Origin of the sequence: Limosilactobacillus oris, from assembly GCF_025311495.1 — a bacterium.
GTDB classification, from domain to species: Bacteria; Bacillota; Bacilli; order Lactobacillales; family Lactobacillaceae; genus Limosilactobacillus; species Limosilactobacillus oris_A.
Window position 1 is genome coordinate 1,089,549 of the sequence record NZ_CP104398.1, and the last position, 229,995, is coordinate 1,319,543.

Consider the following 229,995-nt stretch of genomic DNA (forward strand, 5'->3'; position numbering starts at 1 on the left):
ATTTGGGGCGTTTGTCTTTCGACGCGCAGCTAGCCTCTGGGAACCTCCGTCGACGCAAAGCTAGCCTATTTGGGGTTGGTCAAACGCTGATTTGTCAGCGTTTGAACTGCCAGCCAGCTACTGCGCTGAGGCATTACTAACTTTAAAATATTAAAGAGGCTGAGTTAATTCCCAGCCTCTCATTTACTTAATACGCTAAATCACTAATCCTTCTTTGACTGAATACCGCCGTCATTTTCCATCTCATCCAAGAATTCCTGGTTCTTTTCCAACTTCGGGTTGATGTTGAAGAAGTGGTGATGAATACCGAGCATTCCGGCCAGCAACAAGAGGTTGAAAACGACCGCAATGCCGAGCAGGACCAGGTTGCAGAACAGGGCGTAGTGGGCACCGATTCCGCTACTGATGGACTGCCGTAAGCCCAGGATGGAGTAAGTCATTGGCAGGTACCAGTGGATGACGTTGTAGAACTTCATCGTTACTTCCATCGGGAAAGTCCCACCGGAACCACCAAGCTGCAGCATCAAGAGGACCATGGCGACGAACCGACCAGGGTTATCGAAGGTCATCGATAGGAACATCACGATCGCCATCGAGGCTAAACCGAAGCAGATGCTCGTGGCGAAGAGGGACGGGATATGGTCGGTCGTCAAACCACAGGCCAGCATGATGGCATCTTCAATTACCGCCATCAGGGTAACCGCCACGGCACCGACGAGGACCTTGCTTGCCCACCAGGCAACCGCCGAGTGGCCCTTTTCTGCCACCCGCCGAATTGGGTAGATGAAGTTGAAGACCAGGATCCCAACGTAGAGGGCCACGGACAGAACATATGGTGCCAGAGCGTGCCCATAGTTTGGCACGTAACTGTAATTCTTGTGTTTGACAGTCGTTGGCTCAGCAAACATCTTCGCCGTCTTACCAGTTGGCTTGATGTTGTTAATGGCCTTGGCCCCCTTGCCTAACTGACTTGCCAGTTGACCGGCGCCTTGGTTAAGCTGGGTAATCCCGCTGACTAAGGCCGGTGAATTATCAGCCAGTTGCTGGGTCCCGGCAGCTAACTGGTTGATCCCGCTAATCAGACTTGGCACTTGTGCATTTAGCTGGGCCAATGCGCTGGCGAGCTGGCCGGCGCCGGAAATCAGAGCCGGACTGTTGGCAACGAGCTGGTTGGCGCCCGCACCGGCCTGGGCAACCCCCGCCGTGTACTGGCCAATCCCGGCGTTCAGAGTATTAGCACCCGCCGCGGCGGTATCGACGCCGTTCGTGTACTGGTTGACCCCCGCGTTTAACTGATTAGCACCATTAGCTAACTGTTGAGTTGCACTCGTCAGTTGACCAGAAGCACTATTTAAAGCATTGCCAGTGTTGGTTTGCAAGGCCTGCAAACTATTTTGCAGCTTTTGGGCCGCTTGGGCAACGTTGACAGTGGCTTGACCACTTTGACTTTGGGCCTGCCTAACCGTGCTTTGCAGGTGTGAAATCTGATCTTGAACCGCACTAATTCGACTAACTAACTCACTATTATTTGACTGGTTAGTAGTAGTGGTACTGCTTTGTCCACTCGGTGCAGCAGCGGCAGCACTAACCACGGCATCGATTTTGGCTTGGTCACTCGGATTTTGCGCCTTGACACCGCTCAGTGCCGTAGCAGCAGCCTTCAACTGCGAGTTGTCAGTACCAGCATTAGCGCTACGCGTCGTGGCTGTCGCTGGTGTTGCAGCAGCCTGTTTGACCCCATCCAGGGCAGTATTAATTGCACTTAGGGCCCTGAAAAGCTGGTCAAGTTGCTGACTGCTTTGGGAGAGTGGCCGCAGGGCATTGGCCAATTCGTTCGCGTTGGCACTAATTTCCTGCGAACTAGCGGTCATCTGCCCCTGCAATTGTGGAATCAATCCCATAACGCGGTTGTTTAACTCTGTATTCCCCGCGGCCAATTGCCCAGCACCAGAGCGCAGGGCGGCTGAATTACCACTCAGCGTGTTCAGGCCACTAGCTAATTGGCCAGCACCGCCGCTAAGCTGGCCAGAATTAGCCTGGAGCAGGCCCAAACCACTGGCCAACTGGCCGACACCACCAGTGTACTGCTGAATTCCGGCCGCCAGTTGGGAGCTTCCCGCTGCCAGCTGTTGGGCACCACTAGCCAACGGGGTTACGGCCACCTTCATCTGTTGGACACCGTTATTGACCTGGTAGACACCGGCAACATATTGGTTGACGCCGTCGCTCAGGGTCACAATCCCGTCGCTCAATTGGTGGGCACCATCCGCAGCCTTAGTCATCCCCTTGCCAACAACGCCTAATTCCTTAAACATCGCCTTGGCGTAGGCCTGGGTCACCTGAGAACGAATGCTGGTGTTTAACCGGCTCGTCCCGATTTCCGTCATCACCTGACCGATGTAGTTCAAAGAACCGTTCGTTTCATAGTGCAGCTTCATCTGCTTCGGGTTCTTATCCATCACGGTCGTCGCGTTTTCAGAGAAGTTTTCGGGAATCGTGATTACGGCATAGTATTGCCGGTGGTGAAGACCGTAGTCGGCCTTCTTCTTGGACACAATCTCCCACTTCATCTGGTGGTTCTTCCGCAGCTGGTCAACCGTTTGCTGACCAACCGCCATCTTCTTTCCCTGGTACTCCACCGGTACATCCCGGTTGACGACCGCAATCGGCAGGTCCTGGGTACTCCCGTACGGATCCCAAACTGATTTCAGGAAGAAGATACTGTACAGAAACGGTAACAGGCAAATTACAGAAATAGATAATAGCAAAATATGGTTATGAAAAAGATTCTGTACTTCTGCCTTGATCATCTTGATCATTTTCTTTCCTCACCTCATCTAATTAACTTACTTTGCTGAAAGGGAAAGCACAGACTGCTTAGCAAAGTTAATGAACTCTTCCGTTGGCACATCGTAATTATTCTTTTGCCACCAATAGAAGGCCCCGATAATCGACCCGCTAAAAACGTAGGCCATCATTTCGGGATTGCTGGCCTGCTGTAAGGCCTTGATCACAGTGTCCTTCGTCCCGTGGTCCCGACGGTCAAGCAGCACCTGGCTAAACACCTGCAGCATTTCCGTATACAGCGAGCTGTGGGAATTGCTGGATGCCAGGTGGCGAATCATATCCTTGTGTCCATCAATGTAGAGGACAAATTGCTTAACGACGTCCTCCTCTGATTCACCGGAGTCGGCAATTTGACTGATTTGTGCATCCATCGTCTGCTCCAGCAAATCGTACTTATCATTAAAGTAACGGTAAAAGCTGCTCCGGTGCAGTAGCGCCTCGTTGCAGATCTGGTCAACCGTCAAGTGGTCAAAGGAATTCGTCTCCAAGAGCGTTAACAAAGCATTCTGGAAATCCCGAACGGTCCGTGTCACGCGCATACGTTCACCTCCCCCTGTAGCATTTCAATAAAGAACAGTGTATACCGTACGTTAGCAAGACAACAGAATTAATCGGGTATACAAGTACCATCATAATACAAATCAACGAAAATGTTCCAGAAAAGTCACCACCGGTTGACATACCAAGAATTTTCTGTCAAAATACGGCACCCCTCCGGCAATATGCTACAATTTAACTGAGAGTGGGACGACGCGCAGCAAGATAACTTAACTTGTCAGCCAGCTGCTGCACTGTTGCATTTCCATTTTAAAAATTAGTGAAGAATTTCCAACTTCTTCCAGGAGGCGCTTATCGTGAAGGTTGAAAATGTAAAGTTCGGCAGCTATGAGGACCGTGACGTGATTAAGTACACACTGACTAATGACAACGGCGTTAGTATCAGCGTACTCAACTTCGCCGGAGTTTGGCAGGCCTACATGGTTCCCAATGACGAGGGCGGACAGGTCAACCTGCTGCTCGGTGCCGACAACATCGAAGCCTATGTCAACCCTAATAACGCACCGCTGTATGTCGGTCGGATTGTTGGCCGTTTCGGCGGGCGAATTGCCAAGGGCCAGTTTGCCATTGACGGTAACAGCTACCAGATTCCCGCTAACGAGGGCGATAATAGTCTGCACGGTGGCGCGAATGGCCTTAGCCAGCAGTTCTACGACGTCACGACTAGTCAAGATCAAGAAAAACTGCAGGTAATTTTGACGACCACCATTGGCACGGCAGTCGACCAGTTACCCGGTAACGAGACCATTAAAATCACCTACACCCTGGACAATGATAACGGGGTCACGATTGACTTTGATGGTCAAACCGACGCTAAGACCCTCTTTAACCCTACAACCCATGCCTACTGGAACCTTTCCGGCGAAGCAAAGACCATTCAAGGGCACGTGTTGACGTTAAATTCGACCTACCACCTGGAGCTAGATGATGAGAAAATTCCCACCGGCCGGAAACTTTCCAACAAGAACACCCCGTTTGACTTCTCCCACCCGACCGTCATGGGGACGGCCTTACAAGAAATGCAAGAACAACACGTGCCAGAAGGCGGATTCGATGATATCTTCGTCGTCCTCCCTAGCAACCGGCTGGCCCACGAGCCAGTGGCAACCTTGATGGACGCCGCTTCGGGCCGGAAAATTAAAATGTATTCCGACCGCAACGGCCTCGTCGTGTACACTGCCAATGGGCAGCACGCGGATGGCTTCAACCGTCCCGCTGGACAATGGTTTGCCATGGCGATGGAGGGGCAGACCCTTCCTGACACACCGCACCACCCACAGTTCGGTGACATCTCCCTGCGGCCGGGTTACCCGCAACACTACCAAATTCACTATGACTACTTCGCTTAATACGGAATTGGAGGTTATCTTATGCAGAAAAAACTAACTAAGTCCAAGGACAAAGTCTTTCTCGGGGTCTGTGGCGGTATTGCCGACTACCTCGGTGTTGACCCGACAATGATCCGGCTGATTGCGGTCGTCCTGATTGCCTGCACCGGTTTCTTCCCGTTGACCATCATTTACCTAGTGGCAGCGGTCATCATGCCAGATTACCAGGAAGCAAGCAGCCATAATGATCCAGTTGACGGCGAATTTAAGGAAAAGTAGCCTCAGTAATGCTAGTGCTGCCGTTTCGACATTAACCTAATTAGGCAATCTTGAGCTAATATTTTAAGCGTGATGAAAAGGGAGCGGAACAGTTGTCAGATTTGACTTCTGTTTCGCTCCCTAATTTCTATGGCGCTTCAGTTATCTAGTTTCCTAATTTTTCCGCTTCAACCCGGCCAAACCAAAGGAAGTTAATAGCGCTAACGTACCTAAAGCAATTAGCGAACGGTCATTCTGGGCTCCGGTTTGCGGCAATTGAGCAGTTGCTGATGAATTCTTATTCTGGCTTAGCTTGCCGTTAGTCTGGCTGGTCGACTTCGTTGAAGTGGCAGTCGAGCCTTGATTGCCATTTGTCCCTTTAGGAACAGCAACCTGGTTCTTAGTGTAGGTAACCGTCTTTTCAATATCAGTACTATTACCGTCAGCCGGCAGAGATTCTATTTGAGCTTGGTCAGGCGTGTACTCAGCAATCACCGGGCTAGTGACTGCTGGGAAGGTCGCAGTGGACCAAGGACCCCAGGTAATTTCTCCCGTGACCTCATCTTTTGAACCAGTCCGTGTGAGCGTGACGGTTTCAACGTGATCAGCCTGTGCCTTGCTCCCATCGCTGTAAACATAATGAATCGTCTCTGTCCGCACTTGTTGGTCGCTCACTTCTGACCGCCTGTGCTTTAAGTGCACGATGACATCCTGGTTATCAGCGGCCTTAAAAGTGTACGAATCCTGCTTCCCGCTGACATACTCGTAGTGATCTGGAATCGTGTATGTCAGACTTACCTTGTGATTAGTCAGCCCATTCACTGGGACTAATTCACCTACTTGCTTCCCATCTTCATCATCATCCACGTATTTAATATTAATCTTTTGCGGATCTGGTTCGTAGTAAACATTGACCACAATTGAAGTATCCAGGTTTGGATCCGGGCGATAACCAGGAACGTAGTTTGAAACAATCCGTATTATTTCATGCCCATGAGGAGTAGAATCCTGTTCCACTTCAAGCAAAACATGATAACCAGGAACTGTTGGCACTACAGTTGGCAGCATATCAGTTGGCTCATAGCCAACCGTTTGAAAAGGAGTTAGCGAAGTGACTTGACCATCAACGGTAATCGTCGTGCTCCCATCAGCTTCAACATGAATTTGGCTGTCAGTTAACCCAGAATTGACCGCTTTGATGTTAGCGATGATTGTGGCAATTTGGCTGTCATTCAATGGCATTATGTTAGCCCCAACCAAAATTGGGTCTACTTTAGCAATATTCACGTTGATGGTTTGGGTAGGAGCGGACGGAGCAGCTCGCCCCCTACTTGTAACATTATTAGTCACGGGAGCTGTCTGATTATCATTGCTAATGTTATTTGTAGTAGGTCCATTTGACGGTGCAGAGTTATCCTGAACGGTGGTTGGGTTACTATTGGCCGCCTTATTTTCTGTAGGAGCAACTTGACTAGCTTCGCCACTAGCTACCGTGCTGCTATCAGTATCAGCATAGGCGTTGCCTTCCCCAACTAAAAATAGTGTTCCTAATAAGACTGATGCGACCCCGATGCTTAACTTCCGAAGGACAAATTTCTATTTTCTTTGTCCACGTTGGCAAGCATTCATTAGGTAGTTTTTCTTTGAAATCATGATTAATTCAACTCCTCCTCAATTTATTTTTATTTTCAATTGTAACATTTATATTTATCTAATGATAGTCATTGCAGATTTTATCTCAGCCTTTCACGCCCTCAAATAAAAATCACCATCCATAAAGCAATAATCTCCCTACTTTACGGATGGTGAATTCCAGATTCAAATGTAAGTGGCGAAAATTTTCTGCCTTAGCACTGTAACTAGCGTGTCCAGCCACTACTAGTTGATTTTTCTCTTAGGATTAAGCAAATTCATCGGGTCAAATAGGGCTTTTACCTGGTGTTGGAGATAGTCAACATCGGCACCCAGTTCGACATTATTCCATTGGTTTTTGAGCATTCCGACTGAATGTTCCCCAGAAATTGTCCCCCCTAGTTCTAAGGCCTTATTAAAGAGCTTTCTAAGTGCTAGGGTTACCCCTTCCGGAGTTTCCTTAATATCCTGACTCCAAGTTAATGTTGGGTGAATATTACCGTCTCCCGCATGCCCAGCAGTGAAAATCTGGATACCCGTTTCTTCACTAACTTGTTGGATATAGGCAACCAGCTCCGCTAATTTAGAAGTTGGGACGGCCATGTCTTCCATCACGGCATTTCGACCAGTGAAGATGGCTAGCAGCATTGCTTGCCGCAGTTCAATAATCGCGGCCTGTTCATCTTCGTCACTTGTCATTTTCACGTTGCTTGCCTGGTAACGCGTCAGAATCTTTTCGACCGTAGGCACTGTCAGATCATTAATCATATCAATTTTAAAAATCAGCGCCGCCCCAGCAGCTTGCGAATAAGTCGTTTGTTTAAACTGATCAATCGCCTGCAAAGTATTGCTGTCCATTGCTTCCAACATTGATGGGTATAGGCCCGCCATCCGTAAGTCAGTAGTTGCTTTGGCTAAGGTTGGCATATCCTTGAAAAAGGCCATCCCCATTAATGATTTACCTAATGGTAACGGCATTAATTTCACCGTGGCTTCCACAATCACACCGAGGGTCCCTTCAGAGCCAATAAATAATTGCGTAAGGTTATAGCCAAAGGCCTGCTTACTGGTTTTGCCACCGAGGTCAAGGACCCGGCCATCAGCCAGGACGACTTTTAAGCCAAGGACATTGTCACGGGTGGAACCATAACGAACGCCACTTAACCCACCGGCATTAGTCCCGATATTACCGCCAATTCCGGAAAATGGTTTTGAGGCTGGGTCCGGTGCGTAGAAAAGCCCATGTTTCCGGGCTTCCTTATCTAATTCACCGTTGATCACCCCGGGTTCAACCACAGCGTAGCCGTCCTCAACGTTAAGGCTTAAAATTTTATCCATGGCAGCCGTCGATAAGATGATGCCACCATTGACCGCATCCGCACCAATGACCGTTGAAGTAAAGCGGTTTTGAGTAACTACTGGGAGGTGGAATTTACGGGCAGTCTTTAACGTGCCCTGGACATCAGCGATACTCTTTGCTTCCACATAAGCGATTGCCGGTTGATGGTCCCCGGCCAACTTACTACTATATGACTGACTTTGTAAGGTTGTCGGATCATTTTTTACTTGGCCATCTTTAACCACTGTCTTTAGAAAGTTAATAATATCTGCTTGATCAAAAGCTGAAAATTGAGTTTCCATATTAATTCCTCCCTATCAAAGCTAAAATTTTAATCATCTTTACTAACTTTTAGTAAGCTGTTACCATCAATATAATCTTTACTTTCTAAAAAGTCAAACTAAGTTGGCTTAGCCTTTGATTTGATAATATTTTCCCCCGTTGACTAACTGAGCCAGGATAGGCTAGTCACCCATATTAATTTTTTGTCTTTCGTAAAATAATCGTGATCGTGCGGTAAATCAACTACGGGCTACCTTGACGGAGTGTTTGCCCCTCCCACCACTCTTGAAAATATATCAAAGATGGAATATAATATATTTCGATTTTGATATATATGGAGATGACCATATGAATTGGCTTGTTTTTGCAATTACTTTTATTGGGGTCAACCTTGACTTCTTTTTTATTCTCTTATTCTTGCTAAAAAAATACAAAGTACGTGATGTTATTTTAGGCTATGTCACTGGGGTGCTGATCTTAGTAGCGGCTAGCTTCTTTCTTGGAAAAATCCTGGCAATTTTTATGCCAGAGTGGCTCCTAGGAATCTTAGGTTTCCTCCCAATTTGGATGGCAATCCATGATAATGATGAGGAGGCCAACCAAACAGAGAAGGCATCACCAATCTTAACTGTCTTGATTACTTACCTAGCCGTTTGTGCTGGGTGCAATTTGTCAATTTTATTACCAATTTTGATTGGTGTAAGTCTCATCCACTTTGGTGAAGTCCTGCTATTTGTAATTGTCTTTACCACTATTATTGTCCTCCTCCTTAAAGGAATTGGTGAGATTCCAATCGTAAATAACTTTATGTCTAAATATAGTGAAATTTCAACTAAGATTGTTTATATTGGAGTGGGGCTCTATGTCGTTTGGGATAGCGGCCTAATCTCCCACCTAATTGGGTTATTATAAGGAAAATCACTATGGATACTTCAGACAATCTAATCAATGAAGCGGCTAAGATATACAAGGTACTAAGTAATCCCACTCGGATAAAAATTCTATATTTCCTGCGCTATCAGGAAATTGATATTCAAGTTAATGATATTGTCACACAACTCAAAATCGCCCAGCCGGTAATCTCAAAACAGCTGGGAATCCTGCGGCGTTATCAACTAGTGCGTAACCGTAAAGAAGGTAATAAGGTCTTTTATATTCTTGATGACCCGCACGTAGTCGAAATGGTTGATGACATGCTTAACCACGTCAAGCACGAAATCAAGGGGTTGCCTCACCCGAAAAATTTATATTAGCCACTGCTTAACAACAAAAGCACTCTCCATCAACCCAACTAGGCTCACGGAGAGTGCTTTAATTATCATTGAATACAAAATTGGCCGGCCAAACACTGACTTACCAATGTTCGGTCGGCCAACTACTATGCTGGGAAACCATTAGCTAGCAAGTAGTTACGCGGTTAGGTTAATTCCCCGCTTTTTTAGCTTACCCGTTGATGTTTCGTTCCCGGTAAGCCACCTGGGCGTTCAGCCGGTAATCTGCCGTGGTCAGGATCGTTGAGTCCCGCCGACCAGCGATTTTATGCGGTCCGGCAGTAACTGCTAGCCCGGCGAGGTAAATCCGGTATTTTTGGTGGGCTGAATGAACGTCAGTCAAGCCAATCCGGACAATGTGACCAACTGCCCGCCGCTCCATCTGGTTGATCCCGATGTAGATTTCCAAGCGGTGCCGCAACCGGTCATGTTCCAGCTCGAAGTACGGTGGGACCGAGTGGGTATTGAGGGCCTGGACTGGCTTCCCAGTCTCGTTGTACTGCGCGATAATCTGGGCCTCATCCAGGCCGTTATAGTCATTAACAAAGATGCCGTTTGTCAGCAGCTGGTCGACAACCCGTTGCAAGTTGTGCTGTTCGTAGTCATCAATCGCCACCACCGCAGGAATTGTGTTATCCCCGCTAAACAGGCCGTTAGACTGGTTGGCAATTACTGGTCCAGCCTGCGCAGCCCGGCCGTTGCCCACCCGTTTACCATTGCTATCAAACTTCTGTCCCGTGATTTTTGCAAAGCGGGGCGAGATAAAATCAAACTGGGAAGTTTTTCCCAGGAAATAATAAACAAAGTTGAGGTAGAGGAAGTAGGTGATCGCCACCATCGCAAGACAGTACAGGAAGCCCCGCAGCCAGACCTGGTTGGCAAACAGCCGGAAAGTTACGTAGACCAGGTAGATATCGCCGGCGCTCGCAATCCCGATATAGATACGGGCCTTGAGCTTGGCATCCAGGTTGAAGTAACTCAGTGATGAGTTGATCATATCAAGAAAACTAAACATGGTAACCCAACACCTCCTTATTGGTCATTGCCAGCGGCCGTTCCAGCCTGCTGGTTAGTAGTTGTCCCGGCACTATTGCCCCCGGTGCTATTAGTCTGGTTACTATTACCGCTATCGTTATTATTGGTCGTCTGCCGAGACTGGTTGCTGTCAGTATTATTATTATTCGACTGCTGGGTACTGGTCGTCGGCGTGTCTTGGTCATTGTCAGCGGTCGACCGGTTATTAGCCGAACTGCTGTTATCATCAGTCGTGTTATCACTGGATTTGTCTTTATCACTATCACTATGACTATCAGCTGGATTTTGGCTAACGGACCGGCTAGAGGTGCTGACGACTTTGGCCCCTTCCGTCGTGTGAGTAGCTTTATTAACAACCACGTTCGTTGCTCCCAGCGCTAGGACCAAGGATACCAGCGCAAACGGCGTTACCAACGGTGGAATTTTTGCTGCCATATTACATTCTCCTTTTCTCAACCTATATCATAACCGATTTTGTGTGATGTAAATGTTAAGGAAGATTGAAATTTATTGTAAGTGCTTGCGGCGGCATTCGGCACAAATTCCCCGCAGCTCAAAGGTATGGCCCGTAATCTGGGCCCCTGGCAGCTGTTGGGCATAGTAATCCATCTCCAGCGGTGGCATCTGGATTTCCTGTACCCGGCCGCACACTTCACAGATGAAGTGGTGGTGGTGGGCCGCATCACAACGGTATTTGACCTGCATTTGGTCATTATGCTGACGCAACTCCACAAGGTCCAGCCGCTCAAACTCCTTTAAGTTCCGGTAAATTGTGTCGTGACTAAGGCCCGGATAGGCTGCCCGGAGCGCATCATCAATGACCGTAATGTCTTGATAGTGTTCCGGATCCGCGGTCATAATTTTAAGCATCATTTCCCGCTGCTTGGTCCAGCGTAAGTGCTGGGCACGCAGCTTCGCCCGGGCCTGTTCAACTAGCTTATCCAATTGCGCCACCTCCTTACCGAAGTACCCATTCTACCATAATTAACCTTAATCCGTTACTGTCTTGCCCACAATCTGGCGCAAGCGTTTCGTTGTCGTTGCCCAATCATCGTTCGTGACCACCTGGGCAATTCCCTGGAGTTCCGCTGGCAAATGCAGATCCCGCTGGTATTCCAGGCTATGGAGCCGGGATTCAATCGCTGTCCGGGCATCCCCCCGTTCAGCCATCCGGTGGGCTAAGGCCGCCAGCTTGCTGACTGTCAAAAAGATAATCGTCACCCGCGCACCTAACTGCTGGTAGTAAGTCACCGCCCCCTTAGTGTCAAGGACAATAACGTCGTCTTGGCCCTGCTGCCAGCCCTCTGCTAACCCCTCTAATGAAGAGCCATAACGGGCCTGGTCATAGGTCACCGCCTCCAGCAGGTGGAGCTTAGCCATCGACTGGGCAGTTTCAAAGTGGTAGTCCACCCCGTCACGTTCACCCGGCCGGGGCAGCCTGGTCGTGTGGGTAATGACCCGGTGGAGGTGAAATTCCGTCCGCAAGTAGCGGGCGACGGTGGTCTTCCCTGAGCCCGCCGCCCCGCAAATTACAAATACCCGTCCCTGCTTAGTCATTGTTCTTCGTCAGGTGGGCATTGACCTGGTCTAACAGCTGCTTGAGGTTATCGTAGGTCAGTCGTTTGCGGGCGTCCTGGTAGTTAAACCAGCCGCAGTTCTTAATTTCTTCGGCCTGCAGGTGAATATCCTCCTGGGCGGTCAAGTCCGCGGTGAAGAGGGTCATCTGCTTGCGGTTGCCATTGGGCAGGTCGTATTCAGTGTAAACTTTGAAGCTGGTGTCGATTGGCAGGGTCAGCTGGGTTTCCTCCTTGATTTCCCGCGCCGCCGTCTGCTCTAAGGTCTCATTGCCCTCGACGTGGCCCTTGGGGAAGCCCCAGAAATGCCCCTTATTTTGACTCTCCAACAACAGGTACTCCAATTCACCGGCGTTGTGGCGGTAAACCACTGCTCCACTGGTTACTTCAATTGCCATCGTTTAACCATCCTTTTAATAAATAATTAATTCTCTAATTGACTTTTAATCTTATTCTTGGGTATCATGGAATAAGATATTTTTGACTATATTATAGCAAAGGTGGTTTGAAGATGCGCTTAAACATTCTGCGGAAAGAAAGTCTTGATCGTTACCTCGGGGTCGACAAGGATTTCGTTAAGTCCATGACGGCGGTTGACTTAATGGCCCTCGGCATCGGTGCCGTGATTGGGACCGGGATTTTTATCCTACCCGGCACGGTTGCCGCAAATTCAGCGGGCCCGGGGGTGACTTTATCATTTTTCTTCTCGGCAATCGTCTGTGCCCTCGCCGCAATGTGTTACGCGGAATTCTCCTCCGCCCTCCCAGTTGCCGGTAGCGCCTACTCTTATGGGAACGTGGTCTTCGGTGAATTTTTCGGCTGGATCCTCGGCTGGGCCCTCGGCTTGGAATACATGCTTGCGGTCGCCTCGGTTTCGACTGGGTGGGCCGCCTACTTTAATTCCTTCATCGCCAGCTTTGGGATAAAGCTACCCAAGGCGGTGTCCGGTCCCTTTGACCCGGCCCACGGTACCTACATCAACCTGGTAGCGATTGTCATCGTCCTTTTAATTAGCTGGATGCTATCCAAGGGAATGCAGTCCTCGATGCGGATTAACAACATTGCAGTTGCCATTAAGATTGCGATTATCGTGATTTTCGTGGTGGTTGGTCTCTTCTTCATCAAACCGGCTAACTACCACCCCTTTATACCTTACCACATGAAGGGGGTCTTCCACGGGGCAACCGTCGTCTTCTTCGCCTACCTCGGCTTTGACGCCGTTTCGTCGTCAGCCGCGGAAGTCAAGAACCCGAAGAAGAACATGCCGGCAGGGATTATCGGCACCCTGGTTGTCGCCACAGTCCTGTACATGGCCGTTTCGGTCGTCCTGACGGGGCTGGTCAAGTATACCAAACTGGACGTGGCGAACCCGGTCGCCTACGCTCTGGAAATGGTTCACCAGGACTGGATTGCGGAACTGCTGTCCATCGGGGCTTTGATTGGGATGTTCACCATGATGGTGACAATGATTTACTCCAGTTCCCGACTGATCTACTCCATCGGCCGTGACGGGCTCTTGCCGTCATTTCTCGCTAAGCTCGACGACAAGCACCATGTTCCCCAGCAAGCTCTCTGGGTGGTTTCCATCATTATTGCGTTAATGGGTGGGTTAGTTTCACTAGACCAGCTGACCAGCCTGGTTAATATCGGGACCCTGCTGGCCTTCCTCTTCGTTTCCTTCGGGATCATCCCCCTGCGCCGGCGAAAGGACATCGGTAACAAGGGCGGTTTCCGCGTTCCCTTCTACCCGATCCTGCCAATTATCTCCGGTTTGGCCTGTCTGGGCATGATGGCAATGCTCTCCAAGGAAACCTGGATTGGCGCCGGCATCTGGTTCGGCCTCGGTATTATCCTCTACTTCAGCTACGGATACTGGCACAGCAAGCTCAACCAGGAGCGGTAATTTGGCAAGTTAAAAATCAGAAGCGCTAGGCAGATTTGCATCGCTTCTGATTTTTTGTTAGGGTAAACCTATTATTTTCACAAGGAGGAATCAATTTATTTGGCCCCGCCTTGCGGCCAAATACTCTATGAATAATTTGAAAAAAGACTACAAGAAAGCACCTGTCTCTCCCGTCCACCGCGGTATTTTCCTTGCCCTGATTCTGGGGCAAATCGCCTGCGGCTACGCCCTCGGCATCAGCGGTACTGGCCTGGCCCAAGCCCAGACAGTTATTTCGCTAAGCGACTTTTGGGTCGGTCTCATCGGCGCCGGCAGCCTGATTGGACTAGCCGGCAGCGCCATTATGGGGACAATCGCCGACCGGTTCGGCCGGAAAGGGATGTTGATGTTGAACATGTACCTTTTCTCTGTTCTTTCATTATTGCAGCTGACCACGACTAACCCGTGGCTGCTCCTGTTGCTCCGGATTTTAATCGGGCTAATGATTGCCATTGACTATACAGTGGGAAACGCCTGGCTGGTGGAATGGATGCCAGAAAAAGTGAGTGGCCGTTTCCAAAGCCGCCTAATCATTTACTGGACAATCGGCTTTATTGGCGCATACATTGCCGGAATTACGATCACAGGCTTCGGCGCCACTAACTGGCAGGTGATCCTGGCTTCTTCTGCCGTTCCCGGGTTGATTACCGCAATCTACCGCAGTCTCTACCGGCTCCCAGCTTCGCCTAGCTGGATGGCAACCCACGTTAACAATGACGAGGCCCAGCAGCTGATTCAGGAGAACCTAGGCCGGAAGTGGGGGCTTTCTAAAAAGCTACTCGCTAGTAAGGCCCCGGCGAAAATTTCCTGGAAAATCCTCTTTACCAAAGAATACCGCCGGCAAACGCTCGTTGGCGGTCTCTTCTATGCCTGCCAAGCCTTTGCCTTTTTCGGCATCAGCATCTTCCTGCCGCTACTCTTATCAGAGATGAAGCTAGGCAACGGCCACCTCTCCGGAATCATCTACAACCTCTGTGTCCTGGTTGGCGTACTGGCAGGGAGTTGCGCCTTTAAATTGCTTAGTCGACGGGCAATGCTGCTGACCTGCTTTTTCCTGCCGACCTTCTCCCTAGCCGCAATGATCCTCGGTACCCAGCTTGCTGCGGGAGTGCAATTGGCAATCTTTGCCTTCTTTGCGACTACCCTTTCAGCTGGATTAGTCCTTGACTATCCCTACCCGACTGAACTGTTCGACCTGAAAGTACGGGCAACCGGTGTGGGGGCCTGCATTACCATCAGCCGAATCGGTGCTGCCAGCGGGACATTCTTATTGCCAATCCTCACAAATCTCGGTGGTGCGCGTTTAGCAATGATTGTCTGCGCAGTAGTCCTCACAATTGGTGGTTTTATCTGCCTGCTGTGGGCGCCGGAAACCTCACCACGCTACCAAAAATCAACCAACTAAATTTTTACCTTTGCAAGAATAAAGTGCAAAAAAGGTGAGCCCCTAACTTAACCATCCAGGGCTCACCTTTTTATTTCTACTTAGCAAACATCTTAAATTCCAGGAAGAGGTCGTTATACACGCCCAGCGTCTTGAGGGGCAGGTCACGGTAAACCTGGAGGTGGTTCATCGTCTTGGCAGGTGGGTAGAAGGCCCGGTCAGCCGTTACCTGTTTCGGCAACCTCCGCCGGGCCGCCGCGTTCGGGGTCGCGTAACCAACGTATTCCGCATTTTGGGCCGCGTTGGCCGGTTCCAGCATAAAGTTGATAAAGGCGTAAGCCGCGGCCTTGTTCTTAGCCGCACGGGGGATGACCATGTTATCAAACCAGATGTTGCTTCCCTCGCTTGGCACGACATAATGCAGGTGGTGGTTAACCGACATCATCTCCCGGGCATCCCCAGAGTAGGTGACCCCAACCGCTGCTTCATCCTGTTCCATGTACATCTTCATCTCATCAGCAACGATTGCTTTCACGTTTGGCGTCAGGGTCTTCAAATGATTCTGAGCCTTTTTGAGTTTCGCGTAACTGGTTGTGTTGACCGACTGTCCCTGGGAAATCAGGGCCATGGCGAAGACATCCCGGGCACTGTCGATCAGCATCAGGTTATTCCTGAGCCGGGGATTCCACAGCTGGGACCAGTGCTGGACGTCCTGGGCCCGGACTTTCTGGTCGTTGTAGATAATTCCCAGCGTCCCCCAAAAGTACGGGACCGAATAGCGGTTTCCCCGGTCGAAGGGCTGGTTGCGGAATTCAGGGGCAATGTAGTGGAAGTTGGTCAACCGGCGGTGGTCCAGCGGGGCCAGCAAGTTCTCCTTTTTCATCCGCTGAACCGTATACTCGCTGGGCACTACCAAGTCGTAGTTAGTTCCCCCCTGGCGGATTTTCGTCAGCATTGACTCGTTGCTATCAAAAGTTTCGTAATCGACCCGGTAGCCGGTTTGCCGTTCAAACTTGCTGATCAGTGCCGGATCAATGTAGTCGCCCCAGTTGTAAATCGTCAGCAGGTTGGCCGTGCCGCCCCGCCGGTGGTTGAGCGCCCAATCGCCAAAAGCCAAGGCCGCGCACAGGGCGACGATTCCGCAGATCACCGCGAAAAGTTTTTTCATTGTGCGTCCCCCTCCTTAACGGTTATAATCCGGTTCCGCCGCCCGCCATGCTTGCTGATAAAGTAGTAGCCCAGCACCAGCAATAGCGATACCAGGAACATGATGGCGGATAGGGCATTGATTTCTAGGTTAATCCCCTGCCGTGCCCGGGAGTAAATCTCCACGGACAGGGTCGAGAAGCCGTTTCCCGTGACAAAGAAGGTCACCGCAAAGTCATCCAAAGAGTAGGTCAGGGCCATAAAATAGCCGGCCCCAATTCCGGGAGTGATGGCGGGCAGGACGACCTGGGAAAGGGCCTGCCAGCGGGTCGCACCGAGGTCGTAGGCAGCGTCCACCAGGGTCGGGGAAAGCTCATTGATTTTCGGCAGGACCATCAGCACCACGATTGGGATACAAAAGGCAATGTGGCTTAGCAGGACGGACACAAAGCCGAGCCGGATTCCCAGCATGGTAAAGAAGATCAAAAAGCTCGCCCCGATGATGACGTCCGGCGACACCATCAGGACATTGTTTAAGGACAACAGGCTGTTGCGCCACTTCCCCCGGGTATTTTTAATCGCCAACGCCCCCAGCGTCCCGATGATGGTCGCAATCAAGGACGCCAGCAGGGCAATAATAATGGTGTTAAAGACGATTGTAATCATCCGGGTATCCCCAAAGAGGTCCGCATAGTGGCGCCACGAAAACCCGTGGTAGTGTTCCATCGTGGTCCCCGCGCTGAAGGAGAAGACCACCAGGTAGACAATGGGCGCGTATAAAATGACAAAGACCAGGGCCAGGTAAAGTCCCGACCAGGTAAAATGACGCTTGCTCATCGGCGGGTGCCTCCCTTCTGCTTAGTCTCTCCGGTAATGAACATGACGATAAACATGGCAATAATCAAAATCATCCCGATGGTCGATCCCATCCCCCAGTTCTGGGTGGTCAGAAAGTGCTCTTCAATCGCCGTCCCCAGGGTAATCACCCGGTTGCCCCCAATCAGGCGGGTAATCATAAAGAGGGAGAGCGAAGGAATAAAGACCGCTTGGATGCCGGCCTTGACCCCCGGCATTGACAGCGGCAGGACCACTTTGCGAAACGTCTGCCACTGGCTGGCGCCGAGGTCCTTGCTGGCATTGATCAGTGATGGGCTGATTTCGGCCAGCGAGTTAAATATCGGCAGGACCATAAAGGGAATTTCAATGTAGGCCGCCACAAACATAAAGCTGGCATCGGTAAAGAGCAGCTGGTGGCTGCTCAGGCCAACGAACTGCAGGAACTGGTTGATTGACCCGGACCGGCTAAAGAGGCCGATGAAGGCGTAGGTTTTCAGCAAGAGGTTGATCCAGGTTGGCAAGATCACCAGGAGGAGCCAAAACTGCTTGTTTGGCAAGTGGTTAAGTACGTAGGCCGTCGGATAGCTGATCAATAGGGTCACCAGGGTAATCAGAAAGGCGTACCAGATGGAGTTGAAGGTCATCTTCAAGTAGACCCGCGAGGTCAGGTAGCTGGCGTAGTTGCCTAGGGTAAAGTGCCCGCTGATGTCAAAAAATGATTGGTAGAAAATCAGAACCAGCGGCGCAATGACAAAGAGGACGATCCAGAGCGCGTAAGGGACGATAAAGAGTGTTTTTTGCCGCATCAGTCGTCCTCCTCATAGCTGTCCAGCCGGGCATCAAAGTCGGCCTCGGTTTCGTTGTAGCGCATCACGTGAATATCCTCGGGGTCAAAGCTGATTCCCACCTGGGCCCCGACCGTCGTCTTATGGATGGAGTTGATTTTCCACTCGTGCCCGCGGACGTCGTGAACCATGATTTGATAATCGACCCCCCGGAAGAGCTGGGTATCCACAGTCCCCACCAACTGCCCCTGTTCAACCGAAGTGATGTCCAAGTCTTCGGGGCGGATGACAACCTCGACCTGTTCATTCGACCGCATCCCCGCATCGACGCATTCAAAGTCCTGGCCGTTGATGGACACCAGGTAGTCCTTCTTCATAATTCCCGGCACGATGTTGCTCTCGCCGATAAAGTCAGCGACAAAGTGGTTCAACGGTTCGTCATAAATATCAACCGGAGTCCCCGTCTGCTGGATTGTACCGTCGTTGATAATCATAATCTGGTCGCTCATCGCCAGGGCTTCTTCTTGGTCGTGAGTGACGAAGATAAAGGTGATTCCCAGTTGACGCTGCAACTGGCGCAGTTCTGTCTGCATGTTGACCCGGAGCTTGTGGTCAAGGGCCGATAATGCCTCATCCAAGAGGAGGACTTGCGGTTCGTTGACGATTGCCCGGGCAATTGCCACCCGCTGCCGCTGACCACCGGACATGGCAGTAATTTCCCGTTCCCCGTAGCCCTCCAGTTGGACCAGCTTGAGGGCCTCCTGAACCCGGCGCTTGATTTCCGCCTTTTTGACACCCCGGATCTGCAAGCCAAAGGCAACGTTTTCGGCCACGTTCATGTGCGGAAAGAGCGCGTAGTCCTGGAAAACCGTATTGACCTGGCGCTGGTTAGCCGGGACATTGTTAATTTTTTGACCATTAAACAGGATTTCACCGCTGGTCGGCTGGTCAAAACCGGCAATCAGCCGCAGGATCGTCGTCTTTCCGGAGCCCGAGGGCCCCAGCAGGGTATAGAACTTCCCCGCCTCAATCGTAAAATCGATGTCTTTTAGAACCACGTTATCGTCGAACCGCTTTTCAACGTGGCAGAATTCCATAATATTTTTCGCCATTAGCTATTTCCTCACAAAGTTCTGAATTAAGTCAAGCACCTAAATTATACCGTTAATTAATGAAAAAGTCGGCCCTGCTGCCAGAGAAAATGTTTACAATGGAAAGGAGAGTTAAATTATCAGTAGTCCTGTTTTTAAATGAGGTGAACCAAATGAAATTCAACCAATTTAGCATTATCGGCGCCAGCCCGGCCCAGGAACACCAGGAGTTGGCAATGCTGCACCTGTTGCGGGCGGAGGAAGTCGACCAGCTGACCCCCAGCGAGCTCTTCGAAACCCTACTTGTCCGCACCCGTTTAGGTATCAACAGCCCACTGACCGCCGCGGAATGGCTGCACGACCTCCTCGCTACCCCGACCTTGGCCCTCGACGACTGGTTTAAGCTGGGGACATCCCTGACGACTGATGTTTTTTACCGGGTCGCCTTTCAGCTGTTGCGCTTCGAACCAGAAGTCGATTTTCAGCTAGACCAGCCCGTTGCCAGCTGGCGAAAGTTGAATTTGCCGCTCCGGGAACACGAAGCGTGGACCAGCGCTGATGTAGTCGACGCTTTCTACCTCCTTCTCAATACCCGGGCCAAGAATGGTCAAAACTACTTGGACCTGCTGACGGCCCACGGCTTTTTGACCTGGACCTACGACCTGCCAGCTGAACAAAAGCCGCTCTTTTTTAATGGCAAACCCATTGCCAGCTACGACCCCCAGCAGTTTATCCGGGAAGTCGTCTACGTGGAAACCGACATGGATACCGACTTTGATGGTCAGGCTGACCTGGTAAAGGTGGAAATTATGCGGCCACGGGAATCTAATATTAAGAAGGTTCCGGCAGTGTTTACCGCCAGCCCGTACAACCAGGGAACCAACGACGAATGGGGCGAAAAAGCAACCCACAACGTCAACCACCCCCTCACCCATAAAACGGCTGACCAGCAGGCCCCAGCTGAAGAAGAATTCCCAACCACCTTTGCCTACCACGCCGTCAAGGGAGAGGCCCAGGAGGCCACCACCAGCTTCACGGGTACCCCTGCCTATACGCTGAATAACTACCTGGCGGTACGCGGCTACGCCATTGTTTACGCAGCCGGAATTGGAACTAAGGATTCAGACGGCTTCCAAACCTGCGGCTCGCCAGAACAAACAGCGTCCATGAAGGCCGTGGTCGAATGGCTGCACGGTGACCGCCGCGCCTTTACCGACCGGAATAGCGGCTATACTATTACAGCCGGCTGGTGTAACGGCAACGTCGCGATGACCGGCCGGTCCTACTTAGGCACCCTCGCAACGGCCGTGGCGACCACCGGAGTTGCCGGCCTCAAAGCAATTATCAGCGAAGCCGCCATTTCGAGCTGGTACGACTACTACCGAGAAAATGGGCTGGTCCGGGCCGCCGGGGGCTTCCAGGGGGAAGACGCCGACACCCTCGCTGACGAAACATTCAGCCGGACGAAGCGCCCCGCTGACTTTTTCCGGATCAAGGGCCGTTACCTAAAGTATGTTGACCGGATGGCCGCTGCCATGGACCGGCAGACTGGCAACTACAACGACTTCTGGGCTGCCCGGGATTACCGGCCAGCAATTGCCCACATCAAGGCCGCGGTCATGATGGTGCACGGGCTCAACGACACCAATGTCAAGCCCAGCAACGTCAAGGCCTTAGCGGACGGGCTGGCGCATTTGCCGGTGACCAGCAAGCTGATCCTCCACCAGGGCCAGCACATTTACATCAATGCCTTCCAATCCCTCGACTTTTCGGAAATGGTCAATCTCTGGCTGGCTAACAAGCTCTGGGGACTGGACAACCACGCCGATAAGGTCCTGCCGAGCGTCCTCGTCCAGTCCAACCTGACACCGGCAACCTGGACCAGCTACGACCAGTGGACAGCAGGGCAAACGGTCAACTACTACCTCAAGGGGCAGACCTTGACCACAACGCCGAACGATAACGAGGATGACATTCAAAAATTCACCGACCGGCAAGCGGATAGCACCTACCATGACTGGTGCAAGCACCCAGCCAAGTGGCAGGCCGCCCTACTCCATGATGCTGGCCGGTTCAGCCGCCACTTTACCAGTGCTCCACTTAGCCGGGACACCCTGCTTCGGGGAACGCCACGGCTGACCTTGCAGGTATCTTCCTCCGCCGACCACGGCCTGATCAGTGCCCTGCTGGTCGACCGGGGACCTGCTAAACGTCTGACCGCGTCACCTGTGATCATCAACCGGGGCGGCCTACCACTAGGCTACCACTGGGCCAGCGATGACCTCCGTGAGTTCCAGTTGCAAAAGGCCCCAACGGACTACAAAGTCGTCAGCCGTGGTCACATTAACCTGCAAAACCGTCACGGCGCCAGCCAAACCGACGAGCTCTTTGCCGGCCAGCTGGTGACGGTCGAATTTGACCTCCAGCCACTGTTCCACCGTCTGGCAGCTGGGCACCAGCTCGAACTAATTATCTACGCGACTGACTACGCCTTCACCCTGCGTGGCAACGAAGCCATCAGCTACCGCTTGCCGGTTGCTAATGCCAAATTAACCATTCCGGGCAGCCAGCAGGTTGGCTAGGCCAAGGGCTGTTCTTAGCATCCCGCGCCAAAGTGCGGTAAAATTAGTATTACGTTTTACTATCAATTAGCTAGCAAAGGAGAGAATCTGTATGAAAACAGGAACAAAGATTATTACGCTCGATAACGGCTACCACCTCTGGACCAACACCCAGGGCGAAGGCGACATCCACCTGCTCGCCCTCCACGGTGGCCCCGGTGGCAACCATGAATACTGGGAAGATACGGCCGAACAGCTGGCTAAGCAGGGCCTGAACGTCCAGGTAACGATGTACGACCAGCTGGGCTCCCTCTATTCTGACCAGCCCGACTACTCCGACCCGGAGATTGCCAAGAAGTACCTGACTTACGAATACTTTCTCGATGAAGTCGATGAAGTACGGGCAAAGCTGGGCCTCGATAACATCTACCTGATTGGGCAAAGCTGGGGTGGCCTGCTCGTTCAGGAATACGCCGTCAAGTACGGGCAACATCTCAAGGGTGCCATCATTTCCTCGATGGTAGATGAAATCGACGAATACGTCGACCACGTGAACGCCCTCCGGGAAAAGACGTTGCCGGCTGATGCGGTAGCCTTTATGAAGGATTGCGAGGACCGCAATGATTACAGCAACCCGAAGTACCAAGAGTACGTGCAAGTGATGAACGAGCAGTACGTGGACCGCAAGCAGCCGTCCAAGCTTTACCACCTGAAGGACTTAGGTGGGGACGCTGTCTACAATGTCTTTCAGGGCGATAATGAATTTGTCGTTACTGGGAAGCTCAAGGACTGGCACTTCCGCGACCAGTTGAAGAACATCAAGGTGCCAACCCTGCTGACCTTTGGGGAGCACGAAACCATGCCGCTGGAAACCGCCAAGACGATGGACAGCTTGATTCCAAATTCAAAGCTGGTCACGACGCCTAACGGGGGCCACCACCACATGGTCGATAACCCGGATGTCTACTACAAGCACCTCGCCGACTTTATTCGGTCAGTGGAAGACGGAACGTTTAATAAGTAATTTGTAATTTGAATTCTGGTGAAAGCACGTTTTTCACCAGAATTTTTTATTTCCCAAATAAGTTAAAAATCCTTTAACTCCGCCTAATCAGGCTGCTAAATATGGTAGGATAAGATTAGTAAATATAAGACTGGGAGGAGAACAACGCATCACAATAAAGCCGCACTAACTACCCGCCAATCTGGCCCGTTGTAATGTCGCTTTACTACTTGTCGAAGGAGCACAATGAAACAAGCATACCAACTAACTACTGACGAAATCATACAAGCCAACGGTCTGACAGAATTGACCGCCGGCCTGAACAATCACGAGGCTCAGCAACGGCTTGCCAAGGATGGTAAGAATATTTTGGAAGTTAAGCCAACACCAAAATGGAAGATTTTCCTGCGTCAGTTTAACAACATCGTGATCTACATCTTACTCGTCGCTACTCTGCTGACGATTCTAATCGGTCACTACACCGACGCCATCGTCATCCTGGCGGTGGTTATCCTCAACTCGCTGATCGGCTACTTCCAGGAGACCAGCGCTGCCAACGCCCTTGCTAAAATCCAGGAAATGATGGCCCAGCACGCGACCGTCTACCGGGATGGGCAACGCCAGGACATTGACGCCGCAAACCTGGTTGTCGGTGACGTAGTCTTCCTCGAGGCCGGGGATAACGTTCCTGCCGACCTGCGGATTGTCTCGGCCGACAACCTCCGGATCGAAGAATCAGCCCTGACCGGGGAAACCAACTCGGTCATCAAAACGGACGAGGCCCTGACCGATCCCGACGTTCCCCTCGCTGACCGGGTCAACATGGCCTACTCCTCCACCTCCGTTACCAGCGGGAGCGGAATCGGAATCGTCGTCGCCACCGGTGAGCAGACCGAGATCGGAAAGATTTCCCAAGAGGTTGCCCAGATCAAGCCGAAGAAGACCCGCCTGACTAAGGAAATCGACCACGTCGGCAAGGTTGTTTCCTACATCACCATCATCGGCTCGGCAATCATCTTCATTGTCGGTTTCTTCCTGCAAATCTACTCCCTGCCAGCCCTGGCGCTGGCCGTTGTCGCCATGCTGGTTGGGTCGATTCCAGAAGGACTCCCTGCTACAACCTCGGTCATTCTGGCCTTCGGGGTTTCCAAGATGGCAAAACGCTACCAGACGATTATCAAGTCGATGCCGGCAGTGGAAACGCTCGGTTCAGTCGACGTAATTGCAACCGACAAAACCGGGACGCTGACGAAGAATGAAATGACCGCGATTGAACTCTGGGCTGGTGACCACCACTACACGGTCACCGGGACTGGCTACGCACCGAAGGGCCAGCTGCTGGCAAACGGTCACCCCGCTGAGTTGACCGACCAGCTCAAGCTCCTTCTGGAAGCAGGTTTCCAGGCCAACGATACCGTCCTCAGCGAAGAAGATGGCAAGTGGACCATCAACGGTGAGCCGACGGACGGGGCCTTCTTAACCCTCTACCGGAAGGTCATGGGAGTCGACTACCAGTCGCCATTTAAACCACTGGACCTCCTGCCCTTCGATTCGGACTACCGATACATTGCCGAACTGACGAAGGATCAGAAAAACAGCCAGCAGGTCATCTTTGTCAAAGGGTCTCCGGATAAGCTCTTTGAAATGGCTGCGAAGGCGGATCCGCGCTTTAACACCGCCAAGTGGCAGAACCGGGTCGATGAGTGGTCCAAGCAGGGGAAACGGGTAATCGCCCTCGGCTACCAGACCGTCACCGGCGAAAACCTGATGGAAGTTGAACACGACCATCTCTACCGGGGAATCCACCTGCTCGGCCTTGCCGCCCTCCAGGATGCCCCGCGGGAAGAAGTGATTGCCGCCCTGAAGAAGATGAACCAGGCCGGCGTAGCGGTCAAGATGATTACCGGGGACGACCCGCAAACCGCCCGGGCCATTGGCCATCAACTGGCCTTGGCACCCGGTGAAATCCACGCCATCACTGGTGCGGAATGGGACCGGCTCTCGCCAGATGAACAGGCAGAAGCCGCCAAGTTTAACCAGGTCTTTGCCCGGACCACCCCGCAAAATAAGCTCGAAATCGTTAATGCCCTGCAAAAGGACCAGTTGGTGACCGCCATGGTTGGTGACGGGGTCAACGATGCCCCAGCACTGAAACAGGCCGACATTGGGGTCGCAATGGGAATCAAGGGAACCGACGTGGCGAAGGACGCCGCTGACATGATCCTTGGTGATGACAACTTCGCCACAATGGCCGCGGTGATTGAAGAGGGCCGGCGGATTTACGACAACATCAAGAAGAGTATCCTCTTCCTCCTGCCGACTTCCTTTGCCGAAGGCTTAGTCGTTGCCTTCTCAATTTTAACCGCCCAGCAGGTGCCGCTCCAGCCAGTCCAGTTGCTGTGGATTAACCTGGTGGCCGCCATCACGATCCAGTTTGCCTTTGTCTTTGAAAAGGCCGCACCGGGCTTGATGAACCGACCACCGCGTCCCGTTTCCGCCCGCTTGATGAACCGGCACGACCTAATCCAAATGGGCTACGTTTCCGCCCTGATGGCAATCTTTGCCCTCGTCTCCTACGATTGGTTTACGGGCCACGGGAGCAGCGTCGTGAACGCGACAACGATGATGATTAACGTCATCGTCATCAGCAAGCTGTTCTACTTCTTTAGTATCCGGACCGACCGCTACGGCATCAGCCAAATCAAGACAATCACTGGCAAGGCCTGGCTGGTAATCGGAATTATGCTGGCCTTCCAACTGCTTTTGACCTACCTGCCGTTCATGCAGGCCGCCTTCCACGTGACGGGAATCAGCCTGACCGAGTGGCTAGCAGTCGTCATCTTCTCCTGCCTGATTATGCTGGTGGCAGAGTTTGATAAGTGGTTACGGTTGAGAAAGGAAGCACATAATGACTAAAATTAATACCTTTATTTTTGACATTGATGGTACCCTGATCGATACCTTCGATATGTACATGCCAGCGATGGTGGAGACCCTGCGCAAGCACGGTTATCCGGTCAAGGATGAGCAGGCAACGATGAAGCACCTCTTCGGAATCACCGGAGACGACGCTCTAAGGCTCTTCGGGGTTAAACCCGCTGAACGAGCAGCAATCCAAAAGGAATGGTTCGCCCTGGCTTACCAACGTGAGGACCGGGTCAAGCCCTTCCCAAAGATTCCTGAGGCTCTCACCGAGTTAGCGGCCGTGTCCGGGAACCGGCTGGGGGTGGCCACTTCAAAGCTGCGGACGGAATACGACCACTTTGCCGAGACCTACCCCTTCGCACAACTGTTTGATACCGTGATTACCTCGGCAGACACGGTCAACCACAAGCCCGACCCCGAGCCAATCCTCGCGGCAGTCGAAAAGCTCGGCGCCCGGCCGGAAGAAAGCGTCTATGTTGGTGATACCGTCAATGACCTGCGGGCGGCGAAGGCGGCTGGCGTTAAGTTTGCCGGAGCCCTGTACGGTTCAGCCAATCCAGCCGCCATTAAGGATGCCGACTACCCGTTAACCAGTTCCCTGGACTTACTAAAAATCTAATAATAAGACTTTGACGTCCCGTTAACGCATAACTAGTCTTTAAAAGCACAAATAGGGTTCCAGAGTTCGGCCTTGCCGAACACTGGAACCCTATTGTGTACTGCCTTGTTTTTATTAAAGCGAAAGGCCTTCTGTCGCAACCGCCTTTGCATTCTAAACTTGCTTAGTTATTAATCTTGTCGTTTGCGATTTACCGCGCCCAGGCCAATTGCCGTTAAGAAAGCAGTCAAGCCAAGGACCAGCAGTCCCCGGCTATTCGCCCGCCCTGTTTGCGGTAGGCGCTTGCCGTGTGCATTCTGGCCGTCAGCGGCGGGCGGTTGAGTAGCAGCAGGGCTAACCGCCGCACTGGCAGAAGTAGTTGTTTCCGCTCCACTTCCCGGCGTGTTTCCTGGAGTGGCGGGGGTAACCTTCCCAGCGTCATTAGGATCAATCGTCTCTGGAATTTGTGGTTGGGTGTAGACCAGGTAAACATGTTCGACCGTCCCGTCTGGAAGATCATTGTCAACCACTTCTACTGGTGCAAATTTAGTTGCCAGTTGCTGACCGTCAACCGTGTTCCTTGCGGCCCGTTCAATTTGCCAGTGCCCCGCAAGTGCTCCCGTTGGCACGTTGATATAGTCTTGCCGTACCTGCTGGTAACTAGCCTGGTTACCGGTAACCGTTGCCCCGTCACCAACGGCGGGAGCAAGAACCGTCCAGGTCTTTCGTGGTGTCGTCTGGTTAGCTGAATCAACAATATAAATTGGGTTGCCAGCGTCATTTTTAACAACGTTACCGTCCTTATCTACCAGTTGCTTAGCATTGACCAAGTTGCCGTCCGGGTCCATGAAATAAGACGTCGTGTAGTTAATCAGTTGTGTTTGACTAGCCTGCAACTGGTCGTGGGCTGGGTTATCAGCCACGAAGTGATCCGCTTAACCGTCTTTTGCTCCGTCTGTGGGGTGGCTTTCTTTGCCAGGTGAATCGTGTAGACATACTTAGCGTAGTCCTCAATTCCCTCACTGTGGCTTTGGTTGGCAGCATTATTAGTACTGATCTGACCAAAGTCATCGGAAACTACCACGTAGCCCTGGTCCTGGTAACCGGCAACCGCGGCATAAATTGTCCGCCGTGTTTGTTCCGCCGCATCCCGGGTATGCTGATAACCATCCCCAGCTTCGGGAACTGATAAGTAGTTATCACGGTCACCACCGTACACGTTTAGGACCTTGTTATTCGTATCATCGATAATTGAGACCTTGTAAGTTGGCCCGTATGGATCGTAAACGGTAATCTCTGAAAGGGTGCTTAAATCCGCATTCGGGTCAATCGTGACTGCCGGAGAGTAACCGCCCTGCGGGTGTCCATAGTGTTCCTGGTAAACGTACTTCGGGAAGGTGTTCGTGGTTACCGCCTGCCAAGGACTATAAGTGGTGTTGCCGGCACTATCGGTGGCCTTTTCCCGAGTAAATTCAAGTGACTAGGAACCCCCGTAGTGCTGGATCTCCGGGTGGTCGAGGTTGTCACCAGAATCGTCAGTGAAACCATAGTAGAAGGTCCGGGTAACCGTCATCCTGGTACCGTCTGCGGAAATTTCCACTATTGCGGCCTCATGATGGGCGGCTTTAGGAACCACATCGCCAATCTTGAGCTTGCTCTCGTCGTACTTATAGGTCACCGTTTGCAGATCCCGCCAGTCGTCAGCGGACTTCTGCCAGGAATCGATGCCAAAGTTCATTTGGTAGTGGCCCCCAACCGCTGCTTCATCCGCAATCCAATCCGTAACGGTTGGCGAAGCAACTTGGTCATAGTCGATTGTAATCGGGTCGGTCCCGTCGTTTTCAATCGTCGTGCCCTTGCCAGTTTGGAGGTTTTTGACCGTATAAGTGACGGTCTGCTTCCCCATTGCCTTATCAATTACCACCACCGGTGTCACTTCGTATTGGACCGGTAATCTGGAATCAGCTTGCCATCATCATCCACCATCTGACTGCCATCATAGGGATAGGCCCGCCGGTAATGGATAGTCCGGGTAATCGTTTTCGTTGGATAGTCAGCGTGCGTTTCTAACCGGTGCTTGAGGTGGATTTGCACAGTCATCAACGAATCCGTAAATTCTGTCGGCAGGGTATAGCTGCCATTCAAGATGTAGGGATCACGACGACCAGTCAGCGCCCGCAACCTCCGGTCAACACTCTGGGTACCGTTATTGTACGCGGTGGTGCTGATTTTCTCACCAACAAAACCGTGGGCGTAATGGTGGCCGTTATTTTCACTTGGCAAGTACGGACTGTCGATAATTGCGCCATTATTGTCGTCATCGACAAAGGTCAAGTCCACCGTCGCGGGCTGCTTGGCCGGTTCGCTAGTGCTAGTCGCCTGCGCGGAACGAGCCACCGTTGGTGAAGCCACTTGATGGGCGCTATTGATCGACGCTCCTGATTGGCCGCTAGTGGCCTGGGGCGTTTCCGTTACAGTAGACTGCTTGCTATTAAGTGCCACCGCATCCTGGTGGGTAACCGGGGAAGCCGCTACCGTTGCTACAGACTGGTCATTACTATCGGCCAGCTCAGCATTACTACTAGCGTGGGCAGTTGTGTTTCCAGCAACAACAATGCTAGTTCCTAATAAAACGGAAGCAACTCCAATGCTAAGTTTGCGCAAGCCAAACCGCTGCTGCTCTTGCGTGTGGCTACGTTGATACTCCTGCTTATTATATTTAACCAACATATTTCCTCCCTTGAGTTAAGTACAATTAAAATATAATAAAAGCATTTTATACACTGCTTGGTAAGAGTTGAAAATAACTTTAGCTCATCCTAGAGTAGTTTATTTAGGGCCTTTCAAAGGAGTGGTTAACGATGACCTTCTATGCAGAAAGCTATTTTGAATAGCAACAGCAACTGGAGAGCATGATTAACTACGCAATCATGTTCTTCTCCTCATCCTGATCGTCTTTAATGTCAGTCGCTACCTTCGCCACCGTCTACATTCATGCAACCGGGACCTCGGAATCATCTTTTTTTCTTCTTTTACTAATCTTCACAGGCTTGCAAATCACCAACTTGGAGTACGACTACCACCAGCACACCCAGACACTACAAATGCGGCCCTTCATCCAAGCTGTTGCTAAGGATCACGGCCTGCGGGCTTCACAAGTCGTTGTTAATTCAACAACGCTCACGGACGGAATCCTGGTTCGCTTCCGGGGTCGCGATTACCGGGTCAATATGAGCCCCAACGGCGATAACTACACGCTCACCCGCGCCCACGTTGTCGACCACACCGTCACCATTCGTAAGTAAAGGAGTGAGCATATGGACTACGGTCTTATTGCGATTAAGTTCATCCTCGGGATGGTCTGCTTAATCTTTCAAACCAACATTCTCGGCAAGGGGAACTGGCCCCGACTTCCGCCGTCGACCAGGTTCAAAACTACGTCCTCGGGGGAATTATTGGCGGAATTATCTATAACCGCGACATTACGGTCCTCCAATTCGTAATGGTTCTCCTAATTTGGACCGTAATTGTCTTTATCGTTAAATTTTTCAAAGAACACAACCGAATAATTCAAAAGATAATTGATGGTCAGCCCCAGATCCTGATCAAAAACGGCCAAATCCGGGTTGAAGAGTGCATGCGTGCTGGCATAACCGCTAGTGAGCTCATGTTTCGCCTGCGCACCCAGGGGGTCTACGAGCTCAGCAAGGTCAAAAGCGGAATTCTGGAACAAAACGGCCAGCTGGTTGTAATTGAAAATAATGAGCAAGATGTGCGGTTCCCCCTCATTAACGATGGACAAATCAACCATGACGTCCTCGAATTAATTCACCGTAACAATGACTGGCTGCTAGAGCAAATTCACCGGGCCGGCTACCAGGAAGTCAAGGACATCTATCTCGGTGAATACGTCCATGGTCAATCACACCTAACCCCTTACCCCAGTGATTAACGAGCAACGAGGCTAGGAGAAAACAGCTTTTTCTCCTAGCCTCGTACCAGTTAACTATTACAAAGATAACATCCTTCGTGCCAACTACTCCACCTAGTACATAGCTCTCAGCACTTCCTATTTCTTAAACAGTGCCGCCATCTTGGCAGCTACCGCCGGGTCTAAATTATCGGCCAGGGTGCTCTCCTCTTGCTTGTGCTCCTCCTGCTGGTTCTTAATCGTCTGGGCCAAGTCATCAGCGACTGCCTGTTCCCCGACCTTGACCGGGTTAACGTTTAGCCGTCCCCCGGCAGCATCAGCGTGACCACCACCGCCAAAGTATTTTTCGGCAAATTTAGCCACGTCCAGCTTGCCGTTACTCCGGAGGGAAACGCTGACCGGACTGATCACCAGAGCAGCCTCCACATCCGGATGCTGTTCCAAAAGCGCGTGGGCAATCTCCGACTTGTAATCACTCGCGTAGACAATGCCAAATTGGTGCCCGTCTAATTCGGTTTTCAGGACATCCTTGAGGTGACTCTTGAGGTACTTCGCCCGCCGCTCATTCAGGGTCCGGATCAGCAGCTGATTAGCTGCATGGTACTTTTCCCAGCCGGTTGAGAAAACATCCGCCACAAAGGAAGCCGAATCTTGCAAGGGGTAGAACCAGAAGAGCTGGTCCAGCTCATCGGCCGCAGTCCGTTTCTCGTCAGCCATCTCCGGGTCGTTTTGCCAGTCCCAGGTATCGTAAGCCCGGATCAATTCCACCAGGTAGGCTAGTTCCTGCCGCTGTTCTGTTGGCAGGTCAGCAAAGTGGGGCTGCTGGGTCAGCCAGTCCCAGGCCAGGCTGGCCGCACTTGGGTTCACCTGCGGATCGGCTGGCACCACGCTATTGGCGGCATACTTTTGCCGCAAGCCGGCCTCGCTCTCGTGGTGGTCAAACACCAGCCAGTGGTTGGCAAAATTGGCATTCAGCTGTTGGAAGGTGTAGTCGCTATCCGGGGTCATATCCATGATGTAGACGTCCGTAAAGCGGCCGGCCTCTGGACTCCGCATCCAGCGGGCAAATTCGTCGTCGATTCGGCCCGCACCACAGTTGGTCATGTCAAACTCGACATCCCCAAACATCGTCGGCTGAACTGTCTGGAGGAGTATTGGCGCGCCAAAGCCATCCAAATCATTATGTGAGAAAAGTTTAATTAACCGTTTGGCCATGTTCATATCCACCTTATTAAATTTATTTAAGCTCATTATACAATTTTTTGTCCCGCACCGCTGAACCGGCCAGCGGATTAACTGACAGGTCCGGCACAAATTGGTATGATTGAGGTAATCAGCTTTTTGAAAGGACCATGTCATCATGAAAATATATGATTACCGGCAGGAACTGATTGACCTGCTGAATAACACCAGTGCGGATCCGGCTAGTCTGACACAGACCCTCCGCAGCCTGACCACCATTATCCACGTCCTCAACCACTATGCAGAGGCTCCCGTGTCCCCGGCCGTTAGCGGCCAGCCGCGCCAGCCCAAGCCCCGGTTCCACCAGCACCAGGTTCACCCGGCCAACCAGCCACTGCCTGAAAACAGCAAGCGCCAGCTGAAATCACTGCTGACCGGCCCCGCGACCGACACCCAGGAAGAAAATCAGCGGCCGGCCGTCAGCCAAGCCCAAACGGCAGCTGCTCCCCAGGAAATCACGCCTGAGGAACGCCTGGCCGCCGACAACCGCTACATCGTTCACCGAAAGCTAAGCGGCGCGGAAATCAACCACCACTACTACTCGGAAACGCTACTCCACCGACTGCCCTTTGCGGTTAACGACGGTAATATCGTTGAAGTCGACCCCCAGCAACGTGTTCGGGGATTGCCCACCATCCGCCGTGTAACCGGCGACCAGCTGCCTGACTACCAGCCAGAAAAAGTAACGGTGATTGAATACGCGGAACTCAAGCCGGTTCCTGGTTCGGATGTTCTTCAAATCAGCAGCACCCTAAAGAAGAACTCACTCCTCGACCAGGCGCCGGAAAACACGATTGTCGTGGACCCCTTCAAGTATCCTGGACGGAACCTCAAGGCGGGAATGGTTATCGACTACGCCTACTACGACCGTGGCAACGGCTTAAGGGATGCCGCTGATGGTGCGATTCGCTGGATCCACAAAAAAAGCGACTACGACACTACTAAGCAACCGGTCAAGCCCAAGCAGGTCAAGAAGGTCGCCCACCCACGGCATGATTATGAAAAGAAACTTGATTACGACCTAAAGCAGCGGACCGTCCTCGTAATTACCGGGGTCCGGGATAAGGTGCAGGGTCTCAAGCCGGTCATCACCAAGCACCACGGGGTCTTTCACGGTCTCGACGCCTCTGCAGAAGAAAAAGTTTCCTCCTCCACTCTCAAGCGGGAGATTCGCAATACTGATATCGTCGTGGTCTGCATTGATGCAATCCACCACCGGATTAGCCAGCTGGCTAACCACCACGCTAAACGTTATGAGAAGCCCCTGGCCATTGCAAACGTCACTTCGAACACGGGGGTTGAACGGGCAATTGGCCGGGCATTAAATGGCGACCCTGCCTATGCAGCTGCGAGTGAAAAAATGGATTAATTTAAAATTCCTATTGACAATCATTAGATTATGGTTAAGATAATAAGCAACATTTTAATTATCTGATCGCAATGAGAAAGAAGAGTAGGTTGTCTGTTACCGGCAGCGAGTCCCGTGAGGTGTGAGGGGATCGGTTAACATTCGACTGAAAATCACTTTCGAGTCCTAATCTTAAAATCCAGTAAGATTAGGTGGGTACACCCATTATCGTGTCAGCGTATCGCTTATTAGCCGTACGTGAAGAGGCCTGAGAACGGCCTGAATAAAGGGTGGTACCACGCCACGGCGTCCCTTAACCAATGTAAGTTGGTTAAGGGACTTTTTTATTGGATCAGAATGATTGCCATTATTTTATCCTAGGAGGGATTTACCATGCGTGATTTAACATCACCTCGTTTATCATTCAAGCAATATTTGATTGTTGCCTCACTATTGTTCGGGCTCTTCTTCGGTGCCGGAAACTTGATTTTCCCCCTGCACCTCGGTCAGCTGGCCGGGGCCAACTGGGGTCCGGCCGCCCTGGGCTTCTTAGTAACCGGGGTCTTGCTGCCGCTACTATCGGTCCTCGCCGTCGCCATTACCCAGGCCGAAGGGGTCTATGACATCGGCCTGCCGCTCGGGCCGGCCTTTGCCCTCGTCTTCATGGTATTGATTCACGCCACGATTGGCCCCCTCTTTGGGACCCCGCGGACCGCAACCGTCTCCTTTACCGTGGGGGTCGCCCCGTTCCTGCCAAAGGTTGCTCAGGGCTGGGCACTGCTCCTCTTCTCAGCGCTTTTCTTCTTAGCCGCCTTTCTCTTCTCCTACAAGGAAAACCAGATCCTGGCTAACGTCGGCAAGGTCCTGAACCCCGTCTTTTTAGCGCTCCTCTTCCTTGTCTTTGTCGTGGCCTTTGCCAATCCGCTGGGGAACCCCGCTAGCGCACCGGTTACCAGTGCCTACGTCCACAATGCTGTCACTAACGGTTTCTTGGAGGGTTATAACACGATGGACGCCCTCGCCGGCCTCGCCTTTGGGGTCACCGTCGTTACCGCCGTTCGTTCGATGGGCCAGCGCCGGGCCAAGGATGTTTCCAGGGTAGTAGCTAAGTCAGGGGTCCTTGCGGTAAGCGGCATCGGGCTGATCTACCTGCTCTTAATCCTGATGGGTGCCATGTCCCTGGGACGGTTCAAAGTTTCCGCCGATGGTGGGGTCGCTTTTAACCAGTTGGTCAACGCCTATGCCGGTGCCTTTGGTCAGGTTATTCTTGCCTTTCTCCTGACCGTAACCTGTTTAACCACCGCGGTCGGTCTGGTGGCCGCCTTTGCCCAGGACTTCCATAAGCACTTCCCTAAGGTCAGCTACCACGCTTGGCTGGCCCTCAGCTGCCTCGCTTCATTTCTAACAGCAAACTTCGGCCTGGATCAAATCATCGCCTGGTCAACGCCAATGCTAATGTTCCTCTACCCGCTCTCGATGGTTCTAATCCTGCTATCGGTCAGCTCGCCACTCTTCCACCGGGATGGGGTTGTCTACTTCTTCGTCGTACTGTTCACCGTTGTTCCAGCACTTGGCGATATGGTAGTTGCCTTTCCAGCAGTCGTCAGTGCCAGTCACTTTGGACAGGTGGTTGCCGGCTGGCGCAGCGCCCTGCCACTTGCTAGCATGGGTCTTTCCTGGCTCGTACCAGCGCTGGCAGGTCTGGCCGTTGGGCTTGTCTGCCACCACTTCCGCCGGCAACATGCAACCGACGAAGGTACTGAGTTAAATTAACGCAGCGAAAGAGCGTAGAAGTAACATTACTAAGTTAAAAATCAAATGAGGTCTAAAGCTCGACTAAGCCGAACTTTAGACCTCTATTTGTGCTCGCGGGGGTTCCCCACAGGGCTAGCTGCGGGTTGAAAGACAAAGTCATAAATGACTTCTGTCTCACCCTTTTTCTACTTATCATATTGTGCTAGCTTAAATTTCTTAATCGCGTAAATCAGCTTGCTGGCGTAATCCGGATCCGTTGCGTAGCCGCCGGTTTGCAAGGCCAGTGCTGCCTGTCGGTACGTCTTGGCCGTTTGTACCGCCCTGAAACGCGTGTGATTATCACTCGTCCCGTTGACGATCAGTTGGGTGTGGGCGTTGATTGATGCAGCCCAGCTATTATAGGTTTGAAAGTATTGCTTGACCTTCACCGTCTTGCCATTCACGTTTTCTGTCGTGTACATCCGCACCCGGTTTGTCTTGCCGTTCGCCTTGATACCAAAAAGGTTATTATACTTCGCCGCCAGCTTGCTCCGCCCCCAGTCGGATTCCAACCCAGCCTGGGCAATCGTGATGCTTGCTGGGATGTGGTACTTTTTCTGTTCCCGCTGGGCTGCCGGGGCCACCTGTTTGATAAATTGCTGGACCGTAATATTGGTCGAGTGGCGCTCACGTTGCGGCTGCTGGCGAGTATGCAGCTGGTAGAGTCCCACCACCAGCAGTACTAGCAGAATCCCACTGATGAGTGTCGCGATAATTAGGGGCTTGCGCTTAGTTTGCATCGCCGTCCTCTCCCCTCGTCTGATTCTTTTTCCCATTATAAGAACCAGTGAGCATTGATACGAGCACTCCAACGGAAGTTTTAGGGAATCTTCGCAAAATAAACACAGAAACTACTTATTCGATAGGTGCTGTTTGACCTTATTAAACCGTTTGGCGTCCAAAACCTTCATCTTCGGGAAGCTCTTAATCATCCGCCGCTCATTCCAGCTCAACGCGGTACCAGGGTGCTTTTGGAGGTGGTCAACAAAGGCCTGGTCCCAGTGCTCCAACTGGTGGCGCCGCAACTGCCGCTCCTCTGGCAGGACCTTTTTGACCCGCTCCCGCAGCTGCTCTTGAAAGGCGTTAATCCGCTGGTCCCACTGCTTGGTGGTCATGTGGAAGTGCTTGATACTAATCATTGTCAGAACAGTATCAGTTCCCATCCCCACAACAATCAGCAGGGCGAGCATTCCATGGATCCAGCCTTCCTCCCAATTAATCACCCGTTGAATGAAGGGTTGGATGTAGCGGACGAGGATAACAACCCCAATTCCCCAGAAAAGGGAGATCTGGGGTGCAATCCGTCCCTGCAGGTTTCCCCACAAATCCGAGTAGTCCCACAGTTTCATGTGAAACACCTTTTCCAAAAAGAGGCTGGCAACGAAAGACGCTGGCGACAATCATCCCCACGATAAAGAGGAGGATAATGTTGTCCCGCACCCGGTAGGTCGTAATCAGAATCGTGGTGATGGTAAAACCGTAGACCGGGCAGTAGGGGCCAAATAAAAATCCCCGGTAAGCATACTGGTGGTCCTTAAGCGAACAATAAACTGTCTCCCACAGCCAGCCAACGACGGAATAGGTAAAGAAGAGCACAATCACTTCTGAAATTGTGTAGGGCATGTTGGGCCTCCTAGTTCTTTAAGCTCAGTTTTTCAACGTTTAAAATCTTATCCAGCCAACCGGTATAGAAACTCTCCTCGTGGCTGACCAGAATCAAGTTGCCTGGGAATTCCTGGAGAGCTTTCTTGAGCCCCTCCTTAGTTTCATCATCCAGGTGGTTGGTCGGTTCGTCCATAATTAGGAAGTTGCAGGGGGTTAACTCCAAGATTGCCAGCTTGACTTTCGTCTGTTCACCACCGGAAAGCAGGTGGAGGGGCTTCATCGTATTGGCGGCGTTAATCCCGGCCCGAGCCAATTTCGTCCGAATCGTCCGCGGCTGCATCGTCGGGAACATATTTTGAATTGTTTGCAACGGGGTGAGCTGGGGATCATCCCACTCTAAGTCCTGGTCGAAATAGTTAATCTTCGCGGATGGCGAGAAACTAGCCTTCCCCGCGAGTGCCGGGATCTTTTTCAGAATTGACTTAATCAGTGTTGACTTACCGACCCCGTTAAAGCCGGTAAAGAGGAGCTTCTCCCCCATCGTCATCGAGAAGGTCACCGGGGCCAGCAGGGGCCGCCCATAACCGACGGAGAGTTCGTTGACCCGCAGGGCGTTCGCCGAACCGGTATTCTCATACGGAAAGTGGAAGGTCGCCTTGAGGTTGTCAGCTGGCGGATCAATCTTTTTCATCCGGGCCAGCATCTTTTCCCGCGACTTGGCCATTGTCGACTTGGAACCGGCTTTGTTTTTCCGGATAAAGCGCTCGGCCTTCTCAATCACGACCTGCTGCTTTTCGTATTCCCGCTCCTGGGCTTCCTTGCGCTCTTCCTTTTGCCGCATCGCCTGTTGGAAGCTCCCCCGGTACTTGGTGATTTTGCCAAAGGAGACGTCACAGACCGTGTTAGTGACCCGCTCGAGGAAGTCGTAGTCATGGGAAATAATCATTGCGGCCCCCTGGTACTGGTTGAGGTAGTCAATCAACCATTCGATATGGGCCGTATCAAGGTAGTTGGTCGGTTCGTCAAGAAGGATGACATCCGGATTTTCCAGCAGCATTTTCGCCAGGATAATCTTGGAACGCTGGCCGCCACTCATCTCAGACACCACGTGGTCCTTGCCAATTTCGGTCAAGCCCAACCCGTTCATGACCCGCTCGATTTCAGTTTCAATATCGTAGAAGTTATTGGCATCGAGCTGTTCCTGAATGCGGCCGGCCCGGGCCAGCAGGCTGTCGTCCATCTTCGTAGCGTAGTCCTCATATAGTTTATTCATCCGGTCATTCAATTCGTATAGGTCGGCAAAGGCCGTGTGGAGAAACTGAATCAGGGTCATCCCCTTGGGAATATCCACGTACTGGTCCAGGTAGCCAATCTTGACTCCCTTTTGCCACTTGACCGCCCCCTCGACCGGGAGGACCTTACCAATCAAAATTTTAATCAGGGTTGACTTGCCGGCCCCGTTTTGGCCAACAATCCCCATGTGTTCGTGTTTTTCCAACTGGAAGCTGGCGTCTTCATAGAGTTTTTTATCGGCATAACTCATCGTCAGCCCTTCGACATCTAAAACTGCCATTCTTTTCTCCTTTATGTCTATCAAGCTCTTATTTTCATAGTATCACAGCCGGCCTGGTACCAGCAATTCATCGGGTTTTCCAATAAAATGAGAAGATTTTAATATTCCCTATTGACAGGGCCAGGCCGCTTAGCTATACTAAAAAACAATTACTAACAAGGGAGTAAGTTCAATGAAGCAAAATCAGTTCAACAAGCAAATTAACCGTTGGCAAAGCCGGTAGGTTCAGGTTGATTCGTCATGGATGCAACCTGAAAAGCAGATTGCATCTGTGCCGGCTGATTTTGCAATCATTCAGTCCGCATGGATCCACATGCGGACTTTTATTTTGCCCAGCGAAACGGGAGTCCAGGTCATGTGGGCTCCCGTTTTTATTTGGAAAGGTGTGAAGATTAATGAAGCGAATGTATACCCTGATTGCCCTGCTGCTGGCCTTCCTCGGTGTCGCGTTCTTTAGCGAAAATGGCGGGTTGATCAAACGGCGGGTCCCACGAGTGGGCGTGTTGACCTTGATGCACCACCCCGCCCTCGACCAAATCTATAAGGGATTCGTCGATGAGCTAGCCAGGGAGGGTTACCACGACGGCAAAAATATTCAAATCGAATACCAAAACGCCAACGGTGACCAGAGCAACCTTAAAACCATGGCGTCCAAGCTAGTCAACGATAACTGCAACGTTATTTACAGCATTACGACGCCAGCCGCCCAAGCCGCGGCAAACTCTACCAACAAGATTCCCATCGTTCTGGGCGCCGTCACCGATCCGAAAGGGGCCGGTCTGGTCAAGAACAACCGCCACCCCGGTGGCAACATCAGCGGCGTTTCCGACCAGTCGCCAATCAAGGAGCAGCTCAACCTGGTTAAGGAATCTATGCCCAACCTCAAGACCCTCGGGGTAATTTATACTTCCAGCGACGCCTCCGCAGTCGCGGGTCACCAGCAGATTCAGCAGGAATGCAAGAAGATGGGGATCCGGCTCAAGTCCTACTCAATCGCCAACAGCAACGACCTCAACCAGGTCTCCGAGCAGATGCTCCAGGAAGTCGATGCGGTGGTTGTCCCAACCGATAACACCATCGCTGGCGCCATGCAAACCCTGGTCAAGAATGCTAACGCGGCCAACAAGCCGGTCTTCCCAGCGGCCGCCTCGATGGTTAAGCAGGGTGGCCTCGCCACTTACAGTGTCAACCAGTACCAGCTAGGCGTCCGCGGTGCCAAGATGACCGTCGCCATTCTCAAGGGGAAGAAGCCAGCCAACATGCCAATCCAATACGTCCGGCATGGCGACCCAGTGTTAAACCTCAAGCAGGCCCGTCGGCTCCACATCCAGGTACCCAAGCAATTTGAACACGAAGCCAAGACGAAGGGAGAGATTTATCAATGAATCTAATGGTATCAGCAATCGGGCAGGGACTCTTATGGGCACTCCTGGGTCTCGGCCTCTACCTCACCTTCCGGATCCTCGACTTCTGTGATATGACCGTTGAGGGAACCTTCCCCCTCGGTGCAGCCACCGCGGTCACCGCAATTTCACATGGTATTAACCCCCTGCTGGCAACCCTGCTCGCCATCGGTGCCGGGATGCTGGCCGGCCTAGTCACCGGCCTCCTCTACACGAAGGGTAAAATTCCCAGTCTGCTTGCCGGAATTCTGACGATGACCGCCATCTATTCGGTCAATCTCCGAATCATGGGGAAATCGAACATCTCTTTGCTGGGCAAGCCAACCCTCTTTAACGGCCGCTTCATGACCAGCCTGCCCCAGTACTTCGACAGCGTTGTCATGGGAATCATCGTCATTGCGGTTATCACCATCTTGATGGTCCTCTTCCTCGCTACGGATTACGGACAGGCCTTCATCGCAACCGGGGACAACCCGACAATGGCGAAATCACTGGGAATCCACACCGATAAGATGATCATCGTTGGGCTAATGGTTTCCAACGGGATGGTCGGCCTCTGTGGCGCCCTGATTGCCCAAAATAATGGCTACGCCGACATCAACATGGGGATCGGGACCATCGTGATCGCCCTGGCTTCCATCATCATTGGCGAAGTGGCCTTTGGCGAATTAACACTCAACCAGCGGCTAGTCGCGGTGACTCTCGGAAGTATCATTTACCGGATTATCCTGCTGGTCGTCCTCCAGCTCGGCTTCTCTGCTAACGACCTCAACCTGATTTCGTCCGTCGTCCTGGCAATCTGCATGATGCTGCCGCAGCTTGAACAGCACCTCCACCTGAAAAAGCCAATTTTGAAAGGAGTACGTCCGCATGAGTAAGCCGATTTTAGAATTAAAAAACGTGCAAACCGTCGTTAATAAAGGAACCGCCAACGAAACGACGATCCTCAAGGGAATCAACCTCGCCATTAGCGAAGGCGACTTCATTACCATCGTCGGGACAAACGGGGCCGGCAAGTCCACCCTCTTTAACGTCATCGGCGGCAACCTCAGCGTCGACGCAGGACAGATCCTCCACAACGGCACCGACATCACGAAGAGTTCTGAGGAACAGCGGACGACCTTCCTGGCCCGGGTGTTCCAGGACCCCAAGCTCGGTACCGCCCCGCGGATGACCGTTGCCGAAAATATGCTCCTGGCCACAAAGCGTGGTGAACGCCGCCACCTGGTACACCGGAAGCTCAAGGCTAACATGGCCCGCTTCACAGAGCTGGCCGCAACGATGAACAACGGGCTGGAAAAGCGAATGACGACTGCGACTGGTGCCCTATCCGGTGGACAACGGCAAGCCCTGAGCTTCCTGATGGCAACCCTCAAGCGCCCCGACATCCTTCTCCTGGACGAACACACGGCAGCGCTGGACCCGCACACCAGCTTAAACCTGCTGCACGCGACGAACGAGCGGATCACGCACGACCACCTGACCGCCCTGATGATTACCCACCACTTAGAAGACGCCCTTACTTACGGCAACCGGCTGCTTGTCCTTCAAAACGGGCAGATTAAGGCCGATTTTCGGGGCCAGGATAAGCAAAATTTGACGGTCGAAAGGCTCTACCACTATTTTGAAGACTAGTTTTACGAAGGGCTGTTGACTGTGATATAGTAACAGTGGTTATATTTGAGGATTACTGGCTAAACACACACGAACGCCAACCGCGCTGGCAGTTCCACTACCCTGGTAATCCATAAACGGGTGGGAAGGCAGCATGAATGCTGTCCTTCTCACCCGTTTCCACTTTATTTGCAAAGGAGTCGTAGCGATGAACGAACTGTTTGAACACACTTCAATTAAAAAAGCTTACTTTACTCTCGCACTGCCGGTAGTCTTGTCAATGGCGGTGACCCTCGTCTACAACCTGGTCGATACCTTTTTCGTTTCCAAGACTGGTAACCCGGACCTGGTCGCCGGAGTTTCCCAGGCGGCACCCATCTTTACCCTGATGATTGCCATCGGAGATATTTTTGGCCTCGGCGGCAGTTCACTGATTTCCCGACTGTTTGGCGAACACCAAGATCGGGTTGCCCGGAACGTCTCCGGCTACTGTTTCTATTACTCCATTGCCTGCGGAATCTTTGTTACCATCGTCTTGTTGCTCTTTCAAACACCGATTCTCCACCTAATCGGTGCCTCACCAGCGACCTGGCGGTTTGCCCGCGAATACTATCTGGTGATTGCCTGGGGTGCGCCGTTCATCATCTTTGGTCTGTCGCCGACGAACATTTTACGAACCGAGGGACTAGCCGTTCAATCCATGATTTCTTCAATGGTCGGGACGATCATTAATATCTTCTTAAACCCGGTCTTTATTTTTACTTGTGGTCTTGGTGCCGCGGGATCCGCCCTCGCTACCGTCACTTCTAGCGTGATTGCTGACCTCCTAATGGTCTACTACCTGCGCGCCAAGAGTAAGAAGCTGACAACCTCGATTCACGAAACCAAAATCAGCCGCCAGCTCCAGTGTCAAATTTACGCCATTGGTATTCCAGCCTCCATCACCAACATCATGGTGACCTTCGCCACGGCGATGACCAACCGTTATTTGATTGCGTATGGTGCCGACAGCGTTGCTGCAATGGGAATTGCTATGAAGGCCAATTCAATCATTATCATGATCATGGTCGGCTTTGCCTTTGGTGCCCAGCCGCTAATCGGTTACGCCTACGGGGCCCAAAATGAAAAACGATTCAATGAAGTAATTCATTTTGACCTGCTAGTGGTAATTAGTTTTAACGTTATCTTAACGGTCGTCTTGTTAATCTTCGCTCCGCAGGTCATTACCATTTTCATGAACCGTCCAACAATCGTTCATGAAGGAGCACTAATGCTGCGGTGGCTGTCGTTAACCACAACTTTTGCGGGAATCATTCTAGTCTTTACGACTGCTTTTCAGTCGATGGGCAAGGCCGCGCCCGCTTTTTGGCTTTCTTTTAGTCGTCAAGGACTAATTTTTAGCTTTACCATCGTGATCTTGGCACACTTCTTTGGCTACACTGGAATTCTCGCTGCCCAGGCCTGTGCAGATTGCCTGACGCTGGTATTAGCACTGATCTTTTATAAAATCTACCAACCTCATTTCAATGATCAATGAGGTTAAAATTGCTAAAGCGGTGGAACGTTCAGTTAAAAGGCGAACGCCCCACCGCTTTTTGTGTTGAATTGTCTAATTCTTAGGCCTTCAACCATAGTCGAGCGCCCTCATGAGCAAGCTGACCGTCAGTTGGAAACTGCTTAGCCATGTAGACGGAATCCAAGTCGATAAAGCGGACATTCTGGTGAGCATTGGCAAAGGCAACCGCCGCCGCTAAGCTTTCCGGTGCTTCAATCATGCAGCCAACCATACAAGGGATACCCGCTGCTTGACAAAGTTGGTTAATTTGATTAGCGGGGTAAAGTCCCCCACTCTTCATCAGCTTAATATTTACTAAGTCTGCCGCACCCGCTTTAATCACCGCTAAGGCATCGTCTGGAGTAAAGACGCTTTCGTCAACCATAATCGGCAGTGGAGAAGACCGCCGCAAGTGTGCTAAATTATCAAGCTGGTTCGCTGGCAATGGCTGTTCAACGAAGTCTAAATTTAATGGTGCTACAGCTAACAACCGTAGACCATAACGCGCTTGCTGGTACGTCCATCCCTGATTGACATCGACCCGCAAACTAATCTGTGAGCCGACTGCTTGGCTAATTTTTGTCAAGGTCGCGACATCCTGGTCAACCGTCCCGTTGCCAATTTTAACCTTAAGTGAATGAAACCCAGCCTGAACAAGCCGTTGAGCTTCGGCAGCCATCCGGTCGGGAGCACCAATGCTGATGGTATAATCAGTGGCCATCGTTGCCTTGGCCCCGCCAAGCAGACTAGTCAACGGGCAATGGTAAAGCTCTGCCAGAGCATTGTGAATGGCAATATCAACCGCTGCTTTAGCAGGCTGGTTATTTTGAATACTATTCTGAATAGCGGTCAGCAATGGTTCAGGCGTACTTAGTGATTTACCGACCACCTGCGGCTTAATAACCTCTTCAATAATGCTCCGTAGGGTTACCAGCGTATCACCGGTTACTACTTCGTTCGGCGTTGCCGCACCAACCCCGGTGACTCCATTTTGCAAAACAACGGTAGCCTGAACCGCCTGAATTGCTTTAACCGTATGCAAGTGGGTCACGAACGGACGTTTTAATGGGATCCTTTCAATGCTGGTCGTAAGGTCAGTAATAGTTAAATCATCGCTCAAGATTGACGCTTCCTTTGTTGGATTTATTATCTCCATTATAAAGTGATTAGCTAAAGATTTTCCCTTAATGTCAAATTACTAATAATCAAAGCTTTACTACTAGCTTTTGCTTTAAAAAGCAACGCAATTCTCAATCCAGCATGTATTTATGAAAGTCCTTCTTGCATGCTGGGCCTACTAAACCGGTGATAATGACGAAGCAAAATTGACCGCTTCTTTACAACTCACTATAATTGCCAGCAATTCAAACGTATTTAATAGTAATTGTTGTTCTGGAGGTGTCGGTTAATGAATACTTCAAACATGGATACAGCTTTCTTTGGCCATCCTCGTGGTCTCTCAACCCTGTTCTTTACAGAAACGTGGGAACGGTTTAGCTACTACGGAATGCGTGCTATTCTCTTATTTTACATGTACTATGCAGTCAGTAAGGGTGGCTTGGGAATAAATCAAACTATTGCTGCTTCTATCATGGCCATCTATGGGTCAATGGTTTACTTGTCTAGCGTTGTTGGCGGCTGGCTAGCTGATCGGCTTTGGGGTGCCCGCCGAACGGTACTTTATGGTGGTATCTTGATTATGTTTGGCCATATTGCCCTATCGCTTCCCTTTGCTAAGGGAGCCTTGTTTGCCTCGATCGGTTTAATTGTGGTCGGAACCGGTTTGCTTAAGCCCAACATTTCCGATATGGTCGGCGGACTATACAGCGAAACGGATCGTCGGCGAGACGCCGGTTTTAGTATTTACCTATTTGGTATCAATTTAGGTGCCGCAATTGCTCCATGGGCGGTTCCCTGGGCGGCATCCGGTTTTGGCTTTCACCTTTTTGGCAATCAAACCAACTTCCACGCTGGATTCTCACTAGCTGCGTTTGGAATGTTTTGTGGCTTGGTCCAATACGTGCTCGACGGTAAAAAATATTTAAGCAAGGACAGTCTCTACCCAAATGATCCGCTAACGGAGCAACGAACACCAATAATAGCAAAATCTCTTCTTGTCATCGGTACATTTATTGTGTTATTGCTGATTTTAGCGGCGTTTAACCAGCTTACTATTACTAACCTAATTACGATTATCACCATCATCGCAATCGCCCTGCCACTCTACTATTTCATCTGGATGCTTAACTCTAAGAAAGTAACGTTAGTGGAAAAGAAACGAGTAATCGCATATATTCCCTTATTCATTTCCGCAGTAATTTTTTGGATTATCGATGAATCGGGCTCAGTTGTTTTAGCCTTGTTTGCGGAACAACGCACTATCCTTCACTTAGGCAGTTGGCACTTTACTGCTGCTAACTTTCAAACGCTTAATCCGCTCTTTATGATGCTACTAACCCCATTGTTTGCAACTCTGTGGGACCATCTTAAAAAACGTCCTAGTGCTCCAGTAATGTTTGTGGCCGCACTTGTTTTTGCCGGGTTGTCATATGCTTTCATGGCTCTTCCAGGACTAATTTATGGAACAACGGCGGGACGGGTATCACCATTCTGGCTGGTCGGTTCATGGTTCATCGTTGAACTAGGGGAAGTTTCGCTTTCGCCAGTGGGACTGTCAATTACTAGTCACCTAGCACCCCAGGCTTTTAAGTCTCAAATGATGAGCATGTACTTCCTAGCTGATGCTGCTGGGCAGGCGGTGAACGCGCAAATCGTTAAATTTTACTCGTCAGCAACTGAGGTTCCTTACTTTCTAACAATTGGCGCCATTAGTATCGGTGTAGGAATTATCCTACTCTTCTTTGCTAAACCTATTAACCGGCTAATAACCCGGACGACTAATTAGTTTATCAAGAAAGAAGTATTAATCATGCAAACATTTGAAAAACAATTAAAGGCCACTTGGCAGGAAATTATGGAAAACTACAATAATGCCGCTGCCATCGCTGTGCAACCACTTTGGGATGACCATGAAGAAGTCGGCTTTACTAACTATCCTAATCTCCGCTATGAAACCGCTAGTACAGTCAAAGTTGCAGTTTTAACCCTTTTGCTTCACACAACTGGTGGCTGCTTGGATCAAGCTCAGCAGGACTTAGCATCCCGCATGATTTGCAATAGTGACAACAAGGCTACCACGACCATTCTGGAAAATTACCTCGGTGGAATGTTAGCACTAACGGCTGTCTATCACGGCTTAAAAATGAACAACACTACGGCTTCCACTTGGTGGGGTACTACACTGACGGTCCCACATGACCAATTAAAGCTACTGCGGTTAATTTACCAGCAAACAGACAATGACTACCTCACTGACCAATCTCGCAGGTACATTAGACATCTAATGGCCAACATAAATTATCAACAACAGTGGGGAATTTCAGCAGGCAGTCCCCGCTTCTTTCTCAAAAACGGCTGGCGACGGGCTAGTGATAACCAGAAGTGGGAAGTGCACAGCATTGGCTACATTCCGAATGGCTATCATAGTTACCTAATTGCTATTTATACCCGTAATAACCGCAATTTTAATTCAGGCGTTAGCTATGTTGAAAAATTAGCTAAGGCTACTCGGCAAATTCTAGAAAAGGGAGAGTGGGACAGAACTAGCTTGCCTAGTTCGTAGTCCCACCACCGTCGACGCGTAGCTAGCCTGTAGGAAGGATGGCTACGCCGCGAAGCAAGCCTATTTGGGGTTGGTAAAATGCTGATTTATCAGCGTTTGAACTGCCAGCCAGCTACTGCGTTGTTGCATTATTATCTTTAAAATAGCGAAGAGACTGAGTTAATTCCCAGCCTCATATAAAAAGCCGGACGATGAATCAAAAAGGAATTCATTGTCCGGCTTTATGTATACACAGGAAATCGTTCCTAATACCATGTAATTGTAATTACCACAAAAAAGGAAAAACCGAACCACAATTTTTGAGGATTCAAAAATCATGGTTCGGTTTTCTATATCAAAGGCTAAGGTCAAAATAGTTTTTTTCCCAGCCTCTTGTATTTGACTATTATTATTTGCTAACTAGTTTTCGCGCTTCTTGTTCAAGCCGAGGAAACCGAGCAGACTAGCAACTGCACCCATTCCTAAGCCAAGAACAGCAGCTTGGTTGTTGTTACCAGTTTGTGGCAACTGTTGGGCATTGTGACTGTCCTTTGCAGGTGTAACCTGCTTGCCAGTTTGGGTTGGAACTACTGATTGACCAGGTTGGCTAGTCCCTGGAACCACGCCAGGCGTTCCTGGGTTAGCAGACGTAGTAGGGGTTGTTGGATTTTCTGGGGTCGTCGGGTCAGTTGGGTGATCCGGAGTTGGGTCGTTCGGGTCGATGATTTCTGGCGTGTAGTAAACATTTACAGTCTGGTTGCTAGAAGGATCATTCGGGTTGACCTTAGCGGCAGCAACTTCAGTAATTTCAGGGTTCTGGTAACCGCTAACCTTTGGTGAAGCAACTGCTGTCCAGCCATCGCCGGTAAGCAGGTTGCCCTGAGCGTCAACGTAACCCTTGAGCTGGCCAGTAACCTTGTCAACCAAGGCCGTCCGGCTAGCCTTAACAGGCTGCACTACTGAAGTAGCAACCGGTTCATTGGTCTTGCTATCCAGATAGTTGATCGTCCGGGTGTAAGTGTGGTTCAGCTGGTCGGCGTAAGTCCCGGCTGGGAACTTTGGGCCATCAGGTACAGATGGGGTTGCCGGCTTGTCCGGGGTAACCGTTACCGTATCGTGTTCAACGTTGATGGTCACCTTCTGGGTACCCTTAACGATTGAGCTTGATACAACCACCTCGTCGGCGTTCAGAACCTTGTATCCGGCCTTTTGCAGTTCAGCAATGGTCGTAGCCTTGTCGTAGCTAACCGGAGTGTTGACATCCTGATCGCCAGTGTTGTAAGCGTAGTTATCCAGGTCCTTGTTATCAGTAACATCGTGAACAGTTACGATCACGTTCCCCTGGTCCTTAGCGTAAACAAAGGTCGTTACGTATTGGTAAGCAGTGTATTCACCATTCGTAGCCCCTTCGGTCTTAACCAGGTGGTAGCCTTGGATGTCCTTTGGCTTAGCAGTCCATTCACCAGCCGGGTTCCAGTATGCAGCACTGTTAATCCCCTGGTTGGTTTGATCAGGGTTAGCGGCGTTTGTAGCGAGAGTGTCACTATCAGCTAGCTTGTTGCCCTGTTCATCAACGTAGTTAACTTGAACTGCCTGGTTTGAAATTAAGTAAATCTTTGTCCAAGTAGCGTAGTAGTTGTAGTAATCGTCATTGAAGATCTTGTTGGTCGTACCGATGTAGGAGAAGCCCTGCTTCTTGTAACAGTCAATCAGATCTTGCGTACGCTTTTCAACGTCACCGTTATCTGCACTATTCTTCAGGCCGTAAACTCCGTTGATGGTGAATATACCTGGTAAGTTTATCCAGTTATTAGCAGAAATCACTGCTCCTGCACTGCCCTTGCCTGGGGTTGTCGTAGCCGATTCAGCGTTATCCATTACTTTCTTATATTGGAAAGTCAAGTAGATATAGTTCTTATCTTGAAGGGAGTTCTGGGTTTGACCATCAATCTTCCCTTCAATCAGCGGTGCTGAAACCAGCTTGTAACCCGGGACGTTAATTACAGCCCCTTCGTACTTAGAAGCGTCTGGTGCCTTTGGGTCACCAGCCAGCCGTTCTGGCGATACGGTCGACATGTAGTAACTTGGCAACTCCATTGAAGCCAAAACATGACCGTTATCAGTGTCAACATATTGAACCTTAATTGGCGACAGAACACCGTAGTTCAAGGTAAGGTTGATTTTTCCTTCTACCATCCCATTTTCCAGAACCCGCGTCTCAGGAGTAAGTACCCCCTTCTTCATAAGGGCATAACCATTAGCGTCAAAGTCAAAGTATTGATCTAATATTTCAGGGTTCAGTAACTGGCATCCCGCAACTGGTGCCTTAAAGTTTTGTGCAGTGGTCGCGCCAGGATAAACAACCGGTCCCTTGTAGTCACTCTTATATTCATAGAGACCAGTCATCTTGTTCAGCACTTGAATGTTGCCGCCACGAGTAACGTCATGGAAGTTTACCGTAATATTGTAGTAATCTGGTGCCTTGGTTTCGGCCGCCTGGCTATTGTTGTTTTCGGCAGCTGGCGTAACATTGGCAGTTGCTTGGTTAGCAGTTTGGTTGTTGTTAGCAGCCGCCTGCGTGTTCGTGTCCTTAGCAGCTGCTGCATTATTTTCGCTTACTGGTTGATTAGTGGTTGCATGGTTATCGTTCTGCGTACACTTGTCAGGGTTGACTACCGCTGGCTGGTTAGCCGCATCGCTCTGGGTGTTAGTATCTGCGCTAACAGAGCTAGCTCCTATGAAAGTCAAACCAATCAAGACTGAGGCAACGCCAACGCTCAACTTTTTTAATCGTAAACCGTTGGTGCTTCTGTGCTTGCTTCTTTAACATTTCATTTTGATTATTTTATGCTGCTTTCCATGTTTGATTATCAAGTGAAAATAATAAAAAATTACTATTCGCGTTTTTAAAACGTTGTTATATCAGCGTTTGTAAATGATAATTTTTTTATTATAATTTTGAAGATATGATTATTTTTGCTTATCTGCCGATTTTTGTTTATCACTATTGCCGAAAAGCATCGACTATTCACTGATAAGTGGATAAGCAAAATAAAAAAACAGCCTGACAGCTAACTATCATGGTCAGCTGTCAAGCTGGTTAAGTTCATAACTGAGGCTCTCGTTCTAACACCGGGACTACTCTTCGGCTAACTTCCGGTTAAAATAATGGGCCAGTTTTGCCTCTGGGTATACCCCGGTGACTTTTTCCTTGGCGACCCCATTCCGAAAAACGACCAGTGACGGGATGCTCATTACCTTATAATGCTGGGCAAGCTCTTGGCCGTTGTCGACGTTGAACTTCACAAATTTAATTTGCCCCGCAAACTGCTGCTCCAGCTTTTCTAAGACCGGCGCCATCATCTTGCAGGGGCCACACCACGGTGCCCAAAAGTCAACGACCGTCAGCGGCCCGGTAATCGTCTGGTCAAAGTTCTCTTGTGTTGCTTCAATTGCCATTACTTTTGCTCCTTTTGTTCATCTTTACCACGCCGGATAAAGTGGACAATAATTGTCAGTCCAAATACTATCAGCATAAAGATGCCAAAGTATTGTGATGGTATTTCGATGTCGATTGCCGGAATCGTCAAGAAGAGCTTAATCGCAATCACAAAGATCAAGGCATACGCCATTGGTTCGAGTTCCGGAATTCTACGCATCAATTTCATGATAATCTCGGCTACTCCCCGCATGCAGGCAATCCCAATCAAGCCCCCAATCAGGACGATTACCGGGTTAGGTGAGACCGCCAGCGAAGCTAACACCGAGTCAATAGAGAAAATGATGTCCATAAATTCGATCTGGGCAACGACCAGCCAGAAGCGTTTCCGGCCCGTCACCCGGTCGGCAGTTGTGCGGACTTTTCGTCGCCGCCGGCCGTGGTAGCGATTATGGAAGAACCGGTATACCAGATACATCAGGTAGGCGGCCCCGATTACTTTGATTTCCCAGAAGTTGATTAGGTAGACCCCAATCCCGATGATTAAGAAGCGGAAGAGGTAAGAACCCCAAATTCCGTAAAAGAGGGACTCCTCCTGCTCCTTGAGGGTTGGCAGCACCCGGGTTTGCGCAGCTAAAACGACCGCATTATCGACTGACAGTAGGCACTCAATTATTACTAGCGACAAAATAATGAGCCAATCCTGGCCTGAGGTAATAACCGTTGCCCAGTTATGCGGGTCAAAAAACGGCCCATATAACTTTTCTAAAAGTGACAATTAGTGTCCTCCTTGTAGCATTATTTGCAATCTAACTTTTCTAAGTCGTATTTTACCAGATAATCCGTAAAATAGGACGGCAAAGGTGCCGTAACCTGAATTCTTTTAAAAGAAAAGGGCAGGACCAATTCCTGTTTGGCGCCGTGCAGCAGCATCCGTGAAGAACTATCCCGGCCGTACAAGGGGTCACCAATAATCGGGTGCCCATGGTAGGCAAGGTGGACCCGGAGCTGGTGGGTCCGTCCCGTTGCGAGCTGCAGGAGGACGAGCGTGCGATTGTGCCGGCTTGCCAGCACCTGGTAGTTGGTTTGCGCTGGTTTGGCATTTTCGCCAGCGACGCAATACTTACGCACGTCCCGTGGATCCTTGCCCAGGGGTTCAGTAAACTTTCCCCGGCCGGTCAGGTTGCCGGCAACCACTGCCAGGTAACGACGGTGAATTTGCCCGGAGCTGATCAAGCGGTTGAGGACCGGCACAACCACCGGATTTTTAGCAATAATCATTGCCCCGCTGGTCTCCTGGTCAAGGCGGTGGACCATAAAGGCTCCGCAATTCTTTGCCGTTAGGTAGCCCGCCACGTCGTTCATCAGCGTCCCCGTTTCGCCGTGATAATTTGGGTGGCTCTTTTGTCCTTGCGGCTTATTGACCACTACCAGGTCTCGATTTTCAAACAGGACCCTAACCCGTGGTGCGCTGGTCGGTCGGTAATCATTTGCCGCCGGGGTTCGGAACTCATCCCCGTTAAAAGCCAGCGTCACCCGGTCCCTAGCTGCGACCACCGTGTTCATATAGGCATAGCGACCATTTAGCAGGACATGGTGACGGCGGCGCAAAAAGTGAACATAGCGGTTCGGCAACAGCCACTGGTCATGCAGTAAAGTCCGAAGGCTGCAACGAGCCTGGTTCTCCGGCAGGTGCTCCTCAATTTTCCAGCGAATTTTGTCCGTCATTTTTCCACCCCTCTTATACGTTAGTTTTATTTTATAATTATTTCCCGGGAAATGGAAAAGCGTCCTCTTTACTTTTCCCCGTTTATAGCGTTGAATATTAATGTAAGCACTTATAGGAGGTGAATAGCTTGCTCAGTACCGAAGAAATTAACGATCACAGTCGGTGGATCAGTGTATTTGAACCACTCCCCCGCGAGCGGGCAGACCTGATCAAAAAATACGAAGTGACCCAAGAACTGCTGGACTATGCTATTGACCCCTACGAAAAAGCCCGGGTTGAAGTCGACCCGGATGCGGGGGTAACCTTGTTGATTTTCGACGTCTACGTCCCGACCCACGCGGTGACCGCTCCTCAGACGGCCCCCATTGGGATTATGCTGACAACCAATAATATTATTACCTTCACCAATGCCAAGACGAACTTTGTTAACGGGATTATCGCCAACCAGCTTAAAATTTTGCAGAAGCGGGGCCCGATTACCGATAAGCTCAACCTGGTTTTCCCGGTTCTTTACCGGCTCTCGACGAACTACTTTGGTCCCCTCCGCCGGGTTGATCAGCAGCGGCAGCAAATTCAGCGTAATTTGCAAAAACGAACTGGGCGAAACGCCATTACGGAGTTCATGGAAATTGAAACCGGCTTGGTCTACATGTTAACTTCTCTCAAAGGAAACGTCTCCCTGCTAGAGGAGTTCAAACGGCGGTTTGCCCCCCGGATGTCGACCCGGCAGCGCAACGACCTGGACGACGTGATCGTCGAAGCACAACAGGGGCTGGAGATGGCCCAGATGACCTCTGATGTCTCCGAGCGGGTCTCCAACGCTTACAGTAAGGTTTTGGATAGCGACCTGAACCAAACGATGAAGTACCTGACCATCTATTCGATTGTCCTATCAATTCCTACCATTGTTTCGGGATTTTATGGCGAAAACGTGAAACTGCCCTTAGCTGATGGGAACCTTTCCTGGCTCCTCACCCTGGTAATTACTCTCGTGCTGATGGTCGCCTGCGTGATTTTCCTCATCAACCGCCGCTGGTGGAAGTAACCCCCTTGCACGACGACAGTGAGGGTGGTAGGATTACTAACATCGAACAAGCAAATTAATAGCCTATATAATGCCGAGATATGGTCGGCAGTTTCTACCCGGAGCCTTAAATTCCGGACTATAAGCGTTTCAATACTTATACTAAAAAGAAGCTGCGGCATTTCCTTGCCGCAGCTTCTTTTACTAGGCTGTGATTTGACTTTCATTGTTATTAGGAGGAATTTCTTGTGAAGCAAGCAACTTCAACTGTTTATCACGGCCAAGCCAGCTACCGCACATTTACCAGCGAGTGGCACAACCTGGTGCTCGGTTTTCAGCACCTTTTAGCTATGTATTCTGGGGACGTCCTGGTGCCCCTGCTGATTGGGCACTACCTGCACTTCTCCGCCCTCCAGATAACCTACCTGGTGTCCATTGACATCTTTATGTGTGGGGTGGCAACGCTCCTGCAACTCAAGCAAACACCACTGACGGGGATTGGCCTGCCGGTTGTCCTTGGCTGTGCTGTTCAGGCCGTGACGCCCCTTGAGTCAATCGGTGGCAAGCTCGGAATCACCTACATGTACGGGGCCATCATTGCCGCCGGAATCTTCGTCTTCCTGATTGCCGGCTTCTTCGCCCGCCTCAAGCGCTTCTTCCCGCCAGTTGTCACTGGGTCATTAATTACGATCATCGGTTTCACCCTGGTCCCGGTTGGCTTTCAAGATCTCGGTGGCGGCACCCCGACCGCCGCGTCATTCGGGAACCCAACGAATCTGCTGGTCGGCTTTTTGACGATTATTATCATTCTAGTCATCAGCGCCTTTGCCCGGGGCTTCATGAAGTCAATCGCCATTCTGATTGGAATCCTGGTGGCTTCATTTATCGCCGGTGGTCTCGGCCAGGTATCGTTAACCCCCGTTAGTGAAGCAGCCTGGTTCCATACGCCCCAGCTCTTCTTCTTTGGGGTACCCCGCTTCAACCTGAGTGCCATGGTCACCATGATGCTGGTTTCCCTGACCACCATGATTGAGTCCACAGGGGTGTTCTTCGCCCTCAGTGACATCACCGGCCGCCAGCTCACCACAAAGGATTTGGAACGGGGCTACCGGGCCGAGGGGATTGCCGCAGTCCTGGGCGGGCTCTTCAACACCTTTCCCTACTCAACTTTCTCGGAAAACGTTGGGGTTCTCAAAATGTCCGGGGTCAAAACCCGGCGGCCAGTCTACTACGCCGCTTTCCTGCTCCTCCTGCTCGGTCTGCTGCCAAAGGTCGGCGCACTGGCAACTGTGATTCCTGAACCCGTCCTTGGTGGTGCCATGATTGTTATGTTCGGAATGGTCGGCGTCCAGGGAGTACAGATCCTTCACAAGGTTGATTTCACCAAAAACTCGAACCTCCTGACCGCTTCCGTTTCCATCGGGCTGGGTCTTGGAATTACCATGTACCCGCAACTCTTCCAGCACATGCCGACCGAAGTCCAGATTATTCTGGGCAACGGAATCGTCGTCACCAGCATTTCGGCGGTCCTGCTGAACCTACTCTTCAACCACCGCTGGGCGAGAGAAAAATAATTGGCCGTTGACAAACGCCTAGCAAGACGATAATATAATGGCAACAATTTTCGTTCTAGTAGGTCCTGCGTTGGGTGTCAGAGAACCGGTGGTGATGTGCGAACCGGTCAGGCGAAGCGGCTGAATTATCACGAAATCTCAATTATCCGGCCATGATCAGTGCCGTTACCACCTGATAAGAGTGCGGCAATAGTCCGTAAGCTGGGTGGTACCACGGTTTAAATAATCGTCCCGTTGATTTAGTTCAACGGGACGTTTTTTGTTTAAGGAGGAAGTTATCATGAGCAACTGTGGCGGGGTCATCCGTTATCTTAGCTGCTAAATTGCAACGCTAACGATTAAGGAGGACCTAGGTTATGAAAAAAGTATACTTTAATGAAGCCATTATTATTCTGATTATTATGTTGATTATCTTGGGAACCGCCGTCATTAAGTTCCGCCTGTCACCCCAGATTCCCGTTCTATTTACGATTGCCCTGCTCATCTTCTGGGCGCGCTTTCGGGGGGCCTCCTGGGAGGATATCCACCAGGGAATCCAAGAGGGGATTGGCACGGCCATCATCCCGATTTTCATCTTTATTCTGATTGGGGCCTTGATTGCCGTCTGGATTAAGGCTGGGATTATCCCCGCCATTATGGTAGTTGGTTTCAAGCTGATTTCCAGTCAGTTCTTTATCCCCTCAACATTCGTGGTCTGCTCGCTGGTCGGCCTGTCGATTGGGAGCGGCTTTACTACCATTTCCACGATTGGAATCGCCCTCTTTGGGATGGGGGTCGCAATGAACATCAACCCGGCCTTAATTGCCGGGGCCATCATCTCCGGGGCCGTCTTTGGCGATAAGATGTCACCCCTCTCTGATTCGACCAACCTCGCGTCCGCAATTGCCGGCAGCGACCTCTTTGCCCACATTAAGAACATGATGTGGTCCACCATCCCCTCGTTCGTCGTTTCGCTAATCCTCTTCTGGCTGCTCGGCAGTGCGGGTTCGCATATCGACGCGGGCAAAATTGCCCGGACTGCGGCCGTCTTGACCCAGCACTTCACCATCAGCTGGTGGGCGCTCTTGCCAATCGCCCTGATGTTTATCTGTGCTTGGCGGCACATTCCGGCAATTCCAACCCTCTTTATCAACATCTTCGTTACAGTCATCATGATTTTCTGCCAACACCCGCACGAATCATTATCCTCACTGACTGGTTTAATTACCGACGGTTTCGTAGCCCACACCAGTGATAGTTCCGTTAACACCCTGCTATCACGAGGTGGTATTTCCAGCATGATGACCACCGTTTCCCTGATTATCGTAACCCTCTCCCTCGGAGGCCTGCTAATGAAGTTCCAGGTGGTTCAAGTCGCGATGGAACCGCTGGTCAAGCACCTGCGCAAGCCGGGACCGTTGGTTACTACGACCATCCTGGCCGGAATTGGTATCAACCTTTTCGTCGGCGAACAGTACCTCTCCGTTATTTTGCCAGGGAAGGCGTTCAAACCCGCCTTTGCCCGGATTGGTCTTTCATCTTTAGCACTCAGTCGGGTACTCGAAGATGGTGGAAGTGTGATTAACTACCTCATCCCGTGGGGCGTTGCTGGCTCCTTTGCCGCTTCCACCCTCGGTGTTCCCGTTTTACACTTCCTGCCCTTCGTCTTCTTCAGTCTCTTCTCACCGGTATTCTCCATCCTGAGCGGGTTCACCGGTATCGGGCTCAAATGGGCCGCTGAAAAAGAGCAGCACTAACGATGCTATAAAAACTAAAGAGTAAAAAAGCCCCCAATTAGCTTGTTAGCTAATTGGGGTGTCTTCGTCCTTCAAGGCTGTAAGGACAGTCACAGCGTCTAACCTGCCAGCTACTGCGTTGAGGCATTGTTATCTAAAAACAATTATATTCGTCCCTTAACGTCCTTATCCTTAAACGACTTCGGGTCCGGGATAAAGGAGATGTCAGCGTCAATAATCCCAAACTGCTCGCGCAGCATCTTCTCAATGCGTTCCGACAGCTGGAAACTCTCCAGGACCGTCATCTTACTATTAACCATCAGGGTAGCGTCTAAAGTGACTACGTTGCCGTTGTAGTGAGCCTTGAGTTCGACCACCTGACGCACCTTAGCAACATTGAGAATCGCGTCCCGGTATTCTTTTTCGGCTCGGGGATCAAAGTAGTCCGTCAGGTTGAGGCTGCTATCAAAGAAGATTTTCAAGCCGGAATACAGGATAAAGAAACCAACGACAATACTGGTGGCACCATCAAGCCAGGTGAGGTCAAACAGGAGTGCGCCGGCGATGGCAACCATGGTCCCAATACTGGTAAAGGCATCGCTCAGGCTATCCTGGGCCGACGCCAACAGGGCCGCGTTTTGCAGCTTCCGGCCGGTCCGCCGGTTCATGTACCACACCACCAACATGATGACAGAGGCCACGCCAGCCCCAATCAAGGCTACTGGCTGGGGAACCACCCGGCTGCTCGGGTTCAGCAGGGCCTTGATCCCGTCGACAATAACGCTGAGTGCAATGGCAATCATCACAACCGCAGTCACCAGTGAAAAGATGGTTTCGTAGCGCCAGCGGACGAATTGGACCCGCTGGTCAGAGCCCATGTGATCCTGGTAGTTGCCAGCCGGGAGCTTAGCGCCAATGATGTCGTCATCGTCAACGTCTTGGGCAATGTGCAGGCCAATCATCAAGAGAACTGTCGAAATAATTCCTGATAAGTTATTAAAGGCGTCGGCCCGCAAAGTCTGTGACCTGCTGATAGCCGCCAGCCAGTATTCAATGATTGAAATAACCAGGTAGGCCACCACATTGTAAATCAAGTGGCGTTGGGCGGCCCGAATCTTCGCCAGCTCATTGGCCTGGGTCCGTTCCCAGACAGCCATCTCGTGCTTTGTATGCTTCTTAAACTTTGACATCAATCCCTAACTTCCCTTGAAAATGCGTTAGGTCTATTGTAACGCAAACTTTGCTGGGCAAAAGTAATAACCAAGAGGCTAGGAATTAACTTAACCTCTTAACTATTTTATAGATTAATAATGCCTCAGCGCAGTAGCTGGCTGGCAGGTCAAACGCTGATAAATCAGCGTTTGACCACCCCCAAATAGGCTTGCTGCGCGTCGTAGCCATCCTTCCTACAGGCTAGCTTTGCGTCGACGGAGGTTCCCAGAGGCTAGCTTCGCGTCGAAAGACAAACGCCCCAAATCAGCTTGCCGATTTGGGGCATTTTTTCTCACTCTCTGGTTCTTAGGGTAGCGAGTGGCGGAAATTATCCTAAATTTCTCACCTTTGATGGCTAAAATTGTGCCGCGTTGTGCTATTGATTGTAAGCAACTACTTGAATATCATCATCGGTCAACAGAAGGCGAGTCAAGCTGCCGTTAGCTGGGCGAACTGTCACATCATACTTACCGCCGCCAAAGCGTTCTACTAGGCTGAGGAGGGTGTTACCGTGGCTCACCCAGAGGACGTTGCTATCGTCTGGCAAGCCGGCGTTTTTAATCAGCGCAATTCCCTTATCGACCCGTTCCCAGTATTCCTGGTTGTTTTCGGCATCGTGGAAGGGATCGGCATCTTTAAGCCAATCCTTGGCTGTGCCAATCGAATGTTCAGTGACAATGTCGTGAAAGTTTGTGAGCCCGTGGGGAGCCCCGGCATTATACCAGGCCAGGTCCATGTTGGTACCTTCGTAGGAGCCGTAGAACTCTTCTCGGAAGTACGGTGCGGTGACCGGCTGCTTAACAGAATCCGCTTCATTCATATCAAGAATCGTCTGAATGGTTTCCATCGCCCGGGTAGTGTCACTGCAAAAGGCGCCCGCAAAGTGGACATCTCGCAAGCGTTCACCGGCCTGGCGGGCGTTATCCTTGCCCTGAGCAGTTAACGGCGAATTACTCCATCCCTGCAGCTTATTATAGATATTAAAGTAGGTCTGCCCGTGACGAACCAGGTATAGGTTTAGCTTTGTCATAATAATGCCTCCATATCTTGTGTTGCAACTATTGTACCGCTTTCAAGGGTGAAATAATAGCGAACTTAGGGCGGACTTAGAGCTTTAAACACAGTTTATTCACATTTTATCCGTAGACTAAGTGGCATAGAAGGAAGGAATGAATATGACACTAAAAGATACTAGCCAACCTGAAATAGTGGCTGCCAGAATTGTTGCCGTCACTGGCAAAACGGTGAAAGTAGTGACCGAAGATGGTCAAACCCTGCGCATTCCCCTCTCCAGAAAATACCGGCAGGATCAAACAATGCTTGCTTCACTAAAAGATATTTGGCGAGCAGGAATTTGGATCCCCGTCAACCGGCGACTGAAACGGCTGTTCCATTATGACTGGCTGACCGGACCGGCACCAGTAGCGGCAACAAACAATTAAGATTTAGCAATGATTGCCACTCAATAATTGGTTCAACACAATCTGTGATAAAATAGTTCTGATTTACTAAAATTAGTTACTACCCAATCGATTGTGAGGAACATTCTTAATGAAAAAATTAAGCAAATTCGTGGACACTAGGATTGGGTTCTTTACCCTGCTAGTCGTCCTTTTTTGGTTTAAAACCCTGTTTGCTTACTTTACTGATTTCAACCTCGGGGCCAGCAATATTTTTCAGTACATCATTCTGATTTTTAACCCACTGGCCACGACGGCGTTAATCTATAGTATTGCATTTTATTTCAAACGGGCGCGCTTCTTCTATCCCGTCATCATGGGGCTTGACATCGCCAACACCCTCCTGCTCTACCTCAACGTCATCTACTACCGGGAATTTACCGACTTCATGACAATTGCCACGATGACCGGTTATTCCAAGGTCAACCAGGGACTAAGCGGCAGTTCGTTGGCATTGACGAACTTCCACGACGTCTTCTACTGGCTTGACATCGTGGTTATTATCGTCCTGATGCTGCTCCGGGTCATTCACTTTGACCGCCGCGCCATCGGGACCCGCCTGGCCTTTGCCTTCACGTCGATGTCACTGGTTCTCTTCGGGGTCAACCTCTCCTTAGCGGAAATGGACCGGCCACAACTGCTAGGACGGACCTTTGACCGGAATTACATCGTCAAGTACCTGGGGATTGACGCCTTTACTGGCTACGACCTGGTTAAATCCCAGCACATTCACGAAATGCGGCAGAGCGCTACGAAGTCCGAGCTGGACAAGGTCAAGAAATTCACGGATAAGCATTACGCCAAGCCGGACCCCCAGATGTATGGAATCGCTAAGGGACGGAACGTAATCATTATCCACCTGGAAAGTTTCCAGCAGTTCTTGGTCGACAAAAAGATCAATGACCAGGAAGTCACACCATTTTTAAATTCCTTGTACCATAGTAAGGATACCTACGCCTTTGACAACTTTTTCCACCAGGTTGGTCAGGGAAAGACCAGCGACGCGGAAAACATGCTGGAAACGTCAACCTTCGGGCTGCCACAGGGCTCACTGTTTGCAACCCTTGGTAGTGACAACACCTTCCAAGCCGCCCCGGCAATTTTGAACCAGCGGGCTGGTTACACCAGTGCGGTCTTCCACGGGAACGTCGCTAGTTTTTGGAACCGGAATAACGTTTATAAGAATCTTGGTTACCAGTATTTCTTTGACGCTAGTTACTATGACACCTCAGGCGATAAGGCCACCGGTTATGGTCTGAAAGACAAGCTGCTCTTCAAGGACTCGGTCAAGTACCTGCAAAATCTGCAGCAGCCATTCTACGCCAAGTTTATTACCGTTACCAACCACTTCCCGTATGACCTGGACGACGAGGATAAGGATCCAAACTTCCAGACAACTAATACGGGCGATTCCAACGTTGATAACTACTTTGTGACGGCGCACTATCTGGACCAATCATTATCAGAGTTTTTCAACTATCTGAAGAAGACGGGAGTTTACGACCACTCCATCATTATGATCTACGGTGACCACTACGGAATCTCCAATAGCGAGAACACCTCCCTCGCCAGCGTACTCGGGAAAAACGCAGATAGCTGGACAGACTTCGATAACGCACAGCTCCAGCGGGTCCCGCTGATGTTTGTCATTCCTAATTCCGGCGGCCATGGTTACATCTCCCATACCTATGGCGGCGAAGTTGACGTTTTGCCAACCCTGCTCCACCTGTTGGGAATCAGTTCCAAACGCTACATCCAGTTTGGAACGGACCTCTTCTCCAAGGAGCACAGTCAAACCGTGGCTTTCCGGAACCGGGACTTTGTAACCCCGCATTTCACCAGCATTAACGGGAAGATTTATAACAACCGTACCGGAAAGGAAGCTAAGCTGACCAAGAAACAGCAAAAGCAACTGGAACGGGCACGGGAGCTAGTCAACCTGGAACTAAGCCTCTCCGATTCGCTAAACGAGAAGAACCTACTTCGCTTCTACCACCCCAAGGGATTTAAGACCGTTAACCCAGCGGACTACAACTATTCCAACGGCTTAAATCGTGCCCAGCGAATTGAGAAGAAGAAGGGGAACAAGTCAACCAGTATCTTCAGTCAGCACCATGATCGGTCAACGGTCAATGATTATAGTACTGATGCTCCAGAACAGAACCACTCTTCAACCGATTCTAACCGAATTAAGATTACCAATCCGGACGCAAATAACAAGTGATTTATTAGTAATAGCGCAGTAGCTGCCAGGCAGCTACTGCGCTATTTACATTGCTATCTTTAAAAATGTGAGTGGGAAATAACCTTCTCGACAGGGCGTATGGCTAACCTAGAACGATAGTTGGCACGGCACAGGCCGGCTAGCGTTCATAGGCAAATAGCCTTGCTTCGCGGCGTTAGACACTAGCCCTGTGGTTACGACACTCAGTTAGCCTATTGGTTTCGCACGTTATCTTTATAATAGTTAAAAACTAGCAAGAGGCTGGTGAGAAAACCATCGTTTTCTCCCAGCCTCTTTGTTTGCTTTAAGTTAACCCCATCATAGTGAGTAATGAGTATACTTGCCAGATTCAACATCCGATTTTTGAATGCTCATAAAGGCATCTGGGTCTTCGCTCTTAATTAGCTCCCGTAAAAATGCTAATTGTCCACGCGGTGTCACCACCATAATTACATCGGTCGGCTTGCCCGTATATGCTCCCTGACCATTAAGAATAGTGGCCCCATGAGTAAACCGCCGTAACTGCTGGATCAGTTTGTCAGCCCGCTTAGTAAAGATTATTACCATCACATCCGTCTGTGAGGCAAAGGCATAGTCCATCAAAGCGTTGACAATTAACATCCCAATCAGGGTGTATACAATCCGACCGGGTCCAAAGAATATTAATGTCAAAACAATAATTAATCCATTAATCAAGTTAGCAAAGAAGCCAACGTTTTTATGAAACCGCCGCTGGCAGTAGGTTGCGACAATATCCATTCCACCAGTGGTAAAACCGTTATTAAAGCACCAGCCAATACTTAACCCGATTAATGCCGACCCAATAATCGTGTTCGTTAACGGATCCTTTACCAGCACCATTGTGGGAATAATCCCTAAGAAGATGATGTTTGATAAAACAGCAAGTCCTGAAAAAAGAATGTACCGAAAACCAAATACCCGCCAAGCAAAAATAAATAACGGGACGTTTAGAATTGTCATTAACAGGCTCATACTGAAGTTAGGAAGCACTGCATGAATCAGCTGTGATAATCCCAGCAAACCAGTCGAATAGGAATTGACTACGTTTAAAAAGTCATTAACAGCAATCGCAGATAACAGCCCATATAAGACCGCCACCAGCCCTGCTTTAGTTAGTTGCTTGTAATTTACTTTCATTGCCACCCCAACTTCACCTCACTAAAAAGAATAGCTGACTTATTTTATCATTCATCAAATAGCAGTTGCCACCATTTCGGGAAGTTTTCACCCTAATGCCACAACCGTTGCCAGAAATTGCCAAGAGGAACCTGCTCACTGCTGTAAAGACTATACGTCAGCGGTTCATTATCAATCGTTTTCACCCCATGACTAGCAACTTCCAGCTCGCCAATCTTTTCGTCGGCACGCACTGGGGCAAGGATCTTCCCGTTTTGTCCGTGACGGTTTAGCCTTACCGCCAAGCTGTAATTCTTGATGGGCTTGTCACCCCAGACACTGACCTGCTGGGGCCTGATAGCAACTGACCGTTGTGTACCATTAGCGACCCACTGCCGGTGCAGCCAGCGGGGCAGTGTGATTTGCTCCGTCTTCATTCCTTTGAGCCGGTTGTAGAGTTGCCGGGTAGCAGCAAAACGGGCATTACCACCATCACCATTTGCGTGGAGAACCACCGTGATCACCCGGTGGCCCCGGTACACGCCAGTGCTAACAAACGATGGGCCAGCGGCAGCAGAAGTTCCGGTCTTCAGGCCATCAATTTTAACCCCCGGAACTGCATACTGCTCTCCTGGCAGCATCTTGTTTAAGTTATCAGCCTTCACGGTTTTATTTTTAGCAATATAAAAATCAGCATTTTTCTGCGCCGTTACTTGAAGCAAGTCCGGATAGGTTTGAACCAAGTAGCGTGCTAAAAGGGCAACATCATTTGCCGTCATCTCGTTTTCCGCATTGTTGGCGTACTGATCCAGTTTTAAGCCTTTCAGGTCACCATTTGTTAAACCCACTGGATTCACAATCGTAAAATTTTTAAGACCGATTGCCTTGGCCTTCTGATCCATCTTGAGGTTAAACTCCTCCAAGTTGCTACCATCGGCCTCGGCCAGTGCCAGCGTTGCCCCATCAGCAGACTTGACCATTGCAGCATTCAACAGCTCCCGAACGGTATAGGATTGTCCCTCTTGGACCCCGATAGCAGAATAGCTCGGATCACTGGCAATCGCCGCCACGTCAGCAGACACATTGACTCTTGTATTAGCAGTAATGATCCGCTGATTGAGTTCATCATGGATTACCGCTACCGTCAGCAGTTTGCTGATTGACGCTACCGGCAGCTTCTGATTAGCATTCTGCTCGTACAACACCTGCCCAGTCGATGCATCGATCATCACCGCTGCCCGTGCGTTAACCCGTTCACTCGCCAGGGCGCCGGTTGTTAGTTCAGCCAACACCAACGGTAGTACCATTACCAATCGCAAAACCCTTTTAATTTTCATTACCATTCTCCCCATCATCGCCTTACTGACTGTTAAAACACTCCCATTATATTAATGCTGCCAGCCGATTACAATTACCCGTCCCCAAAATCAACTAAAAACGGCCTGCTCCGTAATTAACGGAGGGGCCGCGAGCTGAATATTTACTTGCCGATTCCCATGGAAGAACTGTGCATCGCCATTTTTTTATCAGGGTAGAGTGCCTTTGCCAAGGCCGTCACCGCTGTTGGCGCTTCACCAAAGGCGGCGGCAATCAACGCTACCTTTCCCGGATAGGTTACTCCATCCCCAATTGCGTACACCCCATCAATGTTAGTCTTCATCGTTGAATCAACCTTAATCAGGTGATGGTCACTCGCCAGGTCCAACGACCATTCATTGAGGGCCGCATTATTCGATGTAAACCCGTAATTGACGATCAGCTGATCCACGTTAAGCTGCTTCTCTTCGTCACTGCGCCGCTTCTTCAGGCCCAAAGTAACCGTTTGGTCAGCTTCAACCTGGATTTCCTTCGGCAGGTAGGGGGTCACCAGGTTGACCCGGGACTGCTGCAACTGGTTAACCGTATGCTCCAACCCGCGAAATTCATCCCGCCGGTGAACGATGCTGACTTCCTTAGCGACTGGTTCCAGCATCAGCGCAATATCAATTGCCGAGTCCCCGCCGCCAAGCACAGCGACCCGCTGGCCTTTATAATCCGCCACGTGATTAACAAAGTAGTGCAACTGGTGTCCCTCAGCCTCATCTGCCCCATCCAAGCTCAGTTTCCGGGGCGTAAAAGCACCATTCCCTAATGCAATTACGACTGCCCGCGACCGGGAAATACGGTTGGCCGACTTGATAACAAACGTTCCGTCAGCTTCCTTGATGACATCCTCGACCGTCTCGTTCAGGTACCGGTCAACCGGGGCCACGGCCATCTGTTGTTCCAGCCGGTCTACTAACTCCTGACCACTAACTCCTGGCATTCCTGCAACGTCCCAAACCTTCTTTTCTGGATACAGGGCCGCTACCTGCCCGCCAAGCTGTGGCAAGCTCTCAACCAGCTGTGTTTTTAACTCGTGCAGGCCGCAATAAAAAGCGGCAAACATGCCTGCCGGGCCACCACCGATTATCGTTACGTCATACTTTTCTTCTGCCATGTTGTAATCCTTTCATTTTAAGCTGCCTTCATTATATCATCACTCCTCCAGCGCACCACTTTGCGCACCTTTAAACAAGCTCATCCTTATTAACGGCTAAGCATGGTGCGAGAAAATTCAAATCGAGCTTCAGTAAAAGGTTTGACGTGCCAATATAGCAATGTTAAAATTTTGTAAAAGCGCTATCACTACGTTGCCTTTAGGCTTCGAGCAAACTAAGATAGGGTAGTAGATAAAATTTTTAGTTAAACTTTTTGGAGGGACTAATTATGGCAAAACGGAAAATGATCCTCGATTTGGATACTGGTGTCGATGACGCATTGGCAATTGCTTACGCACTTGCCGACCCCGAAGTTGATTTGATTGGGATTGTTAGTTCATACGGAAACAACCTGCTGGATGTCTGTGCGGAAAACAGCCTCAAGCTGCTGGAACTATTAGGTCACACTGACATTCCGGTTTTCAAAGGCTTGCCACACTCCAGTACGTCTGATCATTTTGACGTTATGCAGGTTTCCAAAGACATTCACGGTGACAACGGTATTGGTGATGTGGAACTGCCTGCTCCGCAACGGGCCGTGGAAGCAGAATCTGGGGTTGATTTCTACATCGATGCCGCTCATAAGTACGGTAAGGACCTGATCATCATCCCAACCGGCCCAATGACTAACCTGGCTGCTGCCCTAAAGAAGGACCCGGCAATCGCTGATTTGATTGGCAACGTGACCTTCATGGGCGGTGCCTTGACCGTTGATGGGAACGTCACTCCAGCCGCTGAAGCCAACATCAACCAGGATGCTAAGGCCGCTGATGAAGTCTTTAAGTCGAACCTGCCACTGACGATGGTTGGCCTGGATGTAACCTTACGGACCCTTTTAACGAAGAAGGAAACGCAACAGTGGCGTGACCTTGGTACCGCCGCTGGTAAGGCCTACGCTGACATCACCGACTTCTACATCGATGCTTATTACAACCTGGACATCGATAAGAACGGCTGTGCCCTGCACGACCCTCTGGCTGTCGGTGTCGGTATCGACCCATCATTCGTTAAGACGATCAGCCTCTTCATGCGGTGTGAATACGATCCAGACAGTCCGTTCTACGGTCGGACCGTTGGTGATAACGCCAAGCTGAACGATCCTAACCCGAACGTCAAGGTGGCCGTCAATGTTGACAAGGAACGCTACCTCAAGGCCTTCATGGACCACTTAACAACCTTGTTCAAAGAAAACTAGCACAAATACGCCCAATGAAGGAACGCAGCAGAAATCCGCGGTGATTTTTGCTGCGTTCCTTTAATTTAGGCCAAACTTCGGTATAATTAGCAAAAAGTAATTAGGAGAGAAAAGTGAATGAAAATTGCTGCTTATAGTGTTGTCCCAGCGGAAAAGCCCTACTTCAAACGGTGGAGCAAGGAGCACCAGGTGGAAGTCAAGTTAATCGCCGCCCCCCTTTCCCAAGCCACCCTGGATGAGGCCGCCGGCTGTGTTGGCGTTTGTGTCCAACAGCCTTCCGCCCTGGGGGATGCCGCCTTCTACCGGCGGTTTGCCCAGATGGGCCTAAAATACATCGGAGTCCGGTCGGCCGGGATCGACTTCGTGGACCTCGCCGCTTGTCAAAAGAACGGTATCAAGGTGACTAACGTGCCAGCCTATTCCCCACGCGCGATTGCCGAGATGGGGCTGACCCAAGCACTAGCCCTTTTACGCCGGCTCGGGGAATACCGAGCCGAGATGGCGCAGGGTAAATTCAGCCTCAACCCCCGCTTGATTAGTAACGAAATCTACAAGCTCACCGTGGGCCTAATCGGTCTTGGGCATATCGGCGGTGAAACCGCCCGGCTTTACCGGGCGCTGGGGGCCAGAGTGATTGCTTACAACCGCAGTCATAAGATTCAGTATGAATCAGTAGTTGAATACACTGACTTCGCCACCGTAATTGCCCAATCGGACATCATCTCGCTGCACACCCCTTTAACTCCCGCTACTAACGGAATGATCGGGGAGGAAGAGTTCCGCAAGATGAAGGACAGTGCCATCCTGATTAACATGTCGCGGGGTGGCTTGGTCGATACCCCGGCTCTGATCACCGCATTGCAGCACGGGCAAATTGCCGGTGCCGGGCTGGATACCCTGGCTAACGAAGCTGAATTTTTCCGGAAGGACGTTCCCGTAGACCAGCTGCCGGCTGACTACCAAACGTTGGCGGCCATGCCGAACGTCATCATTACTCCCCACATTGCTTTCTATACCGCCACTGCCGTTAAAAACATGGTTAACATCGGTTTGGATAACATCTATCGGCAGGAAATTAAAAAAAACTAATAAATCTATTGTCATTTTATAATCTAAATGCTAAGATAATGGCAACTTAAGTTTCAGATGGAGGATGACCATGAGTTTCTGCACTGCACAATTGAATAGTTGGCAAAGCCGGTAAGCTCAGTGTGCCCGTGTTGCAGGTGCATACTGGGGTTGAACAGTGTGCATCTGTACCGGCTTTTTAAGGATCCCATTAAGCCCGTACGGATTTCCACGTACGGGCTTTTCCTTTCTAACTGACAAGAGGAGCCCCAGCTGCGTGGGAGCTCCTCTTGTTTTTTGATTAAAGAAAGGTTGATTGTAAATGAAACGAATTGTAGCAATGATTACTATCCTTATCGTTATTTTAGGCGGCTACTTGGGCCTTACCCGCTTCCAAAGGCAGCATCGCACACCGGTGGTCGGGATCTTGACAATGATGCACCACCCCGCCCTAGACCAAATCTACCGCGGATTTGTTGCCGGCCTGGGCGAAGCGGGCTACCACAACGGTAAAAACATCAAGATTGAGTATCAAAACGCCAACGGTGACCAGGCCAACCTCAAGACAATGGCGGACAAGCTCGTCAATGACCACGCTAAGGTCGTTCTCGGCATTACTACGCCCGCCGCCCAGTCATTAGCAAACACAAGCAAGTCCACCCCTATTGTTATGGGCGGAATCGGTGATCCCGTGGGTGCCCGGCTCGTGAAAAGCCTCCGGCAGCCCGGCGGGAACGTTACCGGAGTACAGTCTGACAACCCGGTTGGCCAGCAGTTAAAACTGGCCAAGCATTTCCTCCCCCACGCCAAGGCCCTGGGCCTGATCTACACGTCTAGCGACCCTTCCGCGGAATACCAGGCCAAAATGATGATTGCGGACGCCAAGAGAATGCACATCAATTTGAAAGTCTACACAATCGCCTGCGCCAATGACCTTAACCAGGTTTCTCAGCAAATGCTCACCCAGGTTGACGGGGTGATGGTCCCGTGTGACAACCTCATCGCGGGCGCAATGAAGACCCTGGTCAAAAATGCTGACGCAGCCCACAAGCCGGTCTTCCCCGGTGCTGACACGATGGTAAAAGACGGCGGGGTCGCTTCGATTAGTCTCGACCAGTACGGTATGGGAAAAGCGGCAGCGAAGATGACCGTCCAAATTCTCAAGGGAAAACAGCCGCAGGATATGCCCGTTAACGACTACCAGCATGGCAAGCCAATCCTTAATCTTCAACAGGCTAAAAAACTCGGTCTAACCATCCCGAGCGGCTTCCAGCAGGAGGCTGCCCAACACGGAACAGTAATTAAATGAACAATGAGGGGACGCAGCGGTGAACGGAGCGCCCCCTTCATTGTTCATTTAGCTTAACCCAATTACAACAAGTTGCGGACCACCAGCGAAAGCGCTAGGATCAGCGCGCCAACCCCCACGATAATCTGCATCAGGCGGCCAGGCAAGCGGCGGACAATCACAGGCCCCAGCGCGCCGCCGATGATATTGCCGATGAACAGCGGAATGACATAGTTCCATTCAATCGTCGTTTCAAAGGCAAAGATAATGACCGCGATCGTGTTGGTGACCGTCATCGCCACATTCTTCAAGGCATTATTCACGGCAAAGGTCTTCTGCCGATTGACCACGGATAGTAGGGTCAGCATCATCACACCGGCACCGGCATTAAAGTAACCGGCGTAGACGCCTACCAGGAAGATCCCGAGCGCGGTCAAAGCGGTGTAGAGCGGGTGGCGGCCAAGCGAGTGACTGTTAGCCGCCATGGCTTCCTGTGCCTGTCGTGGCCGATGCGGGAAGATTAAAATCAGCCCCGCGATTCCGATGCAAAATGGCACTAATTCCTGAAAAAATTTCCCGGGTAATGTAAACAGCAGGATTGCTCCCAATACGGCCCCAACAAAAACCAACGGGACAATTAGCCACATTTGCCGCTTATCATGCCGTAGCTCCTTAGTCGAGGCCGCAATCGAACTATAAGCACTCCCGACCGTCGACCAGGCGCTTGTAACGTTAGCCATCACGGGCGGCAGCCCCATCATCAGCAGGGCGGGATAAGAAATCAAAGACGCTAACCCCGCTGCTGCACTGACGATTCCTGCCAACACGCCAACAATAACCAGGGTGATAAAAAAGGTGATTCCAGACATTATCTTCCTCCATAAGAAAATTAAACAGCTTTATTGTACAACGTTCACCGGCTGGACGGCCCCACTAATTTGAATTTACTTTGCTTTTCCGGTATAATTGTGGCGAGATTAATACGATGTCTGGGGTGCCATCTGGCTGAGATAATACCCATTGAACCTGACCTGGTTAACACCAGCGGAGGAAGAATCGGTAAGATCAATTCATAGTTGAGTTAATGATACCCCGGGGATAACTGTGTCCCGGGGTTTTATTTTGCCTAAAGACCGCCTTAATCTTAATTTTTTCTAAGGAGTGTCTTACAATGCACAAACTTACTTTCCACTTACGCGACATTATTTTGCTAGCCCTAATTGCAATTATCTTTGGGGTGATTTACTATGCTGCCGCCTTTGTCTATAACGGTTTGACTGTTCTCTTAACACCGGTAGGCTACGGACCAATCGCCAATGACCTTACAATGGGAATTTGGTGCATGGCCGGGCCGCTCGCCGGTTTCTTACTCCGTATCCCTGGTTCTTCCTTCCTCGGTGAATTTCTCGGGGCTGCTGTGGAAATGTTCCTCGGTGACCAATGGGGGGCCTCTAACTTGATTTCCGGAGCAGTTCAGGGGATTGGGACGGAATTAGGGTTCACGTTAACCCTCTATAAGATTTACAACTGGCTCACCGTTATCTTAACGAGCGTCACGACCACCATCGTCACCTTTGCCTGGGACTGGTTCCGGAACGGTTATAGCCACTTTGCTCCTAGTATGCTGATCATCATGCTGGTCGCACGCTTTCTCTCCATGCTGTTCTTTTCTGGAATCCTCGTCAAGCTGATCGTAAACCTGTTGACGCGGGCCCACGTTATCCGGAGCTAGCCATGACTAACGATATCATTGACGTTCAGCAACTCTCATTTGCTTACGACCACCAGGAGGTCCTTAAAGCGCTCACCACGAGTTTCCCCGCCGGCAACGTGGCCCTATTGACTGGGCCGTCCGGCTGCGGAAAGTCAACCCTTCTCCGCTTGATTGCTGGCTTGCTGCCTAAGTATGGCGGCCACCTCACTAACGGGCGGATTAATTTTCCAGCCGGGAAACCAACCATCGGAATGCTCTTTCAAGACCCCCTGATGCAGTTTGCGCTGGATACGCCCCGGCACGAGTTAGAATTTGTTCTCGAAAACGAACGGGTCCCCCACGAGCAAATTGCCGCCAGAGTAACAGCGGCCCTGCACTTTTGTAAAATCACTGACTTAGCAGACCGCCAGCTGACCACCCTATCCGGCGGCCAACAGCAACGGGTCGCCCTGGCCGTCACAATTGCCCGGCAGGCGAAGGTGCTCCTGCTCGACGAACCATTCGCCAGTATTGACGAAGAAAGCCGGCACTTCCTGATCGGTCAACTGCAACAGCTGGTAGTGAACCAGGGCATCACAATCTTAATTGCCGACCACGACTGTCACGGCTACCAAAAGCTGCATCCCCTGGTCTACCAGTTCCAGGCGGGGACGGTCGCCCGCCAATCAGCCGTTACCAGCGCCCAGTTGTTAGCCGCGGCTGACGAACGCGCCAAGCAGCCCCTGCGGACTGCCCGACCAACTGCTAGCGCACCAACTGCTTTTCAACTGACAGCTGTTCGAATTGAGCGGGGCGAGCGCCAGTTGTTAAGTCTTCCCCAGCTCGCACTATTTCGAGATAAAATCACCTTGGTCACCGGCGCAAACGGCAGTGGCAAATCGACCTTTTTCCAAGCCCTCGCCAAGCTGATTCCCTATCAGGGCCAGATTGACTTCGCCGGACACGACATCCAGCAAATCAAAAACCGGCGTTACCGGGCGGACCTAGGACTCGTCTTCCAGCACGCCGACGACCAGTTTATTAACGTTACCGTTGCCGAAGAGCTAGCCCTCAGCAAACGCAATGGCCGCCACCCCTATTTTCAAACTAGCCTTCCCGCCGCTCTAGAGCTGTTAGGACTCACGGGGCTGGACGAGCGGGTAGTCTACTCCCTTAGTGGCGGGCAGCGCAAAAAGCTCCAGCTCTTGTTGATGCTGATGATGGGCCAGCCAGTCCTCCTGCTCGACGAACCATTCGCGGGGCTCGACCGGCAGTCCCTCCAAAACGTCTACCAACTAATTAAAACTGCCCAGGCAGCTAAGCCGCAAACCATGTTAATCATCAGCCACCAGTTGGCCGCCATCGACCAGCTAATCGACTTCCACTTGCACTTGAGCGGGCACCAGCTTCGGTATGAGGAGGACTACCATGAATCCTAGTTTTAAATTAATTCTCGCCCTGGTTATTTCCCTGGAAATAACTTTCACCAACCACCTGGGGGGCAACCTCATCATCATCGCCGCCGCGCTAACCTACCTCATAATTAAACGCGTGGCCTGGAAGAAGCTGTGCCGACTACTGCTGATTACCCTGATTCCAGCGGCAGCGCTGTTTATGACCATCGGCTACTTCTCTCCCGAGCGTGACCTCTTCTTTGCCTGGGTACTGGTCAGCCGGCTCTACTGCTACGTAAGTGTTGGCGCTGCTGTGACCCTCACCACCAATAAACTCAGCCTGATTCGTTCGCTGGAACAGAACTGCCACCTCCCCAGCAAGTTTGCCTATGGCTTCCTGGCAGCGCTCAACCTTATTCCGCGAATTAAGCAAAACGTGGTTACCATTCGGGTGGCCGCCCAAATGCGGGGCGTGACCCTGCACTGGTGGTCACCAACCCTTTACTTCAAAGCGATCCTTTCCGCCATTGCCTGGTCCGACCAGTTAGCCCAGGCAATGGAAACCCATGGCTTCAAGGAGGACGCTCCCCGTTCTGCTGCTCAGGTGATTGGGGTGGAGAAACGTGACTGGCTAACCATGCTCCTGATTTTATTGATTATCCAAATAGTAATAATTGCGCTTCCTTAATTTATCAGTCATAATATAGAAAAAAGGAAGGACAGATTATGAATAACAACAGTATCGCCACGCGAATCGTCAACGCACTTTCCTACTTCAGCATTTTCTTCTTGCCGGTTATCTTTCCCTTAATCGTCTGGATCATTGCCCGCGCCAGCGACGATCCCTCGGTAACCAGCAACGCCCGGAAGGCCTTTTGGAGCCAGATTTTCCCGCTGCTCTACTTGATTTTTGGCGCGCTCGTCGCTAGTATTAACGCGCTACGCGACTATACCTTCCATGCGAGCGCGCTCCTGGGAATTTTACTGACCTTCGCGCTCTTGATTGCCCTCCTCCTGTTTATCTACAACGTTGCGATGGGGGTCAAAATGCTGCTAGGGCGTGACTAGCCATGGGCAATGAACTGCTTTCATGCTTTGTCTAATATTTGTACGGCCTCAGTATTCGTCCTGCCCGAATGGTGAGGCCGTTTTAACTATACAAAGGGGAGAATGTTAATCTTATGGGCCTGCTTTTAGGAATTATCCTGCTATTTACGACCGTGGTTGTCGCTAACGTCATCCACTTGATCTATCCCAAACTTCCGCTGTCCATCTACCAAATCATTGCGGGGGTCCTGCTGGCATCACTGCCAACCACTGCCACTGACTTCACGATGCATCCCGAACTCTTCATGATGGTCGTGATTGCACCCCTGATGTTCAATGATGGTCAAAACCAGTCGTTCCGTTATTTGACCAGTAACTACAAGTCAATCCTGTCAATTTCGGTCGTCCTCGCGCTGGTAACCGTCCTTATTTCGGGCGCCATCCTGCACCTGGCACTACCAACCGTCTTTCCATTTGCTCTCGCCTTCATGTTGGCATCGATTATTACCCCTACCGATGCGGTGGCGGTTAAGTCCATCACCTCCAACATGACGGTGCCGGAAAACGTTAACGGGGCCCTCGAATATGAATCGCTCTTCAACGACGCTTCGGGAATCGTCCTCCTTGACCTTTCCCTGGCTGCCTACCAGTCAGGCGAATTCTCGTTGGGCCACAGCCTGTGGATCTTTTCCTACGTCTTTTTTGGCGGCATTATTTTTGGGGCAATTATGGGAAACCTGGTGATTAGCCTGCGGCAACGGTTGATGAGCAACCACGTCGATATCGGCTCCATAGTCATCCCAATCAACGTCATGACCCCCATTGTCGTCTACTGGCTGGCTGAGGAACTGCACCTCTCTGGTATCCTTGCCGTCGTTTCGGCTGGAATCGTCCACAGTATTCTTTACGACCGCCTGCGCCTCACCTCGACTAAGGTTCAAATGGCGACTACGACCATCTGGACCATCATCAGTGACGCCTTAAACGGAGTCGTGTTCGTTCTCCTGGGGGTAATGCTCCCCCAGGTTCTCCGCCGGACAGCCCCACACAACCTGTTGAACCTGCTATGGATTGCCCTGGCGCTCTATATCATCATGACCCTGCTCCGCTTCTTGTGGACCCGCTTTCGCCTTGTCAACATCCACTCAGCGAAGGAAAATCTAAACCGCGATAGCTTCCTGATGGCAATCGGTGGAATTCATGGAACCATTACCCTTGCTTTAGCTTTCTCCCTGCCAGTGATGATCAACCACCATACCTTTGCCTTCCGCAATTCGATGATCCTGATTGCGGCGTTTGTCATCCTGATTAGTATTATCGTGGGTGCCGTGGCCTACCCCCTCCTGCTGCCGCCCAAGTCGCGGGACTATACCAAGGAAGAGTTTCAGCAGGCGTTCAATAAGACCGTCCACCACGCAATCAATGCTCTTCATAACCATGACGACCACCGCCGGGAACAAACTTTTGTTGCCGACCAGCTCGCCAGCCAAACCAGGCAATTTCACGACTTCAATCGGGAACTCTTTGAACAGCTGGTCAAGAAAGCCCACCAGGTTGAACTGGCAACCCTGGACCAGCTGACCGATGATGGCACCATTACCGAAAAACAGGCAGAGTTCTACGCTAGCTTCGTTGCCCGCTCGGTCTTCCGTAGCAGCCGTCATAGTTTCCGCGAATCATGGGTAATCCTTTGGCACCGAATCAAGTGGCGGTATGCCCGCCGGCGCCGGTTGAAAAAGCACCTAAAGAGCAAGGGCCTGCTTAACAGTGACACCGGTCACCAGCTAATTACCGCAAGCGAGCACCAGGTCATCATGGAAATCCAGAAGCTGGTTTACCGAAACGTTGAAAAATACCTCCATTCGGTTTCTAACCCGAAAAACGTTAACGAGGTCGCAATGGTCAACCACATTTACCTCCAAAAGAAACGCTTCTTCAACCATGAAGTTTCCATCGATACCGACGTTGCAACCAGCCTGTTCATTGAGGCTTTCCAGCTTGAACATAGCTACGTGCAGGAACAGCTGGCTGCCGGCAACCTTTCCCAGGAGCTCGCCAACGCCCTCAACGAACAAATTTCCACTGATGAACTGGTCTACGTCCAATCACTAGACTAATTATGTATTCCAAGTAAAAGGGTCCTAACCACTGACAAACTCATGTCAACGGTTAGGACCCTATTTTATTTATAGTGTTAAGAGAAACGCCAGAACTGCTGGAAGCAGCTGGAACAGCCAGATCTTCCGGGTAGCCGTAAAGCCACCGAAGAGGGCTACCACCATGATAAAGACCAGCAGCATTTGCCAAACAGTAATGAGGGTAATCCCGTGAACTAGCCAGTAACTAGCAATGATAAGGATTCCCAGCATTCCGTTGTAAATTCCCTGGTTGGCAAAGGAAATCCGGGCAGGCCGCTGGCGGGTATACTCTACCGGCAGGTCAAACGCGCGGGCCTGCTGTTCGGGGCGGCCCCAAATTTCCATGACCATGATTCCCAGATGCTCGATTGCAATTAACATCATTAGGACAATTAGCAGTATCATTTTTCCTCACTCACTTTACATAATGATTTAAAAAGCGAGCAATCCGTTGTGGGTAGCGTGCTGGCTCCTTTTCGTATGAAGCCGCGTGTTTAGCACCCTTGACCACCCATAATTCACGGGGACCCTTCGTAGCCGCATAATTACGGTAAACCATCCGTGTCGGGACGAAATTATCGTTGCCGCCGTGAATAAACATCATTGGGCGGTGATTATGCTCCAGCATCGCCGTTGAACTGGCCTGCCGCACGTAGAAACCATTTTTGACCCGGTTAATCATGCTCAGGCTTCCAATCAATGGCGCACGGATTGCCTGGGGAATATTATACAGGTTCCCCGCCTCATAGTTAAGCTCATCGTTCAAACTGGTGTAACCGCAGTCCTCGACGAAGGCCTTGACCTGGTGCGGGAGCGGGATCCCGCTGGTCATCATTGTCGTGGCCCCGCCCATACTGACGCCGAAGATGACGATTTGACTATTTCGGCCGTTCTTCGTGATGATTTGGTCCGTCCACTTACGGACATCGTACCGCTCTGGCCAGCCGTAGCCGATGTACTTTCCCTGGCTCTCCCCGTGGGCCCGTGCATCCGGCATCAGGACATTGTAGCCCAGCTGGTGAAACATTGCCGCGTACTCTCCCATCTTCTCCTTCCGGCCCATAAAGCCATGGAGGATAATCACGTTCTTGGTAGTCGGGTGGGCAGCTGGTAAATAGTCAGCCACCAATTGGTAGTCACCGCCAGCTGACTTCATTGTCCACTGCTGTTTAGGTGCCCGCTTAAACCACATCTTCTGTGAATACAGCGGGTCGCTCTTGCTAATGCGAGCAGAGTTATTGATGAAAGACTTGTGGCTCGGTACCATCGCCACATTGAAGAAGTAACTCCCAGCCGCAAATAGTGCCAGTGCCAACAAGATAATAATACTGATTAGCCACCGCCAGAGATGGTGACGGCGTTTAGAAACTTTTGTTTTCAAATTGATTAACCCCATGTTGTATTTTTGATTAACGGACATATTTTAGCACACATTCCGTTACTTGATAACATTCATCCCTAGTAAATACCATTTCCAATGGTAAAATAGAAGTTGACACTAAAAAGGAGTGAGAAGATGTTTCCTGAAAGACTCCGGGCACTGCGCAAGGGCCAAAAAATTACCTTAAAAGAACTGGCCAACCACCTCAACCAAAATCTCGGGCCCAACGAAAAGCCAAATACCGCCTCTCAAATCGGCAACTGGGAGCGGGGGATTCGAACGCCATCATACGTTGAAGCCCGTAAACTGGCCGAATTTTTCGATGTTAGCCTCGACTATTTAACTGGGAAAACCGACCGGGACGACTTTGACCTCGGCAAGCTGTTTTTCTCCAGTAAAAACCTGTCCTTTAACCAGACCGTCCTCTCCAGCGAAGACCGCTACGAAATTTTCCAGCTAATCGACGGCTACCTAAAGGGCAAGCACAACCGGCGGGATACTGATAAGTTCTATGGCAAGCAGGAACAGCTTAATCTAAAGTTAAAGTAGTGAGACAAGATGAATCCCAAAAAACTGAAACAACTAAAAAAACGCGTTAAGAAGGTCCAGCAGGCAGCAAAGACCGTCCCTTACATCCGAGAACTGGAGGGTTACCGTGAGCTGTTTGATGACTTTCCCGCAATCAAGTACCTAATCAACAACGCCTTAGAGAGCGACCGGCTGTTGAAAAATGGCCTGTTGCCCCAGCCGTTGCCGAGCTTGCTCTTACCCGACAACATCCAAGACACGATTTTCCAGCGGGTCAACGAGCAGTATCCCCAGGGCGACCCGCGGGGCGACGCACTGTGGAACCGGTATAATGACGCCTTGCCGAAACTTGACCGGGCGTTGCGCAACTTCCGTGACCACCTGGAAGACACGTACGGGATGTGGTCCTACGTCAATGCCCCCTTTGCCAAGGCCCTTTCCGACTACCTCGCCGGCCGGCCGGTCTTAGAGATCATGGCCGGGAACGGCTACATTTCCAAGGGCCTGCGGAACAATAACCCTCAGCAAAAAATCTACACGACCGACAGCCAGGACTGGGTGACTGAAAACGAAACCGGCAGGCACCCGGTCACCCAGATTGAACGCCTCGACGCCCTCTCTGCCATTAAGAAGTACGGTAATCAGGTGGACTTCGTCATTATGTCCTGGGCTCCCGACAAGCAGGAAACCGACCGGGAAGTCCTCCAGCTGCTCCGCCAAACTTACCCGACGGTCCACTTCCTAGTCATCGGTGAACGGAACGGGGCTACGGACTCCAAGAAGTTCTGGCAGGAGGCCCTGCTCAGTCAAGACGAGGCCCTGCAACGGGTTAACCAGTACCTGCACTCCTTTGACCTCATTGATGAGCAGATCTACCTAGTAAAGTAGGGAAGAAAAATTAACGAATCCAAGTTAGCGTCCAGCCGACGCCAACTGAACGTCCGCGACCGTGCCCTCATGCCGGTATAACAAGGCGAAGGTCCTCAAGATCACTAACTTTGCCCAAGACGAGGAGTATACAGAAGCCTGGTCCCTGGTGGATGAAAACTTTGTCTACCGGCAGGGACAGTGGGTGACCGTTGATAACTTTAATGAAGACAGCTGGTGCGATTCCACAACCGGGATTCATTTTTGGATGACCCAGGAGGAAGCCAGACCTACTAATTTAATTAAAGCCAACTGGAATTTTATTCTTGATTACCAGTTGGCTTTTTACGTATAATGATTTGGTTATGGAAAAATTCAAACTAAGGAGGACTAATATGAAGTACCGTTTACAAGCAATTCTGTTCGTTTTTATTGCCTTTATGCTCGGCTGTAATGAATACATGATCGTCGGTGTCCTACCCGATATCGCCCATGAATACCACGATTCACTCTCTACCCTCGGCCTGTTGGTCACCGTCTTTGCCTTTGTCTACGCGGCCTTCACCCCTGTGATTACCTCGCTAGCCAACCGCTGGCGCCGGCACCACGTCCTCCTCTGGCTAATGGTTATTTTCCTGGTCGGCAACACCTGGACCGCGTTAGCCACCAACTTTGTTTCCCTGCTCCTCTCCCGGATCTTGACGGCGACGGTTGCCGGGGCAATCATTTCCCTGGTCCTGGTCATGGCTAGTTTCGTCGCGCCACACAACAAGCGGGCCAGCCTTGTTTCCTGGGTATTCGCCGGCTTTAGTATTGCCTCCGTCATCGGGATTCCGATTGGGACCATCATCAGCACTACCTTTTCCTGGCATGATAGTTTCTGGATGGTCACAATCATTACCGTCATCGCCTTTTTCTTTCTCTTTTGGCTGGTTCCCCGCGACACCCCGCAAGTCAAGAGCGGCTTGAAAAAGCAGTTCGTCTTGTTTAAGGACTACCGTGTCCTGTTGGGCGTCCTCTTTATCGTGGCGATTTGCGCGGCCGACTACACCATTTACACCTACATCCGGCCGCTGATCACCACCGGGATGGGCTTTGACAACACCTGGCTCAACTGGCTCCTGTTCGGAATGGGAATCTTCTTTATCATTGGGAACAAGTTTGGGGGCTTCCTGGCTGACCGCGGGGGTATCCACCGCCTGCCGATCATTTACGCCATCATGACGGTCCTCTACCTCGCGTTTGGTCCCCTGCTCAGCTTTAAGTGGTTCGCCATCCTGATTGTCGCCCTACTCTGTGTGGCCTTCTCCTGCTACGGGTCGTCCACCCAGCTGATGTTCTTAGACATTGCGGAAAAAGAGTACCCGCAGTCACTGGACCTGGCGTCCTCGCTCAATTCCATTTTTGCCAACATTGGCATCTCCCTCGGCTCCTTCACTGCCTCGCAGGCCGTCCAATTTACCGGGCTGACCCGGCTGGGCTACGTCGGTTCCATCTACGCTCTTCTCGCAACCATCTTGGTAATCGTGCTGAGCCGGAAGTACGCGGGGATGCGTAACCATCTGGGACCAATTTAGCACAAACTCCGGCACGCGCCGGATAGCTAAACGCCCTCCAAGACTCACTTCTAGCAAGTCTTGGAGGGCGTCTTTTTTCACCAGCCGACATCGCGGCCCTCATACAAAATTTATACAACGCAGAGTCCAAACACAACAAAGATTAATGCAATAAAGGAGAATAAGAAGTACCATTCGCGCATCATAATACCGCCTCCACTTCTATTTCTATCTTTATTGTAACCCCTTTCACAGAAAAATTACACCTATACAAAAAAGGTGGCAGAACTAACTGGTTTAGTTTTGTCCCCTCTCAGTCGACATACAGCAAGCCTATATGAACCAGCAGCCAGCTACTGTGCTGGGGCATTTTTTATTGTGGCAGATTGTAAAATTTAAGTTGAACATTTGAGTGGACAGAAAAACCCATAAAGGTCTTTAATGGTGTTGCTTAACTAAATCCATTGAAAGAAGAACCTTTATAGGCACCACTATCTTATCATTTTCAGACCGCGTTGTCATTGAAACACTTCATAATGAGAAACGTTCCTTGCAGTATATTGCTGACTACTTGGGCTTTAGTAAAACGACCATCTTTAATGAACTTCACCGACTAGATCTTGCTTACCAGATCATAGTATCCGTCGACATCGGGCTAAAGAAAAACGTGGTACCTTTAGTCATGGACGCTCGATTGAAGAACGTCCAGCAGATATCGAGACTCGCCAAGAATTCGGCCATTTTGAAGCTGATACAGCGCTCTCTGGTAAACGCAAAGGACAAGCCGTCGCTACTTTTGTGGAACGGAAGAGTCGCCTGACGATCGTTAAACGGCTCAATGGACGTGACAGTCAGTCAATGAAAGCTGCGATCGTCGAGTTAGCTCATCAGCTTAACGGTAAGCTCAAAACATTGACCGTTGACTATGGTAAAGAGTTTGCGGATTACCAGGCAATCGAAGCATTAACTGGCACTCAGCTTTACTTTGCCCATGCCTATTCACCACATGAACGAGGCAGTAACGAAAATCGCAATCGGGTTCTACGGCGATTTATTCCTAGAGGGAAACCAATTGAAGAGTTAAGTGATGATGAATTAGTTCAGATCAACTGGTACCTAAATTCACGCCCACTTAAATGTCTCAACTGGCATTCACCGATTGAGATCTTTTTGCTTAATCTGCGCCATTAAATTCGTTCAAGTTATTTCTTGCAATCTGCCAATTTGATACTGCTGAAGAATTGCTTGATTAGTATACTTGCCAGAAAGATAAGCTTTTACAGCAGTTAACTTAGTCTCTAATGAGTACTTCTGATTATGCTTAGGTCTAATTAATCCCGCCAATCCAGCGAGTAGGAATTGCTTAATCCACTTACTCATGTTTGCTGGTCGGACACCATGGTAATCGGAGTACACCGTTAAACCATAATCCGATTTCTGATAATCATGAAGTAATTTAAGCTTTTCAATAGTTGAATAACTTACAATGCAAAACACCCCCTAGGATTCACACTTTTATTATTTAAAGTGTCAACCCTAAGGGGTATTGTACGATGAGGCACTTCAAGTTTTCCCAGTCTTTTTTATCAACTAAAGTTTTCGTCCGCGTGCCGTCCTGTTAAGAAGTAGAACGGAATGGCGATGATTAAGGCACCAAAGCCCCAGATAAGGTTGGCACTAGGAGTGTTGAAGAGTAGCCAGCCAGAAATTAGTAAGGCGATCACAGGGATAACTGGTCCCAGTGGAACCTTAAATGGCCGTGCCACATCCTTCTTGGTATGACGGAAGACAATTACTGCTAGACAAGTAGGGATATATTGAATGAACCGTGAGATAGCTGAAATCATTGCTAACTTGGAGAAGGTACCACTGTATGCTAACAGCAGACCAATTACGGTTGAAATAATAATTGCGTTGTATGGTGCACCATAACGGTTCTTATTTGCGAGGAAACTTGGCATCATCTTGTGGTCAGCCAAGGCTTCACCAGAACGAGGGGTGATGAAGGAGGAGGCCACGGCAATCCCACCAATTGAAAGAAGGGTACCAACGCCAACTAATGCGCCACCCCAGGCACCAACCATCTTCGTCATTGCATCTTGGAGTGGGACAGTTGACTTAGTAAGACCTGAGCCAAGGACTCCGATGCAAGCAACCATGACCAGGAGGTAGATGACGACAACGGTTGCCATGGAGACCATCAAGGCACGTGGCAGGTTCCGCTTAGCATTCTTCATTTCACCGGCTGCAACTACCAAACCTTCAAATCCAGTAAAGACGTAAAAGAGAGTCAATGTTGCCTGGGCGAAATTAGCACTGCCGCTGTGGCCGGGGATGAAGAAGGGAGTGAAATTGGCAGGATGGAGGAAGAATAGCCCAAGTACCGCCACCATGATAATTGGAATTAATTTACCAACCGTCACAATGTTATTAAGAACGGCGGTAACCCGAACCCCCGCAATGTTTAGTCCCATCAGGAATAAGCCGATGATGGTTACGAGGATATTCTTGGCAAGGTTGTTATTAAGTGCTGGGAACATTCCGCCCAGTGCAGTTGCAAAACCAACATACAAGGTTGCTTCAGCAATAATCCGAACGACCCAGGTCATGAAACCAACTTCGTAACCAATAAAGTTACCAAAGGCGCCCCGGGCATAAAGATAGGGACCACCATTTTGTTTGTAAAGACCGGCACATTCTGCAAAACATAAGCCGATACAGAAAATTAGAAAACCATCGAAAAACAATGCTAGGATGCTGGCGGGACCGAATAATTTCATTCCCGAACTTGGTAGGAGGAAGATCCCACTACCGATGATCCCGTTGATCCCGAAAAGAACAATACTACCAAAGCCAAGTTTATGGCTTTGTACATCTACTTTAGCCATTTAAAAGCCCCCCTTTGATCCGGTCGATAAATGCAGTGAATAAGCGCTCTTGCTGGGGGCTACTTTGCCAGAGATTTTCCGGATGCCACTGAACAGCTTGAACTGAAGCATCATCATTTTCAATTGCTTCAATTACACCATCAGGCGCCTGAGCAACAGCCTTCAGCGAAGGGGCCACCTCCTTAACTGCTTGATGGTGGCGAGAGTTAACAAATGCAGTAGGACCGAGATCCTTACCTAGTTGGGAAGTAGGGTCAATCTTAACTTCATGAGTTGGCAAGTCTCCCTTAGTTCGTTGTGAATGTTGGAGGAGCCCGTCTCCTTCATATTCGCTTGGCAGGTCCTGGTAAATTGTTCCGCCAAGGGCAGCGTTGATTACCTGTGCACCCCGGCAAATGCCAAGTAATGGCAAGTGCTGTTCAGCGGCTGCCTTGACAACGGGAAATTCAAACGCATCACGTGGAGAATAGGTCGGTCCTAATTCAAGCGAAGGGTTCTCATGAAGAAATTCAGCAGCAATATCATGGCCACCAGGGATAATTAAACCGTCCAGGCCGGCTAAACTATCTTTCGCAAGTTTACCAGGGAGGATTGGCAGGATTATAGGCACCACATTGTTTTTTACTAAAACATCAACTAATGGTTTAGGGGCAAAGTGTGCCAGCTTTAAATTAATAATCGGAGTTTCGGTTAAATTTACATCGGCAGTAATTCCTATCTTCATTTTCTAATCACTCTCTAATCGTTTCGTAATATATAGTAATTATTAAAACACTGGTGAAACGATTAGTGCAAGAAGGAATCTTAGAAAACGTAGAATAATTACCTTTAATAATAGGAAGGTTAATAAATAAAGTTTGGCGCAAGGGGAATGATTAACAAAAAAAAGTATATGTTTGATCTATACCCCCATTCCAATCAAGTAATTTTCAATGTTTACTTTTCTGGGTAATATATAGATAACGATTAAATGAATACACGAAAGGATGAGGTAGATTGTAAAATTTAAGTTGAACATTTAAATGGACAGAAAAACCCATCAAGGTCTTTAATGGTGTTACCACACAATCCATTAGAAAGAAGGACCTTGATGAGCACCACTATTTTATCATTCCAGAACCGTGTTGTCATTGAAACACTTCATCATGAAAAGCACTCACTTCAATATATTGCCGATTATTTAGGCTTTAGTAAAACCACTATCTTTAATGAGGTTCATCGCTTAGCTGGTGAGTATCACGCAGTTAAGGCTCAAACTGACCATGAAGTTAAACTTAGTCATCGTGGTCGTAAAACCATCTTAACGACTAACCTAAAGCGATTGATTGAAGAAAAAATCAAGATTCAAAAATGGTCAATTGAACAAGTGGCTCATGTAGTTAGAATTACCTACAAAACCATCTATAACTGGATTGATCAGGGACTACTGGATATTAATGTGACTGATTTACCTGACCATGGTATTCGTCGCAAACGAGCTAAAGAAACCCGTGGTACTTTTAGTCATGGACGTTCCATCGAAGATCGTCCAACTGAAATTTCTGATCGTAATACTTCAGGTCACTTCGAAGCTGATACAGTTTTATCTGGAAAACGTAAAGGTCAAGCAGTAACTACGTTTGTCGAGCGTAAGAGTCGCCTTACTATCGTTAAACGGCTTGATGGACGAGATAGCACTTCAATGACTAATGCTATCCTTGAGTTAGCTAATCAATTAGGAACTAATCTCAAGACACTGACGGTTGATCACGGGAAAGAGTTCGCCAACTACCAATCAATTGAGAAAAATACCGGCGTGCCGTTGTACTTTGCACATGCTTATTCTCCGCATGAACGTGGTAGTAATGAGAATCGTAATCGAGTGTTACGGCGATTTATTCCTAAGGGTCAACCGATTGATGAGATTACCGATGATGAATTGATTCAAATTAACTGGTATTTGAATTCCCGACCACTTAAATGTCTCAATTGGCACTCACCTATTGAGATCTTTTTGCTTAATCTACATCAATAAAAGCGTTTAATTTATTTCTTGCAATCTGCCTTGTTTAAAACAAAAAAGACTGAGTTCATTCCCAGCCTCCCTTTGAGTGTCTTGATATTATCTCAGGTCAATTGCGATGTCCACTTCGCCATTAACCAGGCACCTCACAATCCGGTGAGTTAACGCGCCCCACTGTCAAAATGTCAATGGTAGCCATTTGGGTTGCTACCAGACCTCTCGACTCATCGCAAAGTCTATTATACCAAATCAACCGGAATTAACAAGCACTATGCCCGGTTCTCAGCAACGGCTGCCAGGTGCTCTGCTATCCATTCCTGCGCCCGTTCCACTAGGGCCGTAATGCTGCCGCCCTGGTCGGTATCATTTGCCAGCTCATCAATGCGCAGTCCTGATTTATTAACGTCGGCGCTTTCCATGACCATGTACAAGTTGACCGGGTATTCCGGCTCCTGGTCCAACAACTTCACATCTAAACGCTCTGCTTCCCCCATCGGGACGTTGATGAGGTTCGCCTCTAAGCGGACACTCACTGGATCGCCCTTTTTCATCTTAACGTCGAGATTATACTGGCCGAGATACCCCTTATCAAACTGGTCAAGCATAAACTGGATGGCCGCCTTTAGCGTCGTTTTTTGCTGGGCCTGGGCCGCTGTCTTCGCAACCGTTTCCTTTACGACCCGGTCACCCGTTACCTGTCCTAAATAATCGGCTACCGTCATCTTCATTTTTTCGCTTGCTCCTCCATTTTCTTAATCCGTGCCTGCGTGTATTCCGCCCGCTGCTTAATGCCATAGTAAATTCCCGCACAGCCCAAGAGAATCCCAATAATGCTGAGTCCTTGTACCAGAACCCCCGTTACTGTCATCCGGGAATCAATCGTTTGAAAGGTGGCTAAACTGGCAATCGCAAAGTAGAGGTTCACGAGAATGGTCGCATAGCCGCAAAAGCGCATCTTCAATAGGGCCAGACCGTTAACGATCACTGCCAGGATAATGAATACTAGCAGCCGCCCCCAAACTTCCGGGTCAGCCAAGGACTGCCCGTGTTGGAGAAACATAATGGCATCCAGTACCAGGGCGAACACCGCCGCTACCGACGTCACAACTATCACTTTATCAGAATTCTTCATCTCATTACCAACCTTCATTTAAAAACAAAAAGGAGTGCTTGCTGCACCCCGTTACGCAAATTCCGCGGGGCTGGATGAGTTTCACATAACTCACCCGCTTACACTCCCATTCTACTAAATTAATTAGGAAAGCTCAATTAGGCCAGCAAATCAGCAATCTCTGCCGTTGGAATTCCCGTAATGTACTGGGCAGTCCCGGCCTTTTCTAGCGCCGCCGCGATTGCATCCCGGTCATACTTGACCCCCTTGAGCTGGTCGGCCAGCTGCGTAACGTCCTGCGGGCCGAAGAAGTCACCGAAGAATTTCACGTTCTTGATGACGCCATCCTTAATATCCAGCCGGGCATCAATCGTTCCCATGTTAAAGTGTTTCCGGCGCTTCGTTGTAAATTCAGGGTTCTTGCCATAAACCCAGTCCCAGTTGTTGTAGTATTGCTCGTAGATCTTATCAATTTCCTTTTGATCCTCAGGAGTAACTACATACTGCTTATCCTTGATTTCTTCAAGGCTGTCGACATTAAACAGCCCCTTTAGGAGGTCGTCACGGAACGTTGGCACATCAATATCCTGGTATTCCTTTGCCAGGTACGGACGAAGGTTCGTTACCCGGGACCGCACCGACTTGATCCCCTTGGAGGCAATCTTATCCTGTGCTACGTGAAGGGCATCCGCAACAACGCTCAGGTCCACGTTCAACATCAGTGTCCCATGTGAGAAAGTCTTGCCGTTCTTGGAGTACATTGCGTTACCAGAAAACTTCTTCCCATCAACCAAAATGTCGTTCCGACCACTCACTTCGGCGGTCGTTGCCCCCATCTTGTGCAGGACATCCACGATTGGCTGGGTAAAGGATTTAAAGTCACCAAACTCTTCACTGTCGCTTGGCACCACGAAACTAAAGCAGAGGTTTCCCAAATCCTGGTAAACGGCCCCGCCACCAGATAGCCGCCGGGTCACCCGAATATTGTGCTCCTTAACGTAGTCCTGGTTAATCTCTTCCGCCGTGTTCTGGTTGCGGCCGACGATAATGCACGGTTCTTCATAGTAAAAAAGTACCAGTGGTTCCTGACCAAAATCCTTCTCGTTCATCAGATACTGTTCAGTCGCCAAGTTCATCCCGATATTGTGGGAAGTCATTGAAACATAACGCATTGTCCTACTCCTAACTTGTGAAAATCATAACAAAATTAGACTAAAACCTAAAATATGTCTTTTAAGTTTCTATGATTAGTTTATTCCTATTTGCAAACGTTTTCAAATAATAAGTAAGAATAAGCTGAAAAAAAACGGCGAAAAACCGTATAATAAGGGTAAAGCAAGAGCATGACGCTGCTTTCGCAACCTGCGGTGCTCTTCATCACGCTAACCACTTCCCACTGCAGTAAAGGAGTTTTTAATATGGCAGACAATTCGCAATACCAGAATATCCTGGTCGCTGTCGACGGTTCGAAGGCAACTGCCGGGGTCCTAGAGGCTGGCATCAAGGCCGCCCTCCGTAATAACGCCCACCTAGATATTTTAACGATCACCCAAGTCGACCAGCTCACTGATGGTTACAGTGATGCCGGTCCTTCTGATGACCAAACTTATAGCGTGGTTCACGCCACCCGCGGGCGGATGGATGACCTCAAGCAGAAGGCGCAAAACGCCGGGGTGACCGACGTCAGCATCCATATCCGGTTCGGTAATCCCAAGCGGGTCATCGCACGGGAATTTCCCGCCGACCACCATTCCGATTTGATTGTAATTGGCGCCTCGGGGCTTTCTGGCGTAGAACGGTTGATGATCGGTTCCGTCACCAATTACGTTAGCCGGACGGCCCACTGCGACGTCCTCGTCGTCCGGGCCACGGAAGGCTTCCAAAAGTAGAACGATGACTAAGCAGATTATTGGGGGCCTGGTTGCCCACGTAGATGCGGGAAAAACTACCCTGACAGAGGCATTACTCTACCAGGCTGGTCAGCTGCGGCAGCTCGGGCGCGTGGACAAGGGAAGTTCCTTCCTCGATCCCGACCAGCTGGAAAAGCAACGCGGGATCACGATTTTTACCCACCAGGCTGCCCTCGACTACCAGAAGCTCCACCTAACCCTCCTTGATACCCCAGGCCATATCGACTTTGCGGCCCAGACAGAGCAGGTTCTGCAGGTGCTTGATTATGCAGTCCTCGTTATTTCCGCCACCGACGGACTTCAAGGCTCCACGCGCACCCTCTGGGACCTGTTAGCGCAATACCACGTGCCAACCTTTATTTTTATTAATAAGACTGATAGTGTCGGCGCCGATGTCCCAGCAGTTATCAAACAGCTGCAAAGCTCATTATCAGCAGCCTGTGTTGACTTTACAGGCAAAACACCAACTACCGGCGCTACCGCCGAAGCAATCGCCATGAAAGATGATGCGGTCCTCGAAAGCTACTTGGCTAACGATTGCCTGACGAAGCAGCAGGTGCAAAGCCTGATCCAGCAGCGAAAACTTTTTCCGTGTTATGCCGGCTCCGCGTTAAAACTTACCGGCATCCAAGAACTGCTCGACGGTTTAGCACAGTGGACGGTCGAAACTCCTTCTACTGGTGACCAATTTGCTGCCCGGGTATTCAAAATTTCTCATGATGACCGCGGTAACAGGCTCAGTTGGGTGCGTGTCCTCAGCGGAAAGCTGGTTGCCAAAAGGGAAGTCCTCCCCGGTGAGAAAGCCGACCAACTGCGGGTTTACAACGGCAGTAAGTTTTCTATCCAGCAGTCGATTCCGGCCGGCGGCGTCTGTGCCATTACCGGCCTAACTTCCTCGTATCCCGGCCAGGGACTGGGTCAGGCCACAACCGCACCTCAGCCCCGACTGCAACCTGTACTCTCCTACGCGGTCAAAATCGACAATGATAATCCGCGGCCATACCTCGCGGCCCTGCGCGAACTAGCCGACGAGGAGCCCCAACTCAAGGTTGAGTGGCTGAGAGAGCTCCAAGAGGCGCGTGTTCAGCTGATGGGAACCGTTCAAAAAGAGGTTCTTGAACAGCTGCTAGCCCAACGGTACGGCCTCCAAGTTCAGTTTACTAACGGGCAGATCCTCTATCGCGAAACGATTGATCGTCCTGTGGAAGGAGTCGGACACTTTGAGCCGCTCCGGCACTATGCCGAAGTCCACCTGCGCTTAGAGCCTGCTCCCCGAGGAAGCGGGCTCACCTTCACCAGCCATTGCCGCGAAGACATCCTGAGTCATAACTGGCAGCAACAGGTCATGACCAGCCTGGGCGCCAAGGAACACCGCGGCGTTCTCATTGGGGCTCCCCTCACCGACGTTCAAATTACCCTGGTTGGCGGTAAGGGCAGCATCGTCCACTCCGTCGGCGGCGACTTTCGGGAGGCCACCTGGCGAGCTGTCCGCCAGGGGTTGATGGAGTTGCGGGCTCAAAAGGGGTGCGTCCTCTTAGAACCCTGGTACCACTATCGTTTAACCATCCCTCAGGAGGAAGTTGGGCGCGCGATTAACGACCTGCAGCAGATGGGTGCTGATTTTCAGCTCGCGGAGAGTAGTACCGGTCCGCTGACTACCATCACCGGCAGCGGACCCGTCGCCACAATGCGTGATTACGCCATTACCGTTCGTAATTATAGCCGTGGTCAAGGTCAGCTGGAGTGTGTCGTTGACGGCTACCGTCCGTGCCACAACGCTGCCGAGGTTATTACCGACCACCAATATGATCCGGTAGCGGACCTCCCCAATACACCAGATTCGGTTTTCTGCGCTCACGGTGCCGGCTACCCGGTCAAATGGGATCAGGTTCCTGCCATGGCCCACTTCCCATACCAAAAATAAGAGGCGCTTAGAGGCTGGGAATTAACTCAACCTCTTAACTATTTTATAGATTAATAATGTCTCAGCACAGTAGCTGGCTGGCAGGTCAAACGCTGATAAATCAGCGTTTGACCACCCCCAAATAGGCTTTCTGCGCGGCGTAGCCATCCTTCCTACAGGCTAGCTTTGCGTCGACGGAGGTTCCCAGAGGCTAGCTTCGCGTCGAAAGACAAACGCCCCAAATCAGCTTGCTGGTTAGCCGATTTGGGGTGTTTTTTCTCACTCTCTAAGCGCCTTACTCTATTCTACTTTTCCTCAAGCTGGAGGAGCAGGCCATATAGGGCCCCTAACAAGTTGGCCTCGTTGCCAAACTTGGCAGCTTGAATATCGGGCACCGCAATGTCGTCTTGCAAACGACGGTCACTCTCCTGGAGCAGCTTAAACTGGTGACGGATCTCACTGACAACTACCGGCTGAGCACTGATTCCACCACCAATTAAGATCCGCTCAAGGTCAACAACGGCTTGAACATTGATTAGCAGGACTGCCACCCGCCGGCAAAAGGCAGCAAAAATCTCCCAGGCTGGCGGAGTATGTCGGTTAATTTCTACAAATGCCCGGCGGCCATCCCTGGAATCTGGCAAGCCACAGGCTGCCGCCACCGCTGCAATCATTTTGACGGCCGACGTACTGGCCCCAACCGTCGCCTCGTGGGGGTCCAAGTGATCATAGTTGTTGACAATCGCACTGATTTCACCGGCCCGAAAATGAGGCCCGGCCAGGAGCTGACCATTAATCATCAGCCCTCCGCCAACCGAAGTTCCCAGGGTGACAACTGCTCCGTTGGCCACCGTCGTCAGGTTGCCTAGCCACATCTCCGCTAGGGTGGCGCAGTTGGCATCGTTGCCAACGTAGACCGGCAGTTCGGTTAACCGGCGCACATACTCTGCCAGGTTAAATTCGCCCATAAAACCAAGCGCCCCCGTAAACTCCACCTGCCCCGTAGTCGGGTTGACGATTCCAGGGACACTCACGCACACAGCATGAACATCCTGACTAGCGTGAATAAGCTGGGCAAGCGCCGCTAAAAAATCGTCCGCTCGCTGGGGCGTTGGCAACTGGTCCATCGCAATAATATTGCCGGAATGATCGATCCGGGCACTTTTGATGGCCGTTCCTCCAATATCGATACTTAAATAGTAACGTTGCACTTGCTCACTCTCCCCTCGCGTTATTTACCTGCATTATACCGCTGGTACTGCCGGACGGCCAAACCAATAGCTGTCCCGACAAGCGCAAAGGGCAGCCAAGCAAAACCCGTAGCAAAAAGTGGCAGATGCTGCTCTGCCCAACTGGTCAGTAAGCGGCTAACCGGCCATCCTTGCAAGGCTGACGGTACATTACCCACCAGGGCGAAGAAAGCGGGAATTACCGTTAGTCCCAGTGCCCACCGGTATACCACTGGAGCCCGGCCAAATAATGGCGAAGCAAGGGCTACGCAAATCAAAACGATTGCTAAGGGGTACAGGAACATCAGTACCGGCGTCGACCAGGTTACAATCTGATCCAAGCCAAGGTTGGCAATTGAAAAGGATAGCAGACAGTTCAAGCGCAAAAAAGTCTTATATGAAATCTGCGGGAAGCGCTGGTGGAAGTCCTGGGAAAAAGCAATCACTAACCCCATCGCCGTCGTCAGGCAGGTCACAGTTGCTAACGTCAATAAGAGTGCGTTGCCGAACGCCCCCAGGTAGTAATGAGCTACCTGGTTAAGGGTCGTTCCTCCGTTGGTCGCTAATGCAAACTGGTTCCTACTGGTGGTCCCGAGGTAAATCAGCCCCAGGTAGAGGACGCCGATCCCCAGAATACCGATAAATCCCCCCTTGGCCGTTGCTAGCGAGCGGGCCCGGTTATCGAAGCCCATTTGCTGGACGGCCGCGACGACGGTTACTCCAAAGATCAGCATCGCCAGAGCGTCCATAGTGTTATAGCCCTGTAAAAAGCCATTCGCAAGGGGTTGCGTTAAATAGTCGTTTGTGGGGTGCGGAGTGGATAATTTACCCATTGGCCGGGAAAAGGCCAGGAGGAACACCACCAGGAGCATTACCAGAAAGGCCGGGTTCAGGACCTTGCCAATAATCTCTGTCACCCTTCCGGACTTCACTGAAAAGAAGTAGGTCACCAGGAAAAAGGCCCCGGTAAACAAAGCCAACCCCAGCGACTGCATCTTCGCCAGCAGGGCCGGAGCAATACCAATTGCGTAGGGAACGGTGGCCGTCCGGGGGGTGGCACAAAGCGGCCCAATGGTGGCGTGAACCATTACCAAGAAAACCAGAGCAAACCAGTCACCGACCGGCCGGGCGAGGTCAAACAAGCCCCGGCTCCGGGTTACACTAAGCGCCAGGAGCGCTAGTAATGGCAGGAGGACCCCGGAACTAATAAAACCCGCCGCGGCCGGACCCCAGTTGGCTCCCGCCAGTTGGCCCAGATGGACTGGAAAGACCAGGTTTCCAGCCCCGAACAACATTCCAAAAACGAGTGAGCCAATCACCAGGTAGGTCCGGCCCCGTTGCCAGCGTACGTTCATCATCAATTCTCTCCTCGTCAATAATCCTATAAATTATACCGGGAATACGAAAAAGAGAGTGGGACAGAACTAGCTTAACTAGTTCGTCGTCCCACCTCCGCAAGGATGGCTAGGTTGGTCAAATGCTGATAAATCAGCGTTTGAACTGCCAGCCATCTACTGCGCTGTTGCATTTTTAACTTTAAAACAGTAAAGAGACTGAGTTAATTCCCAGTCTCCTTTATTTATTAAGTGTTTAATTAGCAATCAGGAGTTGATTACTTGAGACCCTTCCAAGTCCAGTTAGTAACTTCTGGTAAGTCCTTACCTTCTGAACGAATGTAGTGGTTGTGCTTGTTAATCATGTTGTCCATCTTGGCAACGAAAGCAGCAGCCTTTTGTTCGTAGCCAGGTACGTTTTGGATAGCGTCCTTAGCCAAGTGGAACCGGTCCAGTTCGTTCAATACACGCATGTCGAATGGAGTGGTGATGTCACCATTTTCTTCGTATGAGTGGATGTGAACGTTGCGGTTAGCACGGTCGAAGAACAGGGCTTGGATCATGTCACGGAAACCGTGCCATGCGAAGATCACTGGCTTGTCAGTAGTGAAGTATTGGTTGAACTCTGCATCAGTCAATCCTTCAGGGTTCTTGTCAGTGTTCATCAGCTTCATGATTTCCACAATGTTGATGTAACGAATCTTCAATTCTGGGAAGTTGTCGTGCAGAATGTCGATTGCGGCAAGAGCTTCTTCAGTAGGTTCAGTACCAGCTGAAGCAAAGACAACGTCAGGTTCGCTACCTTGGTCAGTAGAAGCCCAGTCGATGTAGCCAAGACCGTTGTCAACCAATTCAGTAGCTTCGTCAATGGAGAACCATTGTGCACGTGGGTGCTTGGAAGTTACGAAGATGTTGATGCATTCTTGGTCGTTGAAGGCCTTGTTGGATACAGCCATCAGGGAGTTAGTATCTGCTGGAAGGTATTCCTTAACAAGGTCTGGACGTTCCTTTTCGAACATGTGAGTCAACAGACCTGGATCTTGGTGAGTGTAACCGTTGTGATCTTGTTGGAAGACAGTTGAAGTATCAACAAAGTTCAATGCTGGGTACTGCTTACGCCAGTAAAGATCCTTTGCCTTCCGTAACCACTTCATGTGTTGAGTCAGCATGGAGTCAACAACCCGGCCGAATGATTCGTAAGTTGCGAAGAAACCGTGACGACCAGTCAGAGTGTAACCTTCAAGGAAACCTTCTGCTTGGTGTTCAGACAATTGAGAATCAATCATCCGACCTTGTGGTGCCAGGTTTTCATCGTTTGGTTCGTGGATATCTTCCATCCATTGACGCTTGTCATTGTCAAGGAATGCGTACAGACGGTTAGACTTAGATTCGTCAGGACCGAAACCACGGAAAGTATCTGGGTTCAGTTCTGCCATCTTGCTGAGGTACTTACCCCATTCCAGCATATCCTGCTTAACAACAGTACCGTGGTTTTGAACGTCAACGGCAAAGTCACGGTAGTTAGGCAAGATCAGCGGCTTAGGATCCTTACCACCATTAGTGATTGGGTTCATTGCCATCCGCTTGTCACCGTCAGGAGTGTTTTGTTCAACTAAGTCAACTGGGTGACCATTTTCGTCGAACAATTCTTCTGGCTTGTATGACTTCATCCAGTCAACCAGCATGTCCTTGTGTTCCATATCATCTTGTGATACCGGAATAGGAATCTGGTGAGCACGGAATGAGTTTTCGATTGGGTTACCATCAAGATCCTTAACTGGACCAGTCCAACCCTTAGGTGCACGGAAGATGATCATTGGCCATTGTGGCAGTGAATCATCGTTGTTTTCACGAGCGTTCTTTTGAATAGCCTTGATGTCTTCGATGGCCTTGTCCATCGTCTTAGCCATTTGTTCGTGAACATCCATGTGGTCCTTGTAACCATCGAATTCACCTTCACGGTCAGCTTCCTTGTAAGCGGAAACGAAGTATGGCTTCCAGCCCATTCCTTCGAAGTACTTAGTCAGTTCTTCATCACTCATCCGAGAAAGGATAGTTGGGTTAGAAATCTTGAAGCCGTTAACTTGGATGATTGGTAATACCGCACCATCCTTGATTGGGTTGATGAACTTGTCAGAGAACCATGAAGCAGCCAGTGGGCCAGTTTCAGCTTCCCCGTCACCGATTTCAACAGCGGCGATAACGTCTGGGTTATCTAAGATGGCACCAACACCGTGGGAAAGTGAGTAACCAAGTTCCCCACCTTCGTGGATTGAACCTGGAGTTTCAGGTGCGGCGTGTGATGCAGTACCACCAGGGAAGGAGAAGTGCTTGAACAACTTAGCCATCCCTGCAGCATCTTGGGTAATTTCTGGGTAAATCTCAGTGTATGAGCCATCCAAGTATGAGTTGTTAACCATAACTTGGCCACCGTGACCGGAACCTTCGATGTAGAACATGTCCAGGTCGTACTTCTTGATAACCCGGTTCAGGTGGGCGTAAATGAAGTTTTGTGGAACAATCGTACCCCAGTGACCAATTGGCTTTGGCTTAACGTCTTCAGCCTTCAATGGTTGACGTAACAGTGGGTTGCTCATCAAGAACAAAGTACCAACTGAAAGGTAGTTTGCTGCACGCCAATAAGCGTCAACACTTTCCAAGTATTGCTTGGAATCGTAATCTACTGCCATTCTAATAAACACTCCTTCTGAATAAATCAAATACGTTCGTGCTTCTAACAACTAACGTAAACCATTCAATTTACACCTTATATGATATACACTTTTTCTTTAAAGTCAACCTTTTTGAAAATTGATACGGTCCAATTATCAAATTTTAATCTTTTTTAGCCGTTCTTTAACTTCTGCTTATTGATAATAACCAGCTAAAAGCGCACTATAGCGGTCCCTAAACCCCACACTGCAGTCAGGGGTGTATACTAAAAAATGTAATATTAGCTAAAGATGGGAGCAAGGAGCAATTGGTAGAGTTAAACAGCCTGAACCGCGCGGATATCGGTGATTTTGAAAAACTTATGGCGGTAACGACGGTGATGACCCAGTCCGTCATCACCTTCCTCCTGCCGGCCACTCACGCAATCGGTCAGCAGTTTTTCCTGGGTGGAATCTATGAACTCATTAAGTTCAGCGCCCCCGCTTTCATCTTTGGAATTGTGTACTCAACCGTCCGTACCCATCCCGATGCCCACCTCCGCGATTACCCACACTTTATGCTCAACCGCTGGCACATCCTATTCGTACCGTCAATTTTATGGACGACTGTTTACCTGCTGGTGCTGCCACAGTTGCAGCAGCACCAGCACTACCACAACTGGGCGAGCTTTGCCTGGCAGTTCATTAACGGGAACGCGGCACCCCACCTGTGGTACAACGTGATGATGCTGCAATTTATCATCATCATGCCCCTCTTTTGGTGGCTCGCCTGCCTGGTTCACCACCAGCCGGCCCGTGGCTGCTTGCTCTTTTCGCTGGCCCTGCTCTTTGAAATCTGCTGGCACCTGCTATATGAGCGGGTCGTTTTTCACGGCTATCAGGCCCAGCACTGGTACCTGCTTGACCGGGTCTTCCCGAGCTTCATTATTTTTGCCGTCGGTGGAGTTCTCACGCACGTATTTGCAACCAAGCTACGCCCATTTATGGCTCGGCACTGGCTGGCCCAACTGGTCCTCTGGCTATTCTTCTTGTATATCGTTACCGCTGACTTCTTTCGTTACGGCTATCCGGTTCGCTTGACCAACGCCCCTTACTACCTGCCGTCGATGATTTTTTATAATCTCTCCACGATCGGCCTGATTGCCACCCTGCTCGGCCACCTGCAAAAGTTCCGCAACCAGTGGCTCCCCTTCATCCATTGGTTTGCGCTCTATGCCCACCGCGCCTTTCTTGGTCACATTTTCTGGCTCTACTGGCTCTGGCAGGCCAGCCGGCGGTTCTTGCCGTGGCTGCCGCTCGAGCTGACCCTCCCCCTGCTGGTCATCCTTACCGTAATCTGCTCCTTTGCCTTTGCCTACGGTGCCCACCGGACCTGGTCAGGAATCAAGCGCGCCTGTGGACACCGCCAAATCAAAAACGGCTGAGAGCACGCTCCCAACCGCTGTTAGCCTTCCTGGTCCAGGTTGATAAAAGTACTATACCGCATATAACGGTAGTGAATCCGCATACTGGAAACCTCAAATGGGGTTCCGTCGTCAAGGAAAAAGACCCCATCCATTACCGCAACCGGCTCCGTTGGTTTCAACTCCAACAGTTTTTGGTCGTCAGCTGTCGATGGTGACACACTGATGGTCGTAAAGGACTTGGTGACCCGTTTGCCCTTGGTATCCTCTAAGTAGTTGAAAATCGAACTGTTAACCACGGCCGGGGAAAGGGTCGGCACGATCTTAATCGGAATAAAGCCAGTCTCAATCATAAAGGGCTGGTCGTCAATCAAGCGCAGTCGTTTAATCTGGTAAACAAAGTCGGTGTTGCTGAGAAAAAGCTCTTCCTGGATGTCCGCGTTGGCTGGGACAACCTGGTAGTCAAGCAGCCGGATGCTCTGCTTCTTACCGTCTAGCTGGAAACTGTCGGTAATCCCGAGATTACTGCCTTCGTAGTGGAAGAGGGATTGATTTTTGAGGTAGAGGGGGTTAATGAAGGTCCCCGACCCCCGTTTTTTAAAGATAATCCCCTGCTGGGCCAGGATGCCGAGCGCGCGTTTGATGGAGCTCCGGCTTACCCCATAGGTTTCACTCAGGCTCCGTTCGTCAGGCAGGCGCATCCCCGCATACTGATTTTTCAAGATTTTTTGTTTTATATCGCGCATTACAGAGCGGTATACTAAATCTGCCATGTTTTTAGCTCCTCAGATTTATTTCCTGTGCTGTTATATTCATTACTAGTATAACAGACCTATTTTTAATTGGGACCTTTTTATAAAAGATTGGTCCGTTCCATTATTTCGAAAGGAATCTTATTATGAGTAAAAAGAACAAAAAAAGCAAATTAAAAAAGACCCAAGTCGAACAAATCCTCGATAAAAACAAAATCGCCTACCAGCAAGCTGAGTTCCCTACCCACCAGGATGGGGACGTCCGCACAATGACGGTGGATCACACCGGGATTGATGAGCATACCATCTATAAGACCCTAGTCCTGACCGGAAACGCCACCGGCCCGCTCGTCGGAGTCATCCCCGTTGATACCCACCTCGATGAAAAAAAGCTGGCGAAGGTTTCCGGTAACAAAAAGGTCAACATGGTCCCGTTGAAGAACCTGCTCAAGACTACCGGTTACGTCCACGGGGCCAACACCCCGGTCGGTATTTACGAAAAGTTCCAATACCCGATCTTTATCGACCAGTCAGCCCGGGAGCAGGGGAACATCTACGTTTCATCCGGCAAAATCGGCCGGTCAGTACAGCTCAATGCTGAAGACCTCGCCCAGCTTGTCCACGCAGAATTCGCCGACTTGCAGCAGGCCCATTTCAACGGTTAGTTACGGGGAGTAATGTTTGACCAGATCATTGCTAAACCTTAAAATAATAGTATAGGAAACGCTTTTGTTCATCAGGTTTGTAGAAAGGTCTGAATACGTAATGAAGAAAAACTTATCTGCTTGCACTACCGTTCTTGTTGGTAAAAATGCCAGCATTGACGGGTCGACGATGGCTGCCCGTAATGACGACACCTTTGGCCCACTGAACCCAATGCGGCTGGTTGTCTACCCGGCCTACCGCAACCACCCTAACCAGGTCAAGGCTTACCTCAACCACTGTGTCGTCGACCGTCCAGCTGATGGCTACAGCTACCAGGGGACGCCGAACGTCGATTACAAGAACCAGGGGATTTTTGACGAAAGCGGCTTTAACTCCCAAAATGTCGGCATGAGCGCGACTGAAAGTGTTTACGCCAACGAGCGGGTCCTTTCGTTTGACCCCCTGAACACCGAATCCGGGATTAACGAGGACCTCATCGTTGCCACCACCCTTCCCTTCATCAACAGTGCTAAGGAAGGGGTTAGCTACCTGGGTGGCCTGATCAAGAAGTACGGTTCTGCTGAAGGAAACGGGGTCATCTTCAGTGACAAAAATGATATTTGGTACATGGAGATCGTCACCGGGCACCACTGGGTTGCCCAGCGGATTCCAGATGATGCCTACGCCGTCACCGGAAACCGGGTTGCCATCCAACAGGTCGACTTTAGCGACCCTGACAACTTTATGTGGTCGGAAGGAATCCAGGAGTTCGTTGAACAGCACCACCTGAACCCGGACAAGCACGGCTGGAATTTCCGCCATATTTTCGGTACCGCTAACTTCTTCGACCAGCACTACAACACTCCCCGCCAGTGGTACGGGCACAAAATTCTAAACCCAACAGTTGAGATGGACCCACTGGACTTTGACCTGCCGTTCATCATGCGGAGCGACCGGAAGCTGACCCTGGAAGATGTCGAACAGGTATTAAGCAGCCACTACCAGAGCACCCCTTACGACCCACTGGGCAGGGGGACGGACGAAGAAAAGCACCTCTTCCGGCCAATCTCGTTGAACCGGACCCAAAACTCCCACGTCCTGCAAGTTCGCAACGACCTGCCTGAAGCAGCCTCGACCATTATGTGGATGTGCTTCGGGGTACCAACCTTTACCCCATACGTTCCGTTCTTCGGTCAGGCCCAGGACATGGACGAAAGCTACCGGGAAACCCCAATGGAACTGAATATGGATCTCAAGAGCGCCTACTGGATGTACCGCGCCCTGTCGATGATCGTGGAGGCTCACCACGCTGAATTTGCTCAACAGGATCTCGACTACCTCAAAGACTGCCGGGAATACCTTTACCGGTGGGTCAACACCGTCGCCCCACAAGTTGCTGGCAAGGACAGCAGTGAGGTCAGCGCCTTCCTGAGCGCCGAAAGCCACAAGATGGTTGCAGAACTAGCCAAGCGGACCAAGGACCTGATGGCGAAGTTGATTATGCACGGCCTGGAGCTTTCCAAGCTGACCTTCATTATGGATAAGAACCTTTAATTTCATCCGTACCCCAAAAAACTCCCCCTCGTTGAACAACGAGGGGGAGTTTTTTCATATCATCAATAGGCAACAACTGACTAATACCGCAGCTAATAAAAGTGCACCCAAACACCGGTAACGCAACTGGTGCTTCCTGGCTAACCCGTACTGGTACTGCAGCCGGTACCGTTGCAGGGCGGCTAGTACGCCGGTAGTCAGCTCGGCGACGAGGATGCTAACGGCCACGCAGGCACCAACAGCTCCCGTCGGTTCACCATTCCACCGCCAAACCAACAGCGGTACCCCTAAAACCAGGCAAAACAATCCTGCCGCAAGCTGACACCCTAGGATCATCTGGTAGCCAGCACTCAGCCGGGCCGGTACCGGAGTCAGTAAACGGTCGCGGTTACGCCACTGACAGTAAAGCAGGACGCCAAGGGCCACCGCATTCGCCAGCACGACCAGCCGCGCGGCACCTCCGAACGGCGCCAAGACCGGTGGAAAGATAATTGCCGTCACCAGCAAGGCGGCCGGCATCAGCCATAGCGATAGGCGGTCACGGTCACCGGCGGGCGTTGTCCAGGACCAGCGTTGCCAGAGATAAATCCCCAGCCCCGCCTGACCACAGTTCAGGAGCAGAAAGACGGACTGCCAGCCAGCTAGTTTATCTGGTAGGAGAATCGCGCGCGGCTGGCCCCAGGCAAGAACGGTCGAACAACTCAGCACCAACGCATAGGCAAGAATCGCCCAATTGTCACGCAGCTGATTAACGGTCGGCCGTTGGTATAAGATTACGAGATTATAAATATTGGCGAGGATCACGACCGCCGACAAGAGCAAGACGGACTCTTGAACATCATCCCCAGTTGCCAGCGGTCGGCCCAGTGCGTGGGCCACACTGGCAATGACCAGCCAACTCACCGTCCAGGCTAACGGCAACTGTGGCGCTAATATCAACGGTCGCCTTGTACTTTGCTTTTCCAACTGCTTACTCACTTCTTATTTTTCTTTTTAAATACCTGGTAGTACTCATCTACCAGGTCAAGGATGGCCCGCGCAAGTTTCCGGTAGTCAGCCTTCTCAAGGTTCGCCAACGAAACCCGGACGTTTCCCTTTTCCGCGCCAAACGCCGTCGCATCCATTACCACGGCCCCAAATTCAGTTGCCAGCCGGTAAGTAAAGTCCAAGTAGTTGTAGTTGTCCTTGAAGTACTGGCAGAATTCCTTCCCGTGCCGCTGGCGCATGAGGTCAAAGATGTCGACCAGGGTGTAATAGCGGGTGTTTTCTGGTGTCTCATCGGGCTGGATGCCAAGGCCATGCCAAAATTCATGGTAACGGGCCGCAACAACTTCCCGTGACAATTGGACATACGGGCTTAGCCCCGCGTCCTTGAGGTTCGAGAGGGCAAACATGTCCATCATTACCTGTTGGGGCGATGAGAGACCCGCAGTGTGGTAAAGGCCGATTGCCCGACTATCAGCAACCATCCGGTCAATAAATTTCATCTTGTACGGGTCGGGCACCACGATTGAGTACCGGCGCTCATCTAATTCCCTTAGGCGGCGGTTTTGCAGGTTTTCTTGGATAATCCGGTCACAGACATTCTGGTGGTGCATGCAGACCACACCAAGTCGCTGCCCGGTCGCGCCATACAGTTTCGAGAATGAGTACACTAGGATGGTGTTGTGGGGCGCCACCGCGAAAATCGACTGGTAGCTTGGCGAAAAGGTTCCGTACACATCGTCAGTGATGATTACCAAGTCGGGGTTTGCCTTAATAACTTCCTTAAACTTTGCTAGCCGTTCAGGCGTGAATGCCCGGGCCGTCGGGTTGGTCGGGTTGACCGCGAAGAAGGCCTTGACCCGTGGATCCTTGAGCTGTTCAAATTGTTCATCAGTCATCTGCCAGTTATTCTCGCGTTTGGTCGTGACCGTCTTGATCCGCAGGTTGTATTCGCTCAGTTCTGGGATTTGCAGGTACGGGGTAAAGATGGACGAATTAACAACGACCGTATCGCCGGGATACAGCACGTGGGCGTAGTGCAGTTCCTGGAAAATATAGACCATCGCTGCCGTGCCGCCCTCCGTTGGGAAAATATCAACATCCTGTGCCATTTGAACATCCTTGAAGCAGACCTTCTGCAGGTACCGTTGCAGGACCTTTTCAGTGTAGGTCAAGCAGCGAGGCGGGTAAGGATAGTGATCGCCAAGGGCACCGTCAACCAGTTCGTAGACGAAGGCATCCTTATCCTTAATTGCCAGCTGGCTGATTGCCGCGTCAATCACCGTCCGTAGGAAAATATCCCGCCGCGAGGATTTCAGGGCAATCATCAGGCGCTGGTAAATGCCCTCCTTTTGAACATCACCAGCCATCCCCCGCGGGTCAAAATAGGTCCGTTCTGCTTCGGTGACCCCAAACTCTAGCAGGCGGGAATAGGCCAGCCGGGCTGTCGTGGCAATCCAGTTTGGGTTCCCCCGGCCGCCATTGACGACCTCGTTGCCCCGCAGGTTATGCTGAGCATACTTGTTAAAAATCGCTGCTACTTCAAAGTTAGAAAGCTGGTCGAGGTTGCTGACCTGTGAGTCGTCGACCTGGTTAAAAATATTCATATCTGCCGTCATTGTTCTATCCCTCCGCTCACAAACTATGATTCCCATCTCCAAACGCCTTCATTATAACAAAGCTCCCCGTTTTTTATCACCCCAGTTAAAATCTGCTATGATAGTAGCAGTAATCACGGTATGTAAAGGAGTTTTATCCATGTTTCAGCCCCAACTCGGTTTAAAAGGCAGCAGCAGCCGTGAACAGATTGACGACCGTCTGCGCTACCAACCACAAGTCTACGAATTTTTTACCGCTGCTAATGACTTTACGCCGGAGGGTTACCAGCACCTTCGGGAGGCAATCCAGTACGTCCAATCTCGGGGCGTCCGTCACATCGTCCTCCACCACCCAATGAGCTTTGGCGAGTACCATGCCGATGTCGTTGCGCCCGAAAAGGATTATCCAGAATTGTACCGTTTCATTGAGGAAACGACCACGCAGCTGCTCCGCCTCGCTGATGACTTGGACGTCCAAGTGCTGGTTCACGGTGGCTACGCTGGCCCAACCGTCGAGCACATGGTGGCACTGTACCCGTCCGTCCAAGCAGCCCGGGACGCCGTTTACCAGCGGCTGGACCGTTTTGCCCGGGCAGGCGGTGACCACATTATGTTTGAAAACTCGATTGCACCAGTATTTGCGTACGGTGACCCCGCTCAGGAAGACGAAATCCTGGCCCACCATTACCGGCTAGCGTTTGATACTTCCCATTGCTTTATTGAGCTGCATGGGGACAATCAAGGGTTGCAAGCATCACTTAGTCACCTGGCACCCGACGTTGTTCACTACCACCTCGTCGATTCTCTGGGGCAAACGCACGATAGCTTGACGCTGGGGACCGGCAAAATTGACTGGGCTGGCGTCCTCCCCCGGATGAATCCCCAGGCAAGCAGCATCTATGAAATCAACCTGCATGACCAGGGCAACTGCCAAGAACAGCTTGCCAGCCATGCCTACCTAAGCCGCCTAGCCGCCCAGCTGACCAAACAGGAGGACCGCTAATGAAAAAGTACGTCAACCGTCAGCACGTTTCCCTAGCGCTGGCGCTCTTCGCCCTCTACCTGGCAATCGTGTTTTGGCCCCACTTCGCTAAATGGTGTACGACGATTTTTGCGGCCATGACACCCCTCCTCACCGGCGCCGTGATTGCCTACATTGTCAACCTGCTTTTACGCAAGTATGAACAGCTTTACCGCCGGTTATTCAAGAGCCCCCGTGCAAAGAAATTCCAGCGTCTCTGGGGAATCGTTCTCTCCTACCTGTCGATTTTCTTGATTTTAGCCATCGTCATCCGACTGATCATCCCCGAACTGATCAGCTGTGTTCAGCTACTAATTAACAACCACAGCAAGGTGATTACAAGGTTTATTACGGCCTTCGAACACAACAGCAACCTCCAGGAAGTCTTCAAGCAATTTGACGTGCGGCATTTGAGCTGGTCCAAAGCCGAGAAGGTCCTTTCCTACGGCTTCAGCGGCACTGTTAAAGCCCTTATGTCTACCGCCTCGTCAGTCGTTTCCGTGGCGACCACCTCCATCGTGGCCTTTTTCTTCTCCATTTACCTGCTGATTTATAAGGAAATGCTGGCCCGCCAGTGTACCCGCCTGATTGACGCTTACCTGGGCAGGATCAAAAGGCCGCTGATGTACGTCATCAGGACTTTTGACAATTGTTACAGCAACTACATTGCCGGGCAGTGCAAGGACGCTGCCATCTTAGGAATCGCCTGTTTTATCGGTATGTCCATTCTCCGGATGCCATACGCGACAATGATTGGGGTCGTGACCGCCATCGGTGCACTTATTCCAATCATCGGGGCCATTTTAGGCGCCAGTATCGGGGTCGTGCTCATCTTTGCCGTCTCGCCACTGAAAGCCGGTATCTTTCTTATCTTTATCATCGTCCTGCAACAGCTGGACAACCGGATAACCTATCCGCTGGTGGTCGGCAAGAGTATTGGCTTACCGAGCGTCTGGGTCTTTGCCGCGGTCATTATCGGTGGCAGCATTTCCGGAATCCTTGGCATGATGCTGACGGTTCCCCTCTTTGCTGCCCTTTACCAGATCATCGCTACCGACGTCGGCAAGCGTGAGCGCCCCGGGCAAGAGTAGGCGATCAACTTCACTGCATATAACAAACGGCTTCTGTAATGCGGAAAAGCGCATTGCAGAAGCCGTTATTTTATTCCTAATCAACCTGCATAACGGATTGTTGCTGGTGCAGCTCCCGTAGCAGGTGGGTAGCCTTTAACTGGGTCAGCACTGCATCAATGGCGTAGATCTCCAGTTGCTGGCTCGGCTGGTAGTTAGCGAGCGGCTGCAGGGGCTCGCCAGTCAGCTTGGCGTTGAGGATGTCGACAAATTGGTCGTACGCTTTTTGTGGGTAGGCAGCGACCGTTACTTCGGCAATTCCCGCCCGAATCTCTTCAATTGAAAAGCTCGTCTTGAACAGACCAATCAGCAAAAGATCAACTAATTGGTTCACCGCATACTTCTTCTTTACCGGTGCCTGAATCACTTTTTTCTTAACGTAATTATTGACCATTGACTTCGTTAGTGGTTCCACACCAATTGCTAACAACTGGTCATTGACAATCGTTACCACCTGATCGATGTATAGGCCAAGCGTCGGTAGTTCTTTCCAGCGGGGAAAGCGCGTCTGGGCAAGTTTCCCCGTCCAATCCTGATAGCTTTGCTGAATCATCCTAGTCGTCCTCCTTTGCGGAAATTCCAATCGACTGGTTGCGGTAGCGGTCGGTCAGCAGCGCCTGCTCAATCACTCCTGCTAAGGTCTCCTCACTGACGCCCTTACCAGTGACCGCCTGCCCCTCGGACGTGATTACCGCGGGACTAGCCGTCGCCGTCAGCGGCAGGGAGCGAATCACCGTATACGGCAGTTCTAGCTCGTCAATCATCTTAATTGCGTACTGGTGAGCCCAGAGGTATTCCTGCGCTCCCTTGCCATACCACCGCTGCACTTGTTCTGGCGTCGCATCATCTGCCGTACCGACCATTGATAGCATAACAATCTTTTGGGGAGTAAACACCGCCTGGTCGATTTGCGCAGCCAGCGCTTGCACTTCCTCATCTACTGGAGCATTGATCTCTGGGAGCCAGCATAACTGGTCCCCCCGCTGAAAACTCACTTTGAGACTGCTTACCGCCACCGCATCGTACATTTTTTTCATGATCAGCTGGCTAAGCCGGTCATGCCGGCAACTGACAATTATCGTGCGCCCCATTTGACCACCCCTCTGCTAATAAGCCATTAGTTCATCGTCTACCGTGGCGTCCTCGATCCGGACGTCGGTGATGGTGTTTTGTTCCAGCAGTGGCAACAGGGCCTGGATATTACCGGTATACAGGAACCGGGTTTGGTTTTCTGCCTCGCCGAGCATATGAGCCCCCATCTTCATCGCCACGTCAATTGGCAGCCCCGTCCCCGTTACGGTTACCGTGCAGTCGACTCCATCACTCGGATTAATATCACGAGCAGACGTCAACCGACTGCCGCTGAAATAATAAATCGTCTGGGCAAACCGCATCATGGTCGAAACGTCATTGCTGGAAAAGAGCACTATGGAGTTGGTCTTTTGAGCATAGTCCCTCACTAGGTTGCCAATCGTCTGCCGTGCCGGCGCGGGCAGCTGATCGAGGGCATCACCAAGGAAGACGACCGGGCGCCGCAACGCTAACATAATGATCACCCGCAATTCGACCTGCTGGCTGGCCGTTAACGCCGCCACCTTATCGTCATGCTTGATTCCCAACGGTGATAGCATCGGCAGTGTTTGTTCAACCGGCAGGGCATCTTTCAAGTGGCGACTGACATGGTGAATGGCCCGCTCAACTGTTTTGCCCTTTAGGACCAACCGGGCAAACGAGGTCACCACTTGTTCGGGGTGGCGCTTTAGCTGTGACAGGTCGTTGCCGTTAATTTGGACGGATCCCTCAATCATTTTTCCTTGATTCATCAGCAGTTGTTCTAAGGCCGCTACCGGTGCCGTGCTATTGCTGCACAGCGCCACCATCTGCGGTGACATCAGGCCCAGTGATACTTCTTCCAGTTCGTCTCCCGACTTTGCTTCAAAGGTCAGGTTATTCAACACAACACTGCTCACTATCCATTCCCCCGTTAAAGATCTTATGATTTAGTATTAATTTTAGCATTTTACCCGGAAAGATGGTTTATTATTCAACTTATTTCATCCTAAAAAATAATAACTTCACGGAAAAATTAACATTCGCGCAAAAGAATATTACAAGTTACCGCTTTTTTAGCGTATAATTAAACCTGCGAGAATATCAAAGCAGAAAGAAGGGTTCTAATGGCCAAAATGAATATCCTATACATATCGCTTGAAGGGAATACGCGCTCCTTTGTAAAACGATTGACTGCCTTTGCCAAGCAGCAAAACATGATTAACCAGGCTAATCCTGAAATCAACGCCAAGGAAATCGGGCCTCAGGACGCCCCTGCCAGTGAGAGCAAACCATTTTTCGTCTTTGTTCCTACCTACCTAACCGGGGGCAACGGGATTGATTCTGGCTATACCGAAATCATGACCACGGCACTGGGTGAGTACATTGAGGACGGTAATAACGCTCGTTACTGCATCGGCGTGGTTGGTAGCGGCAATAAGAATTTCAACGAGCAATACTGCTTGACTGCACGTAAGTATGCCAAGATCTTTAACGCACCGTTCCTAGATAATTATGAATTACGGGGAACTGACGCGGACGTGGAACGGATTTACGGCTCCCTTACCAAAGAATGGGCAAAAAACGGTATTAGCGAAGAATAGTCGCCACGTAAAAGGAGGCTGGGAGAAAGAACTTTCTCCCAGCTTCTTGGCTATTGTAAACAGCAATGACGAAAATGGGACCACGAGCTAGCCAAGCTAGTTCATGGTCCCCTCTCTTTAATTCATAATTATTCCACACCAACCAGCTCATTGCCCGCGCAAATCAGCCAGGTAATTCCGTAGCGGTCCACCACCTGGCCCATCATGCCGCCCAGCATCCAGTTGCCAAACGGAACCGTGACCCGTTGTTCGTCAGAATCCGCTAACCGCGTAAAGAGCTGCTGGGCGTCACCCTTATCGTCACCAAAATTCAGCATAATAGAAATCAGTGTCGAAGTCTGCGGGTTGCCCATCGTCGCGTCTGCGCAGATAATCCTTTGTCCCGCAATGGAAAACTCTCCGTAGAGGGTGGTTGCCGTCAAGTCATCAGTGGTCAGGCCAATGTTTTCAGCCTGCTTTTCGCTTAGCGGCTGGTGGTGCACAATTTGCGCCCCAAAGTTTTGGACGTAGTAGTCCATTGCCTCCTTGGCATTTTCAAAAGTTAAGTACGGGTAGATTTTTGCCGTCATATTTTTCCTCCGTATAAATCTTCGCTATTGATTATATGGTTAGAAGCGGTTTCCGTCAAATTTTGCTCGGAATCACAGTCGAGATTGCCCTAGTTAGTAAAAGGTTTTAGTGTGGTATAATAGTGTTTAGCTATTTTAGATTACGAAAGGACGAATCTTGTGGAAAAAGTTAAAAAACATAGTCCGCTGCTTATCTTAGGCCTTCTCTTGCTTGGCGTTTGCATGCGGATGCCGATCACTTCTATCCCATCCGTCATCAAAGAAATTGCCCAGACCTTCAACGTGGCGCCAACCAGCCTCGGAATCCTAACAACCATCCCCCTGCTCTGCTTTGGTTTGTTGTCATCCGTCGTTTCAGCGACCGCCCAGCGAATCGGGAACGAATTAACCATCGCCATTGCCATGGCCTTGATGTTTATCGGTTCCTACCTCCGGATCATCAGTTTCCCGCTGCTAATGGTGGGGACAATTCTGGTGGGAGTCGCCATTACGTGTATCAACGTTTTGCTGCCAGCAATCATTACGGATAAGTTTCCGGAACGAATCGGCAGTATTACAGGAATGTATAACACTGCGATGACCCTGTTTGCGGCTATCGGGGCTTACGCCATCACGCCAATCACCCACCAGAGCAGCTGGCAGACCGCGGTCATCCTTATTAGTTTGATTGCCTTAATTAGTGCGATTGTTTGGCTGCCAAACCTCAAGTACAACGAACACGCCACGGCTGGCCAGCAAGCCGACAAGGGAACCAACATGTGGAAAGAAGTCAACGCCTGGTGGTTGCTGCTGTTCTTCGGCTTTCAGTGCTTCGTCTTTTACAGTGTTGTAGCCTGGCTGCCCACAATCGCGATGAGCGCGGGACTTAGCAGTGATCAGGCCAGTTTGATCGCCGGACTGCTTCAGTTGTTTGCCTTACCATTTGCCTTTGCGGTTCCCGTAATCGCGGCGAAAATGACCAACCGGCAACCAATTATGCTGGCAGCCGGGCTGTCCGCAATGGTCGGCACAGTCATGATGTTCTTCCCGGTCAACTCCTTTGCCTACTTCTGCGTTGTCGCCTTGCTGCTCGGTGCGGGCTCAACGACCACGTTTGTGCTAGCAATGACCTTGTTTGGCCTCAAGACGAAGAGCGCTGCCGACACCCGGAACCTTTCCGGGATGGTTCAATCAATCGGCTACTTAATCGCAGCCCTCGGGCCAGTCATCATCGGCAACCTAAATGCACAGACGCACAACTGGTTTGCTAGCGTCGCGGTCATCTTAGTGGCAGCATTTCTCTTCACTCTTTTTGGAATGCTCGCCGAACGTCACCAGTATATTTAACTGAAAACAGCGCAACGGTAACTTTGTAAACTACCGCTGCGCTGTTTTCAATCAAATCGTGTACGGAAGCCAACCATGCCCCTCCTTTTTCTAAAAATGCTAGTTAAATTAGCGCTCAGAAAAAAGTCTAGGTTGACTGCAATAAACGTTAGCGATAATAACCAGTAATTCATTACTAACACTCCAATATATCAATTTTGATATATTAGTAAGAGACCCAAATACAATTTTGTATAGCTCATTTGCAACCCTTTGCAAAAAAACTTTTGCTCTAGACCATTTCCAAGCGTTTGACAACTGAAAGCTCATCTGAAGCCCCCTGACCACAATGGGCCATTTCCGCCCCAGCGCGGAAACAATTCCATTTATAGTGCAGACTTTAGCACGAGAGTATATAATTGGGAATGGTAAAAAATTTCTGTAATTTCAGAAGGAGTGAACATTTTGGCTACAGAAAATAAAGCTGTTATTACACTATTTGGTGCTACCGGTGACCTCGCTAAGCGGAAGCTCTACACTGCGCTTTTCAAGCTCTACCAAAAGGGCTACTTAGCAGACCACTTTGCCCTCCTCGGGACTTCCCGTCACGACTACAGTGATGAAGAATTCCAAGAACTTGTTCGCAACTCAATTAAGGACGTGGAAGAAAGCCGTGACGGTGAAGCCGCTGACTTCTCCAAGCATTTCTTCTACAAGGCCCACGACGTTACGAAGCCAGAACACTACACGATCTTAAAGGAACGGATCGAAGAGCTGGATAAGCAATTCGGTACGGAAGGCAACCGCCTCTTCTACATGTCGATGGCTCCCCAATTCTTTGGTACCATCGCCATGAACCTGAAGAAGCAGGGGCTCCTTTCCGACGACGGCTTCAACCGGCTGGTAATTGAAAAGCCATTCGGTCGCGACTTCGATTCCGCCAAGAAGCTGAACGACGCACTGTCCCAGACCTTTGACGAAAACCAGATCTTCCGGATCGACCACTACCTGGGTAAGGAAATGGTGCAAAACATCCAAGCACTGCGCTTTGGTAACACTATTATCGAATCCCTGTGGAACAACCGTTACATCGACAACATCCAGGTTACCCTGAGTGAAAAGCTGGGTGTCGAAGAGCGGGCCGGTTACTACGACCAATCTGGTGCCCTGCGTGACATGGTACAAAACCACATTATGCAGATCGTTGCCCAGTTGGCAATGGAACAACCAGTTTCCTTTACTGACACCGATGTCCGGGTTGAAAAGATCAAGGCATTGCGGAGTCTCCGTGTCTACACGCCATCTGAAGCTGCGGCTAACTTTGTTCGTGGTCAATACGATGCTGGTGACGGCACTGAAGCATACCGTTCTGCTGACGGGGTTGACCCAGAATCTGGTACTGAAACTTTTGTTGCTGCTAAGCTGTTGTTTGACAACTACCGCTGGTCTGGCGTGCCATTCTACGTTCGGACTGGTAAGAAGCTGGCCGACAAGTTTACCCGGATTGACGTGGTCTTCAAGAAGCCATTGATTGACATTTTCGCTGACCCACGGAACGAAAGCGACCAGTCACTGAACTCCAACGTTTTGACGATCTTTGTTGAACCAAAGTCTGGCTTCGCAATGCAATTAAACGCTAAGCGGGCTGGTCAAGGCTTCACTACCCAGCCGGTCGACCTCAAATACCTGCAAAGCGACTCCGACAAGAAGGAATCCCCAGAACCATACGAGCGTCTCTTCCACGACGCCCTGGAAGGCAACCACACCAACTTCGCTTCATGGGCTGAAATTGCTTACGCCTGGAAGTTTGTTGACGTTATCCGCAAGCTCTGGGACATCGAGAAGCCACAATTCCCGAACTACACTCCAGGCTCAATGGGTCCAGCAGCTTCCGACGAACTGTTGGCTCGTGACGGCCGCAAGTGGGTTTACCGCCTCAACCACTAATAATAATTTAACCAAGCGTTTTAAGTTTCAGCTTAAAACGCTTTTTTGTTATGTAAATCGGTTGCACAGTTTAATTTTTTTGCTATAATGGACATTGTGAAAATTATTACATGTATTTTCTATGAGGAGAGTGACTTTAATGTCAGAGAATAAAGCACAAATCGGTGTTGTCGGTTTAGCTGTTATGGGTAAGAACCTTGCATTGAACATTGAAAGTCGCGGCTTCACGGTTGGCGTATACAACCGTCACCGCAACCGGACAGATGAAATGATGAAGGACCACAGCGACAAGAAGCTGGTTCCTAGTTACACGATTAAGGACTTCGTTGACTCACTGGAAAAGCCACGGCGGATCCTGCTGATGGTTAAGGCTGGGAAGCCAACTGACGCTGTCATTGATGAATTACTCCCTCTGCTTGACAAGGGTGACGTTCTGATTGACGGTGGGAACACTAACTTCCACGACACCATGGAACGGAACGCTAAGCTGGACAAGTCCGGGATTAACTTTATCGGCATGGGTGTTTCCGGTGGTGAACTGGGTGCCCTCCACGGTCCTGCCCTGATGCCAGGTGGTCAAAAGGAAGCATACGACTTAGTTGCTCCTATTTTGACTCAGATTGCTGCCAAGGCTGAAGAAGACGGCAAGCCATGTGTTGCCTACATCGGCCCTAACGGTGCTGGTCACTACGTCAAGATGGTTCACAACGGTATCGAATACGGTGACGAAGAATTAATTGACGAAAGCTACAACATCATGCGGAACGTTTTGAAGATGCCTGTTGACGACATCGCCAAGACCTTTGCTGAATGGAACAAGGGTGAATTATCAAGCTACCTCGTTGACATCACTGCTGACATCCTGACTCGTAAGGATGACCTGGGTGACGACAAGAGCAAGCCAATCGTTGACATGATCCTTGACCGTGGTGCCAACAAGGGTACTGGTAAGTGGTCATCAATGACTGCCCTTGACGGTGGTGCTCCACAATCAGTTATCACCGAAGCCGTTTACGCTCGTTATATCTCCATGATGAAGGACGAACGGGTTGCCGCAAGCAAGGTATTGCCTGAAGTAACTGACTCCATCTCCATCGACGACAAGAAGGAAATGATTGAAAAGGTTCGTCAAGCCCTCTACTTCGGTAAGGTTATGTCATACGCCCAAGGATTCGAACAAATGCGGATCGACTCCGACCGTTACGGCTGGAACCTGAAGATGGGTGAATTGGCACAGATTTGGCGTGCAGGATGCATCATTCGTGCACAGTTCCTGCAAAACATCACTGATGCCTTCGACAAGAACCCTGACCTGAAGAACCTGCTTCTTGACGACTACTTCAAGGACATTGCTAAGAAGTACCAAAAGGCTATCCGGGACGTTGTTGCCCTGGCCGTTAAGGCTGGTATCCCAGTACCATCAATGAGTGCTGCCATCAGCTACTACGACTCCTACCGGGCTGAAGTGCTTCCTGCAAACCTGCTGCAAGCACAACGGGATTACTTCGGTGCTCACACTTATGAACGTGTTGACCGCCCAGGTAACTACCACTACAGCTGGTACGAAGAACAATAATTTTAGTTAAACCTTTTTTAAGAGCGTGGAGGACAAACGGCCTGCACGCTCTTGAAGCATAAAGAGGCCAGCAGTCGGCTTTTCCCTGATTGCTGGCGTCTTTTTAGATCCCGCTTTTGAACTTCGGCAATGTCATCTGTGGTTCAGGTCCAATTAGCTGCTTTGCTGAAGTTCCCTCCTGACTCCTACTTCCCGTCCAAGTCTGCACTTACTAAAAGTTTACTTGCTCGCAGTTGCTGGCAGAATATCCGTGACTGACTTTGCCCAGTGTATTCCATGTTATTAGACTAACAAGGTAAAATAGTGAACAATCATCGTAAAATTTTACTAAAAAATCATTGACAGCTTCATTGAAAGCGCTTAACATGATGGTTGTAAGCAATTATTTATTTTTGTTAGAAAAGAGGAGTCAAGAATGGATAAGCAAGAGCCACATATGGTCCGCTCACGTCTCGCATATTCTCTTGGGGCGTTCGGACATGACGCTTTCTTTGCATTACTATCAACGTACTTCATGATGTACGTTACTGGTCACCTGTTTACTTCAAGTGACAAGGGATTTGACAACCGGATGGTCGGTTACGTTACCGCCATCATCATGATTTTACGGATTGTCGAATTGTTAATCGACCCGTTGATTGGGAACGCAATCGACCGGACCAACACTAAATGGGGTAAGTTTAAACCGTGGGTTGTCGGCGGTGGTGTTATTTCAGCCGTCCTGCTGGCCGCTTTATTCACGCCCCTTGGCGGACTGAACGTCTCCAGCCCTTACCTGTACCTGGTTGTCTTTGCCATTATCTACATCATTATGGATATCTTCTACTCATTCAATGATGTTGGTTTTTGGTCAATGATTCCCGCAATGTCTTTTGATTCACACGAACGGGATAAGATCGCTACCTTTGCCCGGGTTGGTTCAACCATCGGTGGGCAAATCATTGGGTTTGTCATCATGCCAATGGTTCTGTTCTTCTCCATTAACCAAAATGGCGGAACCGGTGATGACCGTGGGTGGTTTATCTTTGCCGTAATCGTTGCTGCCATTTCTGCAATCACGGCCATCGGCGTCGGGATGTTTACCCACGAACAGAAGTCGCTGTTGCGGGAAAACAAGGAACAAACGAAGCTCAAGGATATCCTGCACATCCTGGTTAAGAACGACCAACTGCTAGCCATTGCGATGTCCTACCTGTTCTTCACCACTGGTCAGACTTTGCTGAACAGTTTTGAACTGTACTACTTCACTTACGTTCTCGGTAACTCCAAGGCCTTCTCTATCTTGGGTGGTTTGAACACGGTTGTCGGTGTGATTTCCGTCTTCGCCTTCCCACTGTTCTCAGGAAAGATCGGTCGGCACAAGCTCTTCTACGGTGCCGCTACGATCGAAGTTATCGGTGCCTTGATCTTTGCCTTTGCTGGCAAGTCATTAGCACTGGTCCTCCTTGGTGCCGAATTATTCTTCATCCCGCAACCAATTATCTTCCTGGTTGTCCTGATGACGATTACCGACTCTGTTGAATACGGTCAGCTGAAGTTAGGACACCGGGACGAATCCCTGACCCTGTCAATTCGGCCACTGCTGGATAAGTTCGGTGGTGCCGTTGCCAACGGGGTTGTTGGGATGGCTACCGTTGCCGCTGGGATGACCGGTGGTGCCACTGCCGCTACCATTACTGCCCACGGCGTTAGCGTCTTCAAGATTTACATGTTCTTGATTCCAATCGCCTTAATCATCGTTGGGATTATCATCTTCGCCATCAAGGTTAAACTGGACGAAAGTTCTCACGCCAAGATTGTGGCTGAGTTGGAACAAACCTGGGGTAAGCAATTTAAGGGTGGCGAAGCTGCTGCAGATACTGCAATTGAAGAGCCCGCTCCACAACCACAACCAGGTGAGACTGACATTCCAGCACCAGTTGCCGGTGAAGTTGTCAACCTGAAGGACGTCAGCGATCCTGCCTTTGCTGAAGGCAAGATGGGCGAAGGCTTTGCAATCAAGCCAACCGATGGTAAGGTTTATGCACCATTCGCCGGAACAGTGCGGGCAACCTTCTCTACCCGGCACGCCGTTGGGCTGGTTTCCGACAACGGGATTGCCCTCCTCATCCACATTGGGATCGATACCGTTAAGCTCCATGGAACCGGCTTTGTGACCTACTTCAACAAGGGACAACACGTTGAAAAGGGTCAAGAGCTGATGGAATTCTGGGACCCAACCATTAAGAAGGCGGGCCTGGACGATACGGTCATTGTCACAGTTACTAACAGTGAAAGTTTCAACCTCGATATGCTAGTTAAAGCTGGTACGAAGGTAACCACGAAGGATAACGTCCTGAAGGTTACCAAGAAAGATTCCACTAACAACTAGGTTGGCTAACGGAACAATAGGGCCATGATAGGTCCTCTTACCACACAAAAAAGGGACTCCAGTGCTCGTAAAACCGAACGCTGGAGTCCTTTAGCATTCTCTAAACGTATTGGCGCCTCCGCTTAATTATTAATCTGCGACTGTTCTTCCCGGTAGTCGCCGAAATAAGCATGGTAGAGCTGGCCGCTTAATGACCGCAATTGGGAATAGGAAAGATTATTGGCAAATAGCATAATTGTCTGCTTAGTGCGGTAATTGCAGTACAGTGTGCAGGAATAACCGCTGAGGTAGCCGTTTGCGTGCAGGTACGGCGGCTCAATATATGTACCACCAAAGTATGTTTCCTTCCCCGCTGGCCCGTGCTTGGCGATAAAGCGCCGCAACAAGTGCGGCTGCTCTAAGAATGCCCGATGATAAAAGCGCCAGTAGTCCTGGGGTGTACAGAAAACATCACCGGCACCAAGTTCCTTTGACATTGCTGTTTGCAGCTGTCCCCAATCATCTCCTGAACGAGTTACCTGCCCGGGACGCACCTGCTGGTATGACTTTACCTGCATCCCGGCAGGGCGTAAAATCTGCTGGTTTAGAAAGCTACGGTAGGACCGCCGGCTAGCCGTCCGTACTATCATTGCAAGAATGCTAAAATCAATATCCGCATAGTTCCAAGTGAAGTGACCGCTGGAACGATAGTGGCGAAGAAGGTAGTGTTCCTGCTCCTTTTCGCCCCCGAGCGGACGGTTTAAGGGCGGTTCTTGGTTGCTAAGCCCGCTGGTATGCATCATTAGCCGCTGGATACTAATCTGGTGTCCGTGGGGGATTGACGGCCAATAGCGGCTCAGCGGTGTCGCCAGCGAAAGTTTCCCCTGCTCAACTAAGCGTTCAATGGCAATTCCCGTCATTAATTTTTGAAAAGACGCAATGGGAAACAGCCGGTCCGTCTTGACAACCAGTCGCGGATCATCGGACGTCTGGTTGCTAATAACACGGGGATTGTGCGCGTGACCGTCGATTAGTACAATCCCGTTTACTTTATTTTCCCGAAGGACTTGCTGAATATCGGCAACCTGCTGCTGGCCGGCCGCCGCCTTGACCGGCATTGGGGTTATGAGCACACTAGTAACCATGATTAGCATTAAGATTATTCGCCATCGTCCTCGCATCATTCTCCCCTTCTCAGTTTTAATAAAGAAGAACAGGGCTATGACATAAGCCCTCTCACTTAGATAAAATACGAACGGTGCAGTACGCAAATGGGTTCCAGTGCTCGGCAAAGCCGAACTCTGAAACCCTATTTGCGCTTTCTAAAGACTAGCTACGCGTCGACGGGGGCTCGAAAACGAAGTCGCTTCCGACTTCTGTCTCGCTCCCTGTTACTGTTTTTCGATTAACTTAACGCTATTGGTCAACGGCAGTCCGAACGACTAATACGTCCACAGGAGCGTTCCGCTTTACGTACGAGGTTACGGAACCCATCACAGCCCGTTGCATCCGTGATAAACCACTGGCACCGATCATAATCATGTCGTTGTGGTGATCATGAATAAAGTCAAAGGAGATAATCGTCTTCGGGTTGCCTAGCCGAATGTGGATGTCCATGTTGTCAAAGTCATTCTTCTCCTTAGCTTCTTTCAAGAGCTTGCTAAGGTATTCCTTGGACTTGTCAACCAGCTGGTACGCAATGCTCCCGTCTGACATCCCTGCAAAGTTATAGGCCATTGCCCGAGTGTCGATGACGTTTAGGACATCAACGTGAGCACCATTGCGCTTAGCAACAAAAATTGCCCGCTCTAAAGCCAATTCAGATTCTTTAGAACCATCAACCGGCACTAAAATGTTTTGGTATTCTTGATCCATATGCTTGAGCCTCCAATGCAGCTTCTTGTATTGTCTATCTTTATTGTACCATTAAATCGTTGTCAGTAGTAAGCATTCATACGATGTAGCTAAATTTATCACAATTGACATTGACCAGGAAATCGCCTACAATTCAGTCAACACATTAAGCCACTATGAGAAAATATACATTAGGCTCTAATGGGATAAAACGAGGTTTACCAGATGGATAAGATTGATCGTAAAATTATTAATTCATTACAAAAAAATGCCCGTGCTTCCTTAAAGGACTTGTCAAAGGAATGTTTCATTTCATCGCCGGCAATTGCCGCCCGCATTAATAAACTCGAAAAATCAGGAATTATTAATGGCTACCATTCCTCAATTGACATCGAAAAAATCGGCTTTCACGTACGGGCTTTTATTCAGGTCCAGCTGGAACCACGGCAAAAGGATGAATTCTACCCCTATGTACAAAGCATTCCCAATGTGGTGGAGTGCAACTGCGTAACCGGAGATTATTCGGAAATCATGGAGGTCATTTTCCCTTCTACGACTGATTTGGATAACTTTATTAATACTATCCAGCAGCGCTTTGGCAAAACCAGTACCCAAATCGTTTTCAGCACCAGTGTCCAGCACCGTGGGATTACATTAGATGATGAGGCGTAATTTTTTACAAACAATAAAAAATCCGGGACCGTCTTCCGCAGTCCTGGATTTTTAATTTGGCTTCAATTATTTCCCGTAATTATCTAAGTAGTGGTTATATTGTTCCCGGTTCAATGACTTTTCTGATTCACCAATTACTAGGGTGGCAATTGAGTTCCCCACCACGTTAACTGCCGTCCGACCCATGTCAACGAAACGATCAATCCCGGCGATAAAGGTTAAACCGGCCATCGGAACCCCAATCGTCGAAACACTGGCAAGCAGGACCACAAAGGATGCGCCGGGCACCCCAGCCATCCCCTTACTGGTAATCATTAATACCACTAGGAGCGTAATTTGATGTGCAAGCGTCAGGTGCAAGCCGTACGCCTGTGCGAGGAAGATTGCCGCTAGTGATTGGTAAATCGCGGAGCCATCAAGGTTAAAGGTATACCCAGTAGGGATAACAAAGGAGGTAACCCCCTTTTCAACCCCCATCTCATGGGTCTTTTTCATCAGCCGTGGCAACGTTACTTCGGAACTAGCAGTTGTAAAGGCTAAGATGATTTCGTCCCAGATAACCCGCATCGTCTTCCAATAACGCAGGTGGAAGAGGTGGGCCGTAATCCCTAAAACAACAACGATGAAAATAATCATTGTCACGTAGGCAATTAAAATGAAGTAACCCAGCGGCAGGAGCGCACTGATTCCCATCTCCGCAATGGTCATCCCAATTAGTCCAAAGACACCAATGGGTGCAAACTTCATTACCCAGTTAGTGACCTTGAACATAACCTCAGAAACCCCGTTCAAAACATCAATCAGAATTTTGGCTTTTTCACCGACGGCCGCAATTCCCAACCCAAAGAGTACTGAGAATAGGATCACTGGCATCATGTCACCATCAGACATCGACTTAAAGATGTTTGTTGGAATAATTGAAAGAATCAAAGGCCAAAAGCCGCTGTCGTGAGCAGCATGCTTAGCTGTCGACATGTACTGCGAAATGTCCGTTGCGTGAAGATCATGAATATTGATAAAAGACCCTGGATGGGTAAGGTTCGCCATCCCAATCCCCAGTAGCAGGGCAATCGTGGTCAAGACTTCAAAATAGATTAACGTCTTGGCACCAATCCGTCCCAGCTTTTTTATGTCACCAATGTTGGCAATCCCGACGGTCAGACAGGAGACCACAATCGGCATGACAATCATTTGAATCAGCCGAATAAAGATGGTCCCCAGGCTTTGCATTACCGTAATGGCACCCTTATTTTGGTAAAAAATTACCCCGCAGACAATTCCTAATACTAAACCAATCATTATTTGCCAGCCCATACTCAGCCGGCCAAAGCGATAGCGTTTCACTTTTCATCCTTCTCTCCCTGTTAATGTCACTAACTACTTTAGCACATCCATTCACGGTTTTCACGTACCGATTTAATAAAAAGTGAACTTTAAACTAATTTTCAGTCATAGTCATTCACTATTTATAAATGTAAAATTTTATGATTTGGCTAGTAAAGTTCCGCTTCTATCAAAAAAGATGGCCCACCAGTTATTTCAACGTACAGTTTTTGCTAGTATTGTAGGAATTAATACTTGTTATTGTTTGCCTAAACTTTAGTGCCACTGATCAATATTACTCTACAAAAAAAGATTTATCTGTTAGCAGTTATTCACTATTTAAGAATAACAACAGTGTAATTGAATAACAGCTTTAAAAAACACCTAAAAAGATTTCGGGATCTAAAATAGTAAATTTAGCCTAATACTATTTAGCGGAGGGAGCTTATAATGGGTGCGAAATTCCGGAGTGTCTTTAATATCATCGGACCAACCATGATCGGTCCATCAAGTTCACATACAGCAGGTGCAGCCGCAATCGGACGTGCAGCATATAAACTATTTAATGGTCCTATCAGAAAAGTTACTGTTTATTACTACGAATCATTTGCTAAGACCCATCGTGGCCATGAAACTGACTATGCAATTGCTGCGGGTGTCCAGGGATTTGCCCCTGATGATTCTCGTGTGCCAAGAGCCGTTGAACTTGCTCGTCAGCACGGCATCGATATCCGTTTTGTAGAAGAAGGTCCCAGCCCTATTCATCATCCCAATACCGCTGTCCTTGAAGTTTCCAACGATAATCACTCAATTGAATTAACTGCCTGCTCCATTGGTGGCGGTGCGATTGAGATTCGGCAGTTTGTCATTGATAATATTACTGTCCAACCGGCCGGACCCCTCCCAATTATTGTTTACATAGATCACGGAAAAAAGCACCCTAATGCTGTTGAATTAACTGGTGTAGTCGAAAAAAATTGCACCATTCTACCGCAAGCAGTCACTTAAGGGCCAGGTCTACGATATTTATGAGTTTGATATAAAAAATTATATGAGTGCAGCAACGATTCAACAAATTGAGAAGCAGTTTAAAAATGTTATCTGTTTGTAAGTAGGGGGATAAGATAATGTACAACAGCATTAAAGAAATCGTTACTGCAGCAAATGAAACAGGAAAAAACAATTGCTGAATTAACCATTGAACAAGAGTGTCAGCTTTCTGGGAAAAGTCGTGATGAAATTTGGCAGCGAATGACTGTAAATCTTCAAACAATGCAAGCAGCCGTTCAACGCGGGGAAAGTGGCAGGGGAGTATTTTCACAGACTCATCTAACTGGTGGGGAGGCAGTTAAAATCAAAAATTACCGAGCAAGTCACCATCCACTCTCAGGTGATGTGATGATGGCAGCCGTTCAGGGAGCAATAGCAACTAATGAGGTCAATGCTGCAATGGGCATTGTCTGTGCAACGCCTACCGCTGGCTCATCTGGAACTCTTCCTGGAATACTATTTATGCTCAAAGAACGGCTTAGTTTAACGAAAAAACAAATGATAAACTTTCTTTTTACTGCCGGTGGAGTCGGATTAGTAATTGCTAACCATGCGGGTATTGCTGGTGCCACGGGGGTGCCAAGTTGAAGTCGGTAGTACCTCTGCAATGGGAGCTGCTGCCGCAGTCGAAGCTGCCAATGGAACACCCGAGCAAAGTGCACAGGCGATGTCTATCGTTATCTCCAATCTTTTAGGACTTGTATGTGATCCCATTGCTGGCTTGGTGGAAATCCCATGTGTCAAACGGAATGCAATTGGCGCGGGTAATGCTTTGATTGCCGCCGATATGGCATTAGCCGGCTGCACCAGCAAGATTCCGACAGATGAATGTATTATGGCAATGGATAAGGTTGGCCGGGGCTTACCGGCATCATTACGTGAAACTGGAATTGGCGGGTTGGCAGGCACACCGACCGGACAGGCAATCAAGGCGCGTATCTTTGGTAATGAGGTTTAGTTATGCGTGATGCTCAAGTAATTCGCAATGATATTGTTAACCAGCTTAGTTCTGTTATTGACCCAGAGCTTGGTATTGACTTAGTCAACCTTGGCTTAATCTACACCATTGATTTGGATGACCATGGTATCTGCCTCATTGAAATGACCTTGACAACAATCGGCTGTCCAATTTCGGACTACTTAGTTCAGCAAGTTAAAGTAGCAGTTAAACAAGTTGATGAAGTCAGGAATGTTGATGTGCAATTTGTTTGGGAGCCAGTATGGTCGCCAGACAGGCTAAGTCGAGCTGCTAAATTAGCATTAGGTATTTAAAAAAGAGTTCTCAACACAGCTTTGCGACTGATTTGGGGACTCTTTTCTGCTCTCCTCATCACTCCTGTCATTCTCCCTCTTACCCCTGCTTCCACATATATTTCTGGAAAATATTCACCAGTCCCATCAGCATTAATCCCGCCGTTAAAAGGTAATCGCTCCAATCATTATTAACAGTGACCATGGCCGCAAGCAGCGCGAATACCACTCCACAGCAGAGCTTATTAAGCCAGGTGGCCTTTTTGGTCTGGCCGGTGGTTCTTGCGGTTGAACAGCTTCTTATTCATCCCCAGAAAGAACGGCTGAACATACCATCCATAAAAAATAACAATACAAAAAGTAATCACAAATCCCCAGATACAAAACTGCGTAACCGGTGATTCATAATTTAGTTCATCCGTTATTAGGAAAAACAACCCCTTAAATACACTAAAGGCACTGTATGCTTTTCCCTGCTCCAAATAATTTTTGAGCTACTCATCCCCCTTGAGTAAGGAATCAAGCGAAACTTGGTACACTTCACTCAGCCGAACCAACATATTCAAATCCGGATAGCTCTTCCCCTGCTCCCAACTTGAAATTGTCTGCCGGGTCACAAAAAGTTGGTTAGCGACGTCGGCTTGGGTCAAACCCCAGCTGTTGTCGCTGTTGCTTAATTTGCGTGCTAAAATCCATCGATAATTCTCCCTTTTGCTTGATAATGTTGAATAGATTATATTAAAGCGCGGTCATTGATGACAAGCAAAGATGCTTTGTATTACTGGTATATCAACATTCAGGAAGTTTTTTAAACCATTCGCATTTAGCGTCAAACACCAAAAAGCGCTGAACAGCGGAGCGCTATGCTCTGCTATTCAGCGCTTTCAGATTAAGATGCATGTATTTTCCCTGATAGTTTGCCCTCACTTGGTCGTCTGCCGCTTAATCAAGTGGGTGCCGACAACCGTCTTACACGGGTCGGCATCTGGTCGCCGCAAGCGTTTAATCATCATTTCCACGGCTGCGTGGGCCATCTCGTCGGTTGCTACGTGGACGGCCGACATGCTTGGGTAAACGTACTTCACTAAAGCAGTATCGTTGAAACTAATTAGGGCCAGCCGCTGGGGAACCGCGATTTTGGCTTCCTGGACGGCTTTCAGTGCCCCCACTGCCATCGGATCATTGGCGATAAAAATTCCGTGAGGCAAGCAGTCGCCAAGACGGTCAATCGCCTGTTTCATTGCCTGATAGCCAGACATCGAGGTGTAGTCGCCGGCTAACATAAATTCTTCATGAAACAGGCCCCGTTGGCGGAGGTCACTCTCAAAGTAGAAGCGACGCAGGTCCGGCACGATTTCGTTATCCGTCGTCGTTTCCGTCCCCGCCAGCATCCCAATGTCTTTGATCCCCTCATTAAGGAATTCACCAATCACCGAACGCACGGCATTTTCAAAATCAGGCACCAAGCAGTCATAGCCAGCCGCTAGACTGTCATAGTCGACAAAAACGATATTCTTCGTAACCAGCCGCAGTTTTTCGACCTGCGAATTGCTAAACTTACCGATGGCGATAATACCCGTCACGTCCTGGGGAATATCTTCCATGTTGTTCTGGTAAATAGGCACCGTCTGCAGGCCTCGCTGCTGGGCTGACCGCTCGATTTCCATCCGGATTGCCATGTAGTAGAGGTCATCGAGCTCCTGGGTTAGCGAATACCACTGGATCACGGCAATCTTTTGGACCTGGTTGCTTTGCGGCCGCTTGTGCTTGGTATAGTTAAACTGTTCCGCGGTTTCAATCACCCGTTGCCGCGTCTTTTCGTTTACTGAAAGGGTCGTGTCATTATTAAGGATCCGCGATACCGTAGCGATTGATACCCCTGCTTTATTCGCAATGTCTCGTAACGTTACTGCCATCCTTAACTACTCCTTTCAGTTACTCCTTACAGTTGGTTTACAAAGCGTTCCCAACCAGCCTGACCAGCCGCGTCGTCCTTGAAGACCCCGGCGTTTTCCAGGACATTAGCGAAGATATTGGCTAGTTCCTGTTCCAGCACTTCGTCAACGTTGTCCTTGGTGATTTCCAGACGGTCTTGCACTTCTTTGGCCCACGGCAGGTGGCTGTCCGCAATCTTGTTTTCCTGGCCCAGCCAGAACTTCTTAACTTCCGCCAGCTCATCCTTGAGCCGGGCCGGCAGAATTGCCCGCCCCATCACTTCGATCAAACCGATATTTTCTTTTTTGATGTGCCACAGCTTTTCGTGCGGGTGGAAAATGCCCAGCGGATACTGGTCGTTCGTGTTGTTGTCCCGCAAAACAAGGTCAAGGACATAGCTGTCACCGTCGCGGTGCATAATCGGCGTTACGGTGTGGTGACGGGTGTCGCCATCGAAAGCCTTGATATTCAAGCTTTCGTCGCTGTAATGGTCCCAAACGTCAATGATGTGGGTCCCCAGGTCAATCAGCTGGGTCGCGTCGGCACTGGTCAGACGGATATCGCTCATCGGCCAGTTAACGATCCCCGCTTCGACCGCTGGGTACTCAGCAAAGTGCAGCGGCTTCTTAATCGTCGCCTTCATCATCGGAAAGACGTGCCGACCACCCTGGTAGTGTTCGTGAGCCAGCATCGAACCGCCGACGATTGGCAAGTCCGCGTTGCTGCCGACGAAGTAAGCGGGCAGCGTGTTTTCGATTTCGACCAAGTTAATCAGGGTCTGCCGGTTGATCTTCATCGGTTCGTGCTTGCCGTACAGGAAAATACAGTGTTCGTTGAAGTACGCGTATGGAGAATACTGGAAGCCCCACTGTTTGCCGCCAATCATCATCCGGATAATCCGGTGATTGCTCCGGGCTGCTTGACCGAGCCGACCTTTGTAACCCTCGTTTTCCATGCAGAGCGCACATTGCGGGTACTTCTTCTTGGTATCATGAGCCGCCGCCGCGATGGCCTTGGGGTCCTTTTCCGGCTTGGACAGGTTAATCGTAATCTCTAAGTTACCATACTTAGTAGGCTTATCAAAGACCACGTTTTTCTTAATGGCCGCAACCTTAACGTAATCGTTGCTGGTACACAGCTTGTAGAACCAATCCGTCGCCGTTTCCGGTGACTGCTGGTACTTTTCCCAGAAAGTGCTGTTGACGACTGACGGCCGCGGGGTCATTAAGTCATAAAGCTGGTCATTGAGAATTTCGCGGGCGGTTTGGCCGTCTTCAATTTGCCCGTGCTTAACGGCCAGGTCAACCAGTTGCGCCACTAATGGCTGGTCATCCTGGGCTTCAACATCTTCGTCGCCGACCAGGGCCCGAATCTTGTTCAGCACATAAATCCGGTCCAGCGGTTCGTAGGCCCCGCTGGCAATTACCTTATCAGCATACTCTTCCATTAACTTCATTTTCTCATTCTCCTTGCAAATGGCATTAATTACAGCTTGTGCGGGCCGTCAACAACTTCGGCATCATAGAAGCTAGCATCGTAGCCGATCTTGTCCCGGTAAATCTTGCCGACGTTCTTCTTAAAGTCTTCGGCCGCGGACTTCTTCACGATGGCAATCGCACTCCCGGCAAAGCCTCCGCCGACCATCCGGGCACCTAGGCAGCCAGGTTGTTCCCAAGCACTTTCGGCCAGGGTATCCAGTTCCTTCCCAGTGACCTCGTAGTCGTACTTCAGGGAAACATGAGAAGCGTTGATCAGGCGGCCCAGTTCTTCCAGGTCGCCCTTTTCCATCGCGTCGATGGCCCGCTTAGTTCGTTCGTTTTCACTGACCGCGTGGCGGGCCCGGCGAATCAGAGTGTCATCGTTAATCAGGTAGGTGTATTGATCGAAGGTTTCCGGATCAATTTCACCAAGTTTATTAATATCCAGTTTCTTGCTGAGGCGCTTGACTGCTTCCTGACACTCTTCCACCCGCTCGTTGTACTTGGAGCCGGCCAGGGAGTGAGTCTTGTTGGTGCTCATAATCAGGATTTCGTAGTCGCCCAGTTCCAGTGGCAGGTACTTGTATTCCAAGGTGTTGCAGTCCAGGAAGATGGCGTTATCCTTCTTCCCCATTCCAACGGCAAACTGGTCCATGATTCCGGAGTTCAGGCCGACAAAGTCATTTTCGGTCTTCTGACCCAGCTTAACCAGTTCGACCTCGTCAATGTCCAGGTCGAATTCGTCCTTCAAAATGTTTCCCATCAGCATTTCGATCGAAGCCGATGATGACAGGCCGGAACCGTATGGCAGGTAACCGTGGATGTACAGGTTGAAGCCGTGGTCAATGTTGTAGTTGCGCTCCTTGAGGTACACCAGCATCCCCTTGAAGTAGTTGACCCACTTTTCATCAGCAGCTGCCTGCGGTTGGTCATCGTTAATGTCAAAGGTAATAATCTTGCTGTTTTCTTCCTTGGCGGAGTTAGCAGAGTAAACCGCCACCGTACTGTCTTCCCGCGGCCCGTAAACACCATAGGTCCCAATACTGATGGCACACGGAAAGACGTGTCCGCCGTTATAGTCAGTATGCTCACCGATCACATTGATCCGGCCAGGTGAGAAGAAAACATCCTTGCCGTTTTCGTTAAATACCGCCTTGTATTCGTCAAGAAACTGTTGCTTATCCATCACGATAACCTCCATTGTCCAAATAAACTACATAGTAAATTTTTACTAAATATATTTTAGTATCATTTACCCCATTCGTCAATAAGCGCTTTCATTTTCATTAAATAAATGTAGTGAGCGCTTTCTAAAATATAACACAGCAAACAATGTTAAAATAGAAAAAACGAGCAAAGAGGAGACCCGTATGAAGCAGTATTCGCCAAAACAATTACTCCCGCTAGCCCAGCGAACCGGCCGGTGGGTGGTTAAAACTATCAAGGGCCAGGCAACACTATACACCACTAACCTGAGCAGCACTATCCGCTTCAATATTACCGGAGCGCTCTCCTTTGACCTGCAAACAGTCAACAACGGACACCCCGGTTTCCCCCACCAGGTCTATGCATGGCGCTATGACCAGCAGCCCTGGCAACGTTTCCAGGTACAAGATTCCCCGGTCAGCTTACAGCTTCCAGACCGCCACCGCCACCTGGTTGAAATCATGACAGCGGGTAACAGCGACTTTGATGAGGTTTGGACGGGCCAGGAGGGTTTTGCTATTAACGGCATTGCTGTTAACGGCGGGCAGCTAACACCAGCCGCGGAACGGCCCCTGGTTGATTTTATCGGTGATTCGATTACCGCTGGCTGCTGGGTAATGGGTAAGCACGCCGCAGTCGATTACCGTCCAGAAAGTAACTATGTCGGCATTGCCAGTGACCAGTTAGCAATTGACAGCGTCCGCATCGCCTACTCCGCCGCTGGCGTTCTCCGGCCCGGTACCGGCGGCGTCCCAACTGTGAAGGACTTCCTGGGGTCGATTGACAACGTCACTCCTTGGAAAACCAACCAGCCCCGGGTGGTAGTAGTGAACTTAGGGGTTAATGACCGCCGCTTTGCCAGCGACCAGTTCACCCGCGCTTACGACCAGTTTCTAGAGCAAGTCGCAACCACTTTTCCGGGCAGCAAAGTCCTGGTCCTAACGCCATTTAGTCAGACGTTTCAAAGCCAAATCAGCCAGCTGGCCGCGCGCCACCAATTCCAGCTGGTGAATACCACCGGCTGGTGTCAGGACTTCACTGATGGGCTCCACCCCAACCAGAACGGCTCTTCGACGGCAGCTCACCACCTTGTCCCGGTACTAAAAGCAGCACTAGCTGAATCAAGGAGGGTACACCCATGACACAACAACGATTACTTCCGATTAAGCATGGTTATAACTTTCGCGACCTTGGCGGCTACCAAACCAGCGATGGGCATACTGTTAAGTGGCACCGTCTGATTCGTTCCGGCGCCCTTAACAACCTTGACGAACAAGATCAGGAAGCCCTCGTGGCAATCCCGGTTACCGTTGACATTGATTTGCGGTCGAAACCAGAAATCACCGCCGCGCCTGACCGGGTGCCCCGCACTGCCAAGTACTACCACCTCCCTGTCTTCAGCATCGACGTTACCAATACCTCTCGCAGTGACGAGGAAGTCGCCCGAGAAATGCAGGAAGTAGGTAATGGCTACCGGCATATGCAGCTGGAATACCGCAACATGGTACAGTTAGCCAGCGCCCAGCAAGCCTACCAAGAGCTGTTTCAGCTACTATTAAGCAATCAATCTGGGGCAACCCTCTTCCACTGCACAGCCGGGAAGGACCGGACCGGTTTTGGCGCCTACCTGCTTTTGACCGCCCTTGGTGTTCCACGTGAAACCATCCTCCAAGATTACCTGCTAACAAACGATGTCACCGCCGCTTTTCGACGCCGGTGGGTTGCCCAGCTGCGGGCCAGTACCGCTGAGCTGGGCAATCGGGACGCCGTTATCAAGAACCGTAGTGATATGATGGCAGTCTTTCCTGGTTACCTGAGCACAGCCATTGAAACTGTTAACCGCTTGGCTGGCAGCCCGACACAGTACCTGACCGACTGCCTGGGGCTGACCCGCGGTGACTTAGCAGACTTGCGGCGTTTATATTTAGACTAGGAAAGGTTATAATGATGAACATAAGGAGGATGTGCGTATGCATGTTTCAGTTCCATTGGAAAACGGCTTACTAGCGGATGAATACGGCAAATATGCTCCGGCCAGCGCAATGCTAGCGGACCATCCCATCAAGTCGTTTCCCATCAGTATTAGCGATGCCCCCGCGGCTACCAAGTCATTTGCCCTTGTCTTTGTCGACTTTGACTCCACACCAGTCTGCGGTTTTACCTGGATTCACTGGCTAGCAGCTAACATTCCAGCAACAATGACAACTATTCCGGCCAATGCCAGCCGCGAGTTAGCCGACCAGTTTGTTCAAGGAAAAAACAGTAACGCTGGTCGACTTGTCAACGGTGATCCCCGGATCAGCAGCGGCTACGTAGGGCCCCAGCCGCCTGACAAGGCCCATGACTACACCCTGACCGTATACGCCCTCGATACAGACCTGCCCCTCGCTGATGGATACTGGCTAAACGACTTTATTCATCAAAGTGCGGGCCACGTACTGGCAAAAGCTAAAGCAACCTTACCAAGCCGCGCCTAAAGGAAGTGATAACAGATGAAAACAAGAATCTTTTTTAATCCTGGCGACTCAATCGCCAACATCCATGACTACAACGAAGCCGTCCGCAAAGGACAGATTTTTAAGCGGGAACGCCAGAGCGATGATTTAGTTATCGCCAAGGGCCCCGACGATGAAGAATACGCTATTTTCTACGCCAAGGACGCCTTACCGGCTGACCACCAAAAGTCGCAGCCATATGACGTTAAGGATAAGCTGTAATTTAAGAAACGCTCCCCAATTAACTGAACATTGGAGAGCGTTTCTTTTAATGTTTGAACTAGCAAAGAATTACTTTGCTCATCGGATTGAACGGCATCACTAAGCAATCACGTGGTGTCGTGAGTAGGCAATGTAAATGACCCCGCCGAAAACCAGCCAAGCAATGTAGGCCAACCAGGCTTCTTTCGAAATTGTTATTAGCAGGGCTATACAAATCGTCATTGCCAACAGCGGAACTACCTTTCCACCCGGCACAACAAACGGCCTTGCTAAGTGCGGATACTGTTTCCTTAGCAAAATCACCATCAGAGAAACTAGAAAGAACACTATCAGCGAACCAACATTCGCTATTAATGCCAAGTAATGAAGGTCAAATTCTCCGGCAAGGGCAGCCGCTAAACAGCCGTTTAACAAGATGGCTCGGTTAGGACTACCACTGCGCTCATTGAGCTTCGACCAAGAAGCTGGCAGGAACCCGCCCCGGCTCATTGCCTTCATAATATTCGAGCCCGCATAGATAAAGGCGTAAACGACCGCAATGATTCCTAAAATAGCTCCTGCTGAAACAACTTGAGCAACCAGCTTATGCCCACGAGTAATCAAAACATAGGACATCGCCTCTGAGACGGCCAGCTTTGGATACTTAACTACGCCCGTCATTACCAACCCCACAATTATATACAGTGTGGTCGAGATTACTAGCGAGTAAACGATTGCTCGCGGGATAGAGTGTTGGACATCCTGGGCGTCTTCTGCCGATGTTGCTAGCGCGTCAAAGCCGAGGAAGGAGAAAAAGACTGCTCCTGCACCAGTCATTACTCCTTGGGCACCGTATGGGAAGTATGGCCGCCAATTAACTGGATTCACATCCCGAATACTAACCACAATGAAGAGTAATATCACAATTAATTTGACACAGACCAGGCAGTCGTTAACAAACTTGCTCTGCCCAGTTCCTTGCATTAAGAGCAACGTAATCAGCAGCACCATTATCACTGCTGGTAAATTGACCAGTCCACCGTTGCCCGCTGGTACGAGGAGGCTACTTGGCAGGTGAACATTCAGTTCATATAGGAAGGACTTAACATAGCCCGTCCACCCGTTAGCCACGGTCGCGGTTGTCGCGACATAGACCCCCAGTAAGGTCCAGCCAGTAAAGAAGGCAGGCAGCCGGCCAATTGAAACCCAAGTATAGATATACGCCCCACCAGAATTCGGGATACTCGTTGTTAATTCCGCGTAGCACAAGCCAATCAAACAACTGGCCGTCGCGGCAATCAAGAAGGAGAGTGTCACGGCCGGGCCAGCATCCTGGGCAGCCACAATTCCTGTTAATACTAGGATTCCGGTCCCAATAATCGCCCCGACACCTAGAATCGTTAGATCAAACAGGCCGAGGGTTCGATCTTTTTCAGCCTTTGCTGCATTTTGCAGAACCAGGCTTGGCTCAATTCGGTGGCTACCCAATTAAATCATCCAGGGGAGTATATGTTAACTTCAGGCTATCGGCCACCGCCTTAGAAGTTAGGTTCCCATCATATGTGTTGACGCCAGTTGCGATTTCGTGGTCACTTTTAGCAGCCGCCGCGATTCCCAGGTTGGCGATTTTCAGTGCCGGACCGGTCGTCGCGCTGGTCAGTGCTTCCGTCGCAGTCTTTGGTACTGCTCCCGGAATGTTAGCAACCGTATAGTGAATTACCCCGTGCGAGACGTAAACCGGGTCGTCGTGAGTGGTAGCATGAGTAGTTGTTTCAAAGATCCCGCCCTGGTCGATTGGCACATCGACGATCACTGAACCATCTTCCATCTTGTCAATCGTTTCTGTCGTTACCAGGGTTGGCGCCTTCGCACCGGGAATCAAAACAGCCCCGATTGCCAGGTCAGCTTTTTCAACCGCCGCCGCGATATTATGTGGTGTCGACATCAAGGTCTGAACTTTACCGTCAAAAAGATTATCAATGTATTCTAGCCGGGATGCATTGATGTCTAAAATGGTTACCTGGGCCCCCAGCCCTACTGCAATCTTCGCAGCATTGAAGCCAACGGTTCCCGCACCGATCACGGTTACTTTTCCCCGGGCTACTCCGGTCGTTCCAGCCAGCAGACGTCCTTTTCCGCCATGGGGTTCTTCTAAGAAGTGAGTTCCGACTTGGACCGACATCCGGCCAGCGATTTCACTCATTGGTGCTAACAGCGGAAGACCACCGTTGCGCCCGACCATCGTTTCATAGGCAACTCCCACTACGCCTTTTTCTAGCATTGCCGCCGTTAATTGCGGATCAGCAGCTAAATGAAGGTAAGTATAGATAATCATTCCGGGACGGAAGTAGTGATATTCTGCTTCTAGCGGTTCCTTGACCTTGATTACCATCTCGGCCTGCCATGCTTCATCAGCTGAGCCAATTTGGGCTCCTACCGCGGTGTAATCTGCATCAGTAAAGCCGCTGCCAGTTCCAGCTTTATGTTCCACAATTACTTCGTGGCCTGCAGAAATCAGACTGGCGACCATGCTTGGTGTAGCACCGACACGTTCTTCTTGGTTCTTGATTTCCTTTGGAATACCGATTAACATAACTAAGATGCTCCTTTCATTTGGCGCCTCCCTTATGCTCATATTTAAAATAATATAATTATCGTAGTTTCACAAGCCCGGTTTTTGTGAAGAACTAATATAAAAGCATTTTCCTACCTATTTAAATGTGTAACAGCACTTATTTCACAAACTAATGTCTTGTGAATTTTCAGGTAGTTGCTGCGAGCTATTTTGCGCTTGTCATTCATTCACTAACAGGACAATTAACCACAATTCGTCTTAAAATATAACAGTTCTACCAAAATAATTCTTTATCAACAAACAGAGCGTGGGCCAGCTACCGCACCCTGTTACACTTTTACCTTTAAAATAGCGAAGAGGCTGAGGTTTTCCCCAGCCTCCTTTTATTTAACGCTAGTTTTCTTTCCTACCGTCCGCCGACAATCTTGGCAGTCTCTTCTTCCAAGCGCGTAATCAATGCGTCGGCATTCTCCCGAAAATCCGCGATAAAGCTCGTCCCTTGGGGGGCAAGCTTACCGACTTGTTTTCCCATAATGTCTGTCACCGTCAAGTTATCACCGGCCCAGTGAACATCATCGTAATGTCCTTCCAAGGCTTCATCAAACAATGCTTGCAAAATGTCTTGGACGGCCTGGTGAATAACCTCGTCTTCACTGACCTGTTCACCATGGAGGCGGCGCTGCGCCACCTGCATAACCACATCATCCATGCTTTGGGGGATTTCAACACTCATTCGTTGACTTCCTTTCTATTTTCGCCGCTTCTTCCGCCGGGCTTTTTTGCTAAACTTAATGCCGCGCGGTGCCCGCCGTGGAGCTGGTGCCGCGGTCGAAGCTGCCTGCTGACGGGCTAAGCGTTGCTGGCGTTTTACCAATTGTTGGTGTTCGTACTCGCTCCAGGGGTTCAGGAGCGTGCGCATGAAGCCCGCTACTTCCGCGCGGTGATCGTCCATCCACTTCTCTGCTGTCTGCACGTCATCAGTGTCGATCCCGTTACTCCGAATAAAGGACAGCATTAACTGGGTTTCCCGCTCCTGCCGAGTTAAACTAGCCAGCATATCTTGTGACGGCTGCATCTTCGCAATTGCCTTTAAGCCAATCCGGTACTGGTCCAGGTCAATTTGCTCCGTCCGCTTCAGGTAGTCAAACAGCGCCTGCGCGGTCGGGACAATGTTTTTGATCTGCTTCGGGGTGATTTCCGGGTCTAGCGGCATCATCATTCCCAGCACTTGCTGCAAGTCGTTGAATGCCCAACTGCCGGGGTATTGATGAACTTCTTGCGCCATCAGCTGGATAAACTGGCTAACCAGGTACTGGCGACTAGCACCGTCTAGTAATTGATTTTGAAACTCTGGCGCCAGTGCAGCGGCTTCCCTTGCCTGCTTAATAAAAGCGGCCAGTTGTTCCTTTGACCACGGCGTAGCGGCTGCTTGGTCATCGTTATTTTCTGCCGGCTGGGACGGCGTGGCAGTTGCTTGAACGTCCTGCGTCCCGTGTAATTGTGCCCAAGTCTGGTGGGCCTTCCGGCAGGCGTTCATATTAACCCGCTGGTCATCGATTACCTGAATCAGCTCCTGGTAGTTTGCCGGCTTAATGAAAGCGACATACGCCTTTAACACGGGCGCCACGGCAATCCCAAACTGGTTGGTCAGCGCGGGATCAGCGATAAAGTCACCCACCATTACTTCTTTGACCGCCTGGGGAGTCCACGCGGTGTCGGCCAGGTGCTGTTCCTCCAACATATGCTGAGTAAAGCGGGTCAAGATATCTTGCGCGTGCTTTTGCTGGTTAGCAGATAGCTGATGATACGTGGACGAAGCAAGGAACTCTTTAACCTTTCCTTCTCGTTCGTTCATTCTTCACTACTCCTCCGTCATAAATTGAATTTTCCTTTCTATCATATCATAATTAAAAAATAAAGAAGTAGCGGGGGAAGTCAAATGCAGAAAAAGAAGATTCAAGAAGCAATGAAACACGTTTATTTTCAAAAGATGACGAAGGCGGGCTACCAGGAAATTGAAGATGAGATTGCCCGCCTACAGGCCCAGCGGCCCGCTAAAATTGAGCAGCTAAAGGCGGCACGTGCCCTTGGCGACCTTTCAGAAAACACGGAGTACAGTACGGCCAAGCGGGAACTGCGGCACCTGGAGAGCCGGCTCCGCTACCTCAACAAGCAGCTCCAGTATTCGGAGATTATTGCACCGACCGACGCCAGTACGGTTGACCTGGGTACGCGAGTGACGATCCGGTTTGAAGATGATCACGACGTGGTCACCTACCAAATCGTCGGCAAGCAAGAAGCTGACCTGGCAAAACAAAAAGTCGCTTTCGACTCCCCGCTTGGCCAAGCACTAATGCACCAGGCCGCAGGAACTAGGGTCACAGTCCAGGCACCACAAGCAACTTACCAGGTTACCATCATTAAGATTGAACTGTAAAAAACCTCTGCTAACTATGTGAACCTTACACATTAAGTTAACAGAGGTTTTATCATCCTCGCGGCTGGTGCCTATTCGACTGTAATCATAAAGCCAGCTGGGGCTAGTTGCTGCTCATGAACCCCCTGGCTCAAAAGCACCCGACCCTTAGCTGTGACAGCAACTGGTGCGTTCGTGGTGTTGAAAAGTCCCGTCAGCACTTGATCGGCGTCCTTTCGACAAACTCCGACCAAACCGTTTGGCAAAACCCGAAAGGCAATTGTCCCGCCCGCAAGCAGGTGAGCATAATCTTTGCGCAAGGCAACGAGCTTCTTAAAGTCCGCAAACATTTCCTGGGCCGTCGCATCCGGCTTCCAGTTCATTGGCTTCCGGCAGTCGGGGTCGTTTTCGCCGTCCATCCCATACTCGGTCCCGTAATAAATCGACGGCGTCCCGGGTTGCAAGAAAGTAAAGGCAAAGGTCTGCTTAACCAGGTCGCGGTTATCGTGGGCCAGGGTCATAATTCTGGCCGTGTCATGGGAATCGAGGACGTTAAACATCATCTGGTTCGTCTGGTCACGGTACTTCATTAGCTGGTTGCTGAGTTGGTCAACCAGCTGGTCCGCCCGGAGCCGATGGTTGATGAAGTGGTCCAAAATCGCGCCAGTATAACTGTAATTCATAACCCCGCTGAACTCATCCCCGTTCAGCCAAGCCTGCGAAGTGTGCCAAATTTCACCCAAGATGTAGAAGTCCGGCTTGAGGGCCGTGGTCTCCTGGTAGAAGCTCTTCCAGAAGTGGTGGTCAATTTCATTCGCCACATCTAGCCGCCAGGCATCAATATCAAACTCTTTGATCCAGTATTTCGCAATCCCTAACAGGTACTCCTGCACCTCTGGGTTGGCGGTATTGAGTTTCGGCATGTGGGGATTGTAGTCAAAAGTATCGTAGCTGGCGTCGGGCGTAAATTCAAAGTTTTTCGTCGGCGTATAGGTTGCTGGAAATTGATTTACGTGGAACCAACCGGCGTACTTTGAGTTCTGGCCATTCTTGAGGACATCCTGCCACTGCGGCGACTTATCCCCAATGTGGTTAAAGACCGCGTCAAGCATCACCTTAATCCCCCGCTTGTGGGCCTGGTTAACCACTTTCTTAAACAGTGCGGCATCGCCAAAATGGGGGTCGATCTGGTAGTAGTCTTCGGTATCGTACTTATGATTAGACGGCGCTTTAAACAGCGGGTTAAAGTAAATCCCGTTGACCCCCAGTTCTTGCAGGTGGTCGAGGTGGTCCAGAACCCCCTGCAAGTCACCACCGTAGAAGTCCTGGCGCTCCGGATGGTCACTGGCATTCCACGCCTTGGTCCCGACCGGATCGTTAGTTTGATCCCCATTGGCAAACCGTTCCGGGAAGATCTGGTACCAAACCGTGTTTTTCACCCATTCTGGGGCATGGAACATATCGATCTCCTGGAAGAACGGCATCCGAAAGTAGGTGTTTAACTCATCCAATGCGGCGTGGTCGTCCGGTTGGATATAGCCGCGATCGGTATAAACTGTCCGCGTCCCGTCAGCACCCGTAATGTCAAAGGCATACGCCAACCGTTTCTTGGGTTCAGTCACCGCCAGCTGCCAGTAATCATACAGGTCATCTGATAAGATCTTCTTCATCGGCGTCGGCGTTAGGTAAAATGGCGGCTTGATCCCAGCCAGACTGCGGAGGCTATAAGGGTCACCGTGCATCAGCCCCACGGTTTTGACATCGTTTTTGGCCGTGCGGAGGCGAATGTGCATCGTCTGTGGGTCATAGAGGTAGGCCATTTCGCTTTCCGGCCGGTGGTAGATAGCAGCGAAATTCATTAGTCAATATCCCCCTTTTCGACCGAGGTTTCCTTGACAACGTAAACCGCAAACGCACCGATCAGGGCTAATACAGCGGCAACGGCCAGCATATATGGCATATAGTTGCCGAGCAGCGGGTAAAGGGCAAAGGAGCAAACAGAAGCTACAATCTGTGGGAAGCAGATCCAGCAGTTGAATAATCCCATGTAGGTACCATCGTGTTTACCGTCCAGGGCATTGGTCAGAATAGTAAATGGAATCGAGTTGATGGTAACCCAGCACATCCCGATGCCGATAAAGGCAACAAAGGACAAGAACTTAGTAGGCGCAACGGACAGGCCCCAGAAGCCCAGCGCCCCTAAAAGCATCCCGAAAGCATAAGCCGGCTTCCGAATCTTATCGTTTAGTTTTTGCAAAACCAGACCATAAATGATGGCAACCCCGACCTCAACGGCAGATAGAACACCAAACCAGTTACCGGCCGCCTGATAAGCCGCACTAGTAGCATCTGTGGTGTGCCAAATGTTTTGGGCAACCGTCCCGGTACCATAGGTCCACAAGTATTGGAAACCAGTCCAGGAGAAAAATTCAACAATGCCCAGCGTCCAGAAAACCTTTGGCGCGCGCTTAATAATCGTGAAGAAGTTTTCGCTAATGTCAGAGTTTTCGTCTAAACCGTGGTATTTAGCATAAGTTGCCGGGTCGTATTCATCAACCTTCCAAATGGTAAACACGGACGAAACAACCAGGATTGCAGCACCGAGGTAGAATGACCACTTGACTGATTCTGGCAACTCACCCTTGGCAGCGATATTTTTAACCCCGATCCAGGTCAGGAAGAATGGGAAGAGGTCGGCAGCCACAGAACCGATGTTTCCCCAAATCGTCTGCCATGACCATGCCTGGTCCTTTTGTTCATCGTTTACCATGTCGGAAATCATCATCTTAAATGGTTGCATCGACATGTTAGAGGACAGGTCCATAAACAGGATCGCAACGGCACCAAACCAGAGTGCGGTCGAAGTCTTAAAGCCAAATGAACCAGAGTTTGGCAATAGGCACATCACAATAACGGCCACAACTGTCCCTAAAATCAGGTACGGCAGCCGCCGACCAATCTTCGGGATCCAGGTCCGGTCGGAGAAGTAGCCGACCAGCGGCTGAACTATCATTCCGGCAAGGGGCGGCAAGATGAAGAACCAGCCTAGTTTGGTTGGATCAGCGCCCAGTGTCTGGAAAATCCGTCCCATATTGGCGCTCTGCAAGGCAAAGGCCATTGAAGTTCCGAGGTTCCCAAACGTCATCAGCATTAATACTGAAAACGCCAGGGATGGTAAGTGTTTGTTTAGCTTTTTCTCGCTCATACTAGTAGTACCCCCATCAGCAATATATAATGATTACGCTTACATAATACAACTGTTTGATTGTTTGTGCAACCGCTTGCACATTTTTATTCCGTGATGGGTTATTTTTAAAAGTCATGGTCGCTTTGGCGTTGCTAACCCTTTCTAAAATATTTATTTTTTTAAGCAGCAAGGGCCCGCCCATGCTCTGGTTCTCTGTTTAAAAATCAGGCACCGAACCATGCTTGGCCAAGCATAGTTCGGTGCTCCACTGATTATCCAATTTTACTTATAGACTTCAAACTGCGGCCGCTTGCCATTAACAATTGCGACCACGTCATCCAGGCCCATGGCGACCATGTTCTTCATCGCCGTATCCGTGTAAAAGGCACTGTGTGGGGAAATCAAGACGTTCGGCATGGCCCGCAAGGTCTTGTAGTCCTCTGGAATCTCTTCTGGCGTGGCCTGCTTTTCAAAGAACTGGCCCTCATCAGCCAGGGTATCCAGCGCGGCCCCGGCAATTTCCTGACTTTGCAGGGCCGCAATCAGGTCGGCAGCGTTTACGATCCCGCCCCGGGCCATGTTAATCAGGTAGGCCGTCTTCTTCATTTTCTTAAAGGTGGCACTGTTAAAGAGGTTAGCGGTCGATTCATTTAACGGCGTGTGAATTGTCACAATATCCGCCGTCTGCAAAAGCGTTTCGAGGTCGGTGTATTCCAGGTAGGGATTTAATTCGACCCGGTGAATCGGGTCTACCGCGATCACCTTAGCCCCTAATGCAGAGTATAACTGAGCCGTGGCACCCCCAATGTGCCCAGCACCGATAATGCCGACAGTCAAGTTGTAGATTTCGGTACTTTCCAGTCCTGCCCAGCGGAAGTCCAAATTGTCCATTCGCTTGTCGTAATAGCCTAACTTGCGGACCAGGCGCAGAGCCTGGGTTAAGCCCATCTCAGCAATGGCCCGGGGCGAGTAAGCCGGGACATTGGTGACCGTCAAGTCATACTTCTTTGCCAGGTCAAAGTCGATCATGTCGTAGCCCACCATCCGGGCGGTCAGCTGCTTAATGCCATACTCGTGCAATTTCTGGTAAACTACCGGTTCCAGTGATTGGGTCTGTTGGAAGTCAATGCCATCAAAGCCCTTTGCCCATTCGACGGTGTTCGCATCCAAGCGTTCGGCGACGCACTTGACCTCAACCCCAGTTTTTGCGGACCATTCCTGAATATACTTCTTTTCTGGTTCCAGGACCGCATACATCAGAATTTTCATTATGGACACCTCCTTACCAATTCAATTGCTTCATCTTCGCCACTGCTTCTTTGAGCGTCGCCAGTGGTTGGGTCGCAGCAATCCGCACAAAGCCCTCACCGCACTTGCCAAACGCTAACCCTGGTACCACCAGGATTCCCGCCTTCTTGAGCAGCTGGTCGGCAAAGTCAACGGAATTCAAGCCGGTCTTGCGAATGTCGGCGAAGACGTAGATACTCCCCTGAACCGGACTGACGGACAGCCAGTCAACCTGCGGCAGCTCCTTCTGCAGGTAATCTAACCGTTCTTGGAAGGCTTGCACAATCGGTGCGACCAGCTCGTCATGGTGTTGAAGTCCATACAGGGCCCCCACCTGTGAAAGCGTCGGTGCCGAAAAGGTAACCGCATCGTTAACGTCATTGGCCGCCGCTACCAGCCAATCCGGTCCCACCAGGTAGCCGATTCGCCAGCCAGTCATGGCAAAACTCTTTGACATCCCGCTGATGATGACAGTATTGTCTGGTGCATATTTGGCAACCGGCGTAAAGATCTGTCCGGGCATGACGTAATCAGAGTAGATCTCGTCGCTAAGAATCAGCAGGTTCTTTTCAACCGCCAGCTTGGCCAATGCCTGGGCTTCCTCAGTCGTCATCACGTTCCCAGACGGGTTGTTCGGGGTATTGACAATGATTGCCTTGGTCTTTGGCGTGACCTTCTTGGCAATTTCCTGGGCGTCAATCTTGAAGCCCTGGTCTGGCTTGCCATCGACTATTACCGGGGTGCCGCCGGCCAGCTTGACCTGCTCAAGGTACGGTGAGAAGCACGGTTCGGGAATAATCACCTCATCGCCTGGATCCAGCAGTGCTTCCAAAGCAACAAACAGCGCGTGTTCGGCACCGACGGTAACCAGCACTTGCTGGGGAGCAAAATGGAGCTGGTACTTATTCTGATAAAAATCACAAATCGCCTGACGCAGTTCGGGCAATCCCTCAGCAGCTGTATAATGGGTCATCCCCGCCTTTGCTTTAGCAAACGCCGCCTCGATAATCGGCTCTGGTGTCGTAAAATTAGGATCACCGACTGACAAGTCAATCACGTTGTCCATCTTCGCCGCCAGCGCACACACGTCTGCCAAGATATTGGCGGCCGGCTGCTGGTAAGCCTTGCTTAAAATCGAACTATCCATTTTGCATCCTCCGTTTCATTTCACAGAACTCTCATTACCCCTAGTATAGTGAGTTTATATTCAAAAGTCCACATATTTATGCAAAATCAATGCATATCAATTGAATACTTATAAAGCTGAAATGCGGTAAAATTAACGTACGAAAGGATGATGCGCAATGGCCAAAATTTTTATGGTCGAGGATAACCCTACAATGGTTGCTGCCATTAGCACCGAACTTAATAAGTGGCAGCACCAGGTAGCAACTGTCAATGACTGGCAAGCAATTGCCGATGAAATCGCCATGGCCCAACCAGATTTAATACTCTTTGGCCTCACCCTGCCGAGCTTTGATGGTTTCTACTGGATTCAGGAGGTTCGTAAGACCTGCCAGGCGCCAATTATCGTCATCTCGGCCGCAGACATTGACAGCAACGTGATGCACGCCGTTGCAGCCGGAGCAGATGACTACCTGATGAAGCCCTTTTCGCTGACGGTCCTATTAGCTAAAATCCAGGCACAGTTGCGCCGCCATACCACCGACCAGCGGGAGAGCCAGGTGCACTGGGGCAACAATCAGCTGAACCCGCTCACGGGCCAGCTGCGAAGCCCCCAGGGAACCGTCCAACTTCCCCCCCCCACCGAAAGTGCCCTCTTGCAGGTGCTGGTTCACCACCTTGGTCAAACCGTAACCAAGGAGCAGCTTTTAGAGTGGCTCTGGCAAGGTGGCAAGTACCTGAACGAGAACACGTTAAGCGTTAACGTCAGCCGGCTGCGAACCAAACTATCCTCGGTCGGCCTTGACCAGACTATCAGAACGGAACGGGGCGTTGGCTACCGGATGGTGGATGACCATGAATAATTCTTTTTGGCGGCTCTGGCTGTGGTCCCAGTTCCCACTACTCAGCAGCTACGCTCTCCTCACCGGTTTAGTTGCCCTGCTCTGCTACCTGTACCGACTTCCGCTAATAGTCTTCATTGACCTCCTCCGTTTCAGTTTGCCGCTGCTCATCATCTGGCTAATTGCTACGATTCTGCTGGCAAAGCATCGGCAGGTCCTGCTTGCGCGTCAGTTGCCACAGGCTGATTTTCAACCACACTCGCCTGTCGAGGAGCGGTTAGCAACTATGCTTACCAAATCTCAGCACAGCTCCCGACAGATTCTTCAAGCGGTCCGGCAAAAACAACAGGAGCAAAACGACCACCGGGACCTGTTCGCCCACGAAATTAAGAACCACCTTGCAATTTTGCGGGCTCAGGCCGAGGAGCAGCCCCAAGTGCCCAGCAAACAAGTCCGGGCCGCGATACCTCGACCTGCTCCTCAGCGGTGAACGCTTGGCGATAACTAGCCATGATTTTAACTTTCAGTGGTTACCACTCGCCAAGTTGACGGCGACCATTGTTCAAGAAAATGCTGCACTCTTTATCAACAAGCAGCTTGTCCCCGAGATCAGCATTCCCGCAAATTTGCGCTTGCTAACCGACCAAAAATGGCTTCATTTCTGTATCAACCAGCTTCTGACCAATGCTATTAAGTACGCAGAACCAGGCTCCGTTATTAAACTGGTTTGGCAAACGGATTGTTTAACGATCTGTGACACCGGGCTGCCCATCAGCAGTACCGACCAGCCCCGCATCTTCGAAAGCGGCTTTACGGGACAAAATGGCCACCAAACTACCAAGTCGACGGGGATGGGGCTATACTTTGTCAAACAGGTCACCGACCAGCTCAATTTTAGCGTCCGGGTCTTCTCACCGAACGACCACAGCACGGTCGCTGAGCTGATTTTCCCTCCCGATAACATCAGCTGATTCTTACAAAACTGTAAGGTTCTGTACGCTCCTGTAAGTAGGAAACGCCACGGGGCCTTTTTATAATGGAGTTAATCAAGAAAAGGGAGGACCAGATTATGGCCTTATTATATCTAAACCACGTCCAAAAAACATTCGACGCCGACACTAACCACCAGGTCGCCGCGCTAAAGGACGTTAACTTTAGCGTTGACCAGGGAGAGTACGTTGCCATCATGGGTGAATCGGGGGCCGGAAAGAGTACCCTGCTCAACATTATTGCGACCTTGGATAAAGCCACGAACGGTTCCGCTGTTTTAAACGGACAAGACCTCGGTGAGCTAGGCAAAGACGATGCGGAACGGTTCCGCCGTGAACACCTCGGCTTTGTCTTCCAACGGTTTAACCTCCTTGATAGTTTAAGCAACCGGGACAACATCTACCTCCCGCTAGTACTAGCTAAGACGAAGCCAGCGGAAATGGAACGCCGAATTAAGCCCCTGGCGAGCCGTCTGCGAATCGCGCCAATTATCGACCATTACCCAGCAGAGGCCTCTGGTGGACAGCAGCAGCGGGTGGCGATTGCCCGGGCCCTAATCACCAACCCCGACCTGCTCCTAGCCGATGAGCCCACCGGTGCGCTGGATTCCAATACCAGTCAGGAAATTCTGCGCCTCTTTGACGAGGTGAACTAGAATGGGCAAACCATTATTATGGTTACCCACAGCGCGGCCGCGGCCAGCCACGCCAAGCGCATGCTGTTTATCAAGGATGGCCGGATCTACCATGAACTGTTCCGTGGTGACCAAAGCTTGAAACAATATCAGGACCAAATTAGCAACACAATGATTACCTTGACGAACGGGGGTGAATAGCCATGCTGTTCATTCAACTCCTTAATTCCAGCTTCAAGCGCAACTTGCGGGTGTACGGCTCCTACCTGCTTGCCACCAGCATGATCGTTGCCATCAATTATATCTTTGCCGCAATCAGCGCTAACCAAAGTTTGAAAAGCCTGGGCACTGGTGCCGTTACCGGGTCGCTCTTAAAGCTGGGGAGCACCTTCATTATCCTGGTGACCGCGGCCTTTCTCCTTTACGTCAACCGTTTCCTTTGGCAGCAACACAGCCAGGAAATCGGCCTATACAGTATGCTGGGAATGACCAGCAAAACCTTTCCCTCCTTACCGTGCTGGAGAAGTGCTATTTGCTGGTGATCAGCCTCGTCGCCGGATTAGTTACCGGTGTAATCTTCGAAAAGCTCGCCTTCCTCGGCCTGAACCGCCTCCTTGAAATCGGCAAACTCCACCAGCCCTGGGCCGTCCCGGGGGCGCTGGTTAAAACCGCTGGCTTGATTGCCTACTTTTTCTTCATCCTGATGGCTATCGACCTAGTTAAAATCCACTTCATGAAGCCGACTAGCCTATGGCACGCTAGCGCAATGGTCCCCAAGCACCACGGGACCATGTTCAGCCTCGCTGGCGGCCTGGGAATTGCCATGCTGGCCGGTGCGTATTACATCACATTGACCACCAAGCCAAAAATTACCGCGCTGAACCACTTTATGTTAGCAGTAATCCTGGTTGTCATCGGTACCTACCTCCTCTTCATTGCCGGCAGTGTCCTCTTCCTGAATTGGCTCCGGCACCAATCGGGCTTCTATTACCAGCCACGGCACTTCATCGCGATTTCTGGAATGCGGCAGCGGATGGAGCAAAACGGCGCGGCCTTGGCGACAATTTGCCTTTTATGTACCGCGGTCCTGGTTATTCTCTTCACCGCTTTGACCCTTTATACCGGAATCCAGAATACCGTCCATTCCTATACCCCTACGGACATGACAATCGTTACCAACCAGCCCTTGTCAAGCGCGCAGCGCCAAGTGATTAAGCATACGGCTGCGGACCACCACGCCAAGCTCAGCCAGCTCACCTCTTACCAGGCAACTACTGCTCAATTTGGCTACTGGAAAGGCCAGCGATTCGTCAACCAGGGAGCACTAAGCAAGATGAATACGGACACTTCCAGCGCCCTTATCCTGGTCAATGCCAATACCTACCAGCGGCTCACTGGCAGCCACGCGAACCTAACCGCCAAGCAAGCACTGCTTTATTCCCCAGCTAAACCGCGTTCAGGAAGGTTAACGGTTAATGGCCAAATATACCAAACTAAGGCCATCCACCGGCTCAGCTTTGCCTTTAACCCGGACCACTCGATCTACACACCAGCCTTTATGGTGGCCAGGGGCTTCCAACGATGTCCGTAACGAGCTTTAATTACCAGCTAGCCGGCAACAAGAAGCGGCTTGCCTTTGAAACCGCCCTCCAGCAAAATCTGGGCCTGCCAAACTCGCAGGTTACCGGCCAAACGACCATCACCGCCCTCCTCAAACAGATGTATGGCGGCCTCGTATTTGTTGGTATTTTAATCAGTCTGGCGCTGGGAATCACTACCACCATCGTCATTTACTTCAAGCAAATTTCGGAGGGTTACGCTGACCAGCAACGCTTTACCACTATGCAGCAAGTCGGCCTCAGCGAGCGTGAAACGACTAAGAGCATCCACAGTCAGGTGCTAATGGTCTTTATGCTGCCAATTATTGGCGCAATCGTCAACCTGCTCTTTGCCCTTCCAGCAATCCGTCAAATCATGATCCAGCTTAGCTTTTACAACCAAAAAGCCATGGTCATCATTGCCGGAACGATAACCCTCGCACTCTTAGCCATCTACTTAGTAATATACGGTTTAACGACCAGAATCTATCACCAAATTGTCGAAAAAAGATAGTTTAAACGTAAAAACGACGCCAGATCTGTTCCATCTAGCGTCGTTTCCTAGTTACAGCACCGGTGACAGCAGGCGGGAGAAGTATTGTTTAAACTTCCGCCAGTTCGACTGCTGGGCAAAATATTCTGGCGTCAGCAGGGTGCTATCCTGAATGTCATCTTCAAAAATATGCTTGAGCTGGGTGGTCAGCGCCTCATTGTAGCAAAACGCATTGGCCTCCCAATTCAGTCGGTAGCTCCGGTAATCCTGGTTCGCCGAGCCGACCGATGAGAGGTTCTCGCCACTGACCACCATTTTAGCGTGCAAAAAGCCGTGATTGTACTTATAAACCTTGACCCCGTTATCAACCAAGTATTTGGCGTAGTACTCTGTTGCCCGGTACACAAAGGGGTGGTCGGGCATACAAGGGATCATCACCCGGACGTCAATTCCGCTACGGGCCGCGATAATCAAGGATTCCAAGATTGGTTCACCAGGAATCAAGTACGGCGTTTGAATATACACGTATTGCCGCGCCGAGCTGATGATTGATTCATAGGCCCGCCGGATGGCAAAGTTATCATTATCCGGTCCTGAGGAGACAATCTGCATTGCTACATCCTGACCAGGGTCACTTGGCCGCTCGATTTCCAGGTCCGCCAGCATTTTATCCAGGTCAACCCGTTCCTTCTTCGTCTTCCGGCAGGTCGTATTCCAGTCCATCCCGAAGCGGGCAGTCAGCGCAATTACCGCTTGGCCCGCAACCCGCAGGTGGGTATCCCGCCAGTAGCCAAATTTGGGATCCTCACCGAGGTACTGGTCCCCAATGTTAAAGCCCCCGATATAGCCGAGCTTGCCATCAATCGCCACAATTTTGCGGTGCAGGTGGTAGTTCAGCCGGGGTGTCGATAGTCGCTTGTTTGACTTGGAATTAAAGGGCTGCGCCTCGCCCCCTAATTCCTCCAGGTGAGCAAAGAACTTATAAGTGGTCCCATGCGACCCGCTGAGGTCGTAGAGGACCTTAACCGTCACTCCCCGTTCGGCAGCCCGTTCTAAAGCCGCTAGGACCCGGTGACCAAGTTCATCCGCGTAGAAAGTATAAAATTCAACATAAATGTGGTCCTGAGCGTGGTCAAAATCCCGAATCATCTCGGAAAACAATTTTTGACCATCAATAAAAACCCGGACCCGGTTGTTAAAGGTCACAATCGCGTCATCCAGGCTTGACGATAGGCTTACCAACTGCCGCGCCCGGGCAAGCCGACCGCTTTGCAAGAGGAGCTGGTGTTTCTCCAGCAGTGCCTCTTGCCGGGCAATTAACCGCTCCCGGAAGCTTTCCTGCTCACTCCGAATGCTAAAAATATCCTCATTTGATATTTTACGACCGACAAATAGGTAGGCGATAAAACCGATCACTGGAAAGACCGATAGCACCAACAACCATGCCCACGTCGACGCGATGTCGCGCCGGGTCCGAAAGACGGTCCAGACCGCAAAGGCAATGTTGATTAGCCACAGCACTTCAATCACGCGCCGGACAATGTCCCATGTCCAAACTATGTTCATCTTGCTCTCCTCTTAAATTAAATTTTCTTAATTATACCATTCATCATTCCCTTCGTTGCCCAAACAAAAAATCTCCGAATCAGCTGACCCAGAGATTTTTGCTGCTTTAATTTTGCCCTAAAATAATGACGGCAAGGAAGTAAAGAAGGTAATCAGGCCGAAAATGATTGCCGGGAAGTTGGCCCAGAACACAGCCCAGTCCCGCTCGCGCTTGAAGTAAGCGTAGATGCACCATAACAGACCGTTGATTGCGGCTACCAGCGGCTGGAGGGGCGCACCGTAGCTGCCGTGCAAGTTATTAATGATTTGTGGAATGTAGGAAACATACATACAAATCGCAATTACCGTCGCAATCTTACTTAAAATACTAATAAATTTAGTCTCTTTCATGATCTCATGTCCTCTTCAATTCTATCTGTGCGTTATTCAGTGGCCGCCTTTAATGCCAGGGCAAAGTCACCAATGGTAGCAGATCCGTTGTTCTTCGCTAACGGCATGGTAATGTATTCATCAACGTTGCCAACGTCAACATAGTTATTCAACAGTTTCTTGAATTCACGCCGCACCTTCTTCAGGAATTCTTCGCTGACGACCCCGCCACCGAAGATGAGTTGCCCAGGCCGGAACATCAGGGTTGCGTCCAGAGCTGCTTGGGCCACGTAGTAAGCCATGATGTCCCAGACGTGGTCGGTCAGCGGTACGTCCTTCCCCTTCTTACCGGTCCGGGCTTCAAAGGTTGGTCCACTGACCAAGCCTTCCAGGCAGTCGCCGTGGAATGGGCAAATTCCCTTGAAGTCCAGGTCGTCAGGGTGCCGTTTCAGCCGGATGTGACCCATTTCTGGGTGTCCCAGTTCACCGACAAATTTCCCGTCGATGACTGCTCCAGCACCGCAACCCGTCCCAATCGTGTAGTAGACGAGGGAGTTGATCCGTTTGTTGAAAAGGGTCGACAGTACGTATTCACCGTATGCTGATCCGTTAACATCCGTGGTCCAGGCAATCGGAATGTTGAAGTGCTTCTTGAGTGGGCCGACAAAGTCAGTGTCCGCCCATCCCTTCTTTGGGGTGTTGGTAATGTAACCATACTTTGGCGAACTCTTCCGAATTTCAATTGGACCAAATGAGGCGATCCCGATAGCTGACAGGTCATCCTTATACTGGTCAAAGAATTCGATGCACTTCTGCAGGGTTTCTTCTGGGGTGGTGGTTGGGATGTGGACCGAGTCCTGAATTTGGTAGTTGATATTACCGACTGCACAAACAAACTTGGTTCCACCAGCTTCAATACTTCCTAGTACCATGTTCAGTTCCTCCTTAATCCTAGTTGTTCTTTTCCATTTCAGCGCGGAGCTGCTTGCCGACTTCTTCGTAACCCGGCTTGCCCAGCAGGCCAAACATGTTGGTCTTGTAGGCTTCCACCCCTGGTTGGTTGAATGGGTTGATCCCGTTCAGGTAACCGGAAATCCCCATGGCCACCTCAAAGAAGTAGATCAGGTAGCCCAGCGTGTATTCATTTTCTTCTGGGATGTGAACGGTCATTACTGGTACGCCACCAGCCGTGTGGGCAGCCACTACAGCTTCGTAGGCCTTGGTGTTGGCGAAGTCCATCGTCTTCCCTTCCAGGTAGCCGAGGCCGTCAAGGTTATCTTCTTCGCTTGGGATCTCCACGTCGAAGTTTGGCTTGTCGAGCTTCACAACGGTTTCCATCAGGAAGCGGCGTCCTTCTTGGATGTATTGACCAAGTGAGTGGAGGTCGGTCGTGAAGTTAGCACTGGATGGGTAAATGCCCTTCTGGTCCTTCCCTTCGGATTCACCGGCCAGCTGCTTCCACCATTCGGCGAACATCCGCATGTTGGGCTCGTAGTTTTCCAGGAGTTCAGTCTCGTAGCCCTTCCGGTAGAGGATGTTCCGGTAGGCGGCGTACTGGTAAGCCTCGTTCTTGGACAGGTCTGGGTTAACGTAGTCCTGTTCCGCCTGGGCCGCACCAGCCATCAGTTGGTCAATGTCGGCACCAGAAGCGGCGATTGGCAGGAGGCCAACCGGGCAGAGGACGGAGTAACGGCCACCGACCCCATCAGGAATGACGAAGGATTCGTAACCGTTGGCGTCGGCCTCGGTCTTCAACGCCCCCTTGGCCTTGTCGGTCGTGGCGTAAATCCGCTTGTTAGCTTCTTCCAGACCGTACTTTTCAATCAGCTTCTTCTTGAAAATCCGGAAGGCAATGGACGGTTCGGTCGTCGTCCCGGACTTGGAAACGACATTGACGGAGAAGTCCTTGTCACCAATCAGTTCCAGCAGGTCGTGAACGTAGGTCGAGCTGAGGGAGTTCCCGGCAAAGATGACCAGTGGGTACTTCCGGTCTTTGGCGTCCTGCGCCTGATAAAAAGTGTTGTGGAGGAAGTCGATTGCCATCTGAGCACCGAGGTAGGAGCCCCCGATTCCGATGACAACTAAGATGTCGGAGTCGGACTGGATCTTCTTGGCGGCTTGCTTGATCCGCTCAAATTCATCCTTATCGTACTCGCTTGGAAGGTGGAGCCAGTCGCGGTAGGCGGCCCCGGCACCGGTCCCGTTGCGGAGTTCATCATCTGCGGCCTTGACCATTGCCTGCATCTCGCCGAGTTCGTTGTCATGAACAAATTGTTTCAAGCCTTGTGTATCAAATGAAAGATGTGCCATAAACTGCTCTCTTCTTTCTCAATTACTATTCTCGCTCCTTGATGAAGCGGTTACTTTTCTTAACGGTTTATATGATAGCGCTTACTATTTTATATGTCAACCGGTTGACATTAACTTTTTTAGAGAATAAGATATGGGAAAAGCAGTTAATATAGTGCTCTTATATGTGAAATTAATTTCATAGATGAAAGGACTCGTTATCATTATGGATAATCAAAAACTAACGACCAAGCAGAAGGTCCGGAAGTTCACCGGAAACTTTGCCACGATTGCCTGCCTGGTCATGTACTTCTCCTACATTGAACAGATTATTGCTAACTTTACCGGCCAGCCAGTTTCACCTGTTCAACCGTTCTTTGCCTCCATCAATGCCTTGTTATGGGTAATCTACGGTTGGGTAAAGCCCGATAAAAAGGATTGGCCGGTGATTATCGCCAACTTCCCCGGAATCATCTTCGGGTTAGTAACGGCAATTACCTCATTCGTTCACTAGTACTAAAAAAGGACGTGAGTTTTGGTTAGCTCACGTCCTTTTTTTAGTCGCCGTTTGTAAAATTAAGTTAGAAAAATAAAAAAGCCATTTGTGATAGACTTTTGAATAACCACAAACAAAAGTAAAGGAACATCACAAATGACTTATAAACATCTTACCACACGTGAACTAACCCTCATAGCTAATTTTTGGCACCAAGGTACGAAGGCTTATCAAGCTGCTAAACTGCTTAAACGAAGCCAAGAAACTATTTACCGCGTCTATCGATTTCTTGATAGCGGTAAGACCATTGCACAGTATCTTAAGGCTTACCAACGGAATAAGCAGCGTTGTGGTCGTAAGCAGGCTTAGCTAGCCAAGGATGAGATCAGCTACATCAATGAGCAGGTTAAAGCGGGCTGGACACCTGATACGATCATTGGTCGAGCAGAACGGACAATTAGCTGTAGTATGCGGACACTTTATCGGATGTTTGCTCGTGGACAGTACAATTTTGCCGTCCAGCAATTACCGATGAAAGGCAAGCGACACCCCAATGGCTATGTCGAACGACGTGGTAAGGCGGGGCATCTCGGTCGGAGTATTTACCAGCGATACCATGATTTTCCTCACTACCAACACGAGTTTGGTCACTTTGAAGCTGATACTGTTCAAGGAAAAGCTCATCGTGGTGCGGTCATGACCTTGGTGGAACGTCAATCTAAGGTGATGATTGTGCTTAACGTTCATCGTAAAACTGATGAAGCAGTTAACTATCACTTGGATAAATGGCTTTCTAAAATGCCTCGTCATTTCGTTAAGTCGATTACCTTTGATAATGGTAAGGAATTCGCGGGCTGGCGTGAGATTGCCAATAAACATGACCTTCATACTTATTTTGCGGAGGTTGGAGCGCCCAATCAACGCGGCCTGAATGAAAACAATAATGGTATCTTACGTCGTGACGGTCTCAGTAAACGATTAGACTTCCGTAATTTACCAGATGAACTAATCACCCAGCTGATGCACAAACGAAATACTATTCCACGGAAGTCACTTCACTACCGCACACCACTTGAAGTATTCCTAAGTCACGTCACAGATGAACAGCTTTCAACATTTTTCTAATTTAAATTGACATTTCGGGAGTTATTAAGTGCCCTTTGGTATGCCCGGGCAGTTGTCGGGTCAAAGCAGACCATTGTCACTTCTTCCACGTGACTGGCCGAACGTAAGAACGCTCGCATCGCGCGGATTGCAATCTGGGCGGCCCGGTCTAAGGGGAAGGAATAGACGCCCGTGCTGATCGACGGGAAAGCCACGGTCCGACAACCATATTCGTCCGCCAGTGCCAGACTATTACGGTAGGAATTCGCCAGCAACTGCTCCTCGTCATGGTCGCCCCCGTGCCAAATGGGACCCGGCGTGTGGATAATATACTTCGCTGGTAAATTAAAGCCACTGGTAATTCGGGCCTCCCCGGTCGGGCAACCGCCAAACTTTTCGCAGGCCGCGTATAGGGCTGGGCCCGCCGCCCGGTGAATTGCGCCGTCAACACCGCCGCCGCCCATCAGTGTGGTATTGGCAGCGTTGACAACTGCGTCTGCCGCGATGGTCGTAATATCGCCTTGAACTACCTGAATTGTTTTCATAACCGATTCCTTCTTTGCTTAAATTGCGGATAAAGCCAAATTGCTTCAACAATTGACAATGCTGACAAGGCAACGACAAAGCCCCGTCCAAAGCCGGCACCAAGCCCATATGCCGTCGCTGAACCTGAATAGCTAGTAAAATCAAGCTTGATCAGTAACGCTGTAACTACGATAAAAGTCAAGAGCGCCCCCACCTGGGTGACCCGATTCTGCTTCTTCCAATCGGCCTTGCTTAACAGGAAATAAACATTTACAGATAAGAGGCCAACGACTGCTCCAGCTAAAAAACGGCCCAGTGGTGGCAGTTGGTTAATCATTCCGGTTCCAAATAGTGCCCGCCATAAAAAGTATAAACTGATCACGACATTACACAAATACGAAATTGTAAAAATCCGGTCCTGCTTAGCCAACGATGCGTGTTCTTGCTTATAATTATTAATCATCTCGTGGTCCTCCCGTAATAAATCATCTAAACTAACGTGGTAAAGGTCACTGAGCTGGACCAGCATAAAAATGTCAGGATACGAGCGCCCATTTTCCCAGCTAGAAATCGTCTTCCGGGATACCCCGAGTTTAGTTGCGACTTCCTGCTGGGTCCAGTCGTTATGGGCCCGGTATTGTTTGATTTTCTCTGCGAATTCCATTCAGTGCCTCCGTATTTCAAATTGATTTCCCGGGAAATAATTCTTGCTAACAAGATACCAAGCCGGAACTCAAATGTCACGCTAACCTTTCCAGACAAACAAAAATCACTGGATGCTCATTTCCTGAGCTCCAGTGATTTTTAATTTCTGATAACGGGCAAAGTGCCCCAGGGCCGGTGCCGAGGTCCGGACGCATCCCCTGTCGAGGAGGTTATTTTTCCTCCCAATAGCTACCAAATGTTGACCCGGTCTTCCGGCGCCTTGTACATCTGGTCACCCGACTGAATCCCAAAGGCAGTGTAGAAGTCGGCCTGGTTTTGGGCCTGAACGTTGGCCCGCAGCTTTTGCGGTGCGTGAACGTCAATCGACAGCAATAATTGTTCATATTGCTGGGTGGCCTTCATCCGCCAAATTGTTGCCCAGTTGATAAAGAACTCTTGGGCGTTGAAGTTGTTCTCTTCCTTAGCCGCTTCCAAGGCGCAGGATAGGCCCCCGCCATCGGCGATGTTTTCGGAGACCGTTAGCTTCCCATTGACCTTCTGGCCCGCAATTGGCAAGCCGTCAAATTCGGCGATCATTTTCTGGGCGAGTTCCTTAAAGTGGGCGGAGTCTTCCGGCGTCCACCAATTGTTCAAGTTCCCGTACTCGTCAAAGAGAGCCCCATTGTTATCAAAGGCGTGGGAAATTTCGTGGGCGATGACCGCGCCAATTCCCCCGTAATTCTGGCTACTTGTTTGTTTCAGCGAATAGAATGGCGCCTGCAGGATAGCAGCTGGGAAAACAATGATGTTCTTAAACGGGTGGTAGTAAGCGTTGACCGTGGCGGCGCTCATTTCCCAGCGCATCCGGTCAACCGGCTTGTTCCAACGGCTAAACATATCCTTGCTAGCAACGATACTCAATTGGTTAAGGTTAGCAATCAGTGATTCCAGCTCATCGACCTTTAAGTGGTCGTACAATGACGGAATTTTGTCTGGGTAGCCGACTTGGATGCCCAGCTTATCTAGTTTGAGAACTGCCTTATCCCGGGTCGCCTTACTCAGCCAAGTATTGTTAGTCAGGCGTTGCTTGTAGACGGCAATCATCTGCTCAACCATGTGATGGACGTCCGCCTTAGCTTGCGGGCCGAAGTAGGTCTTGCCATAGTAGTCCCCCGCCACCTGGCTAAAGATGTCCCGGGCCAGGTAGTAGGCAAATTTTTGCTGGCTGACCGGCTTCTTGCTCCCGGATAACGCCCGGCTGTACCGGCCGTTGATTTCCCGCATCTCATCATCCAGGTAACTGGCGTTGTCGCGGACAACGTTGATCAGTGCCCAACTCTTAAAGAGGTCAAAGTGGTCCTTGAGAATGCTGTTCAGGGCCTTAAAGTAAGCCGGTTCCATCACGATGACCTTGTCCGGCGTTGCCCCTACCAGCTGCTTGGTGACCGCTGCCAGATCCAGTTGGTCCGTGGAAGCAGCCAGCTCGGCAACTGTCTGTGGATTGTACATTTTACTGTAATCGGCTGCCTCTTCCGCACTCTTCACGTTCGGCGCCAATAGCGCATCAAAAGCCTGGGCTTCCTTGATCAGTTGGGCAGCCTGTTCTTCGGTGTAGTCCAGCTTTAACAATAGCTCCTTAACCATTGCAGCCCAAAGTTTCATCAACTGGTCATGCTGGTCCTTCTTCGCCGGCTCGTAGTAACTCTTGTCCGGTAAAATCAGCGATGGCGAAGAGACAAACAGTGCATAGACCGTGGCGTTCTTCATATCCGCATCAATATCAAACGATACCGGTGATGGCAGCCCCATCAGCACCCAGTTCTTCCACTGCTTCTGGTAGTCAGCGTATGAATCAAGGGCTGTGACGCTGGCCAGCAGGCGTTGTAACGGCACAGGGCCAACCTTTTTCCGCAGGTCAAACTTCTTCGCCACCCGGTACAGCTTAATCATCTCGTTAAAGCGCGGATCGTCTGACGTCTTCTTACCGTCTGCGTAGTCCTCAAAATCAGCCATCATCTGCTTATCGATTTCGTTGACCAGGTCGTTAAAGCCCCCCGTTGCTGGTTTATCATCGGGAATCTTAGCGTCCTTGATCCAGGCACCATTGACAGCTTCGTAAAGGTCATCCTTGATTAAATCCTTATTAATTGCCACGTTGTATTCCTCCTCAAAGTGAGTTTGTCACTATTATACTATTTTTAGCGCTTTTGCTGGGAACTTAACTACTCTTGGAAGGGGCGGAGTAACTCCTGCCGGGCACTCACCGCGAACCACTGGCTATGATCGATTAGCAACTGATTAACGCTTCGGTAGTCCGCCAGGTCAACTCGGCCGGGCAAGAGACCGCCTCGTTGCAACTGCCGTGCTAAGGCCACATCCTGTCTTTCCAAAACATCCCGGTAAATTGGCTGCTGGTCCGGCTCCCATTCTTCATTTAGCAGCGCTGCCGCCCGCACGTAGTTTCTTCCGTGCGTTAGCACCGCGAGCATCGTTTCCGGTGGTAATATTCGTTCAGTCATTTTGCTTCCTCCTCAGTTCCAAAACGTGGCTGGCTGGTGTTGGTACTGATAGCTGGTCGCGCTTAGTTGTCAGCAACCAGAATACGTCGTAATAGTGGTGACAACGGAGCGTACTTTCACCCCAGCCATCCGTGATAATTATGACCATAGTTCCTGTTTTGGGAACGCGGTGGTCACGGAGATAATCAAAAACACATTGAAATTGCGTCCCACCACCGCCCTGGCGGGTAAGGCGCGGCGCTTGTCCGGGCCGAAGACGCGTCCCCTTGCCACTTACCTTGGCGTCAAATGAATACAGCCAGGCTGGCAGCCCCAGCGTTCCCGTCATCTGCCCAATTGCAAGCAAAGCGGCGGCGAGCTCTTCATCGGAAACAGACCCCGAATTGTCAACAAAGATATGCACAGCGGGTACCAAGCGACTGACTTGTCCCGGAAGATCCATCCGCAGTGGTTGGCGCCGGTTAAAACGGTTCGCCCGGGGCTGATGACCCTGGGCAATTTTACCCAGCTGACGACGGAGGAGCTGCTGCCACGTCGGCACCGCGGCTATTGGCTCGACTGGGCGCTCAATTTGTGCTTGGACCTCGCCCGGCAATAAGCCACGGTCACGCTGGGGGATCTGCCGCCATGCTTGGTGCACAAGCTGGTTGACTGCTGCCAAGCGGGCAGCTTGGTCCGCATTTATTTGAGTACCACTAACCCACCCGGCATGACTTTCAACTGGCTGCTCGGCAGCTGTTTTCGAAGCATTTCCTGCATTGATACCGCCCACTGCATGAAGCAGCTTTTCTCGTTCTTCTTGACTGGCACCATTAATAATTTGCAGGTATTCCTGCGAATCAAGTTTTTCTGGAACTGGCCGCCGAAGGACTCGCCGCAGCTGAGCAAGACTGGCGGTCCCCTGGGGCGTTCCCGGGAGGTACTGGTTAACCGCAATATCCGTTGCCACGGCTACTAGTTCCTGGTCCGAATAATTCGTATACCGAGCCGGGTGTTTCCAGACCACGTGCAAGGCCAAATGAGCCAGCATCAAAACCGCATCATCCTGACGCAGTACTAACAGGCGGTCCGGATTGACCCTGATAACCAGTTGGTTGCCAGCCCAGGCTAACCCCATCGTCGCTTGTAATTGGTGGTCAAAACGGTGGGGCAATTGCAGAATAATTTCACCCATCAACCGCTGATGGTGCAAAAGGACTGTTACTAATTGGGAGTAGCGCTGGTCCGCGCTTGGTACTGAATTCCTAAATATTTTCTGCCAGAAGGTCATCCGCGGCGCTCCCCTTGGCTGGCCGCTCGAGCTAACTCTTGGTAGAGCCCGGCTACGGCGCCTGCTGGTGCAGAAGTAGCCTGCCGGTACATCGCCGTTAATAATGGCAGGCCGGACTCCCCAACTGACTTAGCAACCGCCACCTGCCCATCAGCACTGATTGAGCGAAGAAGTTTAAGAAAAACCGCGGCGCCTTGGTCCGTGTCCAGACTATAATCACCAGGCTGGTTGAGCCATTCTCGAAGGAGCTCCACCTTGACTGCTTCATCCGCCGTTTTAAATTGCCTTTGACCGTCAGCAGTTGTTTGCACGACCTCCAAGGTCAATTCGCTACCCTGAGCCAGGAAAAATTGGGCGAAGGATTCGCCGACTGTTGCTCCCAGGTCACCACTAAAGAGGTCCCCTGCCAATTGCTCTTGCGTCTCCCGTGGTAATTTCTGCAATTCATCAAGGTTCGTGCTAACCCGCTCCCAAGCCCGGGGCGTTGGCTCAAGGTCGCTCTCAGGGCTATTAGCAACCATCATCAAGCGATCGGGGTGACTATCCAAGTACTTAATCACCAGAGCATTGATTGCTGGTTGCCGGTGTCGTGCCCATTCTAGCCACTCGGTCGTCGAAGTAGCCATCACCAGGCGGACGGTTCGGTCGTTGATTGCCGCGTCACCAACGGCAACATCGTACTCCCGGTCGTTAAAGCCAGCCATGGTGCTGTCCGGGTTTTCTGCGATAATCATCTTCACTTGGGCGGGAAGCCGCAATGAATTGATTCGCCGCTGCAAAACTAAATTCATCAGTTCGCTTTGGACTGCTTGGCTCCCCCGGTTGAATTCATCCAGGAACCAGATAATCGGCTGGCCAGGATGCTCTTCCGCAAACTGAATAATTCGAATCAGAGTTTCCGCATAGCCATACTGCACGTTTGCCAAGCGTCCGTAATCTTTAGTTTCCACAAAGGAATCACTCGTCAGGGGCGGTACCGGAATTGCCAGGTCACCCTTTTCGCTCAGGCTAACCACCGTGGTGTAGAGCTGGGCACTCATTTGCCGCGCAACATCTTCCACCAGCGCCGACTTCCCGATTCCGGCGTCACCAACAATATTAGGAACGTTGCCCGCGCGCAGCACCAACGGGACCGCGGTTAATAACTGTTGATAAGTCAGTGCCATCTAAGCTCGCCACCCTTGCGTTTTCAAATCCATGTCCCGCTTCCGGATTCCCGACACGTAGGGATTGCCGGCCACGTAAAAGCGCTGGGGAGCTGCGCCGTCTTTGCCCGCGAGGTTAACCCCGACCCGGGGAGCTGTAATTATTTCCCGAGGAATTTTAAACTTTTCTAGATCCACCGTCAGCTGGTTGCCCTCCATCGGTTGACCATCAAGCTGCCGCGAGTGAATTCCCAGTGCCTGTACTAGTTTTGCAGGCCCGTTCGTGACGTTGACCCCTGACATCCCCCGGTGATGGACCATTACGTCCGGATTAATTGCCGGCTCAAGGCCCCGTAAGAGGATTCCCTGGGGCTCCTCGGCATCTTGGACAACGATGTCAAAGCAGTAGTGACCCCGAATTTGATACAGGTAAATATTTCCCGGTTGACCATACAGCGATTCCGAATAACCGGTTCGCCGACCATTAAAGGCGTGTGAAGCAGAGTCGTTCTCACCCAAATAGGCTTCACACTCGACGATATACCCACCGGTCCGGCCATCAGGGCCGTCATAGGTCACCAGTTTCCCCAAAAGGTCCCGGGCAATCTCGATGGTCGGCCGCCCCGTAAAGAATTGTTGAAATGCCGACAGCATAATTGAAATCCTCCTCTATTAAACTTATCCTAAAGGTAACACTAAACGAAAGGCGGTTCATCTGCAATGCTTAAAACTGAACGAATTTACACCAAACCAATTGATGAGGACGGCTACCGAATCCTGGTTGACCGCCTCTGGCCCCGCGGAATCTCCAAGGTCAACGCCCACCTCGACTGCTGGCTCAAAGAGGTCGGCCCCAGCAATGAACTTCGCAAGTGGTTCGGTCATGACCCAGCTAAGTATCCAGAATTCAAAGAACGCTACCTCGCCGAACTCCACGATAACGTCGCCTACGCCATCCTTAAAGAACTGGTCAGCAACCATGCTCAAGAAAATATTATCCTCCTGTATGGCGCTAAAGACGAGGAGCATAACCAGGCCGTCATCCTCAAGGAACAGTTGGAACATGACCTGGGTTAACTCCTGGTTGCGGGTTCGCAACCATTAATTATCCGGGAAATATTCGGAGGTTCTTGTTGCTACCCTTATTTCTCTTATAATTGATAGTACGAATTCAACGAAACGAGGAATCAGTTCCAACAACAACTAACTAAATTGCGGCAGGCAGCAGGCCTTTCCCAGGAGCAGTTAGCCGACCAGCTCCATGTTTCTCGCCAGGCTATTTCTAATTGGGAAAATGGCAGTGCCCTGCCGGATATTGAGAAAATTATCCAAATCGCCAGTATTTTACACGTTTCCCTCGACGAACTGGTACTGGCTAAGGAACCCGCTGTCAGCCAGTTCAAGCTGGACCGGCTTATCGACGCCCATATCCAGCAAAACCAGCAGGAAAATCACTGGCGTTATCAGGAAATCAACAACGGCTGGGAATTTCTCGCCCATTACTGGTGGATCATCCCCGCCCTCGGCGGCATTATTTGCGGCATTGTTGGCGCCTTTAGATAAGGCTACTGCAGCTACCTAGCTAAAACATAAACGGCCTCCAGTACTTGGCAAAGTGCTGGAAGCCGTTTGTGCTTTCTAAAGACTAGCTGCACGGCAACGAGGACGTAATGAGGCTGGGAATTAACTCAACCTCTTAACTACTTTATAGATAAAAATGCTTCAGCCCAGTGACTGGCTGGCAGTTCAAACGCTGATGAATCAGCATTTGACCAAACCCAAATAGGCTTGCTGCGCGGCGTAGCCATCCTTGTGGGAGTGGTATAACGAACTAGATAATCTAGTTCTGTCACGCTCCCACTCTCACTGATTCTCTAGAACTGCCAGCCCCTGCTGGAGAACGTCATCCGTCACCTTGACTGTTAAGAAGCGCTGCAAAGGAGTCTCACTGTGGCGATCCTTAAAGGCCATTGGTTCTGCCGCCAGGATAACCACTGGCAGGTTATTTTCCGTCAGCATCACCTGACCGGGGCCCTGGTACTTACCCTTAGTGTGTTTCCCAGTCCGCCAGGTGTGGAGCTTAACTGCACCATGCTGATCGACTTTAAGCTGGTACTTGCCACCCGCGTCAGGTTCGACCGGAATTCCCGTGAACTTTTGTACCGGATACTGGTTTTTCTTACTCATTCCTTTTCTTCCACCTCGTCATCTATATCCACTAACTTTAACAGTTGGTAAAAGTAGCCAGCCTGCATTGCCGTCGCCCAAGTTCCCCGTTGAACATCCTCCCCATCGATAATTAGGGACAGCAGGGCGTTTGCCACCCGCGCGTTGTTAATCAGCAGGGCTTGGCTCACAGTTAGCTCATTTAGTTTAGGCTTGATATGAAAGTGACGGAGCGTTTTCCGGTACTTATGGTCATACAACGGACTGGCCTTAAATTTGCGTACAAAATCCAGTAACTGCTGGTCGTACAACGGGTAGCCCGCCCGAACCAGCCCGTCCTCTGGTTGTGAAATGGTCCAAGCAACTTTTTTGCCCGCCATCTGTTGAAAATATTTTTCTTCACTTTGCCACTCCAAGCAGCTCACCCTCTCTGTTTTACATTAAGTGTACCGACTTCCCGGATGAATGTCACTCACCAACCTCGGGAAATTCATGTTACCATTAAGACAAGACTTACTAATTGGAGGTAGTTTTATGGAACAAAAAGCGATTACCGCTGAACAAATGCGGCATTACGACTCGTTTACCATTAATACCATTGGCGTTCCCTCCCTTGTTTTGATGGAACGGGCGGCATTGGCAGTCCGGGATGAGATTTTAAATGCCTACCCGCTCAACCTCGGCCACGTTGTTGTGGTTGCTGGCAGTGGCAACAATGGTGGTGACGGCTTAGATGTCGCCCGTCTCCTCCACATTGCGGGTGTCAAGGTTACCATCCTCAACGTTGGCAACCCAGATCACGCCTCAGAGGAGCACCAAGTACAGGACCATATCTGCCAATACTACCAGATTCCGCAAACTACCGACCTCGCAATTCTCGACCAGGCAACGCTGGCTGTCGACGCCCTTTTTGGTATCGGAATTGACCGAGTGGTAAAGGGGGATTACGCGGCCGCCATCGATGCCATCAACGCCAGTGACGCCGTAGTAATTGCCGTCGACATGCCATCCGGCATCAACACTGATACCGGCGAAGTAATGGGAACCGCCGTCAAGGCAGAGGTTACAGTGACGTTTGCTTTCAATAAGCTCGGGCTCACGACTGACGCCGGGAAGGAGTACGCCGGCCGGGTTGTCATTGCAGATGATATGGGCACTTACGCCGTTGACGATTAAAATTACAAGGGGTGACCATTAATGATCCATAATCAAACAATTGATAACCAACTTAACCACCGAACGATTCGGGCGTTCAAAGACCAGTCATTAACCGCTGACCAGCTGCAGACTCTCTACGCCGCGGCCAGTCATACTTCAACCAGCATGTTCATGCAGCAGTTTAGCATTCTCCACCTTACCGACCCCCAGCTGCGGCAAGCTGTCCGGGAAATCTCCGGTCAGCCCTACGTCGGAGCCAACGGGGACCTACTGATTTTTGTCGTCGACCTTTACCGCAACCAGCAAATCCGCCACCAAATGGGCAATGACGATGGCCGACTCCACACCACTGATATCTTTATGCAGGCGGTAGAAGACACCGTCCTCGCCCTCCAAAACACCCTAGTCGCCGCAGAAAGTATGGGACTGGGTGGTGTAATCCTCGGCTCAATCAAGAATGACCCGGCCCGCCTGGTTAAAGTCCTGAAACTGCCGAAAATGACAATGCCCCTCCTGGGCTTACAGGTCGGAATTCCTAACCAGCAACCGCAGCTCAAGCCCCGGTTGCCACTTGACTTCATAGCCTTTGACAACCACTACCCGACTGAGTTCGATGTTCACGACCTGGCCGATTACGACCACGACGTTCATCAATACTACGACTTGCGGGATGCCAACCGCCGCGTCGATAGCTTCACTAACCAAATCAACGGTGCCAAACTCAACCTAGGTGACCCTGACAAGCGGGATGACCTCGCCCAGGTATTGCAGGAGCAAGGACTCGCTCTCGACTGGAAGCAAGCAGACTAATTTGAATTTAAAACAAGAATCTGGTGAGAAAACTTTACTTTCTCACCAGATTTTTGCTAATCTTGTCCCACTCGCGGTATTTACTTCAAATACTTAGCAGGGTCCGCTACAAAGTCAGCGACCTTAACGTCGACCGCATCCTTAGTCGCCGCGTTCTTCAGTTGGAATTGACCCTCACTGACTTCCCGGTCACCAAAGACGGCGAAGTACTTAGCGTTGCGGCGGAAGGCTTCCTTGATCTGCTTGCCGACCTTCACGCCACTGTAATCCTTGTCGGCAACAATTCCCTGTTGACGAACCTTGCTCAGAACCTCAAAGGCCAGGTTGTCACCCTGGTCATCAGCGCTCGCCAGGAAGAGGTCGAGTTGGTCCTGTGGTGCGAAATCTGGGTTCTCCTGTTGTAGGAGGAGCATTAAGCGTTCAACCCCCATTCCGAAACCAATTCCCCCTTCTTCAGGGCCGCCAAGCTGGGAAATCAAACCGTTGTAGCGACCACCGGCACAAACCGTTGTGTAGCCGCCACCAAAAACTGGTGAGTCGGACATAATTTCAAAGATGGTGTGGTTGTAGTAGTCTAAGCCCCGCACCATGTTGGTATCAATTTCGTAGTCAATGCCTAGTTCCTTGAGCAGCTTTTGGACCTGGTCAAAGTAGGTCTGTGATTCATCGTCCAGGTAGTCCAGAATCGACGGCGCGTCTGCGACTAATTTCTGGTCACCAGCATCTTTGCTATCCAGGACCCGGAGCGGGTTCTTGTAAAGCCGTTCCTGCGAATCCGCACTCAGTTCATCATAGTGGGGCTTGAGGTAGTTAATCAGCGCTTCCCGGTAGTCTTGGCGGACCTGCTTGTCACCGAGCGTGTTGATAACCAGCTTGACGTTTGGCACCCCAAACTTCTTGAAGAGCGCCATCGCCATCGCAATGACTTCAACGTCAATCTGTGGTGATTCGTTGTTTAGTGCTTCGACCCCAATCTGGTGGAATTCACGCTGCCGACCGGACTGCGGCCGTTCGTAACGGAACATTGGTCCCATGTAATAGACCTTGTACGGCTTCGGGTATTCCGGACCGTAGAGCTTGTTTTCCACGTAGGCCCGCACAACTCCGGCCGTTCCTTCTGGCCGCAGGGCAATGTGCCGGTCACCCTTATCGTGAAAATCATACATTTCCTTTTCCACGATATCGGAGGTGTCTCCCACGTTCCGCGCGAAGACACGGTAATCTTCAAACATCGGCGTCCGGATCCCCCGGTAGCCAAATTGGCGGAAGACTTCCCGGGCATTGGCTTCGACCTTTTCCCACAAGCCGGTAGTCCCTGGCAGCAGGTCCGCAGTTCCCTTTGGTTTTTGATAATCCATCGTTCAATTTCCCCTTTCATTAATAAAGCCCTCTAAGGCCATAGACCTTAGAGGGCGATTTTACTCACTGTCCCACCTCTATTTGCACCAGCCTCACAGCCAATGCCTCCAGAAGTTGTGCTAACTTCACGACGATAACGGGTCATCCGGAACCGGCTACTATTTTCCCCGGTTCAGCTCAGTAGAGGTGGCTTCACAACCACGGCTAGTTCTCAGCATTGCTAGTTCTCTGTCAAAATGTGGCTGCTTTTATTCTACTTCCAGTGCTTTTCAGTTCACCAGTGATTTTACCATAAGTCGTCGCGTTTGGGTATCACTATTTGCTGTCGTCGCTGAGCCGACGCAACCGTAACAGGTAGGCAAAGACCCCGCCGAGGGTGACCGTCATCAGCAGGAAGACAGAAATAAAGAGTTCTTGGTAGTTCCCGTGATCAATTACAAAACCGCCGTAAAGGGGCCCGATTGCCCGCCCAATCGACATCATGATGTTGAGCAGTCCCTGGTAGTGCCCAGCCTCGTTCACCGTTGTCAACTGGGCAATCCAAGCCGGCAGCCCCGCAAAACTGGCCATTTCGCCAATCGTCAAGAGAACAAAATCAAGCACGAAGGCCCACAGGTTCCGAGCAAAGATCAAGAGGAGGAAGGAACTGGCAAAAATCAGAATACCGACCATAATCTGGCTGGATAAACGAACATAGGGGCTGAGCTTGTTCACCAATGGCTGGCCAACGATAATCAGCACCCCGTTAAGCGTCCACAGGAGGCTGTACGCGTAAAAGGGAATTCCCATATTCGTCATGTGCACAGCCATTACGCTCTCCCAGAGTGAGTAGCTGAGGTGGATCGTTACGAAGTTTAGGAGGATCAGCCAAATTAACACGAGGGCTTGCTGGTGACTCCTAGAGGCCAACTTCTCCCGGGACCGTGGTGTTTTCGGCGGTAACGGGACCCGGACTTTGAGGGCAAACACGACCACCAGGGCCAGCAGGAAGTAAAAGACGGTGGCAACCGTAAAGACCAGCACGACGCTGACTGGCAGGAGAACCCCCACCGCCAACGTGCCAATTACGACCCCGACATTGAAGGCCATGTAAATATAGTTAAAGACGTAGCGCGAACTGTGATCACTGACCAGGGAGCCGTATGAATTAACGATGGTCATGTTAATACCATCCCCCAGGCTGTTCAGCATCATCAGGACCGCGAACCACGGCCAGCCGTGCGCAAAGATCAGGGTAAAGATCGCCACCGTTGAGATTGTTACCCCTAAGACCGCCGTCTGGTACTGGTCCCAGTGGTCAAACAACCACCCACCCAGGTAGTTGCCGACCATCATGCAGATTGACATCAAAAGCATTACTACCCCTGCCGTCGTCAGACTTTCGTGGAGGTAGTTGTGCATATACATCGTTGTCAACGGCCACAAAAAAGCAGCCCCAGTGTTGTTAAGCAAACTTGCGAGGGCTACCCATTTTAACTTAACCTGCCTCTGCTTTGTCATTTTTGATCTCAGCTTGACCTCCTTAGCGTTCGTGAACCATTTCTGATGACGGTACCCGAATCAGGGTATACGTTGCGGCATCACGGTTGGCACGCAACCCCAGGCCGTTAATAACGGTATTCTGGTAGCGAACCGTCATTGTCGCAGCAAAAGCGTGCCCGCTTTCATGGTCCATCTTCTTCAATTTCGCCTTGTTCCACGGCAGGGTACTAGCATCTAGCGTCACTAACCGTTGTCCATCAGAGACCGAGCCGAAGCGGGAATTAGTCGTATAACGATTTCCCTTCGCCCAGTAAGTATACGAAACGACCGGATGCTGGCCATTCTTACTGCGGGAAGCGAGCACGTAGTAGTAGTCATTTCCCTGGTTGTGCAACTGCAGGTTGGCATACTGCATTGAAATCCTCGTTTCCTGCCGGTCGTTAATGGCAACCTGGCGGAAGAAGGTCAGGTGCAGCATCGTCCCAAGCCAAGCGAGGGCGATTACCACCAGGACGACGTACCGCCAAAACAGCTTCGGTGCAAACGCCTTTTTCGTTTTTGCAATCAACATCAGTTGTTGGACGCGAATATAGTGAATTACCCAGCAGAAAAAGGCAACTGCCAGGATCCACGACAGCCATCCCAACCAATTCCAAGTCATATCTACAACTCTCCATTCTATTTGCCAAGGTTATACCTTGATTATCACATAAATACTGCTCCATGTCCCGCTTATTGCCGCCGATTTTCTTAAATAAATTGGTGTTTCTTTTTGGCAACTCTCTAAACTGTGCTAAACTTAAAAATGGTATTTAACCAGTTTGTCTCACCAGTGGACGAATTAGTGAAAACGAATTTTAATTGACGACCTGGTCAAATAAGGAGGAAAATGATTTCATGGATAATTTGAGTGAGTTGGCGCAAGAATTAATCAAATTTGAGCATGATAACGACTTAAACGATAATGAGGTTGCCTTCGGGAGCCATTTGTCAGTCGAACGAATTCATGACATTAAGTCATCAAATTCCGCAGCGACCTCTGAAGAAGCCGAATTGCTCCAACGGTTTATGCAAAGTAAATAAGCAATAATAAAAAAGGTGCGGGCCTACAATAGCTCGCACCTTTTTTATTACTGGCGGAAGGTAACTGGCAGGGTCGTCGACGGCACCTGGACGGTGGGCTGAGCGACCCGCTGCAATAGCGTCTTAATCAGGGCCGTCGCAAGCTCTGGAATTGGCTGGACAACCGTTGGCAATTGGGGAGCCACTTTTTGAACCAGCTGCGAACCGTCGTAACCAGTAATGAAGAAGTCCCGCCCCATCCGGAGACCATGTGCACGGTAAACAGCGGCGATTTCGAGCGCTTGAATATCATTTGAGGCGACCACCCCATCATAAATTCCCGGGAAAGTAGTCGCAAAGTCAATGCTATCCAGTGCTAAGGGATCAAAACTCCGGTGCTCTTCCGTCAGCCGGTCAACGGCCCCCTGGAGCCGGTTCAGTGTCGGTGACGCGGAAGTGTCCTCGTCTACGATCACCGCGATGTGCCGGACAGCATGCTGGAGAAGGTAGTCAACCGCTAGTTTCCCGCCCCGGTAACTATCCGAAGCAACGATTGGAATATTATCTGCCAGGTAGCGGTCAAAAGAAACGATTGGCGCCGCAACCTGGTGGTATTCCTGAATATCCAGGTTGTGCGAACCGGAGATGATTCCATCAACCTGGTTAGCCATCAGCATACTCAAATACTCGTGTTCAATTTCAGGATTTTCCGCTGAAGAAGCAATAATGGTCTTATAGCCCTGCTCAAACAGCTGCCGTTCCAACTCGTTTACCAGTTCAGCAAAGAAGGGGTTCGTTAGGTTAGGGAAAATCAAGCCAATGAACTTGGAGGGCTTGCCCTGCATTGCCCGGGCCAACGCGTTCGGCTGGTAATTCAGCTCCCGCATTGCCGCGTGGACCTTCTTGATGGTCTTGTCACTCAGCGAGCCGTAATTGTTAATGACCCGCGAGACCGTTGTTACTGACACTCCAGCTAATTTAGCAACATCCTTTAACTTTGCTACCATTCTTCTACCTCACATCATATCAGATCTTAAAAGCTCTTAATATTATATCCTAGTGTTCACCAAACAGAAATTGTTTCTCTCATTACGACCAAATTAACATATATTTTTCTAAGCATTTAACAAAAATTGTCTGTCAGTTGATAAAGACGCATTAAATGGCCCCGCCGGTTAAGATTATTAACGACTTCGTGGTTGTCAAAATATAAATATACTTATTTTACCTGCCGGATTCGATTGACGTTTCGCACCGAAAATGATAATTTTATAGATAGTGAAATCTTAATAACTTCTTAACTTTTTTATTTCAATTCTATAAAACGAGCAGGTGGTTCCAGCTTTTGGTTTGAACTATCGCGTTTTAAATGACAGGGGGAGCTAACGAACATGAAACAAGCAGAACTTAACAGTGCCACTCACTTTAAAATGTACAAGAGTGGCAGGAAGTGGGTTGTCGCCGGTTTAACCGCCGTTTCACTGCTGACCGCCACCGGAGCAATCGCTCACGCTGACGATAATGGTCAGGCAGCAACGCAGGCACCCGTGGCTAACGTCAACACCCAAAATACGACGACGGCCAACCAGCCTAACAACAATCAACCAGCTAACAATAACCAAAGTGCTAATACCCAGCAAGCTAACGACCAAGCAGCAACTACCAACACGCTGAATGTTCAGGCAGCTCCACAAGCGCAGGCGCTGACTGCTTCGGCTTACGCTGCACAAGCAAATACTGTTCAGCAGCCACAAAACCAAACAACGGACGTTAGTTCCCTCCACTTTAGCAATAACGCTCGTTGCCAACAATTTATTCAAAATGTTGCTCCAGGGGCTATTAATGGTTGGAACAAGTACCAAGTGCTTCCTTCAGTTACGGTTGCTCAAGCCATCCTTGAAAGTGGCTGGGGCCAAGCTGCTCCTGGCAACAACCTCTTCGGTATCAAGGGTTCTTACAACGGGCAGTCCATCCGGCTTCAAACTCGTGAAGTCTACAACGGCCGAAGCGTTTATATTTACGACAACTTCCGCGCCTACCCTAGCCTGAGCGAATCCGTTGAAGACCACGGACGCTTCCTGGCAGTCAACAGCCGGTATAACAACTTGCTTGGCGACACCAACTACATTTCCGTAACCAACAAGCTGCACCTCGACGGTTACGCAACCGACCCTAATTACGCCTACTCTTTGCAGAACCTGATTCGGACTTACAATTTGACACAGCTCGATTCAGTGGCTTTCTCTGGCAAGGTCGTTGTCAACAAACAGCAGAATGACAACTCCTCGAGCAGTTTTAGCAACAACACTAACTACTACACTGTTCAAAGTGGGGACACCCTTTCCGGCATTGCTAATCAGTTCTCAACTACAGTTAACACCCTGGCGCACCTGAATGACATTCAAAACGTCAACCAGATTTACGTTGGGCAGCGGCTCCTGGTTCGGCAGGCAACCAGCCAACCGGCAACGCCAAGTCAACCCGCTGCTAACAACCAGCAAAGTAATAACGGTCAAAGCAGCTACACTGTCCAGAGCGGGGATACCCTCTCCGGCATCGCGGGTCAGTTTGGCATGAGCTATTCACAATTAGCCCAGATTAATAACATTACTAACCCTAACCGGATCTATGTCGGCCAGGTCCTGCAATTACGGACGGCAACTGTTAACCATCAGACAACGGGGCCAACTAACACTAATACTAATGCTAACTCTGCGGCAGCATCATACACCGTCCAAAGCGGGGACACCCTCTCCGGCATCGCAAGCCAGTTTGGCATGAGCTACTCACAATTGGCCCAGATTAATAACATTGCCAACCCTAACCGGATCTACGTTGGGCAAGTCCTGCGGGTCGGCGGTACACAGGCCAGCTCAGTTAACACCGTTAGCCAACCGCAACGCAGCAATACTAGTGTTGCTGGATCCTACACCGTTCAAAGTGGTGATACCCTTTCCGGGATTGCCAGCCGGCTCGGGGTTTCTTATGAGCAATTAGCCCAAAGCAACGGCATTGCTAACCCTAACCGGATCTACGTTGGACAGGTTCTGCGGGTCAACGGTCAAGCCACAAGCTACCAAGCTCCAGCAGCTGCATCCCACGGTGCTTACACCGTTCAAAGCGGGGACTCCTTATCAGCGATCGCGGCGCAGCACGGTCTTGACTGGCGGGCACTCGCTCAACGGAATAATTTGCAGGCCCCATATACCATTTATGTCGGCCAACAGTTGAGCCTCTAATTAAAAAAGTTACTACCGAAAAAGCAAAGGGTTATTATTGACCCTTTGCTTTTTTCGGTTTAAATATTAAAATTATAGTAATAATAATTTTGATATTCCGTGGCAAGATACAAATGGGGGAAGTCCAATGGTCAGTCAAACTTCTGGGGAACTAACAAATATTGAAAAAGCCAGCCAGCTCTTTAAAATCCTGGGCAATCCAAAACGGTTGCGGCTAATTTACCTGTTGATCCAGCATTCAATGAGTGTCTCTGAAATCAGCGAACGACTTCACTGGGAGCAGTCTGGTGTTTCCCACCAGTTGCAGATCCTGCGCAAACTTCACCTGGTCCAGCAGCACCGGCACGGCAAGGTCATCATCTACCAGTTGGAAAATCCCCAACTAATGACCCTGGTTGCCGATGTCTTGAGTCACGCTGACGAAATCATGAATAAACCGGCCACAGAAAAGTAACTGAGCGGCAGGGAGGAAAACTAAATTTCTTCTCTGCCGCTCGGCTATTTTAAAGATATTAATGCTCCGCCAATTCAAACCCTGCTGGACCAGCGGTGTCAGACTGGCTTTGCGACGAACAATAAATAGCATGAAATGGCCCAACAGCCACTCTGCCTTATTCCCTTGGCTTTGGGCCGTCTTAAATTAGTTTCAGCTGGAAGTCATCCGTACTTTGGATGTCCCTGACCTTTACAGTTGCCCCATCCTGCAACTGACTTTGCTTCAACCAAAAGCTCGGGTGCTGGTGACTATAAAAACGAAACTGGTAATACGGTGCTGCTAGCTGCACTACTCCCTGGCTACCATCAGAACAGTGAATTGTTTGCGTCCGCTCATTGGCGTGAAGATAAACGGTCGTCACTGCTATCACCTCCATGCCACCATTATAACACCTGTTTTGGTATACCTAAAAATAAAGTGATACTAATTTAAATTATTAGTCAAATCCCCTAATAACGTCAAACAACCGCGGCTAAGTAGTCATCCTACCAAGCTACGGTTGTTTACTTCTTAAATTAATCGGCTGCCAGAGCGTCAATTGGGTTTAGCTTAGCCGCATGCCGGGCCGGCAATAGGGCAGCGATGAATGAAATTACTACGGCAACCACGATTGCAAAAATGACGTTCCCCACCGTAATCTGGACGATATTGTACTTAATCAGTCCGTAAAGGGCGTGGTTAAGGATCAAAGCTACCACCGCGACAATTCCCAAGGCCAGGATAGCCGAGAATAAACCGATAAAGATTGACTCGGAGGTAAACAGCCGCCGAATGTCTTTCTTCCGTTCACCCAGCGCCCGCAGGATACCGATTTCCTTCGTCCGTTCTGAAACCGACATATACATCGTGACAATAATCATCAGCGCGGAAACCAGGAGCGAAATCCCGGCAATAGCTGCAAGGATGGTGGAAGCAAGGTGGACATAGGTATTAACGGTCTTGAGAACCGAACCAACAGTAATTGCGCTTAGGATCCGCTCATTTTGGCCGTTGCGCAGGTTATTAATCCGGTTGGCCGTGCTTTCGACAGTCGCAAGATCCTTTGCATTAGCCACCGCAAAGTTCGGCCGGGTATCAGCATTATGCTGACGTAATAACCGTTGAAGGGTCGCGTAATTAATGGTTGTCCCAGCACTAGCACCCTCACTCAGGCCAGCGACCTTCAGTGTCCCATCGACTGCGACCGGTGCTCCCTGCTTGTTGACCCAGTTAAAGCTGATTTTAATCTGCTTGCCAACCAGCTGACGGTAACTTCGCGGCCCGGTCAGTTGGATTGCCTGCTGCTTGGTCAAAACAATTTCGTTATTCCCAGGACGGTGCCCATGCTTGATCGAGCTTGCCGTAACCGACTTATTCCAGGTCGTCATGTTGGCCCCACTTTGCTGCAATTTGCCATAGTTAAGCCGGTAGCCGCCAATCATGTTCCCCTTTTGAACGCTGGCAACCCCAGCGACCTTTGCCAGCCGGTCCAGGTCTGCATTACTAATGACCATCGACTGGGGATCCGCTGACATATTCTGCATTAGGGCAGATTGAATCTGGTCCTGCGTCAGCCGCTTCCCCGTTGGATTCTTAAAAACAGTAATGGAACGCGGGTTAGTCAGCGAGTTAATCTGATTTTGAATATAACCGTTGACCCCGTTTCCCAGTCCGCTGAATAGGAGGACGGCAAAAATTCCAATTGCCGTTCCTAACATAATCAGCGAGTTGCGCCAGAAGTTATACATCAGGTGTTTAAACGCCATCCGGTAACTAGCCATGGCCGGGAGCTGTTTGGGTTTGATGGTCGTGGGGTCCGCTGGGAGCGGGTAAGCAGGCCGCAACCGCTGGTCCCCATCAATCTTCCCGTCGGCGAGGTGAACAATCCGGGTCCCGTGGTCCGCCACTTCCTGGGAATGGGTTACCGCAATCACCAGTTTGCCATCCTTGGCAATGTCATCCAAAAGGGTCAAGACTTCCTGGGTATTTTCCGAGTCTAAGGCCCCGGTTGGTTCGTCGGCAATGATGATTTGGGGATCACTCGCCAACGCCCGGGCGATCGCAACCCGCTGCTTTTGCCCCCCTGAAAGGTGGTTGGGATGCTTATGGACCTGTTCGCTTAGGCCCACCTGATCTAGCAGTTTCAGTGCCCGGGCTCGCCGTTCTTCCTTGCTCAAGGTCGTCATATCAAGGGCAACGAGCACGTTATCCAGGACGGTCAGGTGGGAAATCAGGTTATAGGACTGGTAGATGTACCCCACCATGGCCCGCCGGTAATCATCAAGCTGCTTTTCCTTTTCGTGATCCAGCAGCTGACCATTAACCAACACTTGGCCCTCAAAATTCCGGTCCAAGCCGCCAATGATGTTCATCAAGGTCGATTTTCCCCCACCGGATTCGCCCAGGATCGAAACGAACTCCCCCCGGGAAAACTGGAGGTCGATACCCTTGAGCACCGGAAAGGCCTGCTTATCCAGGTAGTACGATTTCCGAATGTCGTGTAATTCTAAAAACGCCATTTCATTCTCCTTTTAGTTTAATGGCTTAATTATAGCAAAGTCGCCACCAGCCAGGGAATAGCCGGCATAATTCCTTCAGAGAAAAACAATATTTCCCGGGAAATATCACTTCTCCTGAACCATTTTCCCGTCCATTAGCTGGTAAATATGGTCGGCAAATTCCCGCAGACGCAGGTCATGGGTCACAACCACAATCGCCTTGTCATGGTTGCGGGCCATCTGTTTTAAGAGGCTTCCAACTACCTTAACCCGGTTGCTGTCAAGCGCCGCCGTTGGTTCATCCGCCAAGACGATTTCCGGGTTAGGATACAGGGCCCGGGCAATTGCCACCCGCTGGTTCTGCCCACCAGACATTTCATCAGGAAAATGGTTTCTAAGGTCAGCAATTCCCAATTCCGTCAATAACCGCTGAAATTCCGCGGTCGATAAATTACCCGTCTTTTTTACTTTGCAAACCAGGGCAAACTGGTCGGCCACATTCAGGTACGGAAGCAGGTTGTACGATTGCAGGACAAAGCCGATTTTATTCAGCCGCAGCTGGTCCCGCTCCTTGGACGTTAGCTTGCCTAGGTGCTTCCCCTCGACCGCTACGGTACCACTGGTCGGCGTCTGGAGTCCTCCAGCAATCGTTAAAAAGGTACTTTTCCCGGAGCCTGAGGGGCCCAAAATCAAGCTTAGCTCCCCCCGGTCCGCTTGGAAGTTGATATTATCCAAAACCTGGACCCGGCCAATTCCTTCACCAAAGGTCTTACTGATGTTTGTTAACTCAATTACTGCCATCGTATCCCTCCTAGCCATTCAGCGCCCGCACTGGGTCAATTTTAAGAATCATCCGGACCGGCAAGAGTGCCCCCAGGACGCCTAGAATAATCAGTACAACCACCATTAGCGCAATCAGCGGCCAATCCAGTACCAGGGCAACGGTCGTCGGCATTAACCAGGTGGTCAGCAGGGTCAATAACAGGCCGCCGCAGATTCCCGCCGCCATGAGGATCACTGCCTGGTGGATCGTCGTTGCAATCAGGTAGCGGGCAGGAATCCCTTGGGCACGCAGGACGGCATAATTAGGCATTTTCTGCATCGTCAAAATGTACAGGAAGACCGCAATGATAATCAACGAGATGACCATCAAGAAGCCGATCATAAACGCAAAGGTGTTATTCTGGGCCGCATAACCAGGCAATTTCTGGATAAATTCCTGGCTCGTGTACCGGGCCAAATTATTGAAGCGCTCGCCACCCTCCAGCCGGTTGCTAATAATTCCGCTTGCTACTACCTGCGAGTTAACACCCCGCAGCGTTTTCCAGGTCGCGAGTCGGCCGTAAATCACTGGGGCCACGTTTAGTTGTGCGTCCTTGGCAAAACCGACGATCCGGTAACGGTCGGCAGTCGAATTCAGCCGAACCTGCTCTCCTAACCGGTAGCCCTTTGTCCGCAGGCTCTGGTCAACCACCAACTCATCAGCATGACGAGCGTGCCGTCCACTGACCAGGGGAATGTTTTTCTTGGCAATCGCCTGGTCTAGTTCTAGGCCAATAAACTGAGCGCTTTGCTTATCAGCCCCGCCAGCTGCCTTAGTAATAACGACGGGAGCCTGACCGACCAGCGACTCATGCTCGTTAAGCCGCTGACCGTCTAGCTGATCCTTGGTAATCAGTGACTGACTCAGATTGTCATTGGCATTTTTATTCAGGAAAACGGTCTGGGTTTGCCAGGTAGTAATTGCCGCCTTATTTTCATTTGCAAGCCCGATCATCATGCCCATCAGGACAAACATCAGGTAGCTGATCATTACAATCATCGCAACTATCAGCCCGTAGCGGACCTTTTCATGTTTAATTTCGCGTAATGCTAAGAACATCTAATCACCTCCGTGCTAGTAACGCGGTCAATGCCGCGGCTAACCGCTGGACCGCCTGTGAACTATCCTGAGGCTGCCAGAGGGCCCCCTTAATCGTCTCGTGTACTAATACCATTACTGCCCACTCCGTCGCGCTGGTAGGCCTTAACCGGGGCACCGCCTGGGTATGCAGCAGCGCTTCGTTGACGGCATAGTGGCGTTGAATCAGCTCATAATACGGACTAGCAGTCACCTGCTCTAGAAATGCCGTCACCTGGGCAACATACTCCTCGGCCGTCAAAAGCCGGTGTGTCCGAATGCTGTCATCGTGGAGGTCATTCATCGCAAATTGGTACAGGTAGCGGTAAGCAGCGGTTAAGTCAGTAAAATACTTATAAAAGGCCCCCCGCGCAATCTGGGCACTTTTGACAATTCGCGCCACCTGGGCGTCGGCGAGGTCATGGTTACTAAATTCTTCTAAAAGGGCCTGGCGAATTAAGGTCTGCTTACTCTGGGGTAAATTTTCAAACGTTTGACTTGGCATAATTTTCCCTTTCCGTGACACCGTGTCACTCAATTGATTATCAATTAGTATAGGCCCCAAGTGACACGGTGTCAACTTAGCTGCATAAAAAATCCCGGGGAATTTCCCGGGAAATAACTTGTAATCGCTTATGCTTCTTCACCGGCCAGCTTAACAACGGCCTTGGATACATTCTTAATCCGGCCGTTAACGAAGTCGTCAACTTCCTTAACGTCAAATTCGTGGGAAAGCAATGGCAGGACATCAACCTTGCCAGAAGCCATCAGTGCAATGGAGTCTTCGAAGCAGTAAGGGTTAATGAAAGCACCCTGGATCTTCAGTTGCTTTTGGAAGACTTCGTAACTGTTGATGGAGAACTTGTCATCTGGGTTACCGACACCGAACATGGAAACCTGACCACCCCGGGCAGCAGCTTCAACAGCCTGTTCCTGTGTCTCTGGCCGACCAACGGCTTCGATTACGATATCGTATTCGTTAGTTGGAATCTGTTCACCCTTAGCAGTATTAATGGTCTTGGCACCGAAGCGGTCGTGGTTGAGCTTCAGCTTTTCATCATTGCGACCGCTCAGCGTTACTTCGCTTACCCCATAGGCTTGTAGAGTCTGAACAAATAATTGACCCATGAAGCCATCACCGATTACCAGTGCCTTCTGGTATGGGTGGATTTCCAACAGGTCAACACCGTGAACGGCACATGACAATGGTTCCGTAACGGCCGCAGCCTTAAGGGAAACACTGTCTGGAATGGCGTAAACAACCTTCGCAGGGGCAGTGAAGTAGTCTTCGAAGCCCCCATCGCGGGTCACACCTACGGCAGAAAGGTTTTCACACATTTCAGGACGGGAAGTCCGGCAGTACTTGCATTCACCACAGTAGATGTTCGGGTCAACCGTTACCCGGTCACCGACCTTAACGTTCTTAACTTCAGGACCAACCTTGGCAACGACCCCAGAGTTTTCGTGGCCCAAAACAATCGGTGGAACCGCGCTGGCAGAACCTGGCAGCCCCGCATACAGAGCGTGATCAGTCCCACAAATTCCAGCGTAAGCGGTGTGAACCAGAACTTCATCCGGCTTAACTTCTGGCGTTTCCACGTCCTGGACTTCGAGCTGCTTAATTCCAGTTAAAACAAGTGCTTTCATAATCAATTCTCCCTAGATGTAATAACTAAATCTGCCCTATTATAGTGAAAATAATTACTACTTGTCAAACGTTTATCAAGTGGAAAGTTTTACCTAACAAAGCGGTCATACTTAAATTTTTTCTAAATTTATTTCCCTCGTCCTCCGGCATTCATTGCAACCGTTTACTTTGGTTACCAGCCGCCAACTTCTTTTTCAACAGGCCCGTTTTTAAGGCCCAAAAAGCCGTTAAGACGGTGATTTTCCGTTGAAATGTAATATTTTTTATGCTACCCTAACAAAGTATTCGAATTAAGTTAATTTTGGTTACCAAATCAAGTTAACAAAACAAGGAGAAAGGTGGATTTGGCGTGGACAACACAAAAAATCAACGTAAAAAGCATCACTTGATTGAGTATGCTAACGGTAAGTCACTTGAAGAAATTAACGGGACCGTTGAAGTCCCTCACGGTAAGGGCTTCTGGCGAACGCTCTTCGCCTACTCTGGCCCTGGCGCCCTCGTTGCTGTTGGTTACATGGATCCTGGTAACTGGTCAACTTCCATTACCGGTGGTCAAAGTTTCCAATATACCCTGATGACTACTATCTTGATTTCAAGTTTGATTGCGATGTTGCTACAATACATGGCGGCTAAACTCGGAATCGTGAGCCAAATGGACCTTGCCCAGGCAACACGGGCACGGACCGGTAAAGCGTTAGGGATCGTATTATGGATTATGACTGAGCTGGCCATTATGGCGACTGATATTGCGGAAGTTATCGGGGCGGCGATTGCGCTGAACCTACTCTTCCACATTCCATTGATTCCATCAGTGTTCATCACTGTTCTGGATGTCCTGGTACTGTTACTGCTGACCAAGATTGGTTTCCGGAAGATCGAAGCCATCGTTGCCTGCCTGATTCTGGTAATCCTGTTTGTCTTCGCCTACCAGGTAGCTTTGTCTAACCCAAACTGGGGTGGCGTCTTCATGGGCTTGCTGCCGTCAGCAAAGTCCATCGCCCAGCACCCCGAAGTCGGTGGAATTACTCCTTTGACCGGGACCCTGGGGATTATCGGGGCTACGGTGATGCCGCACAACCTCTACCTGCACTCAGCAATTTCACAGACCCGGAAGATTGACCACGATGACCTTGATAGTATTCGGCAAACTGTCCGCTTTACGACTTGGGACTCCAACATCCAATTATCACTAGCATTTATCGTTAACTCATTACTGTTGATCATGGGGGTTGCAGTCTTCAAGACTGGGGCTGTCCAGGATAGTTCCTTCTTCGGTCTGTACGACGCCTTGAACAACACCTCGATGCTATCCAACCCGGTCCTGATCGCGGTTGCCAAGTCCGGTGTCCTCTCGACCCTGTTTGCCGTCGCCCTGCTGGCGTCTGGGCAAAACTCAACCATTACCGGGACCCTGACCGGGCAGGTCATCATGGAAGGGTTCGTCCACATGAAGATGCCGCTTTGGGCCCGGCGACTGGTAACCCGGATTATCTCGGTTATCCCTGTTTTAGCCTGTGTTGCCATGACATCTGGTGAAAACACCATCCAGCAACACACGGCCCTGAACCTGTTGATGGAAAACTCGCAGGTCTTCCTGGCCTTTGCCCTCCCATTCTCAATGCTGCCACTGCTGATGATGACTAACAGTGAAGTCGAAATGGGTGAATTCAAGAACCGGCTCTGGGTCAAGATCTGTGGTTGGATTTCCGTTATCGCCCTGACTTTCTTAAACCTCTACAACCTGCCAGCCACTTACGAAGGCTTTGGCATTTGGTCCAAGGGACTCTCTGACGTGCTCGCCTACATTACGATCATTGCCATCCTGGTCCTGCTGCTTTGGACTTGTATCGAACTGTACCGCGGTGACAAGCGCTTTGCCGCGGAAGGACGGGGCTTTGGTCAAAAGGAAGCCGCAATGGAAGGCGCCAAGACGAAAGAGAACGACTAAATTTAACGCAAGAATGTCACAACTCGTTCACACAATTTTCAACTTTGGCGAGTATCTTATAGACAATCCCAAATTCATATAATCTCCCAAAGTAAATAATGATCTGAAACGGCCACCCGCACGCAGCGGATGACCGTTTTAGTTTTACCGCTTGCCAGCAATGAACAATGTTATAATATAGACTTGAGTATTAACACACCACTAACAAGTAACACCAAAGTTCTTTTACAACTTCCTAAATGAGGTGAAGACATTGAATAACAACGAAGAACGACCAAGCCGGGTGCAGCTTTATGACTCCCGAACTAAGAAACGGGGAACCGGCAAATTAAAAAGCAGCAAGGGCCACCACCCGCAAAAGCCGGGCCGGGGCAAGAAAATTTTTAAAATCCTCCTGGCAATTTTGCTAACGATCCTGCTGGTAATGATTATTATTTTCATTGTCAAACAGCACAATCCAATCAAGACCAATACCAACAATGACCAATCCGTTTCGACCAGCTCGAAGCGGTCAAGCAGTCACCGACACCGCCACTCGTCAAGCTCCAGCAGCGATGACGACGACACCGGCACGACTGGCACCAGCAATACCTACTCCTACTCGATTCCAACTGGGCAAACCGGCAACCAGCAAACGCCAACCAACCAGGGCCAAGGACAGGGACAGCAGAATAATAATGCTGGTCAGCAGCAAGGCAGCCAACAACAGGGCGGCCAAAACTCTGGCAACCCAACTCCGCAAACCCCTAGTGGCAACTCTACTGGTAGCACACCTGCTGGCAACGGTACTCAGCGCTAATTTAACTTTTTTTGAAAAAGGACTTGCCAAAGTCAAAATGGGTGTTATAATTCTAGTCAATCAAAAGGAAATGCAACCAACCACTGCTTAACCAGGGAATTGCGGCCTTGACTGGAAGCCGCATTGAGTCGACAGTTGCTTGTACCACCTTGTTAGATTACTGGCCGAAATAAGGCTGGTCGGGTCGTGTCCGTTAACACACCATAGAGAGAGCTGGATTTAGCTCTGAACATGGGTGGAACCACGCTAATTATTGTTAATTAACGTCCCAAGTGCATTACTAGTGTGCACTTGGGACGTTTTTTATTTATATTGTCAAAAGGAGAGATTTATATGGCACAGATTGCAGTTATGTCCGTTGATGGATCAGTTAAGAAGATTGATCGCGACTCAGAAGAAGGTTTACAAGCACTGCGGAAGTTAGCTTCCCTGCTGCTGAAGGATTCCTTACACCAAGAATTTAAGGGAATCCGCTTGGGTGAAAGCGTTGCTGACGAAGATGGTTTCCATGTTGATTCCGACAAGGACGACCAACAAGTCTCCGCTGACGAGTTATCAGCATTGCAAGACGCCCTGTTGGCTAAGGCCAAGGACACCAAAGTTGAATTTGTCGAAGTTGACTTGGACGACGCCCTGGCAGAAGTCAAGGACGACCCTTACTCCAGCGAACTGATCAAGGAAGCTGCTAAAGACGGCAAGGTTGCAATGTACCAAGTTGGTGACGTCAAGGCTGTTGCTGACGGCGACGTCCTGCTGTACGGTGACGCCATCAAGCACCTCAAGCTCTTATCTGTTGCCGGTGCCTACTGGAAGGGTATGTCATCCAACCCAATGCTCCAACGGATTTACGGGACCGTCTTCTTCAACAAGGAAGCCCTGGACGAAGACATGAAGAAGCGCCAGGAAGCCCGTGAACACGACCACCGGGTGATTGGTAACCAACTCGACCTCTTCTTCGTTGATCCAAAGGTCGGTGCTGGACTGCCATACTGGATGCCGAAGGGTGCTACTATTCGCCGGACGATTGAACGTTACATTATCGACCGGGAAGTTGCCGATGGTTACGAACACGTCTACACCCCAGTGCTGATGAACCTGGACGCCTACAAGACTTCTGGTCACTGGGAACACTACCGGGACGACATGTTCCCGCCAATGGACATGGGTGACGGCGAAATGCTGGAAATCCGGCCAATGAACTGCCCAAGCCACATCCAGATTTACAAGCACCACATCCGTTCTTACCGTGACCTGCCAATGCGGATTGCCGAACTTGGGATGATGCACCGTTACGAAAAGTCTGGTGCCCTGTCAGGTCTGCAACGGGTTCGTGAAATGACCCTGAACGATGGCCACACCTTTGTTGCTGTTGACCAAATCCGGGATGAATTTGCCAAGATTCTGAACTTGATTATGGACGTCTACAAGGACTTCGACATCACCGATTACAGCTTCCGCCTGTCCCTGCGTGACCCGAAGAACAAGGAAAAGTACTACGGGAACGACGAAATGTGGGATGAATCTCAAAAGCTGCTGAAGGCTGCCATGGATGACCTGAACCTCGACTACTATGAAGCCGAAGGGGAAGCCGCATTCTACGGTCCAAAGCTGGATATCCAAACTAAGACTGCTCTGGGTAACGACGAAACCATGTCCACTATCCAATTGGACTTCATGCAACCAGACCGCTTCGGCCTGTCCTATGTTGGTAAAGATGGTAAAGAACACATGCCTGTGATGATCCACCGTGGAATCGTTGGTACCATGGAACGGTTCGTTGCCTACCTGACTGAAATTTACAAGGGTGCCTTCCCAACCTGGTTAGCCCCAGAACAAGTCCACATCATCCCAGTTAGCGAAGAAAAGCACGGCGACTACGCTCAGAAGCTGGCTGACAAGATGAAGGCCGCCCAAATTCGGGTAGTGGTTGACGACCGGAACGAAAAGATGGGTTACAAGATTCGTGAAGCCCAGACCCAAAAGGTTCCATACACGCTGGTTGTCGGTGACGATGAAGTCAAGAATAACGCTGTTTCTGTTCGGAAGTACGGTGAGGATGCTCAAAACAACATGAGCCAGGACGACTTCATGAACGAAATTCTTGCCGACATCGCTTCCTACTCCCGCAAAAATTAGTGAAGTAATCTCCCAATAACGTTTAATAACTGCATTGTGCCTGCCCGGCTGACCCCACGGCTGGGCAGGGCCATATAAATGCTCATTAACCTCCAAATTAATGATGTAAGGCACCCGTCAGATGTACTGTCTGGCGGGTGTCCTTTTTATTGCCATCATATTTTCACATCTTTTTTTAATTTTTCTCTTGATTTTGTCATAATAGGGTGCTATCCTACAAACAATCAATTATTACAAAAGACGTTGATCGAGAACGAGGGCACGAACCGGTAGCAGAGAGCTGGTGGGTGGTGCGAACCAGCAGATGGACCGTGCGCTTCAATCACTCGGGAGTCGTATGTCGAACGAAGAATCAAGTAGAGCGTACTGGTAGCACCCATTATCGTGCCGGCTAATTGCCGTTTACGGACGGCAGTTGGTTAAGGCGGTTTAATAGCCGTAAAGAAAGGTGGTACCACGCTCAGAGCGTCCTTTTCAGTTCCTACTTATAGGAGCCGGGAAGGACGCTCTTTTTATTTCTTCGTCAATCTTAAAGGTGGTGATGGTCATGACAGACAGCGACATTAGCAACATTCAAATCCAATCAGGAAAACATTATCAAAACAATAATTCTTAGTCGTAGTTAACGATTAGCCTGTTTACACAGGCAAAAGGTAACGGCGACTAAGTCACAAGGAGGAAATTACAATGACTGAACAACACGTTACCTTAAACCAACAACAAGAAGCATTTGCCCAGGCCCTCGCAAAGGCCTACCAAAGTAAGGAACCCCTTCGGATGGCTGACTGGCAGGGCGTCGTAACCGATGACGATACCGCCTATGCCGTCCAGGACCGCTTCGTCGCCCTCAAGAAACTCCCGACCGGCGGCTACAAGGTTTCCTTAACCTCCAAACAGACCCAGGACATGTTTGATTCTGACAGTCCCCTCTACGGGCAGCAAGTCGACTCCCACTTCCTGCCGGCCCCGGCCCACTTATCCTTAAAAGAACAGACAATGGCTCCCCTGCTCGAAGTCGAACTTGGCTTCCGGGCCACTGAAGACCTGCTGGCAACCGATAGTTTGGACGACCTCCTCCACAAGACCACAGTATGCGGAACCGTCGAATTGCCGGACAGCCGCTTTGCCGACTGGTTCCCCGACCTCGACAAGTTCTGCGTGATGAGTGACTGCGCGGTCGGCGGATTCGTCGTTTACGGCGAGGAGCGCCCAAGTGCTGAGGTTTTTCCAACCGTTGCGGACGCCGCCAACGTCAACGTGACCCTCTACCACGATGGCAAGGAAGAAGCCACCGGCAGCTCCAGCGAGGTCCTCGGGAACCCGTTCGAATCCCTCGCCTGGCTAGTTAAGAAACTCGCCGCCCAGGGAAAGGTTTTCCGGGCCGGACAATTAGTTTCCTCCGGGACCTTCCTCCTGCCACCGCACCTGACTGCAGGCAAGTGGGAAGCAAAGTTTGACCACGGTTTCGGTAACGTCACGGTTAACGTCGTCGACTAATTAAGCGCATATACGAAAGGAAGTTTTATTATGACAAGAAAAGTAGCAGTAGTTGGAATGGGCCACGTTGGCGCCACAGTTGCACATTACCTCGTCGCCGGTGGTTTCGCCGATGATTTAGCACTTTACGACACAAATGAAGCCAAGGTCCAGGCCGATGCCCTCGACCTTCGTGACGCCATGGCAAACCTGCCCTTCCACACCAATCTAACGGTAAACGACGACTCTCAACTGGCAGACTGTGATGTGGTCGTCTCCGCCCTCGGTAAATCTAAGTTAGTCGACACCCCCGACCACGACCGCTTTGCCGAATTTAAATTCACCCGCACCCAAGTGCCGTTGGTCGCCAAGAAGCTGGTCGATAATGGTTTCCACGGCAAACTGGTCGATGTCACAAACCCCTGTGACGTCATCACCTCGATGTACCAAAAATTAACTGGCCTGCCAAAGGAGCACGTCATGGGAACCGGGACCCTGCTGGACTCTGCTCGGATGCGGGCCCGGGTCGGAGAAGCCCTCAAAGTCGACTCCCGCTCGGTTGACGGCTTTAACCTCGGTGAACACGGGAATTCCCAGTTCACTGCCTGGTCCACCGTCCGGGTTCTCGGCAAGCCCCTGTTAGAACTGGTCAAGGAACGGGACTTAGACCTCGCCGACTTAGAAGAACGGGCCCGCCAAGGCGGCTACCTGGTTTACCAAGGGAAGAAGTATACCAATTACGGGGTCGCCACGGCCGCGGTTCGGCTGACCAACGCCCTGCTCAGCGACGCCCGGACCGTCATGCCGGTTTCCAACTACCGGGCCGAATACGGGACCTACCTTTCCTACCCGGCAGTGGTCGGCCGCGACGGGGTCGTCGAGCAATTGCAACTCGACTTAACCGCGGAAGAGCAGGAAAAGCTCGCCACCTCCGCCAAGTACATCAAGGAACGTTTGCAGGCGGAAGAAGAACGGGCGGCCCAGGCAGAATAAACGCTTGACACTTTAGTGAAGTATGACCAACCATGAAGCATAGATTAGAACATTTTTTGGCTTGCAAAATTAAAACTCTAATGATACTCTAATAAACATCAAGTACACGAAAGGAGAAAGATCAATGTTAATGTTAGTATTTGCTAATCAATTGCAGCAATCTTCCTCCTCAGCCTCTAGCTCTATTCGAGGCTGAGTGGTTTTAGTAGTGTACCTAAAATAGAACGGTCTAATAAATTACCGGGTTCACTTAATCATTTGGCAATTTCCAGATGGTTACGGGTGGACCCGGTTTTATTATGCCGATTTTGAATTGGAGGAATGGTGATGAATAATCAACCAACAGAAGAACTAAAACGGTCGTTAGGTTTTTGGTCGGCAATTTCGATTGTCGTGGGGACAATTATTGGTTCAGGAATCTTCTTCAAGCAGGGTTCTGTCCTTGATAGTGCCGGTTCGTCAACTCTCGCCATTGCTGCCTGGGTATTCGGGGGAATTATTACCCTAACTGGTGGGTTAACCATCGCCGAAATTGGGGCGCAAATGCCATACACCGGTGGCCTTTACGTCTATATTGAAAATCTCTACGGCCGGATTCTCGGTTTCCTTGCCGGCTGGATGCAGATAATCATCTACGGCCCCGCAATAATCGCTTCGGTTGCCGGGTTTATGAGTATCTTAATGGCCAACTTCTTTGGTCTTGGCACCGCGTGGCGGATTCCAATGGCCGTCATCACTGTTCTGGCAATCGGTGTGATGAACCTTTTCGAAAACAAGGTTGGGGCAATCTTTGCCATCATTACAACGACGGGGAAAATGATCCCGATCGCAGCAATCATTATCTTTGGTCTCCTCTTTGGTAACCAGCACGCCTTCGGTCAAACCGTTACCGAAGTTCAACACGCTACTGGGGGCTTCGGTGTCGCCGTCTTAGCAACCCTCTTCGGTTACGACGGTTGGATCCTAATCGCTAACCTTGGTGGTGAGATGAAGAACCCGCAAAAGCTGCTACCAAGGGCAATCATCTTGGGAATTACCGCTGTCCTAATAATCTACACGTTAATTACTATCGGAATCCTCAAGTTCCTGCCGGCGAACTTAATCCACCGTCTGGGTGAAAATGCCACTGCCTATCTAGCAACTAAAGCCTTTGGCGCGATTGGTGGCAAACTTCTCTCGGCCGGAATTATCATCTCGATGATGGGAACCCTGAACGGGAAAATGATTACCTTCCCACGGATTGTTTACGCAATGGCACGCCGGGGCGACCTGCCATTCTCGCGTTTTCTATCGTTTGTTACGCCCAAGGGGAAGTCGCCCGTCATTGCCACATTGTTCATTGTGGCCCTCGCAACGGTGATGATGTTCTTCTTCGATCCCGACCACCTCTCGGATCTCTGTGTCTTCACTGTTTACTGCTTCTACCTGTTAGCATTTTTGGGGATCTTTATTCTAAGAAAGAAAAATAAGGAGAACCGTCCCTTCAGCACCCCTCTTTACCCGCTTGTCCCAATCATTGCGATTGCCGGTGGAATCTTCGTCCTGGTCAGCGAACTGTTCAACGATCCGGCCGGTGTCCTGCTCTTCATCGGAATCGTCATCGTTGGCCTTCCCATCTTCTACGCTGTTAAACGAATGGATGCCAAGCGGATGTAAAAAAGTGCCTTTACTGCGCGCTGAAAGACGAACGCCGCAAATCTGCTGCCTGCCAGCCGATTTGCGGTGTTTTTTAATCACTTCTTCGTAAATGCCGAACATTAAACGACGATTTTTAAAATAACGATTGATTTTTAACTATTTTCATTGTATTATCAAGTTAAATCTAAACGATATTTGAAATTTAATTTGTATTGTTCGTATTTAGGAGGTTATCATGCACTGGTTTGCAGATATTATGGCGGCGCTCGGCGTTGTCCTTAACGGGATTCCCCAGGGGATTATGGCGATGGGCCTTGGCTTTGCCGTTTTTCCCACCACGTTTTCATTTCTCTTAGTCTCTGGGATTAACCTTGCTTTTAATTCCGTCGCCCCGGTTTCGTTCCAGGCCGAGTCGCTCGCGTTGACCGGCAATCTGGGGAAAAACACCCGCGAGTATACCTCGATCATTTTTGGTGGCTCGATCATCATGCTGATTATCGGGCTCACCGGGACGCTGACCAGGATTGTGCAGGTGTTTGGCAACCATATCATCACCGCCATGATGGCCGGCGTCGGCATCATGCTGGCGAAAATCGCCCTCAACATGAGCAAGGGCCACGGCTGGACCGGCTGGGTTTCCATTGCGGTAGCCGTCATGACCTACTTGCTTTCCAAGGACCTGGTCTGGACAATTTGCCTGTCCGTCATTCTATCAAGCCTCTTTGCGGTCTTCGTTGAACACTACCAAAACGAGTTGCCCCAGAACGTCACTGTCCGCCGTTTCATTTTCACCAAGCCGCTCTTCAACCTACGAATTCTGCGGGGAGCACTGGGCCTGGCCTGCTTAAATATCGGAGCTAACCTCTCATACGGGTTGATTACCGGGCAAATGACCGGGATTAAGCCCAACCCCGTCAACCTGAACCTCTTGACCTCCTCCCAAGCCCTGGCCGACATGGGAACCAGCCTGCTCGGCGGTGCCCCGGTCGAAACAATCATCTCCGCGACGGCGAGCGCCCCAGAACCAGTGATTGCCGGAGTCCTAATGATGCTGATCATGGCCGTGATCCTGTTCGTCGGCTGGCTTCCCAAGATTGGGAAGTACGTCCCCAGCAGCTCCATCGCCGGCTTTTTGCTGGTCCTCGGCCTCTTTGTGACTTTTCCGGAAAATGCCGCCACCGCCCTGGCCGGTAAGGAACAGCTGACTGCCGCGACCACGCTGGTGATTACCGCTCTCGTCGATCCCTTCACCGGTTTACTGGCCGGTGGAGCAATGAAGTTTGTCCTGCCACTGCTTGGTCTTTAATTTAAGGAGGCTCACCGTGACTAACTATTACCAACTAAAACTCGGTCCCCTGAAGCGCAGACTGCCAATTATCCCCATCAGTGCGGACACGGCCATCGCTTCGTTTGTCCTCCTCGGAGATGACGAATTGTCCCTCACCGCCGCTGACATGCTTAGACCTCAGCTGCCAGCACAGTTTGACTACATCGTGACAGTGGAAAGTAAGGGCATTCCCTTCGCCCACGACCTCAGCCTCGCCACACGACACCCCCGTTCCTTCGTTATCCGCAAATCGATCAAGGGCTACATGCGCGAACCGCTAGAGCAGGACGTTAATTCAATTACGACTAAACAGAAGCAGGAATTGGTTCTCGACGGTCAGGACGCTCAGCTGCTTCAAGGAAAGAAAGTCCTGCTCGTTGACGACGTGATTAGCACCGGCAGCTCCATTCACTCGGCTGCTACCCTGCTAGAAAAGGCTGGTAGCCACGTTGTCGGCAAGGTCGCTATCCTCGCTGAGGGGGACGCCGCCAAGCGCGACGACATCATTTTTCTTGCTAAGCTGCCGCTGTTCAAACCCGACGGTACTATCAAGGCCTAAGTATTTCCAAGCAGAATTGTGAGTGGGAAATAACCTTCTCGACAGGGCGTATGGCTAACCTATAACGATAGTTGGCACGGGCCGGCTATCGTTCGTAGGCAAATAGCCTTGCTTCGCGGCGTTAGACACTATTCCTGTGGTTACGACACGCAGTTAGCCTATTGGTTTCGCACGTTATCTTTATAATAGTTAAGAACTAGCAAGAGGCTGGTGAGAAAACCATCGTTTTCTCCCAGCCTCGTGATTATTTCCATCCCTACTTGCACTAGCCCTTTAAAGACATAATAACCAGCACTGCACTATTAAGCAGAAAGAGGGTCCTCAATGGGTAGAAAAGCCAATTACTGCTGATTCTGTCGTCAAGCCAAATTCCACCCCAGATCAGGATAAAGTTTAATCCTGAACAGGCCCGAACAATTACTTGGGCGTTCAACTTCATTAAATATTCCTCCAAATTTACCATAATATTTCAGGCGTCCTGCCGTCTAAATTGCGAAAGTGCGTGCTCACTTGCTAGATTGTGGCAAGGCCAGAAAAACAACCAGCCCGACGGCAAACAGCACTGCTAAGGACGCTATCCCGATCGTCGACTTCCCCGTTAGCTGGGTGACCAGGCCGACAACGAGCGGCCCTAGGATTGCCGAAAACTTACCCAAAATATTGTAAAAGCCGAAAAATTTGCTGCTTGCTTCCTTCGGGATAAGCTGACCAAAGTAGGACCGGCTCAAAGCCTGCAACCCGCCTTGACTGGTACCGATTAAGATTGCCAGGAACCAGAAATCAAACAAGCTATCAAGCTTTAGGGCATATAAACAAATAAACAAGTAAACGCAAATCCCAGTCAGGACGGCAGCCCGACTGGACTTCCGCCGGGCCAGCCAGCCGTACAGGAGGGAAAACGGAAAGGCAATTAGCTGGACTACCAATAAGAAAATCATCCGCGTGGTAGTGTCAACTCCCATGTCCTTCCCAATCGCGGTTGCCATCGTGAAAATGGTATCGACCCCGTCAATATAAAAGAAGTAGGCGACCAAAAACCAGGTAACCCGGCGGTACTGTTTGATGTGCCGGAAAGTCATCACCAGCCGCCGCAGACTATCGGTCAGGGGGTTGCGTACCGCCGTCACACTATACCGCTGGTGCCCGTAACGAAGCAGGGGCCAGGCGAAAACAATCCACCAGACCGCGGCAACGATAAAGCTAAACTGGGCCACGCCATAGCTGGACAGCAAACCGCCAAGAACGGTGGGTTGGAAGATCGTCAGGCCATCATTGAACGGATCCACGGGGCGGCCTAATATCATCCCCTCGATAAACTCTGCCTGAGCCCGCAATTTGGTTTTGCCTTGACCGAAGGATTGCAGACCAGCAATGGGCTAAGTTAAAGTTCGTCAAGCCCATTGCCGAAGAGGTTAGGGGTAACGACAACTAAAAAAATGGTCGGTTGACGCTTTCCATATGGAATGAACGTCAAGCGGCCATTTTAACTTACTCTGCTAATTTACCAACTACCGGCAAACCATCCAGCACTTTCTTTCCGTGGGGTGAGAGGTTGATCAAGACCTTGGTTAAATCTTGCCCAGCCTGGTTGCCGTGGTGCCGGCCGCCTTTCCAGGCTTCCTTACCAGAAACGTCATAGACGACCCCTTCAATTGCAACATAAGCAGGCTGTCCGTTCTGTCCGTCATACTTGCTGAGTTCTTCTTTAGTAAAAGTTTTGGTCATAAGCGCTCTCCTTTCTATTATTAACATTATTATATAGTATTAATCGGTAAAGCGGTAACAATATGAATAGTCTTAAAACAAACTTACGGTTCGGTCCTCCAATTTGCTACAATGAGGTTAACCATCTTAAAACGTGAGGAATTACCATGCAGCAACTATCAAACCGTCATTTGAATACCATTACGACCGTCTTCGTTCTCATCGCCTTCATGCTCGGCTGTAACGAATTCATGGTGGTCGGCAACCTGACCCTGATTGCCCACACCTACCATGAATCACTCCCCCACATTGCGGGACTGATTTCACTGTTTGCCTGGACCTACGCCCTGATGACGCCGGTGGTAACCCTCTATACCAACCGCTTCAATAAGTACCGGCTCCTGCTGGTGCTGATGCTGATTTTCCTTAGCGGGACCCTCATCAGCTCCTTTGCGCCAAACTATCCCTGCTTCCTCTTTTCCCGGGTCGTCACCGCTTCGGTCGCCGGAATCTTAGAGTCGCTAATCCAAGCCATCGTCTACCAACTCGCCCCCAACCAGAAGAAGCGGTCGGCGATAACCGCGCTGGTGTATACCGGTTTTAGTATCGCTACCGTCCTGGGATTACCGCTAGGAACGCTGATTGCTGACCTCTGGAACTGGCAGGCCGCCTTTATTATGGTCGCGGTCGTTACTGCCATTTCCACCGTCCTGGCCGCAATCCTGGTGCCCCGGAAGCTCGCCATCCCCGCTAGTGGAATTCGGGACCAGCTGACTCTTCTCCGAGATAAGAACATTTGGCTGGGCATCGGCTTCGTCACTTGCGCGGCCGCTACTTTATACGGTTACTATACTTATATTCGGCCGTTAATTCGGCAAACACTGGGCTTTAGTACTACCATGCTCAGTGTAATCCTAATGCTCCTCGGTGGGATTGACGTCATCAGCAGTCTCCTTTCCGGCCGGCTCGGGGCCAAAAATGGAATGCGACGGTTACACGGTGTTTACCTCGCCATTCTCTTCCTGCTCGCACTTTTCAGTACCGCCATGTGGACACCGGCGACTGGAATCCTGGTGCTCAGTCTGCTGGGGCTGCTGATTCCCCTCTTTAGCTCACCAATCCAGCTCTATTTTTTAAACATTGCCAGCAGCAAGTACCCGGCCGGAGTCATGCTGGCGTCATCACTAAGCCCCGTCTTTTATAATATCGGGATTGCCACCAGCTCTCTCACCGCGGCCACGACCCTCCGCCACTTTGGACTGGCAAATCTGGGCTGGAATTCCTTTGCCTACGCCCTGATTACCCTGCTCCTCCTGGTCCTGATTAACCGCCGGACCGCACAGGCGGCCAGCGCTGATGGTCATTTTACCATTCCTTAATTTCTGGTTCACACTTATGACAAAAAGTAAGGGTATCCTTATTTGTGAGAAAGAAGGTGGACACAGTAGGGGTTATTTTTCGACTGGTCAAGCGCCTCGCCTGGTGGATCCTCATCCTGGGAGTTGGCTGGTACTACTTTAACAACCAGCAGTTTCAGCAGGCAACTAACCAGCGGCTGTGGCAGGCCCGCGAACGGGTTGCTCAGCTGGTTACTGGTACTAAGGCAACTAGCAGTAGTAAGAATGGCAACCAATCCAGCAGCAAGGCTGCCGGGGCCGACCAGGTGCCAACTAATGGACGCTGGCCTAGCCAAGAAGCGACCGTGTTCGTAAATACCGGCAACACCACTTTAGATAACGCGACAAACGCGGCCATTCAGAGTTGGAACCAAACGGGAGCCTTCCGCTTCCGAACCACTACGGACCAGCAGCAGGCAGACATTGTCGTCAAAAAGATGGACGACAACAACACTAGTGCAGCGGGCCTGACCGAAGCATCGACTAACCCGGTTACCGGGAGAATGGTCCACGCGGATGTATACCTCAACCAGCACTACCTGCTCAACCCGCTCTATGGTTACTCTAACCAGCGGATTATCAACACGGCAGAGCACGAACTCGGCCACGCCATCGGACTTGACCACACCAATAACGTCTCGGTAATGCAGCCTGCTGGCTCGTACTACACAATTCAGCCAGCTGACGTGCAGGCCGTCAAGAAACTGTATTCAAATTAATTTAATAACGCAGCCGCGACTTGGGCACAGTGCTCGAGCCGCGGCTTTTACATTGTTCCACATGAAACACAAAACAGGGGCGCCGCGAATATCTATTCCAGCGCTCCTGCTTTCCGTCTTTTTACGAAAAAGGAGGTTATTCAGTTACGTTTTCTGCCAATTGAGCAGCGTAGTCAATCCCCTTTGCGTCCATGTAGTTAGTAATTTGCTTAATCGTGATGAATGGAACGTGAACCCGTTGGGCTAATTCAAAGAGGCTATCCCGACGGGCCATCGTACCGTCTTCTTTCAAGACTTCAATGATGACCGCTACTGGTTCCTTGCCAGCCAGGTATGCCAAGTCAACGGACGCTTCCGTGTGGCCAGTCCGGTCACGCAGGCCGTGTTCCTGGGCATACAGTGGTTGAATGTGTCCTGGATGGTTAAAGTCACTTGCCTGCGCATCAGGCTTGGCAATTTGTCGAATTGTTGCTGCACGGTCAAAGGCGGACACGCCGGTAGTTACCCCCGTCGCCTCATAGGTCCCGTCTGCGGTAACCATGAATGGGGTCTGGTTCGGGTCGGTGCTGTGTTCGACCATCGGGACGAAGCCTAAACGGTGAGCAATCTTTTCCGTCACGGGAACACACATCAAGCCGTTAGCTTCGTTCAGCATTTCATAAACGGTTGCGGCGTCGATACCGTCGCCGAGTGCAACCAGGTCTCCTTCATTTTCCCGACTTTCATCATCGGCCAGGATAATGTAGCCGCCATTCTTCAATTGGGTCAGCGCGTCTTCAACAGTTGAGAATTCATTTTGCATGGGTTAACTTCTCCTTTATTCTCTCTAGTGACAGTGCAACAACATTCGAATGTGTCATTATAATAACGAACAAATAGGTTTAAATCAACCTGTTTTAAAATAAAATACGAATATTAATCTTAACTATAGTCGTAAAACAGTTTAAAACCGAATTAAGCTCTTCACCAATATTTATGTATACTATTTTATATAACATAGTATACATAAATCAAAAAAAAGTGGCAAAGTAACAACAGAAAGGAGCGGATGCCAAATGGCACAGATTAATATTAAAATCGATGATCAGCTAAAGGATGACGTAAGCCGTATTTTCAACGAGATGGGGCTCGATATTACTACCGGAATCAAAATTTACCTCAAGCGTGTCCAACAGGATCAGCGGATTCCGTTTGAATTAACTAGTCACCACAGTTTTGACGCGAAAAAAGTTGCCCAGCAATACCAGGCCGGTGATCAAGCGACGGTAAATAACCTAAACAGTCTCTTCAAAGAGCTGAATAAGACGCCACACACCGCCAGCATCGGTGGTCAGATCCTGGATGGGCATCCAGCTCAGGACGAGGGCAACGGTATCGGCCAAAACATCTTAAACAAGCGCTAATTACCAGTCGACTTTTATACTTACAGAACGCGAAGGCCACCAGAGCTCGGTTTTACCAAACCTTGGTGGCCTTCGTGTTTTTATCGCAATGCCTAGCTACGCATCAATTTCTGGGGCCTGATCTAATTCAGCCTGCAACATCCAAATTTTCTTTTCAATCGCGGTCTTAAAGCCAATGAAAATATCTTGGGTGGAGTAATCTTTCTCGGTGTCGGACACTTCAATTCCGTGCTGGTATAAAGCGGCTAGGTAACGGTAGCCGTCTACCAGATGAGCTAACCGCTCTGGAGTAGTCTTGTCAAAGTTACCCGGCCAATCTTTAATCTTTGTATTAGCAGCCATTTCCGCAAGCGTCGAAAACGGGTGTCCATCAAGGGCCAGCAGCCGTTCAGAAATAACATCCAATTGGTCATTGATTTCATCCATAAAGTCATCCATCAACGGGTGCAACTTCAAGAAATTGGTGCCCCGCATGTACCAATGGGTCTGGTGGATCACCATCGCCATCTGGCTAAGATCGGCAACAAGTTGGTTCAACGTCTCTTTGGTAGCAGTGTACTTCATATTAGCGTCTCCTTTCCCATTTCTCAAATTATAACAGAAACAAGAATGCGCTTTCAATCAATCTGCTTGCAAAAAATCCCGCCAAGCCAACCTTAATAGATCAACCTGGCGGGATTTGCGAATTAAGTTGGGCTAGCTGGATTCGAACCAGCGCATGACGGTACCAAAAACCGTTGCCTTACCGCTTGGCTATAGCCCAATCAAGTGACCCGTGCGGGATTTGAACCCACGATACCAGCGTGAAAGGCTGGTGTCTTAACCACTTGACTAACGGGTCATTTGCAATACTAGTTAATTTTAGCAAGGCTCCGCGCAAAAGGCAAGGATTTTTTATCAATAGGACCGGCGGCTAATCAAGCTGCCATATCTATGCCGCTGCCCAGCTAACTGCTGCGCCCGGTTTTCCGCTAGGATCCAGTAGTCGACCTCATGAGCGGCCAGCAACGGCCGGTAATTCTGCGGATCCCGCTGCCGGTATTCCTGACCTTGCCGATCGAGTTCCTGCTCATAGATTTGCTGGCAGTCGGCGACGGTTGCCGCTTGTGCTAAGTAACGTTGGTAGTCACTGCCCATCTGCTTACTCCTTATCCTGCAAAAAAGTTGTGACGGTCTGTAAAATCTCAGCGAGCTTCGGCCCCTCCAGGAGGTGACCTTCTCCCGGCATGAGGTAGAGCTTGCTCTGTGGGAAAATCACGTTGTACTTGCGCGCCGCCTCTGGGGAAACGACCTGGTCATCCTCACCGTGAACAATGAGGGTCGGGCCGGCAAAGTGCTGGGCCGTCTCGTAAATCGGCAGCAACTGGGCAGTCCGGAAATACTGACCACTGACCGCCTGGCCGTGAACCGGCACCGTCAGCGGAATCTGGTTCGGGTCGTACTTGCTTCCCTGAAATTCCCCCTTGAGGGCATCGTCCTTGAGCGTTGCCGCGGGTGCCAGTAGGACAAGCTTGGCAATTACGTCACGGTAGTAGCCAGCCAGCATCGAAGCCACCACACCACCTTGGGAATGTCCCACCAGGTCAATTTTCTTTGCGCCGAGCGTGGTCCGGGCATAGTCAATGATTGCCATCCCGTCCAGCAGCTCACTCAGCACCGTCATTTCAGCAAAATTGCCGTCACTTTCCCCGCAGCCGGCAAAATCAAAGCGCAGAGTCGGAATACCAGCGTCATTCAGCGCGTGCGACAAATCATAGAGCAGTTTTCCCTGGTAATTGCCCCGGTCGCCCATAAAGCCGTGCATTAAGATTGCCACGTGATCATTATGGAGGGTCGCCGTTCCCTCCAAGAGGCCACGGAGGGTGCGGCCTTCCCGTTTGATTTCAACTTCCATACTATTCTCCTCTGTGTTCAAAACGTTGCTATTGTTATTCTAGCCCATTTTAAGCTGAGAAAACAGGGAGCGAGACAGAAGTCGAAATCGACTTCGTTTTCGAGCCCCCGTCGACGCGCAGCTAGTCTTTAGAAAGCACAAAGAGAGCTTCAGTGTTCGACTTTGCCGAGCACTGAAGCCCCTTTGTGTACTGCGCTGTTCGTCTTTTATCTAAGTAACAGTACTTATGTCATAACCCTTAATCCTATTTAGCTGTTAGGTAACCCTGAGCTTTAAGCAATTCAGCGAGTTCAATCGCCCCGCCAGCGGCCCCCCGGGCGGTGTTGTGGGACAGGCCAATAAACTTCCAGTCAAAGAGCTTGTCTGACCGGAGACGGCCAATGGAAATCCCCATCCCGTGTTCAAAGTTGACGTCGTAGCGGACCTGGGGCCGGAAGTCGTCATCCAGGTACTGGATAAACTGCTTAGGCGCGCTCGGCAAATCCAGCCGTTGTGGTTCACCACTGTAGTCTTCTAGCGCCTTGATCAGTTCTTCCTTCGTCGGGTCCTGCTTGAAGTTAACGAAGGCTGCGACCGTGTGTCCGTACAGGACCGGCACACGGAGACACTGACTCGTAATCACCGGTGATTCGGCCGGGACAATCGCCTTTTTCTCATCATCAACGTGACCCCAAATCTTGAGGGGTTCGTCCTCAGACTTCTTTTCCTCACCCGGAATATACGGAATCACGTTCCCCTGAATTTCCGGTGCGCCCTCTAAGGTCTTGCCGGCGCCAGAAATTGCCTGGTAGGTGCAGGCCAGGACCTGGGTTGGTTCAAACTGCTTCCAGGCAGCCAGCGCCGGGGTGTAACTCTGGATGGAGCAGTTCGGCTTGACGGCTACGAAACCGCGCTGGGTGCCGAGCCGTTCGCGCTGGTACTTGATTACCTCCGTGTGGTCCGGGTTGATCTCTGGAACCACCATCGGCACGTCCGGCGTCCACCGGTGGGCACTGTTGTTGGAAACGACTGGCGTTTCGTGCTTTGCATACTCGTCTTCTAGCTGGCGAATAGCATCCTTGTCCATATGAACTGCGGAAAAGACAAAGTCGACTTGGGAAGCAACCGCAGCAACATCCTCCGCATCCAAGATCGTCAGGTCCTTGACCCTTTCTGGAATCGGCGTCTCCCCCATCTTCCAGCGATCCTTGACGGCGTCCCCGTACTTTTGCCCGGCGCTGTGCTTGCTGGCTGCCACCACCGTTACCTTGAACCAGGGGTGGTTCGCCAATAACGTCACAAACCGTTGGCCAACCATTCCAGTCGCGCCAATTACACCAACCTTTAATTGCTCACCCATTACGAAAACCCTCCACATCTATTTTCATTAGTCTTTAATTAACTTCTAATATACACTTGTTATGCGAAAGATTCCAGAAGATTACTTACAAAAAATCCTGCGTGTTCACGACTTGGAAACGCAGGATTTCTCTATCATTTTAATTAATGCTAAACAATTTTCACCCCACCGTCACAGAGGATCGTTTGCCCCGTGACATAGTCTGACTGCTCGCTCACCAAGAATTCAACTACCTTCGCATCATCGGTGTGTTAACAATTCCGGGTGCATAGGCATTGACGGTAATGCCCTGCTTTGCTAAATCCCGCGCCGCAACCTGGGTGAGGCCGCGAACCGCAAACTTGCTACTGCTATAAAGCAATTCATTCTTGTTGCCACGGACTCCGGCTTGGGAGGTCGCATTAATAATCTTACCGACAATTTCTTTGCCGCTGCGGGTCTTCTGTTTAAATTGTTCCAGGGCCGCTTGAATCCCCCACATATCGCCTCACATTCATCACCTTGTTAAACAGTTCCGGAGTAACGTCCTCAATCTTAGTGACTGGGCCCAGCCCAGCATTATTAACTAAGACGTCAAAGCCGCCTAGTTGATCCGCCGTTGTTTGAACAGCCTGACGGAAGTTAGCACGGTCCGCAACGTTTAATTCGACCGCCATTGCTTCACCACCGTCTTGGTTAATCTCTTGGGCAACTTTTTGTGCGTTGGCAAGATTCAAGTCCGCAATTGACAGTGCAAACCCGGCCTTAGCCAAGCGAAGCGCGATTGCCCGGCCAATTCCTTGCCCTGCTCCAGTAACCATTGCCACTTTTTTGCTTGCTACCATCAGATTACTTCCTTTCGCTAAACTAAACTCTAGTACCAGGCCGGCTTATCACCGTCAGTGTGGGGCTTGTTCACCCCTAAATCCTTGCGGGCGTACTTTGCGGGAGCCGCGATGATGGCCGCCACCAAAGTACCGATCGACTTCCGCGAAACCTCGGTTCCCTTGAAAGTCTCACCCCGTTCGGTCGTTTCGTACTCCACCTCGTCCTTATTGGTCAACCAGGCTGGGCGAATAATCGTGTAGTCCAGGTCAGAGGCGGAAATTACATCCGCAGCCTTCCGGTAAGTTCCCAGGTAGCTGTCTTCCTGGCCGCCACCCAGCATTTCGTTATTCCACTCGCCAAACTTGCCCGGGACCTCGTCATAAATTCCAATCGAAGAAATCCAGACGAGCTGCTTGACCTTATTCTTATCCATCGCCGCCACGATGTTCTTCGCCTGCTGCTCAATCTCCGGATTACGTAAGTTAGCGTATACCACGTCCGCTTGTGCCACGGCTGCATCTAGGCTCGTGAGATCCAGGGTATCACCCTTAATAACGGTTTCCCGTGCTTCATCCGTGACGGTCAGGTGTTGCGGATGACGGGTGAAAAGCAGCAGGTGGGCATCCGTTTCGTCCAGCAGGGCCGTAATTGCGTGGCCCGCGATTTGTCCAGTCGCACCAAGAATCAAAACTTGTTTCGTCATTTTTTCTTCCTCCTATTTCTTTAGTACACTTTCAGTATAGCTGGGTTGCACCTTATTAAAAGTAAGCACTTTTGGGTAAGCAGGTTACCCCGGAGTAAGAATTGTAAGCGCTGTGCCGCCGCGCGCAATTTAAATTAATTTGCCCTATAATGGCAGTAGGAACAATCCAGTGAGGAGGGGCAAAATGAAAATTGTAATTGCCGACTACGCGGGGTCAATGATGCCCAGCCACGAACTAGAAAAGCAGGTCTTATCAGCCGGGCTGCCAGGCTGTCAAATTTGTACCTATCCCTATCACGATGACCAGCGGGCCGACTTTCTCCAGCTCGTCCACGATGCCGATGCACTGCTGACTGCCTTTATCAAAATCGACGAGGAGGTGTTAGCGGCAGCGCCACGGCTTAAAGTGGTCTCAATCAACGCTACCGGCTACGACAACGTAGATCTAGCAGCGGCCCGCCGCCACGGAGTTGCCGTTTGTCCTGTCGGTGAATACTGCACGGCGGACGTCGCGGAGTTCACCATTACAACAATGCTGGCCCTGGTCTGCAATCTCAAGGTATATCTAACCGACGTCGATGTTCACCAGCAGTGGCGTTACGACTATGCCCAGCCTAACCGGCGCCTTAGTAATCTGACCCTGGGAATTTTTGGTCTGGGAAAGATTGGCCGGGCAGTGGCAACCCGGGCCGCAGCGCTGGGAATGCGGGTGCTGGCAGTGGACCCTTTTATCAGCCAGAAGGACTACGCTAAGGTTGATGACCGGGCCCAGTTGGTTCCCGCGGCCACCCTCTTCCAGCAGGCCGACATTATCAGCAACCACATGAACCTCAACGATAGCAACTACCACTTCTTTACCGCCGACCGGTTTAAGCAGATGGTCAAGCACCCCTACTTTATTAACATGGCCCGGGGTGCTGAAGTGGACGAACCCGCCCTGGTGGCTGCCCTCGACAGTGGGCAGCTAAAGGGTGCGGCTCTTGACGTGCTGGCGACTGAATTCCCCGACCTGACCACTAATCCCCTAGTTGGCCGTGACAACGTCCTGGTCACCCCACACGCGGCCTTTTACAGCAGTGACTCCCTAACTGCTTTACAGAGAATTTCCTGTCAAAACATTGTCGACTACCTCACCGGGCACCCCGAAAAGGTCTTTAAACTCGTTGTTAATCCAAAGGAGGATTCACATGACTATCCCAGCTAAAATGTATAATACCGGTGCCGACTACGCCCTCTCCATCATCGGTGGGAAGTGGAAACCGGTGATCTTGTACCTCCTCGCCGGCCACCCGCGGCGAACCGGCGAACTCGTCAAGCAGCTGGGAACTTCCCACAAAGTCTTGAGCGTTCAATTGCGGGAGCTGGCCGACGCTGGGATTGTCAGCCGCAAGAGTTTCAACACGATGCCGCCCCACGTCGAGTACCAGCTGACCGCGGAGGGTGAAAACCTCTACGCCGCCCTCCGCTACCTCAACTACTGGGGTGAACAAAAGGCAGCGACTAGTTCTACGGTGAAAATTATGTGTACTAACCAGATGAAGTCTGCCGGTGATGATGGTCTCTGCGTAATTACCAGGCAGCACCTCCACCACTGGAAGCAGGAAATTGTTAAGCAGGATTAAGTTTCATGTGAAACATAGCCAACATAAAAAGGGAAGATAATGTAGTGTCATTCGTAAAGTGACCGCGATTATCTTCCCTTTTGGCTTAAATTTTCTTATGTTTCAGGGCGAATCCCAAAGATCAATGAAACAATCAGTACCAAGATGACCGCCCCGACAATTGATGGAATAATTGCCATCCCTGCTACCTGTGGGCCCCATGCACCGAGGATTGCTTCCCCAAGAGCCGACCCAACCAATCCGGCAATGATGTTGCTAATAACACCCATTGAGCCGCCCCGCCTGGTGATGGCACCAGCTGCTAACCCGATCACACCACCGACAATTAATACCCATAACCAATGCATTTATTTCGCCTCCCTTGTTTTCTCGCTCATCTTTTCTTTAACGTCCTGCAATTTATCCTTCGCCTTGCCAAAAGTTTTTTGGACCTTGCCGGCTACCTGTTCACCCTTATCATTGGTCAACTTACCTTTGACCTCCTTGAGCTTACCAGCTACCTGGTCCTTTAATCCGTGTTTATCGCTAACCATCGTCCTCAAACCTTTCTATCGTTACCCTGTGATATTACAGTTCGGGTCTTTCTCCCGGTGACTAGTGACATTTGCTGATTTTAGTTTATCAACTTGCAATACCGGGTACAATAAATTAGCGATTGGCTTAGGGCTTAATTAAGCAACCTTAAAACTTCTTAAATTTTAATAATACAAAAATGCTACTAATGTATGATAAATCATCACTAGCAGCATTTCACTACCCTATTTACTTCTAATTCTTTAGGAATTGGTCCGCACAGGCTAGGGCCTTCCCACCATAAACGGTAGATGGGCCGCCACCCATCATGATGGCAACGTTAATCGTTTCGACGATTTCGTCCCGGGTTGCTCCCAGCTTAATCGCTCCTTTGACGTGCTGAACAATGCAACCCTCACAGCGAATCGCTACCGCAATGCCGAGTGCTTCCAGGGCCTTCGTCTTGCTATCCAATGCCCCCGCCTTAATTGCCTCCTCATGAACACCGAGGAATGCCTTTCCGGTTGCTCCGGTGCTAGCAAAGAGGTTCTTGTTGTTTGCCATTACTTCATTCAGTTCTTGCTTGTAATCTGTCATGTCAATCTTCCTTTCATTTATTAACACTTGCCCACTTATCGTCAATGATACATCTTAGAAAGCGCTTTCTCAAGTGATGTTAAAACGGGGGTTCAGAACCCGGCTACGGCCACTTCTGAACCCCTGTTTTGCTTTTCTAAAAATTGTCTACTGCAAAGAATCCCAAGCTGTCAGTTCAACTGGCTGCTGAGCAGCTAAGTCTTGGAGGTCCTTACTCAGGTACTTCTTGTTGATAACCGCTTCGTAAGTATATTCTTCAAACCAATCCTGGGTCATCACAAAGTAGCCGTTGTCACCGTTATCCTTGCCCCAGCTGTTTTCAATCTTCCAGCGGGTCGGCTGGTCATTTACGAGGTCAAAGCCGGTCAGGGTCATGGCGTGGGAAACCATTGCCTGCCGTGATTCCAGCCGGTCCTTCTTGTCCATGGTAAAGTCGACACCCAATAGTTCCTCACGGTGGAAGAGCTTGGCGTCCATTAGCCCCCGCTTGCGGTCCATCTGCTGGAGAACATCATTGCCGACCCAGACGGTTTCCCCGGCCTTCAGCTGCTTGATTGCGGCTTCCTGCAGGTCTGCGAACGGGACGTTGACGAACTTAATTGGCACCCCACCAACAACGCTATCCTGGCTTGGCATGGAGTAAACCCGCTGGTAGTCGTGATCGGGTGCATTGGTAACGACCACGTAGTCGTTGAAGTTAGTATCAAAGTACTGGTGATAGAAGTCTAGGGGCGTCAAGTCCAGTACCTGGTGGAACTTCTTGTCGTCATCACGGAATTCCAGGTCAAACTTAACCGGTGGTTCACCAAAGGCATAGGCAGCGACCTTGTACACGTCAGCCATCATCCGTTCCCGGGCCTTGGCGAGTTCATCCGCGCTATCCCCATGGCTGACCATCCGCCGCAACTCCAACGCGTCCTTGCGCATCAGATAGTTCATCACTTCGGCCACATCGCTGGTGTCCTTAGTGTTGTGAGTATCCGGCATCACGTATTCCGGAACGACCCCGTACTTTTCAATAATTGAAGCCGCGTTAGCCCACTGACCACCATCATTTAGGGCGAAGTTGAGGTAAAAGTCGACCAGCCGGTCATGGAGCGGCCGATCCGCGGTCGCAATCACCTTTTGGAAGAACATATTGGCCCGTTCGATCCGGTCCCAGAAGAACAGGTAGTTTTGGGAAAGTTCAAAGTCCTTGAAGTGGTACTTCGTGGCGAACTTGTGCCGGAGCGTGTTCAGGGCCGCAAATGACCAGCAGCGCCCACTGTGCCGTTGGTTGCTGGGCTTCCCGGTTTTAATTTCGTACGAAAATGCCCGGTGGAGTCGTTCGCTGGCTGCCGGGTCCTCGCTGGCGTTCTTAATCCCGTTCTTTTGAATGGCCCGGGCGATGACGGCAGCGTCCCGCCGGTGGTGAAAGGCCTGTTGATATTTTTTAACCATCTTGGCCGTTAGTTCTTGTTCAGACATAATCTGCCTCCTCAAATTCGTTGATTATTTCTATCTTAGCACTTTCGAGGAATTTGCAGTGCTAAAAAGGCTGGCTGCGAGTTCTCCCGCTGCCAGCCCCAAGACATTAATTTTCTTCTTTTAACTTTCGCTTGACCATCGCGGGGTCGGCCTTACCTGGGTTTAGTTCCACGAGTTTGCCTGAGCCGCTATAAATAATCCACTCCGCCAAGTTGACAATGTGGTCCCCGGACCGCTCCAGGTAGCGGATCACGGAGAGGTAGGTCCCGTAGCTTTTGACGTCCTCCCGCGACTTGACCAGGGCATCCATGATGGCATCCTGCTGCTGGACGTAGATCAGGTCGACCTGCAAGTCCTCGTTGGCGACCTCGTAGGCCTTCTGCTCATCGGTATAGACGTAGGCGTCCATGACCTTCTCCAGCATCTGGCGAACGATCATCATCATTTTCTCAATCTGCTTTTCGACCTGCTCGTCAGCCTCGTCCGCGCTCAGCCTGATTCCTGCCCGGGCGATGTGGGCCGCGTAATCCCCTAACCGTTCGACATCCGAACTGGCCTTCAAGATTGAAATAATCTTCCGAAAGTCCGTCGCCACCGGTTGCTGGAGGGCCATCAGCTTGAGGGCCTGTTTTTCCAGCTGAATTTCCTCGTCGTTTAGCTGGTGGTCATTTTCTAGTACCTGGCGAGCCAGCTGGGCATCCTTTTCATTAAAGGCCTTCGTCGCTTGGTAGATTTGCTCGCTGGCGTCAATTCCCATCTCCATAAAGCGGCCGCGCAGCCGTTTTAATTCATCATCAAAGATTGCTCCCATGGTCTTCCTCCTAACCAAACTTACCGCTGAGGTAGTCTGCCGTTTGCTCTTCCTGCGGGTTCATGAAAATCTGCGAAGTCGGGCCGAATTCGACCAGCCGGCCCTGGTGCATGAAGGCTGTCCAATCCGCCGACCGCGACGCCTGCTGCATGTTGTGGGTCACCATGATAATGGTAAACTGTTCCTTTAATTGTACTAGGGTATCCTCGATTTGCGAAGTCGAAACCGGGTCGAGAGCACTAGTCGGCTCGTCCATCAAGATGATTTCTGGCCGAACCGCCAGCGTCCGCGCGATACAGAGCCGCTGCTGCTGGCCCCCGGAAAGTGCCAGTGCGCTCTCCTTTAGCTGGTCTTTGACTTCATCCCACAGGGCGGCCTGGCGGAGACTCTCCTCCACCCGCTGGTCCAGTACCTGGCGGTCACGCTCCCCGGCCAACCGCAGGCCGTAGATGACGTTCTCGTAAATTGACAGCGGAAAGGGGGTCGGCTGTTGGAAAACCATCCCGATTTGCTGCCGAACCCGGTAAACGTTGACGTCCGGCTGGTTGATATTGAAACCGTGAAAATTAATCAGCCCGGTCACGGTAGCGAGATTATCGTTCATCCGGTTAAGACTCCGCAGGACCGTCGACTTCCCCGATCCTGACGCGCCAATCATTGCCGTGATCTGGTGGGCCGGAAACTTCAGTGACACGTCCTGGACCACCTGTTTGTCGCCGTAAGCGACGTGGAGGTCTTTGACTTCTAGTGCGATTTGTTCTGTCATTTTATCCCATCCTTACTTTGCCAGTCGCCGCTTAATCAGGTAGCCAACCAAGCGGGCGAGTAAATTGAACGCTAAGATCGTAATAATCAAGACCGCCGCGGACCCATTGGAAACGGCCCGGGCGTCGGGAACCAAGCCCTCGCTGTTGACCTTCCAAATGTGAACCGCCAGGGTTTCCGCCGGGCGTAACGGATTGAGGAAGCTGGTCGGACTGAAGGGGTTCCAATCGGTGTAGCTGATCGCTGGAGAACTCTGTCCCGCGGTGTAAATCAAGGCCGCCGCTTCCCCAAAAATCCGCCCGGCACTCAGAATGGCCCCGGTGATAATGCCAGACAGGGCCGCCGGCAAGACAATCTTGGTGGTCACTCGCCACTTCGACATCCCCAGTCCCAAGCCGGCCTGGCGTTGCAACTGCGGTACCTGCTGCAAAGCGTCCTCGCAGGACCGTGTCAACAGGGGCAGGTTCAAAATGGTCAACGCCAGGGCCCCCGCTAGCAGGGAAAAGTCCAGGCCAAATTGGAGCACGAAGACCAGGTAACCGAACAGGCCAATTACCACTGACGGCAAGGAGCTCAGCACCTCGATTGCCAGGCGGAGGGTGGCCGTCAGGCGGTTTTGCGGCGCGTACTCGCTCAAGTAGATGGCCGCGCACAACGCCAGGGGTACCGAGACCAGCATGGTCAAGACGACTAGGTATAAGGAGTTAAACAACTGGTCCCGGATTCCGCCACCGCTCTTGAAGGATTCGGCTGGTGAGAAGAGGAAGTGCCAGGAAACGTTTGGCAGGCCGACAGCGAGGAGGTAGGCCAGGAAACTGATGATTAACAGGCCAACCAGCCCGGCCAGCGAGAGAACAACCGCAGTGGCAATTTTATCAACTTTTTCTGCCCGCATTAGTGAGCCCCTTTCTTGGCGACCAGCCGGAGAAGCAGGTTGAACGCCAATGACATTAGCAACAAGATCAACGCCAGTGACCAGAGGGCGTTATTGGAGGTGGTCCCCATGACGGTGTTCCCGATTCCAGTCGTCAGCACACTGGTCAGGGTCGCGGCCGAAGACATCAGCCCGTGCGGCATGACCGCCGCGTTCCCAATCACCATTTGCACGGCGAGGGCCTCACCAAAAGCCCGGGCCATCCCAAAGATCATTGCCGTTAGGATGCCGCCCTTGGCACTGGGGATCACTACCCGGATAATGGTCTGCCAACGGGTCGCCCCCAGCCCTGCCGAAGCGAGCCGGTATTGTTTTGGAACTTGCCGGAGGTTGTCAATCGTCATTGAGGTCATGGTTGGTAACACCATCAAGAAGAGCACGCAGGTGGCTGCCAGGATTCCAAAGCCGGTTCCGCCAAAGAGCCGGCCCAGCCGCGGCACGATCACGGTCAGGCCAACGTAGCCATAGACGACCGAGGGAACGCCGACCAGCAGCTCAATTACGGGCTGGATGAGCTGGTTGACCCGCGGGGGCAGCATTTCCGTAATTGCGACCGCACTGACCAGGGCTAGGGGTAAGGCAACAATTCCTGCCAGGAGGGTCACCGCAAAGGAGGTGACGATCATCGGCAAGGCACCGTACAAGTGATGACTCGGCTGCCAGTTCACGCCGCTCAGGAATTTGCCCAGGGAATAGCCATTCTTGGTGAAGAGTGCCAAGCCCTTACTCGTTAAGAAAATGAGGATCGTGGCGACCAAGCCGCCGATAACTATAATTGCTAAATAGCTGATGATTTTCCCCCGCCAATCCTGACGGCTCTCCGCAGACGGGGTCAGCAGCTCCTGTTTGACTTTATCCATCCCGTTACTTCCTTTCACTTACCTGGCCGGTTGCCGACTTGGTTACTTTCATCTCGTGGATGCTGACGTAATTGGCCTCCTTCACCAAACCATTTTGGACCTTTCCCGACTGCATGTACTTGATAAATTGCTGGGTCGCCCGGCTCGGCTGCTGCTGCGTGTACAGGTGTTCATAAGACCAGAGCGGCCAGCGGTTGGTCGTGACGTTGCTGGCCGTCGGGGCAACCCCGTTGATTTTTAACGGCTGAACTGTCTTGTTGAGGTAGGCAAAGGAGATGTAGGAAATGGCTCCGGGAGTGTTCGTGACGATTTCCTTCACCGTCCCGTTAGAGTCCTGCTCTTGGGCCTGAACGGCATGGTCACCCTTAGTGAGGACCGTCTGCTCAAAGGCCAGCCGGGTTCCGCTCCCGTTGGCCCGGTTAATCACGGTAATCGGCAGGTCCGGGCCGCCGACCTGACGCCAGTTGGTGATTTGCCCAGTGAAAATCCGGCGCAGCTGGGTCATCGTGAGGTTTTTGACCCCCAGCTTGGGATTGACAATCGGGGCAATTCCCGACACGGCAACGATGTGGTCCCGGAGTTTGTGGGCATCAATGCCGTCCTGCTGGCTAGCAAAGATGTCTGCAGAACCGATGTTGACTGCCCCGGCCTGGACCTGGCTCAACCCCGTCCCGGAGCCGCCACCTTGGACGGTAATGTTGGTGGTTGGCTGCCCCTGGCGATACCTGGCCGCGACCGCCTCGGCTAGTGGTTGCAGTGCGGTTGAGCCGACGATCGTGACTTTCTCCTGGGCAGGGTGGTGTTTGGCAGCCACCCAGCCAGCTCCCAGGCCGCCGACGAGCGCCGCTAGGATGATTCCCAATAATATTCTCCGCATGATTGGCCTCCTAGTTGTCTTTACGGATTTCCTATGATACAAATAAGGATAGCAAGCCACTGTAAACTTTTAATTGAAGCAATGTAAAAGTTATGTAAATACTGGAGAATAATCCCGAATGGCGAAAGAATTTCTATTAATGAGCCAGTCAGCGGAACTCGTAGACCAACTGACGGCCACCTGCAAGAAGGCCCGCTGGCAGCTCACCCAAATCACTACCCCGACTGGCCTCGTGGTCGCCCTGGAGCAACGCCCGGTCACCGGTATTTGGTGGGACCTCAGTCATGTCAGCCTCGATACGACGATTGCCACCATGACCTTAGTTCGGCACCAGCTCACCGGCCCGATTATAATTCTGGCCCCCGAAGTTACAGACCGGATCCAGCGGAAACTCTTCCACGCGCAGGTCGATGACGTCCTTGCCCTGCCGGTTGATGAACGCAGCTTTCGGGCGCGGGTAGAGCAGCGACTGTGGCTTTACCGCCACGTCCAGTTTGCGAAACCAGCACCAGCCGAGGCGCCAGAAGAGAATGCGGTAATTGCCGCCAACGACTGGACGATCGACCAGGCTAACTACACGGTTAAGAAGGCCGGGCAGCCGGTCGAACTAACGCCCAAGGAGTTTCAACTGCTCTCATACTTAATCAACCACCACAACCAGGTCCTCAGCCGGGAACAGTTAGTGTCCGGTGTCTGGGGGTACGATCTCCTGGCGAGTTCACGGATCGTCGACATCCACATCAGTCACCTGCGTGATAAGCTGGAGGACGACCCCCACAAGCCCGCTCACCTGCTGACTGTGCGGGGCTTTGGCTATAAGTTTGTATAAGAAAGAAACCGCCTTGATTAGTTAGGCATAATCAGGGCGGCTGAGGCTGGGAATTAACCCAGTCTCTTTGCTGTTTTAAAGATAAAAATGCTTCAGCGCAGCTGGATTAAAAATAAAATGCAGACTTACTTTGGTTAATCCCAGAGCGAGTCTGCATTTTTAATTAACATCATTATATTTTAAGCAGTAACCCAATTATATTTTTTAAGGAAGATTGGCGAAGTTTTTTCACTATTGCTAAGTTTTCCTTCTCTTTTGGCCTCTGCTAATTTATAGTTGGAATCCAGTGAAAGTAATAACTGGCTGGAAATCCCCATCACTTTTTCGATTCGAAGAGCAAGAACCTCAGTTAAAAAGCGTTTGCGGTTAAGAATATCAGAAACGTTTTTCTGGGTAACACCGATACGTGCAGCCAAATCGGCTTGTGTAATGTCATAATGATTCATCACTTCTTTTAATAAATCGGCAGCCGAACTAGTATGATACTGTCTAATTTTATTTTCACGATGCAGCATAACAATCAGCTCCTTAATGATAATCTTCAATGCTGGTTATCTGAATAGTTACAATCTGTTCCCTTTTTGTTGATAATTCATCGTTCTTATCGTAGCCTTCAAATACCATCCGATAGTTGCCGCTAATATCAACCGCAAACTTGCCAGATAGTTCTCCTTTTAGTGGATGACATCGGGGCGGTGGATCTGATGGTATATGAGCAAGTGTCTGGGCCGCATCGAATTCGTCTAGACGTGCTTGAATTCGTCGCGCCCTAGATTTTCCATAATGTTTCAAAAGCAATTTTGGATCATTCAGAATCTTTGTTAATTTTTTAGTTTCCGCAAAGTATTCCATTGTGGACACCCCATTATCATTATACCGATTTGGTATTAAAATAACAAGAATAACACCTCACTTTTAGCAGCCCCAGTTGCTTTTGCTTCCGAACTAACTAGCAATCAGTTAAACTATAACTGAATAATCACAAAGGGAGGAATTCATGATGAGTAAAGTATTTGTTGCCGGTGGTTCCGGCCGGGTCGCAACCGAATTGATTAAGGACCTCGTTGCTGATGGACACCAAGTCATCGCGGGGGCCCGCCACCCCGAGAAGATTGTGGAAATGGACGGCGTAACGCCCGTCACCCTCGACCTTCGCGGTGACGTTGCCAAAATTGCTAGCCTGATGGCTGGTGCTGACGCTGTCTACTTTGTTGCCGGTTCCCGGGGCAAGGACCTCCTGCAAACCGACGCGATGGGTGCTGTTAAGACCATGCAAGCTGCCGAACGGGCGGGAATCAAACGCTACATTATGCTCAGCTCAATGTACGCCCTCCAACCAGAAAAGTGGGCTGACTACCCTGCCCTCGCAGCGATCACCGACTACAACATCGCCAAATTCTTCGCTGACAACTACCTGATCCACAACACCGACCTGGACTACACGATCGTTCAGCCGGCGACCCTGACCGAGGAAGCGGCCACGGGCAAGGTAACCTTTGGCGAAGGTGACGACACTACCAACCCGATCCCAGACGTTGCCCAGGTGCTCGCCACGGTACTGGCAAATGGCAACACTATCGGTAAGGTCATCCTGATGCGGACTGGTGATACGCCAATTGATACAGCGGTCAAGGAAGTTTAACCCGTAACCGGGCCTTGATTGTCGGTCATCCCGGTGCTAAACTACAAACGATATCAAATGTGATGGTGTTTGCAATGAACCACTGGCATAAACCAGTTGATGACACCTGTCTCTGTAGGGGGACAGGTGCGCGTCCCTTACAGTAACTGCTGTGAGGGACGTTTTTTTGTGGCCACGATCCAGAATGGAGAATTGAAGATGAAGATAAGAAAAGTCATTATCGTGGGGCTGTTTGCCTTCGGGGGCGGAATGCTCCGTTACCTTGTCAATAGCAGTTGGGGCGTGGTGGGCATCCTGGGCTGCAACCTAATTGGCTCTTTTTTGCTGGCCCTGCTCACTTACACCGTCATCGAGCGGAAACTCGTGGCCGCCTGGCTTTCCCTGGGGCTCGGGACCGGGCTAATCGGTGCCCTGACGACCTTCTCGACCTTTGCCGCTACCACCATCCAGCTCTGGCAGTCCCATCCCCTTGCCGCGGGTCTATACTTCATTGCCAGCAGTTGCGGTGGCCTAGCAATGGCTCTGCTCGGCGCCTGGCTGGGCCGTCGATTAGGGAGGGACTAAGATGGTATTAACAAGTACGGGTGCCGCCATTGGTGCCATTTTACGCTACCTACTGACCCTGGCTGGCAAAAAGCTCCCCTGGAACTGGCCCCTTACCACCCTGATGATTAATTTAACGGGCGCTTTCTCGCTTGGTTTGGCGACGCATTACCTCGCTAGTAATAGTTTACTAATGGCCTTCCTCGGGCCCGGAGTTTTAGGCGGGTACACCACTTTTTCAACCTACAATGTCGAATTAGTGACCCTGATTCATAGTCACCGCTGGTGGGCCGCGGCTAGCTACGCCGTACTCTCGCTCGCCGGTGGCCTCCTGGCGGCCGCAGTCGGGATGGCACGCTGGTAAACTTAATCAAAGCGCCGGCCCAAAATTTTGAGGTCCCGTTGCACACCATCTAATTCCGCGACCCGCGGCAGGCTGCCCCACTCCGTAAAAGCAAAGTGGTGGAAGAGCTTGAGGCTTGGCTGGTTGTGACCGAAGATATAGGCCACGATGGCGGTGATTCCCAACTGTGGCAACTGGTCAATGACGAATTGCAGGGCCCGGCTCCCCACTCCCTGGTGGCGGACCGCTTGGTCAATGTAGATACTGATCTCGGCCGTGTGTTCGTAGGCGGGACGGCCATAGAATGGTTCGAGGGCGACCCAGCCAATGATTTGGTCTCCCTGGGTCATTACCCACAGGGGGTGGGTGACCGTAAACGAGGCAAACCAGGCTTCACGGTCGGCCACGGTGACCGGCTCCAGGTCCGCGGTGGCCAGGCGGGATGGAATAATCTGGTTGTAAATTTCCACGATGCGGGGCAAGTCCGCGTGAACTGCTTTCCGAAATTCCATAATAAAACCTGCTTTCTAATCCTAATTACCTGCCATCATACCGCAAGTCGGGCTTACGATTTGAACGAATTCGCCCCCTTAAACTTTGGAAAAGTTTGCGGACCGGTACCCTTGCCAACGGCGGTAAATGATAGAATTAAAGAAAACGCTTACGGAGGTTTCGAATAATGGAGATTGATGATAAACTGCACTCCGGTCAAATTTACGACCCGGAAGATCCGCAAATTCTTGCTAAGCAGACCAAGGCGATGATGCCGATGTACGAATACAATGCAACCCTACCGACCGAAACGGCCAAGCGGCAAGCATTGCTGACTAAGATGTTTGCCAAGGTCGGTGAGGGTTCCTACATCGAACCGCCCTTCCACGCCAACTGGGGCGGCCGGCACGTAGAATTGGGCGCCCATGTTTACGCCAACTTCAACCTGACAATTGTCGACGACACCTACGTTTACATCGGCGACCACACAATGATGGGGCCCAACGTCACCCTCGCCTCAGCTGGGCACCCCATCCTGCCAGAACTGCGTGAACACGGCTACCAGTACAACCTGCCCATCCACATCGGTAAGAACTGCTGGCTCGGTGCCGGCGTCATCGTGGTTCCCGGGGTGACCATCGGCGATAACAGCGTCATTGGCGCCGGGGCCGTGGTCACCAAGGACATCCCCGCCAATGTGGTCGCCGTCGGTACTCCGGCCAGGGTCCTGCGCAAAATCGGCGACCACGACCGGAAATACTACCACGGCCAGCTGGAGATTGATCCGGAGTTGTTGAAATAGGGAAATGGCAAGTTCAAGCCCCGGTACGTTCTTAGTAATTCTTGAATAGTTCAAAAAAAGCGTCTGGAATTGAGATTTTCAGACGCTTTTACCTATCGTAATCAATACCACATCCACTAAGCCTGCACTGACTGTTTGAACTGCCGCATAGTTTCCGCCAGATGAACTTCGTGGACGACGAATTCATGCGTCTTGCAGACATAGTCGTGCTCCCGGCCCAGTTTGGCAATATAGCCGTTAATATAGTCAACCTCGGTTGGCCGCCCCTTGCTGAAATCTTGGTACATCGACGGGTAGTGGTACTTGTGAGCCTGGGAGATTGCGATTACCGAGTCAGTTTCCTCTTGGCGGGACTCAATCAGGTAAATCCCGGCCCGTTCGCAAACATCGAACGCTTCGTCAAAAAGCTGGCGGGCCATTTCCTTCACGCCATCGTAAGCGATAAACTGCCCCATCTGGATTTCAAACATGGTACAGAGGGTATTGCAGACGGCGTTGAAAACGACCTTGGACATGCACATCCCTTTCCACTCGTCAGCAAAAATGGGACCCAGGTCAGCCTGCGTAAAGTCAGCGAAGACCTGTTGGACAACAGCATCCGGCCGTTCGTTATTGTACCGGGCCATGTGCATCTGTTCGGAACCTTCCGCACCCATAAAATCAACGTCGCCGGGCGCATCCATCCGGGTCGCAATCATCGCGGTCCCACAGATAATGTGGTCAGCAGGGAAGTACTTAGCAATCTTTTCAAAGTGCCCCATCCCATTCATCGCTGAGAAAACGTACTGGTCCGAATGGAAGAGGCCAGCCTTGCTATCCCGCTCCAATTCCTCTGCCAGTTGCATTTGCTTCTTGAAGATAATCCAAACGTCCGGATGACCGTGATACTCTTCCGGCCGGTAAATATTGACGGGGATAATGTGGCGGTTTTGGTGGTCCCGGGCAATTGACACCCCGCCTTGTTCCTTAATCCGTTCGATATTAGGTTCCCAGGTTTCAATATAGTCAACGTCAATTCCGGCATTTTCCTGCATCATTGCTCCGTAGCGAACGCCCATTGCTCCTGCACCAATAATTCCATACTTCATCATCAACACGCTCCTTTATTGAATGTAATGCTCTAACAAAAAAATCGCCCCTTATTCATCTCGAATAAAGGACGATTAGCTCGTGGTACCACCTAATTTCAATTCAGCTTCGCAACTGAATCCTCAACACGTACGGCAAATGACTGCGATACGCTGCACGGTAATGGGTGCTACCAGGCTACCTCAAGAAGTAGCTGCTTAAATAATAATCTTTCGTTGAATAGTCATCGCACCTTCTCACCACCAGCGCTCTCTGTGACACCGCTAAACAACTACTACATTACTACCAGTATTTTTTGCTAGATTTAATTGTTGAGAGTATTTTAATTAAAAACAAATTATATTTCAAGATTTTTATTGGATTTTTTTAATTTGGCAGATTGCAATACTTGTGGCAAACACTCCATTCTTGTAGAAAAAGAGATACCATCGCACAATAAAAACACAAGGCTCCAATCAATTGATAAACAAAACAATAATGTAATACTATCGCAAAAATTCATCTATCCAGTAGATAATACAATCTCACTGGTCCCGCCTGCTAGTAATAGTATGCCGGAAGATGTTCGAAGTATGTACAACGAGGCTGCTAGCGTCTTTGAGTTATCTCCTCGATCATCGGCAGCCCTTATTAGGCTTACTCTTGAAACACTACTAAAAAAGCATCTAATAAATGATGGAAAAAAACACAACCTAAATACCATGATAGGTATGTCAAATATGGAACAGCCAGAATTAGTAACAGAATTCATGGACATGATTAGAAAAGAAGGTAATGAAGAAGTCCATCCAGAATACGAAAAACTAGAACATGAATGGGGAAATATCACAAAGGATACCAACAAAGATCAAGTATTATACATGTTCAAATATATTAATTCTATTTGCGATCTATTGGGTCTTGTAACTAAGATGCACAATGACTATAAAGCTTTACCGGAGAGCCAAAAACAGGCTATTCATAAAAGAAATGCAAAATACAACACCAAATAAGAATCGAAAAGCATGGGAAGTGTTAAACGACTTAACTGTTGTATCATTTGTCATGAAATTATATGTACTAATAACTAAAGTATTTCATTTAATTAGAATAATGAAGTTAATGGATAAATCTCTCACACAAACAGGTGTTCTCAACCTGCCAAAGATACTAAAATTTTAACTAGTGAGACTGTAACTTTTATTAAGGAGGAACCCTATGGGAAGAAAAGTCTTCGTATCTTACAAATATAAAGATAATCGCGTTGCTCCTCTGAACGGATATCATAAACATACTGTTCGAGACTACGTCGACTACTTGCAAGATCATAAATACAGTGGTGATGACTATAATAAGGCAGAAAATGATAATGAAAATCTTAGCGACTTCAAAAAAGATACAATTAAGTCAAAATTACGAGATAAAATTTGGGATTCTTCAATCACCTTGGTATTGATCTCTCCTGGTATGCGCGTGGAATGGCAAAAAGAAGAAGATCAGTGGATGCCATGGGAAGTAGCGTACTCACTAAGAACAGAGACAAGACACCACACTAGAAGTTTACCTAATGGTATGATTGCTGTTGTTCTGCCAGATTTATTTGAAAGTTATGACTACTTTGACTCTCAAGAAACATTAATCGATGATCAAGGAAATGTCCACGATATTGAATCAATTAAAACAGGAAATACATTTAAGATTATTCGAGAAAACATGTTCAACCAAAAAGATCCTGTTACCGACACTATACAGGGACAAACTATTTACTATGGGGAAAGCTCATACATTATTACTGTCAGATGGGCCGATTTCATAGATGATGTAGATACATATTTTGATCGCGCCATGAATCTTAAGGAAAATAGAATTGATGAATACGAATTACAAAAACAACCATAACAATAAAAATTTTGTATCAAATGGAGAAAATAAAAGATTACACCTGCAAATGATTGAAAATATCATCAGTCGAATGGGATCCAATTCTTTTTTAATTAAAGGTTGGTCTCTTACCGCAATAGGCGGATTGATCACACTATACATTGCAAATTTTAGGCACTCTTGGTCCTATAACCTACTTTGGTTTCCATCATTAATTTGTATAATGTTTTGGATTATTGACGCATATTATTTACGTATTGAGCATCAATATCGTACGCTTTATGATCTAGTTCGGCAAAAAGAAGAAGAGAGTATTGATTTTAGTATGGATCTATCTACTACTAATGAAAGCTTTTTATGCTGCATGTGCAGACCAGTATTTTTACTTTCCTATGGTTTAGTGTTAGTTGTATTAGTCTATATTCTATATATTAATAAGCCCTAATGAGGCTAGGGCCTATTTATGATGAATCACCCCTGTTTAAACAGCATTATTTATGGCAATATGTACAACTATTACATAATAGGCTATTATATAGATGCACATCTATATAAGAGGTAACGTAAATGGATTATCAAAAATTAGCTAACTTGCTTAAGGTAGTTGCTGAACCAAATCGGCTTAAAATTCTTGAAATGCTTTCCTGTGGTGAAATGTGTGCCTGCGACATTCTTGATCACTTTGATTTTACCCAACCAACGCTTTCTCATCATATGAAAGTATTAGAGGATAAAGGATTGGTCATCGTAAGTAAGAAGTCAAAATGGCATTACTATTCATTAAATCCAGACACGACTGCACTTATTATTAACGGCTTAACCCGTACGCTGTCCAATACTGACAATTGTATGTGTAAGGATGCTAATCAAAAAAGATAATCCTTTTATTTTTACCGCAAACATAGATAATTATCTATATGAAGGGGATTAATATGAAGACGTCGAAAAACCTATCATTTATGGATCGTTACATGACCCTATGGGTGTTTTTAGCTATGGCACTTGGGATTTTAAGTGGATTTATTTTCCCTTCCTTGCCTAAGTTGATCAACAGTTGGTCAGTGGGAACTACGTCTATTCCGATTGCTATCGGCTTAATCTTAATGCTGTACCCGCCATTAACTAAGGTTAATTATGGGAAAATGGGTGATGTTTTTAGAGATAAAAAAGAACTCAGTTTCTCACTAATTCAAAATTGGATTGTCGGGCCATTATTGATGTTTGCTTTAGCCATCATTTTTCTACACAATTATCCCAATTATATGATCGGTTTAATCATGATTGGGTTGGCACGTTGTATTGCGATGGTCATTGTATGGAATGAGCTAGCTCACGGTAATAATGACTATGCCGCCGGATTAGTAGCTTTGAATTCGATCTTTCAAATTATTTTTTACTCTATTTATGCCTACATCTTTATTAGTGTTTTACCTAAGCTGTTCGGAATTAAGACACAAACGGTTAACATTACCATGGGTGAAATTGCAAAGACTGTTTTTATTTATCTTGGAATCCCGTTTATCCTAGGGGTTTGTTCTCGTTACTTGATTATCAAGGGTAAAGGAAAAGACTGGTTTGAAGATAAGTATGTTCCTAAAATTAGTCGCATTACAACTTGGGCATTACTATTTACCATCGTAGTTATGTTCTCGGTAAAAGGCGCTAAAGTGGTTCAACTACCTTTAGATGCCATACGTATCGCGATTCCTTTGCTTCTCTACTTTATTTTAATGTTCTTCCTCACTTTCTGGATTGCGAAGAGGACTGGCACAAACTACCCAATCTCGGCCACGCAATCATTTACTGCTTCAAGCAATAACTTTGAACTAGCTGTTGCAGTAACTGTTGGTGTCTTTGGATTAAATTCTGGGGAAGCATTTGCAGCTGTTATCGGTCCAATGATTGAAGTTCCAGTTATGATGCTATTAGTTGATGTTTCACTTTGGATTAAGAGGAGATTTTATTAATTATGAAAAAAATCTATTTTTTGTGTACTGGTAATTCTTGTCGTAGTCAGATTGCGGAAGGTTATGCCAAATTATTACTCAAAAATCAATATGAATGTAAAAGTGCCGGTGTTGAAAAGCATGGTCTCAACCCTTATGCAGTAGAGGTTATGGCTGAGGATGGAATTGATATTAGTCAGCAAAAATCAAAGCTGATTGACTTAGATTATTTCAATGCGGCTGATTTAATTGTGACCTTGTGCGGTGATGCGAAAGACCGCTGTCCTATAATTCCTCCCCAAGCCCAAAGCCTTCATTGGCCCTTACCAGATCCAGCGCAGGCTAAGGGAACACACGAGCAGAAAATGATTGTATTTCGTCAAGTACGTGATGAAATTAAACAATTAGTTAGAGGATTAATTTAGGGGCTATTTCTAGTAGCCTCCTATATAAAATGGAATCAAACAAGAAAATTCACTGCTCTATTTTTAATTACTTTCTCTTCTTAAGGGAAGCACTTAAGTCAATTCACCTGTCAAGTTGAGCAAGTATTTTTTTCAGATCATCATCTTTTATAAAGTAGTACACCATTTTCCCCTTTTTTTGACGGTCTAAAATGTCAGCATCATACAGCATTCTTAAGTGATGAGAAGCGGTTGCAATACTACAGCCTAAAATATATGCAATATCACAAACACATAACGATTCCTGAGCGATTAAAGAGAAAATGATTTTTAACTTTTTCTCATCTGAGATTTTAGACAATACATAAAAGTATTTCTTAATACGTGATTTACCCAAGAATTCCGAGACCTTCATTACTTTATCTGTCTCAACCAATGTCTGATCACAAGTAATGTCAGCACTTTTGCTTTTCATAGAATCACTCTGCCTATTATTTAATTAAATTAACGAAAAGTTGAATTGATCCATTTTCGATCAAAACGGAACCACCAATAAAGATATAAACGATTCCTATAAACCAACGACTATATTTTTCAAGAACTGTACCTACAATTGGAATACTAACCGACTTCTGGGCAATAAAAACTAATAAGAAAATCATTATCAAAAACACTAACAAAGTTATTAATAACTTTGGTAGTGCCAAACTAATAAAGTAAGGTACAAATAATCCAACATTATCAGCACCACAGCTCACAATAGTAATGAAAATCAAAGTTTTAATCAAATTATTTTGATTTGTATCTTTCAATTTTTCATTAGCCATTTTTTCACCGTCTGAATCTCCCAAAATTAAAGCCTTTATTCCCAAAAAGACAGGAATTATTCCTAGAAAACCTAATAATCGTTTATCAGGAACGTAATGTAAAATGACAGCAAAGAACAAACTAACTAATATCAAAAGCCCAGACCCAAGAAATTGGCCTATATAAATATCTCTAACACCCTTTTTATCTTTAACTTTCGCAAAAAAAAGCATCAGAATTATTAATAAGTCAATAGCAGTACTCCAGTAAGTCACCACACCAGCAATAATTGTTCCTAACATTTCTTATTTCCTCCAAAATAATATTCAAATATATATTTGAATATTATTTTGGAGTACTCAGATTGAAACATCAAGACACCCTGAGAATTTTCTTTAATAAATAGTCAAAAGCCAAATTTTATTTGTAGGTGTCCAGTAATACCACCACAAGCTAAAAGTATTCACTGGCCATTACCTGATCCGGCACAAGCAAAAGGCACACATGAACAAAAAATGATTGTGTTTCGACAAACGCGCGATGAAACTAAAAAAACGTATTGCCCAATTAGTTTAGGGGCTATTTTTAATGAATCACCCCTGTTTAAACAGCATTATTTATGGCAATATGTACAACTATTACATAATAGGTAACGTAAATGGATTGTCAAAAATTAGCTAACTTGCTTAAGGTAGTTGCTGAACCAAATCGGCTTAAAATTCTTGAAATGCTTTCCTGTGGTGAAATGTGTGCCTGCAACATTCTTGATCACTTTGATTTTACCCAACCAACGCTTTCTCATCATATGAAAGTATTAGAGGATAAAGGATTGGTCATCGTAAGTAAGAAGTCAAAATGGCATTACTATTCATTAAATCCAGACACGACTGCACTTATTATTAACGACTTAACCCGTACGCTGTCCAATACTGACAATTGTATGTGTAAGGATGCTAATTAAAAAAGATAATCCTTTTATTTTTACCGCAAACATAGATAATTATCTATATGAAGGGGATTAATATGAAGACGTCGAAAAACCTATCATTTATGGATCGTTACATGACCCTATGGGTGTTTTTAGCTATGGCACTTGGGATTTTAAGTGGATTTATTTTCCCTTCCTTGCCTAAGTTGATCAACAGTTGGTCAGTGGGAACTACGTCTATTCCGATTGCAATTGGCTTAATCTTAATGCTGTACCCGCCATTAACTAAGGTTAATTATGAAAAAATGGGTGATGTATTTCGTGATAAGGTAGATTGTAAAATTTAGAAGACTTAGATATACCAACTTGTTTATCAGTTGGAAACAATTAGAAACGATTTCCACGAAAAATAAGTTTGAAAGATTCAAGGAGTTGTATTATATTGAGGACGTAGAATAAATAATATTATGGAGGGTCGATTATGTTATCGAGGAATAATTGGAAAGAACAAGTTCGGCAACAAAAACCGAAGAAACAACGGTTTACGATTAAGAAATTAACCATTGGAGTTGCTTCGGTTTTGATTGGTTTCACATTTATGGGAATGAGTGCTTCAGCCGACGCTCAAACCACATCTGCTACTGGTACTCAAACAGGTATAGCATCTGCTACTGATACAACAACACCAATTGCACCATCTACCACTGTACCTAGCTATGATGGTACAAAAGTAGTTGATACACCTTTTTATAACAACCCTCAAGGTACAAATTCAAAACTAATCGACAATAAATCTAAAGATGGACAGTATAACATTTACTTCACTGCAAAAGATGCATCTGGTAAGGAATACGCTAGTTCATATGCTGTAGAAAAAAGTAATGCTCCTATTCATTCCTTATTGGATAAGGATGCTGGTGCATACGATCCAAATAGTTTAGAACTTCATTTTTACTATCAAAACAATGGTGATCAAGATCAGACAATTAATTATACTTTGAGAATGCCTGATTGGCTTAATCCTTATAAGCCAAAAGGTACAGAATCTAGTTTAGTTCCAGATAGTAGTAGAATAAATGATGTTAAAGTTACTAGCAAACAAGGTAATACTTATGACATCAGTTCTGTAACTAAAACTTTAGATGGAGTTGAATCACGTGATGGTGATTTGCGCCGCGTAAAGGATGTGCCAGTTAATTTAACTGTTAAAGCTAATGATGCAATCAATTTGGTCATTCCGTTTGTCCTTAACACTACTGCTAAGGAGTCTACTGGCCGGATTGATGACAACAATGACTTTTATGTTTTGGAAAATGGACAACAGACTGGTCATTTGAATGTCAGATCTTCAACTTATGCGCCATTATATCCAGAAGACAAGATTTATCCAAGGGTTAAGGTAGGAAATCACACTTATACTGATGAATACCCAGATAATCCAGGTGCATTTACTTGGGATCTTTCTGTGTTTCGTGATGAAGACTTCCTAAATGGTTATCCTGATGGTATATATGAGGCCAGCACGCCAACTAACAAAAGTACTGTCTATGGCAGCTATACCTTTTCGTATTTATCTCTTAATAAATATGAAGATTATCTAACTAAGAATGGATTTACTGTAGCCTTTAGTAACAGTAACGGCAAGCCAATGCCATATTACAGGTATACTTTAAGTGTAAGTGGTGCAAAGCTGGTTGATAGAAATGGTAATCCAGTACAAGATGAAACCAAGGGACATCCTTATAAGGGACGTCGTTATTTTGAAGTTGTACCGGTAATTTTGCTTAATCAAGATGAAACTTATACAACCAAAACTGCACCAACTGCTTGGGATCCATCTACTATGGTTAATAAAGTTGCCGATCCAACTAATTATCGCTACTGGGATCAAAAGACCGATAGCGCAGTTAGAAGGGATAATACTGCAGCACAACTAACTGCTAAAGACTTTACGGTAACTATCACTAAAGATGGTCAAGCCGTTAAGCCAGATGCTAACGGAAAGTATGATTTGTCTAAGCCAGGAACTTATACTGTTACTTATTCTAGAGATTTCAATGGCACGACAATTTCTAATTCTGGTCAAATTACTGTAACTCCAGTTGAAGACACTACAGTAACGTACACGTTCTACGATGAGACTGACAAGAAGCCAGTTGAGGGTCATGATGTTACTGTCACTGGTCAGCCTGGTACTGATCAAAAGGTAAATCTTACTACCCCAGAAGGCTACAAGCTTGCTGAAGGTCAAACCTTACCAACTAGTGTCACGATACCAAATGCAAACGAGACAATTACTATTCATCTTGTTCACGCTACTAAGGATATCAAGCCAAATGATCCAGGTGTAAATCCAAGCAATCCTGTATATGCTGATATGTTCAAGACCGTAACTCGGACAATCAAGGTTAACAACCCAGATAGAATGGTTGATACTACAACACAGCAGGTTAACTTCAACCGGACTAAGACCATAGATGAAGTTACTGATGAGGTTATTTCCTATGGTAACTGGACATTAGCAACTGGTTCGGCTAAGGATTGGGGTCAATTCAATGTTCCACAACTCGACGGCTTTATCTCATATGTTGATGGTAATGCTGCTAAGAAAGTTGCTGAAGAAAACGTAACTGCTGATACAGCTGACGTAACTGTAGAAGTAACTTACAAGAACTCCGGCAACAATGGTAACAATACCACCCCTGACGATGACGGCAACCATAACACTAACCCTGGTGATAATGGTAACCACAATACTAACCCAGGTAATAACAACGATATCAATAATGGTACCCAAAACGGTAATAACAACGGTATCAATAATGGTACCCAAAACGGTAATGGCAACAAGACCGTAAACACTAATGTTACTGACAACGGTAATGGTGACAACAGTCAAAACAACAAGCAAGCATTACCACAAACAGGTAATACTAAGAATGATGCGGCTGTAGCTGGATTAGGTTTAGCTGGCTTACTGGCAATGCTTGGTTTAGGCGGATTGAAGAAGAAACGCAACTAGATAACATAATTTTCTTTCCCAATATTTAAGTGCTGTATTCGATTCGTCTAAACTATGAAAAGGACTACTTAGGGCACTATTGCCTGTCAAGTATACAGTTCAAATAGAAAAATTATTTATGCGGCTTGAGCGCGGAATTTTTCCGCGGTCAAGCCGTTTTTGGTTGCGTAGGCTCGTTGAGTGTTGAAATATTTAATGGCGTCCTTTACAGATTGCTCTAATTCTTCCAATGTTTTAGGTCGAGAGCGTTTAGCTAACCAGATGAGCTTAAAGTCATTCCACCAACGCTCCATTGGCGAGTTTTCCCAAGGATGGCCCGGATGTGACATACTGTGAATGCAATTCTGGCTAGCCAAATAGTCATTAAAAACCATTGAACAGTATGCTGATCCGCGATCCGTATGGATCAGCGGATGGGCGTCTGGTTCTACTTTGAAGGCGCGCTTAAAGGATTCGATCGCTGATGCGGCCGTTTCAGTAGCTGAAATGTTGTAGCTCAAAACATAGCGACCATATAGATCCATTACTACATGTACGCGCGCCTTCCTTACCTGCTCACTACCATATAGGACTTCGGTCGTGTCAGTTACCCAAACCTCATTCTTACTCTGACGATCAAATTGCTCATTGAGTAAGTTGTCATTGATATATTCTTCGTGACGTTTAATCCGATTATGTTTCTTCTTACGGACATTTGCCTTGATCCCGTGATTTCTCATACAGTTAGTAACTCGCTTTAAGCCGACCTTGAAATTCAATTTATTTTCAAAAGCTAGTTGTGTCGTCATACCTAAATACCCCAAGGTCCACTTATGCTTATCTTCTAATTCCAAAATGGCCTTAAGTAATGCTGCTTGTTCATTATCATGGGCATTTGGCTTTCGATGAGTCCACTTGTAGTAAGCATCTCTAGTAATACCCGCGATCTCGCTTAAAGTGCTGATTGGCCACCCGTACTCTTCATTTAGTTCTTTGATGACTTGTTGTTTGAAGAACTTTTCGCCTCCCGACTGCGAATTTCCATTAATTTTTTTGCGAAGGCGACCTCCATCTCATTCCGTTTCATTTCAGCCTTCAATAGCCGGTTCTCCGCTCTTAATTTATCTAGTTCTGTCCACTCTGCTTTAGGCTTAGCTTTACCCCGCCGATCACGAAGTGATTGCGGGTCATTACCACTCTTACGATATTTCTGATACCATCCATAAACCTGTTGGTAACTCACATGATATTTATTGACGGCCCAATTGTAATTAACGTCGTGCTTGATTAAGTCCTCAATGATCAATAATCGTTCTTCAAAAGTAGTTTTGCGTCCTGGCATAATTGAATCTCGCTTTCTTGGCGTATAAGCCTTCAGTTTTGATTCATTATACTGGATAATCCAGTCTGATAACTGTTTATCTGATTTTAATCCATGTTTAACTGCGAATACTCGAAGGGAATCGGTTGATTCCTGGTACTGCTGAATTAAAGCCAACTTAAATTCTCTTGAGTAACTATGATTGTGGTGATCAGATCGCAGTCCGTCAATACCTTGGTATTTATAAAGAAGTCGCCAAGACAAAACAGTGCTCTTGCCAACTGCATACTTCCATGTAACTTCTTTAATACTTGAATGATCTAATTCATGTAATATTAATAGTTTCTCTTCCGCGTTATATTTTGATTTCCTAGACATAGAAAAATGCCCTCCAAGTATAAGATGAATTTTCTATTTCATCTGTATACTTAGAGGGCATTATAACCTAGTATTTATTGTAAGCAGCCCTTTTTTTGTTGGTAAATTAGACTCTTTGTTAATCGGTAAGGATGAAGAGAATTTAGAGAACTAGACTAAGCTACTTTAGCTATTGGTCTAGTTCTCTTTTTTGATAATTCCCGAATCATGAGATTAGAAGTCTTCAACGAAACGAGAATCCTAATCCGGAAATGGAAGAAGTTGCGATAGTCATATGCGGTCCGTTTGATTACTTTAATTTTATTATTGGTGCCTTCGATTAGTCGTTTGAGGTTAACCGTTAATGAGCATTTCCGGCCACGATAACTAAGCTTAGTTTCGTGGTCGGCTTGCGCACTAGTCGCATGGTATTCAACCTTTAACCGGTGAATTTCATTAAAGATAGTAGTCTTACTAAAGCCCAGGTAATCAGCGATATATCGAAGAGATTGCTTTTCATGACGAAGCGTTTCGATGACAATGCGGTCTTCAAATGATAAAATAGTGGTGCCCATAAAGGTCCTTCTTTCTAATGGAATGTTGTGGTGACACCATTAAAGACCTTTATGGATTTTTCTGTCCACTAAAATGTTCAATTTAAATTTTACAATCTGCCATTTTATTGTATTGAGGGTGTGAAGCTTAATACAATCGTTGCATTTTGTCGCAAAATTCAATTTGCTATTCCCCATCTATTTGCTATCATAATATTAAAATTCAAGTTGAGGGGATTAAAATGCGATTAAAGCAACTCCATGATTACGTAAAATAGAATTATACGGACGGGCAATTCGACCAAAACTATTCTTACGAAGCCAACCAGGCTAATCCGGCATCCGATTTTTGGATGGGTCAGCAACAAGCACGGCGGGATTTCCAAAATGGGGGCAGATTTAAATTCTACCCTCTGCTATTAGTTAAGATTGGCTCACGCTGAAACGACTGACGGAAGTTAAAAACTTTGTTGAAGGGTACAACTGTGAGAAACGCAAGCTAGCGTCAAAGTAGCAGTTCGGCTAGGAGCCAAAGGAGGACTAAATGAAAGCAAATAACCGTAGTTCAGTCATTGCAATCTGTTCATCACTAAATGCCCTCTTCCTGATTGGCTTGGTAATCTTTGATCGGTATTGGGATACCGCACCTGGATGGGTATTTTATCCCTATGTTTTCCTCATGGTAATTAATGCTGGGATATTAATAGTCGCTGCTATGAAAAAGGAGTGAGCAGAATGCTTGATGACGTCCTAAAAGATAAAAAATGGCCCTTATGGAAGCGAATCGTCTACTTAGTGGCCTTGCCCTTGCCGATTAAATAGCAAATTTTAACCTGAAACGTAAAATTCCCCGATCTAGTTACCGTAACTAAGTCGGGGGATTTTACATTATTTTACCCAATCTGCCGCGCCAGGGAGATCATCTCTAGCAGGCTTTGAGCAGTACTGCTGCCCTCGTTGCCCATTTTGAGGCCGGACCGTTGCAGGGCCTGGTCGATGTTGTCGGTCGTCAAAATTCCAAAGGTCACCGGCACCTTCCCCTGCAGGTTGAGTTCCATAATCCCCTTAGTGACGCTTTGGCAAATCAAGTCGTAGTGGTCGGTCCCGCCCTTGATTACGGCCCCGAGGGTCATCACGCCGTCGTAGCGTTCAGTCGCCACCAAGCGTTTGGCCGCGAAGGGAATCTCAAAGGCCCCAGGAACATGGTAAACGTCGATCCGGTCGCTCGCCAGGCCGAACTTTTTCAGAGTGCCAACCGCCCCAGCAACCAGCTGACTAGTCACCGTCGAATTAAAATCCCCCACTACAATTGCGATTTGCAGGTTCGTTTGGTCAAATTTTCCTTGGTATTCATTCATCTTAATCTGCCTCCAATGTTAATAAGTGGTGAAATTTTTCCTTCTTTGTCGCCAGGTAACGCCGGTCATACCGATTGGGCTGGATTTCCAGCGGGACCCGCCGGGTAATTTCAATCCCGTCGAGCCGTAACTGGCTAATCTTATCCGGGTTGTTGGTCAAAAGGGCCACCCGGCGAACCCCGAGCTGCTTGAGCATCTTCGCAGCCAGGTCGTACTGGCGCTCATCGGGCCGGAAACCCAGCTGCTCATTCGCCTCCACGGTATCGTAGCCCTGCTCCTGAAGACGGTAGGCCCGGAGCTTGTTTTCCAAGCCGATTCCCCGACCCTCTTGACGCAGGTAGAGGACTACGCCCCGACCCGTAGCGTTGATTCGCTCCATTGCCGCGTGAAGCTGGGGCCCGCAGTCGCAGCGGAGCGACCCCAGAACGTCACCGGTAAAGCACTCCGAATGCAGGCGCACCATAACCGGTTCTTCACCAGTGAGGTCACCCTTGATGAGAGCCAGGTTGTCACCGGCAAACCGGCGCAGGCGAAAGTCGCCGTATGCACTCGGCAGCTTGACCTCCTCTACCGGCCTACTCACCGGGTTTCGCCGGTATTCCTGCAGGTCCTTGATCGTGATGATCGGCAAGCCGTACTCGGCCGCCATTTCGTGGAGCTCCGGCGACCGAGCCATCTCGCCGTTGTCCTTGAGGATTTCGCAAATGTAGGCCACCGGTTCGACTCCCGCCAGCTTGGCGAGGTCGACCGCCGCCTCGGTGTGACCGTTCCGTTCCAGTACCCCGCCAGCCTTGGCAACCAGTGGGAAAATATGCCCCGGCTTATAAAAATCAGCGTTCCGGGAAGCCGGATCCGCCAGGTGGCTAATCGTTCGGCAGCGATCAAAGGCAGAAATCCCGGTGGTGGTTGAATGGTGGTCGACGCTAATCGTAAAGGCCGTGCCGAACGGGTCCGTATTATCGACCGTCATCTGCCGCAGTTCGAGCCGGTCAGCCACGGCAGGCGCCATCGGTACGCACATCAACCCCCGGGCGTGCTTGGTCATGAAGTTGACCTTAGCGGGCGTGGCCTTGCTAGCCAGGCCGACCAAATCACCTTCGGCTTCCCGGTCAAGGTCGTCCATGACAATGACCAGCCCGCCCTGTTTTAGCTGTTCAATTGCTGCTTGTATTTTCTTAACGTCCATCGTTTATTCCGCCCCTCTCTGCAAATTTGCGACAACGTACTTGCCTAAAATGTCGGTTTCTAAGTTAACCAAACTTCCTTCCTGGAGCTGGTCGAGGTTGGTCACGGTCTGGGTATGCGGAATCAGACCGACGGAAAACCATTCTGGACCGACCGCCATAACCGTCAGGCTGACCCCGTTGATGGCGACGCTCCCCTGGGCAACGACCTGGCCTTGAAGCCGGTGCGGGAGGGCGAAGCGGACCTCAATCGCGTTTTCGTTGACCCGGCGCTCGACCACGTGCGTCACCTCATCGACGTGCCCCGTAACAATGTGGCCCTCCAGGCGGTCGCCAACCTGCACTGACCGTTCCAAATTGACCAGGTCACCAGTGTGCCGCTCCCGAAAGGTCGTCTTCTCAAAGGTTTGGGGCATCAAGGTCACCCGAAACGCCCGCTGGTCCCGAGCAACCACGGTCAGGCAGGTACCATCAACGGCGACCGAGTCCCCGATTGCCAGTTCCGTTAATATTTCCGCGTTCGTCGGCGCCAGCGTCAGTTCGATTGTCTCGCCCCGCTTTTGCAACTCCGTAATTTTGCCAGTTCCTTGTACTAATCCACTAAACATCTTGCCGCTCCCTTTCCGCAATTCGGACGTTGTTTCCTAAAAGTTCTAGCTGCTGGTCTTGAAACCGCCACGTTTCTGGTGGCGCAAAGACCGGCACCCCTTCCTGGCCAAGCATGACCGGGCTAAGATAGGTCAGGACCTCCTCCACCAGTCCAGCCCGGGCGAAGGCGGCGTGAATCGTCGGTCCACCCTCGACATATAATGATTGAACGCCTTCTTCGGCCAGCACTTGAACGACCGCCGGTACCGAACAGTCCGGTAACACAAAGACCCGTGCCCGCGGACCGAGGCGGTCGGGCAAGGATTCCCTTTCCGTGAACACCCAGGTGGGTGCCAGGCCGTCCTGAAAAAGTTGACGGTCAGAATAGTCCGCCAACCGACCCCGGCGATCCAGCACTACCCGGATCGGCAGATGGTCAAGCTGGGTGGTCGGCAGCAGGGTTGGATCGTCCACAATCGCCGTCGTGCTCCCGATGACAATTCCCTGAAAACCGGCCCGTTCTTGGTGGACCCGCCGGTAAACCGCCTGGTTGGTGATTGCCGTCCGTTGCCCAGGCCCGGCGCTAACCCGACCATCGAGACTTACCGCCTGTTTGAGGGTCACCCAGGGACGGTGGTGACGGTAAAAGAAGTTGTAGTGCGGGTTAACCTGTGCTGCCTGCTGAGCACCGACCCCGGTTACCACTTCAACCCCGTGCTGGCGCAGGGCGGCAACCCCTTTACCAGTGACTAAGGCGTGGGGATCGAGCTGGGCGACAACTACCCGCTGGATCCCAGAGTCAATAATCAGCTGGGTACAGGGCGGCTGTTTGCCGTAGTGGTTGCAGGGTTCTAGGGTCACATAGAGGGTCGCTCCGGCAGCCTGCCCCGGGGCAAGTTGGCTGAGGGCATCCCGCTCCGCATGGGGACCGCCATAGGGCTGGGTATGCCCCGTTGCCAGCACGTGACCGTTTTTGACCACCACGGCCCCGACCTGAGGATTCCGCCAGGTTGCCACTCCGGCCTGCTTGGCCGCCGCGACCGCTAGTCCCATCAAATCTTCATCATTCATCACGTCACCTTCCCATCAAAAAAAACGTCCTGCGACTTCTCACGGGGCGTTTTCTGCTGGTTTGCACTAGGTTGGTTCCCTGGTTTAAAAAATTAAAACCCGGATAACATGCGTGCTATCCGGGGCCATCTTTAAACTGGTAGTGTGTACAGCGTTTTCTTCTCCCATCCAGACTATACTGTCGGTACCAGACTCGCACTGGTTCAGCCACTAACCACTGTTGGCTAGCAGGTCACGGACTTCAAGTTGCCTTGTCACCGTCGGTTGGGAATTTCACCCGGCCCCGAAGAAAATTGCGTTTGAATTTATCTTTAGTGTAAACTTGCACTTTCTGTTTGTAAAGCGTTTTTTTGCTGGATACCTATCCACCCAAATAAAAAGAGGCCTCCTCAACGGAAGACCTTCACACAACGGAGAATGAGAGATTCGAACTCTCGCGCCGTTTGCACGACCTACACCCTTAGCAGGGGCGCCTCTTCAGCCACTTGAGTAATTCTCCAAAAATTCATTGCTGGGCTAACCCAATAATCTCATTATAACATATTACTCATTTCGTGGGTGAAGACCAGGCTCACTAATACAGCCATACGAATATCCAATCGTCACCTGGGGGTTGTTTTCTTTAACCAGCTGCTCTCCCGTTAGCGACAGCTTCACCATCAATTCACGGATCTGTTTGCCGACCGGGGTGAGAGCATACTGTGTCTGGGGCGGCATCGTTGGGATAATCGTCCGGCTCACTATTCCAGCCGCAATCAGCACTTTTAGTTGCTGCGACAGCACCTTTTTGGTGACTTGGTCGTGATTTTCAAGGTTAACGTTGCGCAATAGTTTACCAAAATGTTGATCTTGCTTGCCCAGTTGGCAAATAATGGAAGTCTTATACTTTCCCTTCACCAGATCAATCAAGTAGTCAATCCCTAGCAAATATGTATTTCGCGCCATTTTGAACCCCTCCCTAGTTACCTTTTTGATACCAGATTACAATAAAGTGCCTTCTTTTAGCAACTCGTGAACTATTTTTCAATATGAACTGAATTAAGGGTGTCATGATATTAAATCAACACTACGGAGGTGTAATTATGAAAGTCACAGCAGCAGTTGTTAAGGACGTCGGTGCGCCATTTACCATTGAGGACAACATTGAATTACACGAGGTCGGCCCAACCGACTTACAAGTTCACATCGTTGCCAGCGGACTTTGTCACTCTGACGAAGCAATCCGGGTCGGCGAAGCATCAGTTGGTTACCCAGCGATTCTCGGACACGAGGGCTCCGAGATCGTTGAGAAAGTTGGCGCCAACATTACCGACTTCCACGTTATTTTATCATACTGGACTGATGGAACCTGTGATAAGTGTTCCACGGGTCACGCCGGCCAATGTCGCAACTACACCGAGGGGCGACTTAATGGGAGTACGGCCAGACGGTGACTACAATTTCAGCAAGGATGGCCAGCACATTTCAAATATGCTCAACCAGTCCTCATTTGCAACTACCACGGTCGTTGAACAACGGAACGCCGTTAAGATCGACAAGGACCTTGACCTGCGGAAATTTGGCCCGCTCGGTTGCGGCTACGTTACCGGTTCTGGGACCGTCTTAAACGCCCTTCAGCCACGGCCAGGGCAAACTATCGCCGTCTTTGGGACTGGTGCCGTTGGCCTTGCTGCAATGATGGCCGCCAAGATTTCGGGTTATACCAAGATCATTGCGGTGGACCGGAACGATAACCGACTGGAACTTGCCAAAGAGCTGGGCGCGACCCACACCATTAACACTAACGATGCGGAGCCGGTTCAAGCAATTAGAGATTTGACAAACGGCTATGGCGGCGACTTCTCAATCGACACCACTGGAGCACCGGTGATCACTAAGGCTGCGATTGACGCCTTGACCATCGGGGGAACCTGTGCCGGAATCGCCGTTACTTCCAACTCCGTCAACATCAGTGAATGGGGTGACCTCAGCGCCTTTGACAAGAATTTCATCGGGGTTTTGATGGGTGATTCAGTACCACAGCTTGACATTCCACGGCTGATGGAATTTTACAAGCTGGGCTGGTTCCCGTTCGACAAGACTGAAAAGTTCTATGACTTTGATCAGATTAACGAAGCCAACGAAGATTCTAAGTCCGGCAAGGTTATCAAGCCTGTTTTAATTATCGATAAGGATTACCAACCAGGCGAATAAATCTGTGCTAGATGAGCAAAGCCCTCTGCTACCGTGATAGCAGAGGGCTTTTTGTGATGATTCGTTGTACGCCGACTCATCAACAATTGCCTAACCGGGTATGCAGTATTGGCCAAGTCCCCGCCCCTGCAAAGCTCCGCCAAAGCCAGTATAATTTAATACTGTCGCACAGCGTTTGAACACTGAAAGGAGCTCGCAAAATGAAAGTTATTTTTGTCTGCCTCGGTAATATCTGCCGGTCACCGATGGCGGAGGCGATGTTTAAACAAATGGTTCGGAACGCTAACCTCCAGGACCAAATTACCGTTGACTCCGCGGGAACCAGCGACATTGCCGCAGGCCTCTCTGCTGACTCCCGAACGAAGAAAATTCTGGATAAGTATAACATCCCTGATGACGGCATGATTGCCCGGCAGCTCAACGACCGGGACTACCAAGAAACCGACTACATCATCGTGATGGACCAGATAAACATGGTCGACGCTAAGGACATGGCTCCGGCGGGACTCGCTGGCAAGGTGCACGGAATTTACGAGACAACCCCGAGCAAGCAGGGCAACTGGATCTCTGACCCGTGGATCACCCACCGCTTCCAGGAAACTTACGACAGTCTGAGTGAGGCCCTGCCAAACTGGTTAGAACGGATTAATAAGGAATTGTAATATTTTATTTGGCTGGGATTGCTCCCGGCCTTTTTCATTTTCAAGTCTTAGGGCCAGCGGAATCCATCCCCAACGCGGTATAATAAACCTATCTTAGACAAAAGAAGGGAATAATCTTATGGCAGAAAACACACGACTCTATGACCTTTTCCAGCCCGACCATTACGATGTCTACCTCGACATCAACCGGGCGAAAAAGACCATTGCGGGAAACACGACCATTAATGGTCACGCTAGCCAACCCGTAATCAAATTAAATCAAAAGTACCTCCACATCACCGCGGTCACAGTGGACCAGCAACCGGTACCTTTTACCGTCAAAGACGATGAAGAAGCGGTCGAAATCACCCTTCCGGCAGCCGGCGACGTCAAACTAAGCGTCGACTACACGGCCTCATTGATCGATACCATGATGGGGATCTACCCATCCTACTACGAAGTCAACGGCGAACAGAAGCAGGTCATCGGCACCCAATTTGAAACTACCGCCGCTCGCCAGGCCTTCCCGTCCGTCGATGAACCCGCTGCTAAAGCGACCTTCAGCCTGGCAATCAAATTCGATGAACACCCTGGCGAAACGATCATTGCCAACATGCCGGAGAATCACGTGGAAAACGGCGTTCACTACTTCGACGAAACCGTCCGAATGTCGACCTACCTGGTTGCCTTTGCCTTTGGTGAACTCCAAAGCAAGCTGACCACAACTAAGTCTGGTGTCCGGGTCGGCGTCTTTGCAACCAAGGCCCACCAGCCAAAGGAACTCGACTTTGCCTTAGACATTGCCAAGCGGGCAATCGAATTCTACGAGGACTTCTACCAAACCCCGTACCCGCTGCCGCACTCCTGGCAACTAGCCCTGCCCGACTTTTCGGCTGGGGCGATGGAGAACTGGGGGTTGGTAACCTACCGGGAAGCCTACCTCCTGCTTGACCCCGACAACACCTCGCTTGACATGAAGCAGCTGGTCGCCACCGTCATCACCCACGAACTGGCCCACCAGTGGTTTGGTGACCTGGTTACGATGAAGTGGTGGGACGACCTCTGGCTCAACGAGAGCTTTGCCAACATGATGGAATACGTCGCCGTTGACGCCATTCACCCCGAATGGAAGATTTGGGAACTATTCCAAACTTCTGAAGCCCCAATGGCTCTGCAACGAGACGCCACGGACGGTGTTCAACCAGTCCACGTCGATGTTAACAATCCGGCCGAGATCGACTCCATTTTCGACCCGGCAATCGTGTACGCTAAGGGATCGCGGATGCTAGTGATGATGCGGGCGCTCCTTGGTGATAAAGCACTGCGGGAAGGTTTGAAGAACTACTTCGCCGCCCACCAATACAATAATGCCGCCGGAAATGACCTCTGGCAAGCCCTTGGCGACGCTTCCGGCCTAAACATCGGCCAGATTATGCACTCCTGGCTTGAACAGCCCGGCTACCCTGTCGTCACGGCGACCGTAAATGACCAGGGGCAACTCGTACTTAGCCAACAACAATTCTTTATCGGCGACGGTCAGGATACCGGCCGGACCTGGCAAATTCCGCTCAACAGCAACTACCCGGCCGCTCCACAGATCATGGTCGATCAAGAAGTTGTCCTAGGCGATTACCAAGACTTGCGGGAGACCGCCGGCGAACCATTCCGTCTCAATCTTGGCAACAACTCCCACTTTATCGTCAAGTACGATGACCAGCTCCTCCAAGACATTCTGGACCACGCTGATCAGCTGGACGCCATCAGCCAGCGACAATTACTTCAGGATTTGCGCCTGCTTGCCGAGGGACAGCAAATCTCCTACGCCGCCCTGCTACCACTTCTGGCCCACTTTGCAGATTCCCAGTCCGCCATCGTCAACTCTGAACTCTACCACATCGCCAACAGCCTCAAGATGTTCGTAACGCCAGGCTCAGCAGAAGAAAAGCAGCTCAAACGCTTCTTTAACCTGCTCAGCCAGGGTCAGGTGGCCCGACTCGGCTGGCTACCAAAGGACGGCGAAAGCAACGATGACCAGCTGACCCGGCCATACGTCCTCAACGCGGCCCTCTACGCCCACAACGAGGAAGCCATTAAAGCGGCCCACCAGATTTTCATCGACAATCAGGACCAGCTCGTCAGCCTGTCCGCGGATGTGCGGGGCCTGATTCTGAAAAATGAGGTCCAGAACTTCGGTAGCCACGATCTCTTTGACCAGTTGCTGACCGCCTACCAGCAGACGACCGACCCAAGCTACAAGGCTGACCTGCGGATGGCAATCCCAACCACGACCGACCCAGAACTGATTAAGACGATCATCGGTCACTACAAGGACGCCAACGTCATCAAGCCGCAGGACCTCCGTGCCTGGTACCGTGGTGTTCTGGCGAACAACGCCGGTCAGGAAGCTGCTTGGTCGTGGCTCCGTGAAGACTGGCAGTGGCTAGAGGACACGGTCGGTGGTGACATGGAGTTTGCCAGCTTCATCACCGTTTCCGCTGGAATCTTCCACACCCCGGCCCGCCTCGCCGAATTCAAGGAATTCTTTGAACCGAAGATTGACACCCCTGGTCTGACCCGGGAAATCAAGATGGACATCCGGATCATCGAGAGCAAGGTCGCCCTGGTTGAAAAAGAACAAGCAGCAGTTAATGCCGCGGTTGCTAAGGCAATTTAAGCAAATTACTGCTTATAAAATTAAATGAAGCGTTCAATGCTTAAAATAGAACATTGGACGCTTCATTTTTCATTTATCCTGCTAAGTCATCAACTAATTCCTGCTTGGTTACCCCAAAACGCGCGAGGTATTCATAGGGATCCTGGTGGTCGCCCCAGATATGCTGACTAACCCAGCGGTGACTCTTGATCCCCTTGGCGCCAGCACCGCCCTGGTCGAGGGTCAGCGGGATGTTATACTTACCGGCCATATCCCGCGCTAGGGCAACGTAAGCCTGGTAGTCCCGGCGAAAGGTTGCCGCATTGCTGGTTTGACCGAGTTCAATTTGGACCGGGGCGTTCTGGTTGACCGTCGTTCCAGCACCCCAGGAAACGGTCCCCGGCTCTTTCATCAGGTAGACGGTGCCGCCATTTCCGACAATAAAGTTCGTGTAGGCCTGGTTACTGTTCGCGGTCCGCTGCATAAAACTAGCTGCCTGCTGGCCGGTCGCCCGGCTGCCAACGTCATGTAAAATGATATACTTTGGCGTTGCCCGCTGGTTGCTGCCCTGACTGCTTGTCAACTCGTATTGCCGACTGACCTGGTAAGGCAAAATTTGCCGCCCGTCCGCCCGGAAGTGGTACTGGACGCCGTTAATTTTCTGGCTACCGGTTACCTTGCGACCGCCCCGTACGTATACCCAGTCAGTGCCGTCGTAGTACCATCCCCGACGCCAGAAAAAATGATGGTTAAGTGTGCCTGGATTAACATAATGAACCTGCTGATCGAATTGGGTCGTGATAAGCAGCACGCCGAGGGCCACGGCCGTTACGACTGCAAGCAGTCTTGCCCGTTTTTTCTGCATCATATTTTCCCCCTTCCTGATTTGCTCGTTGAGTTCAATTTCTCTATTCTATAACGTCGCCGTCCGTTTGTAATAACTTTGGCACTTCTTATCACTTTCTTTAAGCCACGTGAATTTGTTCACAGTCTAAGGACGAACATTGTCATTAGGCTAATTGTTCAGGTTTAACGTTAAATCAAAACAAAACTATTGCTTATTATCCGGGTTAATCGTATACTACCGATTGTTGGGGTAGGAACTCCAGAGTTATTGTCCAGCGGAACGGAATGTGAACGCTGGAAGGAGGCCGCTTGGCTGCTTTGGTTTTCCGCATTCACCACGGACAAACGTCGATGGTTCCCTAACAAAATAAAATTTTCTAGGGAGTGTATTGATGATGTCAATCCTATCATTTTCAGGTCCCCGCCTTACTACGCGGCATTTGACCCTGGCTGCCCTCCTGGTAGCCCTGAAAATTATCCTCGGTAAGTTATCAGTCGGTGATCCAGCTGTCCTCAAATTCAGCTTCGGCTTTATCGCGACGGCCCTGATCGGTTACTACCTTGGACCATGGATTGGCGGAATGGCAATGGTCGTTAACGATTTGATCAGTAACACCATTCTGAATACCGGCAGTATGTTCTTCCCCGGTTTCACCTTTTCCGCCTTCGTTTCCGGCGTGATTGCTGGTCTCTTTCTCTACCAGCAAAAGGTTACCTGGCAGCGCGTCTTTATCTACGAATTCGTCCAGATCCTGGTAACCAACGTTTTCTTCACGACGCTGTGGGTCTACCTGATGAGCCTCAGCTCGTCCAGCACCGGTCGGACATTTACCGCCCTGCTGGCCATCCGGGTGCCCAAGGAAGTTATTTCTTGGCCGCTGGAAGCCATCCTGGTGCTGATTATTCTGCGGCAGTTGTCCCGCTTAAATCTACATTTAGACCGTTAATAAAAAGGAGTTGTAGCAAGTTTTTGCCGCAACTCCTTTATTTAATTTTAATATCCGCGGTGAAGTCGGCCCGCCGCAAGTCATCACTGATAAATTGCGTGTCCGCCAATTCGCAACCATTAAACTGCGCCTTCTGCAAATTACAGTCCTCAAAGTTGGAATTCAAAATCTCGTTTGTTGTAAAACTGAAATTAGGCAGCTCCATCCCGATAAAGTTATTATACTTGAGGAGGCTGTTGGTTAACCGGTCAATCACCAGCGAATACTTATCAATGACCAGTTCGCCCCAGCTGATTCCAATCAGGTTGCACTGTTCAAACTGCAGGTTGCGGCCCGCCGAAAAAGTCGTGGTGACGTTCGCTATCGTGCAGTGTCTAAAAGAACACTCCTGAAGTTGCACGTTGGTGAGGGTCAGGTCCTCAAAGCGGCAGTTGTTAAACTGACAATCGACAAATTTCAGGTCGCTCAGCTCAGTTGCCCCCTGGGTCACCTGGTTAAATTCTTGGTCTTCATAAGTTTTTACCACGGATAACACTACTTTCCTACTAAATTCTGTCTGCATTCTACCAGGCCATCCCATGGAAAAACAGTCTTGAAAATTCGCGGCCGTTGCTCCTCTCTGATTATAAAAACGCCCTCCAGCATCACTATCGCTGGAGGGCGTTATGGTCTACTTTGTAATAAAATCTAACAGGCTAAACATCACCCGCTTGTTCTCTGCCGGGACACCGTGGTCGATAATTTCCTGCGGTGTCTGGTGAAGGTCATTGTGTTCGAGGGGGTACTGGTCGTCGTTGACCGCCATCTCACGGACGTTATCAGCCAACGGTTCGAAGTGGAATTGCAGACCAATCACGTTGTCGCCCAGGAGGAAGCCCTGGTTCTTTACCAAATCACTGGAGAAGAGCAACTGAGCTTCATAGGGCACCTCAAACATTTCTTCGTGCCAATGGAGGGCATCCAACTTCTCTGGGATCCCAGGAACCGCCGTCGATTGCCGGTAAACCGGTGCCCACCCAACTTCCTTGTGCGGCGCTTTGCCAATCTGGTAGCCAAGGGTCTTGGCAATTTGTTGGGCACCGTAGCAGGCACCGAAGATCGGCTTGTGCTGGGCCAGCAGCTGT

At 50.0% G+C, this 229,995-nt stretch carries 215 protein-coding genes, 3 tRNA genes, 16 pseudogenes, 5 riboswitches and 1 other annotated feature (1 of these 240 cut by a window edge); of the genes and pseudogenes, 107 read left to right on the top strand and 127 right to left on the bottom strand.

The features are described from left to right. Window positions 1-203: 203 nt before the first annotated feature. On the bottom strand, window positions 204-2,819 hold the full coding sequence (locus N4599_RS05525; protein WP_191364179.1) for a YhgE/Pip domain-containing protein: 2,616 nt from the start codon (window positions 2,817-2,819) through the stop codon (window positions 204-206). Between the two features lie 27 nt (window positions 2,820-2,846). After that, window positions 2,847-3,386, bottom strand: a complete 540-nt coding sequence (locus tag N4599_RS05530; RefSeq protein WP_003712949.1) for a TetR/AcrR family transcriptional regulator — start codon at window positions 3,384-3,386, stop codon at window positions 2,847-2,849. 315 nt (window positions 3,387-3,701) lie between these two features. On the opposite strand from N4599_RS05530, the gene N4599_RS05535 reads away from it, so the two are divergent. Continuing rightward, window positions 3,702-4,754: an aldose epimerase family protein gene (locus tag N4599_RS05535; RefSeq protein ID WP_260898342.1), complete on the top strand. Its 1,053-nt coding sequence runs from the start codon at window positions 3,702-3,704 to the stop codon at window positions 4,752-4,754. A gap of 21 nt (window positions 4,755-4,775) precedes the next feature. Next, window positions 4,776-5,012, top strand: coding sequence for a PspC domain-containing protein (locus tag N4599_RS05540; RefSeq protein WP_191364177.1), 237 nt, complete (start codon window positions 4,776-4,778; stop codon window positions 5,010-5,012). 153 nt (window positions 5,013-5,165) lie between these two features. Here N4599_RS05540 and N4599_RS05545 read toward each other — a convergent pair whose 3' ends face one another. After that, entirely contained in the window at window positions 5,166-6,233 is a 1,068-nt protein-coding gene (locus tag N4599_RS05545) for a mucin-binding protein (protein ID WP_260898343.1), read from the bottom strand. 636 nt (window positions 6,234-6,869) lie between these two features. Further along, window positions 6,870-8,264 (bottom strand): FAD-binding oxidoreductase, encoded by a 1,395-nt coding sequence (locus tag N4599_RS05550; protein ID WP_260898344.1) that lies wholly within the window; start codon window positions 8,262-8,264, stop codon window positions 6,870-6,872. Window positions 8,265-8,592: 328 nt separating this feature from the next. On the opposite strand from N4599_RS05550, the gene N4599_RS05555 reads away from it, so the two are divergent. Continuing rightward, window positions 8,593-9,156, top strand: a complete 564-nt coding sequence (locus N4599_RS05555; RefSeq protein WP_260898346.1) for a cadmium resistance transporter — start codon at window positions 8,593-8,595, stop codon at window positions 9,154-9,156. An 11-nt stretch (window positions 9,157-9,167) separates the two neighbouring features. Continuing rightward, the gene (locus tag N4599_RS05560; RefSeq protein ID WP_191363260.1) at window positions 9,168-9,497 is read left to right on the top strand and encodes an ArsR/SmtB family transcription factor; all 330 of its coding nucleotides are present in this window, start codon (window positions 9,168-9,170) and stop codon (window positions 9,495-9,497) included. A 190-nt stretch (window positions 9,498-9,687) separates the two neighbouring features. On the opposite strand, the gene N4599_RS05565 is transcribed toward N4599_RS05560, so the two are convergent. The 5 genes from N4599_RS05565 to N4599_RS05585 all read right to left on the bottom strand — a co-directional run bounded on the left by N4599_RS05565 (window position 9,688) and on the right by N4599_RS05585 (window position 12,522). Continuing rightward, complete coding sequence (locus N4599_RS05565; protein ID WP_260898348.1) at window positions 9,688-10,530, bottom strand: DUF6681 family protein; 843 nt, start codon at window positions 10,528-10,530, stop codon at window positions 9,688-9,690. Between the two features lie 17 nt (window positions 10,531-10,547). After that, window positions 10,548-10,985: a hypothetical protein gene (locus N4599_RS05570; protein WP_260898350.1), complete on the bottom strand. Its 438-nt coding sequence runs from the start codon at window positions 10,983-10,985 to the stop codon at window positions 10,548-10,550. A gap of 72 nt (window positions 10,986-11,057) precedes the next feature. Beyond that, window positions 11,058-11,495: a Fur family transcriptional regulator gene (locus N4599_RS05575; protein ID WP_003712965.1), complete on the bottom strand. Its 438-nt coding sequence runs from the start codon at window positions 11,493-11,495 to the stop codon at window positions 11,058-11,060. A gap of 45 nt (window positions 11,496-11,540) precedes the next feature. Continuing rightward, on the bottom strand, window positions 11,541-12,107 hold the full coding sequence (locus N4599_RS05580; protein ID WP_260898353.1) for a guanylate kinase: 567 nt from the start codon (window positions 12,105-12,107) through the stop codon (window positions 11,541-11,543). Continuing rightward, window positions 12,100-12,522, bottom strand: a complete 423-nt coding sequence (locus N4599_RS05585; RefSeq protein WP_191363264.1) for a bis(5'-nucleosyl)-tetraphosphatase — start codon at window positions 12,520-12,522, stop codon at window positions 12,100-12,102. Before N4599_RS05585 ends, N4599_RS05580 begins: the two co-directional genes overlap by 8 nt. Window positions 12,523-12,635: 113 nt before the next feature. On the opposite strand from N4599_RS05585, the gene N4599_RS05590 reads away from it, so the two are divergent. Both N4599_RS05590 and N4599_RS05595 read left to right on the top strand, forming a co-directional pair. Next, window positions 12,636-14,027: an APC family permease gene (locus tag N4599_RS05590; RefSeq protein ID WP_260898356.1), complete on the top strand. Its 1,392-nt coding sequence runs from the start codon at window positions 12,636-12,638 to the stop codon at window positions 14,025-14,027. 127 nt (window positions 14,028-14,154) lie between these two features. Beyond that, window positions 14,155-15,471, top strand: a complete 1,317-nt coding sequence (locus N4599_RS05595) for an MFS transporter (RefSeq protein ID WP_260898358.1) — start codon at window positions 14,155-14,157, stop codon at window positions 15,469-15,471. Between the two features lie 76 nt (window positions 15,472-15,547). Here N4599_RS05595 and N4599_RS05600 read toward each other — a convergent pair whose 3' ends face one another. Genes N4599_RS05600 through N4599_RS05615 form a run of 4 tightly spaced genes read right to left on the bottom strand, consistent with a single transcriptional unit; the run spans window position 15,548 to window position 19,330 of the window. Next, window positions 15,548-16,618: an ABC transporter substrate-binding protein gene (locus N4599_RS05600; RefSeq protein WP_260898359.1), complete on the bottom strand. Its 1,071-nt coding sequence runs from the start codon at window positions 16,616-16,618 to the stop codon at window positions 15,548-15,550. Continuing rightward, window positions 16,615-17,433, bottom strand: coding sequence for an ABC transporter permease (locus tag N4599_RS05605; RefSeq protein WP_191363268.1), 819 nt, complete (start codon window positions 17,431-17,433; stop codon window positions 16,615-16,617). Before N4599_RS05605 ends, N4599_RS05600 begins: the two co-directional genes overlap by 4 nt. Then, window positions 17,430-18,239: an ABC transporter permease gene (locus N4599_RS05610; RefSeq protein WP_062812480.1), complete on the bottom strand. Its 810-nt coding sequence runs from the start codon at window positions 18,237-18,239 to the stop codon at window positions 17,430-17,432. Before N4599_RS05610 ends, N4599_RS05605 begins: the two co-directional genes overlap by 4 nt. Next, window positions 18,239-19,330 carry an ABC transporter ATP-binding protein gene (locus N4599_RS05615; protein WP_260898364.1) on the bottom strand — a complete coding sequence of 364 codons (1,092 nt, stop codon included), beginning with the start codon at window positions 19,328-19,330 and terminating at the stop codon, window positions 18,239-18,241. Before N4599_RS05615 ends, N4599_RS05610 begins: the two co-directional genes overlap by 1 nt. Window positions 19,331-19,482: 152 nt before the next feature. Here N4599_RS05615 and N4599_RS05620 point away from each other — a divergent pair, with 152 nt between their 5' ends. The 4 genes from N4599_RS05620 to N4599_RS05635 all read left to right on the top strand — a co-directional run bounded on the left by N4599_RS05620 (window position 19,483) and on the right by N4599_RS05635 (window position 26,417). Beyond that, the gene (locus N4599_RS05620; RefSeq protein WP_260898366.1) at window positions 19,483-21,891 is read left to right on the top strand and encodes a Xaa-Pro dipeptidyl-peptidase; all 2,409 of its coding nucleotides are present in this window, start codon (window positions 19,483-19,485) and stop codon (window positions 21,889-21,891) included. A 91-nt stretch (window positions 21,892-21,982) separates the two neighbouring features. Next, window positions 21,983-22,894 carry a proline-specific peptidase family protein gene (locus N4599_RS05625; protein ID WP_191363272.1) on the top strand — a complete coding sequence of 304 codons (912 nt, stop codon included), beginning with the start codon at window positions 21,983-21,985 and terminating at the stop codon, window positions 22,892-22,894. 225 nt (window positions 22,895-23,119) lie between these two features. After that, on the top strand, window positions 23,120-25,789 hold the full coding sequence (locus N4599_RS05630; RefSeq protein WP_260898368.1) for an HAD-IC family P-type ATPase: 2,670 nt from the start codon (window positions 23,120-23,122) through the stop codon (window positions 25,787-25,789). Continuing rightward, window positions 25,782-26,417 (top strand): HAD family hydrolase, encoded by a 636-nt coding sequence (locus tag N4599_RS05635; RefSeq protein WP_260898371.1) that lies wholly within the window; start codon window positions 25,782-25,784, stop codon window positions 26,415-26,417. The genes N4599_RS05630 and N4599_RS05635 overlap by 8 nt, the downstream gene beginning before the upstream one ends. A gap of 170 nt (window positions 26,418-26,587) precedes the next feature. On the opposite strand, the gene N4599_RS05640 is transcribed toward N4599_RS05635, so the two are convergent. From N4599_RS05640 to N4599_RS05655, 4 genes are all read right to left on the bottom strand, one after another. Continuing rightward, complete coding sequence (locus N4599_RS05640) at window positions 26,588-27,319, bottom strand: LPXTG cell wall anchor domain-containing protein (protein WP_191363275.1); 732 nt, start codon at window positions 27,317-27,319, stop codon at window positions 26,588-26,590. Continuing rightward, complete coding sequence (locus tag N4599_RS05645) at window positions 27,268-27,615, bottom strand: hypothetical protein (protein WP_191363276.1); 348 nt, start codon at window positions 27,613-27,615, stop codon at window positions 27,268-27,270. Before N4599_RS05645 ends, N4599_RS05640 begins: the two co-directional genes overlap by 52 nt. Before the next feature lie 261 nt (window positions 27,616-27,876). Beyond that, entirely contained in the window at window positions 27,877-28,323 is a 447-nt protein-coding gene (locus tag N4599_RS05650) for a hypothetical protein (protein WP_191363277.1), read from the bottom strand. Between the two features lie 5 nt (window positions 28,324-28,328). After that, entirely contained in the window at window positions 28,329-29,123 is a 795-nt protein-coding gene (locus N4599_RS05655) for a YSIRK-type signal peptide-containing protein (protein WP_260898376.1), read from the bottom strand. A 233-nt stretch (window positions 29,124-29,356) separates the two neighbouring features. Between N4599_RS05655 and N4599_RS05660 the strand changes: the two genes are divergently transcribed. After that, on the top strand, window positions 29,357-29,701 hold the full coding sequence (locus N4599_RS05660; protein WP_224757955.1) for a DUF3290 family protein: 345 nt from the start codon (window positions 29,357-29,359) through the stop codon (window positions 29,699-29,701). 12 nt (window positions 29,702-29,713) lie between these two features. Continuing rightward, window positions 29,714-30,348: pseudogene (locus N4599_RS05665) on the top strand (DUF421 domain-containing protein). A 117-nt stretch (window positions 30,349-30,465) separates the two neighbouring features. On the opposite strand, the gene N4599_RS05670 reads toward N4599_RS05665, so the two are convergent. Then, entirely contained in the window at window positions 30,466-31,542 is a 1,077-nt protein-coding gene (locus tag N4599_RS05670; protein ID WP_260898378.1) for a DHHA1 domain-containing protein, read from the bottom strand. Window positions 31,543-31,687: 145 nt separating this feature from the next. Between N4599_RS05670 and N4599_RS05675 the strand changes: the two genes are divergently transcribed. Beyond that, complete coding sequence (locus tag N4599_RS05675; RefSeq protein ID WP_191363280.1) at window positions 31,688-32,938, top strand: DUF2325 domain-containing protein; 1,251 nt, start codon at window positions 31,688-31,690, stop codon at window positions 32,936-32,938. A gap of 62 nt (window positions 32,939-33,000) precedes the next feature. Beyond that, window positions 33,001-33,234: a binding site (T-box leader), on the top strand. 76 nt (window positions 33,235-33,310) lie between these two features. After that, window positions 33,311-34,690, top strand: coding sequence for a branched-chain amino acid transport system II carrier protein (gene brnQ, locus N4599_RS05680; RefSeq protein ID WP_191363281.1), 1,380 nt, complete (start codon window positions 33,311-33,313; stop codon window positions 34,688-34,690). 167 nt (window positions 34,691-34,857) lie between these two features. Here brnQ (N4599_RS05680) and N4599_RS05685 read toward each other — a convergent pair whose 3' ends face one another. The 3 genes and pseudogenes from N4599_RS05685 to N4599_RS05695 all read right to left on the bottom strand — a co-directional run bounded on the left by N4599_RS05685 (window position 34,858) and on the right by N4599_RS05695 (window position 37,889). Then, complete coding sequence (locus N4599_RS05685; protein ID WP_260898382.1) at window positions 34,858-35,451, bottom strand: glycoside hydrolase family 73 protein; 594 nt, start codon at window positions 35,449-35,451, stop codon at window positions 34,858-34,860. 111 nt (window positions 35,452-35,562) lie between these two features. Beyond that, a pseudogene (locus N4599_RS05690) lies at window positions 35,563-36,334 on the bottom strand (putative ABC transporter permease). Window positions 36,335-36,344: 10 nt separating this feature from the next. Continuing rightward, window positions 36,345-37,889 carry an ABC-F family ATP-binding cassette domain-containing protein gene (locus N4599_RS05695; RefSeq protein WP_260898384.1) on the bottom strand — a complete coding sequence of 515 codons (1,545 nt, stop codon included), beginning with the start codon at window positions 37,887-37,889 and terminating at the stop codon, window positions 36,345-36,347. Window positions 37,890-38,284: 395 nt separating this feature from the next. On the opposite strand from N4599_RS05695, the gene trpX (N4599_RS05700) reads away from it, so the two are divergent. From trpX (N4599_RS05700) to N4599_RS05715, 4 genes are all read left to right on the top strand, one after another. Continuing rightward, window positions 38,285-39,274, top strand: coding sequence for a tryptophan ABC transporter substrate-binding protein (gene trpX, locus N4599_RS05700; RefSeq protein ID WP_260898386.1), 990 nt, complete (start codon window positions 38,285-38,287; stop codon window positions 39,272-39,274). Then, a complete protein-coding gene (locus N4599_RS05705; protein ID WP_062812810.1) occupies window positions 39,271-40,170 on the top strand; it encodes an ABC transporter permease in 900 nt (299 codons plus the stop codon). Before trpX (N4599_RS05700) ends, N4599_RS05705 begins: the two co-directional genes overlap by 4 nt. After that, window positions 40,163-40,927, top strand: coding sequence for an ABC transporter ATP-binding protein (locus N4599_RS05710; RefSeq protein ID WP_260898389.1), 765 nt, complete (start codon window positions 40,163-40,165; stop codon window positions 40,925-40,927). Before N4599_RS05705 ends, N4599_RS05710 begins: the two co-directional genes overlap by 8 nt. A 187-nt stretch (window positions 40,928-41,114) precedes the next feature. Then, window positions 41,115-42,443, top strand: coding sequence for an MATE family efflux transporter (locus N4599_RS05715; protein WP_062812809.1), 1,329 nt, complete (start codon window positions 41,115-41,117; stop codon window positions 42,441-42,443). 79 nt (window positions 42,444-42,522) lie between these two features. Here the strand turns inward: N4599_RS05715 and N4599_RS05720 are convergent, their stop codons facing one another. Then, the gene (locus tag N4599_RS05720; RefSeq protein ID WP_062812808.1) at window positions 42,523-43,581 is read right to left on the bottom strand and encodes a dipeptide epimerase; all 1,059 of its coding nucleotides are present in this window, start codon (window positions 43,579-43,581) and stop codon (window positions 42,523-42,525) included. 288 nt (window positions 43,582-43,869) lie between these two features. On the opposite strand from N4599_RS05720, the gene N4599_RS05725 reads away from it, so the two are divergent. Together N4599_RS05725 and N4599_RS05730 are read left to right on the top strand one after the other, a co-directional pair. Next, a complete protein-coding gene (locus N4599_RS05725; protein WP_191363287.1) occupies window positions 43,870-45,366 on the top strand; it encodes a peptide MFS transporter in 1,497 nt (498 codons plus the stop codon). A gap of 24 nt (window positions 45,367-45,390) precedes the next feature. After that, entirely contained in the window at window positions 45,391-46,143 is a 753-nt protein-coding gene (locus N4599_RS05730; protein WP_260898392.1) for a class A beta-lactamase-related serine hydrolase, read from the top strand. Between the two features lie 399 nt (window positions 46,144-46,542). Here the strand turns inward: N4599_RS05730 and N4599_RS05735 are convergent, their stop codons facing one another. The 4 genes from N4599_RS05735 to N4599_RS05750 form a co-directional block, all read right to left on the bottom strand. Continuing rightward, the gene (locus N4599_RS05735) at window positions 46,543-48,903 is read right to left on the bottom strand and encodes a MucBP domain-containing protein (RefSeq protein WP_260898394.1); all 2,361 of its coding nucleotides are present in this window, start codon (window positions 48,901-48,903) and stop codon (window positions 46,543-46,545) included. A gap of 357 nt (window positions 48,904-49,260) precedes the next feature. Then, window positions 49,261-49,581 carry a thioredoxin gene (gene trxA / locus N4599_RS05740; protein ID WP_062812805.1) on the bottom strand — a complete coding sequence of 107 codons (321 nt, stop codon included), beginning with the start codon at window positions 49,579-49,581 and terminating at the stop codon, window positions 49,261-49,263. Further along, entirely contained in the window at window positions 49,581-50,339 is a 759-nt protein-coding gene (locus N4599_RS05745; protein ID WP_191363289.1) for a TerC family protein, read from the bottom strand. The genes trxA and N4599_RS05745 overlap by 1 nt, the downstream gene beginning before the upstream one ends. Before the next feature lie 20 nt (window positions 50,340-50,359). After that, window positions 50,360-51,289 (bottom strand): RluA family pseudouridine synthase, encoded by a 930-nt coding sequence (locus N4599_RS05750; protein WP_191363290.1) that lies wholly within the window; start codon window positions 51,287-51,289, stop codon window positions 50,360-50,362. 128 nt (window positions 51,290-51,417) lie between these two features. On the opposite strand from N4599_RS05750, the gene N4599_RS05755 reads away from it, so the two are divergent. The 3 genes from N4599_RS05755 to nhaC all read left to right on the top strand — a co-directional run bounded on the left by N4599_RS05755 (window position 51,418) and on the right by nhaC (window position 55,624). Further along, the gene (locus tag N4599_RS05755) at window positions 51,418-52,335 is read left to right on the top strand and encodes a magnesium transporter CorA family protein (RefSeq protein WP_062812802.1); all 918 of its coding nucleotides are present in this window, start codon (window positions 51,418-51,420) and stop codon (window positions 52,333-52,335) included. A 43-nt stretch (window positions 52,336-52,378) separates the two neighbouring features. Further along, window positions 52,379-52,476: riboswitch (purine riboswitch) on the top strand. Window positions 52,477-52,562: 86 nt separating this feature from the next. Next, window positions 52,563-53,888 (top strand): nucleobase:cation symporter-2 family protein, encoded by a 1,326-nt coding sequence (locus N4599_RS05760; protein ID WP_272882257.1) that lies wholly within the window; start codon window positions 52,563-52,565, stop codon window positions 53,886-53,888. A 356-nt stretch (window positions 53,889-54,244) separates the two neighbouring features. Further along, window positions 54,245-55,624 carry a Na+/H+ antiporter NhaC gene (gene nhaC, locus N4599_RS05765; RefSeq protein WP_260898398.1) on the top strand — a complete coding sequence of 460 codons (1,380 nt, stop codon included), beginning with the start codon at window positions 54,245-54,247 and terminating at the stop codon, window positions 55,622-55,624. A 143-nt stretch (window positions 55,625-55,767) separates the two neighbouring features. Here nhaC and N4599_RS05770 read toward each other — a convergent pair whose 3' ends face one another. Both N4599_RS05770 and N4599_RS05775 read right to left on the bottom strand, forming a co-directional pair. Further along, entirely contained in the window at window positions 55,768-56,793 is a 1,026-nt protein-coding gene (locus tag N4599_RS05770; protein WP_062812799.1) for a cation diffusion facilitator family transporter, read from the bottom strand. 398 nt (window positions 56,794-57,191) lie between these two features. Next, entirely contained in the window at window positions 57,192-57,845 is a 654-nt protein-coding gene (locus N4599_RS05775) for a histidine phosphatase family protein (protein WP_062812798.1), read from the bottom strand. Between the two features lie 145 nt (window positions 57,846-57,990). Here N4599_RS05775 and N4599_RS05780 point away from each other — a divergent pair, with 145 nt between their 5' ends. Beyond that, window positions 57,991-58,257 (top strand): hypothetical protein, encoded by a 267-nt coding sequence (locus N4599_RS05780; RefSeq protein ID WP_062812797.1) that lies wholly within the window; start codon window positions 57,991-57,993, stop codon window positions 58,255-58,257. Between the two features lie 109 nt (window positions 58,258-58,366). Then, window positions 58,367-60,499, top strand: a complete 2,133-nt coding sequence (locus N4599_RS05785; RefSeq protein ID WP_191363293.1) for an LTA synthase family protein — start codon at window positions 58,367-58,369, stop codon at window positions 60,497-60,499. A gap of 318 nt (window positions 60,500-60,817) precedes the next feature. On the opposite strand, the gene N4599_RS05790 is transcribed toward N4599_RS05785, so the two are convergent. The 3 genes from N4599_RS05790 to N4599_RS05800 form a co-directional block, all read right to left on the bottom strand. Further along, the gene (locus N4599_RS05790; protein WP_407366332.1) at window positions 60,818-61,663 is read right to left on the bottom strand and encodes a YitT family protein; all 846 of its coding nucleotides are present in this window, start codon (window positions 61,661-61,663) and stop codon (window positions 60,818-60,820) included. A gap of 86 nt (window positions 61,664-61,749) precedes the next feature. Beyond that, on the bottom strand, window positions 61,750-62,973 hold the full coding sequence (locus tag N4599_RS05795) for a D-alanyl-D-alanine carboxypeptidase family protein (protein ID WP_260898403.1): 1,224 nt from the start codon (window positions 62,971-62,973) through the stop codon (window positions 61,750-61,752). A gap of 143 nt (window positions 62,974-63,116) precedes the next feature. Next, on the bottom strand, window positions 63,117-64,115 hold the full coding sequence (locus tag N4599_RS05800; RefSeq protein ID WP_191363295.1) for an NAD(P)/FAD-dependent oxidoreductase: 999 nt from the start codon (window positions 64,113-64,115) through the stop codon (window positions 63,117-63,119). Window positions 64,116-64,384: 269 nt separating this feature from the next. Here N4599_RS05800 and N4599_RS05805 point away from each other — a divergent pair, with 269 nt between their 5' ends. From N4599_RS05805 to trpX (N4599_RS05815), 3 genes are all read left to right on the top strand, one after another. Continuing rightward, window positions 64,385-65,350, top strand: a complete 966-nt coding sequence (locus N4599_RS05805) for a nucleoside hydrolase (RefSeq protein WP_191363296.1) — start codon at window positions 64,385-64,387, stop codon at window positions 65,348-65,350. Between the two features lie 117 nt (window positions 65,351-65,467). Further along, window positions 65,468-66,439: a D-2-hydroxyacid dehydrogenase gene (locus tag N4599_RS05810; RefSeq protein ID WP_191363297.1), complete on the top strand. Its 972-nt coding sequence runs from the start codon at window positions 65,468-65,470 to the stop codon at window positions 66,437-66,439. Window positions 66,440-66,740: 301 nt separating this feature from the next. Continuing rightward, window positions 66,741-67,727, top strand: coding sequence for a tryptophan ABC transporter substrate-binding protein (gene trpX / locus N4599_RS05815; protein WP_260898406.1), 987 nt, complete (start codon window positions 66,741-66,743; stop codon window positions 67,725-67,727). 62 nt (window positions 67,728-67,789) lie between these two features. On the opposite strand, the gene N4599_RS05820 is transcribed toward trpX (N4599_RS05815), so the two are convergent. Beyond that, on the bottom strand, window positions 67,790-68,575 hold the full coding sequence (locus N4599_RS05820) for a sulfite exporter TauE/SafE family protein (RefSeq protein ID WP_191363299.1): 786 nt from the start codon (window positions 68,573-68,575) through the stop codon (window positions 67,790-67,792). Between the two features lie 111 nt (window positions 68,576-68,686). After that, window positions 68,687-68,776, top strand: a riboswitch (TPP riboswitch). A gap of 101 nt (window positions 68,777-68,877) precedes the next feature. On the opposite strand from N4599_RS05820, the gene N4599_RS05825 reads away from it, so the two are divergent. The 5 genes from N4599_RS05825 (at window position 68,878) to N4599_RS05845 (ending at window position 73,957) form a co-directional block, all read left to right on the top strand. Further along, window positions 68,878-69,438, top strand: coding sequence for an ECF transporter S component (locus tag N4599_RS05825; protein WP_191363300.1), 561 nt, complete (start codon window positions 68,878-68,880; stop codon window positions 69,436-69,438). A 2-nt stretch (window positions 69,439-69,440) separates the two neighbouring features. Then, the gene (locus tag N4599_RS05830; RefSeq protein WP_191363301.1) at window positions 69,441-70,838 is read left to right on the top strand and encodes an ATP-binding cassette domain-containing protein; all 1,398 of its coding nucleotides are present in this window, start codon (window positions 69,441-69,443) and stop codon (window positions 70,836-70,838) included. Beyond that, a complete protein-coding gene (locus N4599_RS05835) occupies window positions 70,828-71,481 on the top strand; it encodes an energy-coupling factor transporter transmembrane component T family protein (RefSeq protein ID WP_062812907.1) in 654 nt (217 codons plus the stop codon). The genes N4599_RS05830 and N4599_RS05835 overlap by 11 nt, the downstream gene beginning before the upstream one ends. 38 nt (window positions 71,482-71,519) lie before the next feature. Continuing rightward, window positions 71,520-71,861, top strand: a complete 342-nt coding sequence (locus tag N4599_RS05840) for a magnetosome magnetite crystal formation protein family (RefSeq protein WP_062812906.1) — start codon at window positions 71,520-71,522, stop codon at window positions 71,859-71,861. A gap of 113 nt (window positions 71,862-71,974) precedes the next feature. Beyond that, entirely contained in the window at window positions 71,975-73,957 is a 1,983-nt protein-coding gene (locus tag N4599_RS05845) for a cation:proton antiporter (RefSeq protein WP_191363303.1), read from the top strand. A gap of 69 nt (window positions 73,958-74,026) precedes the next feature. Here the strand turns inward: N4599_RS05845 and N4599_RS05850 are convergent, their stop codons facing one another. Both N4599_RS05850 and N4599_RS05855 read right to left on the bottom strand, forming a co-directional pair. Next, complete coding sequence (locus tag N4599_RS05850; RefSeq protein ID WP_062812904.1) at window positions 74,027-74,383, bottom strand: DUF1304 domain-containing protein; 357 nt, start codon at window positions 74,381-74,383, stop codon at window positions 74,027-74,029. A 10-nt stretch (window positions 74,384-74,393) separates the two neighbouring features. Beyond that, a complete protein-coding gene (locus N4599_RS05855; RefSeq protein ID WP_191363344.1) occupies window positions 74,394-75,374 on the bottom strand; it encodes an alpha/beta hydrolase in 981 nt (326 codons plus the stop codon). Window positions 75,375-75,494: 120 nt separating this feature from the next. Here N4599_RS05855 and N4599_RS05860 point away from each other — a divergent pair, with 120 nt between their 5' ends. The 5 genes and pseudogenes from N4599_RS05860 (at window position 75,495) to N4599_RS05880 (ending at window position 79,501) form a co-directional block, all read left to right on the top strand. Then, a complete protein-coding gene (locus N4599_RS05860) occupies window positions 75,495-75,908 on the top strand; it encodes a helix-turn-helix domain-containing protein (RefSeq protein WP_003712436.1) in 414 nt (137 codons plus the stop codon). Window positions 75,909-75,917: 9 nt separating this feature from the next. Beyond that, window positions 75,918-76,775, top strand: coding sequence for a class I SAM-dependent methyltransferase (locus N4599_RS05865; protein WP_062812902.1), 858 nt, complete (start codon window positions 75,918-75,920; stop codon window positions 76,773-76,775). A 61-nt stretch (window positions 76,776-76,836) separates the two neighbouring features. After that, window positions 76,837-77,109 (top strand): DUF5758 domain-containing protein, encoded by a 273-nt coding sequence (locus N4599_RS05870; protein ID WP_224757958.1) that lies wholly within the window; start codon window positions 76,837-76,839, stop codon window positions 77,107-77,109. Between the two features lie 40 nt (window positions 77,110-77,149). Further along, window positions 77,150-78,331, top strand: coding sequence for an MFS transporter (locus N4599_RS05875; protein WP_191363304.1), 1,182 nt, complete (start codon window positions 77,150-77,152; stop codon window positions 78,329-78,331). Window positions 78,332-78,791: 460 nt separating this feature from the next. After that, window positions 78,792-79,501: pseudogene (locus N4599_RS05880) on the top strand (IS30 family transposase). A 12-nt stretch (window positions 79,502-79,513) separates the two neighbouring features. Here N4599_RS05880 and N4599_RS09945 read toward each other — a convergent pair. From N4599_RS09945 to N4599_RS05890, 3 genes and pseudogenes are all read right to left on the bottom strand, one after another. Continuing rightward, window positions 79,514-79,726: pseudogene (locus tag N4599_RS09945) on the bottom strand (helix-turn-helix domain-containing protein); the annotation flags it as partial. A gap of 170 nt (window positions 79,727-79,896) precedes the next feature. Next, window positions 79,897-81,198, bottom strand: a complete 1,302-nt coding sequence (locus tag N4599_RS05885) for an APC family permease (RefSeq protein WP_191363305.1) — start codon at window positions 81,196-81,198, stop codon at window positions 79,897-79,899. Beyond that, entirely contained in the window at window positions 81,191-81,922 is a 732-nt protein-coding gene (locus N4599_RS05890) for a gamma-glutamyl-gamma-aminobutyrate hydrolase family protein (RefSeq protein ID WP_062812898.1), read from the bottom strand. Before N4599_RS05890 ends, N4599_RS05885 begins: the two co-directional genes overlap by 8 nt. 366 nt (window positions 81,923-82,288) lie before the next feature. On the opposite strand from N4599_RS05890, the gene N4599_RS05895 reads away from it, so the two are divergent. Further along, complete coding sequence (locus tag N4599_RS05895; protein WP_260898419.1) at window positions 82,289-83,212, top strand: IS30 family transposase; 924 nt, start codon at window positions 82,289-82,291, stop codon at window positions 83,210-83,212. Between the two features lie 257 nt (window positions 83,213-83,469). On the opposite strand, the gene N4599_RS05900 is transcribed toward N4599_RS05895, so the two are convergent. The 3 genes from N4599_RS05900 to N4599_RS05910 all read right to left on the bottom strand — a co-directional run bounded on the left by N4599_RS05900 (window position 83,470) and on the right by N4599_RS05910 (window position 85,483). Next, window positions 83,470-83,928: a hypothetical protein gene (locus N4599_RS05900; RefSeq protein WP_260898421.1), complete on the bottom strand. Its 459-nt coding sequence runs from the start codon at window positions 83,926-83,928 to the stop codon at window positions 83,470-83,472. Next, window positions 83,925-84,332 carry a hypothetical protein gene (locus N4599_RS05905; protein ID WP_003712455.1) on the bottom strand — a complete coding sequence of 136 codons (408 nt, stop codon included), beginning with the start codon at window positions 84,330-84,332 and terminating at the stop codon, window positions 83,925-83,927. The genes N4599_RS05900 and N4599_RS05905 overlap by 4 nt, the downstream gene beginning before the upstream one ends. A 137-nt stretch (window positions 84,333-84,469) precedes the next feature. Next, window positions 84,470-85,483 (bottom strand): lipoate--protein ligase, encoded by a 1,014-nt coding sequence (locus tag N4599_RS05910; protein ID WP_260898425.1) that lies wholly within the window; start codon window positions 85,481-85,483, stop codon window positions 84,470-84,472. Window positions 85,484-85,729: 246 nt separating this feature from the next. Here N4599_RS05910 and N4599_RS05915 point away from each other — a divergent pair, with 246 nt between their 5' ends. Then, the gene (locus N4599_RS05915; RefSeq protein WP_062812894.1) at window positions 85,730-86,200 is read left to right on the top strand and encodes a universal stress protein; all 471 of its coding nucleotides are present in this window, start codon (window positions 85,730-85,732) and stop codon (window positions 86,198-86,200) included. Window positions 86,201-86,204: 4 nt separating this feature from the next. Beyond that, window positions 86,205-88,145: an elongation factor G gene (locus N4599_RS05920; protein WP_260898426.1), complete on the top strand. Its 1,941-nt coding sequence runs from the start codon at window positions 86,205-86,207 to the stop codon at window positions 88,143-88,145. A 284-nt stretch (window positions 88,146-88,429) separates the two neighbouring features. On the opposite strand, the gene N4599_RS05925 is transcribed toward N4599_RS05920, so the two are convergent. From N4599_RS05925 to N4599_RS05935, 3 genes are all read right to left on the bottom strand, one after another. Next, complete coding sequence (locus N4599_RS05925) at window positions 88,430-89,335, bottom strand: ROK family protein (protein ID WP_191363311.1); 906 nt, start codon at window positions 89,333-89,335, stop codon at window positions 88,430-88,432. 20 nt (window positions 89,336-89,355) lie between these two features. Beyond that, the gene (gene brnQ, locus N4599_RS05930) at window positions 89,356-90,708 is read right to left on the bottom strand and encodes a branched-chain amino acid transport system II carrier protein (RefSeq protein ID WP_428995871.1); all 1,353 of its coding nucleotides are present in this window, start codon (window positions 90,706-90,708) and stop codon (window positions 89,356-89,358) included. A gap of 257 nt (window positions 90,709-90,965) precedes the next feature. Continuing rightward, window positions 90,966-93,377 (bottom strand): phosphoketolase family protein, encoded by a 2,412-nt coding sequence (locus tag N4599_RS05935; protein WP_062812890.1) that lies wholly within the window; start codon window positions 93,375-93,377, stop codon window positions 90,966-90,968. A gap of 290 nt (window positions 93,378-93,667) precedes the next feature. On the opposite strand from N4599_RS05935, the gene N4599_RS05940 reads away from it, so the two are divergent. Further along, a complete protein-coding gene (locus N4599_RS05940) occupies window positions 93,668-94,783 on the top strand; it encodes an acyltransferase family protein (protein WP_191363313.1) in 1,116 nt (371 codons plus the stop codon). Between the two features lie 20 nt (window positions 94,784-94,803). On the opposite strand, the gene N4599_RS05945 is transcribed toward N4599_RS05940, so the two are convergent. Next, entirely contained in the window at window positions 94,804-95,535 is a 732-nt protein-coding gene (locus N4599_RS05945) for a GntR family transcriptional regulator (RefSeq protein ID WP_062812888.1), read from the bottom strand. Between the two features lie 125 nt (window positions 95,536-95,660). Between N4599_RS05945 and ybaK the strand changes: the two genes are divergently transcribed. Next, a complete protein-coding gene (gene ybaK / locus N4599_RS05950; RefSeq protein ID WP_062812887.1) occupies window positions 95,661-96,179 on the top strand; it encodes a Cys-tRNA(Pro) deacylase in 519 nt (172 codons plus the stop codon). Between the two features lie 100 nt (window positions 96,180-96,279). Continuing rightward, window positions 96,280-97,713 (top strand): C69 family dipeptidase, encoded by a 1,434-nt coding sequence (locus N4599_RS05955; RefSeq protein WP_062812886.1) that lies wholly within the window; start codon window positions 96,280-96,282, stop codon window positions 97,711-97,713. Between the two features lie 54 nt (window positions 97,714-97,767). Here N4599_RS05955 and N4599_RS05960 read toward each other — a convergent pair whose 3' ends face one another. Both N4599_RS05960 and N4599_RS05965 read right to left on the bottom strand, forming a co-directional pair. Continuing rightward, window positions 97,768-98,691, bottom strand: a complete 924-nt coding sequence (locus tag N4599_RS05960) for a hypothetical protein (RefSeq protein ID WP_191363314.1) — start codon at window positions 98,689-98,691, stop codon at window positions 97,768-97,770. Beyond that, window positions 98,688-100,316, bottom strand: a complete 1,629-nt coding sequence (locus N4599_RS05965; protein ID WP_191363315.1) for a bifunctional aspartate transaminase/aspartate 4-decarboxylase — start codon at window positions 100,314-100,316, stop codon at window positions 98,688-98,690. Before N4599_RS05965 ends, N4599_RS05960 begins: the two co-directional genes overlap by 4 nt. 139 nt (window positions 100,317-100,455) lie before the next feature. Here N4599_RS05965 and N4599_RS05970 point away from each other — a divergent pair, with 139 nt between their 5' ends. Both N4599_RS05970 and N4599_RS05975 read left to right on the top strand, forming a co-directional pair. Then, complete coding sequence (locus tag N4599_RS05970) at window positions 100,456-101,298, top strand: TIM barrel protein (protein WP_191363316.1); 843 nt, start codon at window positions 100,456-100,458, stop codon at window positions 101,296-101,298. Then, window positions 101,298-102,407, top strand: coding sequence for an AI-2E family transporter (locus N4599_RS05975; RefSeq protein ID WP_191363317.1), 1,110 nt, complete (start codon window positions 101,298-101,300; stop codon window positions 102,405-102,407). Before N4599_RS05970 ends, N4599_RS05975 begins: the two co-directional genes overlap by 1 nt. Window positions 102,408-102,483: 76 nt before the next feature. On the opposite strand, the gene N4599_RS05980 is transcribed toward N4599_RS05975, so the two are convergent. The 3 genes from N4599_RS05980 to N4599_RS05990 are packed head-to-tail and all read right to left on the bottom strand — an operon-like array spanning window position 102,484 to window position 104,416. Then, window positions 102,484-102,999 (bottom strand): DUF1836 domain-containing protein, encoded by a 516-nt coding sequence (locus tag N4599_RS05980; RefSeq protein ID WP_191363318.1) that lies wholly within the window; start codon window positions 102,997-102,999, stop codon window positions 102,484-102,486. Between the two features lies 1 nt (window position 103,000). After that, a complete protein-coding gene (locus tag N4599_RS05985) occupies window positions 103,001-103,537 on the bottom strand; it encodes an NAD(P)H-binding protein (protein ID WP_191363319.1) in 537 nt (178 codons plus the stop codon). A gap of 15 nt (window positions 103,538-103,552) precedes the next feature. Further along, window positions 103,553-104,416, bottom strand: coding sequence for a multidrug ABC transporter ATPase (locus N4599_RS05990; protein ID WP_191363320.1), 864 nt, complete (start codon window positions 104,414-104,416; stop codon window positions 103,553-103,555). Between the two features lie 207 nt (window positions 104,417-104,623). On the opposite strand from N4599_RS05990, the gene nrdI reads away from it, so the two are divergent. Next, window positions 104,624-105,100 (top strand): class Ib ribonucleoside-diphosphate reductase assembly flavoprotein NrdI, encoded by a 477-nt coding sequence (gene nrdI, locus N4599_RS05995; RefSeq protein WP_062812878.1) that lies wholly within the window; start codon window positions 104,624-104,626, stop codon window positions 105,098-105,100. A 128-nt stretch (window positions 105,101-105,228) separates the two neighbouring features. On the opposite strand, the gene N4599_RS06000 is transcribed toward nrdI, so the two are convergent. Continuing rightward, window positions 105,229-105,669 carry a VOC family protein gene (locus N4599_RS06000; protein ID WP_062812877.1) on the bottom strand — a complete coding sequence of 147 codons (441 nt, stop codon included), beginning with the start codon at window positions 105,667-105,669 and terminating at the stop codon, window positions 105,229-105,231. 159 nt (window positions 105,670-105,828) lie between these two features. On the opposite strand from N4599_RS06000, the gene N4599_RS06005 reads away from it, so the two are divergent. The 4 genes from N4599_RS06005 (at window position 105,829) to N4599_RS06020 (ending at window position 112,868) form a co-directional block, all read left to right on the top strand. Then, window positions 105,829-106,995: a CynX/NimT family MFS transporter gene (locus N4599_RS06005; RefSeq protein WP_191363322.1), complete on the top strand. Its 1,167-nt coding sequence runs from the start codon at window positions 105,829-105,831 to the stop codon at window positions 106,993-106,995. A 444-nt stretch (window positions 106,996-107,439) separates the two neighbouring features. Next, window positions 107,440-108,921: a glucose-6-phosphate dehydrogenase gene (gene zwf, locus N4599_RS06010; RefSeq protein ID WP_004564466.1), complete on the top strand. Its 1,482-nt coding sequence runs from the start codon at window positions 107,440-107,442 to the stop codon at window positions 108,919-108,921. Window positions 108,922-109,060: 139 nt separating this feature from the next. Then, window positions 109,061-110,497, top strand: a complete 1,437-nt coding sequence (gndA, locus tag N4599_RS06015) for an NADP-dependent phosphogluconate dehydrogenase (protein ID WP_004564456.1) — start codon at window positions 109,061-109,063, stop codon at window positions 110,495-110,497. Window positions 110,498-110,912: 415 nt separating this feature from the next. Then, a complete protein-coding gene (locus N4599_RS06020; protein WP_003715573.1) occupies window positions 110,913-112,868 on the top strand; it encodes a sugar MFS transporter in 1,956 nt (651 codons plus the stop codon). Window positions 112,869-112,990: 122 nt separating this feature from the next. On the opposite strand, the gene N4599_RS06025 is transcribed toward N4599_RS06020, so the two are convergent. Together N4599_RS06025 and N4599_RS06030 are read right to left on the bottom strand one after the other, a co-directional pair. After that, window positions 112,991-114,031: a serine hydrolase domain-containing protein gene (locus N4599_RS06025; RefSeq protein ID WP_260898440.1), complete on the bottom strand. Its 1,041-nt coding sequence runs from the start codon at window positions 114,029-114,031 to the stop codon at window positions 112,991-112,993. Window positions 114,032-114,263: 232 nt separating this feature from the next. Further along, the gene (locus N4599_RS06030; RefSeq protein ID WP_003715540.1) at window positions 114,264-114,722 is read right to left on the bottom strand and encodes a universal stress protein; all 459 of its coding nucleotides are present in this window, start codon (window positions 114,720-114,722) and stop codon (window positions 114,264-114,266) included. 204 nt (window positions 114,723-114,926) lie between these two features. On the opposite strand from N4599_RS06030, the gene N4599_RS06035 reads away from it, so the two are divergent. Beyond that, window positions 114,927-115,373, top strand: coding sequence for an Lrp/AsnC family transcriptional regulator (locus N4599_RS06035; RefSeq protein WP_062812872.1), 447 nt, complete (start codon window positions 114,927-114,929; stop codon window positions 115,371-115,373). A gap of 66 nt (window positions 115,374-115,439) precedes the next feature. On the opposite strand, the gene N4599_RS06040 is transcribed toward N4599_RS06035, so the two are convergent. Beyond that, entirely contained in the window at window positions 115,440-116,717 is a 1,278-nt protein-coding gene (locus N4599_RS06040) for a dicarboxylate/amino acid:cation symporter (RefSeq protein ID WP_003715508.1), read from the bottom strand. A gap of 429 nt (window positions 116,718-117,146) precedes the next feature. On the opposite strand from N4599_RS06040, the pseudogene N4599_RS06045 reads away from it, so the two are divergent. The 3 genes and pseudogenes from N4599_RS06045 (at window position 117,147) to N4599_RS06055 (ending at window position 119,018) form a co-directional block, all read left to right on the top strand. Beyond that, window positions 117,147-117,807: pseudogene (locus tag N4599_RS06045) on the top strand (serine dehydratase beta chain). 16 nt (window positions 117,808-117,823) lie between these two features. Further along, window positions 117,824-118,704: pseudogene (gene sdaAA / locus N4599_RS06050) on the top strand (L-serine ammonia-lyase, iron-sulfur-dependent, subunit alpha). 2 nt (window positions 118,705-118,706) lie between these two features. After that, window positions 118,707-119,018, top strand: a complete 312-nt coding sequence (locus tag N4599_RS06055; protein WP_260898444.1) for a metal-sulfur cluster assembly factor — start codon at window positions 118,707-118,709, stop codon at window positions 119,016-119,018. Between the two features lie 473 nt (window positions 119,019-119,491). Here N4599_RS06055 and N4599_RS06060 read toward each other — a convergent pair whose 3' ends face one another. From N4599_RS06060 to N4599_RS06075, 4 genes are all read right to left on the bottom strand, one after another. After that, window positions 119,492-119,614 carry a helix-turn-helix domain-containing protein gene (locus N4599_RS06060; RefSeq protein WP_260902501.1) on the bottom strand — a complete coding sequence of 41 codons (123 nt, stop codon included), beginning with the start codon at window positions 119,612-119,614 and terminating at the stop codon, window positions 119,492-119,494. Between the two features lie 306 nt (window positions 119,615-119,920). Continuing rightward, complete coding sequence (locus N4599_RS06065; RefSeq protein WP_260898447.1) at window positions 119,921-120,913, bottom strand: LacI family DNA-binding transcriptional regulator; 993 nt, start codon at window positions 120,911-120,913, stop codon at window positions 119,921-119,923. Window positions 120,914-120,939: 26 nt separating this feature from the next. Further along, a complete protein-coding gene (locus N4599_RS06070; RefSeq protein ID WP_260898450.1) occupies window positions 120,940-122,388 on the bottom strand; it encodes a UDP-glucose--hexose-1-phosphate uridylyltransferase in 1,449 nt (482 codons plus the stop codon). 29 nt (window positions 122,389-122,417) lie between these two features. Further along, window positions 122,418-123,596, bottom strand: coding sequence for a galactokinase (locus tag N4599_RS06075; protein ID WP_194176908.1), 1,179 nt, complete (start codon window positions 123,594-123,596; stop codon window positions 122,418-122,420). Between the two features lie 184 nt (window positions 123,597-123,780). On the opposite strand from N4599_RS06075, the gene N4599_RS06080 reads away from it, so the two are divergent. From N4599_RS06080 to N4599_RS06095, 4 genes are read left to right on the top strand one after another with little or no spacing between them, the layout of a single operon-like run. Next, window positions 123,781-124,758, top strand: coding sequence for an SGNH/GDSL hydrolase family protein (locus tag N4599_RS06080; RefSeq protein ID WP_191363327.1), 978 nt, complete (start codon window positions 123,781-123,783; stop codon window positions 124,756-124,758). After that, window positions 124,755-125,549 (top strand): tyrosine-protein phosphatase, encoded by a 795-nt coding sequence (locus tag N4599_RS06085; RefSeq protein WP_260898453.1) that lies wholly within the window; start codon window positions 124,755-124,757, stop codon window positions 125,547-125,549. Before N4599_RS06080 ends, N4599_RS06085 begins: the two co-directional genes overlap by 4 nt. A 37-nt stretch (window positions 125,550-125,586) precedes the next feature. Then, window positions 125,587-126,093 carry a YbhB/YbcL family Raf kinase inhibitor-like protein gene (locus N4599_RS06090; protein ID WP_260898456.1) on the top strand — a complete coding sequence of 169 codons (507 nt, stop codon included), beginning with the start codon at window positions 125,587-125,589 and terminating at the stop codon, window positions 126,091-126,093. 15 nt (window positions 126,094-126,108) lie between these two features. Beyond that, complete coding sequence (locus tag N4599_RS06095; protein ID WP_194176912.1) at window positions 126,109-126,333, top strand: hypothetical protein; 225 nt, start codon at window positions 126,109-126,111, stop codon at window positions 126,331-126,333. Window positions 126,334-126,432: 99 nt separating this feature from the next. Here the strand turns inward: N4599_RS06095 and N4599_RS06100 are convergent, their stop codons facing one another. The 4 genes from N4599_RS06100 to N4599_RS06115 all read right to left on the bottom strand — a co-directional run bounded on the left by N4599_RS06100 (window position 126,433) and on the right by N4599_RS06115 (window position 130,742). After that, on the bottom strand, window positions 126,433-127,800 hold the full coding sequence (locus tag N4599_RS06100) for an APC family permease (protein ID WP_260898458.1): 1,368 nt from the start codon (window positions 127,798-127,800) through the stop codon (window positions 126,433-126,435). After that, a complete protein-coding gene (ald, locus tag N4599_RS06105; protein WP_260898460.1) occupies window positions 127,793-128,905 on the bottom strand; it encodes an alanine dehydrogenase in 1,113 nt (370 codons plus the stop codon). Before ald ends, N4599_RS06100 begins: the two co-directional genes overlap by 8 nt. A gap of 388 nt (window positions 128,906-129,293) precedes the next feature. After that, window positions 129,294-129,620 carry a hypothetical protein gene (locus tag N4599_RS06110; protein WP_260898463.1) on the bottom strand — a complete coding sequence of 109 codons (327 nt, stop codon included), beginning with the start codon at window positions 129,618-129,620 and terminating at the stop codon, window positions 129,294-129,296. Window positions 129,621-129,635: 15 nt separating this feature from the next. Continuing rightward, on the bottom strand, window positions 129,636-130,742 hold the full coding sequence (locus N4599_RS06115) for a hypothetical protein (RefSeq protein WP_191363333.1): 1,107 nt from the start codon (window positions 130,740-130,742) through the stop codon (window positions 129,636-129,638). Between the two features lie 84 nt (window positions 130,743-130,826). Between N4599_RS06115 and greA the strand changes: the two genes are divergently transcribed. Further along, complete coding sequence (greA, locus tag N4599_RS06120; protein WP_260898467.1) at window positions 130,827-131,324, top strand: transcription elongation factor GreA; 498 nt, start codon at window positions 130,827-130,829, stop codon at window positions 131,322-131,324. A gap of 71 nt (window positions 131,325-131,395) precedes the next feature. Here the strand turns inward: greA and N4599_RS06125 are convergent, their stop codons facing one another. The 4 genes from N4599_RS06125 to N4599_RS06140 all read right to left on the bottom strand — a co-directional run bounded on the left by N4599_RS06125 (window position 131,396) and on the right by N4599_RS06140 (window position 136,924). Beyond that, window positions 131,396-133,162 (bottom strand): glycoside hydrolase family 13 protein, encoded by a 1,767-nt coding sequence (locus N4599_RS06125; RefSeq protein ID WP_260898468.1) that lies wholly within the window; start codon window positions 133,160-133,162, stop codon window positions 131,396-131,398. Further along, entirely contained in the window at window positions 133,162-134,508 is a 1,347-nt protein-coding gene (locus N4599_RS06130; protein WP_260898470.1) for an SLC45 family MFS transporter, read from the bottom strand. The genes N4599_RS06125 and N4599_RS06130 overlap by 1 nt, the downstream gene beginning before the upstream one ends. Before the next feature lie 264 nt (window positions 134,509-134,772). Next, complete coding sequence (locus N4599_RS06135; RefSeq protein ID WP_260898471.1) at window positions 134,773-135,759, bottom strand: D-2-hydroxyacid dehydrogenase; 987 nt, start codon at window positions 135,757-135,759, stop codon at window positions 134,773-134,775. A gap of 13 nt (window positions 135,760-135,772) precedes the next feature. After that, window positions 135,773-136,924: an aminotransferase class I/II-fold pyridoxal phosphate-dependent enzyme gene (locus N4599_RS06140; protein ID WP_260898473.1), complete on the bottom strand. Its 1,152-nt coding sequence runs from the start codon at window positions 136,922-136,924 to the stop codon at window positions 135,773-135,775. Between the two features lie 157 nt (window positions 136,925-137,081). Here N4599_RS06140 and N4599_RS06145 point away from each other — a divergent pair, with 157 nt between their 5' ends. The 5 genes and pseudogenes from N4599_RS06145 (at window position 137,082) to N4599_RS06165 (ending at window position 141,480) form a co-directional block, all read left to right on the top strand. Beyond that, complete coding sequence (locus N4599_RS06145) at window positions 137,082-137,765, top strand: response regulator transcription factor (protein WP_260898475.1); 684 nt, start codon at window positions 137,082-137,084, stop codon at window positions 137,763-137,765. Beyond that, window positions 137,758-138,234, top strand: a complete 477-nt coding sequence (locus tag N4599_RS06150; RefSeq protein ID WP_260898476.1) for a hypothetical protein — start codon at window positions 137,758-137,760, stop codon at window positions 138,232-138,234. Before N4599_RS06145 ends, N4599_RS06150 begins: the two co-directional genes overlap by 8 nt. A gap of 4 nt (window positions 138,235-138,238) precedes the next feature. Further along, entirely contained in the window at window positions 138,239-138,715 is a 477-nt protein-coding gene (locus tag N4599_RS06155; RefSeq protein ID WP_260898478.1) for an ATP-binding protein, read from the top strand. Between the two features lie 98 nt (window positions 138,716-138,813). Continuing rightward, window positions 138,814-139,569: pseudogene (locus tag N4599_RS06160) on the top strand (ABC transporter ATP-binding protein). A 2-nt stretch (window positions 139,570-139,571) separates the two neighbouring features. Continuing rightward, window positions 139,572-141,480: pseudogene (locus N4599_RS06165) on the top strand (FtsX-like permease family protein). 51 nt (window positions 141,481-141,531) lie between these two features. Here N4599_RS06165 and cls read toward each other — a convergent pair. From cls to N4599_RS06185, 4 genes are all read right to left on the bottom strand, one after another. Next, complete coding sequence (cls, locus tag N4599_RS06170; protein ID WP_260898480.1) at window positions 141,532-143,025, bottom strand: cardiolipin synthase; 1,494 nt, start codon at window positions 143,023-143,025, stop codon at window positions 141,532-141,534. Window positions 143,026-143,142: 117 nt separating this feature from the next. Beyond that, on the bottom strand, window positions 143,143-143,415 hold the full coding sequence (locus tag N4599_RS06175; protein WP_056984797.1) for a hypothetical protein: 273 nt from the start codon (window positions 143,413-143,415) through the stop codon (window positions 143,143-143,145). A 32-nt stretch (window positions 143,416-143,447) separates the two neighbouring features. Continuing rightward, window positions 143,448-144,326: a fructokinase ScrK gene (scrK, locus tag N4599_RS06180; RefSeq protein ID WP_260898484.1), complete on the bottom strand. Its 879-nt coding sequence runs from the start codon at window positions 144,324-144,326 to the stop codon at window positions 143,448-143,450. A 19-nt stretch (window positions 144,327-144,345) separates the two neighbouring features. After that, a complete protein-coding gene (locus N4599_RS06185; protein ID WP_260898486.1) occupies window positions 144,346-145,704 on the bottom strand; it encodes a glucose-6-phosphate isomerase in 1,359 nt (452 codons plus the stop codon). 205 nt (window positions 145,705-145,909) lie between these two features. Between N4599_RS06185 and N4599_RS06190 the strand changes: the two genes are divergently transcribed. Further along, entirely contained in the window at window positions 145,910-146,197 is a 288-nt protein-coding gene (locus tag N4599_RS06190) for a SemiSWEET family transporter (protein ID WP_003714261.1), read from the top strand. Window positions 146,198-146,335: 138 nt separating this feature from the next. Then, a pseudogene (locus tag N4599_RS06195) lies at window positions 146,336-147,304 on the top strand (IS30 family transposase). Here the strand turns inward: N4599_RS06195 and N4599_RS06200 are convergent. From N4599_RS06200 to N4599_RS06230, 7 genes are all read right to left on the bottom strand, one after another. After that, window positions 147,301-147,828: an O-acetyl-ADP-ribose deacetylase gene (locus N4599_RS06200; RefSeq protein WP_260898492.1), complete on the bottom strand. Its 528-nt coding sequence runs from the start codon at window positions 147,826-147,828 to the stop codon at window positions 147,301-147,303. The pseudogene N4599_RS06195 and the gene N4599_RS06200 overlap by 4 nt on opposite strands. After that, entirely contained in the window at window positions 147,825-148,472 is a 648-nt protein-coding gene (locus N4599_RS06205; RefSeq protein WP_260898495.1) for a helix-turn-helix domain-containing protein, read from the bottom strand. Before N4599_RS06205 ends, N4599_RS06200 begins: the two co-directional genes overlap by 4 nt. Window positions 148,473-148,702: 230 nt before the next feature. Further along, window positions 148,703-150,607, bottom strand: coding sequence for a M13 family metallopeptidase (locus N4599_RS06210; protein WP_260898496.1), 1,905 nt, complete (start codon window positions 150,605-150,607; stop codon window positions 148,703-148,705). A gap of 68 nt (window positions 150,608-150,675) precedes the next feature. Beyond that, complete coding sequence (locus tag N4599_RS06215; protein WP_260898499.1) at window positions 150,676-150,972, bottom strand: hypothetical protein; 297 nt, start codon at window positions 150,970-150,972, stop codon at window positions 150,676-150,678. Further along, window positions 150,965-152,146 (bottom strand): vWA domain-containing protein, encoded by a 1,182-nt coding sequence (locus N4599_RS06220; protein ID WP_260898501.1) that lies wholly within the window; start codon window positions 152,144-152,146, stop codon window positions 150,965-150,967. Before N4599_RS06220 ends, N4599_RS06215 begins: the two co-directional genes overlap by 8 nt. A gap of 92 nt (window positions 152,147-152,238) precedes the next feature. Next, complete coding sequence (locus tag N4599_RS06225) at window positions 152,239-153,408, bottom strand: AAA family ATPase (RefSeq protein ID WP_260898503.1); 1,170 nt, start codon at window positions 153,406-153,408, stop codon at window positions 152,239-152,241. Further along, the gene (locus tag N4599_RS06230; RefSeq protein ID WP_062813176.1) at window positions 153,409-154,041 is read right to left on the bottom strand and encodes a DNA-3-methyladenine glycosylase; all 633 of its coding nucleotides are present in this window, start codon (window positions 154,039-154,041) and stop codon (window positions 153,409-153,411) included. Between the two features lie 66 nt (window positions 154,042-154,107). Between N4599_RS06230 and N4599_RS06235 the strand changes: the two genes are divergently transcribed. Both N4599_RS06235 and N4599_RS06240 read left to right on the top strand, forming a co-directional pair. Then, on the top strand, window positions 154,108-154,464 hold the full coding sequence (locus N4599_RS06235; protein WP_062813177.1) for a DUF488 domain-containing protein: 357 nt from the start codon (window positions 154,108-154,110) through the stop codon (window positions 154,462-154,464). 135 nt (window positions 154,465-154,599) lie between these two features. Next, window positions 154,600-154,950, top strand: a complete 351-nt coding sequence (locus N4599_RS06240; RefSeq protein ID WP_260898511.1) for a helix-turn-helix domain-containing protein — start codon at window positions 154,600-154,602, stop codon at window positions 154,948-154,950. A 300-nt stretch (window positions 154,951-155,250) separates the two neighbouring features. Here the strand turns inward: N4599_RS06240 and N4599_RS06245 are convergent, their stop codons facing one another. After that, window positions 155,251-155,574 carry a DUF7671 family protein gene (locus N4599_RS06245; protein ID WP_260898513.1) on the bottom strand — a complete coding sequence of 108 codons (324 nt, stop codon included), beginning with the start codon at window positions 155,572-155,574 and terminating at the stop codon, window positions 155,251-155,253. Then, on the bottom strand, window positions 155,571-155,978 hold the full coding sequence (locus tag N4599_RS06250; protein ID WP_260898515.1) for a hypothetical protein: 408 nt from the start codon (window positions 155,976-155,978) through the stop codon (window positions 155,571-155,573). The genes N4599_RS06245 and N4599_RS06250 overlap by 4 nt, the downstream gene beginning before the upstream one ends. A 109-nt stretch (window positions 155,979-156,087) precedes the next feature. Here N4599_RS06250 and N4599_RS06255 point away from each other — a divergent pair, with 109 nt between their 5' ends. Together N4599_RS06255 and N4599_RS06260 are read left to right on the top strand one after the other, a co-directional pair. Then, complete coding sequence (locus N4599_RS06255) at window positions 156,088-156,729, top strand: NAD(P)H-hydrate epimerase (RefSeq protein WP_260898517.1); 642 nt, start codon at window positions 156,088-156,090, stop codon at window positions 156,727-156,729. Window positions 156,730-156,750: 21 nt separating this feature from the next. Beyond that, window positions 156,751-157,521 (top strand): NADPH-dependent oxidoreductase, encoded by a 771-nt coding sequence (locus N4599_RS06260; protein ID WP_191364029.1) that lies wholly within the window; start codon window positions 156,751-156,753, stop codon window positions 157,519-157,521. Between the two features lie 80 nt (window positions 157,522-157,601). Here N4599_RS06260 and hisS read toward each other — a convergent pair whose 3' ends face one another. The 3 genes from hisS to N4599_RS06275 form a co-directional block, all read right to left on the bottom strand. Further along, window positions 157,602-158,879: a histidine--tRNA ligase gene (gene hisS / locus N4599_RS06265; RefSeq protein ID WP_191364028.1), complete on the bottom strand. Its 1,278-nt coding sequence runs from the start codon at window positions 158,877-158,879 to the stop codon at window positions 157,602-157,604. 316 nt (window positions 158,880-159,195) lie between these two features. After that, window positions 159,196-160,380 carry an MDR family MFS transporter gene (locus N4599_RS06270; protein ID WP_260898520.1) on the bottom strand — a complete coding sequence of 395 codons (1,185 nt, stop codon included), beginning with the start codon at window positions 160,378-160,380 and terminating at the stop codon, window positions 159,196-159,198. A 22-nt stretch (window positions 160,381-160,402) separates the two neighbouring features. Beyond that, the gene (locus tag N4599_RS06275; RefSeq protein WP_191364026.1) at window positions 160,403-161,023 is read right to left on the bottom strand and encodes an LVIS_2131 family protein; all 621 of its coding nucleotides are present in this window, start codon (window positions 161,021-161,023) and stop codon (window positions 160,403-160,405) included. Window positions 161,024-161,259: 236 nt separating this feature from the next. Here N4599_RS06275 and N4599_RS06280 point away from each other — a divergent pair, with 236 nt between their 5' ends. Continuing rightward, on the top strand, window positions 161,260-161,445 hold the full coding sequence (locus tag N4599_RS06280) for an LBP_cg2779 family protein (protein ID WP_003714304.1): 186 nt from the start codon (window positions 161,260-161,262) through the stop codon (window positions 161,443-161,445). A 47-nt stretch (window positions 161,446-161,492) separates the two neighbouring features. On the opposite strand, the gene N4599_RS06285 is transcribed toward N4599_RS06280, so the two are convergent. Next, window positions 161,493-162,431: a LacI family DNA-binding transcriptional regulator gene (locus N4599_RS06285; RefSeq protein ID WP_191364025.1), complete on the bottom strand. Its 939-nt coding sequence runs from the start codon at window positions 162,429-162,431 to the stop codon at window positions 161,493-161,495. 384 nt (window positions 162,432-162,815) lie between these two features. On the opposite strand from N4599_RS06285, the gene N4599_RS06290 reads away from it, so the two are divergent. Both N4599_RS06290 and N4599_RS06295 read left to right on the top strand, forming a co-directional pair. Continuing rightward, window positions 162,816-164,663 carry a muramidase family protein gene (locus N4599_RS06290; protein WP_260898523.1) on the top strand — a complete coding sequence of 616 codons (1,848 nt, stop codon included), beginning with the start codon at window positions 162,816-162,818 and terminating at the stop codon, window positions 164,661-164,663. Between the two features lie 127 nt (window positions 164,664-164,790). Next, window positions 164,791-165,117 (top strand): ArsR/SmtB family transcription factor, encoded by a 327-nt coding sequence (locus N4599_RS06295; protein ID WP_003714289.1) that lies wholly within the window; start codon window positions 164,791-164,793, stop codon window positions 165,115-165,117. 181 nt (window positions 165,118-165,298) lie between these two features. On the opposite strand, the gene N4599_RS06300 is transcribed toward N4599_RS06295, so the two are convergent. The 6 genes from N4599_RS06300 to N4599_RS06325 form a co-directional block, all read right to left on the bottom strand. Next, on the bottom strand, window positions 165,299-165,520 hold the full coding sequence (locus tag N4599_RS06300; RefSeq protein WP_003714223.1) for a hypothetical protein: 222 nt from the start codon (window positions 165,518-165,520) through the stop codon (window positions 165,299-165,301). A 154-nt stretch (window positions 165,521-165,674) separates the two neighbouring features. Next, entirely contained in the window at window positions 165,675-167,657 is a 1,983-nt protein-coding gene (locus tag N4599_RS06305) for an ABC transporter ATP-binding protein/permease (protein ID WP_260898527.1), read from the bottom strand. A gap of 105 nt (window positions 167,658-167,762) precedes the next feature. Beyond that, on the bottom strand, window positions 167,763-168,437 hold the full coding sequence (locus N4599_RS06310) for an ABC transporter ATP-binding protein (protein ID WP_062814034.1): 675 nt from the start codon (window positions 168,435-168,437) through the stop codon (window positions 167,763-167,765). A 10-nt stretch (window positions 168,438-168,447) separates the two neighbouring features. Beyond that, window positions 168,448-169,518, bottom strand: a complete 1,071-nt coding sequence (locus N4599_RS06315) for an ABC transporter permease (protein ID WP_260898530.1) — start codon at window positions 169,516-169,518, stop codon at window positions 168,448-168,450. A gap of 4 nt (window positions 169,519-169,522) precedes the next feature. Continuing rightward, the gene (locus tag N4599_RS06320) at window positions 169,523-170,041 is read right to left on the bottom strand and encodes a TetR/AcrR family transcriptional regulator (RefSeq protein ID WP_260898532.1); all 519 of its coding nucleotides are present in this window, start codon (window positions 170,039-170,041) and stop codon (window positions 169,523-169,525) included. A gap of 128 nt (window positions 170,042-170,169) precedes the next feature. Further along, on the bottom strand, window positions 170,170-171,183 hold the full coding sequence (locus N4599_RS06325; RefSeq protein ID WP_260898533.1) for a zinc-dependent alcohol dehydrogenase family protein: 1,014 nt from the start codon (window positions 171,181-171,183) through the stop codon (window positions 170,170-170,172). A 350-nt stretch (window positions 171,184-171,533) separates the two neighbouring features. Between N4599_RS06325 and N4599_RS06330 the strand changes: the two genes are divergently transcribed. The 8 genes from N4599_RS06330 (at window position 171,534) to N4599_RS06365 (ending at window position 182,060) form a co-directional block, all read left to right on the top strand. After that, complete coding sequence (locus N4599_RS06330) at window positions 171,534-173,132, top strand: Nramp family divalent metal transporter (protein WP_260898535.1); 1,599 nt, start codon at window positions 171,534-171,536, stop codon at window positions 173,130-173,132. A 244-nt stretch (window positions 173,133-173,376) separates the two neighbouring features. Then, on the top strand, window positions 173,377-173,931 hold the full coding sequence (locus N4599_RS06335; RefSeq protein ID WP_260898538.1) for a hypothetical protein: 555 nt from the start codon (window positions 173,377-173,379) through the stop codon (window positions 173,929-173,931). 333 nt (window positions 173,932-174,264) lie between these two features. After that, the gene (gene thrS / locus N4599_RS06340; RefSeq protein ID WP_260898540.1) at window positions 174,265-176,067 is read left to right on the top strand and encodes a threonine--tRNA ligase; all 1,803 of its coding nucleotides are present in this window, start codon (window positions 174,265-174,267) and stop codon (window positions 176,065-176,067) included. A 687-nt stretch (window positions 176,068-176,754) separates the two neighbouring features. Continuing rightward, window positions 176,755-177,564 (top strand): 2-keto-4-pentenoate hydratase, encoded by an 810-nt coding sequence (locus tag N4599_RS06345; protein WP_260898542.1) that lies wholly within the window; start codon window positions 176,755-176,757, stop codon window positions 177,562-177,564. A 30-nt stretch (window positions 177,565-177,594) separates the two neighbouring features. Beyond that, complete coding sequence (locus N4599_RS06350; protein WP_062814042.1) at window positions 177,595-178,536, top strand: L-lactate dehydrogenase; 942 nt, start codon at window positions 177,595-177,597, stop codon at window positions 178,534-178,536. Window positions 178,537-178,863: 327 nt separating this feature from the next. Continuing rightward, the gene (locus N4599_RS06355; RefSeq protein ID WP_260898544.1) at window positions 178,864-180,192 is read left to right on the top strand and encodes an APC family permease; all 1,329 of its coding nucleotides are present in this window, start codon (window positions 178,864-178,866) and stop codon (window positions 180,190-180,192) included. Between the two features lie 217 nt (window positions 180,193-180,409). Further along, window positions 180,410-181,480 carry a hypothetical protein gene (locus tag N4599_RS06360; protein ID WP_062814044.1) on the top strand — a complete coding sequence of 357 codons (1,071 nt, stop codon included), beginning with the start codon at window positions 180,410-180,412 and terminating at the stop codon, window positions 181,478-181,480. A gap of 16 nt (window positions 181,481-181,496) precedes the next feature. After that, window positions 181,497-182,060, top strand: a complete 564-nt coding sequence (locus N4599_RS06365; RefSeq protein WP_062814045.1) for a phosphoribosyltransferase family protein — start codon at window positions 181,497-181,499, stop codon at window positions 182,058-182,060. A gap of 506 nt (window positions 182,061-182,566) precedes the next feature. Here N4599_RS06365 and N4599_RS06370 read toward each other — a convergent pair. Further along, window positions 182,567-183,298 (bottom strand): annotated as a pseudogene (locus N4599_RS06370) (MFS transporter); the annotation flags it as partial. A 250-nt stretch (window positions 183,299-183,548) separates the two neighbouring features. Then, window positions 183,549-183,785 carry a cytochrome b5 domain-containing protein gene (locus N4599_RS06375; RefSeq protein WP_003714292.1) on the bottom strand — a complete coding sequence of 79 codons (237 nt, stop codon included), beginning with the start codon at window positions 183,783-183,785 and terminating at the stop codon, window positions 183,549-183,551. Between the two features lie 146 nt (window positions 183,786-183,931). On the opposite strand from N4599_RS06375, the gene N4599_RS06380 reads away from it, so the two are divergent. After that, window positions 183,932-185,143, top strand: a complete 1,212-nt coding sequence (locus tag N4599_RS06380) for an MFS transporter (RefSeq protein WP_191364041.1) — start codon at window positions 183,932-183,934, stop codon at window positions 185,141-185,143. A gap of 56 nt (window positions 185,144-185,199) precedes the next feature. Continuing rightward, entirely contained in the window at window positions 185,200-185,880 is a 681-nt protein-coding gene (locus tag N4599_RS06385) for a M57 family metalloprotease (RefSeq protein WP_062814046.1), read from the top strand. 136 nt (window positions 185,881-186,016) lie between these two features. Here N4599_RS06385 and ribB read toward each other — a convergent pair whose 3' ends face one another. After that, window positions 186,017-186,682, bottom strand: coding sequence for a 3,4-dihydroxy-2-butanone-4-phosphate synthase (gene ribB / locus N4599_RS06390; protein WP_191364015.1), 666 nt, complete (start codon window positions 186,680-186,682; stop codon window positions 186,017-186,019). Between the two features lie 253 nt (window positions 186,683-186,935). Between ribB and N4599_RS06395 the strand changes: the two genes are divergently transcribed. Then, window positions 186,936-187,283, top strand: a complete 348-nt coding sequence (locus tag N4599_RS06395; protein ID WP_007123797.1) for a type II toxin-antitoxin system RelB/DinJ family antitoxin — start codon at window positions 186,936-186,938, stop codon at window positions 187,281-187,283. Between the two features lie 96 nt (window positions 187,284-187,379). Here N4599_RS06395 and N4599_RS06400 read toward each other — a convergent pair whose 3' ends face one another. The 8 genes and pseudogenes from N4599_RS06400 to N4599_RS06440 all read right to left on the bottom strand — a co-directional run bounded on the left by N4599_RS06400 (window position 187,380) and on the right by N4599_RS06440 (window position 192,026). Next, window positions 187,380-187,847 carry a Dps family protein gene (locus N4599_RS06400; RefSeq protein WP_003715621.1) on the bottom strand — a complete coding sequence of 156 codons (468 nt, stop codon included), beginning with the start codon at window positions 187,845-187,847 and terminating at the stop codon, window positions 187,380-187,382. Window positions 187,848-187,974: 127 nt separating this feature from the next. Then, window positions 187,975-188,046: transfer RNA gene (locus N4599_RS06405), tRNA-Gln, on the bottom strand. Window positions 188,047-188,052: 6 nt separating this feature from the next. Next, window positions 188,053-188,124, bottom strand: a tRNA-Glu gene (locus N4599_RS06410). A gap of 56 nt (window positions 188,125-188,180) precedes the next feature. Continuing rightward, window positions 188,181-188,420: a hypothetical protein gene (locus tag N4599_RS06415; protein ID WP_191364014.1), complete on the bottom strand. Its 240-nt coding sequence runs from the start codon at window positions 188,418-188,420 to the stop codon at window positions 188,181-188,183. Between the two features lie 4 nt (window positions 188,421-188,424). Further along, a complete protein-coding gene (locus N4599_RS06420) occupies window positions 188,425-189,177 on the bottom strand; it encodes an alpha/beta hydrolase (RefSeq protein WP_191364013.1) in 753 nt (250 codons plus the stop codon). Window positions 189,178-189,421: 244 nt separating this feature from the next. After that, entirely contained in the window at window positions 189,422-190,516 is a 1,095-nt protein-coding gene (gene asd / locus N4599_RS06425; protein ID WP_191364012.1) for an aspartate-semialdehyde dehydrogenase, read from the bottom strand. Window positions 190,517-190,665: 149 nt separating this feature from the next. Next, a pseudogene (locus N4599_RS09930) lies at window positions 190,666-191,340 on the bottom strand (SDR family NAD(P)-dependent oxidoreductase). A 29-nt stretch (window positions 191,341-191,369) separates the two neighbouring features. Next, a complete protein-coding gene (locus tag N4599_RS06440; protein ID WP_260898558.1) occupies window positions 191,370-192,026 on the bottom strand; it encodes an SDR family oxidoreductase in 657 nt (218 codons plus the stop codon). A 184-nt stretch (window positions 192,027-192,210) separates the two neighbouring features. Between N4599_RS06440 and N4599_RS06445 the strand changes: the two genes are divergently transcribed. Together N4599_RS06445 and N4599_RS06450 are read left to right on the top strand one after the other, a co-directional pair. Next, entirely contained in the window at window positions 192,211-193,230 is a 1,020-nt protein-coding gene (locus N4599_RS06445) for a hydroxyacid dehydrogenase (RefSeq protein WP_191364010.1), read from the top strand. Then, window positions 193,214-193,648: a winged helix-turn-helix transcriptional regulator gene (locus N4599_RS06450; protein ID WP_191364009.1), complete on the top strand. Its 435-nt coding sequence runs from the start codon at window positions 193,214-193,216 to the stop codon at window positions 193,646-193,648. Before N4599_RS06445 ends, N4599_RS06450 begins: the two co-directional genes overlap by 17 nt. A 95-nt stretch (window positions 193,649-193,743) precedes the next feature. Here the strand turns inward: N4599_RS06450 and N4599_RS06455 are convergent, their stop codons facing one another. The 9 genes from N4599_RS06455 to N4599_RS06495 all read right to left on the bottom strand — a co-directional run bounded on the left by N4599_RS06455 (window position 193,744) and on the right by N4599_RS06495 (window position 200,472). Next, on the bottom strand, window positions 193,744-193,995 hold the full coding sequence (locus N4599_RS06455; RefSeq protein ID WP_191364008.1) for a GlsB/YeaQ/YmgE family stress response membrane protein: 252 nt from the start codon (window positions 193,993-193,995) through the stop codon (window positions 193,744-193,746). Beyond that, complete coding sequence (locus N4599_RS06460) at window positions 193,996-194,181, bottom strand: CsbD family protein (RefSeq protein WP_062814055.1); 186 nt, start codon at window positions 194,179-194,181, stop codon at window positions 193,996-193,998. Between the two features lie 235 nt (window positions 194,182-194,416). Then, complete coding sequence (locus tag N4599_RS06465; RefSeq protein WP_062814056.1) at window positions 194,417-194,758, bottom strand: carboxymuconolactone decarboxylase family protein; 342 nt, start codon at window positions 194,756-194,758, stop codon at window positions 194,417-194,419. A gap of 147 nt (window positions 194,759-194,905) precedes the next feature. Next, window positions 194,906-196,225 carry a C1 family peptidase gene (locus N4599_RS06470; protein WP_407366411.1) on the bottom strand — a complete coding sequence of 440 codons (1,320 nt, stop codon included), beginning with the start codon at window positions 196,223-196,225 and terminating at the stop codon, window positions 194,906-194,908. A gap of 106 nt (window positions 196,226-196,331) precedes the next feature. Then, on the bottom strand, window positions 196,332-197,036 hold the full coding sequence (gene phoU, locus N4599_RS06475; RefSeq protein WP_191364007.1) for a phosphate signaling complex protein PhoU: 705 nt from the start codon (window positions 197,034-197,036) through the stop codon (window positions 196,332-196,334). Between the two features lie 10 nt (window positions 197,037-197,046). Then, window positions 197,047-197,802: a phosphate ABC transporter ATP-binding protein PstB gene (gene pstB / locus N4599_RS06480; protein WP_191364006.1), complete on the bottom strand. Its 756-nt coding sequence runs from the start codon at window positions 197,800-197,802 to the stop codon at window positions 197,047-197,049. Between the two features lie 12 nt (window positions 197,803-197,814). Beyond that, window positions 197,815-198,696: a phosphate ABC transporter permease PstA gene (pstA, locus tag N4599_RS06485; RefSeq protein ID WP_191364005.1), complete on the bottom strand. Its 882-nt coding sequence runs from the start codon at window positions 198,694-198,696 to the stop codon at window positions 197,815-197,817. Beyond that, entirely contained in the window at window positions 198,696-199,595 is a 900-nt protein-coding gene (gene pstC, locus N4599_RS06490; protein WP_191364004.1) for a phosphate ABC transporter permease subunit PstC, read from the bottom strand. Before pstC ends, pstA begins: the two co-directional genes overlap by 1 nt. 4 nt (window positions 199,596-199,599) lie before the next feature. Next, a complete protein-coding gene (locus N4599_RS06495) occupies window positions 199,600-200,472 on the bottom strand; it encodes a phosphate ABC transporter substrate-binding protein (RefSeq protein ID WP_260898561.1) in 873 nt (290 codons plus the stop codon). A 118-nt stretch (window positions 200,473-200,590) separates the two neighbouring features. Here N4599_RS06495 and N4599_RS06500 point away from each other — a divergent pair, with 118 nt between their 5' ends. Beyond that, a complete protein-coding gene (locus tag N4599_RS06500) occupies window positions 200,591-201,301 on the top strand; it encodes a response regulator transcription factor (RefSeq protein ID WP_191364002.1) in 711 nt (236 codons plus the stop codon). A 179-nt stretch (window positions 201,302-201,480) separates the two neighbouring features. Here N4599_RS06500 and N4599_RS06505 read toward each other — a convergent pair whose 3' ends face one another. After that, window positions 201,481-201,816 (bottom strand): HigA family addiction module antitoxin, encoded by a 336-nt coding sequence (locus N4599_RS06505; RefSeq protein WP_062813037.1) that lies wholly within the window; start codon window positions 201,814-201,816, stop codon window positions 201,481-201,483. A gap of 13 nt (window positions 201,817-201,829) precedes the next feature. Then, window positions 201,830-202,153, bottom strand: a complete 324-nt coding sequence (locus N4599_RS06510) for a type II toxin-antitoxin system RelE/ParE family toxin (protein WP_062813036.1) — start codon at window positions 202,151-202,153, stop codon at window positions 201,830-201,832. Window positions 202,154-202,301: 148 nt separating this feature from the next. Here N4599_RS06510 and N4599_RS06515 point away from each other — a divergent pair, with 148 nt between their 5' ends. The 3 genes from N4599_RS06515 to N4599_RS06525 all read left to right on the top strand — a co-directional run bounded on the left by N4599_RS06515 (window position 202,302) and on the right by N4599_RS06525 (window position 203,850). Further along, on the top strand, window positions 202,302-202,943 hold the full coding sequence (locus N4599_RS06515) for an SDR family oxidoreductase (RefSeq protein WP_191364000.1): 642 nt from the start codon (window positions 202,302-202,304) through the stop codon (window positions 202,941-202,943). A gap of 49 nt (window positions 202,944-202,992) precedes the next feature. Continuing rightward, a riboswitch (Fluoride riboswitch) is annotated at window positions 202,993-203,059 on the top strand. 82 nt (window positions 203,060-203,141) lie between these two features. Then, complete coding sequence (locus N4599_RS06520; protein WP_260898563.1) at window positions 203,142-203,507, top strand: fluoride efflux transporter FluC; 366 nt, start codon at window positions 203,142-203,144, stop codon at window positions 203,505-203,507. Between the two features lies 1 nt (window position 203,508). Then, window positions 203,509-203,850, top strand: a complete 342-nt coding sequence (locus N4599_RS06525) for a fluoride efflux transporter FluC (protein WP_260898565.1) — start codon at window positions 203,509-203,511, stop codon at window positions 203,848-203,850. Between the two features lie 2 nt (window positions 203,851-203,852). Here the strand turns inward: N4599_RS06525 and N4599_RS06530 are convergent, their stop codons facing one another. Continuing rightward, entirely contained in the window at window positions 203,853-204,341 is a 489-nt protein-coding gene (locus N4599_RS06530) for a GNAT family N-acetyltransferase (protein WP_191363997.1), read from the bottom strand. Window positions 204,342-204,508: 167 nt separating this feature from the next. On the opposite strand from N4599_RS06530, the gene N4599_RS06535 reads away from it, so the two are divergent. Further along, the gene (locus N4599_RS06535; protein ID WP_191363996.1) at window positions 204,509-205,123 is read left to right on the top strand and encodes a sugar O-acetyltransferase; all 615 of its coding nucleotides are present in this window, start codon (window positions 204,509-204,511) and stop codon (window positions 205,121-205,123) included. Window positions 205,124-205,239: 116 nt separating this feature from the next. Here N4599_RS06535 and N4599_RS06540 read toward each other — a convergent pair whose 3' ends face one another. Next, the gene (locus N4599_RS06540; protein ID WP_191364039.1) at window positions 205,240-206,211 is read right to left on the bottom strand and encodes a ketopantoate reductase family protein; all 972 of its coding nucleotides are present in this window, start codon (window positions 206,209-206,211) and stop codon (window positions 205,240-205,242) included. Between the two features lie 372 nt (window positions 206,212-206,583). Here N4599_RS06540 and N4599_RS06545 point away from each other — a divergent pair, with 372 nt between their 5' ends. The 6 genes from N4599_RS06545 (at window position 206,584) to arsC (ending at window position 210,443) form a co-directional block, all read left to right on the top strand. Further along, a complete protein-coding gene (locus N4599_RS06545; protein ID WP_260898569.1) occupies window positions 206,584-207,204 on the top strand; it encodes a DUF4145 domain-containing protein in 621 nt (206 codons plus the stop codon). A 205-nt stretch (window positions 207,205-207,409) separates the two neighbouring features. Further along, window positions 207,410-208,090 carry a TIR domain-containing protein gene (locus N4599_RS06550; RefSeq protein WP_260898571.1) on the top strand — a complete coding sequence of 227 codons (681 nt, stop codon included), beginning with the start codon at window positions 207,410-207,412 and terminating at the stop codon, window positions 208,088-208,090. Continuing rightward, window positions 208,062-208,517, top strand: a complete 456-nt coding sequence (locus tag N4599_RS06555) for a hypothetical protein (protein WP_260898573.1) — start codon at window positions 208,062-208,064, stop codon at window positions 208,515-208,517. Before N4599_RS06550 ends, N4599_RS06555 begins: the two co-directional genes overlap by 29 nt. Before the next feature lie 122 nt (window positions 208,518-208,639). After that, window positions 208,640-208,951: an ArsR/SmtB family transcription factor gene (locus N4599_RS06560; protein WP_152727039.1), complete on the top strand. Its 312-nt coding sequence runs from the start codon at window positions 208,640-208,642 to the stop codon at window positions 208,949-208,951. A gap of 53 nt (window positions 208,952-209,004) precedes the next feature. Beyond that, window positions 209,005-210,039, top strand: a complete 1,035-nt coding sequence (gene arsB, locus N4599_RS06565; protein WP_152727040.1) for an ACR3 family arsenite efflux transporter — start codon at window positions 209,005-209,007, stop codon at window positions 210,037-210,039. A 2-nt stretch (window positions 210,040-210,041) separates the two neighbouring features. Next, window positions 210,042-210,443 carry an arsenate reductase (thioredoxin) gene (gene arsC, locus N4599_RS06570; protein WP_003669793.1) on the top strand — a complete coding sequence of 134 codons (402 nt, stop codon included), beginning with the start codon at window positions 210,042-210,044 and terminating at the stop codon, window positions 210,441-210,443. 103 nt (window positions 210,444-210,546) lie between these two features. Here arsC and N4599_RS06575 read toward each other — a convergent pair whose 3' ends face one another. Both N4599_RS06575 and N4599_RS06580 read right to left on the bottom strand, forming a co-directional pair. Continuing rightward, window positions 210,547-210,897, bottom strand: coding sequence for an ArsR/SmtB family transcription factor (locus tag N4599_RS06575; protein WP_003672749.1), 351 nt, complete (start codon window positions 210,895-210,897; stop codon window positions 210,547-210,549). A gap of 16 nt (window positions 210,898-210,913) precedes the next feature. Next, window positions 210,914-211,531, bottom strand: a complete 618-nt coding sequence (locus tag N4599_RS06580; RefSeq protein WP_260898582.1) for a CadD family cadmium resistance transporter — start codon at window positions 211,529-211,531, stop codon at window positions 210,914-210,916. Between the two features lie 126 nt (window positions 211,532-211,657). On the opposite strand from N4599_RS06580, the pseudogene N4599_RS06585 reads away from it, so the two are divergent. The 4 genes and pseudogenes from N4599_RS06585 to N4599_RS06600 all read left to right on the top strand — a co-directional run. Then, window positions 211,658-211,783: pseudogene (locus tag N4599_RS06585) on the top strand (arsenate reductase (thioredoxin)); the annotation flags it as partial. A gap of 104 nt (window positions 211,784-211,887) precedes the next feature. Beyond that, window positions 211,888-212,190 (top strand): ArsR/SmtB family transcription factor, encoded by a 303-nt coding sequence (locus N4599_RS06590; RefSeq protein WP_260898585.1) that lies wholly within the window; start codon window positions 211,888-211,890, stop codon window positions 212,188-212,190. A gap of 62 nt (window positions 212,191-212,252) precedes the next feature. Continuing rightward, window positions 212,253-212,486: pseudogene (locus N4599_RS06595) on the top strand (arsenic resistance protein); the annotation flags it as partial. A 152-nt stretch (window positions 212,487-212,638) separates the two neighbouring features. Next, window positions 212,639-215,179, top strand: coding sequence for a mucin-binding protein (locus N4599_RS06600; RefSeq protein WP_260898587.1), 2,541 nt, complete (start codon window positions 212,639-212,641; stop codon window positions 215,177-215,179). 116 nt (window positions 215,180-215,295) lie between these two features. On the opposite strand, the gene N4599_RS06605 is transcribed toward N4599_RS06600, so the two are convergent. The 4 genes and pseudogenes from N4599_RS06605 to N4599_RS06620 form a co-directional block, all read right to left on the bottom strand. Then, window positions 215,296-216,207, bottom strand: a complete 912-nt coding sequence (locus N4599_RS06605; RefSeq protein ID WP_191980572.1) for an IS3 family transposase — start codon at window positions 216,205-216,207, stop codon at window positions 215,296-215,298. Next, window positions 216,144-216,857, bottom strand: a complete 714-nt coding sequence (locus N4599_RS06610; RefSeq protein WP_087215825.1) for a helix-turn-helix domain-containing protein — start codon at window positions 216,855-216,857, stop codon at window positions 216,144-216,146. Before N4599_RS06610 ends, N4599_RS06605 begins: the two co-directional genes overlap by 64 nt. Window positions 216,858-217,012: 155 nt before the next feature. Beyond that, window positions 217,013-217,180: pseudogene (locus N4599_RS06615) on the bottom strand (transposase); the annotation flags it as partial. Window positions 217,181-217,336: 156 nt separating this feature from the next. Further along, window positions 217,337-217,411, bottom strand: a pseudogene (locus N4599_RS06620) (helix-turn-helix domain-containing protein); the annotation flags it as partial. A 523-nt stretch (window positions 217,412-217,934) separates the two neighbouring features. Between N4599_RS06620 and N4599_RS06625 the strand changes: the two are divergent. Further along, on the top strand, window positions 217,935-218,120 hold the full coding sequence (locus N4599_RS06625; protein WP_062813161.1) for a hypothetical protein: 186 nt from the start codon (window positions 217,935-217,937) through the stop codon (window positions 218,118-218,120). A 163-nt stretch (window positions 218,121-218,283) separates the two neighbouring features. Here N4599_RS06625 and ribH read toward each other — a convergent pair whose 3' ends face one another. The 6 genes from ribH to N4599_RS06655 form a co-directional block, all read right to left on the bottom strand. Next, the gene (ribH, locus tag N4599_RS06630) at window positions 218,284-218,748 is read right to left on the bottom strand and encodes a 6,7-dimethyl-8-ribityllumazine synthase (protein ID WP_062813160.1); all 465 of its coding nucleotides are present in this window, start codon (window positions 218,746-218,748) and stop codon (window positions 218,284-218,286) included. A 1-nt stretch (window position 218,749) separates the two neighbouring features. Continuing rightward, window positions 218,750-219,934 carry a GTP cyclohydrolase II gene (gene ribA / locus N4599_RS06635; protein WP_260898593.1) on the bottom strand — a complete coding sequence of 395 codons (1,185 nt, stop codon included), beginning with the start codon at window positions 219,932-219,934 and terminating at the stop codon, window positions 218,750-218,752. A gap of 3 nt (window positions 219,935-219,937) precedes the next feature. Continuing rightward, window positions 219,938-220,540: a riboflavin synthase gene (locus tag N4599_RS06640; RefSeq protein WP_062813158.1), complete on the bottom strand. Its 603-nt coding sequence runs from the start codon at window positions 220,538-220,540 to the stop codon at window positions 219,938-219,940. After that, entirely contained in the window at window positions 220,533-221,591 is a 1,059-nt protein-coding gene (ribD, locus tag N4599_RS06645) for a bifunctional diaminohydroxyphosphoribosylaminopyrimidine deaminase/5-amino-6-(5-phosphoribosylamino)uracil reductase RibD (protein WP_062813157.1), read from the bottom strand. The genes N4599_RS06640 and ribD overlap by 8 nt, the downstream gene beginning before the upstream one ends. Window positions 221,592-221,743: 152 nt before the next feature. Next, window positions 221,744-221,886: riboswitch (FMN riboswitch) on the bottom strand. Window positions 221,887-222,002: 116 nt separating this feature from the next. Continuing rightward, window positions 222,003-222,090 (bottom strand) — tRNA-Ser (locus tag N4599_RS06650). Window positions 222,091-222,134: 44 nt separating this feature from the next. Then, window positions 222,135-222,536 carry a winged helix-turn-helix transcriptional regulator gene (locus tag N4599_RS06655; protein WP_191363732.1) on the bottom strand — a complete coding sequence of 134 codons (402 nt, stop codon included), beginning with the start codon at window positions 222,534-222,536 and terminating at the stop codon, window positions 222,135-222,137. 137 nt (window positions 222,537-222,673) lie between these two features. On the opposite strand from N4599_RS06655, the pseudogene N4599_RS06660 reads away from it, so the two are divergent. The 3 genes and pseudogenes from N4599_RS06660 to N4599_RS06670 all read left to right on the top strand — a co-directional run bounded on the left by N4599_RS06660 (window position 222,674) and on the right by N4599_RS06670 (window position 227,099). Further along, a pseudogene (locus N4599_RS06660) lies at window positions 222,674-223,784 on the top strand (NAD(P)-dependent alcohol dehydrogenase). Between the two features lie 200 nt (window positions 223,785-223,984). Beyond that, window positions 223,985-224,446 (top strand): low molecular weight protein-tyrosine-phosphatase, encoded by a 462-nt coding sequence (locus N4599_RS06665; RefSeq protein WP_260898595.1) that lies wholly within the window; start codon window positions 223,985-223,987, stop codon window positions 224,444-224,446. Between the two features lie 118 nt (window positions 224,447-224,564). Beyond that, complete coding sequence (locus tag N4599_RS06670) at window positions 224,565-227,099, top strand: M1 family metallopeptidase (protein WP_260898597.1); 2,535 nt, start codon at window positions 224,565-224,567, stop codon at window positions 227,097-227,099. A gap of 73 nt (window positions 227,100-227,172) precedes the next feature. Here the strand turns inward: N4599_RS06670 and N4599_RS06675 are convergent, their stop codons facing one another. Next, window positions 227,173-227,946 carry an N-acetylmuramoyl-L-alanine amidase gene (locus N4599_RS06675; protein WP_260898599.1) on the bottom strand — a complete coding sequence of 258 codons (774 nt, stop codon included), beginning with the start codon at window positions 227,944-227,946 and terminating at the stop codon, window positions 227,173-227,175. Between the two features lie 222 nt (window positions 227,947-228,168). Further along, window positions 228,169-228,264: riboswitch (THF riboswitch) on the top strand. Window positions 228,265-228,319: 55 nt separating this feature from the next. On the opposite strand from N4599_RS06675, the gene N4599_RS06680 reads away from it, so the two are divergent. Beyond that, window positions 228,320-228,871: a folate family ECF transporter S component gene (locus N4599_RS06680; protein ID WP_278753418.1), complete on the top strand. Its 552-nt coding sequence runs from the start codon at window positions 228,320-228,322 to the stop codon at window positions 228,869-228,871. 37 nt (window positions 228,872-228,908) lie between these two features. Here N4599_RS06680 and N4599_RS06685 read toward each other — a convergent pair whose 3' ends face one another. Continuing rightward, window positions 228,909-229,433 (bottom strand): pentapeptide repeat-containing protein, encoded by a 525-nt coding sequence (locus tag N4599_RS06685; protein WP_260898602.1) that lies wholly within the window; start codon window positions 229,431-229,433, stop codon window positions 228,909-228,911. A 108-nt stretch (window positions 229,434-229,541) separates the two neighbouring features. After that, window positions 229,542-229,995: the 3' portion of a type 1 glutamine amidotransferase gene (locus N4599_RS06690; RefSeq protein WP_260898603.1), read on the bottom strand. The gene runs 215 nt beyond the window's last position; only the last 454 of its 669 coding nucleotides appear in the window; its start codon lies beyond the right edge, outside the window; it ends in the stop codon at window positions 229,542-229,544.

Coding starts and splice junctions, on each gene's coding strand:
- N4599_RS05805 (WP_191363296.1), top strand. CDS start 64,385: ATGGCAAAACGGAAAATGATCCTCGATTTGGATACTGGTGTCGATGAC.
- N4599_RS06310 (WP_062814034.1), bottom strand. CDS start 168,437: ATGGCAGTAATTGAGTTAACAAACATCAGTAAGACCTTTGGTGAAGGA.
- N4599_RS05610 (WP_062812480.1), bottom strand. CDS start 18,239: ATGCGGCAAAAAACACTCTTTATCGTCCCTTACGCGCTCTGGATCGTC.
- pstC (WP_191364004.1), bottom strand. CDS start 199,595: ATGGATAAAGTCAAACAGGAGCTGCTGACCCCGTCTGCGGAGAGCCGT.
- N4599_RS06320 (WP_260898532.1), bottom strand. CDS start 170,041: ATGCCAAGTCAAACGTTTGAAAATTTACCCCAGAGTAAGCAGACCTTA.
- N4599_RS06465 (WP_062814056.1), bottom strand. CDS start 194,758: ATGACAGATTACAAGCAAGAACTGAATGAAGTAATGGCAAACAACAAG.
- N4599_RS06290 (WP_260898523.1), top strand. CDS start 162,816: ATGAAACAAGCAGAACTTAACAGTGCCACTCACTTTAAAATGTACAAG.
- N4599_RS06080 (WP_191363327.1), top strand. CDS start 123,781: ATGAAGCAGTATTCGCCAAAACAATTACTCCCGCTAGCCCAGCGAACC.
- phoU (WP_191364007.1), bottom strand. CDS start 197,036: ATGGGAGCAATCTTTGATGATGAATTAAAACGGCTGCGCGGCCGCTTT.
- N4599_RS06500 (WP_191364002.1), top strand. CDS start 200,591: ATGGCGAAAGAATTTCTATTAATGAGCCAGTCAGCGGAACTCGTAGAC.
- N4599_RS06670 (WP_260898597.1), top strand. CDS start 224,565: ATGGCAGAAAACACACGACTCTATGACCTTTTCCAGCCCGACCATTAC.
- N4599_RS05985 (WP_191363319.1), bottom strand. CDS start 103,537: ATGGGGCGCACGATAATTGTCAGTTGCCGGCATGACCGGCTTAGCCAG.
- gndA (WP_004564456.1), top strand. CDS start 109,061: ATGTCAGAGAATAAAGCACAAATCGGTGTTGTCGGTTTAGCTGTTATG.
- N4599_RS05630 (WP_260898368.1), top strand. CDS start 23,120: ATGAAACAAGCATACCAACTAACTACTGACGAAATCATACAAGCCAAC.
- N4599_RS06350 (WP_062814042.1), top strand. CDS start 177,595: ATGACAAGAAAAGTAGCAGTAGTTGGAATGGGCCACGTTGGCGCCACA.
- N4599_RS06460 (WP_062814055.1), bottom strand. CDS start 194,181: ATGGTTAGCGATAAACACGGATTAAAGGACCAGGTAGCTGGTAAGCTC.
- N4599_RS05865 (WP_062812902.1), top strand. CDS start 75,918: ATGAATCCCAAAAAACTGAAACAACTAAAAAAACGCGTTAAGAAGGTC.
- N4599_RS05710 (WP_260898389.1), top strand. CDS start 40,163: ATGAGTAAGCCGATTTTAGAATTAAAAAACGTGCAAACCGTCGTTAAT.
- N4599_RS06135 (WP_260898471.1), bottom strand. CDS start 135,759: ATGAAAATTCTGATGTATGCGGTCCTGGAACCAGAAAAGAAGTATATT.
- N4599_RS05545 (WP_260898343.1), bottom strand. CDS start 6,233: ATGCCATTGAATGACAGCCAAATTGCCACAATCATCGCTAACATCAAA.
- N4599_RS06055 (WP_260898444.1), top strand. CDS start 118,707: ATGCGTGATGCTCAAGTAATTCGCAATGATATTGTTAACCAGCTTAGT.
- N4599_RS06665 (WP_260898595.1), top strand. CDS start 223,985: ATGAAAGTTATTTTTGTCTGCCTCGGTAATATCTGCCGGTCACCGATG.
- N4599_RS05590 (WP_260898356.1), top strand. CDS start 12,636: ATGCGCTTAAACATTCTGCGGAAAGAAAGTCTTGATCGTTACCTCGGG.
- N4599_RS05830 (WP_191363301.1), top strand. CDS start 69,441: ATGACTAACGATATCATTGACGTTCAGCAACTCTCATTTGCTTACGAC.
- N4599_RS06025 (WP_260898440.1), bottom strand. CDS start 114,031: ATGATGCGAGGACGATGGCGAATAATCTTAATGCTAATCATGGTTACT.
- N4599_RS06110 (WP_260898463.1), bottom strand. CDS start 129,620: ATGAGTGTTGAAATCCCCCAAAGCATGGATGATGTGGTTATGCAGGTG.
- ybaK (WP_062812887.1), top strand. CDS start 95,661: ATGAGTAAAAAGAACAAAAAAAGCAAATTAAAAAAGACCCAAGTCGAA.
- N4599_RS06230 (WP_062813176.1), bottom strand. CDS start 154,041: ATGCTGTCGGCATTTCAACAATTCTTTACGGGGCGGCCGACCATCGAG.
- N4599_RS06095 (WP_194176912.1), top strand. CDS start 126,109: ATGAAAACAAGAATCTTTTTTAATCCTGGCGACTCAATCGCCAACATC.
- N4599_RS06560 (WP_152727039.1), top strand. CDS start 208,640: ATGGATTATCAAAAATTAGCTAACTTGCTTAAGGTAGTTGCTGAACCA.
- N4599_RS05845 (WP_191363303.1), top strand. CDS start 71,975: ATGGGCCTGCTTTTAGGAATTATCCTGCTATTTACGACCGTGGTTGTC.
- N4599_RS05860 (WP_003712436.1), top strand. CDS start 75,495: ATGTTTCCTGAAAGACTCCGGGCACTGCGCAAGGGCCAAAAAATTACC.
- N4599_RS05600 (WP_260898359.1), bottom strand. CDS start 16,618: ATGAAAAAACTTTTCGCGGTGATCTGCGGAATCGTCGCCCTGTGCGCG.
- N4599_RS06070 (WP_260898450.1), bottom strand. CDS start 122,388: ATGAAGTTAATGGAAGAGTATGCTGATAAGGTAATTGCCAGCGGGGCC.
- N4599_RS05900 (WP_260898421.1), bottom strand. CDS start 83,928: ATGAAGATGACGGTAGCCGATTATTTAGGACAGGTAACGGGTGACCGG.
- N4599_RS05705 (WP_062812810.1), top strand. CDS start 39,271: ATGAATCTAATGGTATCAGCAATCGGGCAGGGACTCTTATGGGCACTC.
- pstB (WP_191364006.1), bottom strand. CDS start 197,802: ATGACAGAACAAATCGCACTAGAAGTCAAAGACCTCCACGTCGCTTAC.
- N4599_RS06065 (WP_260898447.1), bottom strand. CDS start 120,913: ATGGCAGTAACGTTACGAGACATTGCGAATAAAGCAGGGGTATCAATC.
- trpX (WP_260898406.1), top strand. CDS start 66,741: ATGAAACGAATTGTAGCAATGATTACTATCCTTATCGTTATTTTAGGC.
- ald (WP_260898460.1), bottom strand. CDS start 128,905: ATGTTAATCGGTATTCCAAAGGAAATCAAGAACCAAGAAGAACGTGTC.
- N4599_RS05555 (WP_260898346.1), top strand. CDS start 8,593: ATGAATTGGCTTGTTTTTGCAATTACTTTTATTGGGGTCAACCTTGAC.
- N4599_RS06375 (WP_003714292.1), bottom strand. CDS start 183,785: ATGACCAAAACTTTTACTAAAGAAGAACTCAGCAAGTATGACGGACAG.
- N4599_RS06075 (WP_194176908.1), bottom strand. CDS start 123,596: ATGGATAAGCAACAGTTTCTTGACGAATACAAGGCGGTATTTAACGAA.
- N4599_RS06150 (WP_260898476.1), top strand. CDS start 137,758: ATGAATAATTCTTTTTGGCGGCTCTGGCTGTGGTCCCAGTTCCCACTA.
- N4599_RS05540 (WP_191364177.1), top strand. CDS start 4,776: ATGCAGAAAAAACTAACTAAGTCCAAGGACAAAGTCTTTCTCGGGGTC.
- trxA (WP_062812805.1), bottom strand. CDS start 49,581: ATGGCAATTGAAGCAACACAAGAGAACTTTGACCAGACGATTACCGGG.
- N4599_RS06510 (WP_062813036.1), bottom strand. CDS start 202,153: ATGGAATACTTTGCGGAAACTAAAAAATTAACAAAGATTCTGAATGAT.
- N4599_RS05915 (WP_062812894.1), top strand. CDS start 85,730: ATGGCAGACAATTCGCAATACCAGAATATCCTGGTCGCTGTCGACGGT.
- N4599_RS06625 (WP_062813161.1), top strand. CDS start 217,935: ATGAAAGCAAATAACCGTAGTTCAGTCATTGCAATCTGTTCATCACTA.
- N4599_RS06020 (WP_003715573.1), top strand. CDS start 110,913: ATGGATAAGCAAGAGCCACATATGGTCCGCTCACGTCTCGCATATTCT.
- N4599_RS05685 (WP_260898382.1), bottom strand. CDS start 35,451: ATGCAAACTAAGCGCAAGCCCCTAATTATCGCGACACTCATCAGTGGG.
- N4599_RS05750 (WP_191363290.1), bottom strand. CDS start 51,289: ATGACGGACAAAATTCGCTGGAAAATTGAGGAGCACCTGCCGGAGAAC.
- N4599_RS06515 (WP_191364000.1), top strand. CDS start 202,302: ATGAGTAAAGTATTTGTTGCCGGTGGTTCCGGCCGGGTCGCAACCGAA.
- N4599_RS05955 (WP_062812886.1), top strand. CDS start 96,280: ATGAAGAAAAACTTATCTGCTTGCACTACCGTTCTTGTTGGTAAAAAT.
- N4599_RS05835 (WP_062812907.1), top strand. CDS start 70,828: ATGAATCCTAGTTTTAAATTAATTCTCGCCCTGGTTATTTCCCTGGAA.
- thrS (WP_260898540.1), top strand. CDS start 174,265: ATGGCACAGATTGCAGTTATGTCCGTTGATGGATCAGTTAAGAAGATT.
- N4599_RS06640 (WP_062813158.1), bottom strand. CDS start 220,540: ATGTTTAGTGGATTAGTACAAGGAACTGGCAAAATTACGGAGTTGCAA.
- N4599_RS06550 (WP_260898571.1), top strand. CDS start 207,410: ATGGGAAGAAAAGTCTTCGTATCTTACAAATATAAAGATAATCGCGTT.
- N4599_RS06030 (WP_003715540.1), bottom strand. CDS start 114,722: ATGGATCAAGAATACCAAAACATTTTAGTGCCGGTTGATGGTTCTAAA.
- asd (WP_191364012.1), bottom strand. CDS start 190,516: ATGGGTGAGCAATTAAAGGTTGGTGTAATTGGCGCGACTGGAATGGTT.
- N4599_RS06085 (WP_260898453.1), top strand. CDS start 124,755: ATGACACAACAACGATTACTTCCGATTAAGCATGGTTATAACTTTCGC.
- arsC (WP_003669793.1), top strand. CDS start 210,042: ATGAAAAAAATCTATTTTTTGTGTACTGGTAATTCTTGTCGTAGTCAG.
- N4599_RS05525 (WP_191364179.1), bottom strand. CDS start 2,819: ATGATCAAGATGATCAAGGCAGAAGTACAGAATCTTTTTCATAACCAT.
- N4599_RS05660 (WP_224757955.1), top strand. CDS start 29,357: ATGTCAGTCGCTACCTTCGCCACCGTCTACATTCATGCAACCGGGACC.
- N4599_RS06035 (WP_062812872.1), top strand. CDS start 114,927: ATGGATAAGATTGATCGTAAAATTATTAATTCATTACAAAAAAATGCC.
- N4599_RS05570 (WP_260898350.1), bottom strand. CDS start 10,985: ATGGCAGCAAAAATTCCACCGTTGGTAACGCCGTTTGCGCTGGTATCC.
- brnQ (WP_191363281.1), top strand. CDS start 33,311: ATGCGTGATTTAACATCACCTCGTTTATCATTCAAGCAATATTTGATT.
- N4599_RS05800 (WP_191363295.1), bottom strand. CDS start 64,115: ATGGCAGAAGAAAAGTATGACGTAACGATAATCGGTGGTGGCCCGGCA.
- N4599_RS06580 (WP_260898582.1), bottom strand. CDS start 211,531: ATGTTAGGAACAATTATTGCTGGTGTGGTGACTTACTGGAGTACTGCT.
- ribA (WP_260898593.1), bottom strand. CDS start 219,934: ATGGACGTTAAGAAAATACAAGCAGCAATTGAACAGCTAAAACAGGGC.
- N4599_RS05795 (WP_260898403.1), bottom strand. CDS start 62,973: ATGAAAATTAAAAGGGTTTTGCGATTGGTAATGGTACTACCGTTGGTG.
- N4599_RS05980 (WP_191363318.1), bottom strand. CDS start 102,999: ATGATTCAGCAAAGCTATCAGGATTGGACGGGGAAACTTGCCCAGACG.
- N4599_RS06600 (WP_260898587.1), top strand. CDS start 212,639: ATGTTATCGAGGAATAATTGGAAAGAACAAGTTCGGCAACAAAAACCG.
- N4599_RS05695 (WP_260898384.1), bottom strand. CDS start 37,889: ATGGCAGTTTTAGATGTCGAAGGGCTGACGATGAGTTATGCCGATAAA.
- N4599_RS06280 (WP_003714304.1), top strand. CDS start 161,260: ATGGATAATTTGAGTGAGTTGGCGCAAGAATTAATCAAATTTGAGCAT.
- N4599_RS05905 (WP_003712455.1), bottom strand. CDS start 84,332: ATGAAGAATTCTGATAAAGTGATAGTTGTGACGTCGGTAGCGGCGGTG.
- N4599_RS06470 (WP_407366411.1), bottom strand. CDS start 196,225: ATGTCTGAACAAGAACTAACGGCCAAGATGGTTAAAAAATATCAACAG.
- ribB (WP_191364015.1), bottom strand. CDS start 186,682: ATGCAAAATGAATTCTCAACTGTTGAAGACGCGCTGACCCAATTGAAG.
- N4599_RS05670 (WP_260898378.1), bottom strand. CDS start 31,542: ATGGCCAAACGGTTAATTAAACTTTTCTCACATAATGATTTGGATGGC.
- N4599_RS06220 (WP_260898501.1), bottom strand. CDS start 152,146: ATGGGTGAAATTATTCTGCAATTGCCCCACCGTTTTGACCACCAATTA.
- pstA (WP_191364005.1), bottom strand. CDS start 198,696: ATGCGGGCAGAAAAAGTTGATAAAATTGCCACTGCGGTTGTTCTCTCG.
- N4599_RS05965 (WP_191363315.1), bottom strand. CDS start 100,316: ATGACGGCAGATATGAATATTTTTAACCAGGTCGACGACTCACAGGTC.
- N4599_RS06200 (WP_260898492.1), bottom strand. CDS start 147,828: ATGAAAACAATTCAGGTAGTTCAAGGCGATATTACGACCATCGCGGCA.
- N4599_RS06355 (WP_260898544.1), top strand. CDS start 178,864: ATGAATAATCAACCAACAGAAGAACTAAAACGGTCGTTAGGTTTTTGG.
- N4599_RS06420 (WP_191364013.1), bottom strand. CDS start 189,177: ATGGAAGTTGAAATCAAACGGGAAGGCCGCACCCTCCGTGGCCTCTTG.
- N4599_RS05975 (WP_191363317.1), top strand. CDS start 101,298: ATGAAAAAGTACGTCAACCGTCAGCACGTTTCCCTAGCGCTGGCGCTC.
- N4599_RS05970 (WP_191363316.1), top strand. CDS start 100,456: ATGTTTCAGCCCCAACTCGGTTTAAAAGGCAGCAGCAGCCGTGAACAG.
- N4599_RS06315 (WP_260898530.1), bottom strand. CDS start 169,518: ATGTTCTTAGCATTACGCGAAATTAAACATGAAAAGGTCCGCTACGGG.
- N4599_RS05615 (WP_260898364.1), bottom strand. CDS start 19,330: ATGGCGAAAAATATTATGGAATTCTGCCACGTTGAAAAGCGGTTCGAC.
- N4599_RS06520 (WP_260898563.1), top strand. CDS start 203,142: ATGAAGATAAGAAAAGTCATTATCGTGGGGCTGTTTGCCTTCGGGGGC.
- N4599_RS06575 (WP_003672749.1), bottom strand. CDS start 210,897: ATGAAAAGCAAAAGTGCTGACATTACTTGTGATCAGACATTGGTTGAG.
- brnQ (WP_428995871.1), bottom strand. CDS start 90,708: ATGAACGTACGCTGGCAACGGGGCCGGACCTACCTGGTGATTGGCTCA.
- N4599_RS05560 (WP_191363260.1), top strand. CDS start 9,168: ATGGATACTTCAGACAATCTAATCAATGAAGCGGCTAAGATATACAAG.
- N4599_RS05530 (WP_003712949.1), bottom strand. CDS start 3,386: ATGCGCGTGACACGGACCGTTCGGGATTTCCAGAATGCTTTGTTAACG.
- N4599_RS06235 (WP_062813177.1), top strand. CDS start 154,108: ATGCTTAAAACTGAACGAATTTACACCAAACCAATTGATGAGGACGGC.
- N4599_RS06680 (WP_278753418.1), top strand. CDS start 228,320: ATGTCAATCCTATCATTTTCAGGTCCCCGCCTTACTACGCGGCATTTG.
- N4599_RS06395 (WP_007123797.1), top strand. CDS start 186,936: ATGGCACAGATTAATATTAAAATCGATGATCAGCTAAAGGATGACGTA.
- N4599_RS06495 (WP_260898561.1), bottom strand. CDS start 200,472: ATGCGGAGAATATTATTGGGAATCATCCTAGCGGCGCTCGTCGGCGGC.
- N4599_RS05585 (WP_191363264.1), bottom strand. CDS start 12,522: ATGGCAATTGAAGTAACCAGTGGAGCAGTGGTTTACCGCCACAACGCC.
- N4599_RS06205 (WP_260898495.1), bottom strand. CDS start 148,472: ATGGAATTCGCAGAGAAAATCAAACAATACCGGGCCCATAACGACTGG.
- N4599_RS06255 (WP_260898517.1), top strand. CDS start 156,088: ATGGAACAAAAAGCGATTACCGCTGAACAAATGCGGCATTACGACTCG.
- N4599_RS05635 (WP_260898371.1), top strand. CDS start 25,782: ATGACTAAAATTAATACCTTTATTTTTGACATTGATGGTACCCTGATC.
- N4599_RS06245 (WP_260898513.1), bottom strand. CDS start 155,574: ATGAGTAAGAAAAACCAGTATCCGGTACAAAAGTTCACGGGAATTCCG.
- cls (WP_260898480.1), bottom strand. CDS start 143,025: ATGAACATAGTTTGGACATGGGACATTGTCCGGCGCGTGATTGAAGTG.
- trpX (WP_260898386.1), top strand. CDS start 38,285: ATGAAGCGAATGTATACCCTGATTGCCCTGCTGCTGGCCTTCCTCGGT.
- N4599_RS06305 (WP_260898527.1), bottom strand. CDS start 167,657: ATGGCGTTTTTAGAATTACACGACATTCGGAAATCGTACTACCTGGAT.
- N4599_RS06090 (WP_260898456.1), top strand. CDS start 125,587: ATGCATGTTTCAGTTCCATTGGAAAACGGCTTACTAGCGGATGAATAC.
- N4599_RS06185 (WP_260898486.1), bottom strand. CDS start 145,704: ATGGCACATCTTTCATTTGATACACAAGGCTTGAAACAATTTGTTCAT.
- N4599_RS05910 (WP_260898425.1), bottom strand. CDS start 85,483: ATGCGTTATGTTTCAATGACTTCCCACAATATCGGGATGAACTTGGCG.
- N4599_RS06655 (WP_191363732.1), bottom strand. CDS start 222,536: ATGGCGCGAAATACATATTTGCTAGGGATTGACTACTTGATTGATCTG.
- N4599_RS06525 (WP_260898565.1), top strand. CDS start 203,509: ATGGTATTAACAAGTACGGGTGCCGCCATTGGTGCCATTTTACGCTAC.
- N4599_RS05920 (WP_260898426.1), top strand. CDS start 86,205: ATGACTAAGCAGATTATTGGGGGCCTGGTTGCCCACGTAGATGCGGGA.
- N4599_RS05810 (WP_191363297.1), top strand. CDS start 65,468: ATGAAAATTGCTGCTTATAGTGTTGTCCCAGCGGAAAAGCCCTACTTC.
- N4599_RS05825 (WP_191363300.1), top strand. CDS start 68,878: ATGCACAAACTTACTTTCCACTTACGCGACATTATTTTGCTAGCCCTA.
- N4599_RS06125 (WP_260898468.1), bottom strand. CDS start 133,162: ATGAATTTCGCTGCTATCTACCACCGGCCGGAAAGCGAAATGGCCTAC.
- N4599_RS06540 (WP_191364039.1), bottom strand. CDS start 206,211: ATGAAGTATGGAATTATTGGTGCAGGAGCAATGGGCGTTCGCTACGGA.
- N4599_RS05595 (WP_260898358.1), top strand. CDS start 14,155: ATGAATAATTTGAAAAAAGACTACAAGAAAGCACCTGTCTCTCCCGTC.
- N4599_RS06610 (WP_087215825.1), bottom strand. CDS start 216,857: ATGTCTAGGAAATCAAAATATAACGCGGAAGAGAAACTATTAATATTA.
- N4599_RS05820 (WP_191363299.1), bottom strand. CDS start 68,575: ATGTCTGGAATCACCTTTTTTATCACCCTGGTTATTGTTGGCGTGTTG.
- N4599_RS05625 (WP_191363272.1), top strand. CDS start 21,983: ATGAAAACAGGAACAAAGATTATTACGCTCGATAACGGCTACCACCTC.
- scrK (WP_260898484.1), bottom strand. CDS start 144,326: ATGGTACTAGGAAGTATTGAAGCTGGTGGAACCAAGTTTGTTTGTGCA.
- N4599_RS06360 (WP_062814044.1), top strand. CDS start 180,410: ATGCACTGGTTTGCAGATATTATGGCGGCGCTCGGCGTTGTCCTTAAC.
- N4599_RS05770 (WP_062812799.1), bottom strand. CDS start 56,793: ATGTCAAAGTTTAAGAAGCATACAAAGCACGAGATGGCTGTCTGGGAA.
- greA (WP_260898467.1), top strand. CDS start 130,827: ATGCAGAAAAAGAAGATTCAAGAAGCAATGAAACACGTTTATTTTCAA.
- N4599_RS06590 (WP_260898585.1), top strand. CDS start 211,888: ATGGATTGTCAAAAATTAGCTAACTTGCTTAAGGTAGTTGCTGAACCA.
- hisS (WP_191364028.1), bottom strand. CDS start 158,879: ATGGATTATCAAAAACCAAAGGGAACTGCGGACCTGCTGCCAGGGACT.
- N4599_RS06505 (WP_062813037.1), bottom strand. CDS start 201,816: ATGCTGCATCGTGAAAATAAAATTAGACAGTATCATACTAGTTCGGCT.
- N4599_RS06450 (WP_191364009.1), top strand. CDS start 193,214: ATGACTATCCCAGCTAAAATGTATAATACCGGTGCCGACTACGCCCTC.
- N4599_RS06380 (WP_191364041.1), top strand. CDS start 183,932: ATGCAGCAACTATCAAACCGTCATTTGAATACCATTACGACCGTCTTC.
- N4599_RS05855 (WP_191363344.1), bottom strand. CDS start 75,374: ATGGGGTTAATCAATTTGAAAACAAAAGTTTCTAAACGCCGTCACCAT.
- N4599_RS05935 (WP_062812890.1), bottom strand. CDS start 93,377: ATGGCAGTAGATTACGATTCCAAGCAATACTTGGAAAGTGTTGACGCT.
- N4599_RS05890 (WP_062812898.1), bottom strand. CDS start 81,922: ATGAAGATAGGAATTACTGCCGATGTAAATTTAACCGAAACTCCGATT.
- N4599_RS06115 (WP_191363333.1), bottom strand. CDS start 130,742: ATGAACGAACGAGAAGGAAAGGTTAAAGAGTTCCTTGCTTCGTCCACG.
- N4599_RS05775 (WP_062812798.1), bottom strand. CDS start 57,845: ATGACAAAGCTAAACCTATACCTGGTTCGTCACGGGCAGACCTACTTT.
- N4599_RS06325 (WP_260898533.1), bottom strand. CDS start 171,183: ATGAAAGCACTTGTTTTAACTGGAATTAAGCAGCTCGAAGTCCAGGAC.
- N4599_RS06225 (WP_260898503.1), bottom strand. CDS start 153,408: ATGGCACTGACTTATCAACAGTTATTAACCGCGGTCCCGTTGGTGCTG.
- N4599_RS05675 (WP_191363280.1), top strand. CDS start 31,688: ATGAAAATATATGATTACCGGCAGGAACTGATTGACCTGCTGAATAAC.
- N4599_RS06685 (WP_260898602.1), bottom strand. CDS start 229,433: ATGCAGACAGAATTTAGTAGGAAAGTAGTGTTATCCGTGGTAAAAACT.
- N4599_RS06190 (WP_003714261.1), top strand. CDS start 145,910: ATGGATAATCAAAAACTAACGACCAAGCAGAAGGTCCGGAAGTTCACC.
- N4599_RS05580 (WP_260898353.1), bottom strand. CDS start 12,107: ATGACTAAGCAGGGACGGGTATTTGTAATTTGCGGGGCGGCGGGCTCA.
- ribD (WP_062813157.1), bottom strand. CDS start 221,591: ATGAATGATGAAGATTTGATGGGACTAGCGGTCGCGGCGGCCAAGCAG.
- N4599_RS06215 (WP_260898499.1), bottom strand. CDS start 150,972: ATGACTGAACGAATATTACCACCGGAAACGATGCTCGCGGTGCTAACG.
- N4599_RS06130 (WP_260898470.1), bottom strand. CDS start 134,508: ATGAGCGAGAAAAAGCTAAACAAACACTTACCATCCCTGGCGTTTTCA.
- N4599_RS05850 (WP_062812904.1), bottom strand. CDS start 74,383: ATGATACTGCTAATTGTCCTAATGATGTTAATTGCAATCGAGCATCTG.
- nhaC (WP_260898398.1), top strand. CDS start 54,245: ATGAAAAAAGTATACTTTAATGAAGCCATTATTATTCTGATTATTATG.
- N4599_RS05715 (WP_062812809.1), top strand. CDS start 41,115: ATGAACGAACTGTTTGAACACACTTCAATTAAAAAAGCTTACTTTACT.
- N4599_RS06455 (WP_191364008.1), bottom strand. CDS start 193,995: ATGCATTGGTTATGGGTATTAATTGTCGGTGGTGTGATCGGGTTAGCA.
- N4599_RS05730 (WP_260898392.1), top strand. CDS start 45,391: ATGCAAACATTTGAAAAACAATTAAAGGCCACTTGGCAGGAAATTATG.
- N4599_RS05895 (WP_260898419.1), top strand. CDS start 82,289: ATGAGCACCACTATTTTATCATTCCAGAACCGTGTTGTCATTGAAACA.
- N4599_RS06440 (WP_260898558.1), bottom strand. CDS start 192,026: ATGACGAAACAAGTTTTGATTCTTGGTGCGACTGGACAAATCGCGGGC.
- ribH (WP_062813160.1), bottom strand. CDS start 218,748: ATGAATGAATACCAAGGAAAATTTGACCAAACGAACCTGCAAATCGCA.
- N4599_RS05780 (WP_062812797.1), top strand. CDS start 57,991: ATGACACTAAAAGATACTAGCCAACCTGAAATAGTGGCTGCCAGAATT.
- N4599_RS05550 (WP_260898344.1), bottom strand. CDS start 8,264: ATGGAAACTCAATTTTCAGCTTTTGATCAAGCAGATATTATTAACTTT.
- N4599_RS06145 (WP_260898475.1), top strand. CDS start 137,082: ATGGCCAAAATTTTTATGGTCGAGGATAACCCTACAATGGTTGCTGCC.
- N4599_RS06675 (WP_260898599.1), bottom strand. CDS start 227,946: ATGATGCAGAAAAAACGGGCAAGACTGCTTGCAGTCGTAACGGCCGTG.
- N4599_RS05885 (WP_191363305.1), bottom strand. CDS start 81,198: ATGGCTAAAGTAGATGTACAAAGCCATAAACTTGGCTTTGGTAGTATT.
- N4599_RS06175 (WP_056984797.1), bottom strand. CDS start 143,415: ATGAAAGAGACTAAATTTATTAGTATTTTAAGTAAGATTGCGACGGTA.
- nrdI (WP_062812878.1), top strand. CDS start 104,624: ATGGCCAAAATGAATATCCTATACATATCGCTTGAAGGGAATACGCGC.
- N4599_RS06140 (WP_260898473.1), bottom strand. CDS start 136,924: ATGGATAGTTCGATTTTAAGCAAGGCTTACCAGCAGCCGGCCGCCAAT.
- N4599_RS05945 (WP_062812888.1), bottom strand. CDS start 95,535: ATGGCAGATTTAGTATACCGCTCTGTAATGCGCGATATAAAACAAAAA.
- N4599_RS06415 (WP_191364014.1), bottom strand. CDS start 188,420: ATGGGCAGTGACTACCAACGTTACTTAGCACAAGCGGCAACCGTCGCC.
- N4599_RS05605 (WP_191363268.1), bottom strand. CDS start 17,433: ATGAGCAAGCGTCATTTTACCTGGTCGGGACTTTACCTGGCCCTGGTC.
- arsB (WP_152727040.1), top strand. CDS start 209,005: ATGAAGACGTCGAAAAACCTATCATTTATGGATCGTTACATGACCCTA.
- N4599_RS06345 (WP_260898542.1), top strand. CDS start 176,755: ATGACTGAACAACACGTTACCTTAAACCAACAACAAGAAGCATTTGCC.
- N4599_RS06535 (WP_191363996.1), top strand. CDS start 204,509: ATGGAGATTGATGATAAACTGCACTCCGGTCAAATTTACGACCCGGAA.
- N4599_RS05565 (WP_260898348.1), bottom strand. CDS start 10,530: ATGTTTAGTTTTCTTGATATGATCAACTCATCACTGAGTTACTTCAAC.
- N4599_RS06445 (WP_191364010.1), top strand. CDS start 192,211: ATGAAAATTGTAATTGCCGACTACGCGGGGTCAATGATGCCCAGCCAC.
- N4599_RS06295 (WP_003714289.1), top strand. CDS start 164,791: ATGGTCAGTCAAACTTCTGGGGAACTAACAAATATTGAAAAAGCCAGC.
- N4599_RS06000 (WP_062812877.1), bottom strand. CDS start 105,669: ATGACGGCAAAAATCTACCCGTACTTAACTTTTGAAAATGCCAAGGAG.
- N4599_RS06285 (WP_191364025.1), bottom strand. CDS start 162,431: ATGGTAGCAAAGTTAAAGGATGTTGCTAAATTAGCTGGAGTGTCAGTA.
- N4599_RS06400 (WP_003715621.1), bottom strand. CDS start 187,847: ATGAAGTACACTGCTACCAAAGAGACGTTGAACCAACTTGTTGCCGAT.
- N4599_RS05620 (WP_260898366.1), top strand. CDS start 19,483: ATGAAATTCAACCAATTTAGCATTATCGGCGCCAGCCCGGCCCAGGAA.
- N4599_RS05840 (WP_062812906.1), top strand. CDS start 71,520: ATGAATAACAACAGTATCGCCACGCGAATCGTCAACGCACTTTCCTAC.
- N4599_RS06270 (WP_260898520.1), bottom strand. CDS start 160,380: ATGACAAAGCAGAGGCAGGTTAAGTTAAAATGGGTAGCCCTCGCAAGT.
- N4599_RS05875 (WP_191363304.1), top strand. CDS start 77,150: ATGAAGTACCGTTTACAAGCAATTCTGTTCGTTTTTATTGCCTTTATG.
- N4599_RS06275 (WP_191364026.1), bottom strand. CDS start 161,023: ATGACTTGGAATTGGTTGGGATGGCTGTCGTGGATCCTGGCAGTTGCC.
- N4599_RS05785 (WP_191363293.1), top strand. CDS start 58,367: ATGAAAAAATTAAGCAAATTCGTGGACACTAGGATTGGGTTCTTTACC.
- N4599_RS06530 (WP_191363997.1), bottom strand. CDS start 204,341: ATGGAATTTCGGAAAGCAGTTCACGCGGACTTGCCCCGCATCGTGGAA.
- N4599_RS06555 (WP_260898573.1), top strand. CDS start 208,062: ATGAATACGAATTACAAAAACAACCATAACAATAAAAATTTTGTATCA.
- N4599_RS06260 (WP_191364029.1), top strand. CDS start 156,751: ATGATCCATAATCAAACAATTGATAACCAACTTAACCACCGAACGATT.
- N4599_RS05725 (WP_191363287.1), top strand. CDS start 43,870: ATGAATACTTCAAACATGGATACAGCTTTCTTTGGCCATCCTCGTGGT.